Raw genomic sequence first — 211138 nt, 5'->3', positions numbered from 1 at the left:
ATCCTCGTTGGCGTGGTTGCGGGCGGACAGGTAGATCCGCCCGTCCGAGAGTTCGGCGACACTGATCTCCTGCGGGTCGAGCGTGCCGGTCGAGGGCTGCACCGGGCCAAGGTGCCAGCTCTGGCCGTCGTTGTCGCTGTAGACGATGCCGCCGTACGAGACAGAATCGGAGTCGGTCTGGTAGTTGATGCCCGCGATGAGCCGCCCGCTGGACAGCTTGATCGCGTGGCCGGGACCGAACGCGAGCCAGAACGGAGGCTTGTCTCCGAAGCCGAGGTCTTCCGTGAGGTCGTTGGGCGCCGGTGACGTCGGCCAGGTCAGTCCGCCGTCGTAGCTGTAGGTGGCCCTGGGGGTGCGACCGCACGTCGACGGCCATCCGCACTCGCGTACCGACAGCAACACGATCGTGGCCGAGCCGGGGATCGCGATCGGTGTGGGGTTGGTCTTCGCCTCGCCCCAACCCTTGATCACCATCGTGACGGCCGTGCCCCAGGTCTTGCCGTCGTCGGTGGAGCGTTTGGAGACGATGTCGATGTCACCGTGGTCGCTGCAGCTGTCCTTACGGCCCTCGGCGAAGGCGACCAGCTCGTCGTGGAGCACGCCGTTGGTGTCGGGGTAGTTGGCGCGCACGACGGCCGGGATGCGAAAACAGGAATAGCCACCGTCGCCCGCATGGAAGATCTGTTGACTGGTGGGCGGTTCGGCGGTGGCGGCCGTCGCGTGCTGCGGTGCGACCAGGAGACCACCCGTCACCGCGACCCCGACCGCGACGGATGTCAGGCGTGCCATGAATCTCATAGACATATGCACACCATTCTCCATGAAGGTGAACGCGACGTATCGATGGGTCCGAGTCCAGCGACCCTGGTCATCCGAGTGAGCGGAAACGCGGCCATAAAGCCGGCCAGCTACCGCGGGGTTGGGAGCACACCCATACCGGCGCGCCTTGTTCGTCATTGGCGATCCGAAGGTGGTTGTCCAGCCGCGTGCCCAGACGGACATCTGCGAACGACCGCTCCAGGACGTCGCGGGCAAAGCCGATCGCGACAATGGTGTCCGCGGTCGCGGGAGGCGGGCCCCAGTACCAGTAGCCGTTGTGGCCGCTGAACGCCGCTGGTAGGCCGAGCGCCGGCCCGTACCGGTCGATGGCTCCCGCTTCGCCGTAGTTACGGGTGACGAGGGCGGCGCTCGCCTGCTGGCGGGCCGGAAGCTGCCGGAAGACACCGGCGATCTCCCGGACGTAGGTGGGCCAGGCGATGGTCTCGCCGGTGTCGTAGTTGACCGAAACGATGGGCGTCCGGTGCAGGGTGCCGAGGGGTACGACCGGAAGGGTGACTACTGCCGAGCTAGTCGCGCTGACTACGAGGGCGGCGCCGAGCATAGTACGGCGCAGCCGGGGCCGCCGCCGTACCCACTCGACTGTCGGCTGGGCGCCGGCCGCGAGCAGTACCGGGAAGAACCCGCCGAGGTAGTACGGCTTGCCGCCGAGGGCTAGGAACACAACGGCGAGCAGCGCGTACGCCCAACCGAGGGCGCGGCACCAGCGGAGTGCCGGATCGCGGAAGAGCCGGACCAGGCCGCCGATCCAGATCGGTGCGAGGAAAAGGCTGATCAGCCCGAGCTGGACGGGCAGGAACAGGGCGCGCGGCTCGGAGCTTCCCGAGGAGCCCGCCGAGACCGCGCGGCCGACCTGCCATTGGGGCCAGCCGTGACGGGCCTGCCACACCAGGTACGGCGCCCACACGACGGCAGTCACAGCCCCGCCGGTCCACAGCCACCGTGAGGCGAGTATCCGCCGCGGCCCGGCCACCGCGATCCCCACCACCAGGGCCGCGATCAGAAACGCGACCAGGTCCTTGTTCAGCAGACCGATCCCCGCGACACCCCCGCACACCACCAACAGCCGCTGGTCGCCGGTGCGCAGGACTCGTACCACGAGCCAAAGCAGCAGTGCCCAGGCGAGCAGGTCGTACGTCGTGGTACTGAGCAGGTGCCCGGCCCCGAGTAGCAGCGGCGCGACCGCCATTGAGGCGGCGGCCAACGTCTGCGCGGCGCGTCGCCCGCCCAGTTCGCGGGTGAGAAGCGCGGCCAGCACGACGACCGCAGCGACCGCGAGGGCCGACGGTAGCCGCAGGACGACGACCGAGCCCGGCGCCACCAGCGACAGCAGTCTCGCCAGCAGCGCCACCAGCGGCGGCTGGTCGGGATACCCCCACGCCAGGTGCCGACCGGCGGCGAGGTCGTAGAGCTCATCGCGGTGGTATCCGTACCGCCCGGACAGGGCGACCAACAGCGCGGCGACGCATCCGGCGACCCCTGCGACCGGCCCAACCGCCAACCGTGCCAGGTGTGGGCACGACACCGATCGACCCGATCCCTCCCGCGTTTCCACGGGCGCAGCCTACGTGTGGTTCACGGTCACCGTGCCCGAGAATTCCGCTCAACTGGCCGGCAAGGGGGGTGCCTGCGGTGCGGGCGCGGCCGGGAACAGTTGCACGATGACGTCCGGACTCGGTGCGCTTCCGTACTTGGTCGCGAATAGCTCGGATATCTCCCGCACCTGATCGGGCGGAGAACCGTCCAGTTGCGACATCAACAGCACCGGTGCGGTGGTCGCTGCGGGCTGACGCACTCGCTGTCCCGCGATGCCGTGCTTGACGAGGTGCGCCACCAGCGGCGTGGCGTCGATGAACATCCGGTCGAGATGCTGGACAAACCCGACCCGGCAGGTGACTCCGGTACCGGTCATTCCGTGTACCTCGATGAGCAGCTGTACGTAGTCCTCAACAGCGCGCGTGGTGTCGGCCGCCCAGAGTTCGTCGAAGCGGCTCTGTGCGAACTCGCCGAGCGGGTTGAACACGTACGTCTCGATCTGGCGGGCGGCGGCGACCCGGTGGTGCAACGGGAAGAAGGAGATGAGCACCTTGTCGTCCCAACGGAACAGCTGCATCGACGGCGACGCGTCGTAGATGCGCACCTCCAGATGCCGGAGCAGCGCGGAGTCGAGCCGCTGTGTGAACCCGTACAGTTGACGCAGGTTGGCGGTGATCAGCTTCTCGACGTCCAGTCCGTCCAGCTCCCTGGCGCGTTGCTCGACGGCGATTGAGGCTGGGTCGAGCAGCAGGATGCGTACTGTCGCGCCGTTGCGCAGTGCGCTGTGAAGTGCCTCGAGGAATGCGTCCCGGTACGGCTCCTCCAGCACGCTGGAGAACGTGGCCATCATTTCCACCATCCAGCGGCTGCCGCGGATCCCATCGGTAAGTCTTGTCCGATCGAGGCGCGTGTGCTCCTGGATGGGGGCCGCGGTCTGGCGCAGGCGTTCGAAGATGGGAGCGAACACCAGGTAGGTCGGCGGCACAAGCGCCAGCGAGGCTCCCACGTTGAGGAGGAGATCGCGGGCGAACCCGGCGGTAAGACCAGCGGCGGTGAGGGTGCAGGCCGCGATCAGCGTCACCACGAGCGTCGCGAGCGCCGGGTATAGGCGGGCACGCGGCGCGCCCAGAGCGCGGCGCAACGGTCGCATGGTCACCTCCCGCCTACAACCATAGAAGGTGATGACTAACGTGCTGGCCGCCGCGACGGTGGTGGTGTGGGGTGCGCGGTACGAACAGGGGCGCTCGGCCTGGCGGGGCCGGCGCCCCGGTGTGTCAGGCTGCTGCGAGAGCGAGGGTGAGGCAGAAGCCGAGCAGCGCGGTTCCTTGGAGGGCCGCGCGCAGGTTGATGATCGAGTCCCACCGTTCCTGGAGCTGACGTGCGCCGGGCGGTACCTGGCCGGCCTCGGCTGCTTCGATGAATGCCTTGTTGATCGGTAGCGAGATCCGGTTGAACAGGACCAGCCAGACGAGCAGCAGGAGCAGCGCGATCCCCGCGGCGACGCCGGCGGCTGGGCGGCCGGTGAGGAACGCGGTGAGCGCGGCCGCGGCGCCGGCGACCACGCTGAGGATGCCGGGTACGGACATGCGGGCGTTGCCGTAGCGGTGGCCCAGGCCCACGACGCGGGTCATGGTGGCGTCGTCGAGCGCGGCGTACGTCGGGCGCATGACCAGCGCGCCGACCGTGTCGGTACCGAAGATGACGGCCGTGGCCAGCGCGGCGGCGGTGGCGAGGACGTCGAGGAGTACGGTCACAATCCCTCCAGGAATCTAGCGTTGCTAGGAATCTAGCACTGCTAGGATCAGGATGTGAAGGCCCCAACGAAAGCGCAACTGGCCCGTGCCGGCCGGCGGGATCGGATCGTCGACGCGGCGCGGGAGATCGCCGAGGTGCACGGGTGGCCGGCGGTGACCGTGCGGCGGCTTGCCGACACGATCGGCTTCAGCCAGCCGGTTCTTTACGGGCATTTCCCCGACGGCCGGGACGGCATCATCCGGGCGGTCGCACTGGCCGGCTTCGCTCGGCTCGCCGAGCTTTTGACCTCGGCGGGTGACCTGGGCGGGCTCTGCGCGGCGTACCTCGACTTCGCCCGATCGCAGCCGGCGACGTACGAGGCGATGTTCTCCATGCCGACCGACCTGGAGTTCGCCCGGCCGACCACGCCCGAGCCGCTGCGCGCCGGATTCCGCCCGCTGCTGTCCGCGACGGGCGACGAGACTCGGGCGGAGGTCTTGTGGAGCGCGCTGCACGGCCTGGCTGACCTGTCCCGGCACGGCCGGCTGCGGCCCGACCACGAGACGGCCCGTGTCGAAATGCTGATCGGCCTGCTCGGGCGCGGACAGGGTCCACGTGCTCCAGAAGATGCGGGTCATCGAGCGCGGCGAACGTCGCGGCCGGGCCGTGGGTCACGCTAGGGCGTGCGACCGTAGCGGGTCACCGCCGTCTTCAGGAACTGGAAGGTTGCCGGATCCGCATCGACGTTCTTCGTCGTCATGAAGCTCATCGCGAACAACCCGTCGGCGGTGGCGCGCTGAATGAAGGAGTCCGTGAAGATCGCGCGTACGTCGGCGTCGAAGGTGGCCTGGTTGCCGTTGTCGGGCTTGTAGTGTGCCAGCATCACTGGCCCGTACGGGTGCAGGATTTTGGTCATCGCCAGTATCTGCGCCGGGTTTTGGCTCGCGGGGTCATTCATCGCTTGGAAGCTCTGGAAGTCGGACGCCTTGAGGATGTCCGTGAAGTGGCTGATCAGCGACTTCCCGCCGCCCTTCTGCGGATAGTCGTAGGTGCCCAGCCAGCCGCCGAAGCCCAACGACACGTGCACGTTGGCCGCGTTGGCGTGCAGGACCTGGTACGCCGCTCGGTATTGGTCTTTCAACGCCAGGTAGTAGTTGGTCGCCGAGTCCCATTCGTTGTCCACGCACGGGTAGGTGGAGAACTCGGTGAACAGGGTGACATAGAAGGGTGGGCCGGTTCTGGCACCGCCGAAGATCTGCGCCAGGTGTTTCATGTCGTTGAGGAACTGACTGGACAGCGGGTAGGCCCGCCCGCACGCCGGTCCGTATTTGGTAGTCAGCTGACCCTCGTCGTCCGGTGCCCACTCCACCACGTGGATGGCATAGCCCGACCGGTACAGCTTGGGGATCAGCGTCTTCTTCCAACCGTCCATGAAGTCGCCGAAGTCGGATTCCTCGTTGTACCAGCTGGTCAGCATCTTCACGGGGGACTGTTTGGCGAGCGCGGTCTGAGCGGCCCGGTCGGCCTCGTCGCCGATGCCGATCAGCAGTTTGCCCGGCACGACGCCGGTGAACGGGACGAGCGGTCCGGCGGGCGTGGCGCTCGGCGATGGCGAAGGCCGGCTGGAGATGGCGGCTGCGGGTGATGCCGCACTGGCCACAGGCGAGGGTGAGGCCGTGGCGGCGGCGGAGCTGGCCGGTGCGTCGGCCATCCCGAACATGGCCCAACCAGCGGTACCGACAAGGCCGATCAGGGCTGCGGTCAGCAGCACACCGAACATCGCTCGGCGAGCGCGCGGGCTGCTGGGGCGGCGATGCTTGCTGGCGACCACGGATAGCGACGGTAGCCGGACCGGCCGAGAAGATCCAGGATCTCGGCCACATACCGCCACCGCGACATTTGGATCGGATGGCTGTGCGGACCGCAGCCACCACAGGTGCGTACCTCGCAGCGGAGAGCTCAGCTGCTATCCTCGCAGTCCCGTGCCTGTCTGAGGAACCGTCGATGCCGCAGCGAAGTATGCAGCCGTCCCCGGCCGGCTGGTATGACGATCCATACGAGGCCGGCAAGCTGCGGTACTTCGACGGAGCACGGTGGACTGACCACGTCGAAACCGACAACCGTCGATCCCCCGCGTAAGCGTCACGCGGACGGGGGTCGACAGGTGTCGCGTGCTCCAGGTCAGCTGTTGATCTGCTCGAGGACGTACCGGACGTTGTCGTCGATGGAGTTGACCGCGTCGACCGTGATGTGACTGACGGCCAGCGGCGGGTACTCGGTTCGCATGCGTTCAACGTGGTCCCAGCCGATCTCGTGCCAGCCGGGAATGTCCCGCTTGCGGCCGACGATCCGTGAGCGGTGCAGCTCGATATCGGTGCAGACACACTCGACGACGAGCAGGCGGGCGTCGTACCGTGCCGCGTCGTCGCGCCAGCGGCCGGCGGTGTCGTCGTTGATCAGGCAGTCGACAACCGCGGACTGGCCGAGTATCAGTTGCCGGGTGATCAGCGTGTGCAGCAGGTTGTAGTACATGGCGAGGTACGTCGGGCGGTCCAGGCGGTCCAGCAGGCCGTAGGGCTTCAGGGCTCCCATCAGCCAATCGCCGGCGAACGCTGGGGCCTGAATCGCTCGAGCGACCTGCTCGGCCAGCGATGACTTGCCGGTTCCTGGCAATCCGGTGAAGACGACCACGCGGCTGGGCTTCGAATCCTGCACCGGCGTCGGTTCTCCTTCCTACCTCGCAAGGTCGAGCGGTGTGGCGGGCCGGGCGCTGCCGATGGCGACGGGGGCTTCAGTCCGACCCCCCACCTCAGGAAAGGGCAACGGCGGCGCCGGTCACCGCGATCCCGGTTCCGGACTGGGCGGGGATCTCTATGGCGAGCAGGCTTGGACGGCCCATGTCTTGGCCCTGGTGCACGGTGACCGTCGCGGGCGGCGCCACGAGGCCGAACTCGCGCAGATAGCCACCCAACGCCGCGGCCGCCGCGCCGGTCGCGGGGTCCTCGACAACACCACCGGGTGGGAATGGGTTACGCGCGTGGAATGTCAGCGCGGACTCGCGGTAGACCAGGTCGATGGTTGTCCAGTCGCGCTGGGCCATCAGGCTGGCCAACGCCGCCATGTCGTAGTCCAGGTCGGCCAGGCGTTGCCGGCTCGCGGCTGCCACGATGGGATGCCACGCCCCGGCGAAGGCGATCCGCGGCGGCAGCGTCGGGTCGAGGTCGCCCGGCCTCCAGTGCAGCGCTTCGAGCAGCGCCGCAAGGTCGCGGGCGGAGATGGGTTTGGTTTGCGGTTCGACGCTGATCAGCGTGGCGGTGGTGGCACCGTCCGCCTGCGCCTTGGTGGAAACCTCAACCAGACCGGCGCGGGTGTCCAGATACAGGACTCCCAGACCGTGCCGTTCGGAGTAGGCGACTGCTGACGCGATGGTCGCGTGGCCGCAGAACGGGACCTCCGCCTTCGGGCTGAAATAGCGCACGGTGAAGTGCCTGTCCTCGTCGGGCACGAGGAATGCCGTTTCGGAGTACCCGACCTCGGCTGCCACCCGCTGCATCTCCGCGTCGCCGAGCCCAGTGGCATCCAGGACAACACCCGCCGGGTTGCCGCCGGCTGGATCGGCGCTAAACGCGGTGTACCGCAGTATCTCCATGATCACCATCATAGGGCGGCACCTCACCACATTCGAGTGCCAATCCACTCCTCGTGGCCGCAAGCAGCCCCATCGCCCGGCATCCGCTTGCTCGGCCTACGCTTGGCATCGCTAGCAGGGCACAGAATGGCCCGTGGACCCCCGCCAGAACAGGGGTCACCACTCTTGGCTATCAAGCGCGGTTCGAAGGTGTGCACCAAGCACGCTGGCCTGCTCGCGGTCCCATGGGATGATGCCGTGTTCGGCCATCAACGCGTGGAACTGCTGCTCCCGGTACGGGGTTCCGGGCGGCAGGGGCGCGACATGCCAGTGGATGTGGCTGTTGCCGTGCTGGCTGCCGAGGCTCAACACGTACATGCGCTCGCACGGCACCACCGTTGCCAGTGCCTGAGCCACGCGGTACACGACCTCCTGCAACCGCAGGTACGCCGGCCTGTCAAGGTCGCGGTGCACCAGCTCCGCGTGCGCCTTCGGTGCCACCAGCGTGTAGCCGTACAGCGTGGGATACCGGTTGAGGAAGGCGACGTGTTCGCCGTCGTCATACACGATCTCGTGCTCGCTGCCCGGTACACCGGCGACCAGCGCGCAGATGAAACAGGCACCACTACGCGTCCGGTGCTCGTACGCGTCGAGGTTCATGGGGATTCGAGGCGTCGTCACCTCGTCGATGGTAGGCGTTGCTCGGAGCGGGAATCAGCGGCGCCAGCCGCTGTTGCGCCAGGCGCGGGTGCGGCGGTAGGTCGGCAGGCGATCCCGGCCCTGCTGCCGCGGATGAATGTCTTGCAGTTGCAGGTCAACGCCGGTCGCGGCGAGCGCGGTGGTCCACCGCTCCGGCAGGTCCGGCCGGCCCTTGCGGCTGGTCTCCAGCCGCTGGTCGAAGACGAGCCGGATGATGCTGGAGCGCGGCGTTGACACGATCATGGTTCGGAACACCTCCATCCGGCGCACCGAGGCCAGGGGGGAGGTGGTGCTGGTGCCGTTGACCCGGCGCACGGTGACCCGGTCGGGTCGGCCCGCCGGAGTCAGCTCCAGCGCCACCACGCGCCGCCGGTCCCGGATGAACTCCCACACGGCGAAGACGCAGGCGCCCAGCAGCGGCAGTGAGAGGATCAGCAGGGTGATGCCAGCCCCGGGACCGGTCTTGTTCGCCGCGATGCAGACGCCGAGCAGGAACGGTACCCCGAGCATCGCGGCGAACACGCCGCCGCTGTGCTTCAGCGTGTAGTAGGGGTCGTCACTGTCCGCGTACCAGACCAGTCCCTCAGTGGGCTCCACACGCCCATTCTGGTCGATGCGTCAACACCCGGCCGTCCGCTGTGGACCGACAAGAACTGAGACATCCATCCTGTTGCGCGAACCGGAATTTCGTGTCCTCTCTGGCGGGCCGATAGCTTCGGATTCATGGAGTGGAGCTTTCAGACGGCCGAAGAACTCGTTGTCGCGTTGCACGCCGGTGCGGTGACATCGGTGGAACTGACCGACGAGGCGATCGCCCGGATCGAGCGCGACGACGAGGTGATCAACGCGATCTGCGTGCCGGACTTCGACCGTGCGCGGGCTGCGGCACACCGTGCCGACCAGGCACGCGCGCGTGGTGAGGACCGGCCGCTGCTCGGCATTCCGGTGACGGTCAAGGAGTCGTACAACATGACCGGGCTGCCCACGACCTGGGGCATGCCGCCGCACCGGGACTATATGCCGGCCGAGGACGCGGTACAGGTGTCGCGACTCAAGGCCGCGGGCGCGGTGGTGCTCGGCAAGACCAATGTGCCGTTGGGGCTGCAAGACATACAGAGCTTCAACGAGATCTACGGCACCACCAACAACCCGTGGGATCACGGTCGCACGCCGGGCGGATCCTCCGGCGGGTCGGCGGCGGCCCTGGCGTCCGGGTTCGGCGCGCTGTCCATCGGCTCCGACATCGCCGGCTCGCTGCGTACCCCCGCGCACTTCTGCGGCGTCTACGCGCACAAGCCGACGCTCGGGCTGGCGGCCAATCGCGGTATGGTCCTGCCATCCGAGCCGGCATTGCCGGTCGACCTCGACCTCGCCGTCGTCGGTCCGATGGCGCGCACCGCCCGCGACCTCACGCTCCTGCTCGACGTCATGGCCGGACCGGATCCGCTGACGCACGGCATGGCGCACCGTTTGGCACTGCCGCCCGCCCGCCACGAGCGGCTCCGCGACTTCCGGGTCTTGGTCCTCGACGAGCACCCGCTCATTCCGACCGGGTCCGCCGTGCGGGCGGGCGTGAACCGGGTGGCCGCCGCGCTCGTCGACGGTGGCGCCCGCGTCGAACGGCACAGTTCGCTGCTGCCCGATCTGACCGAAGCCGCGACGCTCTACACGCAGTTGCTGATTTCGAACTCCGTTGCGCGTTTTCCCATCGAATCGCAGGAGCAGCTGCGGACCCGCGCCGCCGGACTGAGCGCGGACGACCAGAGTCTTGACGCCGTGCGGCTGCGGGCCATGGTGTTCAGCCACCGCGACTGGATGGAGGCGAACAACCGCCGCGAACTGCACCGCCACGGCTGGCGGCAGTTGTTCGCCGAGTTCGACGCCGTGGTGTGCCCGATCACGCCGACGCCCGCGTTCCCGCACGACCACAACCCCAATCCGTTGAAACGGCGCATCGACATCGACGGCGTCGGGTACCCGTACTTGGACCAGCTCGTCTGGGCCGGCCTGGCCACCATGCCCGGTCTGCCCGCCACCGCCATACCCGCGGGCCGGTCGCCCGAGGGCCTACCGGTCGGGGTGCAGCTCATCGGTCCGATGTTCGAGGACCGCACCCCGCTGCGGCTGGCCGAACTGCTCGAGCAGAAGATCGGCGGCTTCCAGGCACCGAAGTAGGGCGGTCCTGGGTCGGCGGCGACGTCCGGTCGTCGATCGGGCATGCTGTCGCCGTGGATGCGATCAGACCGGGTGACGGGACAGCTGATCAGTTCGTGAAGGTCGTGTTCGAGCTGCCACGAGACGATGACGGATGGCCGCCCGTGGGTCGCGAGGGCCTGTGGGGCCGTGCCGGTGACCGCGGACACGGTCCGGCTGTACAACTCGCCGTGGTTCGCGCGCAACGTGGCCAATGGTGACCTGTTCCGGGTTCGCCGTGGTGAGGACGGTCAGTTGTGGGCCGACGAACGGTTGGAGTGGTCTGGCTATGCGTGGTTGGCCGCCGAGCCGGTTGAGGCATCTGGTGAATAGGGACGCCTCGTGATCCCGGCCTTCAATCTTGACCAGGAGTTGGAAGCCGCGACCCGCGATGCGGTCGGGGCTTGGCAGTTCATTGGCCGCTTCGCCGAGGCGTACGCGACTGCGCTCGTTGCGGCAGACGGCTGTGACGACGTCGAGTTGCAGGCGGCAGAGGCCCGTCTCGGGTTCTCGATGCCAGCGTCGCTGCGTGAGGCGCACGCGTTGTTCGGCAAGCGCAACGACCTGACCCGGAGTCAAGATGTCCTGCTTTCTCCGGATCAGCTTTGCATCGACGACACGGGTCAGGTGCTGGTCTTCCGGGTGGAGAACCAGCACGTTGCGCAGTGGGGTATTCCGCTGTCGGCGGTCACCGAGCCCGATCCGCCGGTCGTGTTCCGGCTCGATTCGGTCGGCCAGGCGCAGCGCGCGTGGCAGCCGTTCCTCGACCGTGTGTCGTTGGCCTGCGTGGAGATGGTGCTGTCGGAGTGGATGTTCTCGGGCGAGATGTTCGTCGACAACCGTGAGTTGGACGATGAGACCATTGCGTTGCTGGAGAAGCGGTTTCGTCGGCTGCCAATGCCGGACTACCCGTTCTGGGCAGGGCCTGGCGGTGGGCCGATGCGGTGGTTCGAAGGATTCGGGGCGTTGCTGCGTGAGGATCCAGGGACGTGGTTGTGGGTGCGTGCGGCGTCGGCGGAGGGGATCGCCGCGGTGCGCCGGGCGTTGCCCGGTGAGTGGTTGATGGAAGATGGGTAGGGGCCTCGACCGAAAATGTGAGGTCGCGTATCAAGAGGCCAGTCCTGCAACCCATGCTCAGGAGGAAGGCGACTCCGCATGCGATCATGGCCGGGTGAGCATTACCCGGCTGATTGCCTCCGACGATGTGTCGGCCCTCACCGCGTTGCTTCGCGTCAACCGTGAGTTCCTCGCACCCTGGGACCCCGCTCGAAGCGAGGACTTCTTCACGACCGACGGGCAACAGGCTGTCATCCGAGACGATCTTCGGCTGTACGCGCGGGGATCGAAGCTGCCGCACGTCATCGTTGACGACGACGGGCAGGTCACCGGCCGCATTACGCTCAACGGCATCGTGCGCGGCGCTTTCCAGTCATGCGCTCTGAGCTACTGGGTGGACGCCAGCCGCAATGGCCGAGGCTTGGCGACCAGAGCGGTGCGTGAGATCGTGCAGGTCGCCTTCGAGGACTTGGGACTGCATCGAGTGCAGGCGGAGACCCTGTTGCATAACGTCAGGTCACGGCGGGTACTGGAGCGCAACGGGTTCAGGCAGTTCGGCGTCGCGCCGGAGTACCTCAACATCGCTGGCCGGTGGCAGGACCACGCCATGTACCAGGTGGTGAAGGCGCCCCAGGCCGGTTGACGGCGGCCGACCCACCGCGGCGCGCCGGACAAGCGGGCGCTCGACACCGGCGGACGGCGGATCCTTTGTTATCGACCAGCGGCGTCGAGTTCGTCGAGTCGGCCTGTTTCGAGGTGGCTGATGTCGCCGCCAGAGTCCAGGGCAGCGTCGAGAAGCAGCGCGAGCGAGGTGCCGTATACCGGCACATCCTGGGGCTGGTCGGCCAGCCGGTAACGCTGGTCGGTCTCGGTTTCATCCGGCCGTGAGGGTTCCACCTGAGCGATCTGGCAGGTGACCCAGTGGAAAGTCTGGCTGACGGTGTCGCTGGCCATGGCGATGCTGCGGCCATCTGCCAGATCGATGATCCCGACCAGCGAGGCGTTGTGGTAGCTGCGGTGCACCTGGCGGTGCTCGCTGACCGGCAGGAGCCGCCACTGGCCGTCGAACAGGGTCGCGGAGCCGATGCGGTGATAGAGGGCGATCAGGTCGGCGCTGGCGCTGAACATGAGCGCGGGCCGGGGCGGGGTGACCTGGTGGTCAGCCGCGATCCGGTCGATCACGTCGTCGATCTCGACCTGCGCTGATGCCAGGTGCCAGCCGGCGACCGGCCGTAGCGCCCCGTCGGGGTCCTGTGCCACGCCGACCAATCCGGCGTGGAAGGCGACTGCCTGGTTATCCCGTCCAACCTGGTCGTTGACGTTGACGGTCACCCGGGACAGGGTGGCCGGCACCCCGCTGCTGACGATTCCCGGACCGTTGTAGCCCATCCGGTCGCCGCTCAGGTCGCGCGGTTCTTCGATGGGTAGTTCCAGCAGCGGGTTCGGATAGTCGACCACACCATCACCGGTCAGGTACGGGTAAAAGCGGGCGGCCCAGCCGGTGATCTGCTCGCCCCCGTAGGCGTCGACGGGGTTGTAGATGCGCCGCCAGAATGCGGTGTCTACATCGCCGCTGGCGGCCCGGACGAACTGGTCGGCGATGGGCACCAACGAGCGGTGCCAGGTGCTCAGACCGTACGCGGGCAGCGCGTCGACTCGGGCACGGATCTTCTGCCAGTCCTCGACCGTGCCGGTCAGCGTGACAGTCGGGATGCCGCACACGCACACCAGCCACAGTGCGAAGTACGGAGAGTACGCGTCGAGCAGGACCACCTGCCCGGCGACCCGCTCAACGTCGGTGCTGGTGGAGAAGTCGCACTCGAAAAACTCGGCATTGTTGACTTCGTCGGCGATCAGCTTGCTGAACTGCTCCACGACCTCCTGCCACGAGTCGGAATTCTGCGGCATCGGCCCCATGGTCACGGTCAGCCGCTTGCGTCCGGCGTGCCCGACCAGCCGTGGACGTAACTGCTCGGCGTGCAGGCGTACGTGCTGGGCGACGCCCTGCGCGATGGTCAGCCACACCGCGTCCGGCGACAACACCAACGGACGATGCTCCGCGAAGGCCCGCCCGACCGCGCTCAGCAACGGATGGACGCCGTCGGGAACGATGACCGGCAGTGTCGGGTCACCGCCGACAACCACAGCGGCCGGGAACAATTCGCCGACTGGCCGAGCGGGGAGCAACTCGGTAGCGGGTACCACATCGTCAACCCGGAAGGTCACCACAACCTGACCCTAGCGCCCGGCGTCACCGGCCGAAGTCCGCCGTCGGTGGAGCTGGCATGCCCGACCATGATTGGCTGGCACTGCTACACGGTCAGCGGCGAGGCTGGCCGGCGGGCCCGACCGGGTCAGACCGCGAGGGGCAGGGCGGTCAGCCGCGGGTTGACGCCGCGCACCTGATCGGGTTCGGCGAGCAGCCGTAGATCGGGCAACTGCTGGGCGATCTTCTCGAACATGATGCGTCCCTCCAGCCGGGCCAGCGGCGCGCCGAGACAGAAGTGGATGCCATGCCCGAAACCGATGTGGTGCTTCGCATCGGAGCGCTTGATGTCGAAGACGTCCGGGTCGGTGAAGACTTCCGGATCGCGGTCGGCGCCGAGCACCGACAGCGCGACGATCTCGAACGGGGGGATGACCCCGCCGCCGATCTCGATGAGCTGAAAGGTGTACCGCGGCGGTGCGATCTCGACCGGCCCGTCGTACCGGATGATCTCCTCGACGGCCGCGGCCGCCAGCGACGGATCGTCCTTCAGCAACTGCCACTGGTCGGGATTGCTGAGCAACGCCAGGATGCCGTTGGCGATGAGGTCGACGGTCGTCTCCTGCCCGGCCACCAGCAGAAGCTGGATCATCGCGACGAGCTCGTCGCGGTCGAGCGAGTCGCCGGCGATCTGCAGCGCGACGAGCGCGGAGAGCAGGTCGTCGCGCGGATCGGCGCGGCGCTTGGCGGCAAGGTCGTCGAGGTAGGCCGCGAACTGCCCGGTCGCCGCCGCCCACGCGGTTCCACCCGAGATCATCATTGCGGACCAGGCCCGGAACCGCTCGCGGTCTTCCGGTGGTATCCCGATGAGGTCGGCGATGATCGCGACGGGTACCGGGTCGCCGAGGTCGCCGACCCCGTCGACGGTGCCACGCCGCCGGGCGTCGGCCAGCAGCCCGTCGACCAGCGCCTCGATCCTGGTCTCCAGGCGGGCGACGGTCCGGGGGGTGAATGCCGTGTTGATGAAGCCGCGCAACCGGGTGTGGTCGGGCGGATCGAGGCTGATGAGCTGGCGGGCGCCGAGGCGGTCGGCCTCGCGGACCGGTACCCGGGACCGCGCCGCGGCTGGACCGGTCTGGTGCCGGTGGACCTCGTGGCCGATGTCCGGGTGGCGCAGCCCCGAGCGCACGTCGGCGTGCCTGGCCAGTACCCAGAACCGTTTGCCGGTGACCGGGTCTATCTGCGGTACCGGTTCGCCGGCCGCGCGCACCCGTGCGTAGAAAGCGTGGCGGTCGCGGCGCGCCGCCTCACTCCACAGTTCGTGGGGTTCGAAATCCACTGCCATCGGCCGTACGTCACCCTCCACTACGCGACCCTGCCCTGACTGTCTGCGCCCCCGCCGCCGACGGGTCCGTTGCGGGACCGGCCGGCGGCGGGATCGCCCGCCCGGGTACGCCCGGGCTGTTGCGCGCGACTGGTTACGGCAGCAGATGCGCGTGCGCCGCCGCCTGCATGATCGCGGTGATCTGGGAGCTGGTGAGCAGGCCGGCATGCGCGAAGGCGTCGGTCGCGGCCTCCACGGTGCTCACCAACTGACCGTGGTTCTTAAACGGCGCCGACGACCACACCACATCCAGGAAGGTCAGTCCGTCTTCGCGGGCCACGTTCGGTATCCCGGTGTCGTTCGTGCCGAACACGATGGTCGGCTCGACACGGTGGAAGTACACGTGGTACGCGGTCGTGTCGTCGATGTAGAACGGCCGGACGGTCAACCCATTGGCAGTGAACGTCATCGGCCCGGCCGGCGTCATGGCCCGGCTGACGTCGCCGTTGAGCTGCAGGCCCGCGTAGAACGAGCGCTCGAGGTAGGTCTTCTGCGTCGACAGCGTGACCATCGGTACTGGGCCGTAAGCCAGCGCCTGGGTCTGGGGCTGGTCCAGGGCCCGCTCCGCGCGCATGGTGAAGGGCATCGAGATGTCGATGGTGTCGCCCGACCTCCACGTGCGGGTGATCGACACGTAGGTGCCGGCCTCCGCGTCCAGGGACTGGGTCCGCCCGTTGATCTGGACCGTGAAGCCCTTCTGCACCCAGTACGGCACCCGCAGCTTGAGGGTGAACTGGCCGCTGCCGGTGACGGTGAGGGTGGTCTCCCCGGTCGGGTCGGTCGGGAAGTTCGTCGCCTGGTCGAGCGAGATACCCCGGGCCGCCCAGTTCAACGTCGAGGGGATGTACAGGTTGACATACAGCTCGGTGTCGTCGACGGAGGCGAAGTAGATGGAGTCCTGGAACTTCTCGTGCGACTCCAGACCGGTGCCGCCGCAGCAGGTACCGAGGTTGCCGTAGCCCCGGGTGGTGCCCGGGTTGACCGGGATGAAGTAGGTCAGGTTCGGGTTGGTGTTGCTGCTGGTGTTGCGGCGCGAGGCGAGAATCTGCCCGAACAGCGTGCGCTCGTAGTACTGCATGTACTTCGGGTCAGCGGTGTGGAAGAACAGGTTCCGGCTCAGCTTGAGCATGTTGTACTCGCAGCAGGTCTCCGCGTTACTCGTCTGAATCGTCGAGGCGATGACGTCACGTGCCCCGAAGATCTCGCCGGAACCGGCCATGCCGCCGTCGACGTAGATGCGGTGCGGTACGACCATGTCCCAGAAGTTCTTGGCCGCGGTCAGGTACTGCTCGGCGGGCGCGCGGTAGGTCGGCTGGACCGAGTCGCTGAAGTTGTCGTAGATGGTCAGGTAGCTGCGGTACTGGGGGATGTGCTGGTTGGCGTGCTCGCCGTTGATGGTGTCCTGGTTGGCTACCGCCGCGTCGAACAGGTAGGTGTTGACGAAGCACTCGGCCGTCTCGAGGTAGCCGGTGTTGCCGGTCACCGCGGCAAGTTCGGCGAGCACCTCGGGCATGGCGTTGTATTCGCCGGCGATGTAGATCTTCCACATGCTGTCCAGCGTGGTGCGCGGCAGCTTGGTCAGCCGGCTCTGCGCCCAGTCGGCCATCCCGGTCACGAGTGACAGCGCCTGCTGGTTGCCCGTGTAGAGGTAGGCGTCCAGCAGACCCCGCATGATCATGTGGCAGGTGTACCAGGGCGCCCAGATCGGGCTGTAGGTCGACAGCTGCTCGAGCCGGATGTACTGGGTCTCCGGGTACGCGGCAAGGAAACCCGGGTGTCGCTGGCCGTCGGTCGGCGCGAAGATGTGCGCGTCCCGCCCGTTGCCGGAGGAGTCGGTCGCGGTCGGGCCGTTGGTCTCGGCGAACCTGTACCACACCACGTTGCCGCCGCCGGTGCTGCCGCCCTCGCTGGTGGTCAGGCTCTGCACCTCGTCCGCGGCCAGCGCGTGGTCGTAGACCCGAAAGTCGCTGACCTTCGCGTTCAGGAACTCGACCGAGCCCATCGGATACTGGTTGCGACCGATGTAGTTGAGCGTGGTCGCGCCGAGGCTCGCCGGCGACAGGGTCATTCCGGTGTTCGTGTTGACCGCGACTCCGTCGACGTACAGCGTCGTGGTGTTGCCGGCGTGGGTCACCGCGAGATGCGTCCAGGTGCCGGTCGGCAGCTGCGCGGTACCGGCGATCGTCTGCAGGCCGCCCGTGCCGTTGGTGGTGATGCCGAAGACCGGGTGGTTCGAGGAGTTCGCCTGCAGGTACATGTGCGAGGTGTTGCTGGTACCGAAGTCGAAGATGGCCGTGTTGTTGGTGAGCGCGGTGGGGTTGACCCAGACCGCGACGGTGAAGTCGGTCAGGCCGTCGACGACGCCGGCGGGCAGCTGTAGGTGCTCGGAGTTGCCGGTGTTGGCTTTGCCGCAACCGGTCAGGTTGACGGCGCTGCCGAACTTGCCGGCGACTCGGGGCGTGGGCTGGGCCGCGGCCGCGGCCCACGCGTCCCGGCACTGGGCCAGCGTGGTGACGAAGTAGTTGGCCCGGTCAAGGAACGCGGTGTTGCCGCTGCCGGCGTAGCCCAACGCGAGGGCGCTGAGAAAATGTCCGGCATAGTGACCGCGCAGATTGCCGTCCGAGGTCTCCCAACCGCCCGGCTGGCTTGACCCGGGCGGGTTGGGCAGCCCGACGGCGAGCCGAAAGAGGTACAGCATGTTGTCGATCGGATAGTTGAGCAGGAACTGGTGGATGCGGTCGCGGTTGTCGGTGAACAGGCTGGGATGCAGCGCTACCTGGTTGTTGTCGAACGGCTTGACCGACCAGCCGGCCGGGATCGGGATGCTGCGCTGGGCAACCGTGCCGACGAGTTCGTCCGACCCGGCATCGCGTGGGGCGGCTACGGCCGGCGTTGCTCCGAGCATCGACGTGGCGCTGAGCGCGGCGGGCACTGCGGCGCCTGCCATGCCAAGACGCAGAGCGTCTCTGCGCGAGATCTTCTCCATGCTGTGGTTGCCTCTCCTTAGCGGTTGGCTACGGACTCGGCCGGGCGAGTTTGAGCGCGCCGCTGCGGCGAGGTGTATCGCCACGACGCGGGCGCGAGGCGTCCGGCCGGATGCGGTCAGCCGCTTGCCCGGATCTGTCTTGCCGTGTGTTGCCGGCACACCGGACGGCGGCGTGCCGTGGACCTGGGACCAATGGAAATCGTCATCGACGGCCGAGGGGAATCGTGTTCGCGACCACAGTCCAGCCAGTAACCGCGTACGTCACCGGCAAAAGATAGGTATGCGAATGTGTTAGCGGTAACAATCTCGAACGCTAGTTAGGTCATGGACCGGTGTCAAGGGTCGCGGTAGGTCAACTTCACCAGCCGGTGACCGGTCGGTAACGCATGGAGGGCCATCTCCCGGCGAGCGGCGGGAGCTGGGGTGGACGGCCATAGCCGACCGAATTGGTAACGGTCTATGGCGCGTCTGGTGATGGCGTCGCAGTCATGCCACATGCGGCACCTTGTTAGCGCTAACATGGCAACGCGTTTAGCGTGCCTGGTACGCCATGCGCCACAGGCTGGACACGATGACCGACCGCGGTGGCGCGAATCGCTGAGCACCGCAGAGGAAACCAGACGACGCTGGATCCTCACGACGGTGGTGGTCGCCAGCCTCTCGCACCTCGTCAACCCGCTGATATTCAGTCGGCCGGATGCGCGGCCGACGCCAAGGGGCGGTCCGAGGGCGTCGAAAGGGCGCTGCCCCGTTGACATCGCAGCATCGACATCTTTGATTCGAAGCATGAGTGACAACTCATCCGCTCGGCGTGCCGGCAGTACCCGGCGCGCGTTCCTGTCCACCTCGGCTGTCGCCGCGGCGGGCATTCCCCTGCTGGCCGACGCTGGATCGGCGGCCGCCAGCCCGCTGGCCGGACCGCGATCGGACGCGGGCCTGCGTGACATGCTCAAGCATGTCGACCCCAGGCGTATGGAGGCGACCGTACGGCGGCTCGTCTCGTTCGGCACCAGGCACACCGCCTCCAGCCAGGACGACCCGGTGCGCGGCATCGGCGCAGCGACGAACTGGGTGTACGGCCAGCTGCAAGACATCGCGGCCACGTCGCGCGGCGCGATGACCGTGCAGAAGCAGACGTTCATCCAGCCGGTCTCCAGCCGCATCCCGGTACCGACCACGATCACGAACGTCATCGCCACGATGACGGGCGCCGCCTCCCCGCAGCGGTACTACGTCGTGACCGGACACCTGGACTCGCGGGTGACCGACGTGCTGGACTTCACCAGCGACGCCCCCGGCGCCGACGACGACGCCTCCGGCGTCGCGGTCGTGCTCGAGCTGGCTCGGCTGTTCGCTACCCGTCCCCGGTTCCCCGGCACCTTGGTGTTCGCCACCGTCGCGGGGGAGGAGCAGGGCCTGTACGGCTCGGCCTTCATGGCGCAGCAGATGGCGGCCTCCGGCGCGGATGTGCAGGGCATGTTCAGCAACGACATCGTCGGTGCCTCGCGGGCCTGGGACGGGACGAAGCCGGACCCGCACACCCTGCGGCTGTTCGTCGAGGGTATCCCGACCGCCGCGACCGCCGCGCAGATCTCGCTCATGCAGTCGGTGGGCGGCGAAAACGACGGCGCGACCCACCAGCTCGCCCGTTTCGTCAGTCAAGCGGCGCCGTTCGAGCTGACCGGCATGAACGTGCGGGTCATCTGGCGGCGGGACCGCTATCTGCGGGGCAGCGACCACCTGTCGTTCCAACAGCACGGCTACCCCGCGGCCCGGTTCACGGAGCCACGGGAGAACTTCAACCACGAGCACCAGAACACGCAGGTCGTGGACGGTGTCCAGTTCGGCGACCTGATCGACTTCGTCGACTTCGACTACATGGCGCGGGTGGCGAAGGTGAACGGCGCCGCCCTGTGGTCCCTGGCCACCGCCCCAGGTACCCCGAAGAACCTCAAGATCCACACGACGCCGCCCGGCACTCTGTCCGGCACCAACATCACGACGCTCAGCTGGGACCCGGGTCCGGAGCCCGACCTGGTCGGCTACGAGGTCGTGCTCCGCGAGACGACCGCCGCTGACTGGACGAGCGCCGTCAATGTTGGCAACGTGACAACGGTCGACCTGGACATCGCCAAGGACAACGTCCAGTTCGGCATTCGCGCCGTCGACTCCGCCGGCCACCGCAGCCCCGTCGCCTTCCCCACGACAGTCGCCTAAAAGTGGACGTTCGCGAGCGCGGTGGGTCCGCGCGTGCGCACCTCGCTCCGCGCGCCCCGCCGCGACCGGCCCCGTGGTAGTTGGAGCCCGGGGCGCAGGGTCGCGGTCGGGCGTACGGGAAATGGGAGATGGAGGTTTTCAGGCGGCCATGCGCCGGATGGTCGGCTCGGAGTGGCCGCCGTCGCGCAGCACCAGCATGGCCGCCCACCTCAACGCCGACGTAGCTGAGCCGCCGGCGATCACCGAAGGCAGGAGCGCTCGGGCGAGTTCAGCCGAGATCGCCCGAACTGGGGGCAGATTGCGCCGCAGGTGCCATGACTGGCCGGCCCATTATCAGGCTGGAGATCCGCTTGCGGAGCATCCATAGGGCGCAAATCAAGAGTGCGGCGACCGCCACTCTAACCGCGAAGAAGAAGATCAGTTCACCCTCGGCGTTGTGCCAGACCGCCCGTTCGGGATCGGTGGTCTCGATCGACGTTGTTCTTCCGGCGAACGCCAGGGCCAAGGACACCAAGATGCCGCTGCGCCAGGCAGCCACGCTCCAGTGCGACATCACGGTGCGGGCGTCGTAGCCGAGGCGGCGAAGCATGCGGCGGCTGATCACAAAGAAGGCCACGAAGCCCGCGATGTAGGCGAACAGGGCCAGCGTGTACAGGACAAAGCTGGTCACCTCGATGTTGGCCATGTCGAGGACGTCTCGCACAGGAACCGAACTTGGACCCCGGGCTATCCGATCCACCAGTTGGCGCCCGCGGATCAAGACGATGAGCATGGTGAGACAAGTGGCCAGATAGGTAGCGGTGAGCACGAGTGCGGCCCAAGTGGCCGCCTGCCACCCCGTCGGCGCGCTCCTGGCGCGTCCCGCGGCCGGTTGACCACTGGCATGGCGGCTGCGGTCGTCACCGCGTTCGATCTCGCCAAGGACCCGTTCCGATTCAGCACTGTCGAATGCCACCCGGGCATTCTGCCAATTAGAGCTGACCTACGAGCACGGAGGCACGCTGTCGCCACCGCCGGTGGGCGGATCCCTATTGACGTGCGCGGCCTGGAGGTGGGTCACCGGCCGTTGAGGAAGGAGACCGCTTCGGTCAGTGCGAGGTCGGTGAGCGTCGGGTCGTACCGGGCGCCGACGTCGCGCATGAACGCGTGCTCGCCGCCAGCGTAGACGTGGAGTTCGAGGTCGTTGAGTCCGGCGGCGTAGAGGGCGGCGATGGTCTGTGCTCGCGCGTCGGCGGGTACGTGCGGATCCCGAGAGCCGAAGATGACCATCAGTCGGCCATGGATGCTTGCGGCGCGGGCCAGTGATCCCGCGTCGGCGTCAGCGCCCAGTTCACCGTTGTGCAGCCCGGTTGGGTAGAAGCACACGGTGGCCGCGACCCGCGGGTCGAAGGCGGCACGGAACGCGAGGTGACCGCCGAGACAGAATCCCACCGCGTGCAGCGTGGTGATGTCGCCGCGCTGCTCCATGAAGTCCAGCACCGCGACGCGGTCCGAGTCGAACTGGACGGTCGTCGTGCCGGCGGCACCCGCGAGTCCAGCCTTTTTGCCGGCATCGTCGAACTCCAGTGCGACACCGGCGAGATCCCGCGGGTAGATCTCGGGTATGCAGACAACGAATCCGGCCGAGGCCAGGCGCCGCGCCGTGCGCAGCGTCGACTCCGTCAACTGGAAGATGTCGGTGTACAGCAGCACGCCAGGCCACGGGCCCTCGCCGACCGGTGCGAGTACCACCGAGCGGATCTCGCAGTCGGGCGCCGGCACTCGTACGTGGTCCTCACGCAACTTCATGTCAATGACACTACCGGCGCAAGGCTGCCGGCCCGTGCCTGTCCCCGGCGAAGGCGCGCCAACAGCTGCGCTGCGGCCGCCGGCGTAGACGCTGGCGGCCAGGTCTGTGAGGCCATGGCGGACCCGACGGCGGCCGGGTTGTGATCGGCTCCGCCTGTATTGCCAGCGTTAGGGCCAGCGCAGGTCGGCGGGGTGCGGGCACATGCCCGTTCATGCGGTCGATCGTGACGGTGGGGCGGGTGGGGGCACGGGGCCGTCTAGCAGGGGGTCGGCGGTGATGCGCATGTGCTCGGACAACTGATCGTTGAGCGTGTCTCGGATGGCCGTGTGGGTGGGGTCGTCGGCGAGGTTGACGCGTTCGGCCGGGTCGGTGTCGAGGTCGTAGAGCTCGATTGCCGGGCGGGGCGGGAAGTCGGCGTCCCGCATTCCCTTACGCGTGGGGCTGTTGGCGAGGTCCTTCGAGATCGGTGGCGGTGTTGCGGGGAGGAAGTTGCGGATGAGCTTGTGGCGACGGGTTCGTATCGCGCGGATCGGGTCGTAGCCGTCGTGGTAGGTCTTCTCGAGGAACAGTGCACGATCGTCGGCGTGTGGTGCGTCGGCGTCGAGTGGTGCGTCGGCGTCGAGTGGTAGGGGTGTGCCTTCCAGCCACGGCGGCGGCGTGACGTGGGCGGCGTCCAGCAGGGTGGGGATGACGTCCAGGTGGCTGACCAACATCGAGCGGCGTCCCGCCGGTACCTGCCACCGGCGGGGTGGGCGTACGAGCAGTGCCACCCGCACGCCGGGGTCGTAGAGCGTCCCTTTCGCCCTGGGGAACGGGGCGCCGTGGTCGGCGGTGAAGATGACGAGGGTGTTCTGCGGGTCGGTGTAGCGGTCGATGGCGTGCAGCAGCCGGCCGAACGCCGTGTCGAGCTGGCGGATGGAGCCGTGGAAAGCGGCGATGTCAGCCCGGGTGTGCGCGTTGTCAGGCAGGAACTCCGGCACGTCGACGCGGTCCGGGTCGGCGGGTCGGTAGTCCTCCGGGGGCCAGGGGCGATGCACCTCCCAGGTACCGGTGACCATCAGCATCGGTTGCCGCGCGCCGGGACTTGTGGTGCGGTCCCGAAGGTACTCTTCGGCCATCGCCGCCATCGGCAGCGCGCGCGGCAGGAATCCGGCGCCGATCACCTCGTCATAGCCCAGGACCGTGGGGTCGGTGTGTTCGTGCTGCAGGCCGACCAGCACGCTGCGGTAGCCCGCCCCGGACATCAGTTCAGGCAGCGTTCGCACGCCGGGGCGGTAGCGCCATCCGGCGTGCGCGAGTCCTTGGATGCCGTTGACGTGCGGCGAGGTTCCGGTGAACAGTGAGGCGCGCGCCGGGCTGCACAGCGGGGCTGTGGCGAACGCGTTGTCGAACACGACCGATTCGGCGGCGAACCGTTCCAGGCTGGGGCTGGGGACGCTGGGCATTCGGTAGCAGGACAGCCAGTCGCCCAGGTCGTGGCAGTGGGCGAGCACGATGTCGGGCGGCGTCATCGCGTGGCGCCGATCGTGACGGTGGCGGCGTCGAGGCTGGCGTGGATGGCGCGTACCTGGATGGTTGCCTGCAGGACGCTGTGGCGGGTGAAGGCTGTGCGTTCATCTGGAACCATGTCGTCCCTCCAGGGCTGGAGCTCTGGCCACACTAGACCGCCGAGCAATTGCGGTCTAGACCGAAAGTCGCTTCCCTTCTCCATCAGGTCAGGGACGCCGCCACGCAGGTCGGCTCGGGAGCAGCACCAACACCTCGTGCGACCACGTCGACCGCAATTTAGGCGGTTGGCGGCTGCCACTTGTACAGCGTCACGCCGGACACAAGCACCAGCCGGCCGTCTGGCAGCACGGCGAACTGGCTGTAGCCGAACTCGCCCAGGTCGTCGACCTTGCCGGTAGCGCCCCAGACCAGGCAGAGCCGATCGGCCACGCCGACATACAGCGCGTCCTTTCCCGGCACCTGAGCAACGGTGCCGACAGTGCTCGGCGAGGTGGCGGACGTGGTGCTCATCGTTCCCGGCAACTGGACGCGCCGCTTGATGGCGCCGGTAGCCGGATTGAGCTGCAAGAGCGCCGTGCCCGCCAAGGTCCATAGGCGGCCACGGGCATCGAACTGCGTGGCGACATAGGAGGTCGCGCCAGCCTCCGGCGATACCTGCCACCGCACACGGCCGTGCTCGAGATCGTAGGCGAGGACCGTGCCCTCGAACTGGGGCGGGTTGGAACTGCCAGTACCGCCGTTGATCCAGCTTCCCGCGTAGACCATGCCGGCCCGAACGGCGAGCGACGTCAGCGCGCGCTCATGGGCAAGATCGCCGATGATCCGATATTTGCCGGTCTTCGTGTCGTAGACCACCAGTGCGCCGCCGAACGCGGTGAGCTTCGGGCCGGTCGCCGCCAACACCCAGCGTCCCGCGCGGGTCATGGCGAAGACCCGATCCTGTGGTGGGCCCGTGTAGGTTTCGTCCAGCGCGAAGTCCCAGAGCTTGACCGGGTTGATCGCCGATCCGGGCGGGCCGGGCAAGTAGTCGGGGTCGTTGAACGGGAGGCTGGGATCGAAGCGATACCCGCGGGAGTCCGGGTAGGCGCCGATCCAGAGGTTGCGTCCGTCGTCGTAGAAGCTCTCGGCTTGCGACCAACGGTGGTAGGTGGTGTCTCCGTCCTCGGCCACGTGGGCGAATCCGACCAGGTGACCGCCCACCCACACACCGCCGTCGCGAGCGGGGGACACCGAGATGATGTCCACCGGCGACGTCGGGACGTCAGACTGGTCTGTTTGAGTCTTCGCGGTGGTCGGGTTGTAGCGCCACACCTCGCCGCGCCAGAAGAAGCCGACGAGCGTCTGCCCCGGCCAGTCGGAGTCGCCGAGGTCGACCCAGCCGGTACCTCGGTAGTTGTACACGCGCCCTGGATAGGTCAACGGGGTGGGGCTGAGCTTGCTGGTTTCCGGGTCGTACGCGGTCAGCGTGTTCTCGGTCATCACGTAGACCTCGCCGTTGGGTCCTGCCGGCGGTAGACCGAGGCCGGCGACGTCGTTGATCGGATCGTCCCAGCTGTCGGTGTCCGGGTGGTACGGGTAGAGCGGCGAGTACTTGATGTCGTGGCCGATGCGCGCGTAGACGATGTCGCCCACGGCGTTTACGTCGAACACCGAGGCCAGCGCGTTGTCGCCGTCGGACCCGTCCGGCATGGCGATGTCACTGACCGCGCCCGTAGTTGGGTCGACGCGCAGGAAGTGCGGGCTGGATCCGGTGCCGACGTAGAGGTTGCCTCCGAGGGCGGTGACGGCGTATGCGTGCTTGGCGTCGTCCACCAGAGAGCCGAAATTGTGGACCGCGTCGTTGCTCGGATCGATGGAGAACAGGGCCGCGCCCGGGTAGGTGACTCCGTAGATGAGGCCGTCGTCGCCGATCGTGAGACTGTAGGTGACGGTCTGGTTGGCGACTGGCTTACCTAGATCTTCGGGCGCCTGGCTTCCCCAGCGCAGGTGGTATACGTTGCCGGCGCCGCCGATGTAGACGTCTCCGCTGTCCAAGACGACCAGCGCGCCGGTGCCGCCGCCGGTGAGCGGGCTGGTCCATAGCGTTTTGGCGGTGCGCGGGTCGACGACGGCAAGGACGGCGGGGCTGCCGTCGATGACTGCGTACATCCGCGGTTCGCCGTCCGGTGTCGTGACGACAGCAGAACCGGAGACGTTCGTCTCCCTCAGCGGAGTGCCCAAGGACACCGGATCGGCGGTGGTCTGCGTCGTGCTGGGGGCGGCACCGGCGATTGATGGACGAGCCAGGCCAGCGACAGGGGCGATGACGGCCGCGGACAGAATCGCGCGACGAGTGGGGTGAGCAGGCATCTGTTCTCCAGAGTCATCTCGAAGAGCACGCCGATCGAGGCGCCGTACAGGCTGCGGTCAGGACTGGTGTCTACGACAGCGAACGCCGGTGCCCTGCCAAAGGTCTGCCGCCAGCCCGGGATGACACCGCCCGTGACCGGTTGCTCGAAGCCTGGATTGGTCATGGCCACCGCCCGGGCTGCGGGCGCGAGCAGGGCCGCCAGGGTACAGCCGGGCAGCAGCCCGACAAGGGCACGCAGTCGCGCGGCCATTCGAGACCCCCGTAGGCTGCCGACGATTACGGCCAGGACCGTAATTCACGACAGATGCTAGTCGGCCAGATCACACAGGTCAACGCGAGTAGCGAGGAATCCCACACGCAATGCGGCCCGCTGGTCCGCGCCCGTGACCGTGTGCGCCGCTTTGTCTCTCGCCCGAGCGCCGAACGCGGTCAACACTCCCCGCCGCAGGGCAAACGACACGTCGCGGACCGCCTGCACATGCGTGGCGCTCATGCGTGCCCGATCCCAGCCGGTCGCTCAATTTGGTTGCGGGGCCGCTTGCGCTTGGCTTTGATCGGCATCCATGACAGCCATCGATGCGCTTGCCCGCCCGGACCGCTATCCGCGCTCGTCTCAGTACGACCCGGTCTGGCTGCTCGACCTGGACATGGGGCCCAATCCGCTGTGGCTGCTGGAAGACCTGGCCCAAGACCTCGACCTGCACTCGGGCATGAAGGTCCTCGACTTGGGCTCCGGCCGAGGGGCGACATCGGTCTTCCTGGCCCGTGAGTACGGCGTTCACGTGGTGGCGGCCGACCTGTGGATCGGGCCGGATGAAGCGGCGGCCGTGTTTGCCGAAGCCGGTGTGGCCGATCGGGTGACCGCCGTGCGGGCCGAGGCGCATGCACTGCCGTTTGCCCGGGACAGCTTCGACGCGATCGTGAGCATCGACGCGTTCGAGTATTTCGGCACGGCCGACAGCTATCTGCCTTATCTCGCGGGCTTCGTGCGGCCGGGCGGGCAGATCGGCATGTCGACGCCGGGAATGACCCGGGAGATCCGTGATCTCGGCGCGATCCCGGAGCCGATCAAGAAGCTGTTCGGCTGGGAGCCCATTGCCTGGCATACCCCCGAGTGGTGGCGCTTTCAATGGCACATCACCGAGTTAGTGACCGTCACCTGCGCACGACTCCAGGAGGACGGCTGGCAGGACTGGCTGCTGTGGACACAAGCGGTGGCCGAGCACGGCGGTGACGAGTCCGGGCCACGCCGCGATCGCCAAGAGATCATTGACCTGCTCAACGCCGACCGAGGCAGCCTCCTGGGCTTCGCGATGGTGACAGCGACGAAGAACTACGGTCTGTCTCAAAGTCGTGTTTGCTGACTCCTCTGACAGTGTCCCTCTCGGACGTCCCTGCCACCGCACCCTGAGGGCTGCACTACCTGACCTCGTGCACGGCGGTTCACGACGCGGTCGTCGCGCTCAGGAAGAAGAGGGGCTGATCCCGGATTCCATGACCACTTCCCACGACCGGGCCGGCGGCTGCGGCCAGCCCGGACGTCGGTCGCATCCCATCTGGTCGCATCGGTTCGGCAGTTGGGGCGGGATCTCACCCTCGCCGTGCAGACAGAATCTGGCAGCAGAGTCGGGCAGGATCACAGCAGGCCGCGCTTGACCGCGCGGACACCAGCCTGGAACCGGCCGGTGGCGTCGAGTTCGTCGAGCAGCGCTGCGATGCGGCGGCGGACCGTTCGTGGGCTGATCCCGAAATGGCGGGCGATCGACTCATCTTTCATCCCTGCGGTGAGCAGGTCGACAAGCTCGGTTGTGTCGGCGTCGCGCGCCTGTGTGGCGCCGTGGCGGCCCGATCCGAACCGGATCGGGCTGGCGTGCGACCACAGTTGCTCGAACATCGCCTGCAGGCCGTCAGTCAGCGCCGAGCGCGCCGCCACGACCGAGACGGTCTCCGGCGCGGCCTCCTCTCCGGTCAGGAGTACCACGGCGCTCTCCCGGTCGACCACCAGCAGCTTCATGGGCACCTGCGGCAGAACCCGGGCCTCTTCGCCCGACTCGACCATCCAGTGGATGCGGGCGACCAGCGCCGGCTCGTCGAGGACCGGGCTTGCGTACAGGGACCGAAACCGGACGCCTCGGCGCAGCAGATCGAGTTCGGCGTCGCTGACGTACGCGCTGCTCGGCGCGACGTACGGTGGGCTGTCGATGCCGACCACTTCACTCCTCGCGGAGCCGAGCAGGTCGTGGATACGGGTCGCGGTCGCCGCGCGCCCCTCCACCACCTCGAACAACCGACGTGGCTCGGTGCGCATCAGTCCGGCGGCGAATACCCGTGACAGATCGTGTGAGGCGGCCTCGAGTCGGTCCAGGGCGTGTCGTCGTTCCCGCACCAACGCGCCGAGGCCGGCAAGAGGGTCCACCGCCTCGTGGCGGCCGCCCGTTGCGGTGTCGAGCCGCAACAGGCCCAAGGACACCAGACGGTCCAGCGCCCCGTGTACCTGTGCGGCCGGACAGCTCAGTGCCTCGCTGTGTGCCGCGGCGTCGGCTCCGGGGTCCAGCAGGACCCGCCGGTACACCTGTTGGTCCAGGTCGGATAGGCCGATCAGTTCCCAGCTTCCCCGCCCACCGGCATCCGTCACAGCCGTGAGCGTAGGCCATCGCTGTCCGGAACAGGCACCTGGCCGGATCAGGCGCGTCGGCGTGACGGCTCGCTGCTAATGTCTCGCTCGAATCTCTGAAAGTTGCACGGAGACTGCGTGACGACCGCGTGACGACGCTCGGCGCCGGCGACTCGGGGACGAGAGAAGGAGCAACCATGCGTCGTTCGTTTCGGGCTTTCGCGGTGGTGGCCACGGTTATCGGCGTACTGGCCGGCCAAAGCCTTCCCGGTCTCGCGGGTGCGGTCCAGGCCGCACCGCAGACCACGCCGTTCACGGGTCGTCCAACCACGGCGGCCGACTCCGGTGCGTTGGCCGCCAAGACAACCACACCGGTCTCCGCGCACGGCGTCAAACGCATGTGCGGCACTCCCCAGGCGGGCGACTTCACGTGCTTCGCTCTGCAGCGCACCGATGTCACACCGCGCAAGGGGCTGCTGCGTGAGGCTGCCGTGGCGCCCAGCGGCTACGGGCCGGCCGATCTGCGCAGCGCCTACAACCTGCCTTCCGATGGGGGCGGGAGCCAGACCGTCGCCATCGTCGACGCCTTCGACGATCCGCAGGCAGAAGCCGACCTCACCCTCTACCGGCAGCAGTACGGCCTGCCCGCCTGTACCACGGCCGATGGCTGCTTCAACAAGGTGGACCAGCGCGGCGGCAGTGACTATCCGGCTCCCAGCGACGACTGGGTCGGCGAGATTTCCCTTGACCTGGACATGGTGTCCGCGGTTGCTCCGAAGGCTCACCTCCTGCTCGTGGAGGCTGACGACGCATCGCCGGCGAACCTTTCCGCGGCCGAAGACCAAGCCGTGGCGCTCGGGGCCAAGTTCGTGTCCAATTCGTGGGGCTCGTCGTACGTCTTTTCGCCGGAGGATCCCGCGGAAACCAGCCTCGACCCGCACTTCAACCACCCTGGCGTCGCCATTGTGGCCTCCGCCGGCGACTACGGATACGGGGTCTCCTACCCCGCCGCGTCCCCGAACGTGACGTCCGTCGGCGGCACCTCCCTGCTGCGGGAGGCGGGCGGCGCGCGTGGTTGGTCGGAATCGGTGTGGAACGGCGGTGCCGGAAAGGGCTCCACCGGTTCGGGCTGTTCGCTCTACGAGCCGAAGCCCGCGTTCCAGACCGACACCGGCTGTGGCACCCGAACCGTCGCGGACGTCTCGGCCGTCGCCGACCCCGCCACCGGTCCCGCCGTCTATGACAGCAGCGACGGCGGCTGGATCGTGATCGGCGGTACGAGCGCCTCCGCGCCCATCATCGCCGGCGTCTACGCCGACGCCGGCACACCCGCACCCGGCACCCGGCCGGTGGAGTACCCGTACCTGGCGGGGGCGTCGGATCTCAACGACGTGACCAGCGGCAGCGATGGCACCTGCTCCGTCTCCTACCTGTGCACGGCGAGGACGGGCTACGACGGCCCGACCGGCCTGGGCACCCCGAACGGTCTGGACGCCTTCCGGCTCGGCCCGCACGGCGAGGTCACCGGCACCGTCACCGACAAGGCCGGCACCCCGATCGCCGGGGCCGTGGTGAGTTCGGGACCCTACACCGCCACCACCGACGCCCACGGTGCCTTCACCTTGACCGTGAAGAGCGGCACGTACCCCATCACCGTCGACGCCTATGGTTACGCCGAGGCCACCGCGTCCGCCGACGTCGCCGACGGCGGCACCGTCCACCTGGACCTGGCGCTTCGGCAGTTGGCCGTCGAGAAGGTCGCCGGCACGGTCAGCGACGGGGCCGGCCACGGGTGGCCGCTGTACGCGAAGATCACCGTCAAGGGCGTGCCCGGTGGCCCGGTGTACACCGATCCCGGCACCGGCGCCTACAGCCTGAGACTCCCCGAGGACCACACCTACACCCTGCAGGTCACCGCCGAGTATCCCGGCTACCAGCCCGCTACCCGTGACGTCGTGGTCGGCAAGCACGCGACGAAGCAGGATTTCGCCCTGCCGGGCGACACCTGGGCGCTCACCAATCCTGGCTACACGCGCAACGTCAAGACCGCCAGTGTCGAGTCGTTCGACTCGACCGGCGCCGCGCCGACCGGTTGGAGCGTGGTCAACGCCCCCGGCACCACCGACGGTTGGGTCTTCGACGACCCCGGCGACGAGGGCAACCAGACCGGCGGCGACGGAAACTTCGCCATCGCCGACAGCAACTACGCCGACACGCGGATCGCCGAGAATACCGAGCTGATCAGCCCGGTGTACGACCTGTCCGCCGACACCTCACCCGAGTTGTCCTTCGACACCGCCTATCACGGCGACTCGGAACAGACAGGCGACGTCGACATCACCACCGACGGCGGCAGGACCTGGACCAACCTCTGGCACCAGGACTTCGGCTTCGGCTTCTACGGGCCAAGCCACGTGGAGATCGCACTCAACGCGTTCGCCGGCCGGTCCGCCGTGCAGATCCGGTTCCACTACGTCAGCCCCGGCGTGTTCTGGGAACTGGACAACGTCGCGATCGCCGAGCGGAGCCTGACACCGGTCCCCGGTGGCATGCTCATCGGAACCGTGATCGACGCGAACACCGGCAAGGGCGTCGTCGGGGCCACCGTGAGCAGCCCGGACGGCTCGGTGCACGCCGTCACCACCGCGACACCGGACGATCCCGGGACCGGGGACGGCTTCTACGACGCCTTCGCGCCCGGGGCCGGCAACCACACCTCCACCGCGGCCATGCGCTCGTACGTCGGGGCCACCGCAGCCGTGAAGGTGCGCGCCGACAAGGTCTCGCGGCGTGACTTCACGCTGAAGGCGGGACGGTTGACCGTCAGCGCGGGCCCGATCAGCGGCAGCGTCGAGTCGGGCCACAGGGTGACGCGAACCCTGACGGTCAAGAACACCGGCAGTGCGCCGGCCGCGTGGACGGCCATCGAGCGCAGCGGAACCTCGCCCGGCTCACCGGCGCCCGCCTCGGCCTGGAAGTCCATCGCCGACCTGCCCATCAAGGTGTACGACAACGCCGTCGACACCGTGGGGCAGACCGTCTACTCGGCGTTAGGCACCAACCTGAGCAGCGGAATCATGAATGACCTGTACGCCTACGATCCGCGCAGCAGCACGTGGAGTCAACGGGCCGACGCCCCCGACGCCAGTGAACAGCCCACGCACGGCGTCATCGACGGCAGGATCTACTACACCGGCGGCTGGGCCAATGGTGAGGGCATCAGCGCCGCGACGCAGGTCTACGACCCGGCGACCAACACCTGGACCACCGGAGCGGACGAGCCGCACCCGTACGGCGGTTCCGCCGGCGCCGTGCTGGACGGCACGCTGTACGTGGTCGGCGGATGCGGCGTCACCGATTGCGGAACGACCGATGTCCAGGTGTACGACCCGACGACCGACACGTGGTCGAAGGCCGCCGCCTACCCGGAGCCGATCTCCTGGGGCGCCTGCGGCGCGGTAGACGGCAAGCTGTACTGCGCCGGTGGAGAGGTGGACTTCGCCCCCGTGCAGGACGCCTTCGTGTACGACCCGGCCTCCGACAGCTGGTCGAAGCTCGCCGACCTGCCGATCGTGTTGGCGCAGTCGTCGTACGCCGCGGCCAACGGCGAACTGCTGCTCTCCGGCGGGTTCACCACCCAGAACGGCAACTTCGTGGCCACCGCCCACGGGTACGCCTACGATCCGCAGACCGGTACCTGGAGTGCGTTGCCCGACGCCCCGGCCGCCACCACGCGAGGTGGTGGAAGCTCCGGCATGTACCGGGTCGGCGGCACCACGCACCTGCCCAACGTGGTGTCCACGGCCGAGGTCCTGCAGGGATACGACCAGATCGAGTCGGACGTCAGCTGGTTGTCGGAGAGCCCGCGGCAGCTGACGCTGAAACCCGGACAGACGGCCACGATCAGCGTCACGCTGAACGCTGCCGGGCTCACCGAGCCCGGCTCGTACACCGCGACTCTGGAGCAGAGCACGGACACCCCGTACACGCTCGATCCGCTCCCGGTCTCGCTGCGGGTGACCGCCGCCGGCTCCTGAGCCGGCGGCGGTCACGTCGCCGCCAGTCCCAGTGCCTTACGCTCGCGCACGCCGGGCAGGTACAGCGCCATGGCCAGCTTCCAGCCGTAGCCCAGGGAGAGCCCTGCGGCGGAGGCCGTCAGGCCGTCCGCGACCGCCCGGGCCCCGGGGCGGCTCTCCCTGACGTCGGCCGCCCGCGGCCACGCATCGAACCGCGGACGGGGCGGGTCAGCGAGGGTGCGCCCGGGCGCCCGAACCAGTCCGGGTCAAACAAAAAGAGCCGGGTGACACGCATAGGCCGCGCGCGGGGCGGCGGGCCGTGCGGGACTGGCCGTAATGTGTCGGAACACCCCCCCCGAGCGAGGAGCCGTCACCGTGCCGGAGCTTGAGCCGCCAGGCCCATCACCCAGCGCCAGCGACTCAACACCCTCGGGTGTAGGGATTGGGTCGATGAGTGAGCGGGAGGCGGCGGAGTCCGCGACCGAACAGGCGGCGACCAGCGCTGCCGCGGCCGGCGCGCCGCCGGTCGTGGCTCCGCCGGTCGTGGCTCCGCATCTGCTTGTCGTGACCGCGGTGGATGCCCCACCCGGTCACATCGCCTGGCCGGGGCAGCCGGGGCAGGCGGCGTGGGCGATACCAGTTGTCATTCCGCCGGGTACCCAGGGCTACCCGGTCTTCCTTCCGCTGCTGCCACCCGGCAGCCCGCCGCCTACCCCGATCCCGTATCCCGCCATGCCACCGGCCTCGCCGACGATGGGGCCGCCCCTGGTCCCGCCGCCCCGGTCCGCCGCGACGCCGCCCCAGCCGGCGGTTGCGGGACCGACGCCGCAGCCCGCCGTTGCGGGACCGATGCCGCCGCAGCCCGCCGTTGCGGGACCGATGCCGCCGCAGCCGGCAGTTGCGGGGCCGCCGGCACCGCAGCCCGCGCGGCCGGTGCCGGTAGCGCCGTTCCCTGGCTTCGGACCGCCTCACGCCGCCGCCCCGGCACCGTCGTTCTTCCAGACTCGCTGGCCGGGACCGGCGTCGGAGCGGGGTGTGGAAGTACCGTTGGCCGTCATCGCTGGAGCACTCGGCCTGGCTATCTTCCTGCCGCTGGGCAGCACCGGCATCGGTTGGCTGCTCGCCGGGCTCGCGCTGGTACTCGGGGTGATTCCGGCCGTGCGGCGTGCCGTGGCCGCAGTACCGCCGGTCGAGCGGTGGATCAGACTCGGCTGGACAGCCGCCGCGCTGGCGCTGCTCACCGTGCTCGCATTCCGCAATGCCTGGTGGCTGGTCACCTTCAGCGTCGTGGGAGCGTTGGGCTGCCTCTCGTTGGCCATCGTCGGCGGTCGTCAGGTCCGCTCCATCCTGTTCAGCCTCGTCGCCGTGCCGGTCGCCGCAGTCCGCGGGTTGCCGTGGGTGCGCCGTCACCTGCGCCGGTCTCCGCACCGGGCCGGGCTGGGCGCCCGCGTCGCCTGGTCGGTCGCGGTCACGGCGCTGGTACTGCTCGTCTTCGGGGCCCTGCTCTCGTCGGCTGACGCGGCCTTCTCCGTAGTGCTCGGCGATGTGGTACCGGCGATCGGCGTCGGCCAGGTGTTCAGCTGGGTGTTCCTCCTGGCGGTCGGTGGTCTGACCGCGGTCGCTGCGGTCTACACCGTCTGCGCGCCGCCCGACCTGTCCGCGATGGACGCGGCGGCGCGGCGTCGGCTGCGGACCCTGGAGTGGGGGCTGCCGGTCGGCGCGCTGGTGGTGCTCTTCGGAGGCTTCGTCGCCGTGCAGTTCACCGTGCTCTTCGGCGGTGAACGGCACGTCCTGCAGACTGCCGGGCTGGACTATGCCGACTACGCGCGCAGCGGTTTCTGGCAACTGGGTGCGGTCACGGTGCTGACCCTGGCGATCCTCGGCGGCGTCGGTCGGTGGGCCCGGCGGGACCGGGCCCTCGACCGGGTCTGGCTGCGGATCCTGCTGGGTCCGCTGTGCGCGCTGTCGACGGTCATCGTCGCCTCCGCGCTCTCCCGGATGTACACGTACCAGAAGGTGTACAGCTTCACCGGCGAGCGCATCTTCGTCATGGCATTCGAGTTGTTGTTGGGCTGCATCTTCCTGCTGGTGATGGGGGCGGGGCTGCGGCTGCGGGGCGACTGGATCCCCCAGATGACGCTCGGGCTGGGCGTGGTCATGCTGCTGGGCCTGGCCGTACTCAACCCTGAGCAGTACGCGGCGGAGCGCAACATTGCCCGGTACCAGGAGGCGGGGAAGATCGACGCATGGTACCTGCGGGCGCTGTCGGCGGACGCAACACCCGCCCTGGCCACGCTGCCAGACCCGGCACGCCGGTGCACGCTCAGCTGGGTCTCCAGCAAGCTCGCCGACCCGGATCCCTGGTACGCGTGGAATCTCGACCGATCACGGGCCCGCCGGACGCTGGACCGGCTGGGCCGCGACGCGATCGGGGGGCCGTTCGACTGCCAGTCCGCCGACCAGTTCGACTTCCCGAAGACGCGGTGACGCGTGCCCCGGTCCTCGCCGCCGGCGATGGGCGTTAGGGTTCTGGGCGTACCCGGTTCGGGCTCCGCGGCAGTCTCTGACAGCGGCAAGCAGGTGCCCATGACCGTACTTTTCGCCGGTCATGAACGACTCCACCGGGCTATGTAACGCGATCCCCCGACGGTCCGCTGGTTTGTCACAGGGACGGTCTGGCATTGCGGGGGAGAAGTTGGATTTTCGACGTACGACTCTGGCCGCAGTCGTCGTGCTGGCGCTCAGTGGCTGTTCCGTCAGTGGCCGCCCCTCCGCCAGCACGCCTTCCGAGGGCGGCGGGACCGCGGCTCACGGTTCCGCCCTGTCGTCGGCGCTCGACCAGGTGCCAGACATCGGCGACGGCTCCGTGTTCTACGCCGACTGGTCGATGCTGGGCGATCAGAATACGACCTCGTTCGCCGGTGGGCTCGTCGCCGTTGATGACCAGATGCAACGCGACCTGGGCATCAGGTCCAGGGACGCACGGTGGGAGTTGGACGTCCAGCGCGTCCACCTCCCACCGGTGGAGGTGCTCAGCTACGACGTACGCACCGATCTATCCGGCCTGGCCACCAAGCTCACCCGGCTCAGCTACCGCGCCGACGGATCGATCCTCATTGGTCCGACAGGCCAGGTAAGCCAGGAACACACGTGGATGTTCCCACTACGCGCCATCGGCATCGACCGCAAACGGCATCTGCTGGTCGGTAGCTCAGACGCGGTCGCGGTCCGGTCTTTGATGGCCGTACCGTCCCACCCGCTCGGCCACGCCGAGTCCGTGGTCCCGCTGCTCGCTCAGGTCGCGGCCAGGCAGGACCGTACCGCCACCGCGGCGATCGCCGTCGGCTCCGCCGCCTGCATGCCATTGACCAGCATGATCGGCAAGAGCGTCAACCCGGAGCAGCTCGCCGCCGTACGCCGGCAATTCCCTGGCACTTTCACGCCGCCGCAGGCGGAGATCACTGCAATAGCCGGTCCGACCGACACGACCGCACTGGACGCGTTGACGTTTCCCGACCACCGCAGCGCGCAGGCCAACCAGGCGGCCCGCTCGGCCGCCTCCCAGACGCTCAGTGGGATCGAGGGTGATGCGAACGAGGTCCGGGCGACCGGCACCGCGGTGACCGGGAGGGTGCTCAGCTTCGACCTGACCGCAAACCAGCCGCAGGCCGTCGTGCAGAGGGTCATGGGCAGCAAGCTTGGCGTGGACCTCTGCCCCTGATCAGACGCCGGCCGTGCTTGTCAACGGCATTCCTGGATACGTTCCTGGCGCGAAAGACGGACCCGACGCGCGTGCGGGGTTCGAGGGCGACAACTGTTCACCTGATGATCGACTTTCGTTTGTCGCATCTCGGCGACTACGCCCTAGGTTCCCTGTAGATCCACTCGCCCGGAGAGGAACGTTGGTGTCTTTTCGAATTCGCAAGTTGCCGCTGGCCGCGGTTGTGGGGGTCGTCGCGGTCGCCGGTGTCGCCGGTGTCGCCGTCGCGGCTTCGCCGATCAGCGGCAGTGACTGGCCGTACGACGGCGCGGCCAAGGGTCAGCAGTACACGCTGGCCGCCGTCGGCGATATCGCCTGTGAGCCCGCCGACGCCGAGAACGAGTCGAATCCCGCCTCGCTCAAGTGTGGAAGCGCCGACCTGGGTGGCTACGACGCCGAGTACGCGACCGCGCGGCAGACCCTGGGCTTGCACCCCGATGCTGTCGCCCTGCTCGGTGACGAGCAGTACCAGGTCGGCAAGCTGAGCGACTTCGAGGGCTCCTTCGAGCAGGCGTGGGGTGGCCTGAAGTTCATCGAGCGCCCGGCGCCGGGCAACCACGAGTACTACAGCTACACCAAGAAGGGCGACAACGAGCCGGCGCAGAACGGCACCGGCTACTTCGGCTACTTCAATGGCCACGACCAGAACGGGACACCGAACAGCCAGGGCCAGGCCGGTGACGACACCGCCACCAACCAGGGCTGGTACTCGTACAACCTCGGCAACTGGCACGTGATCTCGCTGAACGTCGAGTGCAACTCGGCCGCGTTCAACAATGACTGCTCGACCACCGGTGGCGGCCTGCTCGCGCAGGAGACGCGGTGGCTGGCCAACGACTTGAAGAACAACAACGAGCCGTGCACGGTCGCGTACTGGCACCAGCCGACCTTCAGCGCCACGACCGACTCGACCGCGACCGTGCCGGCCTCCGCGCCGGGTGCCGGTGGTCAGGAGGGCGGCGTCGCCGACGCGTGGTGGCAGCTGCTCTACAGCAATCACGCCACGCTCGTGCTCAACGGCCACGAACACGCGTACGCCCGCCTGCGTCCGATGGATCCGGCCGGCAGCTACGACCCGAAGCACGGCATCCCGGAGATCATTATCGGTACCGGTGGTGAGGCGCTGGATACCCTGGCCGTGTCGAACGGCGTGTACGCGAACCCGAACGTCGTCACCGGCTACGACCAGGGCTACGGCGTGATGAACCTGACGCTCAAGCCACACGGCTACTCGTTCACGTACAAGCCGGCGCTGGCCGGTGCCGGGTTCGGCCCGTCCGCACTGGACTACAGCGACTCCGGCTCCGGCAGCTGCCAAGGCTGACCCGTTCGCTTCGACAAGGGGCCCGGTTCCGACAGGACCGGGCCCCTTCGCGGCCGGTCAGAGGGTGCGCAGCGCGTCCGCGGGAGGTAGCCGCGATGCCCGGGTGGCTGGGTACAGGCCGGCTAGTGCACCGACCAGCAGGGCCGCGATCAGGCCGGCCAGCGGGGCCTGTAGCGGGATCGCCACCGGATTGCCGGCAAGGCGGGCCGCAGCCACCGTGGCCAGGCAGCCCAGCCCGATGCCGACGACCCCGCCGATGACGGCCAGCAGCGCCGATTCCAGCAGAAACTGCGCGGCAACGTCCCGCCGTCGCGCGCCGAGCGCTCTGCGCAACCCGATCTCGGCTCGCCGCTCCAGCACCGAGATCACCATGATGTTCGCGATGCCGACCCCGGCGACAAGCAGTGCGATGGCGCCGAGGCCGAGGAACAGCCCGACGAAGGCGCCCTTGGCCTGGAGCCTGGCCAGGATGACGTCCGACGGACGCTGGACCTGGACGTCGGGCGGGCTCTCCGGCGACGCGGTCGCCCCGAGCACGGCCGCCACCGCCGGCACCTGGTCGGGATCGACCCGAATATAGATGCGGGTGGGCACGTCACCCAGGTCGAACAGCTGGTCGGCGATGCCGAAGCTGATCAGGGCCGAGGTGTCGATCTCCGGCGCGACGCTGACCTGGTCCAGGATTCCGACCACGGCGAAGTACCGGCCAGCGATGAAGACCTGGGTCTGCGCGGTGAGCTTGTCGATGCCCAGGCTTCGCGCGGCGGAGTAGCCCAGCACGGTCTCCGGGTACCGCTCGGCGAGCGGCCCGAGGAACGCGCCGCGCAGGATCCTGGTCGACAGCGTGCTCGGCAGCGACACCTGCGCGGCCATCAGGTTGATGCCGTTGGTGTTCTCCGGCGGGATGCGGTCGGTCCGCCGGACCGTGGCCCCGTCGATGTTGCCGACCGCGGTGGTGGAAAGCACCGGCGGGATGCGTGCGATCATCGTCTGCGCCGTGGGGGGCAGCGGGGTGGGATTGCCGTCGAACGTCTGCCCGGTCCCGACGGTGAGCAGGTTGCCCTGTTGGCCCAGCTCGTCCAGCAGGTGCTTCTTCGAGGACTCCGCCGCGCCCAGGACGGCGACCAGCGCCGCGATGGCGATGGCGATTCCGAGCGCCGAGAGAGTCGAACGGATCCGGCGGGCTCGGAGTCCGACGGTACCGACGGAAAGCGCGTCAGATGGACGCAGGCGGCTGCGTGGTCTCATCCGGTCGCTCCCGAGTCGTGCACGATCCGCCCGTCTTGGAGCTGGATCTTCCGCTCCATCGCCGCCGCGACATCGTTGTTGTGCGTGATGAGCACGACCGTGGTGCCCTCGTCGGTCTCGCGCAGCGTGGCCAGCAGGTTCACGATCTCGTGCCCGTTGGCGGTGTCGAGGTTGCCGGTGGGCTCGTCGGCGAGCAGGACCGCCGGCCGGCCGACGAGTGCGCGGGCGATCGCCACCCGCTGCTGCTCGCCGCCGGAGAGCTGAGCCGGTCGGTGACGCATCCGGCCGGCCAGCCCGACCCGTTCCAGGGCCTGGGTGGCGTGTTCTCGCCGAATGCTGGTCGCCACTCCCCGGTACACAAGGCCGGTGGCCACGTTCTCCAGCACCGAGAGGTGGTCGAGGAGAAAGAACTGTTGGAAGACGAACCCGATGTGCCAGGCACGGACACCCGACAGTTGCGTGTCCGACATGGTGGAGGTGTCGGTCCCGGCGATGCGCACCGTGCCGCCGCTGGGCCGCTCCAGCGTGCCGAGGATGCTCAGTAGGGTCGACTTGCCGGCCCCGGACGCGCCGGTGATGGCCACCGTCTCGCCGCGTTGCACGGTGAAATCCACATCGCACAGTGCGGTGACGGTCGTCGGCGGTGGATAGGTCTTGCTCACGTTCCGCAATTCGAGCGCGGGGGTCATGAGGACGGCACCTCCACGTCGTCGCCCTCCCGCAGACCGTCGCCGCGCACCTCGACCAGCGTGTCGGAGAACAACCCGGTGGTGACGCCGAGCAGGATGCGCTCGGCGCCGTCGAGCTTGTAGACGCCGTACCCACCGTCGGCAAGCGCGACCAGCGCGGTGATCGGCACGGCCAGCACGCCGGTGACCGTCTCGTCGGTGATACCGACCTGTACCGGCGCGCGGTCGAGGTTGGCCCCCAGTTGCGGGTTGTCGAGCGTGACGATGCCGGGGACGGTCACCTGCCCGCCACGGCCGGGGTCCTGCTGCTGCGGCTGGTCGTCGGCTACCGGCGACAGGTAGGCCACCTTGCCGGTCACCTTCTTGCGGTCCGGCAGCGTGATGGTCACGGTGTCGCCGGGGTGTACCAGGTAGGTCTGGCCGGTCGGCACGTTGATCGTGACCACGGCCGTGGTCGAGGTCGCGGTGAGCAGCGGTTCCCCGCCACGCACGTCGGTGCCGAGCTTGGCGGTGACCGTGTCGATCCGGATCGCGCCGGGCTGGAAGGTCACCTCGCCCAACTCAATGCGGCCGTTGACCCTCTGGCCGGTCGCCCGCTGCCAGCGCCTGATCGCGGTCGTAGTCGCCGAGGTGAACGTGTTGTTGGCGGTGGACAGGTAGCCCAGCGCCTTGAGGTTGTCCTCCAGCGCCCGCACGTCCGGCCCGGGCGCGATCCCGGCGGCGAATGGCTGGAAGGCCGGGCGGCCGGCGTAGAACAGCCGGACCGGTCGGTTGTTCACCTCGTATACCGGCTCGTTGCGTTTGATCACCGTACCCGGCTGCGGAAGCGTGGTGAGCGTGCCGCCGGCGCCCTGCGCGATGACGCTGTAGTCCCCGCGGTACCCCAGTGCGCCGGACACCTGCGTGCTGGTGGACAGATCGGTCCTGGTGACCTTCGCCGTCGTGGTCGGTACCCCGGTGGGGGCGGTACTGGCCGCGCCCGGACGCTTCCAGGCCAACAAGCCACCGGTGGCGGTGACCGCGACCGCGGTGGCCGCCGCCGTCACAAACGTTCGTCGATTCATTGCGTGAGACTCCCCAGGCTGGAGGCACGGGCCTCTTCGTCGAGGATCGACCGGCACGCCTGCAGCGCGTGCTGAACAGTCGGGTCGGTCTTGTCTCCGGGCAGATCCTCGGGGTGCATGCCGAACCCGTGCCCCGGCGTGAACAGATCGTTGGCGGTCGGATCGCGGAAGTTGGGCAGACCGTTGGCGCGCATGCACCGCGCCGACTTCACCCCGGCCTGGACCAGCTTCGGCGGCGCCGGCGCCTGCCCGTCGGGCACGAGCTGCGCGGTGAGGATCAGGTCCCTGCATGCCTGCGCCACCGCCTGGACGGTGTTCTCGTCGGCATCCTGCAGGCTGCGCGAGTCGGTGTACACGTGGCCGTCCGCGCTCAGCACCGGATCCTTGTAGGTCGGGATGCCGTGCTGGCGGATGCACTCGGCCGCTGCGTGCAACGCGTTCTTGCGCGCATCGCCGCTCGCCCCGGCACAGGTCGGCCGGTAACCGAGGTCATCGCCGGATCCCCTGCCGCCGCCCGTGCCCTGACTGGCACCGCCGCTTGGGCTGGCATCCGGCCGGCGCCCGCTGTCGCCAGTCAGCTGGTTGAGGTCCTCGGCGGCGCTCATGCAGGCACCAGAGCCCGGTGGCGCCGAATGGCTGGCCCCGCCGAGGCTCGGCACGCTCGGCGACCTGCCGCTGGAGGTGCATGCGGTCAACGCCACGGCGGTCAACACCGCGGCGGTGAGCAGTCCGATTCTCATGGCCGTCAGGTCTACACGCATGACGGTGACACGGGCGCTACACGCCATGTAGGACCGATGTCATCAGCCGCGGCGCACAATGGTCGGCATGCGGGTGCTTGTGGTTGAGGATCACGCGACGCTCGCCGAGCGGATCGGTGAAGGGCTGCGCGATGCGGGTATGGCCGTCGACATCGTGTACGACGGCGCGGCGGCGCTGACCCTGGCTGCCGAGACCGACTACGACGTCCTGGTGCTCGACCGGGACCTGCCGGTCGTCCACGGCGACCAGGTATGCCGGTCACTGGCCGCCACCGACGGCGCCCGCATCCTCATGCTGACCGCCGCCTCCGGGGTCGACGACCGCGTCAACGGCCTGGAGTTGGGCGCCGACGACTACCTCGGCAAGCCGTTCGCTTTCCATGAGCTGGTCGCCCGGGTGCGGGCGTTGGCCCGGCGGGCCCCATCGGCGCCTCCGGTCGTGCGGCGCGGTGACCTGACCGTCGACCGGGCCCGCCACCGGGCCAGCCGCGCCGGTCGACCGTTGTCGCTGACCCGCAAGGAATTCGGGGTCCTGGAGATGCTCGCCGCCGCAGACGGGGCGGTGGTCAGTGCTGAGGACCTCCTGGAGCATGTCTGGGACACCACAGCCGACCCGTTCAGCAACATCGTCTCGGTCACCCTGACCCGGCTGCGGCGCAAACTCGGCGCTCCGCCGCTGATCGAGACCGTCGTCGGCAGCGGGTACCGGCTGTGAGGGCAGGGCCGAGCCGGGACGGCGATCAGAGCCAACCGGCGGCACAGCAGTGAGACGGCCCAGATTCAGCGTCCGTGTCAGGTTGACGCTGCTGTACACGCTGCTGTTCGCGATCTGCGGGACAGCCCTGGTCGCGATCACCTATGGACTGCTCGCAGCCAACCTGCCGCGCGTCACCGAGCTGACTCTCGACAAAACCAGCGTCGCTAAAGCCGGGGAAGGCAAGGACGCCAGGCCGCCGGACGAGTTCCTCGAACAGTGCAGGCTGATTCTCCACGGGCAGCCGACCGACGACGCCAATCTCCGGACCAAGTGCCAGAGGGCCTACGACGAAGGCGTCATCATCGGCGCCAAGACGCAGCGCGACGCGACGCTCGACTCCCTGCTGTGGCAGTCGGGGTTGAGCCTCGCCGCCGCGACCCTGCTGGCCGCCGTGGCCGGCTGGTTCGTCGCCGGGCGCGTCCTGCGCCCGGTGCACCGGCTCACCGCGGCCGCTCAGGCAGCCTCTGAACACAACCTGTCGGCCCGGGTGGCGCTCGATGGTCCACGCGACGAGTTGCGCGAGCTGGCCGACACGTTCGACACGATGCTCGACCGGCTGCAGCGTTCGTTCGAAGGGCAACGGCAGTTCATCGCCAACGCCAGTCACGAGCTGCGTACACCGCTGACCGTCCTGCGCACGAGTGTCGAGGTGGTATTGGCCAAGCCGCACGCGACCGAGGCCGAACTCACGGGGATGGCGCGCGATGTTCGAGCGGCAGTCGATCACGCCGAGGCCCTGATCGAGGCACTGCTGACCCTGGCTCGCAACGACGGTGGGTTGGCGGTCAGCGAGCCGACCGACCTGGCCACGGTGGCCGAGGATGTGCTCGACGTAACCAACCTGCACGACCGGCAGGCCCACCTGTCGCTGGAGCCGGCCCTCACCACCGGCGACCCGATCCTCCTGGAGCGGCTGACCGCCAACCTGGTGGACAATGCGGTGCGGTACAACCTATCCGGCGGCGATCTGTGGCTGGCCACGTCCACGGTGGACGGACACGTGCGCCTCGACGTGAGCAACCACGGACCGGTGGTGCCGCCGGGCGCAGTCGGGGCGTTGTTCCAGCCGTTCCGGCGGCTGCACGACCGAACCAGCAAGGATGGCTTCGGCCTGGGCCTGGCGATCGTCGCCTCGATCGCGCATGTCCACGGCGGCACGGTGCACGCGCAGCCGATGGCGACTGGCGGCCTGCATGTCACGGTGACCCTTCCGCGGTCCGCCGATCTTGGACCTGCCCCCGATCTGCCCGATACTTCGCTCTCGAGAAGGCGCGATGCGCGTTGAGTGCGTGGCCCCGCGGCGGCCTCGTCACCGGTCGTTGGACCGCCGTGCAGTGGGTCGACCGCGGCCCGTGTCGAACCTGACCCGGCCACCCGAGTCCCGTACGCGTATCGCGGCGGACCTTCGAACGCGAGCGGCGGGGCGCATGGACCGGCTGGTGGGTCGCTCGGTGGCGGCCGCCCGATGAGAGGTGACCATCAGCGCCCGTCGTGCGCCGTCGGTCGTCGGACGCCGTCGCGGGTGTCCGCGCTGGATGTCTCCGTCCAGGCGCGGATCCTGCAGTTGCTGCGCCGGCTGCAGCAGGAGCGCGGGCTCAGCTACCTGTTCGTCTCCCACGACCTGTCGGTCATGCGCCAGATCGCCGACCGCATCGCGGTGATGTATCTCGGACAGATCGTCGAGGTCGCGGACACCGAAGAGCTGTTCACCCACCCCCGCCACCCCTACACCCAGGCGCTGCTGTCCGCCGCGCCGGTGGCCGACCCGCAGGTCGGACGGGCCCGCCGCCGGATCGTCCTGCAGGGCGACCCGCCCTCACCGGTCGACCCGCCCACCGGCTGCCGGTTCCGCACGCGCTGCCCGCTGGCGCGCCCGCAGTGCGCCCAGGCCCGTCCGCCGCTGGAACCCACCGGCGCGTCCGGACACCTCGCGGCGTGCTGTTCCCCGTGGACTCCATCGCCGAACTCGCCCTGGCACAGCAGCGCCGGGTGGCGACTGATCTGGGTCGCGGCGCGGCGCAGACGAGCCGAGCCAGAATGGTCGAACGGTACAGTCCACCGCCGATGCCTGAGGCGACCACCCGTTCCATCCACAGTCGAGGCTCGAGGAATCCTGGACTTCGCCGAATTCAATCGGGGCTACCGCTCCCGGTTCCGCGAACCCCTGCCGGTCCGAACCACGGTCGGCTCCACTCTCAACGGAATTCTTGTCGAGATCGACGTTGTGGCGTACGCGGGCTGACCGCGCGCGGTGCCGATGGCGTGACACGGCCCCGGCCGGACGGTAGGGCCTGGGGCAGAGACGGAGGAGAACGCCGGTGAGCGCAGGAGTTCAGGCTATTCTCGAGCAGGCCCGCGACCAGCGGATGTTCTCCGCGGCGGCATGGTCCTACGGGAGCGGCGAACAGATCCTCGGTCGCGGGACCATCGGGACGCTGTCCTGGGGCGGACCGGACGCCGACGCGCACACCCTGTGGGACCTGGCCTCCGTCACCAAGCCCATCGTCGGGCTGGCGGTCATGTCACTGGTCGAGTCCGGAATGCTCCTGCTCGAGGACACCATCGGTCAGCACCTTCCGGCATTCGCCCACAGCGACAAGGCGAACCTGACCATCCGCCAGCTGCTCACGCACACCTCCGGCATCCCCGGACAGATCCCGCTGTACCGCTGGTGCAGCACGCCCGCGCAGTTGGTCGACGCGATCCGCGACGTGCCCGTGGCGTTTGCCCCCGGAAGCAACGTCACCTACAGCTCGCAGGGCTTCATCCTGCTGGGGCTGATCGCGGAAGCGGTCAGCGGACAGTCACTGGACCAGCTGGTCGCGCACCAGGTGACACGGCCGGCTGGGATGATGGAAACCCGCTTCCTGCTGCCCGCCGACCTGCAACAGCACGCGGCGGCGACCGAGGAGTGCCCCTGGCGGGGACGCCTGGTCCAGGGGACGGTGCATGATGAGAATGCCGAGGTGCTCGGCGGCATCGCCGGCCACGCCGGGCTGTTCGCCTCACTGGCCGACGTGGAGTCTCTCGGACAGGTGCTGTGCCGCGGCGGCGTCGGTCCGCATGGGCGGTTGCTCTCACCCGCCGGCCTGGTCCAGATGATCGAGCCGGCCACCGACCACCTGCCGCTACGGCGCGGCTTGGCCTGGCAGGGCCGAGACCCAGAGAACAGTCCAGCTGGTGACCTGTTGGGCGTGCGGGCGTACGGACATACCGGCTTCACCGGAACGAGTCTGTGGATCGACCCGGACCTCGGCATCTACATCGTGCTGCTGACCAATCGGGTGCATCCCTCGCGCGCCGGCGAAGACTTTGCCCGTGTACGCAGGTTGGTGCACAACGAGGCGGCCCGCGACGCCACGACCAACAGGTGACGCAACCCGGCAGTACGCCGTCGAACGCTGAGGTCCTCGAATGCTCGAAGCTGTGTCTGAATGGCGGCCAGCCGCGCGTTTCGGTCGGCGGGCGGTGGCGGTGTGGTGGTGCCAACCTCGGGTGCTGCAGCCGGCGTGGCAACTGATCCCGAACGGCCGCCGGGTCGAGGTCGAGGTCGCTGGTGGTGATCAGAATGTCGATGTCGCTGCAGGAATTCCCGTCGCCCCGGGCCATGCTGCCGAACAGCGCGGCGGCGTCGATGCCGGGTACGTCCGCCAGACAGCCACCAATGCGGGCGGCCAGTTGCCGGTCGTTCGGCCGGGTTCGTTGCGGCGAGTCATGCCGCCTAGGCTGTGCTCGCCGGCTGCGGCGGCGCGACCGTGCTGTTCGGTCTGAACTCGACCGGACGCTGGGTCAGGACCCACGCCGAACGCAGTGTCCAGCAGTTGAGAACGCGAGCTTTGGATGTGGCGCGATGAACCTCGACAGGAGCGTTTCCGTCGGCGACTCCCCGGCGGCAGAAGCCTGGGCGCAGGTGCTGGCATTCGTCACCGGTCAGGACCGGCTCCGCGCCCTGCGTCTTGAGCTGGACCTCGGGGTGGGGAAATCCGAGTGCTGATCAAACTCGCGCAGGCGCTGATGACCCTTCGCGAGGTCGCGCAGGCCGTCGAGGTCGACCCCTCCGCTGCCACCGTCGCGGTCGATCTGTTCGAACGACGCGGTCTCGTCCGGCGACTGCCGCACCCTCACGACATCCTCACCGATCCGCCGCCCGCGCTCGCCGCGCTCGACGCCGACGATATAGCAGCCCTCACCCGGATCTTCGTCACCTTGAATACCAAGCCCGAGCCGCGCACGACCCCCACCGCGGACTCGAACTAGGTGTCCGTTGTGGACGATGTGATACTTGGCCCGGGCAACCTCGCCGGCACAGGCGTTTACGCCGCGCGTGACTTCGCCGCCGGTGAAGTGGTCGTGTCTTACCGGCTTCAGCCACTCGACGAGGCCGACTACCTGGCCCTACCTGCTGGCGAGGATCTCTTCGTGCACAGCTACGCAGGCCGCCGCTACCTCTACCCAGCACCGGCGCGTTTCGTGAACCACGCGGACGACCCCTCCTGTTACCAGGACTTCGATCGAGCTTGCGATATCGCGTTACGGCCCATCGCGCAGGGCGAGCCGATCACCATCGACGCCAACGAGGAAACCGCCCACGAACTCGACACTTTCCTCGACGCCTACCGGCACGCACTCAGCAAAAGATCGGAAAAACTCCTCGCCTCCTTGATCGACCGCCACGCCACGCTGTGGATGGCAGGACGCGCGGTCCGGGGGCGAGACGCCTTCAGCGCCGCATTGCCCGAGGCCGGAATAGCGTCACTGTCCGAGGCCGAGTGGCTCGTCGGCACCGGACGCTGGGAGGCGCTCTGCTCTGCTGAAGCCGTCACCGACAGCGGCCTACGGCATCACACCATGCTCCTCAAGGTTGTCGCAGGAAACTGGCAGATCGTCTATCACCATGCTGGATGAGTCATCCGCGCGGACGGTGGTTCGGCATCGTCGACATGTCTGACGGGCCTACGGCACCCTCATCGCCACGATGCTCGACTTCTACACTGCGCCACCGCAGTCGGCATCGAGGTGTCCGCCTCCCTGAGGCGGGGCGCCCCCACACCAGGTTGACAGCCGGTCGACGCCGCAGTGGTGGACGACGTCGAGTACTGTATCTGATACAGTAGCTGGCGTGGTTGAGAACGCCCGGGGCGATGGCTCCTCCAGCGTCGAAGTCCTCGCCGCCGACCTGCTGCGCGGGCACACCGACACGATCGTGCTGGCAGTGCTGCGTCAGGACGACAGCTACGGCTTCGAGATCTTCAAGCGGATCCGGGACGCCACTGGCGGCCGGCACGAGATCAAGGAGGCGACTCTCTACGCGACGTACCGGCGCCTGGAGAAAGACGGCCTCATCGAGGCGTACTGGGGTGATGAGAGCCAGGGCGGGCGGCGCAAGTACTACCGCATCACCGACGCGGGCCGCGCCGTGTACCGCCGCAACGTGGCGGCCTGGGCGCTCACCCGCGATCTCATCGACTCCCTTATCGACCTGGACCGGTCCACCGGTCCCGGCGGCGCGGCACCCGGAAGGCGGTCATCGTGACCAGACCCAACGACATCACGGGCGGCTCCGACATGGATGTCCATCGGCTGCTCGACCAGGCGTTCGCGGGCATTGAGATGACCCTCGAACGGCAGGATCTGAAAGAGGAGATGCGAGCCAATCTGATGGCTCGGGTGGCCGAACTGGAGGCCGGTGGGCTGGCCGGGGGCGCTGCTGCGCGCCGGGCGGTTGAGGAACTCGGCGACGTCCACGCCATCGTCGACGGCACGGAACCGGCTGCTACCACCTCCGCCGCACCGTGGCAGCACCAGCGGGTGCGCCCTCGGCCGGATTTCGTACTGCGCACCGTGTTGCTGTCCGCGCTCGGAGTGGCCGGGCTGGCCGTACTGGCCCTGGCCGCCACCGCAGGCGGTGTCCCGCTCGGCGGTCAGGTCGCCGCGGTACTCGGCGTCGCCGTGGCGGCTGGAGCGGTCACCGCTGACGCGCTGTGTCAGGAGACGACCAGCAACCACCCGATGCCCGGCCGGCGCGCCGCCGGGTACGGCGTCGGTGCCCTGTTGGCCGTGGCCGGGCTGGGCGGCGGCTGGCTGTACCTGCGCGACGGCGGCATGGGCTGGGTCATCGGTGGCGCGGTGTCGGTACTGGTGGCCGTCGGGCTGCTGAGCTACCTCGGTGCCACGCAGACCAATCGCCACAAGGAATGGGTGGTCCGGATGCAGGAGTCGCACGCGGCTGTCGGCAACCGGTTCGCCGAGGATCCCGCGGCCGCCGCCCGGTTCGGCGTCTACACCGCGGTCACCTGGCTGCTGGCCATTGTCGGGTTCGTGGTGCTCACCCTGACCGCCGGCTGGGTCTGGTCCTGGCTGGCAATCGTAGGCGGCGTCGTGATCATGATGATCATGCTCGCTCGGATGCTGTTCGTCCCACGGCCCGAGTAGAGGTCCTGAAGAGTCCGTGGCCGCGGTGCGCCAACACCGCGGCCACGGGGTGACACACCGGAGTCGTCGACCGAGGCGGCCGACCCGCCGTGCGTGCCTGCAATCGCCACGGTAGCCCACGCCGCACCTCGACCCGCCGGCTCCTTCGCATCCCGGGCGGCCGGACCGCCCGGCAATCTCAAGGAGCACACATGTCCACACCAGCACCGGCCGTGGAGGCGGTGGAGCTGGAAAAGACGTACGGTAAGGGCGCCAAGGCCGTACGTGCCCTCGACTGCCTCACCTTCACCGTGCGCCCCGGCATCGTGTTCGGGCTGCTTGGCCCGAACGGAGCCGGCAAGTCGACCGCGGTACGGATCCTGACCACACTGTCGCGGCCGGACCGGGGCCGGGCCAGCATCCTCGGCATCGACGTCGGCAAGCACCCCGACCAGGTCCGGCGGCTCATCGGGTACGTCTCGCAGAAGCCGGGCTTCGACCCGGTCGCCACCGGGATGGAGAACCTCGTGTTGCAGGGCCGGGTCCACGGCGCCTCGGCCCGCGCGGCCCGGGCGCGCGCGGCCGAATTGCTCGACCGCCTCGATCTGTCCGCGGCCGCTCGCCGGCTGGCCGGCGCCTGGTCCGGCGGGATGCAGCGCAAGCTCGACGTCGCCATGGGGCTGATGCACCGCCCCCGCGTGCTGTTCCTCGACGAACCCACCACCGGCCTGGATCCGCAGGCGCGGTTGGACCTGTGGGCGGAGATCGCCCGGCTGGCCCGCCACGACGGGCTGACTGTGCTGCTGACCACGCACTACCTCGACGAAGCCGACCACCTGGCCGCACAACTGGTCATCGTCGATGCCGGGCGGGTGGTCGCCGCCGGCACCCCCGACCAGCTCAAGAGTGAGTTGGGCGGAGACACCGTCCGGGTGGGTCTGGTCCGCCCGTCAGAGGCGGACCGGGCCGGCCGGGCGATCGGGACGGTCCCCGGGGTCAGCGCCACTCTCGCCGAAGGCGCCACCCTGCAGGCTCGGGTGGGCAACGGGGCCGCCGCGCTGCCCGCGGTGCTCGCCGCGCTGGAGGGCGCCGGAGTCGGGCTAACGTCGGTGAGCGTCGCCCGGCCCTCGCTGGACGACGTGTACCTGCACCACGCCGGCCGCAGTTTCGGCGAAGCGGACCGGGCCGGGGCCGGGCGGGAGGTGGTGCCGGTATGACGAGCGTGTTGACCCATACCGGGCTGCTGTCCGGCCGCTCGTTGCGTACCCTGTCCCGTCAGCCCGCGTACCTGCTGTTCACGCTGGTCCAGCCGATGGTGTGGCTGTTGCTGTTCGGCCAGCTCTTCCGCCGGGTTGCGGAGCTGCCCGGCTTCGGCGGCAACTACCTGGACTACCTCACACCGGGCGTGGTGGTGATGACCGCGATGATGTCCGCCGGGTGGAGCGGCACCTCGATCGTGCAGGACATGGAGCGCGGGGTCATGGACCGCACCCTCACCTCCCCGGTACGCCGGTCCGCCCTGGTCGCCGGCTCGATGGCGTACCAGGCCCTGATTACCGTGGTCCAGTCGCTGATCATGTTCGGTACCGGGCTGGTAGCCGGTGCCCGGTACCCGGGTGGGCCCCTGGGGCTGCTGGTCGTGCTGGGTTGTGCGGCGTTGCTCGCCCTGGTGTTCGCCGGACTGTCCAACGCGGTCGCGCTGCTGGTCCACCAGCAGGAGGCGTTGATCGCGGTCTCGCAGTTCCTGGTGCTACCGCTGGCGTTCCTGTCCTCGGTGATGATGGCGCCCGCTTTGATGCCCGGCTGGGTCGGCCGGTTGGCCCGGTTCAACCCGCTGAACTGGGCGGCGGTAGCCAGTCGGGAGTCGCTACGGGCGGCGCCGGACTGGGGGTTCGTGTTCGAGCGGGTGGCGCTGCTGGCGGTACTGGCGATCGTGATGGCGTGGCTGGCGGCCCGCGCCTACCGCGTCTACCAGCGTTCCCTCTGAGGTCTGTCTGTTTCGGTCACCTTGCGGTGGACGGCAACGTGTGATCCGCCGTAGCAACGCGGAATTCGGCCCGGGCGAGCCGCCCTGGTCTGCAGCTCCCCTGTCCGGCAGCTGCAGGCCAGGGCGTCGTACGGGGCCGCACCCAGTCGACGGGCCGGTAGCCATCGACGGCGCTTGGCGTTGGGCTCATTCGTCGTGGTGAGGCTGCGGCACTGTCAGGCCACCGATGCCGGCACCTTGTCGCGCGTCAGTCGCCGCTGGTGAAGCCCAAAGCCGGGAAGATAAGCGTTCTGGCTGGTCATCGGCGTGCGGCTGGTGACGTTCGACGCCGGTGGTCAGTCCTCGGGGAGACCGGTGAGGGCCGAGCACCGGCTCCATAGCCGGCGGGCGAGATCCTGGTCGAGCGCCTGCGGCGATGGTGTGACGTCCACGCCGTCTTCGAGGTACCGGCCGGTGCCGGGTGAGGTGATGACGCTCATCGCCACTTCGGCGGCGGTGTCGGGGGATGGATATTGCGCGAGTCGTTGCTGCCATTGCTCTGGCGGGATCCGTGCGAACTGCATCAGCGCTTCGGTCGCGGTGGCGCCGGGGCAGAAGCTGTTCGCGCGGGCTGATGCACCCAGTCGCCGGGCGAGCTCCAGCGTGAAGCTGACGTTGGCCAGCTTCGAGCGTATGTACGCGCTTCTCATCTCGTAGCCGGTGAGCGAGTCGATGTCCTCGATACCCTCCACGGCGTCGCGGTGCCTGCTCGCCGCGACGTTGACGACGACACCGTGAGCGGCTACGAGCAGGTCCAACAGCAGCCGCGTGAGCAGGAAGTACGCCAAGTGGTTGACGGCGAAGGTGCGCTCGCGGCCATCCACGGTGACCTGCCGTTGCTCGGATATGGTGGCGGCGTTGTTCACCAGCACGTCGAGGCGGTCGTGACGGTCCCGGAACCGTTCGGCCAGGGAACGGACGGCGGCCTGGGAGGCCAGGTCGGCGGGCAGGTAATCGATCCGGTCGGCTCCGGTGGTCCGGCGGATCGCGTCCCGGGCGCTTTCCAGCCGGGCCGGGTCACGACCGACCAGCGTGACTATGGCGCCGGCGCGGGCCAGTGCGACGCTCGTGGCGTAGCCAATGCCGCGATTGGCCCCGGTGACCATGCACACCTTGCCTGTCAGGTTGCTGTGCATGATTGTCCTTTCACGAAAGAGCGTGACTCGTACCGGTGTGAGGTACGGCTGAAGCGGTCTGTTTAGAACGCAGGTCAGGCCCAGACGGAATAGGTCCGCGTTGACACTGGATCTTAGTCTTCTCGGTTCGTCGACAGTCGATGGATGGTGATGCCGGCGAATCTCGCCCGGACTGGACTCGGAGAAATCGGGCATCGGTGTCGGGCTCAGGATGGCCGAGGTTCGATGCTGAGTTCGATTGGGGCGCCGCGCTCGACGGTGCGGGTCACCGTGGAGCGCGTCCGTATCGCGGTGTGCATGGCGTCCAATACCCGCGCGTGTGTGGCGTCGTCCAGGAACGAAAGGTCGGCGTACAGCGTGACCCGCAACCGCTCGTATTCACGTACGTCCGGGGCCCGTTCGGGGGAGACGGTCGCGGTAAGCGGGGCGTCGTCGCCGGCGCACTGGGTGAGGAGTTCTTCCACCGTCAACGCGGCGCACCCGGCCGTGGCGATCTGAAGTAGCTCACCGGGTGTGAAGGCACCGGGTACGTCGTTTCCACCAATTCGTACCGTGGCACCGCGTGCGTTGGTGCCGGTGAACGTGTGCGTACCGGTCCGTTCGATCTTCAGTTCTGTCACCTGGCCTCCTCCGGCGCCGAATGCGAAAGGATTCTCCATCATCGGCCGCCCCCAATCGCCGGCGACTTGATGGCTTCTTCAACGAGTGACCACGCCGCTGTCGTGGCGGCTGTCGAGGAAGCGTCGCAGGCCGTTGTGGACGCCATCGGTGGCGACGGTGGCGGCGAAGGCGGCTGCCTCGACGGCGAGGCCCTCGTCGATCGGCAGGTTGATGCCACGTGTGACCGCCCGCAGGCAGGCGGCGACGGCGCTTGGGGCGTGCCGGATCATCCGGGCGGCCAGTTCCTGGGCTGCCGGCAGCAGGTCATCGGCCGGTACGACGTCGTTGATCAGGCCGAGTTCGGCGGCGCGGGTTGCCGGGATTGGTTCGCCCGTCAGGATCATCTCCAGCGCGTGCTTGCGGCCGATGTGCCGGGGCAGTCGTTGAGTGCCGCCGAAGGGCGGCGGGAAGCCCAGGGTGATCTCGGGCTTGGCGAAGGTCGCGTGCTCGGCGGCGAGGGCGAGTGGGGCCGCCTCGGTGATCTCGCAGCCGGCGCCGTAGGCCAGGCCGTTGACGGCGACGATCACAGGCTTGGGGTACTCCTCGATCCGGCAGGTCAGCGCCTGGCCGCGCCGGACGATGTCGCGCATGGCGTGCTCGGGGCCGTTGCCGATGCTGGCCGCCAGCGCCGGGATGTCCGCGCCTGCGCTGAACGCCTTCCGGCCCGCACCGGTCACGATGACCACGCGGATGCTGTGATCGGTCTCGAAGCGGTCCAGCGCCGCGAGCATCGCGTCGATGGTCGGGTAGTCCAGGGCGTTGAGCTTGGCCTCGCGGTCGATGGTCAGAGTGGCGACGCGATTGTGGAGTTCGACGATCATGGCGTGAACCGTAGTCGCCGTACACTAGGACGATCCAACGATTGTCCTAGGTACAGGAGCATCCTCGTGGCGTCGACGTCCTATCGGTTGATCGCCGAGGAGCTCGCCGGCCGGATCCGCTCGGGCGGGATCGCGGCCGGGACCCGGCTGCCGACGCATCGCGAGCTGGCCCGCGAGCGGCGGATCGCGGTCGCCACGGCCACCCGGGTATACGGTGAGCTGGCCGTCATGGGCCTGACGGTCGGCGAGCCGGGGCGCGGCACGTATGTGCGGGACGTGTCCGGCTACGACGGCGCGGAGCCGACGCGAGCGCTGCCGGTGCCCCGCGTCGCCGACCTCTCGTTCAATCAGCCGCTCAGCACGGAGCAGGGCGGTCAACTGCGGGAGGCGCTGCGCCGCCGCGCCGGGATGGGCGACATCGAGAGCCTGCTGCGCCAGGAACCGCCGGGCGGCCGCCAGGTCGACCGCGCGGTGGTGGCCACGTACCTGCTCGGCCACGGCGTCGACACAGTGCCGGCGAACGTCCTGCTGACCGGCGGCTCGCAGCAGGGCCTCGACACGGTCCTGCGCGCGCTGACCCGGCCCGGCGACATCTTGGCCGTCGACGCTCTGACGTATCCCGGCATCAAGCTGCTCGCAGCCGCGCACGGCCTGCAACTCGCGCCGGTGCCGATCCGCGCCGACGGGCCCGACCTCGATGCCCTCGACGCGCTGTGCCGCACCCGCCCGGTCCGGGCGATCTACGCCGCGCCCACCGTGCACAACCCGCTCGGCTGGGTGCTGAACGCCGGGCAGCGCGAGCGAATCGTGGCCGCGGCCCGGGCCGGCGACAGCCTGCTCGTCGAGGACGGCACGTACGCGTTCCTCGAGCCGGCGCCACCGCCACCACTGCAGGCCCTGGCGCCGGAGCGGACCTTCTACGTTGCCGGCTTGTCCAAGAACGTGGCCGCGGGCCTGCGGTTCGGCTTCGCGGTGGTGCCGGACGCACACATTGCCGCGGTCGTCCGGCAACTGCGGGCCGCCGCATGGGGCGGCCCGACGCTGGTGACCTCGCTGGCGACCGGGTGGCTGGCGGACGGTACGGTCGCCCGCCTCGAACAGTCCCGCCGGGAGGACGCCGCCATCCGGCAGGACATCGCTCGCATGGCGTTGCAGGGCCTGGACTTCACCGCCCACCCCGGCTCGTACATCGTCTGGCTCCGATTGGAGCCACACCAGCGCCCAGACCTGGCGGCGAACGTCCTCGCGCACGAGGGCATCCTCGTGTCCACCGCGGACGCCTTCGCCACCGGCGGCTACCGGCCGCACGCGCTGCGTCTGGCGCTGGCCACCCCGCCGCGGGAGGAGCTGGGCCCGATCCTGCGCCGCCTGCGCACCGCGGTGGACGCGATCGCCCCGTAGGCCGCAACGTACTCAGGATCGACAAGGACTACGTGTTCGAAGGTCCGGCCGGCAAGACGCGTCTGGGCGATCTGTTCGAGGGCCGCGGTCAACTCATCGTGTACCACTTCATGTTCCACCCGGATTGGGAGGACGGCTGCCCGAGCTGTTCGTATGCCGTGGACAACGTGGGCCCACCCGTAAGTGCCTTCCGATCCGGGCGGGTTCGGCTTGTCGCAGACCCGAATCACCCGTCACGGAAGGCACCTGCCGGCCGAACGCGTCCGACGGTTGTCGTCGGCGTGGCCGGTTACGCCATGCCGAACGTGGGCCGGCCGCCGGTGTTCACCCGAGCCCGAAGGTCAATCGCAAGCCACCCTGTTGACGTCGCGCACATCGAAGTCCCAGTATTCGGAGTTGGGCCCGTTGTTCTCCGCGGTTGCCCCCTCGATCCAGATGCACATGTCTTTGCCGTAGACCCTGACTGGCCCGGCATAGTACTTGTACATGCCGCTGTCCTCGGACCAGTTGTTCTTGATGTGATTGTCGTCGTAGGAACTGTTGTGCATATAGATGTACATGTTGGTCGCCAGACCGTAGAAGACGTTACTGGTCCGCTTCACAACGACGGCGCAGTTCCAGCCGGTGCTGGAGTCGTAGTACAGATCGATGTCTGCGGCCGCACCTTCGCTGCCGTAGATTGTCCAACTGCCGACGGAGGAGCCGGTGCAGCCGTATCCGCCCGCGTAGGCCGGGCCCGCTGGCGACGTGGCCACGAGCGAGGTGGCCACGAGCGCCGCCCCGAACAGGACCCGAACGAAGCGTTTTCTGATCACTTCTGACTCTCCTTAGCGTGATGAAGGTTTCTCTTACCGCGATGCCGGGGCGCGTCGGCATCGCTCGTCACCTCAGTCGGTCTGAGCCGCAACGGGCGCGGGGCGTCTGTCCGCGGTTGCGGGCGTGGGGCGGCGGTGCCGCGGCAGCACGATGCCGGCGACAGCGGCGGCGAAGGCGAGAGTTGCGGAGACGCTCATCGCCACGATGTAGCCGTCGCTGAACTGGCGGGCAGTGGCGTAGCCGCCGGCTGCGGCGAAGGCCGCGCCGGTGAGGGCGATCCCGAACGCGCCACCGAGCTGGCGGCTGGTGCTGAACGTGCCCGACGCCCGGCCGATGTCCTGAGGTGCGACCCGGCTCACGACCGCCTTGGTGACGGCCGGCAGGGCTAGTGAGAACCCGATGCCACCGACAGCCATCGCCACCGCTGTCGTGACGTAGCCGATGCCCGGTTCGGAGATCAGGGCGATCCAGCCCATGCCGAGCGCGAGCAAGAGCGTGCCGATGAGGATCAGTGATCGCTCGCCGATCCGATCGGTGAGTGCGCCGGCTCGGGGAGCGATGAGGAACGGCGCGATGCCCCAGGGCAGCAGCCGTAAGCCGGCCGCCACCGGTCCGTGGCCGAGCGCGACCTGGTGGAACTGGGCGGTGAAGAAGATCGCACTGGTCAGAGAGCCGTTGAGGAAGAAGACCACCGCGTTGCCGGCGGAGAAGGCCGACGATCGGAAGAGCCGCATCGGCAGCATGGGGGCCCGGGCACGCAGCTCCCGAACGACGAGCAACACGCCGAGCACGAGGCCACCGGCCAGCGTGGAGACCGTTTCGGCGCTGCTCCATCCGGCCGTGTTGCCGCGTACCAGAGCCCACGTGATGCCCAGCGCCGCTGCTGCGGCGAGGGCTAGGCCCGGCAGGTCCAGCGTGCCACCCGGCCCGTGAGCCTCGGCGATGCGCCCGAGCACCAGCGGGATCGCGATCAGCGTGATCGGGACGTTCAGCCAGAAGATCCACTGCCACGCCAGGTGCTCGGTCACGACACCGCCGAGGATCGGGCCGACGATCGCGGCAAGCCCCGTGACGCTGCCGTAGATCCCGGTGGCCCAACCGCGGCGTTCGGGCGGGAACGCGCCGTTGAGCAGCCCGAGCGCCACCGGCATGATCAACGCGGCGCCCGCACCCTGCACGGCGCGGGCCGCGACCAGCGCGCCGACGTGGGTGGACAGCGCACAGGCAGCGGACGCTGCGGCGAACAGGCCGAGCCCGATCGCGAAGAGGCGGCGCCTCCCGTAGCGGTCGCCCAGCGCCGACCCGGTCATCAGCAAAACTGCGAAGCTGAGCGTGTAGGCGTTCACGGTCCACTCAAGGTCCTCAAGGGACGCGCCGAGATCGTGCTGAATCGCGGACAGCGCGGTCGCCACCACGAGCATGTCCAGCACCACCACGAATGACGCGAGGGCGCTGAGGCCGAGCACCCACCGCTGTGCCGGCGTCGTGGCCGCCGGCGCTGCCTTCTTGTCCACATCTGTCCAATCGTGTAGCCGGTGTGCCGGCGGGAGCGGTCTTGTGCCCGCCCGCCGGCCGGGATCAGGAGGCGATTCGGCCGTCGACGGTCATCGCGAGGCTCTTGACGCAGCAGCCGCGCCGGTGAGCGCCGCCTTCTGCATGGTCACCTCCGCCTGTTCGAGTCAGGCGCGGAACGGGCACCGGGCCTGTCGGGAATGCAGACTTCCCGGAAGCGCCGAATTAGTCGGTGCTCTGCTACAAAGTGGGCCGGGCCACACCGAAACCCCGACAGAGCAGTTCCCGGCGAACCGTCGATGCGCGGCCGAGAGTCCGCGCGCGTCGCCGCGGCGCATGTCCGGGTAACGGAGGCAATGGGCGACGCGGCCGCGAGTCTGCGGTGCTGGACGATGTGGCCGAGCGACAGAAGCCGTGATTACTGGATTCGGCGACAGGCACCTGAGACGGTGGTTCACCGGATCGACGTCCACGTTGTCGCTGCTACGCATGATCAACGCCGCGGTCGACTATGAGAGCCGGTTCCCCCGCCGGAACACGAAGCCGAACACCTGGCCGGGCTTCAACGCCTGCGGGTCGCTGGAGGCGGCGCGGACGGCGGAGCGTCCGCCGGTGAGCATGGCGGACGTGATGGCGCCGGTCGACGGCCCGATGTGGCGGCGGCCGAAGGACCGCGGGTATCGCGCACTACGAGCGAGACACCAGTAGTCTGCAACGACTTCTCAGTCAGTTCCGGGACCTTCGAGTTCGGTGAAGAGCGTCAACTGCAGATCGCCGGGTGCCTCCAGCCGTGCGTTCAGTGAGTTCCATGGAGTCCGGGTCGGGTGTGCGACCACCTGAGCACCTGCAGCGGCCAGCCTCGAAGTGGTGGTGTCACAGTTGTCGACCTGGAACGCGACGCGAATGTGGCCAGCCACTCGGTGCCCCACCTCGACCTCGTCGATGAAGGCAGCATGGCCGGGGTCGGCCAACTCCAGGGTGGCTCGGCCGGCGTCGAGGATGGTGACCTTCCCATCGGGAGAGGAGAAAGCAGCACGCTCGGCCAGGCCAAGGACATCGCGGTAGAAGTGCAGTGCCGCTTCGTAGTCGGTTGCGGTTACCACGAGGCGGAGTTCTCGGACAGCGGGTTCGTCGGACATGTCGGCTCCCTGGCTGATTCGGCAACGTACGGGCCAACACAGTACGACACATGCGACGAGTTGTTGCGCAACCTGCAACTACGGCTGTCGGCCGCAACAGCGTCCCACCCTGACTCCGACAAATTCGCTACCCGGCGGCCGGAGCGCCGTGATACACAACCGACGTGCAAAACATCTTGGAGTTTCCCGAGGTCCTGCGACTGATCGAAGACCGCTCTGCCGCGTTCCGCGCCGCGATCGCGTCCGCCCCCGACCTTGACGTCCAGGTCCCGACCTGCCCGGACTGGACGCTGCGCGAACTGGCGCAGCACCTCGGCGACGGCCGCCGCCGCCAGGCCGCCATCGTCGCGACGGGCCCGGGCGCTGAGCCCCCGGCGAGGACGGACCCGAAGGGCGCCCCGACCGCGCCCCGCGACCGCGAAGCCCTGGACGCCTGGCTCGCCGAGTCGATCGAGCTCATGCTCGACGCGATGCGCGAGGCCGGCCCGGACCGCGGCTGCTGGACCTGGTGGGGCCGCTCGCAGGCCCCGGAGACCAGCGGAGCCGTTGCCCGGCACCAGATCCAGGAGATCGCCGTCCACACCTACGACGCCCAGCTCACCCAGGGGGCCGCACAGCCGCTGCCGACGGACATCGCGGTCGAGGGCGTCGACGAGTTCCTGACGACCTGCTCGGCGACGACCGTCCCCTGGCCGTTCAAGCCGGCGACCATCGACCTGCACACGACCGAGGGCCGCTCCTGGCGCCTGACCCTCAACGCCGACGGCGTCCGCTGCGACGACCTCGCCCCCGACGCGGAGCCGGGCGACATGGCGGTGCGAGGCGCAGCGAGCGAACTGATCCTCTACTTCTACGGGCGCATCCCGCTCGACGGCCTGGAGACCACCGGCGACACCGAGCCGATGGAGCGGCTCGCAGACTGGGACCCGAACGCGTAAAACGGGAAGAGGTCACCTGAGGATCCCGGCTGCTGGCGCCGTTTGCCGTCGAGGTGGAGGTCTCCGGTAGCGGGGCCGTCTTCGACGACGCCCTTCCTACCGGAGACCCCGGTCAACAGACCTCACTCGACGTCGATCCGTGCCCGTGGCGGCAGCGTCGCGTCAGCCACGTCGCGGGCGACTTCCGCACAGGCTAGGGGGCGATGGAGACGTAGTAGCCGTCGCCGTCCAGGATTCGGTCGGTGCGGACGAGGGTACCCAGGACCGAGCCGACCGCCTGGTTCTGGTCCAGCGGTACGTGCCCCCGCAGGCATCGCTCGTTGCCCACATAGGAGAAGAACTGCACCACCCACTGCCCGTTCGCCTGGAACGGTACCGCTTCGGCGCACGACAGGCCGGTGAGGCCGAACGAGGCACCGCTCTCCTGGCTGCTGGCGAAGGCGTACTCGTCGCAGCTGTCGTTGCTGACGAACGTGGTGGGGAAGAAGGTCCCGTCGTTACAGATGGCGTTGCGGTTGCTGGTCACCGTGTCGTCGTCCGCCTCCCGGTGCAGCGGCTGCGCGGAGCCGAAGCCGTCGGGCAGGAAGGACTCGCCGACCGCCACGTTGGCCGCGCCCGCGCCCTGGATGGACAGCGACAGCCTGAGCACCGGCGAGAACTCCGGGAACACGCAGCCCGCGTTCTGGTTGGCCAGTTGCCCGTCGCACCTGATGGTGCCCGGTCCGGACCAGCTCACCCGACCCTCGGGGATGACTCCGGGCGGCACGGTCCAGAAGAAGGTGTTGGTGATGCCGGTCGTTTCGACTCGGGTCCCCGGTTCGTCGTCGTAGACGAAGGCCGCCGATACGGTCTGCCCCAGTGCGATCGGCGCGGTGCGGGTACCGACCGTGGCGCTGCAGTTGTCACTGCATGACCCGGTGAAGGTCAGGGTACGGGCGGCGGTGGCCACGCCGGTCGCGGTGAGCCACACGATCGTGTCGTTCTCGGTGAACAGCCCGCTGCTGGTCTGGAGGAGGATGTCCTGCGCGACCGACAGGGTAGCGGTGCCGACGATCTCCCCGGTCTCCGGATCGATGATGGACTCGTAGATGTTGTGGCCCTGGGAGCACGCCTCCGTCCTGTTCAGCGCCCAGTCTCCGTTGTCGATGGTGGAGCAGAAGTCGGCCGAGTGGGGCACCGCCCCCGGCGCTAGCCGGGCCGCCGACCGCTGGTCGGCGGTGGCCGGTACCGTCGACACACAGGCCACCGCGCGCTGGCCGCGGGCGGCATAGTCGTGCAGCCTTGCCCGCACCGAACCGCAGTCGCTCGTGGCGTGCGGCGAGACCGACGCCGCCCTGATCGAGGTCGGTCTGTCCACATGCGGCAGCGTCAGCGGCACCACCCGGGCGGCGGGGCCGGGCGGCGCGGCGGATCCGGTCCCGGCGAACGCCGGGCCGGCCGTGGCCAGCAGCGCGAGGGCCGCCGTGGCGGCGACCGTCACCATGCGCAGGCGCATACGTGCTCCTCTCGGGTTCTACATGGCAGGCGTGGTGCGCGTCCGGTGCCGGGCGCGCGCCGCGTCCGTACCATGACGTTTCGATTCATGCTGGTAGATTTCTCTGGACGGGCGCTGGACAGATGCTGGACCGAGCTTGCGGTCCACGCCTCCGTGCGATCGGGCGGTGCGTCATGTGGTTGCAGGTCCTCGGCCCGGTCCGGGCCTGGCGCGACGCCACGGAACTGGACCTCGGTCCGGCCGGGCAGCGGGCGCTGCTGGGCGTAATGGCGCTGGCCGACGGTCAGCCCCTGGCCCGATCCGAACTCGTTGACGCGCTGTGGGGGGAGCGGCCGCCGGCCAGCGCGACCAATGTGATCCAGACCTACGTGAAGCACCTGCGCCGTCTCCTGGAGCCCGCCCGGCGTCCGCACGCACCCAGCGAGGTGCTCCCCGCGGTGGGCACGGGGTACGCGCTGCGCCTGCCCGAGGACGCCGTCGACGTGAGCGTGTTCCGGCGCCTGCTGGCCGAGGCAGCCGTCGGCGCCGCGGACGCCCGGTACGGTGCGAGCGGACCCGGCGAGGGCGGACGGCACGGTGCCGATGTGACTGGCGGCCAGCGCGGCGATGCGGAGCGGACCGTGGCACTGCTGGGCCTGGCGTTGGGCCTGTGGCACGGGCCGCCGCTGCCCGAAGCCGCGGGCGCGACCGGCCATCCGAGGGTCCGCGCGCTCATCGAGGAGCACCGCGCGGCGGTACTGCGGTACGCCTCGGCGGCGCGCGGAGCCGGCGTCGCGGCTCAGGCACTGCCGATCCTGACCGAGGTGTCCACTGCCCACCCCTTCGACGAGGCGGTGCACGCGCAACTGATGCGCTGTTACCGCGCGGCCGGCCGGCGGGACCGCGCTTTCGGCGTGTTCGACGGCATCCGGCGCCGGCTGCGCGACGAACTCGGTGTGGCGCCCGGCCCGGAGCTGGCGGCGGCGCGGGCCGACCTGCTGCGCGAAGCGCCGGAGCGACCGGCGTCGGGGAGCGAGGGTTCCCAGGCTTCCGGCGGCGCAGCGGCGCAGGCCATCCGGCCCGCACAGCAGCCGGCCGACGTGCCGGGGTTCGTGGGCAGGATCGCTGAGCTGTCCACATTAGACTCACTGCTGCCGCCGCCCGGCCGGGACGGTCCGGACGGCCGGACCGGCCCGGTCGGGCAGGGCGGTAGCCGGATCGTGGTCGTTTCCGGTACCGCGGGGATCGGCAAGACCGCGCTGGCGGTGCACTGGGCGCACCGGGCGCGGGACCGCTTCCCGGACGGGCTGCTCTACGCCGACCTGCGCGGCTACGGCCCGGACGGCGAGGCCGTCGACCCGGCCGTTGTGGTCCGCGGATTCCTCGATGCCTTGCAGGTGCCCGCACACCAGGTGCCCGCCGCCTCCGACGCCCAGGCCGCCCTCTACCGCAGCCGGTTGGCCGGGCGGCGGGTACTCGTACTGCTGGACAACGCCCGCGACGCCGGCCAGGTACGCCCGCTGTTGCCCAGCTCGCCGGGCTGCGCGGCGGTGGTCACCAGCCGCGGCGCACTCGTCGGCCTGATCGCCGCCGGGGCGCAGCCGGTCACGCTGGACCTGCTCCCCGCCGCCGACGCCTGGCACCTGCTCCAGCGACGCCTGGGCAGCGCGCGGCTGGCCGAGCAGAGCCAGGCCGCTCACGAGATCATCGCGCGGTGCGCCCGGCTGCCCCTGGCGCTGGCGATCGTGGCGGCCCGCGCGGTCACCCATCCGCAGTTCAGCCTGGCCACTCTGGCCGCGGAGCTGGCCGGCGGGCCGGAGCGGTTGGACCGGCTGTCCGGCCCGGACCCGGCGGTCGACGTGCGCTCGGTGTTCTCCTGGTCCTACCGGGCGCTCGGCAGGCCGGTGGCCCGGCTGTTCCGGCTGCTCGGCCTGCATACCGGGCCGGACATCGGCGTACCGGCCGCCGCCAGCCTCGGCGGGCTCACGCTGCCCGAGGCGCGGCGGCTGCTCGCCGAGCTGGCCGGCGCCCACCTGCTGGAGGAGCGGGTACCCGGCCGCTTCGCCGCACACGACCTGCTGCGCGACTACGCCGCCGAGCAGGCCGCCACCGACTCGACCACACGGCGTCGGGCCGCCGTGCGCCGGATGCTCGATTACTACCTACACACCGCGCACGCGGCCGACCGCCTGCTCAACCCGCGCCGGGACCCGGTGCAGCCACCGGCCGCGACCCGCGCCGTCGTCTCCACACCGCTGTCCGGGTACGACGAGGCCATGGCCTGGTTCACCGCCGAGTACCTGGCGTTGGTGTCGGCCGCCGGTCAGGCCGCCGCGTACGGCTTCGACGCACACGCGTGGCAGCTGGCCTGGGCGGCGGCCACCTTCCTGGATCGGCGCAGCCTGTGGCACGACTGGGCCGCGCTGCAGCGGGACGCGATCGAGGCCGCCCGCCGGCTGGCGGATCCGGCCGCGGAGGCGGTGTGCCGCCGTAGCCTGGCCCGTGCCTGCATCCGGCTCGGGCAGTTCGACGTGGCGCGCGACCAGCTGCACATCGCCCTCGACCTGTACCGGCGCGCCGGCGACCAGACCGGCACGGGGCACACCGAGTACAGCCTGACGATCGTCGCCGAGCGCGAGGGCCGGCACCGGGAGGCGCTCGAACACGCGCGGCGGGCGCTCGACCTGCACGAGAGTACGGGGCACCGGGTCGGCCAGGCCGACGCGCTCGCCGCCATCGGCTGGTTGCAGGTGCGGCTCGGGGACCACCAGCAGGCCCTGGTCACCTGCGAGCAGGCGCTGACCCTGCACCGGGAACTGGAGCACGTGGTCGGGCAGGCGGAGACCTGGGACAGCCTGGGCAACATCCACCACCAACTGGGTCGCTACGAGCGGGCCGTGGCGGCGTACACCGAAGCCGTGCGGCTGCGCCGCGGCCTGGGCGACAAGTACTACCAGGCCGCCAGCCTGAGCCGCCTGGGCGAGACGTACCGCGCCGCCGGTGACCTCGCGGCGGCCCGGGCATCATGGCGGCAGGCCCTGAACATCCTGGACGGGACGCAGCACCCCGAGGCCGCGGCGGTGCGGGCGCGGCTTGCGGACCTGGATGCCGCGGCGCCGTCCCGGCGGTAGTGCACGCCGTCCGGAGTCACCCGCACGTTCGCCGGCACTTTCCGACCGTGTCGGCCGTCACCGGATGGGCGTCGTGCGGATCATCGACCAGGACACCGGTGGCAGCTCCACGTCGAGGAAGCCGTCCTCGATTCCGTGCCGGGTGCTGGACCGCGGGATGACCCGGCCGGGCGTCTCCTTGGAGTTCGTCGCGAGCAGGTCATCGCCGCCCAGCACGACGTGCTCGACGACCTCGTGCGCGCCGTCGATGCCCATCCGCAGCCGTAGCCGGGCCGACTGGTGCTCATCGCGGTTGACCGCGAACACGGCGATGTCGCCACTGTCCGGCTCCCGCGTCGCCGTGAGATCCACGGCGGACACGTCGCCGAGCGTCCTGGAGTACAGCGTGGGGGAGTCGACCGCGACCCGAAGCACCTCGCCGCGTGCGTGCCGGGCGGTCAGCGCGAACGGGTAGAAGATGGTCTGCCGCCAGGCACCGGTGTCGGGTTCGGTGCGAATCGGCGCGATGACGTTCACGAGCTGGGCGAGGCACGCGATGGTCACCCGGTCGCTGTGTCTGAGCAGACTCATCAACAGGTTGCCGAGCACGACCGCGTCCTCCACGGTGTACTCGTCCTCGATCAGGCGCGGCGCGCGGGCCCAGTCGAGGCGGTCCTGGCCGACGAACCGGCTTTCGTACCACAGGTTCCACTCGTCGAACGACAGGTTGATCCTGCGCCGGGACCGCTTCTTGGCTCCGATGTGGTCGCAGGTGGCGATGACTCCCTCGATGAAGCGGTCCATCGTGTCGGCCGAGGCCAGAAAGCCGACGCGGTCGTCGCCGTGCTGTTCGAAGTAGGCGTGCAGGGAGATGTAGTCCACCACGTCGTACGCCTCGTCGAGGACGGTGGCCTCCCAGGAGCCGAAGGTGGGCATGCGCTCGTTGGAGCTGCCGCAGGCGACCAGCTCGATGTCCGGGTCGACGCGGCGCATCGCCTTCGCGGTCTCGGCTGCCAGCCGGCCGTACTCGGTGGCGGTCTTCTGGCCGATCTGCCAGGGGCCGTCCATCTCGTTGCCGAGGCACCAGGTGCGGATGTTGTGCGGTTCCCGTACGCCGTGGGCGATGCGCAGGTCGGAGTAGCGGGTACCGCCGGGGAAGTTGGCGTACTCCAGGAGGTTGCAGGCGTCCTCGACGCCCCGGGTACCGAGGTTCACCGCCATGATGGGTTCGACTTCGGTCTGCCGTGCCCAGGTCATGAATTCGTTGAGACCGAAGGTGTTGGGCTCCAGCGATCGCCAGGCCAGATCGAGCGCGACCGGCCGCTGCTCGCGCGGGCCGACCCCGTCTTCCCACCGGTAGCCTGACACGAAGTTGCCGCCGGGGTACCGCACGGCGCTGACGCCCAGCTCCTTGGTGAGCTTGACGACGTCCAGCCGCAGACCGTTGACGTCGGCTTCCGGGTGCCCCGGTTCATAGATGCCGCCGTAGACACTGCGGCCCATGTGCTCCACGAAGGAGCCGAACAGGCGGTGCGGAACCGGTGCGATGACGAAGGCCGGGTCGATGGTTGCTGTGCAGGTGAACACACCTGTCTCCGATTTCTGTTCGATCACTGTGGTCACTTGATGCCGCTGTTGGCGACACCCTGGACGAAGTAGCGCTGCAAGGCGATGAAGGCGATGGCCAGCGGGGCGAGGGAGATCGCGGCGCCGGCCATCAGTGCGGCGTGGTCCACTCCGGATTGGCTGGAGAACAGCGTCAGCGCGGCCGGCAGGGTCTGCATGTGCACGTCGTTGGTGACCACCAGCGGCCACAGGAAGTCGTTCCACAGCGCGGCGAACTGGATGATGAACAGCGACGCGAGGGCCGGCTTCGCGTTGGGCAGGATGATGCGCCAGTAGAGCGTGAGGTTGCCCGCACCGTCGATCCGTGATGCGTCGTCGAGCTCACGGGGCAGCGAAAGGAACGCCTGTCGCAGCAGGAAGATACCCAGTGCGCTGGTCGCCCGGGGGATGATGAGTCCTTGGTACGAGTTGAGCCAGCCGAGGTGGAACAGGGTCAGGAAAACCGGCACCACGGTCACCTGGAAGGGCACCATCAGGGTGGCCAGGATCAGCACGAACACCGCGTTCTGCCCGCGGAACCGCAGCCGTGACAGGGCGAATGCGGTCATCGAGTCGAACAGCAGCAACAGCAGCGTCGCGCCGCCGGCGAAGACGAAGGTGTTGAGGATGAGCTGGCCGAACGGGAGTTGGTCGACGACGGCGCGCACCCCGTGCAACGTCCAGTGCACCGGCCACAGCCGGGCCGGATCGGCGTACAGGTCGGGACTGGTGCGGAAGGCGACGCCGAGCATCCAGAGGAACGGCACCAGCATCGCGAGGCCACCGACGCCGATAACCACCCAGGACAGGGCGGCGCCGGCGCGGGTGGCGGCACCGGCGGCGCGCACTGCGGTCGCACGCCCTCCCGTCCCACGCGCGCGTCGGGGCGGCCGTGCGCCCGTCGCACGCAGGGACGTCACGGTCTCAGTCGACATCGCGGTACCTCAGCACTCGCAGCTGGACCGCCGAGATGCCCAGGATGATCACGAAGAGCACCCAGGCAATGGCGCTTGCGTAGCCCATCTGGAACTCCACGAACCCCTTCTGGTACAGGTACATGACGACGGATTCGGTGTGGAAGATCGGGCCGCCGCTGGTCATCGAGAACACCAGGTCGAACAACTGCAGGCCGTTCACGGTCGCGATGACCGTCGTGAACAGCAGGGCGGGCCGCAGCGCCGGCAGGGTGACGTTGCGGAACTGGCGCCACGCGCCGGCTCCGTCCAGCGCCGCCGCCTCGTACAGGTCGCGGGGCACCTGCTGCATGCTCGCCAGCAGCACGATCATGGTGAAGCCGACGTTTTTCCAGATCCCGACGGCCATCACCGTCGGCAGCGCCAGCGCGGTCGACTGCAACCAGGCCGGTGGCGAGACGCCGACCGCGGCCAGCCACGCGTCGACCAGCCCTACCTGAGGGTCCAGCAGGAACTTCCAGATGATGCCGACGACGACCAGCGACGCGATGAAGGGAAAGAAGTACGCGGTGCGCAGCAGCGTGGAGTACCAGGTGGTCCGGCGCAGGCGGGAGGCGATGGCCAATCCCAGCACCACCTGTCCGACCGACACCACGAGCGTGTAGACGACGGTGACGCGCAGCGCGTTCCAGAACCGGGAGTCGTGGAACAGTCGGGTGTAGTTGGCGAAGCCGACGAACCGGTGGCTGCTTTCACCGACCATCCAGTCGTGCAGGCTCATCCAGCCGGACTGCACGATCGGCTCGGCGATGAAGACCGCGATGAGCACGAGGCTGGGGGCGATGAACAGGTACGCGCTGTTGAAGCGCCGCGCCGATCGACGCCGCGCGGGCTGCGCGGTGGGTATTCGGTTGGTCGTCATGGTGCTCCTCCCGGCCGGGACGCGAGCGGTGCGTCGCGTCCCGGCCCGACGGGGATCGTCAGTTCTGCTTGCAGCCGGTCAGCTTGTTGATCTGTTTGGCCGCGTCGTCGGCCGCGGACTGCACGCCGGCGCCTCGCTCGATCTTCTGAATGAACGGAACGTAGACATCGGAGTCGATCTGAGAGGCGACGCTCTGCCCGGCGAGGTAGAGCTTCGCGTGCGGCAGCGCCTGGGCGAAGACCGACACCGCAGGGTCGCCGGCGGTGCTGTTGCCTAGATCGGTACGCGCCGGCGGGAAGCCGGAGACCTGGGAGAACTTCTCCTGCGCGGTCTTGCTCGTGTACCAGGCGAGAAAGGTCTTCGCCTGGGCGGGATGCTTGGTGGTCCGCTCGATCATCAGCGGGACCGTCGAGGCAAGTGTCACCGGGCCAGCGGAGCCGACCGGGACTTGGGCGATGCCCAGGTTGATGCCGGCGGACTTGAAGCCGGCAGCGGCCCACGGCCCGTTGATCTCCATCGCCGCCTTCTTCGAGGCGAACAGGGTGTCGGCGTCAGCTCCGGCCTGGCCGACCGGGCTGATGTGGTCCTTGGCCACGAGTTGGCTCCAGGTGGTCAGAGCCGAGACGCTGGCGGCGCTGTTGACGGCGGCGCAGTTGTTGCTGTCGAGGATGTCGCCACCGCTCATCCACTGCAGAACTGGCCACATCTGGATGGTGTTGTTGTCCGCCAGCGATATCCCGTACTGCGATGGCTTGCCCGCTGCGCCGATGGTCAGCTTCTTGGCATCGGCGATGAGGTCATCCTCGGTCGTCGGCGGCGTGGAAATGCCGGCGGCGGCGAACATGTCCTTGTTGTAGTAGAGCGCGAGGGTGGCCATGTTCGCCGGGACCGCATAGAGCTTCCCGCCGACGGTGAACGCGGCCTTGACCGACGGCGGGAAGGCCGCCGAGTCGATCTGGTCCGCTCCGGAACCCACCGCGGGGTCCAGGGGCAGCACCGAGTTCGTCTTGATGTAGCTGAAGATCGACCCTGGATCGGAACTCGGCGTGGCCAGGTCGGGGCCTTGGCCGGTGGCCCAGGACGCCGGCAGCTTCTGCCCGACCGTGGCCCACGGCTCGACAGTCATGGTGACCTGGATGTCGGGGTGCGTGTCGTTGAACTCTTTGACCAGCGTCTGGTAAGAGGGCTCGTCGGGTCCGGTGAACCCGGTGAGCATGCTCAGGTGAACGACTCCTCCCGAGGATCCGGAGGACCCATTGCCGCATGCGGTTGTCAGGAGCAGGGCGGCGATGGCAGCGATGGCGGCGGCCACGGGGACCGCTCGGCGATGCGCGAATAACATGCAGATCGCTCCACTTTCGAGGGTGTGTTGGTGTGGCGTCGTGTGGTGGCGGTGTCAAGCAGGATGGGTGCCGCAGGAATCGCGGACGACGATCTCGGCGGGAAGAACCGTGTGTGTCCGTACCGGCGTGGTGCCCTCGACGAGGTCGAACAGCAGCGCGGCGGCCCGCTGGCCCAGGGCCTCGGCGGGGACGTGCACCGTGGTCAGTCCGGGGGTGACGAGCCGGGAGATGCCGAAGTCGTCGTAGCCGGCCAGCGCGATGTCCTCGGGTACCCGCAGCCCCCGCGAGCGGAGCTCCAACAGCGCGCCGTAGGCCATTTCGTCGTTCGCCGCGAAGATCGCCTGTACGTCGGACATGGTGTCCAGCACCTGGCGAGCGGCGGCGCGGCCCGACTCTTCGCTGAAGTCACCGACCGCGAGCGTGTGCGTGCACGGCTGACCCGATTCGGCCAGTGCCCGGGTGAATCCTTCGTAGCGGTCGATCGCTGGCTGATGGTCCAGCGGCCCGCTGATGTGCGCGATGCGGCGCAGGCCGTGCTGCTGCACGAGGTGCAGGGTGATCGCCATGGCGCCGGCCACCTCGTCGACGCCGACGCTCACCGCGTGCGGCAGCTGCGGGTACCGGCCGATGAGCACCACCGGAAGCGCCGCGTCGACCATCCGGTTGACGTTCGTGTCATTGATGGAGGCGGAGGCGACGATCGCGCCGGACGCCGCCCGTGAACGCAGCACCCGTTCGTACGCGGCGACGCCGTGCGTCTCGTCGGGGTTGGTCGATATCATCAGCGCCACGTCGTGCGCGTTCGCGGCGGCGGTGACCCCGACGAGAAGATGCATGAAGTAGGGGTGACCGAACATGTGCTGTCCGGTGTTCGGAACGACCACGGCGATCGAGGCGGCCCGGCCCGCGCGCAGCGCTCGGCCGGCCGAGTTCGGCACGTAGCCCAGGCTCTTGACCGCCGCGCGCACGGCGTCCTTGGTGGCCGGGCTGATGCGTGAGCTGTCGGCGAGCGCCATCGACACGGCGCTCTGCGAGATCCCGACGGCCCTGGCCACGTCCTTCAACGTCACCGTCTGTGGTCGGGCCGGCGCGCCGGGTGCCGTGACCGCAGCGCGGCTGGCTTCGTCGGTCGGTTCCACTGGCGAGCGGGCCGGCGGCACGAGTGCGCCCGTCTCGGGGGACGCTGCGGCGCCGGATGGGTCCGCACGGCGGACGCGCGGCTTCACGGTGCCGTCCGCGGCCTCGCCCTGGCGGTGCACGTCGCTGGACATCGCGTGTCCTTCCTCAGCGGTCGCTTGGTGCTGAAGCGTTAGAGCAGGCGATGTGAGGTGCTGGTCGTCTCCGTCGACTGCTCTAACGTTTGAGCACGAAGGACGCTAAGTGACGTTGACTACGGCGTCAATAGCCTGAGCTGGTCAATCTGGCGAACCGGCCGACGCGGTACGGAGGCTTCGGTGGTTTGACCACGAATGGCCGGACGTCGAGCCCCGGCGATGCTGAATCGTTTGAGCGTCGATCGAGCCGAGACGCGGACCGCAAACTCGTGATCAGAGCAGTTCGCCGGCGCAGCCCTGATGATCGCCGCAGCGGTGGGCCTACCTGGCGAGGTCCGCTGGTGCATCCAGCCGCGTCAGCTTTCGCGGGTTGCGGATCAGGTAGATCTGGGTGACCTGCCCGTCCTCCACCAGGAGGCTCACCGCGGCCGGCTCGCCGGCGACCTCGATCCGACCCGCGAGCGCACCGTTGAGCCAGGTGGTCGTCAGCACGAACTCGGCTCGGCTCGAGCGCGTGAGCACCTTCGCCACCGATTCGGCCCCGTGGACGGGGGCCAGAACCGCGGCCGCGACGCCGCCGCCATCGGCGATCAGAACCACGTCCGGCGCCATGACCTCCATCAACTCCTCTAACCGTCCCGTTCGCAGCGCGGCCAGAAACCGCTCCACCACAGCCTGCTGCTCCGACCGGCTCACTTGCATCCGCGGTCGCCGGGCCGCAACATGTTCGCGGGCCCGCCGCCCGATCTGCCGTACCGTGACCGTGGATTTCCCGACGGCTTCGGCGATCTCGCCGTACGGCATGTCGAAGACTTCGCGGAGCACGAACACCGCCCGTTCCACTGGTGTGAGCGTTTCCAGAACGGTCAGCATCGCGATCGAGACGCTTTCGGCGAGTTCGACATCATCGGCCACATCCGGGCTCGTCAGCAGCGGTTCCGGCAGCCATTGGCCGACGTAGTCCTCTCGGCGGCGGGACAGCGTTCGGATGCGGTTGAGTGCCTGCGTTGTCACGATCCGGACGAGGTACGCCCGGGGGTCGTTCACCTGCGTGTGGTCGACGTCGGCCCACCGCAGCCAGGAGTCCTGCAGGACGTCTTCCGCGTCGGCCGCCGAACCCAGGAGCTGGTAGGCGACCGTGAACAGCAGGCTGCGGTGGGCGACGAACGGGTCGTCGGTCATGAACTCAACAGTGGTTCGGTGTTCTCGGCGCGCTTGGCCAGGGGGATCTCGCAGGCATCGGAGTAGCCCTGGGACGTGATCCCGTGCGCCGTGTTGCACCTGGTCGACAGATTCGCGAAGCCGATGAACACGGTGAGCTCGACCAGCGCCGCCGGGCCTAGCTGCTGCTGCAGGCTCGCCGACAGTTCATCGGTGACGGTCGTCGGCGTGTTGGTCATCGCCTCGGCATACTCCAGGACGTCGCGTTCCAACGGCGTGAACAGGTCCGAGTCCCGCCAACGCGGCACCTGGCTGGCCTTGTTCAGGTCCAGGTTCTGGTTCAGTGCGAAGAAGTAGTTGATGTCGAGGCACCAACTGCAACCGACCTGTACCGCGACGACCATGTGCGTGAGGGTCTTGAGGTTGTCGTCGACTGCGTTCCACGTGGCTACCTTGGCCGAGTACTCCTGGCTGGCGGCGGACACCGCGGGATTGTTGTACATCACCTCGATGGGTTCGGGCACAGAACCGAGTTGCTTGATCAGGGCCTGCCTGAGTTCGGCGGGGAGCTCTGCCTTCGGAACGCGTGGCGCCATGGTGTCCTCCTTGGACGTTAGCCTGTACGGGCATGAAGACACCGCCGGTACCGGAAGCGTGACACCGTTGCGAAGAGCCTGAGCGCCCGGGAGTGGCATCCACGAGGCGCGAGCCTGACGGCGTGCTGGCGAGGAAACCGACCGAACGGGCACGGTAGGTTGTCAGGGTGGCGGAATTGGGCACGGCGCGGGTGCAGATCTGGACCGACGGTGCGTGCAGCGGCAACCCAGGGCCGGGCGGCTGGGGCGCGCTGCTGCGCTACGGCGAGGTCGAGAAGGAGCTGTGCGGCGGTGAGTCCACCCCGACGACGAACAACCGGATGGAGCTCACCGCCCCCATCCGGGCGCTGACCGCACTGACCCGTGCGTCGGTCGTCGACCTGCACACCGACAGCACGTACGTGCGCAACGGCATCACGTCGTGGGTGGCGAACTGGAAGCGCAACGGTTGGCGTACCAGGGAGGGCCAGCCGGTCAAGAACGCGGACCTGTGGCGGGAACTCGACGCCGCGGTTGCCCGCCACGACGAGGTTGTCTGGCACTGGGTGAAGGGCCATGCCGGCCATGTGGAGAACGAACGCGCCGACCGGCTAGCGGCTCGCGGCCAGCGGGAGGCGCTGGAGGCCGCCGGCGTCTCGGTGCCGCCGCTGCCGGAGCCGCGCCGTCAAGCCGCACCGCGGGTGTCGGTGACCAACGATGGGCCTCGGTGTCGGGCCAAGACGAAGGTCGGCAAGCCCTGCCCGATCACTGCCCGACCGTCCGGCTTCTGCCACGTCCATGACCCCGCCGTGCTCTGCGGCGCTCCGACGAAACGCGGGACATCGTGCGGCGTCGCCACCGGCGGCGGCCGTTGCCGGGCCCACGAACACGTGACGACTGTCGAGGTTTCCGACCGCTGAGCGCGCGCACCGCCGCGCGCCCGGGCTGCGGCAGATCCGGATGCTTCACGGTCTGGTGATGACGCTGCCCGCGAGGTCACAATGGCACGGTCGGTCAGGCGCAACCAGCGAAGGGGTCGGCGAGTGGAGCAGTTCACGGTCGTGGTCGGTGCCGGGACCTTGAGGTCCGGCGATGACGGAGCGATTCGTTTTCCTCACCGGTGGACGGCCGAAGGCGTCACGGTGGAGGCGGCCTTTACCGGCGCTCATCTGTTGCACCTGTCCGCGGCGGGCTGTGTCCTCAACGACCTGTACAGGGAAGCCAGCGATGACGACATCCAGTTGGATGGAGTACGAGTAACGGCCTCCGGAGGGTTCGACGAGCAGACCTGGGCTTCGACCGGCATCACGTACCACGTCGAACTGGACTCGGCGGCGTCTGCCGATGAACTCACGCGTCTTTTGCAGCACGTGGATCAGGTGGCAGAGATCCCGCGCGCGATTCGCGCTGGAACCACTGTCGACAGGACCTAGACCATCGCCACGCGCCCAGGTCGGTTGACGGACTGACGCGCAACGACACTGCGGGGCGGTGTCCGAGCGGTGCAGGCTCGGCTCAGATGTGCCAGGTGTTTGACACAAGTGCCTGCCGTGGTCCATCCTCCTTGTGCCGAACGCTTGATACAACGGGGGGGCATTCATGGCCGTACTGACGATCCCGGCGCTGTTGTTCGGCCTGATGGCGTGCGGTGTAGTGGTGGCACTCGTGATGCGGCGGGTCCCTCGTCAGCCGGCTGCTGCGACGGGCGACATCCCGAGGGGGGTCGCCCGTCGGACAGCCGTACTGCGGTGGGCGGGCGTGACGATCGGCGTGATCGTCGGCATCATCGCCGCGCGATCGGGCGACCTCGGCATGGGGCTGTTGATGGCAGCACCGCTGTTCGGGCTGTGCGCACTCATCGGCGTACTCACCGGGGAGCTGACGGTTCGGCCCCCGCGGGGGCCGACGCGGACCGCCGCGGTCGAAGTCCGCCGCATCCGCGACTACCTGCCACGCCACCTCAGCCGGGTGGTCGCCGCGGGCGGCGGAGTGCTCTTGGTTCTGGTCATTGCCACGACGTCGGCCGGTGCCCCCGACGACATGGGGCACCCCGGGCGCTCGCTCGCCCGGCAGTGCACGTTCGACACGTTCGAGAGCGACGGACCGTGGCCAGGCCTGTTCTATACCGGTCGACTGGTGGCTGTCGTGTTGGTCGGCCTGCTGATGGCGTACGTCGCCGTGCGCACCATCGTCCGGCGACCGCGACCCGACGGTACCAGCGATTTGGCGGTCGATGACGCGCTGCGCGAGCGCGCGGCCCGCGTCGTCACCGGCGCGGTCGGCGTCCTCATCGCCATTCCGCTCGCCGGAGTCAGCCTGACGGCGGCCGGTGGCCTGCTCGGCATCTCCTGCGCACCGATGTGGTGGACGGTCATGGGCTGGGGCCTGCTCGCACTGGCTCCCGCATCGCTTGCCATGGTGGGCTGGTGCGTGGCCGCGGTACTTGCCCCGACGGACCGAACCGATCTGCTGGCACGGACGCGGTGACCGATCGTCCGGCGTTGACGGTGGTCACCGACGACCCCACGCCACCGTACGAGCAACTGCGCCGCCAACTGGTCGACCTGATCCGGTACGGCGTGCTAACCCCCGGCGATCGCCTTCCGCCTCTGCGCCAGCTCGCCGCCGACCTGGGGCTGGCCGTCGGCACGGTCGCCCGGACCTACCGCGAACTCGAGGCGGCCGGGATGGTGGTCTCCCGGCGGGGCGGCGGGACTCGTGTCGCGGCGGGACCGCCGCCAGGGTCGGATCCGGCCAAGGCGTTGCGCGAGCGCGCCGCCGCGTTCGTGCGTGAGGCGCGTCTGCTCGGTGCGGACGATGATCAGATCGTGTCGGCGGTCGCTCGGGAGCTGGGCCGCTAGGCTCACGTACGTCGGCGCTGCACCCGCCGCACGCCAGCCATCCGCGCTCGTCCGCTCACAGCCCGGCGCCGTACCCCGGCGTTGACGCAGGCGGGACGGATTCGGGAAGCTGTCCCGATGCCTGCTGCGTACGCCCAGAGTGACCAGTTCCGTGGTGCCCGCATCCACCTATGCGATCTTGCCGGCCTTGAGATTCGCGATTGCGAGGTCAGCGGCCTGAAGATCGTGGACTGCTATGGGGGCGACGTCTACCTCGGTGGCGCCTTCGAGCGTCTCGTTGTCAACGACGTCGACGTGACTGCCTACGTCGAGGCCGAGCTCGACCGGCAGCATCCCACGCGGGTGCTGGCGCGTGACGCCGAGTCCTCCGTCGACTACCGGGCTGCCTGGGATGCCATCGAGACGCAATGGGAGGCGACGCTTCACCGCGCCAGGCTCCTGCCCGAGGCCAAACTGCACGAGCAGGTCAACGGCGAGTGGTCGTTCGTCGAGACCCAACGGCACCTGCTGATGGCCGCCGATGCCTGGCTGGGTAATGCCGTGCTCGAGGAGGATGCGCCGTATCACCCGTTGGGCCTTCCTCACGGCGGGATGCCGTCCGACGCAGCGGCGAAGCTCGGGCTCACTCTCGAAGCCACCCCGACGCTCGACGAGGTACTCGCGCCGCGGCTGGCTCGCATGGCCACGATGCGGCGTGTCGTCGACGGGCTCACCGAGGCCGAGCTCGATCGGGTGTGTGGTCGCAAGCCGGCGGACCCATATCCAGACCAGGAGTACGTCGTGCGCCGCTGCCTCAAGGTGGTGCTCAAGGAAGAGGCCGAGCATCACCGTTACGCAGTACGCGACCTCGCCGTGCTCGAGGCCGGCGCCTGAACCGGGTGCGCGGGATCGCCGCCGTGCGGTCAGCCGCGCGGCGGGTCGGCAACTTCGCCCGGGACACGTTCCCGGTCGACGGTGCGGGACCACGCCTGTCGCACTGGCCAGTCACCTCACTGGCCCAGAACGCGGTCGAGTCCGCCGTCGTGTCGGATCTGCGCCGCGCCACCGGACGCTTCCGGCAGAGCAAGCGCCTGACCGGACTGATCCGAGCGCTCGGCAAGGGCAACACTCGCTTCGCCGAGCTGTGGTCCTCGGGCGCGGTCGGCGCGCACCGCGAGGACCACAAGATCGTCGATCATCCGGTGGTGGGACCGATCGCGGTGGACTGCGACGTCATGACCGAAGGCGACGCTGAACGCAAGATCGTCATACTGTCGACGGCTCCGGACACCGAGGACGAGACCCGGTTCAGGCTGGCGCTGCTGTCCGGAGCTTCGGGCTGATCGCGCCAACCTGCTGACGCACTCTTCTCGGCATGACCTCGCGACTCGGGACAGAAGCGGACACCGTCTTTCCGCAGGTTGTTCGGCAGGCGTCAGCGCTGGTGGCAGGACCGTGCCGGCCCGGCGACTCATCCGTTGACAACATCACTCGCTTCTCCATACGCTTAACATGGTGGTTAAGTGAAGGGAGCTTCCGATGGCTGGCACCGATCAGCTCAGCGCGGTGTTCTCGGCGCTCGCCGACCCGACTCGACGGGCGATCATCGCCGAGCTGGCCGCACGCGACGCCACGGTCACCGAGCTCACCGCGCCTCTCTCCATCTCGATGCCGGCGGTGTCACGGCACCTGAAAGTGCTCGAACGCGCCGCGCTCATCTCGCGGTCGCGGTCGGGCAAGTGGCGCGCGAGCCACCTCGAGGCTGCGCCGCTGCGTGAGGCGTCCGACTGGATCGAGCGCTACCGGCGGTTCTGGGACTCGTCCCTCGACCGCCTCGATGCCCACCTCGCCGCGGTGCAGGCCGCCGGACGTGCAACGGACCGGATGGCCGACGACCCCAGGGAGTCCGATTGAACAGCGAAATTCCGCAGCTCGTCATTTCCCGCGTGTTCAATGCGCCGCGGGAGCTCGTCTACCGAGCCTTCACCGATCCCGACCACCTGGCGGCGTGGTGGGGCCCGATCGGCAACTCACTGCCGCGCGACGAGATCGAGTTCGACGTGCGCCCCGGCGGCTATCAACGGTGGACGGAGGTCAATGCATCCGACCCCCGCCTTCGCGTGCACATCCACGTCGACCTCACAGACGTCGCCGACGGTGAACTGCTCGAAGGCGTCATGCACGTCAGTGGCCGGCTGCCGGAGGGCATCGAGCCGTTCGAGACGAGACTCCGGGTCGAGTTCCACGACGAGGCTGACGGACGCACGCGACTGGAGATCCGCCAGTGGCTCCCCGAACGCCTGGCACACCCCAGCGAGGAGGGTTGGCGTCAAGCGTTCACCAAGCTGGACGCCGCGCTGATGAATGTCCAGGCTGTTGCAGCTGATCATCGAGAGGTAGAGGCATGGCAAAGCTGATCTACGTGACGAACGTGTCGCTTGACGGCTACATCGAGGACGAACGCGGCGCTTTCAACTGGTTCCCACCCGACGACGAGGTGTTCGCGTTCACCACCGACCTCGTGCGGTCTGTGGGCACGTTCCTCTACGGGCGGCGCCTGTACGAGGCGATGGCCGTCTGGGAGACCGACACATCTCTGGCCGCGCAGTCCGGCCTCATGGCCGACTTCGCGAGCGCCTGGCAGGCGGCGAGCAAAGTCGTCTACTCCGCGACCCTTCCCGCGGTCTCAACTGCCGACACCCGACTCGAACGCCGTTTCGACCCCGCCGCGGTACACGAACTGAAGGCCACGGCCAGCAGCGATCTCACCGTAGGAGGTGCCAACCTCGCGGCGCAGGCTTTCAAGGCCGGGCTGGTCGACGAGTGCCAGCTGCTCGTCTGGCCCGTCGTCGTCGGCGGGGGCAAGCCGGGGCTGCCGACCGGCGTGCGTGCCGACCTTGAGCTCCTCGATGAGCGCCGATTCGGAAACGGCGTCGTACATCTCCGCTACCGCGTTCTCGGGCAGTGAACGACAGCCGTGTCCGATCGCCGGCGGCGCTTGCACGACAGGCGGGGCGCTGACGACTGATTCGGCCCGATGAGGTCGCCCATCACGTACTCGGGTTGCGTCAAGTCGCAGTGTCGTGGCGATCAGCCTGACGGCTTCGTCGACAAGGTGCCGGCTGGATCGAGTCCGGTCGACGGCGATGACGCGTCCGAGGTGTACATCGCGTCGGTGAGCTTCGGACCGATGGCATGGTGGAGATCGGCAGGCTGCTTGGGCACTCGCCGTCGACGGCGGGGGACCGGGCCGGCGCTGGCTCGGATCGCCAGTTCGGTGGGCATCCGCACGTGCCTGGGTGGTCCCGACTCGTAGGAAAGAGCGCTCAACAGCATCTCGGCGGCCTGTGCGCCCATCTCCTCGAACGGCTGGCGGACCGTGGTCAGCGGAGGCCGCACGTGCGCCGAGGACACGATGTCGTCGAACCCGACGACCGAGATGTCGTCCGGCACCCGAAGCCCGCACTCGTCGACGGCGTCGAGAACCGCGTAGGCCATCGGATCGTTGTGCGCGAAGATGGCTGTCGGCCGGTCCGGTCCGCACAACAGGTCAACCGTGTGCCGGTAGGCGTCCTGGGGCCGGAAACCGCCCGGCCTGATCAGGTCGGCGTCGATCGCGATCCCGGCATGTGTCAGCGCGTCCGTGTAGCCCTTGTTGCGGTTGACGCAGCACGGAAATTGCGGGGGCCCCTGGACGCACGCGATCCGCCGATGACCGAGTTCCAACAGGTGCGCGACGGCGCTGCGCGCGCCCGCGTAACTGTCCGACTCGACGGACGGCAGGTCGGAATGCACGCCCAGCGTGTTGATGAGAACGACGGGCAGTCCGGCGCCGTACAGCTCGACCAGCGGTTCCATCGGCTGGTTGTGGTTGACCACGAGCAGGCCGGACACCAGGTTGGCGCCGAGAACGCGGTCCACGACTCCGCTGTAGTCGCGGTCGTTGGTGCTGGTGTAGAGGATGATTTCGTACTTGCTGCGTTCCACCACGGAAGCGATGCCGTAGTTGATGGACGCGACGATGCGCCAGGTCAGACCGGGCACGATCAGGCCGATGAACGGGCTGCCCCCGCGCTTGCCCAGAGCAGTGGCCGCGACGCTCGGGACGTAGTTGTGCTCGGCCATCACCTGCAACACTTTGGCGCGGGTCTCGGGGTCGACGCGGGGCCGACCGTTGAGGACGAGCGACACCGTCGACTTTGACACGCCTGCCAGACGGGCGATGTCACGGATCGTCACCTTGGCCATGGTCAGTGGACCTCGCTGTGGTCTACCTGGTTCCCGGTTCAGCATTGAACCATAGGGCAATGCTGGACCGGTTCGACGTTGATCATGAGTTATTCATGGGACCTCTCGGGCATAGTCGGCGGTTCGGGCCGTACGGCAGACGGCACGACTGCCTGGCTGTCGCGAACAGTCGGGGGCCGGCCTCCACCGCCGGCTCGCGTCCGAGAATCCTTCCCGCCGCTATTATGCGAGGTCCAGGCGTACTCACAGGGGTCCACGCCGGGCGTCTCCCAGGGGCATCGCACGCCGCCCACCGAGCGCATGACGCGGCCATCGATTGACATCGAACCGGTCCAGCGTTACGGTGCCGAAACACGCCGGCGCGTTCACAATCAACTCCCGTTCCTGATCCCACGCCCGCCGGCTTGGCGGCTCCCCGTCAGGCCCGCGAGGCCCGTTCGTTCTGCTCTGCGGCGAACCCTGCGTCAGAAGGGACAAGCACAGATGGGTATGAAGAAGATCATCGGCGGATCATGCGCGATGGGACTGGCACTGCTGCTGCCGCTGACCGGCGAGGCCACGGCAGCCGCGCAGCCTGACCGTTCAGCGGCGACCCCCGCGACCGCCAGCGCTCTCTTGCCGTCCGGCTACCTGAGCACGAGAGGTAGCCAGATCGTCGACAGCACGGGCAAGCCCGTGCGCATCTCGCCCGTGGGCCTGCACGGCCTGCTCCGCCGCGACCAGTTCACGCTCGACGCGACCGGGCCCTACACAACGCCGGCCGCGAACATGCAGGCGATCCGCAACGCCGGGTTCAACACCGTGACCCTCGGCTGGAACAACGCCAGCCTGCACGGCAGCAATGCGTCCCAGTATCTGGCCGCCATGGACGGGATCGTCGCCGCCGCCAAGGCGCAACTGCTCAAGGTCATCCTCGTGCACCACAGCGACGAGGGCGTGCCCGGCAGCGACTGCACGACTCAGCAGGGCAACGGGCTGTGGTACGACGTCGGCCCGGGCAACCCGTTCGGCGACGAGGACGGCTGCGGAAACCCGGGCACCGTCACCCAGTCATCCTTCCTGGCGGACTGGGCAACGCTGGCCAGCCGGTACTCCGGTAACTCCACCGTGGTCGGCATGGACATCGACAACGAGCCGCTGGCGTACTCGGGCGAGAGCACCTGGGGCGATGGCGGCATCAACGACATCAAGAAGATGTACACCGATGTCGGCAACGCCATCGAATCGCGTGACCCGGGAGTGCTGATCATCTGCGAGGGGCCGCAGAACTACGGTGGCTCGTTCGCTGGAGGCACCGGTGTGAAGGCATTCGAGGGTGACCTCACCCTGGTCAGGACCGAGCCCGTGGTGCTGTCCGACGCCAATGCCGGGAGGGCCCGCGTCATCTACTCCGTACACGAATACCCGTACGAGGTCGCCCACATAGACCCGGACGCCGGCTCCGCCGCCGTCGCGCGGTTCAACGTGGTCTGGGGCTACCTGGTCACGGAGCACATCGCCCCGGTCTACATCGGTGAGGCCGGCGCGGGAATGGTCACCGACGACGCCAAGAACTGGGCCACCTGGCTCATCTCGTACGTCAACGGGGGCCGGGGTGACCTGGGCGGACCCACCTTCAGCGGGACAGATCAGGGGATCAGCATCACCTGGTGGGTCTGGGACACCCAGGGACTCGGCTGTCTCAACCTTGACGGCACGCTCAACCAGGCCAGGTACGGGGTCTACTCGAAATGGCACATCGACGTCACCCCCTGACCCAGGCCACAGCTCCCGGTCGGGTGCATTCGGGCGGCGGGCAAACGCTTTGCTCATCGTTGGTCGTACAGGCGACGAACCTTTGGCAGGACGGCGCGCCAGATCAGGCGCCAGAGCGGGCCAGGCAGATATCTGCTGCGTTCCTCGCGCGCGACCCTGCCTCGGGGGTGAGCCGCCCAGTGTGCGGAGCCTGGGTCGTAGTCGCGGCGGTATTCGATCGCGCACACGTGCTTGACGCTCTTGTAGCCATAGTGTGCCGGGGCGACCAGGCGTAGGGGAGCTCCGTGCTCGGCACCGAGAGGGGCACCGGCGAGGTGGTCGGCGAGCAGCACGTCGTCGGCGAGCGCGTCATCGAGGCGAATGCAGGCGCGGTAGCCATCCAAGCCGATGACGGTGACCCAACGGGCCGCCCGGGCGATGCCAACCCGGGCGGCCAGCACCTCATGAACGGTCCGGAACGGCACACCGTCCCAGTACAGGTCCCGCACACTCCAGGTGGTCACGCAGTGCAGGTCGCTGCGTTGTCCGCGCCGCTGGTCCGGGTCGATCAGACTGTCGAGTGGGATCTGCGTGGGACGGGTCACTGCGCCGGTAACCGTGATGACCGGGTACGTGGGCGACTGCGGGAGGACGGGCGCGAACTGAGGCAGCCCGAACCGGCGCAGTGTGGCGCCGGCGATCTGTCCGGGCGGTAGCCGCGGCGGGTTCGGATCGCCGGCCTGGTGTGCCGCCACCGTGACCACCCCCTCCGGTCATCGCCGACTCTATGCGATCGGCATGCCGTACCCGATGATCGACGGGCGCGAGGGCGCAGGAACCGGCCATCCCGCTGTGAACGCGGACGCGTCGGGGCGGTCACCTCGTCCAGTTGAACGTGGTCCGCGCCGCCCGGCTAGTGACGCCGAGAGGTGAGACGGCGACCAGCTCGATGCAGGTACTGGTCTCGGTACCCTGGCGTTTCAGGTCGGGCACGACGAAGGCGTCGCCGAAGATCCGCCCGATCCACTCCCTCTTCGGCCTCGTCTGACGGCCGTCGGGGGCGGCGGGTGCACCGGCGGTGGGTGTACCGGCGGCGGCCGCACCGTCCGTGCCGTTCGCGCCCGTCGCCACCCGGAAGAGGTCGTAGTGCGCCACGCCGTTTCGGGAGAGAACCCACGACAGGTACACGGTCGCGGTGTCCCCGTCGACATGGGTGCCGTCGACGGTAAGACCGCGCGGCTGGCGTGGCGCATCCCTACGGTCGGCGGTCTGCACGCTGAGCGCTCCGATGTGTACTCCGTAGTCGTTGAGGGCTGTCGTCGACCTGAACCCGAGACTCAGCGCCGCGATCGTCCGACCGGCGTAGCACCCGAGCGACAGGCAGCGGTGATTCCAGCCGCGCGAGTTCGACTTCCCGACTTCGAGCCACGTCACCTTGGTGGGGCTGTCGGCAAAGGTGAGGCCGACGCGCAGGTGGCTCTCGGCGTCGGCCCTTCCCGTCGCATAGGTCAGGTTGAGCTCTACGTCCTTTCGGACCGGAAGCCAGGTCTTGAACAGTCGCAACTCGACGGCCGCGTCGGCAGCCAACGCGCCGGAGACAACGAGGGACGTGCCGCCGTCGTAGGCGAGGTCGTAGTCGTAGTCGACGTTCAGTCCTTCGTACGCCGAGCCGTCCGCCTTCCGTACCCACCACTGCCACGTGGGCAACAGGTCCTGGATCGCGATGTTGAACCATGGCTGCTCGCTGGCGAGCCGTCCGCGCAGGAAGAACTTCTGGCCTGTGCCGGTGTTGAACCGGGTGACGAACGGATAACACCCGACGGTCGACTTCTCGACGTTGGTGTAGGCCACACCGTCCCAGCGCTCCGGATTGGCGTTGTCGGTGCCGGTCGGTGGCAGCAGGCGGCCCGCGTGTGCGGGGTCTTGGCGGGGTCCCGACCACAGCTGCCGCTCGTAGACGTACGCCTGTCGCTGTCCCTCGACGGTGTTCTTGTCGCCCGTCGCCAGGGTGAAGGGAAAGTCCGTACCAAACAGTGCCCAGCTCGTCCGGACAGGCATGCCCTCGGGGAAGATCCAACGCGGATCCTCCGGCTGGGAGAACATGTTCATCGCCAGCTCGGTGCCGGCGAAGACTGTCTGCAACGGATCGAGCCCGAGTGAGATGGCGTAGTCGTGTGAGCGTTGCAGGCGCTCCTGCGACCAGTCGTAGTTGAGGAAGATGCTGTCGCAGATGCGCGTTCCGTCGGAGATGATCCACGGCGAGTTCTTCGTGTTGAACTCGTTCTGGTACTCCACCACACCGGTGAGAAGCATGGCGTCGTACCACTGGACGTAGAAGCCCTTGGGCGCGGTACGGGTGAGATAGCCGAGCATCTCCTGCAGCAGCAGAGCCTCCGCGGGATCGATCGGGTCGAACTGGTTTTCTTGGTTGATGAAGTAGCCGTCGTACCCGAAGTAGGTCGCCATCTCGATGAGTTTGTCCGCCACCGGGAACGAGCCGTCCGGTCGTCGTTCGACCAGCGGAGCGAACTCGTCCGGATCGCGCGGCCAGAACCACGCGCCGAGGCTCAGGACGCCGTTGCGGTGAGCCGCGTCCGTCCAGGTCGGGTTGGGCGGGTTGACGACCCCGAAATGCGGGTCCGGGGCGTCGATCTGGCCGAATGTGGGCAGCCCATGCCAGGAACCGAAGGTGTCGAGGTACTGCCAGAATCGTAGGGCGTACGCATTGAAGCTGTCGCCGTACGGATGCATGACCACCTTGTTGTTGGGCTCCACATAGTCGTTGGACAGTGACAGCAGCTGCGGGTTGGGCGTGAGGCTGGGATTTGCCTGGGTGGGTGCGAACGTGCGGATCCGCTTCGCCAGCGGCACGCGGGAACGGAAGTACTTCGCGAACGGATCGGTCTCCGGAGTCCACGCCTTGATCGCTGGCGCGTCGTAGCCGTGCAGGGACGGTACGCCAGCAGGCAGTTCCGGTACGACCGACATTGTGTCGGCCGAAGCCACCGCCTCGCCAAAGACCGCGGCGGCACCGACTGCGACACTGGCCGCCCCTGCCATCGTGAGAAATCGTCGTCTGTCGATGGCAGGAAACTCGGACATGCTCGTGCCTTCCCCCGTTGGCAGCTGGCGCTCACGAGGCCGGCGCTGTCGTCGGAGATGAGCCGCCCTCGCACTCCAGACACTAGTTTGACGGCTAGGGGGTATCAGGAGATTTGTAGAAGTGAGCGCGAGAAGTCCAGTTCCCACCGGTGCGGCCTGGTTCTCGCCAAGGCTTGCCCGTTGATGACAACAGCATTCGCGCCAGTGACGACCTCCCTACGGTTGTGGCGGACGCGCGCCGAGACCGTTCCCGCTCACAGCCGGTGGTGCACCCATACGCCCGGCTCGACGTAGACCGCGTAGTCGTGCTCGACGCTGCACTGGACCGGCACGAGTGCGCCGGGCACGACGACCGGCCCCGACTTGTCGAACGGCAGGCCGGTCCAGGAACGCCACTCGTCCAGCGTGCCGGGGATGACCATCGCGCGCTTGCAGGTGCCGACGATCCGGCCGCCGGCCCGGACATGAACGCGCAGCCACGGATCCTGGGGCAGGCCGTCCTCGCGAACCAGCGCCGCGTACTCCTCGATCGGGACGTCGGGAGCCAGGTGCTTGTGGTTGGGTCGCACCGGGGCGACCAGGTGCTCGAAGCCGAGGCGTGCCACGTTGTCCCGCATCGCCGCCAGCATCTTCCCCGACAGGCCGGTGCCCTGTAGGTCTGTGGGGACGGTGATCTCCAACGCCGAGACCAGGTTCGGTTTCCGCCCGACCTGCCGGTCGCGCGCCGAGCGCCAGATCACACCGTCGAACCCGTCTTCCGGCAACTCGCCCAGAGCAGGGTCGCCATCCCAGGCGAAAGGTACGCAGAAGGCGCGGGCGATCGCCTGGTCCGGCGCGTCGGCGTCGTAGGCGATCAGTCCGTACTCGGGGTGTGCGGTCCGGTTGTCGCTGTAGTAGAGCAGGGCGATGGGGTCTTCGTTCATGAACGCGGGCCACGGATCGGTCTTCTCCGCGTTCGCGAACGAGGACTTCATGGTGGGCCGCTCGGCGACGGTCACGATGCGCAGATCCATGCTCGGATCGTAGGGAGGCCAGCGTGCCGGGGCGTTTGATTTTCTCGCGTCTACGACCCGAGGCGCTGACGATTGACACGCGCGTTACGAGACCGGACAGAGCTACCTGTGAGCTGCCGGACTTCAGTCGATGAGACACGGATCAATGTCGGTTGATTCGTGAGAGCTCCGGCTGGATGATCGTTCGGCGAGGTTGGGCTGGGTTGTTCGGGGAGCAGGAGGACGGTTCTTGAGTAAGACAGTGGCGGTGGTCCTGGACGACGATCACTGGTTCTGGGCGTACGACGTCAGTCTCGCGATCCTTGCGGTCGAGGTGATCCAGCTTGTCGAGGCCGCCGGGCTGAACGAGTCCTGGGTAGATGACCTTCTGGATGGGCTGCGAAGGGCTGTCATTGTGCAGGGGACGTACGGTCTGCATGTGCCGGCCGACATGACCGAAGCGCAGCGTGAACGGCTTCAGGCTCTCTTCATTGAGGCGGCGCAGCGCCTACGTGCTCGTGGGAGCATGACGCCTGAGCAGGTCGCACGGGGTTACGAGGTCGATGGTCATCGCGTGTTCCTTCGCGGCGCATCAACGATTGACACAAGCCAGGTTGCCGAAGTTGCCGATGCCATTGTCGATCTCGTCCGAGGGCAACTGCCGCCATCGCCGCCCGGTACCCATGCCTGGTTCTACGGGACTGACGGCACTCCGTGCGGCCTGTGAGGCGATCGGCCGAGTGTCACGCACGGAGTGGAATCAACCCCATTACTCCTTGGATTGCTAACCCCGGGCCACCGGAAGCCAGCCTCTACTGACCGAACGTAAACCTGAGGTTCGCGTTGATCAGCTGGTTAAGCCGCTTGCGCATGTGCCCGATCAGGGACGGTTCGGGCATCGGATCCTCCAGGAGAAGGATCCAGCGCAGATTGGTTCCAGCCCCGCCGTCGGAAGGCAGTTCGAAGCGCACGATCGCGTCTGGTCGCTTACGCCAGATGGAGGACCACACGACGAGATCAGGCTTGTCGGCCTGGAGTGTGCGCGGGGGTTGTTCGTCATCCAGGAGCAGTAGCCACGGACGCGCCGGATCTCGATCCGGCTCAGTCAACGCTTCGAATATGACGCGAGGCGGCGCTGGTTGGCTACGCCGCCGATTCCCGGCCTCGAGCATGACTAAGGCTAATGTGTTGACGCTCGAACCCCGCGTGCGGCTTCCGTAGAAGGCAAGGCGACATGAACAGCGACGGCAGACAGACGCAGTGGCCCACCGACAAGCTGACCGCGCTGCGTATCGGTCGTCGCTTGGTGACCGAGGTATCAGCGTCAGGGCCGAGCAGACGAGCGTTCGTCGAGATCCGGCCCGTCGCGACCGTCGCCGACGCCCGCGCACGACGGCAAGGCTGGACCCGATCCGAGCGAGATCGCAGCTTCAAGCTGGCGCACTGGGACTACGACGCCGAGCAGATCACCGGCTTCGACTACGACATCGGCGCGACCCTCGTCCAAGCCACCACCGTCACCGGAGAGGCCCAGTTCACCGCTGCCCTTGAAGCATGGGGCCTCCGGCCCGAACAGTTCCTCCACCCCTGGCAGACCGACGACCCGAGGTAGCGACCGATCATCACCGGACGAAGGAGCCTTGACCCGATAGGCGAACTGCAGTGGACGACATCGTCACCAATTCCGGCCGGGCAGGAATGAACAGCGTCGTTACGCCGAGCGCTTTGTTCATTGCGGCGAGTTCGTACTCACGTGAGTAATCGGTCGAGTTCCTGACCCCACGGATGATCAGCCCGCACCCGGTGTGCCGGCAGTAGTCGGCAGTCAACCCATGCCACGCGGCCACCGTGACGTTCTCCCAGCCCGCCGGAAGCAAGTCCCGGATCTGCCTCGCCCGCGCAACAGTCGTCCCGGACGGCCGCTTGCCGTCGTTGACGGCGACGAGAACCGTGACCTGATCAAACATGCGGCGCGCCCGTTCAACGATATCCAGATGACCCGGTGTGAACGGGTCGAACGTCCCCGGATAGACCACTCGGGACGACCCGAGACTGCGCTCAGCCGCGTGCGTCACCAAGCCAGACTACGAGCCCACGCTGGTCCGCGGTACTGCTCAGCCGTCGATGTCGGACAGCAGGAGCATGCTGTCCGCGGCCACCGAGACCGTGACGTCCCCGTTGCTCGCGGCAGTGACGGTGTCGGTGCTTGCCGGGAACCCATCCGAGTTCGTGGCTCGTGTCCCGTCGACGTAGCGGTAGGCGTGGAGAGTACGGCCGGCGGAGTTCGGCAGGGTGAAGGTCTGTGTGCTGGTGTTCGAGGTCAGGTTCGCGACGGCGATGGACCAGTGCCGTGAGCTTCCGGAGCCGATCGATCCGAGCATGGTGAAGACGGATGTCGGCTGTGTGGGCTTGTAGAGGGTCGCGTCCTTGGGGAACGCCTGAGTGAGCATGGTCCAGGAGTAGCTCCATGGCCGTAGCGAGGTGTCCCCGCCGGCGCCGTCGTACATGCCCCACACCTTGGGGCTGCCGAGGTCGGCGAGGCGCGATGCCATCGGCGCTGAGGCGCCGTCGCATGCCAACTGGATGCCCATGGCCGCCATGTTCAGCCCGTACGTGTAGTCACTGACGTGGGGTTGAGCGTCGTTCGTGGAGTCCCATCCGTACTTCCACCCGACCTCTTCGACGTACATCGGCTTGTTGCCGGGATCGTTGCCGTTGATGGTGTTCTCCAGGGACAGCATCCACGGCGCGACCGCGCCGGAGGAGATGTCCGTGGCGCCGGTCGGGTAGTAGTGGATGTCGTAACCGGACAGGTCGCTCGTCATCTGCTGGGATGCCGAACCCCGGCAGCGGTGCGCGGCGACGCCGAGCACCTGGCCGACTATCAGCGGCTGCTCACCGACAGCCTCGGGATCAGCCTCACCTGGGACCGGGCGCTCGCATCGCCGCTGCGGTTGCCAAGCCTCGCCGGCGCCGCAGCTTGAGCATGAGGCCGGTGCGATTACCCGGTCGCCCGATTCTCGCGGGTTGACGCCCGTACCCGACGCCGAGCGCGTCTATCCCTGTGACCGCCCACCGGGCGTGCCGGCCTGCTCCGGTACGCCCGGTGCCAGCGCGGGAGTACAGCGCCGCTCAGCGCGCCGGTGCGGAAACCGCCGAGGGTGTGATCGTCCAGGCGCGGCCCGAGCGGTGTTCGCGCGGTACCCGATCGTTATCTCTTCGTCATTGACCGAGTTCACATCGACGCGGTTCACTTCACGGTACCGGTTCCGCAACCGGTACCGGAACCGGTACCGGTTTGACGAAGGCGCCCTGGATCCGGCTGCGTTTGCGACCCCAACACGAGAGGTGGCTGGTCATGTCGATCACGATGGCCGACGTCGCCGCCCGCGCCGGGGTCAGCAAGACAACTGTCTCCCGGGTGCTCAACGGCAAGGACGATCTCGATCCCGAGACGGCCGCGCGGGTTCGGCAGGTGATCGAGGAACTCGGTTACGTGCCCAGTGCCCGGGCGGTGAGTCTCGCGCGCGGGCGGACCCGGGTGGTGGGCATGCTCGTACCGTCGCTGACCTGGGCCTGGGTCGGCGAGGTGCTCCAGGGCGTCGTCGATGTCGTGGAGGCAGAGGGGTACGGCCTGCTGCTGTTCAGCTGCACCCAGGGCGAGAACTCGATCCGCCGGTTCGCCTCCCAGGTATCGGCGAAGGCATTCGACGGCCTGGTGGCGATCGAGCCGGCGGGAACTCTGGAATACCTGACCGAACTGCACGCGGGCGGACTGCCTGTGGTCCTGGTCGATGACCGCGAGAATCGCCCGCAGTTCCCGTCGGTGGCCCCGGCCAATCGCAGCGGGGGCGCGCAAGCCGCCCGACACCTGCTCGACCTGGGCCGGCGTCGACCGCTGGTCGTGATGGGGCCCAGGGAGCTGGGCTGCAGCCAGGAACGTCTGATCGGCTTCGCGGACACCTACCGGGATGCCGGTATCACCATCGACGAGTCACGCGTCGTGGACGGTGACTTCACCTTCGAGGGCGGTCGTGACTCGGTCGCGCGGGTGCTCGCGGCCGGCCTTGGATTCGACTGTGTATTCGCGCACAACGACCTCTCCGCGGCCGGCACACTCCGCGCGATCCACGACGCGGGACTTCGGATCCCCGACGACGTCGCCGTCGTCGGGTTCGACGATGTCCCGCTGGCCACTTATACCGAGCCGACGTTGACCACCGTGCACCAGCCGCTACGGGAGATGGGCGAACGGGCTGCCCGCCTGCTCATGGCGCACTTCGACGGGACATCGCTGTCCGGCGCTCCCGAGGTGCTGCCCACCGCCTTGGTCGTCCGGGGCTCGACCCGAATCTGATCGGCGCATCAGGCCGGACGTACTCCGTCCCGTCCGGCGTTCCACACCCCGCGGGTGGGTCACCCGCGGCGGACCGCGGTGAACCACTCGACAAGAAGTGAGGACTCATGCGCGTTAACCGTACGTTGACCGCGTTGCTCGCGGGCAGCCTGGCGATGACCGGGTTGGCCGCGTGCGGCGGCAAGAGCGCTGCCACCACCAAGTCTTCCGGCGTGCTGAACATCGGTATGCCCGACGGCGCGACGCTGCCGGCCAACAACAACCCGTACCTGGACGCCTCGTTCGCCAAGCACCTGGGATACACCTGGCTGATCTGGGAGCCGCTGGCCCTGCAGAACGAGGCCAAGCCGACCGCCGACCCGAAGCCGTGGCTTGCCACCAAGTGGGACTGGTCCAACGGGTACAGCACCCTGACGCTGACTATCCGGGACAACGTCAAGTGGTCCGATGGATCCGCGATGACCGCCGACGACGTGGCCTACTCCTTCCAGATCATGAAGGACAACAAGGGAGTCAACTACTACGCGCTGCCCATCAAGGATGTGTCCAGCAGCGGCAGCACCGTGACGGTGAACTTCGACGGGTCGCAGTACGTGAACCGAACGAAGATCCTCTCGACTCAGGTCGTCAACAAGAAGCAGTGGTCGGCGATGGCGGACCCGTCGAAGGACACGGTCGCCAACCCGATCGGTACCGGCCCGTACAAGATCAAGTCCGTCACGCCGTCGACAGTCACGCTGGACGTGCGCAGCGACTACTGGCAGAAGCCGCCGAAGGTCGGCGAGATCCGTTGCACCACCTACAGCGGCAACGACACTCAGCTTCCCGCGCTGACCAGCGGCGCGACCGACTGGAGCTACGAATTCCTGGCCAACGCGAAGTCCACCTTCGTGGCCCGCGACCCGGCGCACTTCAAGCTGTGGTTCCCGCCGGCGCTCAGCGCCGACGGCCTGTGGTTCAACACCACCAAGAAGCCGTTCGACAACCCGCACCTGCGCCGGGCGATGAGCATGGTGGTCAACCGGGACGACATCTTCAACGAGGGCGAGGCCGGCTACTTCAAGCCGAAGATCGACAACATCACAGGTATCCCAACCCCCGCGGGTGACCCGTTCATCGCGGCACAGTACAAGGGCAAGTCCTCGCAGGCCGACGTCGCCACGGCCAAGAAGGAGCTGACCGACAACGGCTTCACCTACGCCGGCAACACGCTGAAGGACCCGACCGGCAAGGCGGTCACCTTGACGCTGAGCGACCCGGCGGACTGGAACGACTACCAGACCGATCTGACCATCATCAAGGACAACCTGGCCACCATCGGCATCACCGCCAGCATCGACAAAGCGAACCAGGACGCGTGGTTCGACGCCGTCGGCAAGGGCAACTTCGACGCCGTGATGCACTGGACCAACGGCGGGGCGACCCCTTACGACATGTACCAGAACATCATGGACAGCGCGCAGCTGCAGCCGATCGGCACCACCGCCTCCGGCAACTACGGCCGCTTCAACAGTCCGGACGCCACCGCGGCGCTCAAGGCGTACACGGCCGCCACGGACGACGCCGGGCGGCAGGCCGCGCTGGAGAAGATCGAGCAGATCATGGTCGAGCAGATGCCGATGATCCCGACCTCGGCCGGCAACCTCGGTGCCGAGTACTCGACCGCGAAGTGGACCGGGTGGCCGGACGAGAGCAACCCGTACGAAGCCAACCAGCCGACCCGTCCGGGCATGCTCGACGTCGTCCTGCACCTGACGCCTGCCTCCTGACGCCTCGCGACAGTGCGTGCCGGACCGAGATCCCCGAGGACTGTCCGGCACGCACCGTCGCAATCCCCGCTCTCGGATCGCAAGGAGTGTCCCGTCCATGACGACCCCCGCCGCCGAAGTAGTCCTTGAGGCTGAAGGTCTCACCAAGCACTTTCCCGTGCGCAAGCGCGGGCGGGCGGCCCTGAGCAGGGAGGTCCGGGTCGTCCACGCGGTCGACGACGTGGACCTGCGACTGCTCCGTGGCCAGGTCACCAGCCTGGTGGGGGAGTCCGGCTCGGGAAAGTCGACGGTCGCCCGCCTGCTCGCCCAACTCTATCCCCGCACCTCCGGAGACATTCGGCTGCACGGGGAGCCCACTCCGCTGGCCACCGCCCGGGGAGGCCGGCGGTTCCGGGCGTACTGCCGCCGGGTACAGCTGATTTTCCAGGACCCGTTCGCCTCGCTGAATCCGGTGCACAACGTCGAATACCACCTGACCCGGGCGCTGCGCATCCACGGCCGCGCGGGCCAGGGGAAGGAGCAGCTGCGTGCGGCGCTGGCGAACCTGCTCGACCGGGTGCAGCTCACGCCCGCCGACCGCTACCTCAGCAAGTACCCGCATGAGCTGTCCGGCGGTCAACGCCAGCGGGTGGCCATCGCCCGCGCCCTGGCGGCCGATCCCGAGGCGCTGCTGGCCGACGAGCCGGTGTCGATGCTGGACGTCTCGATCCGGCTCGGCGTGCTCAATCTGCTGCGTGACCTCAAGGAGCGGCTGAACCTCGCCATCCTCTACATCACCCATGACATCGCCTCGGCGCGCTACTTCGCGGACACGGTCCTGGTGATGTACGCCGGCCGGATGGTCGAGGGCGGCGACAGCGAGACGGTGACCCAGCGGCCGGCGCACCCGTACACGCGGCTGCTCGTCGAGTCCGCTCCCGATCCGGACCGCCTCACCAGCGAGGCCGGTTCGCTCGGCGAGGCCGGCGGGGCCGGCGAGGCCGGCACGGCTGGCGGTGTCGGCGGGGCCGGCGCGCCCGTCCCGGGCGGCGAACCGCCGAGCCTGATCTCGCCGCCGGCCGGCTGCCGGTTCCACCCGCGCTGCCCGTTCGTGATGGACAAGTGCCGCACGGAACTGCCGCCGCGCCTTCAGGTGGGCGACACCGGCGAGCACTGGGCCGCCTGCTGGCTGTTCGAGGGGGTCGCGGCATGAGATTCTTCCTGCGCCGCTTCGCGTTCTACGTGTTCACCGCGTGGGCCGCGATCACCATCAACTTCTTCATCCCCCGGCTGATCCCCGGCGACCCGGTCTCGGCACTCGTCGCCGGGATGCGCGGGCAGATCACCAGCGACCAGATCCAGTCGCTGACCGTCCTGTTTGGACTCGACAAGCACGAGAGCGTGTGGATGCAGTACGTCGACTACCTCGAACAGCTCAGCCACGGCGACCTGGGCATCTCGTTCGGCAACTTCCCGCTGCCGGTCACCTCGGTGCTCGCCTCGGCACTGCCCTGGACGCTGCTGCTGATCGGCGTCACCACCATCATCAGCTTCGCGATCGGCACCCTGCTCGGAATCGTCGTCGGCTGGCGGCGCGGCTCCTGGCTGGACGGCCTGCTGCCGGTCACCACGTTCCTGTCGTCGATCCCGTACTTCTGGCTCGGCCTGATCGCGGTCAGCGTCGTCACGTACGCCGGCTACTTCCTGCCGATCTCCGGCGGGTACGACCCGGGACTGGTACCCAGCTGGAACCTGGAGTTCATCGGCAACGCCATCGAGCACGGGCTGCTTCCCGCCATCACCATCGTCGTCGCCTCGGTCGGCGGCTGGCTGCTGTCCATGCGCAACATGATGGTGACCGTCACCGCCGAGGACTACGTCACCGTGGCGCACGCCAAGGGGCTGTCCGAGCGGCGCGTGGTGATGGGCTATGCCGCCCGCAACGCACTGCTGCCCAGCGTTTCCGGCTTCGGCATGGCGCTCGGGCTGGTCGTCGGCGGCACCTTTCTGGTCGAGTACGTGTTCTCCTACCCCGGTATCGGGCTGCAGATGCTGCAGGCCATCGCCCGGCATGACTACCCGCTGATCCAGGGCATCTTCCTGGTGGTGACGCTCGCCGTGCTCGCCGCGAACTTCCTGGCCGACATCGCCTACCTGGCGCTCGATCCTCGTACCCGCAAGGAGGGCTGAGCGATGACCGCCGCAGCCACCGGACTGACCACCGCGACGCCGCCACCCGACCTGACCGGTACCGGTGGCGCGCCCCGGCGCGGTCGCGGCCTACGCCGGTTCCTGGTCAACGGCAAGGTGACCACCGGACTGGTCATCCTGCTCATCTTCGCGGTGGTGGCCGTCCTCGGCGACACCATCGCGCCGTACGACCCGAGCAAGCGCAGTAGCGACATCCTTCAGGGACCGGGGTGGAAGCACTGGTTCGGCACCACACACATCGGCCAGGACATCTTCAGCCAGGTGATCGTCGGTACCCGCAGCGTGATGTTCGTCGGCCTGGCCGCCGGGGCGGTCGCCACCGTGGTCGGTGTGGTCATCGGCGTGACGTCGGGGTACCTGTCGGGAGCCGCGGCCGAGAGCCTGTCCGCGATCTCCAACGTGTTCATCGTCATCCCGGCCCTGCCGCTGATCATCATCATCACCAACGTGGTGCCCAACTCGGGCGACTGGACGATCGCCCTGGTGATCGGGTGCACCTCCTGGGCGTGGGGCGCCCGGCTGCTGCGCGCGCAGACCCTGTCGCTGCGCCGGCGCGACTTCGTCGAGGCCGCCCGGGCGACCGGCGAGTCGACCTGGCGCCTCATCGGCTTCGAGATCCTGCCCAACCTGACCGCCATCATCGCCTCGTCGTTCATCGGCACGGTCATGTTCGCGGTGGCCACCGAGATCGCGCTGGCGTTCGTCGGCGTCTCCGGCATCTCCGAGTGGAACTGGGGCGAGATCCTGTTCTGGGCGCAGGGCCAGCAGGCGCTGCCGCAGGGTGCCTGGTGGTGGTTCGTCCCGGCCGGCCTGTGCATCGCGCTGTTCGGCACCGCGCTGTCGCTGGTGAACTTCGGCATCGACGAGTTCGTCAACCCTCGGCTGCGCAGCAACGCCCGGCGGTCGTTCCGGGCCGCCGACGGTCGCCGGGTCCGGATGCGGGTGGGTTTCACCCCGGTCGTACAGGCACCCCCACGCGGTGAGGACAACGAACGATGAGCATGAGCAAACCCCTGACGATGAAGCCGTCCCGATCCATCGCCGCCGACGCCGTGCTGGACATCCGCGGGCTGTGCGTCGACTACGGTGTCGACGACAACGCCGTGCGGGCCGTGCGCGACGTGAGCCTGACGCTGCGCCGCGGCGAGGTGCTGGGCCTGGCGGGGGAGAGCGGCAGCGGCAAGTCGACGCTGGCCTACGGGCTGGCCCGGCTCCTGCCGCCGCCGGGAGTCATCAGCGCCGGCGAGGTCATCTACAGCCCGCCGGACGGCGAGCCGGTCGACGTGCTCACCCTCGCCCCGCTGGCGCTGCGGGCGTTCCGCTGGGCCGAGACCTCGATCGTGTTCCAGGGAGCGATGAACTCGCTGAACCCGGTGCACAAGGTGTCCACTCAACTGATCGACGTCATCGCCGCGCACTCGCCGGGGATGAGCCGGCGGGCGATGCTGGACCGGGCCCGGGAACTACTCACGATGGTCGGTATCGCGCCGGACCGGCTCCACGCGTACCCGCATCAGCTCTCCGGTGGCATGCGCCAGCGGGTCATGATCGGTATGGCGCTGGCTCTGGAGCCGAAGATCGTCATCATGGACGAGCCCACCACGGCCTTGGACGTGGTGATGCAGCGGCAGATCCTGCGCCAGATCGTCGAGCTGCGCGAGCGGTTCGGCTTCTCGGTGCTGTTCATCACCCATGACCTGTCGCTGCTGGTCGAGTTCTCGGACCGGATCGCCATCATGTACGGCGGCCGGATCGTCGAGGAGGCACCGGCCGCCCTGCTCTACCGAGACGCCCTGCATCCCTACAGCCACGGCCTGCTGCACTCGTTCCCGGCCCTGCGCGGGCCGCGCCGCGAGCTGGCCGGGATCCCCGGATCCCCACCCGACCTGCAGGCGATGCCGTCCGGGTGCTCGTTCCATCCCCGCTGCCCCCGGCGATTCGATCCGTGCGCGGTCGACATACCGGTGCTCGGTTCTCCAGCGGACAGGGTTCGCGAGGCGCGAACGGTCGCGTGCTGGCTGCACCCGGCCGGTGGCGCCATCGACTGATACCGGACTTGACCGATGCGCCTCCCACCCGAGTCGCGAGGGCGGGTGAAACCTTTGTCTGAACAGGAGAGCCGTGATCACCAATCCGGGGGCCAGCGCGGCCGTCAGCCGTCATGACGAAACCATCAACCGCCTGCCGGCCACGTTCCTTTGGGGTACGGCGACGTCGGCGTACCAGATCGAAGGAGCCGTCGCCGAGGACGGCCGAACACCGTCCATCTGGGACACCTTCTGCCAGGTACCCGGTGCGATCGACAACGGCGACGTGGGCGACACCGCCTGCGACCACTACCACCGGATGCCCGGGGATGTGGCGCTCATCCGCGAGCTGGGCATCGACACGTACCGCTTCTCGGTGGCCTGGCCGCGGGTGCAGCCGCACGGGCGCGGACCGGTCAACCCGGCCGGCATCGCCTTCTACGAGCGGCTGGTCGACGAACTGCTGGCGCAGGGCGTCACGCCGTGGCTCACGCTGTATCACTGGGACCTCCCGCAGGAGCTGGAGGACGCGGGCGGCTGGCCGGTGCGCGACACCGCCCACCGGTTCGCCGACTACGCGCAGCTCGTCTACGACCGGCTGGGCGACCGGGTGGTCCACTGGACCACGCTCAACGAGCCGTGGTGCTCGGCGATGCTGGGATACGTGGAGGGCGTGCAGGCGCCGGGGCGGCGCGACTTCACCGCCGGCATCCACGCGGTACACCATCTGCTGCTCGGGCACGGGTTGGCCGCGCGGCGGCTGCGGGACTCGGCGACCGGGCCGCTGGAGCTTGCCATCACGCTCAACCTGGGCACCGCCAACCCGGCCACCGACGCGCCGGAGGACCACGAGGCCGCCCGCCGCGCGGACGGTCTGGGACTGCGCCTCTACCTGGACCCGCTGGTGCACGGCCGGTACCCGCGAGACGTGATCGCCGACCTGGCGCGGCGCGGGGTGGCGCTGCCGGTACGGGACGGTGACCTCGAGGTCATCAACGCGCCGCTGGACAGCCTCGGCGTGAACTACTACTTCAGCCAGCGCGCGTCGGGCAGTGCCGAGGACGGTTCGACTCACGACGCGGACGGGATCCCGGTCGGGCGCGGCCTGCCCTACGGCCTGCCGCGCACCGCGACCGGCTGGGAAATCATGGCGGACGACTTCCGGAACCTGCTGGTGCGCATCGGTCGGGATTATCCTGGGCTGCCGATCGTCGTCACCGAGAACGGCGCGGCCTTCGAGGACAAGCCGGACGCCGACGGTCACGTGGACGACGAGGACCGCACCGAATACCTGGCCTCGCACATCGCCGCGGTCGCGCAGGCGCGCCAGGCGGGTGCCGACGTCCGCGGCTATTTCGTCTGGTCGTTGCTGGACAACTTCGAGTGGGCGTACGGGTACGACAAGCGGTTCGGCATCGTCCGGGTGGACTACGCGACCCAGCGGCGCATCCCCAAGCGCAGCGCCTACTGGTACCGCGACACGATCCGCCGGATCCAGCAGGGCTGAGCCACCCGCGACACGGCGCCCCGCGCCCGGAACCGAGGTTCCGGACGCGGGGCGCCTACCGTGCCGTGCTCTAGGGGAAGCTGACCACGTTGTGCGGTACCACCGAGGACGGCAGCGCCGCGTCGCCCGTGTCGTTGATGACGTGGGTGATAGAGCCTTTGCCGAGCGAGACGGTGAGCACGTCGTGGAACTTCACGCCCGCGGTGTTGGGCACCTCGAACGAGTGGTACGCGGCGATGCTCGAATCCGTGGTGAAGACACAGTAGCTGCCCAGGCCCCACGCCTCGTGCGTGGTGACCGTGTTGGCCACCTTGTACGCCGCCCAGCCGGTCATCCCGTCGTGCGACCACGCGGCCGCGCTCGGCGGGTCGTACGGCAGTTCGTTCTGGAAGAAGATCGTCTTGCCGCCGTTGCCGTTCCAGACCACGTTGTACTGCTGGAAGTGCTCGACGAACAGCCCGTAGGCCGACACGTTGGCGCCGTTGACGATCAGGCCGTTGTTGGCCGGGTTGGTGGTCCAGCCCGCGCCGGCGCCGTGGTCGGCGCGCCAGGCCCAGATGTGGTCGATGATCGTGTTGCTGCTGTTGACCACGAGTGCGGCGCTCGCCGCGGCGGGTCCGGCGCCACCGATCCGGAAGAACACGTCCTGGACCAGGCTCGGGTCGCTTGCGTGGCTGGCCGAGGAGCCGGCCGGACCGACCTGCATCAGTGACGCCGAGTTGGTGGTGCCGGCGTCGATGAGCAGGCTGGACACCTTGACGCCGTTGACGTCCGCGATGTTCAGCGGGGTCACGCCGTTGTCGGCTTCGAGGGTCGCGTAGCCGAGACCCATGACCACGGTGTCCGCGCGGGTGACGTTGATGGGTGCGTTGATGTGGTAGATGCCCGGGGTGAACAGCAGGTTCAGGCCCTGGGCCAGGGCCGCGTTGAGGGTCGCCACGGAGACGCCCGGCTGCGCGACGTAGAACGAGGTGAGTGGGATGGAGGTACCCGGGGTGTTGCCGTTGAGCCAGGTGGCGCCCGAGCTGTTGTTCTGCAGCGACGGTACGAACACCCGGTAGGCGCCCGAGGTGTCGGTGTAGAGGTAGGGCTTCTCCTCCGTCACCGGGGTGGTCGGAAGCACCGTGTAGGGCGGGTTCGGGAAGCTCTGCGCGGGAGCGCCCTGCACGCCGGAGAACACCATGTTCCACACCGCGCCGTTCCAGCCGCCGATGGTGCTGTTGCGGGTGTACCACTGCTGCTGCGAGCACGGGCCGATGGTGCCGCTGACCCGGCTGTCGGCGATGTAACCGCCGGAGGCCCAGCCGCAGTTCGGCGAGGCCAGGGTCATGCCACCGTGCACGTCCATCCGCCGGAACGGCGCCGCCTGCGCGACCGCCCACCGGTCGGTCCCGGAGACCGGGTAGAGGGACATGTTCTCCGCCGAGCGCCAGAAGTTGAGCGTGGCGTTGCCGGCGTTCCAGCCCGCGTCGACCGTGATGTCACCGTGCAGGGCGACGTCGTCGGGGTTCTGGCCGAGACCCGCGATCGAGGTGTAGAAGCCGATCTGGGCGTTGAGGCCGCTGTACGAGCCGGGCTTGAACAGCAGCTCGTACCGGCCGGTGCCGAACTGGGCGGTCTCCTGCTGGGCGAAGACCGAATCCAGCCGGGACTGGATGCTCGTGCTCGACATCGAGGGGTCGAAGACGATCACGTTCGGGCCCAGCGAGCCTCCGCCCTGGATCGGGCCGGTGGTGCCCGTCGGGCTCGGCGTCGGGCTGGTGCTGGGGGTGGGGCTCGGGCTGGTCGCGGTGCCGCCGAGGTGCACGATGAACTCCCAGATGGAGTACCCGTACCCGGTGCCTCGCGCGGTGCCGTACACCCGCACGTAGCGCCCGCTGCCGCTGACGTTGATGACCTGGTTGCCACCCGTCCCGTTGGTTATCGACGAAAGGACGGTCCACGTCGCGTTGTCGTTGGACACCTGGATCTGGAACGCCTTGCCGTACGCGGTCTCCCAGTTGATCTGCACCTGGCAGATGGGTTGCGCGCTGCCCAGGTCGACGGTGAGCCACTGTGGATCGCTGGCCGCGCTGGACCAGCGGGTGGTGCCGCTGCCGTCCACCGCGGAGGAGGCGGGGGTGCCGCCGTTCTCGGTGCTGGAGGCTGTCGCGGGCTTGTTGAGCGCGGCGTTGGTGGCGGTGTCGCACGCGGTCGAGCTCGGCGTGGGCGAGGTGGTGCCGGTCGAGCCGTAGACCTGGAACTCGTACAGCGAGTATCCGTAGCCGGTGGCCCGGGCGGTGCCGTACAGCCGCACGTACCGGCCGCTGCCGCTGACGTTGTAGGTCTGCGTGCCGCCGGTACCGTTGGTCACGCTCTGCAGCGTGGTCCACGTGGTGCCGTCGTTGGACGACTGGAGCTGGAACGCGGTCGCGTAGGCGCTCTCCCAGACCACGGTGATCTGAGTCAGCGCGGCGACCTGGCCCAGGTCGACCTGGATCCACTGTGGATCGGAGAACTGGCTGGACCACCGGGTGCCGGTGAGGTTGCCGTCGACCGCGGCGGACGCCGGCGTACCGGCGTTCTCGACCGAGGACGCGGTGGCCGGCTTGCCCTGGGAGAGCAGGCTGGAGGCCGCGCTCGCCGGCAGGGCGGTGGTCGCCGCGTACCCGCCCACCAGGGCGAGCAGGACGGCGGCTATCGCCGCGTAGATTCTGCCGCGGCGGCGGCCCCATGATTCTGCGGGGACGTGCATCAAAGGCTTCCTCTCGACGCATTCGGAATGCTCCGGTGTCACCGCAGGCAGGGGCGGGGCACTGGGGCGGGACGGTGTTCCGCTTACATGGAGGTCCGACGATCTGTTGAGCGCTCTGGCGATAGAGTTCTACGCCTTTATTCAACTGTCAATAGAAGGCCACGGAGTTGCCATGACCGAGTGGTGTCGCGGCCCGCTCTCCGGGCCGACATGTTGACGGATCGACCGCCTTGACTTGCGTCGGTGCCAGAGAGAAACTGAGGCAGTTTGGAGAGCGCTCTCCCACGATCGTCGGCTCTCCCGCTCACGATGGGCTGAGGTCCAGGCAGGTCCAGCCTCGCGGCACAGGCTCCGCGGACTCGGTGCGACGTCCGACCGCCCCTGTCCGGCGGCTGCCCGTGCACCCGCATCACCCGGCGCCCCCCCCGGCCGCCGGGCCGTCCCAGCCCCACCCTCGGTCCTCACCCTCCGTCCCAAGGAGAGAGCTCATGAGACGCCTGCCGCCGAGCAGCTGGAAACCTCGAATGTCACCCGCCTTCCGGCGCCGGCGCCTGCTGGCCGCCGTCGGGATCGGGGCGATCGTCGCGACGTTCGCCGTGGCGCTGGCCACCGGAGCGAACGCGGCGTCCACCCTGCTCTCGCAGGGCCGGCCGGTCACCGCCTCCTCGACCGAGGGGGCCGACACCCCGGCGTCCGCGGCCGTCGACGGCAACCCGGGCACCCGCTGGTCGTCGCAGTTCTCCGACCCGCAGTGGCTCCAGGTCGACCTCGGCGCCTCGGCGAGCATCACCCAGGTCGTGCTGCAGTGGGAGGCCGCCTACGCCACGGCGTTCCAGATCCAGACCTCGCCCGACGGCAGCGCGTGGACCTCGATCTACTCGACCACCACCGGTACCGGCGGCACGCAGACGCTCAACGTCACCGGTACCGGTCGCTACGTGCGGATGTACGGCACCGCGCGCAACGGCGGCTACGGGTACTCGCTGTACGAGTTCCAGGTCTACGGTTCCTCCGACACCGGAGGTGGCGTCCCGACCTGCGGCACGGACAACGCCGCCCTCAACCGTCCGGCGAGCGCCTCATCCACCGAGAACGCGGGCGCCAACCCGGCCTCGGCGGCGTTCGACGGCAACCCCGGAACCCGGTGGGCGAGCCAGTTCTCCGATCCCCAGTGGATCCAGGTCGACCTGGGCACCACCCAGTCCATCTGCCAGGTCGTGCTGACCTGGGAGGCGGCCTACGCCACAGGTTTCCAGATCCAGGTGTCGCCGGACGCGGTGAACTGGACGCCTGTCTACTCGACCACCACCGGTACCGGCGGCACGCAGACCCTCAACGTCTCCGGCAGCGGCCGGTACGTGCGGATGTACGGCACCGTGCGGGTCGGCGGGTACGGGTACTCGCTGTGGGAGTTCGTGGTGCACACCGGCGGTGGTGGTTCCTCGCCGACTCCGAGCCCCACGCCGACCACGTCCCCGACCGGGTCGGGCAACTGGACGTCGCTGTGGAGCGACAGCTTCACCGGCAACGCCGGCACCGCGCCGTCGGGCACCAACTGGAAGTACGACACCGGCGCCTCCACCTCGGGCGGCCTGGAGACCACCACCAACTCGACCACCAACGTGGCCCTGGACGGCGCCGGTCACCTGAACCTGACCGCGGTCAACTCGGGCGGCGGCTGGACCTCCGGGAAGATCGAGACTCAGCGCTCCGACTTCACCCCGCCCGCGGGCGGCATGCTGAAGATCTCCGCCGTGCTCAAGCAGCCCAACCCGGCCAACGGGATCGGGTACTGGCCGAAGTTCTACGCCAGCGGCGCGGCGATCCGCGGCAACTCGGCGAGCTGGCCGGCGGCCGGCGAGACCGACATCATGGAGGACGTCAACGGCCGCAGCCAGACCGCGGCCACCCTGCACTGTGACGTCGCGCCCGGCGGTGCGTGCCAGGAGTACAACGGCCGGACCAGCAGCCTGCTGACCTGCCCCTCCTGCCAGACCGGCTACCACACCTACGCCGAGATCATCGACCGCAGCACCTCCGACGAGCAGATCCGCTGGTACCTGGACAACGACCAGATCTGGAGCGTCAGCGAGAGCCAGGTCGGCGTCGCCGCCTGGCAGGCGGCGGTGGACCACGGCTTCTACCTGACGTTCAGCCTGGGCGTCGCCGGATCGTTCCCGGACACGGTGTGCGGCTGCACCTCCGCGTCGGCCGGCCCGAGTTCGGGCGGCCAGCTCAGCATCGACTCGGTGGACGTCTCGCAGCTGACCGGCTCCGCACCACCACCGTTGACCACCCCGCCGGTGCCCAGCGGCGGCAGCGTCGTGAAGGTGACCGGGTCGCAGGGCAACTGGAAGCTGACCGTGAACGGCTCGCCGTACCAGGTGAAGGGTTTGACCTTCGGCCCGTCGTCGGCGACCAGCGGTGCCTACCTGGCCAGCCTCAAGGCGATGGGGGTGAACACCCTGCGCACCTGGGGCACCGACGCCACGTCCAAGCCGCTGCTGGACAACGCGGCGGCCTACGGCCTCAAGGTGGTCAACGGGTTCTGGCTCAACCAGGGCGCGGACTACGTCAACGACACCGCCTACAAGACCAGCACGCTGAACTCGATCGTGTCCTGGGTGAACACCTACAAGAACCACCCGGGCGTGCTGATGTGGGACGTGGGCAACGAGGTCATCCTCACCACCCAGGACCACTACTCGGGTGCCCAGGTGGAGGCCGAGCGGATCGCCTACGCGCGGTACGTCGAGCAGGTGGTCCAGGCCGTCCACGCGGCCGACCCCAACCACCCGGTGACGTCGACCGACGCGTACACCGGCGCGTGGCCGTACTACAAGCAGTACACGCCCTCGCTGGATCTGCTCGCGGTCAACTCCTACGGTGCCGTGTGCGGTGTCAAGCAGGACTGGATCAACGGCGGGTACACGAAGCCGTACATCCTCACCGAGGGCGGGCCGTCGGGCGAGTGGGAGGTGCCCAACGACGCCAACGGGGTACCCACCGAGCCGAGCGACCCGCAGAAGGCAGCCGGGTACACCAGTTCGTACAACTGCCTGATGAGCCACACCGGCGTCGCGCTGGGCGGCACCTGGTTCCACTACGGCATCGAGAACGACTTCGGTGGCGTCTGGCTCAACACCTTCACCGGTGGCTGGCGGCGCCTGGCCTACTACTCCGTCGCGCAGATGTTCGGCGGCAACGCCGGCGCCAACACCCCGCCGGTGATCAGCGGCATGACCGCGGGGCAGAACGTGGCGGCCGGCTCGACCTTCCCGGTCAGCGTCAACGTCTCGGATCCCAACGGGGACCCGATCCACTACAACCTGATGCTCACGCACAAATACATCGACGGTGGCACCGGGCTCAACTACGCCAGCTTCACCCAGACCGGCACCTCCAGCTTCTCGGTCACCGCGCCGCAGACGCTGGGCGTCTGGAAGGTGTACGTGTACGCCTACGACGGCCACGGCAACGTGGGCATCGAGACGAAGTCGTTCACGGTGGTGCCGCCGCCGGTCAGCGGGACGAACGTCGGCCGGGGGAAGCCGGCGACCGCGTCCTCGACCCAGGCGCCGCTCAACGGGGCGACGTTCGACCCGGGCAACGCGGTGGACGGCAACCTGAGCACCCGGTGGGCGACCGACTGGAGCGACCCGCAGTGGATCCGGGTCGACCTCGGCCAGTCCACCGCCATCCATCACGTCCAGCTGGTGTGGGAGAGCGCCTACGCCAAGGCGTACCAGATCCAGACGTCCAACGACGGCAACACCTGGACGACGGTGTACTCCACGACCACCGGGGACGGCGGCGTCGACGACATCAACCTCACCGGTACCGGCCGGTACGTGCGGATGAACGGAACCGCCCGCGGTACCGCCTACGGATACTCGCTCTACGAGTTCGGCATCTACAGCTGACCGTCCACAAGGGATCGGTGATCCGGTTCCGGTACGAGCCTGGGCGCGGGTCGCCGCGCTGCGGTGGCCCGCGCCCAGGCTGGCTCTGGCGCGACGGTCAGGTAGAGCTTTCGGGACATCGATGGATGTCTTGACTTCCACGCACCGGCCGCCGCAGACTGAGGGTCATTGGAGAGCGCTCTCCAACGTCGGATCGGGCCACGGGCACGGTGGCGCCGGCGTCTGGCCCCCGCTCCCTCCTGACGGCCGCGCCGCCCGACTGAGCGTCGCGGCCCACACCCGAGGAGAATCCATGAATTCCGTCCCACCGCCCATCCCCCCTCTCGTCCGGGCGCACCGCAGAAGGCGTGCGGCGCTGGCCGTCGGCGCCGCGGCGGTCCTCACCTCCGCCCTGACCGTGGGCTTCCAGCACGCCGCCCAGGCGGCCGACACCCTGCTGTCTCAGGACCGGATCGTCACCGTGTCCTCGACGCAGGTCAGCGGCACGCCGGGCAACGCGGCGGTCGACAGCGACTCCACCACCCGGTGGGCCAGCGCCGCGACCGACCATGAGTGGATCATGATCGACCTCAGCGCCACCTCCGCGATCACCCGGGTCCATCTGCAGTGGGAGGCGGCCTACGCGAAGGCATTCCAGCTCCAGACCTCCGCCGACGCGGTCACCTGGACGACGATCTACTCCACCACCACCGGTACCGGCGGCACCCAGGACCTCAACGTCTCCGGCACCGGCCGGTACGTGCGGATGAACGGAATCCAGCGCGGCACCGGCTACGGCTACTCGCTGTACGAGTTCCAGGTGTACGGCTCGCAGCCCGGCGCCCCGGCACCCGGCGGCCCCGGCTACATCCTGGCCAATCCGCAGGTGACCGGGGTGACGCCGTCGCACGCCACCCCGCCCAACGCCTACTTCCACGAGTTCCAGGCCAACTGCTCGGCCAACCACACGCTCCCGGACGACCCGATCGTCTTCCCGGGCCAGGCCGGCGCCTCGCACATGCACACCTTCATGGGCAACAAGGCGACGACCGCGAACAGCACCACGGTGGCCAGCTTCGAGGCCGGCGGCACCACCTGCCTGGCACCGGGGGACAAGTCCGGTTACTGGATGCCCACGATGTACAACGGCAACACCGCGATCCTGCCGATCGGGCCGCAGGTCATCTACTACAAGACCAACCTGATCGACTACACCAGCGTCCGGCCGTTCCCCAAAGGTCTGCGGTACCTCGTGGGCAGCCCGGGCAACAACGCCACCCAGTTCATCCAGGAATCGTACGAGGGCTGGGAGTGCGGGGACAGCTACTACAACGCCGACTTCCCGGCCTCGTGCCCGGCCGGTACCCAACTCAACGTCCGGTTCCAGGCACCCAGCTGTTGGGACGGCAAGTACCTGGACACCCCGGACCACAAGAGCCACATGGCGTACCCGGTCGACGGGCGGTGCACGATCGGCCACCCGGTCGCCCTCCCGATGATCGAGTTCAAGATGGCGCTGCCGGTCAGCGGGGACCTGTCGCAGGTCCGGCTCTCCAGTGGCCGCGGCTACTCGTTCCACTACGACTTCTTCAACGACTGGGACGACCCCACCCTGGCCGCCCTGGTGACCCACTGCATCGACGGTGGCCTGCAGTGTGACGCGCGCGGCTACGACCAGAACCACCCGGAGAAGGGCGCCGTCCTCAACGACCAGTACCTCCTGCCCTGAGCGTCGGAGGCGCGGGCGCTGGCCGGTCGGACGGACCGGTCAGCGCCTGCGCCGGACAAGGGAGTACCGATGACATCGAAGCTGGGACGCCTGGTCGTCCTGGTGGCGCTGACCGTCACCGTGGCCGGCTGCGGGCCCGACCGGCACGTCGCCGCACCCGGGGCCGCCGTGTCCGCCGGTGCTTCCGCCGCGGGCGTCTCCGCGACCGGCCGACTCATCTGCTCAGACGAGGCGCAGGAGGACATCGCCACCGCGGTCGGGCTGCCCACCAGCCGTCCGGTCGCCGGCACGCTGAGAGGCAACGAATACTCCTGCGACTACACGTACCCCGCCGGAACCATGGCGTTGTCGGTGACCGAATTCGCCGATGACGCCGGTACCGACGCGTTCTTCGGCTCGGTGCGCACCTCCTGGGCGGGATCCGCGCAGTTGGCCGGCATCGGCCAGGACGCGTACCAGAGCCAGGACGGCTCGATGGTTGTTCGCAAGGACCGCAAGGTGCTGCGGGTCGATGTCGGCGGACTGCCCGCACGGTTCGGCCAGCCGCCGACCACGCGACGTCAACTGGCCGCGGCCGTCGCGGTGGTCATCATGGACTGCTGGACGGAGAGCTGAGCACACCGATCCTGCCCAGCCACCGGCACGCTCCATAGCGACGGCGGGCCGCCGGACGGGGCGCGGCGGCCCGCCCACGTGGCCGTTCAGGCCGAATCGCGGACCACCAGCACTGGCTCGAAGATGACCGACGTGGGTCGCTGGCCCGGCTCCTCGATCCGGCGCAACAGCATCTGGGTCATCTCGGCGGCCATGTCCTCCACCGGCTGGCGCACGGTGGTCAGCATGGGGCGGCAGGCCAGTGCCGCCGCGCTGTCGTCGAAGCCGACCACCGCGACGTCCTCGGGTATCCGCAGGCCCCGCTGGTGCAGCACGGCCAGCGCACCCTGCGCCATCAGGTCGTTGGCGACGAACAGTCCATCGAGATCGGGATTGCGGGCCAACAGCCGCTCCATCGCCGCCGCGCCGCCCGCGACCGTGAAGTCGCCCTCCTCCCACGGCAGGTACGGGTTGCCGTGCACGGCCATCGCCGCGTTGACTCCCTGGAGCCGATCCTGGCCGGCCACCGCCTGCTGTGGCCCGGCGATGGTGGCGATCCGGCGGCAGCCGTGGGCCACCAGCCGGTCGGCGGCCAGCTTCGTGCCCAGGTGGTGGTTGACGTCGACGTAGCTCAGCGGCATGGGTCGCGACGGCCGGGCGAACAGCACCGCGGGCAGGCCGGCGTCGGCGAGCATTTCGGGCAACGGGTCCTGGGCGTTGAGGGAGATGACCAGGCAACCGTCGATCTCACCCTGACGCAGGTAGCCCATCAGCTGCCCGCGGGTCTCGGCGGAGTCCACGAGCATGAGCACGAGGTGCCCGTCGTGCGAGCGCAGGAACCGCATCACGCCGTTGAGCGCCCTGCCGAAGAACGAATCCGCGAAGACCTGTCCCATGAACGGCTCCTCGAAGGCCCCGTCCATCGAGACGGCCAGGGCGACCAGGCCGGTGCGCCGGGTGACCAGCGACCGGGCCGCCCGGTTGGGCACATATCCGGTGGCGGCGATGGCCTCGTTGACGATCCGCTGGATCTCCGGATCCACGTTGCGGGTCTGGTTGATGACCCTGGACACGGTCGCCCGGGACACTCCAGCGACCTGCGCTACGTGATCCAAGGTTCGGGCTTGCAGGGGCGGGGGATCCGCGGTCACAACGCCAGTTATAGCACAGAGATTGGAGAGCGCTCTCCCAGCCGTTCGTCGAGTCTTGGTGCCTCGAGACCGGACCACTACGCCTCACAAGTGCTACGGATAGTGGCTCTGTTCGCGCGGTGTCGCCCGTCCGATGCTGGGTGGCGGTCGGCTACCTCCGACCCTTCATCCGAATCTGGGGGACGCCATGAGCAATGACCGTGACCGGGACCGGGACGCCGTCACGACCGACGGCTTGGACCAGTCGTCGACCCGGCGAGACACCTTCCGGCTGGCGCGCGACGCCGTAGTGGTCGCCGCCGCGGCCGGCGTCATCGGCGGTGCGGCCGCCGCGTCCAGCCCCGCCGCCGCCGCGACCGCGGACGACCAGTTCGTCACGAAGACCTACGACTCGAAAATCATCATGCCCGACATCGGCGCTCTGCATGTCGCAGACGACGAGATCTACGAACGGGAGGCTCGGGTCAAGGGCGTCGAGATGCTCACCGTGCGGGTACCGCAGAAGGACCCGGTCCCGTCGACCAACCCCGGTACCTTGACGCTTTTCCTGGCTCGCGCCGGCAGCGGCACGATCGAGGCTGCCCGCGCCGCTGCCGCCGCCGATCGGGCCAGCGCCGAGAAACTCAGCGACCTGCTGCGCGCCCAGTTCGAGACGCGCAAGATGGTTCCGCTGACCGCTGCGGTGGACCAACTCGTTGCCCAGCCGGTGTTCGCCGAGTTGCGGATGAGCAACCGGACCCTGGCCCGCAATCTCTTCGTACCCGCCGACGCGTCGATGTGTGTGGCGACGCTGCCGTACACCGGCGCCGACCTGGACCCGGCCGCGTTCCAGCTCGTCGAGTACGCACGTCCCGGCGCCGCCGAGGGCTACGACGCGGTCATCCTCAAGTACGACCCGCCGATCACCGACCTGGAGCGGGCGGCGCTGGCTGCCGCCGGGTCGATCCCGAATGGCGGCCCGGTCACCGCCCCATGCGACGCCGACCTCGTCGAGGTAGCCCTCATGGTGCTGCTCTACGCACTCCTCCTCAAGCCCGTCGACTTCAACGCCGACCAGCACCTGACCGACGAGGAGATCCGGAAGATCGGGCCGCAGGCCACCGCGCGCGAGCTCATGCAGATCCGCCGAGAATTCATCAAGAACCGCTGATTGCCGTGGACGTCGCGCTCGGTGTCCTGCTGGGAGTCTGGCTCGTGGTCTCGGCGGTCGCCCAACTCGAAGTGATAAAACCCGGAGTTTCCCGGGTCCGGCGGCTCGACCTGTTCAGCCTCGTCCCGCAGTACAACTTCTTCGCACCACGCCCCGGTACCAAGGATTTCCATCTCATGGTCCGGGCGACCACTTCGTCCGGCGAGTTCGGGCGATGGCGGGAACTGAGCCCGTTGCCACACCGCGCCTGGTGGAACTGTCTGTGGAACCCGGCGCGGCGTCCCCGCAAGGCGCTGTTCGACCTGGCCACCACGCTCGCCAAGGAGAGCCAGGCGGTGTCCCGGACCGCGGTCCAGGTCTCGGTCAGCTACCTGGTCCTGCTCAACCACGTGAGCACCGCGGCCAGGCTCCAGGCACCCGCGAGGGTGCAGTTCCTGCTGGCGGTCTCGAACGGCACCTGCTCGACCGAGCCGCCGAGAGCACTGTTCATCTCGCACGTCCACGAGGTGGAGCGATGAATGTCGATACAGCGACCGGCCTGCGTTTCGTCGAGGTGATCGCCTCGGTCGGCGTGGTGGTGTCCTCGCTGGAACTGCTTGCCAGACCGCGGCTGGTGGACGACGCGTCCCTGATGAGCTGGCCGGTGTTCCGGCTGCGCCATCCGTGGTTCGCGGGCGGCGCCAGCGGCGCGGCGATCGGACGGGTGCTCGGCTTTCCGCGGATCCTGGGGATTGTCGCGCTCCGGCTCGTCGCGGCCCTGCTGCTGGTCGCACTGCCGACCGGAGGGCCGGTGCACGTGCTGCTGCTGGGGCTGGTGGCACTGGGCACGTCGATGCTGATCCTGCGCACCACGTTCGGCCTCGACGGCGCCGACCAACTGGTACTCATCACCTTCACCACGCTCGCCCTGGTCGCGGTGCACCCCAGCGCCGTAGCGGCCCGCTTGGGGCTGTGGTTCATCGCGCTGCAGGCATGCCTGGCGTATTTCACCGCCGGCATCTACAAGGTGACCTCGCGGACGTGGTGGGACGGCAGCGCGTTGACCGGTGTGCTGGGGACGCTCTCGTACGGCAATCGATCGCTGGCCCGGTGGTTCGACTCGCACCGGCGCACCGCGCTGTGGTGCTCGCGCTTGTTCTGCGCCTCGGAGGCGGCGTTCCCACTGGTGCTGCTCTGCCCGGCCGGCTGGCTGCCGTACTTCCTGGTCTGGGGTGTCGTGTTTCACGCGTCCTGCGCGATCATCATGGGTCTCAACGACTTCGTCTGGGCGTTCGTCGCCACCTACCCGGCGATCGCCTACGTGGTCCTGCGCTGACGATCGGGCCCGGACCGCGTCGAGCGGTCCGTCGTCACCACGGGCGTCCTGGCCGGCATCACGGTTACCGACACCCGGCGCACCCGACCCGAGGTCCCGGCGCGGTAGCCCGAGCGATGACAGGTGCCGATGGTCCGGTGTGCGTGGCGATCGGCGCTCTGAGCCTTGAAACCGTACTGGACAATCGAAGCCGTGCGCATCATCGAGGTGACCATCTCCGGCGACGCGATCCGACTCGGCCAGTTCCTGAAACTGGCTGGCCTGGCCGTGGGCGCGCCCGACGCCAAGGTCATGGTCGAGGTCGGTTGGGTCACTGTGAATGGGCGGGTGGAAACCCAACTCGGCAGGCAACTGCGGCCCGGTGACCTGGTCGCCGCCGCGGGGCGCTCGGCGCGCGTGGTGACCGCGGATCAGGGCCCGGTGAACAGGTAGGTCGGGGTCCGGTCAGCTGGCGCCGGGTACGGTGATCGCCGTCGGCTCGTAGCGTGTGAGCTCGAGTACGTGCACTCCCGTTCCGTCGGCGGCCCGCTTGGCATGCGACGGATCTCCGAAGTTGGCCTCGAACATGTCGTAGTGGATCGGGACCAGGACCTTGACCTGGGCGTCGCGCGCGAGCTCCACGGCCTCGGCGGCCGTGAGGTTCCCGACGATGTTCTGTGCCTCGCGTTCAGCGTCCCGGCCGTTGATCGGCAGCAGCGCGACCGTCACGCCGAGCCGTTTGAGGTCGTCCACGTGCCGGGGGCTGCGGACCGTGTCGCCGGCGTGGAACAGGACGTGGCTGCCGGCCTTGATCGCATAGCCGAGGAAGCGCGCGGGTTCGTGCGCCGTCGACCCGTCGCCGATCGGCTCGCCGGTGTTGACCGCGTGCCACGCGGGGAGCGGGACGATCTCGAGATTGCCGATCCACACCGGCGCGTCGACGCGCGCGCCGACCACGTCGCCGCCCAGCTCGCGCTCGACGGCGGCCCTGAGCGGTTCGGGGACGACGATCACTGCCCGGGGTGACCTTCGCCGGATCAGACGCAGCGAGTCGGGGTGGAGGTGGTCATTGTGCTCGTGGGTGCACAGGACGGCGTCGACGTCGTCGATCGGGAGCGTGGCGGGATCGGGCGCGGGCACGGCCCGGCCGGAGGACGGGGCGATGAACGGGTCGATGACGACCCGGGTCTGGAGGTCGTCGACGACGACTCCGGCCTGACCGAGCCAGGTCAGCGCGAGGTCGCGCCGCGGGATGCCGGTAGCTGACATGCCGCTACCGTAACGGAAGGATGGTCAACTGGGTTCATCTCGCCGCCGTCATGACCCCGACGGCCGACGCCCGCACGCTCCGGCGGCTGGGAGCTTTCATGTCATCCCCAGCCGGCGAAGCATGGAAAGTCGGTTGCCGCTCGGCTAACCGGTCACTTCGAGTACCGTGCCGAGGTCGGCAGCAGAGCTTCCGCCGACCCAGATGTCGACAGTCGTCGCGTCTTGGACCCTGCCGCGTGTCGCCGCACTCCAGTAACTGAGTTCGTCCGGTCCGAGCGGGAAGCGAACCGTGCGCATGTTGCCCGCCTCGACTGTGACGCGCTGGAAACCGACGAGCTGGCGCAGTGGGCGCGAGGACGTGCCGTACCGCTGGTGAATGTAGAGCTGCACGACCTCGTCCGCATCACGCGTCGAGACGTTGCTGACGTCGACGGTGACCACCGTCGACTGCCCCACGCGAATCCGCTCGGCGTCGAGGCGCAAGTTGGAGTACTCGAAGCGGGCGTAGGACAGCCCGTGCCCAAAAACGTAGAGCGGGGTGCTCTCCTCGTCCCAATAGCGTCGCCCCTGGTCCGCTGGCTTGAATGTGCGGTTGTGCGAGTAGATCATCGGCACGTGCCCGACGTGACGGGGCCAGGTGAACGGCAGCTTTCCGGCCGGTGTGACGTCGCCGAGAATCGTGGCGGCAACCGCCTCTCCGCCTCGTGTGCCTGGATACCAGACCTGCAGGATCGCACTGACGTTCTTCTCCGCGAAGCGGAGGTCCACCGGCCGGCCGGTCATCACGACGAGCACGACGGGCGTTCCCGTCGCGACGATTCGCTCGAGCTGCTCGACCTGGCGGCCAGGTAGGTCGAGCGTCGAGGCAGAGGCGAATTCGCCTGCCTGGTTCTGCCGCTGCCCGACCACGACGACTGCCACATCCGATGCCTCGGCCACGCCGACGGCGCGACGCAGCTCGGCTTCGTCGTCGTGGTCGTCGGCTGTCTCTTCCACGCTCGGATCCTGGTTGTCGAAGAACGACGGGACCAGTCGTCGGGGAATTCCCACACCTGGCGCGTATTCGACGGCCACCGAATCACCGAGTCGCTGTCGCAGCCCATCGAGGATCGTGACAACTTCCTCGGTGTCGTGGTCGAACACCCACGGCCCGAGCGTGTCCCTCTTGCTCGCGGCGAGTTGGCCGATCACGGCGACCGACGCGAGGCGAGCCGCGTCCAGCGGCAGTGTCTGTGCATCGTTCTTCAGAAGGACGAGACTCTGTTCGGCCGTGGCGCGTGCGAGTGCCTTGTGCTCGGGAGCGGTCACGACGGAGGTTGAGGCGACCTCGTCGGTGAACGGGTTCTCGAACAGACCCATCCGCAGCTTCGCGATCAGCACCCTTCGAACGGCGGTGTCGATCGCCGCCTCCGCGACGCGTCCCGCCGCGACAGCCTCGGGCAGATGCCCGAACGCGGGGTCGGCCATGCACATTTCCATGTCCAGCCCGGCGCTGAGGGCGCGAGCGCCCGCGTCGGTCAGATCGCGAGCGAAGTGCTGCGTCCGCAACGAGCGGACCGCGTCGGCGTCGGAGACGACGAATCCGTCGAAACCCAGGTGGTCGCGAAGGACATCCGTGAGAAGCCAGTTGTTGCCCGAGGCGGGCACGCCGTTCAGGTCCATGTAGGCACTCATGACGTTGCCCGCGCCGGCGTCGACCGCGGCTTGGAAGGGCGGAAGATAGACGTTCCACAGTTCGGAGTCGGAGATCTCGGCGTCGTCGTAGTCGCGTCCGCCGCGCGCCGCGCCGTACCCGGCGAAGTGCTTGGGCCCGGCGATGACGTGTTCAGCGCTGAGGTCGCCCTGGAAGCCGCGCACCTGGGCCGCCGCGACCGCGGCACCCAGCACGGGGTCCTCTCCTGCCCCTTCGACCATCCGCCCCCACCGAGGATCGCGCGCGATGTCGACCATCGGCGCGAATGTCCAGTGGATGCCGACAGCACGGGCCTCGCGCGCGGCGACAGACTGTGCTCGCTCGATCACCTCAGGCGACCAGGTGGCCGCCAACGCGATCGGTACTGGAAAGATCGTGCGAAGGCCATGAATGACGTCGAAGCCGAGTAGGAGCGGAATGCCGTGCCGGCTCTCCTCGATGGCAATGCGCTGAAGGCGGTTGGCGACGCTTGCGTCGCGAACGAACAGCACAGAACCGGCACGGCCCGTTCTGATCGCGTCTTCCACGACGCGTGCCTGCTCGTCGGCGGCTTCGGGGTCGATGACATAGAAGTACTGCGTGATCTGGCCCGCCTTCTCCTCCAGCGTGAGGCGGCTGAGGAGGTCGTCCGCTCTCTGCTCGGGGGTGAGGGCGGGGTCACGGAAAGCGGGTACGGTCACGTCTCATCCCGGGTGTGCGGAGTTGAACTGATGAAGAATGCATTGAACTGCCGAGGGAGTTCCGCGCAGTGGGGGCCGTTCCGCAGCCTCACGGGGTGGGGTGCCCCCATGCTCGCGGAAATCCTCCAGAACGCCATCGGTTCACCATAGAGACGGGCCTTTCGCCGTCTCCACGGGCCCGCCCCTGGCCACAGGGTCACGCACTCTGGTGCAATATCCCAGTGGGAAAGGACCTTTCGGGCCGGCGCGTACGGGCGATTGCGCCAGATGACCGAGTCGCGCACTCCTACTTCCTGTTCGCTGACGGCCAACTGTTGAGGGCGGGCACCGGAAGCACACACGCCGAGGTCATCGCTGAGGCCGCGGACATCGGTGAGGTCGGACACAGCACGGGCGACGGACGGCTGAAAGGCAAGGAACTGGAGATCCGGCTGTACGTCCACGGCCCGTGGGTGTGCGTGACCGAACGGTTCGGCCTCAACGCGACGCTGATCAACACTACGACCGGAAGGGCGCGCGGGTTCTGCCGTGCCGACTACCACTCGGATGTGTCCAGCTACTCGATCGGCTTTCTCGACTGGGATGGACGTACGCTGCTGCTCGCGCAGACGCAATGGAACCGACTGGACGTCTTCGACGCTGAGACCGGTGAGAACCTGACCGAGCGTGAGGTATTCATCCGCGACTCTGGGCGGCTGAACGAGCAGGGCCACAAGGTCTACGACCGAAGGAACTACATCGACTACTTCCACTCGCTGTTGCACGTCTCGCCGGACTCACGCCACTTCCTCAGCAACGGCTGGGTGTGGTCGCCCGTGGACATGGTGCGGGTCTTCTCCACCGAGGCGTTCCTGACCGGCTACGAGCCGACCAGCATCCCGGTTGGAACGGCCTTCGGGTACAACTGGGACCGACCATGCGCGTTCATCGATGACCGGACGTTCGTGCTCGCCTTGGATGACAGTGTGGACGCGCTGGACGAAGACGAAGCCGCCTCCTACGAGTACCGGCAACTGGCCTTCTTCGAGATCCCGCAGCTACCCTTGGCCTCCGACGCGAACCGGTGGCTGGAGCCCAGCTTCTTCGTGGACTGCGACGTGTTCCCCCGCAACCAGTACGGTGAGGTCAAGGGCGAGCTGCACTACGACCCCGAGTCGGCTTGCCTCGTCGCGCTGACCGACGGCAACGGTTCCCTCGTCCTCTCGCTGAATGGGAGGGTCGTGGCCCACGCGCCGGACGTCAGCCTCGCCAGCCCACCGTCGCACACCGACTTCGGCAGCAGCTACAGTGAGCCCCTCGGGTGGTCGTACGCGCCGAAGCACCGGACGTTCTACCGCTGGCTCGACGGCGCCGGCATCGAGGAACGAGCCCTCCCCACAGCATCGAGTTGACTGTCAGCGGCGACGCAACCAGAACGCATCGCGATAGGGCCGGCGCATCTGTCGACGCGGCCCCCGACGGGTAGGTCCTCCGGCCCTAGGTGTCGATCGGCTAGGTTAACCAGCTATGACTGCCGTAGTCATAGCCGCTCCGCTTGCTTTTGTCCTGGCGCTGATCGGATCCCCGTTCGTGATCGCGGGCCTGCGCCGGCTCAGGGCCGCTCAACCGATTCGCGGCGTTTATGTCGAAGCCCACCAAGTCAAACGGGGTACGCCCACCATGGGCGGCCTCATCTTCATCGGTGCGACCCTCGTCGCGTACTTCATCGGCCACCTCGCCGAAAAGGCCCTCCCTAGCCAGCAGATCGTTCCGCCCCGCCCGACGATTACCGGCCTGGTCCTGCTCGGGCTCATGGTGTTCTGCGGCGCCATCGGCTTCATCGACGATCTGCTCAAGGTTTCCCGGCGCAACACCGCCGGACTCAGCGGTCGGTGGAAGATCGTCCTCCAGATCGTCGTCGGCGGGGTCTTCGGGACGGTCGCCGTGCACTTCCCATCGACCAGTGGCCAGACGGTTGCTAGCGATCATCTATCCTTCATCCGCGACATTTCCTGGGCACGGCTGGGCTCGGTCCTCATCGTCATCGTGTTCATCGGCATCGTGATGGCCTCCACGAACGCGGTCAACCTCACCGATGGACTCGACGGGCTCGCCACCGGAACGTCCGTCATCGTCCTGATCGCGTATGTGGCGATCTCCTTCTGGCAGTATCGGCACTGGTGCTCGGATACGACGCACCTGGCGTACTGTTACCAGGCCCGTGACCCGCTCGAAACCGGGCTGATCGCGAGCGCCGCAGCCGGCGCCCTGACCGGATACCTGTGGTGGGGCACCTGGCCGGCGCGGGTCTTCATGGGCGACGTCGGCTCGATGTCGATCGGCGGGCTGATCGCCGGCGAAGCCGTGGCCACGCACACGATCCTGCTGCTGCCGGTCATCGGCGTGCTCTTCGTCATCATCACCGGGTCGCGGATCATCCAGTACGTGTCCTGGAAGACCCGGCATAAGCGCGTCTTCCGGCAGTCTCCACTGCATCACCACTTCGAGCAGGTGGGCTGGAGCGAGGTCAACATCGTGATCCGCTTCTGGATTATCGCCGGCATCGGGACGTTCATCGGCCTCGCCCTGTTCTACAGCGCATTCCTCGCCCAGACCGGCTAGCCACCCCTACAGACGGCAGATGCGTCGCCCAGTGTTCAGACCGCCGACCCGGAGACCCATTCGTTGCTTCTTATCGTGGGCGAGGCCCTCGCCGCCTTCATGCGCCAGCTGACCAGCCCCGCGTCCGCACCCCGCGCGAAGTCTGCCGCCCTAACCAGCTCCACCACCGCCGATGATGTGCCCTTCACCGGACCGTGGGCCAGCGGTGCACCGGCCATCACCGCGTACGCGGCCGGCCGGCTCGGCGCGGATACCACCCTGGTCGCCGGGCTGGGCCGAGACCACGAGGGCGACATCATCCGCCAGCGGCTGCGTGCGGCAGGTGTGAACTGCCGCGAATCCGGGTCCGGGCACGGGCTGCGCACCGCGACCGCGCACGTGACGTACTTTCCGGACGGGCGCCGCGCGTTCACCTTCGACGTGGCCGCCACCGCGGCAGCCGCGGTCACCGAGGCGGACCTGGCGGATCTGCCCGAGGCCGCCGACTGGCTGCATCTGTCCGGCTCCGCGCTGCTGTTCGGCCAGCCATTGGCCGCTGCGGCGATGGCCGCGTTGCGCCGGGCACATGCCGCCGGCGCCCGGGTCTCGGTCGATCCGAACGTGCGCGTCGAGGCGCTGACCGCCGAGTCTGCAGCGCTTGTCACCGAGGCGATCGGCCTGGCCGGCGTCGTCTTCCCGAGCGCCGGCGAGCTGGCGACGCTGGGCCTTTCCGTCGCGCGGCTCACCGACCGCGGCACCACGGTCTGCGCCACCGACGGCGCCCGGGGTTGTTCGATCCACACCTCGGCCGGTACCTGGCACGTGCCGGCGGTACCGGCAAAGGAGGTCGACGCGGACGGCGCCGGCGACACCTTCGCGGGCGGCTACATCGCGGCCGCGCTGGCTGGGGCCGACCCCCTGGAGGCTGCGTCGACCGGCGCGCGCGCCGCCGCCGAGTCGATTGCTGTGGTCGGCCCGATGCAGGCCGAGTTGACGCCGCTCAGCCGGTGACGGGCATCCGGTCCAGCTCGCCGCGGAGGATTTGCGGCCACGTGTTCCTACCCGCCCCGCCGCCATGGACGAGGCCGTTCGTTCTATGCGTCGCGGCGCTTGAGCAGGATTGCCGCTACCGCGAGCGCGGCGGTCACGTAGCCGGCGAAGACAGCCAGGCCGGCCCAGGGGGCCAGCGAGCCGCTCACGTGCGCGGCGGTCATGAAGGCCGTGCCCGCGTTGGACGGCAGGTACGGGCCGACGGTGTCGTTCCAGCTCTGCGGCAGCAGCGGGAACAGTCCGGGTATCACGAGCACGACGGTGAACAGCACGCCGATGGCGGCGGCGTTCCTGCGCAGGATGGCACCGGCCGCCAGACCGATAAGGCCCACGCCGGTGAGGTATATGGCGGCGCCGATGACCGCTCGAAGCACCCCCGAGCCGGCAAGGCTCGCCCCTGCCGTACCGATGAGGGCCTGGCCGCCGAGGAACGCCGTGAACGTGGCGACCAGCATCGCGACCGTGACGATCCCGCCGAAGACGATGGCCTTGCCCCACAGCACGGCAAGCCTGCGCGGCACGGCGGCCAGCGTGGGACGCATCATCCCGGTTGCGTACTCGCCGGTCACCAGGGTGACCCCCAGCACCCCGATGATCAGCTGGCCGAGGTTGACGCCCCCCAGGGCGACGTCGACCGGGCCGGCACCGCTGCCGGGCTGTAGCCCGATGGTCTGCGCGCCGATGACTCCGGAGTGCACACCGGAGAACAGCAGTCCGAGGGCGACCACGGCTCCGACGGTGGCCAGCAGGGTGAGAACCGTGGACCGGACCGAACGGAATTTGATCCACTCCGAGTTGACGACCCGGGTGAGCGTGACGCGTCCCCTGGCCGCGCGCCGGGTGCGCAGGAATGGCGCTGGTGGTGACGGTACGTCCGCAGGTGCTGCGACGGTACGCGGTCGGGCCGCGAGGCTCGTCACGGTCATCAGGCGGCCTTCCCTGCCGGCGCGACTTCGACGGTCGCGCGGTACTCCACGCTGCCGCTGGTCAGTTCCATGAAGACGTCCTCGAGCGACGGCTGCTGGGGCGAGAGTTCGTACAGGCAGATGCCGGCTTCGGCGGCACGCTCACCGATCTGTTCGATGCTCAGCCCGATGACCTCCAGTACGCCGCGCTCGCTGCTGGCGATCGAGACGTCCGGGCCGGCGAGCAGGTCGCTGAGCGCCGCGGAGTGAGGCGAGCGGACGCGCACGCTGTTGACGCAGGCGCGGGTGGTGAACTCGGCGATGGGTACGTCCGCGATGAGCCGGCCCCGCCCGATGACGACCAGATGCTGCGCGGTCAGCGCCATTTCGCTCATCAGATGCGAGGAGACGAAGACGGTACGGCCCTCGGCAGCCAGGGCCCTGAGCAGGTTGCGGATCCACAGCACGCCCTCGGGGTCCAGGCCGTTGACCGGCTCGTCGAGCAGCACCGTTTCTGGATCGCCGAGCAGTGCTGTGGCGATGCCCAGACGCTGCGACATGCCCAGGGAGAAGGAGCCCGCCGGTTTGCGGGCGACCTCGCGCAGGCCGACCAGATCGATCACCTCGTCGACTCGACGCTTGGCAATTCCCGTGGTCGCCGCGATCGCGCGCAGGTGGTTGTACGCCGACCTGTTCGGGTGCACCGCTCTGGCGTCCAACAGCGCGCCGATCTCCTGTAGCGGCGCGCGGTGGTCAGCGTATCGGCGGCCGTTGATGGTGACCGTGCCGGACGTCGCGGCGTCGAGACCGACGATCATCCGCATGGTGGTCGACTTGCCGGCGCCGTTGGGGCCGAGGAATCCGGTGACGGTACCGGGCCGGACGGTGAAGGTCAGATCGTCAACGGCGGCGCGCTGGCCGTACCGTTTGCTCAGATTCTTCACTTCGATCACTCGGGGACTCCTAGCGCTCCCTGCGGCGGTGGCGTCCCCAAGGATGGCAACCGGCCGGTACACCCGCCGTCGTCCATCCGCAGACACCTGGGCGTACTGCATCGGCAGTACGCGGCCGGCGCCCTACCGAGGCGGCTCGCCGGGACGTACCAGGCCGGTCTGGTAGGCAATGACCACCAGTTGGGCGCGGTCGCGGGCACCTAGCTTGATCATCGCCCGGTTGACGTGGGTCTTCGCGGTCAGCGGCGAGACGAACAGCCGCTCGGCGATCTCGTCGTTGGACAGCCCGGCAGCCACCAGCGTGAGGACCTCGCGCTCACGCTCAGTAAGCGCCTCGAGCTGGGACGGCACGGCCGAACAGGTGTTCTCCGGCAGGGCCAGGAACCGGCCGATCAGCTTCTTGGTTGCCGCGGGGGACAGCAGGGCGTCGCCGGAGGCCACGGTCCTGATGGCCGTAAGCAGCCCGTCCGGATCCACGCCCTTGCCGAGGAATCCGCTGGCACCGGCCCGCAGCGCCTGCAGCACGTACTCGTCGATCTCGAACGTGGTCAGGATCAGTATCCGTACCCCCGCCAGCTGCTCGTCCTGGGTGATCTGCCGGGTTGCCTCCACGCCGTCCATCTCCGGCATCCGGATGTCCATCAGGACAAGGTCGGGGCGGATACGCCGGGCGAGCTGCACCGCCTCCACGCCGGTGGTCGCCTCCCCGACGACCTCGAGATCGTCGGCGGAGTCGATCAGAACCCGGAACCCGGCACGGATCAGCTGCTGATCGTCGGCCAGCACCACGCGCAGGGTCATCCGCGCTCCTGGCACGCCGGCAGCACGGCCCGGACCCGGAACCCGCCGCCCGGACGGGGACCGGCGTGCATTCGCCCACCGGCGGCCGAAACCCGCTCCCGCATGCCGAGCAGGCCGTAGCCGGTGCTCACCATCGAACGGATGCGGCGCCGCTCGGCGGGGGCCTCGTTGTCCACTTCGACGGTCAGCTGCTCCGGCTGGTACGACAGCTGGATACGCACGATGTCGCCACCGTGCTTGTGCGCGTTGGTCAGGGACTCCTGCAGCAGCCGGTAGGCGGCCAGATCCACCGGCGCCGGCAGCGCGTAGATCTGGCCGGCGCGCCGCCAGGTCACCCGTAACCCGGCACCACGGAACGATTCGATCAACTCTTCCATCCGTCCCAGGCCCGGTACCGGCTCGGTCGGCGCGGCCACCTCCTCGTTCTCCCGCAGGACCCGCAGTACGCTGCCGAGTTCGTCGAGTACCGCCCGGCTGGCATGGCGAACATGGCCCAGCGCCTCCTGTGCCCCGGAAGGGTCGCTGCGCAGCACATGGCCGGCGACCCCGGCCTGTACGTTGATCACCGCGATGTGGTGCGCCATGACGTCGTGCAGATCCCGGGCGATGCGCAGCCGGTCCTCGGCCAGCCGCCGCCGGGTCTGCTCATCACGGCTGTGCTCCGCGCGCCTGGCCCGCTCCTCGGCCGCGAGCACGTAGTCGCGGTGGCTGCGGATCGCATCGCCGACCGCCGCGGCCAGGCCACTCCACAGCACGAGCACCACCTTGTCCGGGTCGAGAACGGTGCCCCTGGTCGAGTACAGGGCACCGCCGACCAGGACCAGCCCGGTGAACGATCCGGCGAGGACCGCGGTCAGGCGGTTCGTACTGACCGCCACGGTGTAGACGGCGATCACCACGGCGAGCGTGGACAGGCCCCGGGCCTCGTTCAGCGCCACCGACAGGGCGGTGGCCGCGCTGCTGACCGAAAGGACCGCCAGGGGGTGACGCCGGCGAAGGACCAGTACGCCCCACACCACCGCGCTGAACGCGGCCTGGCCCGGGGTCAGCCGCCCCTCCCCGCCCAGCGGGCCGAGCAGCGGATACGACACGCTGATGGCAAACAGACACAGGGCGACAATGGCGTCGAATACGTAGGGATGCAGCCGCGATGCCTGCCGCACCAGCGTTACCGCACCCATACCAACGACGCTACGTCAGGCGACCGCCGTCGGCTTCTTCCTGCGGCGCTACCCCATGGTGACCCGGCCGACACGCTCTGCCGGAGTCGAGGACAGGCCGGGAAGAGGATGGCGCGCACGGAACCGGGCGATCGATGCGCAAGCGTCCGGTACAGGCATGATGCTCACCCGAACAGCTGGCGGCCCGGCGTCGTCTGATCGCCCGACCGTCGAGCGACTACCGCCAGCGATACTGGCGGCCGTAGTAGCGCGCCCGGCGGTCAGACTGCTCCCAGCCCGGCGACCTCTCCTCCGCGGGCTGCCGGTCGAGGCGCTGCCGGTACCGCGGGTCACGGCCCGACATCTGGTGCCGTCCGTCGTGGCCCGCGGCCACGTACCGGTGGGGGTTGCCGCTGGCGTGCGCCTTGAGCGTGCGTATGAGCAGGATGCCGGCCCATTGGCCGGCGACCCAGATCGGCCACGCGGACCCGCGGAAATCGCTGAGCACATAGATCAGCATGCTGATCGCCGTCACCGCCAGCCAACTGCCCCACAGCGTCAGCATCCACGTGGGTACGCCGCGGCGGCGCCCCGTACCGGTCGCCCGGGCCGCGTCAGTCGGCACCGACGGGGTGCCCGTCCCGACTTCCGGCGGCAGGTCGTCGAGGATCCGGTCCAGTTCGCCGTACGTCTTTGCCGTGTACGCCTGCTGCAGCCGCCCGTCGTACTCCAACAGGTCCAGGCGGCCCTCGTTGAGCGCTACCTGGAGCCGGTCCGCTGCGAGTTGCCGGTCCGCGTCGGCGGCCCGCAGGTGATCATGTCGTTCCCCCATGGTTGAAGCGTGGCAGGTTCCGCCAGGAGCGGCCAGTTCACGCCTGCCCGCGGCTTGTCCCAACGAACCGGACAACCGTGCATCAGAAGGCATTGCGCGGTCAGACCGGACCTCCGGGTACATGCCCGGCCTCTTTCCGCAGCATCCGCGGAACGTTCGGCTGATCGACGTACGTGCATGCGCGGATTAGTCTGCGACCACAAAGTGGGTCTGAGTAGCAGAAGGAGATTCCCCATGAGTCGACGCGCACGCATCTGGGCGCTTGCCCTGCTCACCGGCGCCGTGGCCGCCTCGATCGTTTCGTTGGCGACGGCTGCCCAGGCCGGTATCCAAGGCACCGGCCACTGACCGATCGACCTTCGCTCATCAGCGCATTTCCGCTCGCCAAGCCTGGCGGTCAGATTGCGACCGGGTGGCTTGGCTCGTAGAGGCCGAGCTCGCCGCCGCCGGGCAGCCGCAGAGCGGTGCGCAGCCCCCACCGCTCTTCGGTGACCGGGATCGTGAACTCGACGCCCTTCGCCGACAACTCGGCCACGGTCGCCGCGACGTCGTCGCACATCAGAAACAGCTCGTGGGCCTGCTCGCCGTCGGTCGGATGCACGGCGAGCTCGGCCGGCGGCAGCCCGAAGATGAGCCAGCCGTGGCCGGCGTCGACGTGGTCGTAGCCGAGGGTGTCCCGAAAGAAGGCGCGGTCGGCCTCGGGATCGCGACTGTAGATGATCACATGAGCGCCATTGATCATACGGCGATCATAACGGCGCGGCGGCAGGCTCGCGGGAACGGCCGGCACGCGTGTCCGGCGCCCTCCGCCATTTCCCGGGTTGGTTGAACGTTCGGACAGAAGCGGGGGGCAATCCGTGGGAGCTGCCGAAGCCGAGAATCCAGTTCATGCAGATCGATCGGCTGGTATCGCTTGTCCGTGGAATTCCACCGTCGGCAGAATTTCCCCATGACGACGTCTGCTTGCCCGCGTTGCGGGGGAACCAGCAGCAACGTGCTCGCACCCGGATACTACGAGTGCACCAGCCAAGCCTTGGTCAATGTGATACCGCCCGGCGCCCAGGGCAATCTGGGCTCGGTACCCGTCTATCAGCCGTGCGGCCATCGCTACCAATCTGGTGCCACCTCTGCCGGTACGCCGCAATGTGCGTGCGGCATGTACGCCGTGGGGGCGTGTCGTGACTGTGGCAAGCCGTTGTGCGGCAGGCACGTCAACATCCGCAACGACACCGTCTTCTGTGCGGAGCACGCGAGCGCCGTTGAGCAGGCTAGGGTTCAGGAGAGGGCGCAACATAAGGAGCGGCAGCTCCAGGCGTTGCGTGCGTGGGAAGCGGACGTGGTCCGAGCGCTCCTCGCGGTCCAGGATCGTGTCGAGCGGTTCGTCCGGGCCGTTGCCGAAGTCGAACACGCGCAGACCCCGGAACTCAAGGCGCTGATCAGCGATCAACCCAGCGATCGGGCGATCGCCGACTGGCTGATCGCGCATGCGAGCCCTCCGTTGGGCAACATCCTGATACATGAGCAGGGCCTGTTTGGGGTAAAGCAGTGTCGCTATCCAGGCTGGAGCTTCCATGAGGGTTCAGTCGCCATCTACAACTTCCCGCACGGCGAGACCCGGCCCGGCGCCATCTCTGTCCTGAAGGACGGCCGGATCTACTACGATCGCTCGTTCGAGCCTGCCAAGAACGATCGATTCAACGCCGCGGCGATCAAGCGGGTGTACCAGAACGCACGCATGCGCCCACTCCGACTTCCCCCGAGGCCGAGCATTGCTTGACCATCGCGCGTGCGCCGGGGCGCCAGCAGGCGACCGGAGGTGACTCGGGGGAGTCGCGGACGCTGATCAGGACGTGTCCGTAGTGCCGGCCGGAAGAGGTTATGCGCGTGCCCGGGTGCGAGCCTGCCGGGGCAGGCCGAGCCACCACGCCGCCGCTTGCCGCGCGTCGTGCCGCAGAGCCACGTCGGTGCGCACAGCGCGCAGCACATCGTCTTCCCCGGTGATGCCGAGTGCGTACACGAGAGGAACCAGTACGTCCTCCCGCCCGGCGTGAGTGTGTACGGCGGCCCGCCAGAACGGGGTGCCGCTGCGCCCACCGATGTGCGCCAAGGTGCGGGCGATGTTGGCCGTGACCGCGGCCGGTATCCCGGGTGCCAGCAGCAGCCGTTCGACCCGAGTGCGCTCCGCGGCGCCACCAATCACCTGCAGCGCCTCAAGTCCGGCGACAGAGGTGGCCGGATCAGTGGTCACGGACGCCATCGTGGCCGCCAATGTCTCCCTCGCGATGGGTTCCCGGAACGGGCTGGCAGCCAGGTACATCGCGCTGTACAGCCGTACGTCCGGGAATGGGCTGTTGAACATCTCGGCGACCATCGCGCAGAACACCTCGTCGCTGGTGCCCCCGATCGCACCCGCCACGCGTCGGTCGAGCTGGGTGGACATCCGCGGGGCGATCGGTACGGGTCTGCTGCCGGACAGCCTGTCCAGCACGCGCGCGCCGAGTGCGCGGATGTCGGCCGGTCCGCCCGTGTCTCGCGCCAGTGCGCGCACCGCTTCAGACAGCCGGAGCGACTGGTCACCGGTGAAGTGGCGGTGCTGAATCTTTCGGATGCACGCCAGCAGGGCCCCGTAGAGCGCGCCGTCGTTGGTGGGACGGTGCAGCTGCCGGAGCACCTGTGTGGCGGCTTCCGGTGCGGCGGTCGCGTCGAACATGCTGACCACCTCGATCATCACTCGATTGGCGGGATCGGCGGCGAGGTCGGCACAGGCCGCGATCGCGGCATGCTGCCCGTCGCGGTGGTGCATCAGCCGGTTGAGCGCCTCGAAACGCTGCTGCCAGGCCAACCCGTCGGAGATGATCATTTCTGTGACCAGTCGTTCGGCGGTGCGCTGCCAGAGCCTGCGGGGCGCGATCGTCCACACTGGATCGTGGGCCAGTAGTGTGGTCAGCTCGTCCCAGTCGCTGCCGACCAAGTCGCCGTCGCAGTCGATCAGGTCGAGCAGGTCTCCGAGGCGCCCTCGGACAGCCTCCGGGTCGGCCGCGGGACCGCCGGGCAGGGCCGGCCTGCTACCGCGTCCGGAACTCCGGTAGCGCCCGAGGGCCTGCAGCGGTCCGGTCAGCTGTCCGGGGTGCAGATTCAGCAGTTGTTCGTAGCGCCGGACGGCGGCCAGCGGCGCCTGTTGAACTCCGGTCTCCCAACGGGAGATCTGCGATTCGCCGGCGGCACGGCACCAATAGCCGCCGGGAAATGTCGCCGCGAACGCCTTGGCGTTGGCGAACTGGTGGGCGGGGTCATGCACCCGGCTGGCGCGCAACAGCCGGCCGGTCAGTATGGGGCCAGTCGGCCAGGACGGTTCGCCCGTCACCCTTCGCATTCTACCGAGATTCAGGCCAGATCTTGCAGCGCGAATTGTCGTTCGCAATCGATCTCCGTGCGTCGGACTGTCGGCCCTACCCTCGGCGGCACGTACCTAACCGTCGGAGTACACCATGCAGCGATTGACCGGCCGGGCCAAACGGTCGGCGGTGTTCGAGGGGGCGCCGCCGGCCGTTGCCTCGCTTCGGCGGTGGTACGAGCGGATAACGCGGCATGCGGTCGCGGCACATCGGGCCGGGCTACCGGCATGGAGGACGCCGGGCGAACTGGATGATGTAGCGCCGACCAAGAATTCGGTCGTCTACACCGGATCGGACCTGGCTTGCTCAACCCAACGCCGTTAGAGGTTGGCCCGATGATGTCGCACGAGCTGACACGTGGGGCGAACGCATTGCATCTTTGTCCCAGCTGATTTGCCGGGTCGGATGTAGCTCGCCGATCGCGTCACTGTGACGCTGGTGCGTACGGGGTTGGAACGACCATTGTCAATCAGTGGGAGAAGTCGATGACGACGATACGCCTCGCAATATTCAATCCCAGTGGCACCGTCGAGGGATGTGGCCTGGCCGATTGCGATCCCAAGCCGGTCGACGTGCTGTGCCGTGACCACGGCGCGCTGCTCGTCTTCAAGGAAATACCTCCACGCACACGCTACGTGCTCGGCGTGCTCGCGTGCGCGCTGATCTGGGCCGCTTTCTTCGCGGCGCCCGCACTCAATAACATTGTTCCCACGTTCGTCGTACTCGCACTGGCAGGGGCCGGGATCGTGGTCCTGCCGCTACGAACGTTCCCCGTTGCCGGACGCTCCATCCTGGCCGGATGGATCATTGCCTGCGCACTCGCGCCGGTTCTCGATCGGCCTCACCATAAAGCGTTCCAAATCGTAGCGACGGTCATTGTCTTCGCTATCGCGATCGGCTGGGCGGTGCGGCTGAGTCGATCGGCGGCGGACCTGAACAAGCGGGCAGACTCGTCCGGTGGCGTCGCCGGGGCCGCGTTCGTCGCCGCCGGTCTTGCCATCGCGGCGGTAACCGCCCTGCTGTGGCTGCTCACCGGGCCTCCTGGTTCTGACCCTGCCACCCATCTACCCGCCGCTCTGCGCGCTCCGTTGATCTGGAGCGTGCGCGTCATGCTCGGGGTGACGGTGGTGGCATGGGCGGGCTTCGCCGCCGGGCTCGGCACAGACGCTTGGCGCGATCGTGGACTGCGGCTGATCAAACCGCCGTCACGACCGCGGAGACTCGCTCGGTGGGGTGCGGACCCGGCATCCGCCGCTCGGGGGCCGCAGGCCGTGGATCGGATCATCGAGGGCGTCTTCGGAGTGATGGTTCAGTTCGTGCTCGCGGTCCTGGATGTTCTCATCGGTCTGCTGTACTACCGAATCCTCGGGATCCTGGTCGCCGTGGCCAATTGGCTGCTGTCATGGCTCGCGGCGATGGTCACGATCGTTGTGCGGGCTGCCGTCCTGCTGCGCAGCGCGGCGTGGAGCGCCACCAGAGTCATCGCCATCCCGGCGGTGAGCCTGCTGGTCGCGGCGGTGCTGATGCTGTCGTTCACACACGCCCACGTCGACTACGTCAAGACCGGATCGCTCGCGGACGTTGGGCTGCTGCTCGGCTGTGCGGCGGCGTCGTACGTGCTGCTGACCCTCGCCTGGACAGCGTTGTCGGCCGTACAGCCGAGCATCCTGTCCGCCGCCATCGTGAACTTCACCGGGCCCACGTTGGCGATCACCATCGTGTTGGCGTTGATCGGTGGTTGGGGCTTCGGAATTCTCGGCGCGGCGGGCTACGGTCCCTACCACATCGGCTGGCTGACGATCGGCTGCACCACACTGGTCGCCGTAGCGGTCATCGTGTGGGGTCTTCGGCGCAGAAGCCTCCAGGCGGGGGAGGACGAGATCGACCGGCTGGCGCCGCTTGCCGCGCGACGCGGCGCTGGGGATGCCACGGTACCGGCACCGAGGTCCCCGGTCGCCAGCGCCGCGGACAACCGTTCGGCCGCTGCCCCCTTGGGCGGTGAGCTCGGGTGAGTGGGGTGCAGGCCGTCCTACAGCTCGACGACGCGCACCGCACCGACTCTGCCGCGGCGACCTGGGACCTTCACAACGAACTGCGCGCCCTCGACCTCGATCTTCGGCTTGTCGAAGACACCGAGGCGCACGACGGGTCGAAGGCATCCGGTTCCCTCACACGTTGGCTGACGGTACAGAACCTGACCGTGGACGGGCTCGCGGCGGTGGTCGCGACCGTGCTGCGATGGGCGATACGTACCCGGCGTTGCGTCAAAGTCAAAGTCGACGGCGATGTCCTCGTCCTGACCAACATCACAGCCGACGAGCAGACCCGCATCATCGAGGCGTTCCTTGCCCGCCACAGCGCTCACGTTTGACATCCGGCGCCGATCGCGCACCGCTCTGGTCGTCGCGACATCGACGTACAACGACCCGGCGTTCCGTCGGCTGCGGGCCCCCGCAGCCGACGCGGCGGACTTTGCCGCGGTGCTCGCCGATCCGGCCATCGGCGACTTCCACGTGACCTCACTCATCGACCCGACCGGTCCACAGATGAAGGTGGCCGTCGACGAATACCTCGCCCAGAGCGCGGTCGGAGACCTGCTCGTCGTGTACCTGTCCGGCCACGGAGTCCGCGACGCGCGAGGTCGGCTGTACTTCGTGGCGGCCGACACCTCCCAGTCCCGGCTTGCGGCGACCGGAGTCGAAGCCTCCTGGCTGCAGGACCGGCTGGAGGAGTGCGACGCGACGCAACAGGTCGTCATCCTCGACTGCTGTTTCAGCGGGGCTTTCGCGTCGTGGGCCAAGGGCGGTGCCGACGACCTCTCCCGCGACCTGGAAGAACTATCGGGGCACGGGCGCGGCCGGATCGTCCTGACCGCCTCACGGGCGACCGAGTACTCGTTCGAAGGCCACGCTGTGCCCGGCGCCGCGATTACCGGGTCGGTGTTCACCGCCGGATTGATCGACGGGCTCAGGTCCGGACAGGCCGACACCTACCACCTCGGGCGCATCTCCGTCGAAGATGCCTTCCTCCACGCCTGCCAGTTCGTTCGACGGCACGGCGTGAAGCAGACGCCGCAACGGTGGAGCTACGGGGCTGAAGGAAGAATCTGGCTGGCCCATTCCCGGCCTCGGCCCACGTCGCCGCCCCCGGCGAATCCCATTCCCGAGACTGGGCCGAAGCCCGCCGCCACGGTCGACGAACGACAGGTCGCCGACTCGCCACCGGTCGCGCGCAGGCCCCGGCAGCAACACAGGACACCCGGGCCGCGACTGGCGCCGCCGGGGACGGTGATCGGATGGGGAGGGCGCAATCCGAGCGTGGCCCGCGCGCTCGCCACGGGTCTGGAGTTCGGCAGGCTGGTCGTGCCGGCCGGACTGCTCGGGGTGACGGCGATCTCCGCCGGAGGGCGGCACGCGCTAGCCCTGACGGTGGACGGGACTGTGCACTGCTGGGGGGAGAACACCTTCGGGCAGGCTCGAGCTCCACTGCGTCGGCTGAGCGATGTGCGAGCGATCGCCGCCGGTGGCGCGCACAGTCTCGCCATCTGCGGTGACGGCTCGATAGTGGGCTGGGGAAACAACAACGGTCGCCAAGCGAAACCGCCGAAGACCGCCAGCGAGCCGATCGACATCGCGGCGGGCGGCTGGCACAGCTTGGCGCTCCTGAAGGATGGGACAGTCACCGCCTGGGGCGACAACCACCACGGGCAGGCTCGGGTACCCCGGGGACTGGCAGACGTGGTGGCGATCGCGGCCGGCGAGGCGCACTGCCTGGCCCTGCACGGAGACGCTACGGTGAGCGCGTGGGGCAGTGACGAGTACGGGCAGTCAAGCGTGCCGGCGACGGCCACGAATGTGGCGGCCCTCGCGGCGGGCGGTTCGTACAGCATGGCTCTTCGCGTCGATGGGCGGATCGTCACCTGGGGCCGAGCGCCGACGGGGCTTGACACGCGCCGGCTGGAAGGCGCACTCGCCCTGTCCGCCGGAGAGTCCCACTGTCTGGCGCTGAGCCACGACGGAGTCCTGCATGCCTGGGGTGACAACACCTATGAGCAGTGTGCGGTTCCGCACGGCGTCGGCGGGATCAGGGCAGTGAGCGCTGGCGGCGTGTTCAGCTTGGCGCTGATCGCTGTCCCGTGACTCAGATCGTGTCAGCACCGGCCTGAGGTGCTCCTGCCGGGCTCAGGAACCAGACGGCTCCAGCCGCCTGGTCGACTCCCGGACCACCAGCTCGGGCTCGGTGTGCAGTGGTGTGGCCACCTCGGTGCCGTCGAGCATGGCCATTAGGGTGGCGATGATGCCCCGGGCAAGCTCGTCGAAGTCCTGCCGGATCGTCGTCAGTGGCGGAAGGTAATGTGCCGCCCCCGGCAGATCGTCGAATCCGACGACGCTGATGTCCTCGGGAACCCGGACCCCGCTGTCCCGCAAGGCGTGCAGCAGACCGAGGGCCATTTCGTCGTTCCCGGCGAAGACCGCCGTGCCGTCGAGCGAGCCGGCCAGTTGGACACCGGCCGTGTATCCGCTATCGGCTCGCCAGTCGCCGATCAGCGGATCGCGCACCGTCAGCCCGTGGTGTGTCAGCTCGGCCTGCCATCCCCGTAGCCGCTCGGCCGCGTCCAGGTGGCGCAGCGGCCCGGACAAGTGCAGGATCTCGCGGTGTCCCAACTCGACCAGGTGGCGCACCGCAAGCCGGGCGCCGAGGAACTGGTCGATCGAAACGCTGTGCAGATCGGGCCGGCCGCTGCTCTCGGCGGTCACCAGAGGCACATCCAGCTCGATCGACTGGATGGCGTCCAGTGCGTCGTGGTCGGCCGCGATCAGGACCAGTCCCTCGATCTGCTGCCGCAGCAGCACGTCGAGGGCCGCCAACAGCTGGCCGCGGTCGGCTGAGTCCAGATTCGCGATGCTGACTTGATAGCCGGCGTCGCGCGCGGCCTCGTCGACGGCACGCATCCGCTTGGAGATGGTGTGTGCGGACACGCCGGTGCTGATCAGACCGATCGTGTTGCTCCGGCGGGTGGCCAGGGTACGGGCGGCGTTGTTGGGGTGGTAGTTCAGCTGTCGGATTGCGGCCTGCACCGTCGCGCGGGTCTGCGGCCGGACCAGGTCCGGGTAGTTGATGGTCCGGGAGACGGTCTGCGGGGACACTCCGGCAAGCCGCGCCACATCCGAAATCTTTGCCACCGGAGTTCATCCTCGCCTTCCGGGCCGAACGGCTCCGCCATCATACTGTTGCGCACACATCGGTCACCGCCCTTGGCTCGCCTGCGCCGTAAGGTTACTGGTCGACAACGGAGCCATCGACATGCAGCCGGGTGAGGATGTGCCGTTTGGCGTAGGGGAACCTCTCTGTCGCGTCGGGCCGCAGCGCGACGCCGATGCCCGGCTCGTCGCTGATCGGCACGAAGCCTTCCCCGTCGTGCTGCGCGGCGCCTGAGACGAGCTGGTCGGGTTCGGGACGCATGACGTCGCCGTCGCCCCACGACTCGTTCGGGAACTCCTGCAGCACGAAGTTGGGTGCGGTCGCGGCGATCTGCAGGCAGGCCGCCGTCGAGACCGGGCTGAGCGGGTTGTGCGGTACGACGCCGACGTGCGACGCCTCGGCCAGCGCGGCGACCTTACGGGCGCCGGTGATCCCGCCGACCAGGCAGACGTCCGGTCGCACGATCTGCGCCCCGCCGCGGGTGAGCAGCATCTGGAAGTCCCACAGGGAGGTGTACCGCTCGCCTGTGGCGATCGGGATATTGATCTTCGACGCCACGTACGCCATCTCGTCGACGTTGTCCGGCAGCACCGGATCCTCGAGGAACAGCGGCGTGTACTGCTGGATGCCCAGGCCGAGCTGGACCGCCTCGAACGGGGCGAGCCGCCGGTGGATCTCGATGCACAGGTCGACGGCGTCTCCGGCGGCCTCGCGGTAGCGCGCGACCGCGGTCACCGCGCGACCTATCTTCTGGGCGTGGGTCTCGAAGTAGGGCTCCTCCCTCGGGGAGTCCAAAAACGGCGTCAGGTGGCCGACTGCGGTGAACCCCTGCCGCCGGGCGTCGGCAACGCCCTCGCACAGCTCGTCGGTGGTCTGGCCAAAGACGTGCGAGTAGACCCGCGCGCGATGGCGGACCTTGCCGCCCAGCAGCGCGTGGACCGGCGCATCGAAGTGCTTTCCGGCGATGTCCCAGAGGGCGATGTCGATGGCGCTGATAGCGCCCATCACCACCGAGCCCCGGAAGTGTGTCCAGCGGTACAGGTACTGCCAGTGGTGCTCTATCTTCAGCGGGTCCTGCCCGACCAGGTACTCGGCGAACCGCTCGATGGTGGCCGCCGTCCCCTCCTGCAGACCCCACGCACCGGATTCACCCAACCCGACAAGCCCGGTGTCGGTCGCTACCTCAACAAACAGATAGCGGTCGATAAAAATCGGGGTCACGCGTTCAATACGCACCTACAGCTGCCCTTCTGAAGTTTTCCTGTGTCGTACCCACCCGGCCGGCCGTCGCCGCATCGCCGGACATGCCACTGGCCACAAACCGGTCGTCCGCTCGCTTTGCTATCAGCCCTTCTCGGCGCCGGCGGTGAGCCCGCCGGCCAGCAGACGCTCACTGGCGAAGAAGAGCACGATGATCGGGATCGTGGTGACCACCGAGGCGGCCATCAGTACCGTGGTGGGAATCTCGATGCTGTTGCCGGTCAGCTCGGACAGGCCGAGGGAGACCGTCCAGCGGCTGCGGTCATCGGCGAGGAAGAGCAGCGCGAAGAGGAACTCGTTCCAGGCCACCATGAAGATGAACAGGGCATTGGCCAGGATCGCCGGCATCGCCAACGGCAGGCTGATCCGCCACATCGTGCCCAGCCGGCCGCACCCGTCCAGGGCGGCCGCCTCCTCCAGGCTCACCGGGATCGTGTCGAAGTAGTTGCGCAGCATGTAGATGGACACCGCGACGGTCTGCGACACGTACACCAGAAGCACCGCGACCAGCGAGCCGCGCATGTTCACCCGAGTGAAGAACACGAACAGCGGCACGGCCAGGATGATGCTCGGGAACAGGTACACGGCCAGGAACAGCACGCTGATGTGCCTGCGGCCGAAGAACCGGAGCCGGCTGATGGCGTAGGACCCGGGAATCGAGACCAGCAGGGTCAGCGCGACCGTACCAAAGGACAGCACGGCGCTGTTGCGCATGAAGCCGAGGAAACCCTCGCCGCCGGAGGAGACCGACACCAGCACCCGCTTGTACGCGCTCAGGTTCAGGTGCCTCACATCCGTCCACAGTGCGCCGGGGTTGTTGAGCACCGAGCCCAGGTCGCGGATGGACAGCAGCGCCATGTAGTAGAACGGGAAGGCCGTCACGATCAGCAGCGCCCCGATGACGACCCAGCGCGCGATCCCGAAGAACCGGGTCTCGAAGCCGTCCCGGGTCCACCGTGGCTTGCGTGCCGGTCCCGCCGTTCCGGCGGGGACCGACCGCCGTGCGTCGATCGCCGTCATGACAGCCGCTCCTCTCGTCGGCCGAAGCGCCACATGTAGAAGCCCACGGGCACGGCCATCACGACGGCCAGCACGAGCGCCTGGGCGGAGGCCAGGCCGATGTCCCCGTTGCCGGTCAGGAAGTTGTAGACCCGCACGCTGACCACCTCGGTGCCGGCACCGCCCCCGGTGAGCAGGTAGATGTCGTCGAACTTGGTGAACGTCCAGATGAAGCGCAGCACCGACAACACCGCGATGGTCGGTACCAGCTGCGGCCACACCACGTAGCGGAAACGCTGCGAGACGGTGGCCCCGTCGACCTTCGCGGCCTCCTCCAGGGAGCCCGGGATCGCTTGCAGCCGGGCGGTCAGGAACAGGAACGCGAACGGGAACTGTCGCCACGCCTCGAACAGGATGACCATGATCAGCGCCAGCGGGATGCCCAGGTGTATCCCGAAGATCGATACCCTGCTGGTCTGCTGGCTCAGGAAGGCAACCGGCTTGTCCCAGCCGAACAGGCGCTTGCCCCAGTAGTCGACGATGCCGAACTGCGGGCTGAGCATGACCTGCCAGACGAACGTCGCCGCGACGACCGGCGCGACGTAGGGCAGCAGCATGATTGATCGGACCAGGCCCCGGGCCTTGAACCGCCGGCGCAACGCGAGCGCCGCAACCAGACCAAGAGCGATGGACGCCGCGGTACCCAGGACGGAGTATGCGACGGTGGTCAGCAGGGTCGACACGAAGCCCTGCGAGGTGAACACGAGCTTGAAGTTCTCCAGCGAGTACTGGCCGAAAAAGCCCGCGCTGTGCAACGTGAGCAGCCGTACCCGCTGGAAGGACAGCGAGATGCTCCAGATGATCGGCAGCACGACGACCGCGATCACGATGACGACCGTGGGCGCGATCAGCCCGATGCCGGCGCGTGCCTCGCTGCGGCGCATCCCTCCGGGCCGCGACGCACGGCGCCCGGCCGGGGTTGACGGTGCGGGGGGTGCCCCTGGCGGCGCCGGTGCGGCCGTGTCGCCGCCAGGGGTGACAACCTGTTGCTTCATCACTTGGTGCTGCTCTGGATCGACTTGACCGCCTTCTGCGCTTGGGCGGCCGCGCCGGCGCCGTCGACGTCCCCGTTGTCGAGGGCGTTGATGGCCTTGGGTACCGGCAACTGCGTCAGAATCGCGCCCATCAGGTTGCCCTGACCCTCGGTGAAGGCCCACCGGGAGAACGAGTCGACGCTCTTCTGCCACGCCGTGATCTCGTCTTGCGTGTAGTAGGTCGACAGCGGCGCCTTCGTATCGATGCCGGTCGACAGCTTCGACCACCCCGTGATGAACTTCTGCGGGTCGTCGGACGTGCCGTGCCGGGTCGGGAATTTGCCCTCCGGAGCCTGGTTGAGCCAGGGCAGGTACCCGTCGTTCATGAAGTACTCGACGAACTTGGTCGCCGCGGAGGTCTTCGCGGTCGACGTGACGACCCAGGAGGTGACGTCCCCGCCCTGAACCGGCGAGCTGCCGTCTGGCCCCTGGAACGAGGTGACGAAGCCGCTGTTCTTGGCGATGAAGGACGGGTCGGTCTTGCACTGCGGGCAGGTCGGCATGATGTCCTTGTCCTGCCCGGCCATCTCCGGAAGGATGAACGACGCCCAGATCGTGATCGCCGCCTTGCCGGCCATGTAGGTCGTTTTCACGGCCGTCGAATCCAGCGACCCCGGCACCGAATAGTTCTTTATCAAATTACCGTAGAAGTTGAACGCGTCGACACATTGTTTGCTGTCGATAGTTACCTTGCCGGATCCGTCGACCAACTGGCACCCGTTCGCGAGCGCCGCCCACTCGAACAATTGCTGGGTGAATGCCGTGCTCGGGCTGGTTCCGCCCACGAAACCGGCTATCTGCGGGCTGTTGAGCTTCTGGGCCGCGTTGAGCAGATCCGCGTAGGTCTTCGGCGCGGGCAGGCCCGCCTTCGCGAACAGGTCCTTGCGGTAGATGACCGACAGCGCGAACCCATCGCTGGGCACCGCGAGCTGGGTGCTGCCGTCCCGCGTGAGATCGAGCGCCGACTTCGAGAATGTGTCCGGCCCCAGGTCCTTGACGATCTGCGTGGCGGTCTTGGTGTCGACTAGGTCGTTGCTCGACATGGTGCGCACGTCGTTGAGCGGGAGCGCGCCGATGACGTCCGGCATCGTGCCGGCGGCCGCGGCCGCGGTCAGCAGCTGCGGGAACTGATCCTCGTTGATGCCGACGAGCTTTACCTTGATGCCGGTCTTCGTGGTGAAGTCGGCGGCGTCGGCCTTCGCCTTGGCGAGGCGGTCGGGCTGCTCCTCGAGGCTCCACACGGTGATGCTGTCGCCGTCACCGGACGAATTGGCGGAGCTGGAGCAGCCGGCGATGAGCGTGGTAGCGCCGAGGACTGCAAGTAAGGTAACGGATATTCCTACTCTGCGCATCGACAGAAACTCCTCGATTTACATCAGTAGTTGCGGAGCGGCAGTTTGGCATGGTCACGCCCGAGGATCGGGCGAATGTTAGCGCTATCAGTGTCGTATGTTAGCGCTATCAGTGACCCTGTCAACCCCTCTACCGGCGGTTACGTGGCGTCGGGGCCCGACTGCGCCGCGGTGGCCGGGCATGTGGTGACTGCGGACCCGCCGGGGTACGAGCGTCCGCAAGCAGCCGGAGAAGCGGCCCCGTAGCCGCGCGCCTTCGTGGTGGAGCACCCATCGGCGCTGCGACACTCACTGACCTGGTTCGGTCTGTCTCCCCGGCCCGGACCGCCGGACCGCCGGACCGCCGGACCGCCGGACCGGAGAGATTAGCCCGCGGCCACAGCTTCGCCGATGCGCCTGTGCCGCCGGGAACGGGACCGCGGTGACCCGCCGGATACTGGCATGGTGGACGATGATCGCGTCGCGGCGGTAGCCCGGCTATGGCAAGCGCACTTGCGGGCACCGTTCCCGCCCAGCCTTCGAGGTGCCGAGATCGCCGGCATCGACATGGTGCTGCTCGACGCCGACACCGCTGGCTGCGTCAGGACCTGGCTACAGCACACCAGTCAGCGAGCTTCCGAATCCGGTACACGGATGTCTATCCGCCTTGGCAACCTCGACCGCGTCTTGCCGCTACTGACCGACCCGCTCGAAGTCCGCTACTATCGCAGGCTGCGCGACCTCGCCAACCTGATCTGCGAACTCCCCAGCTGAGGTCTTAACGTCCGGGTCGAACACCGTGAACAGGTCCGTTGGCACCGGACTGTTCCGGTGCCAACGGACCCGGAAGGGTCAGCTCGGCAGGTTCCATTGCTGGTTGGCGGCGCCGGTGCAGTCCCAGATCTGTAGTCGGGTGCCGTCCGCGGAACTGGGTCCGGTGGCGTCGAGGCATCGGCCGGATCCGGCGTTGATCAGCTGAGTGCCGCTGCGTGTCCATCTCTGGGCGTTGGTGGCGTTGCAGTCGTACAGCTGCACCTTGGTGCCGTTGGCCGTGCCGGCGGAGGTGACGTCCATGCATTTGCCCAGTGCCCGCAGGGTGCCATCGCTACCGGCCGTCCACTGCTGCGCGCCGGTGCCGTTGCAGGTGTACAGCTGGATGGGCGTTCCGTTCGCCGGGTTCGCGCCGGCGACGTCCACGCACTTGCCGCCGTACCCGGTGATCGCACCGGTACCCGATCCCGGGCCGCCGGTGGTCGGCGGCGGTGAGGTGGGGGTGACCGTGCCACCGGGCCAGGTGAACGTGGCCATAGCGCCGGCGGGCATGCTGTAGCCGAATGACGCACCACCGTAGGACACCGAGATGTTCTGCGCGCTGCCGGCGAGGTTGACCGCGACGAGCACGATCGAGCCGTCCGGATTCTTGAACGCCACGTTGTTGACGTTGCCGCTGACGTTGGAGTCGATGCGCACCGCGCCCGGCTTGACGAACTTGGAGAAGTGCCCCATCACGTAGTACTCGGCGTTGTAGGTGACAGTGCCGCCGTTGACGGTCACCAGGCCGGTGCACGCGCAGCCGTTGCCGATCACGGGGCCGCCGCTCGGGTTGAGGGCGAGGTTCCAGAAGGTGACGGTGCGCGACCAGTTGCGAACGGTGTTGATCGCCGTGCCGCCACCCTGGCCCGTGATGATGTTGCCGAAGTTGTTGCCCGAGGTGTTGGAGCCCTCGGTGAAAAGTACTTCCTTGCTGGGGTACGCGTTGTGCACGGTGGTCTGGGCGCTGACGTTGCCACCGTAGTGGTGCCAGGCGACGCCGTCGGCGTTGCTGCCGGTGGCGGCGAGTACCTGCTCGGCGTACGAGATGAGGTCCCAGTTGTGATCCAGCACGAGGATCTTCGTGGTCAGCCCGGCCGAGGTCAGCTTCGGCTTGAGGTCGTTGATGATCGTGCTCTCCTGAGAGGCGGACATCAGCATGCCGGGGTACGCCGCCGGCGAGTACTGCGGCTCGTTCGCCACGGTGAGGTAGGAGATCGGGATGCCGGCCGCCTGGTATGCCTGCACGAACTTGGTCAGGTAGCCGGCGAACACGTTCTCGTCGCCGCCGATCAGGCTGCCGCCAACCATGTTGCCGCTGGTCTTCATCCAGCCCGGCGCGCTCCAGGGGCTGCCCATCACCGACAGCTGCGGGTTCAGTGACTTCGCCTGCTGCAGCAGCGGGATGATGTACGACTGGTCGCGGGCAACCGAGAATCGGGTCAGGTTCGGATCGGCGGCGCCGTCGTCGAGGCTGTAGAACTGCACGGAGAAGTCCGAGGTCCCGATGGGCTGCCGCAGCCAGCTGACACCGATGCCGCCCGAGCCGAACAGGTTGTTCATGATCGAGGTACGGGCGGACGAGTTCCAGATGTTGGAGGCTGACGCGTCGGTCATCGACGCTCCGAAACCGACCATCGACTGGTAGGTGACGTTCGGGTTGACGGTGATGACCTGGCCGCTGCCGCCGGTACCGAAGCTGACGGCGGTCTTCTGGGTCAGTTTGTTGGACTGGTCAGGGGTGGTGAGCCAGACGTTCGCTGTGGTCGCGGCGAACGACGGGGTCGCGTCGGTGACCACGTAGGCGGCGCCGGAGGTGAACAGGGCGGCGGCCGCCGCCAGCAGCAGGTATCGGCGGTGGCGGCGGGTTCCTGGTCGGATACGGAACGGGTGATCGGCCATGGTGGTGTGCCCTTCTGCGGGGACGGAGGCAGGTTCGGGGTGCACCTGATTTGCTTCCCTCCGCCGGCGGAGGGAATGGCTTTGTTGTGAGCCAGAACTTATTAGCTCATCTCGGAGAATGCAAGACTGTCGATGCGTCGAGTTGGTTCTCGCCGTAACAATCCCGCAAAGCGGTGGCGTGCCGAGCCCACTCGGGCCTGGCACACCAGCGTGCGGGACGAACCAGGCCAGCACTCTGGTCTTGTCGCCCGCGTCGACATGGATCGACATCGCCGCCGGGCTGGACCGCCAGGCTACGTGCTGGTGTTCTTCGAAACGTCGGCCGTTGTATCGTCAACGCCGGCAACTGCGGCCAGGTCCGCCTCCGGTATGCCCAAGGCACGAGCGATCTCTCGAACCAGGACGGGGTGCGGATTGTGCCACCCGGTTCGCGCCGCGTTGGTGGTGGACATCGCGCGACCGGTGTCCATGGCCAGTTTTCTCACCGAGACCCCGCGGTTGTCCATCAGTTTGCGTAGGACAGCGCCGAACGGGTGCGGTTCCGGGGCGCCGGCCTCCGCGAGCGCTGGCCCGATGACCGTGTCCGCGGTCTTCGCCTGAAATCGCAGCAGCCGATTGCCCTCGAACCGGACCCGCGCGAAGAACGGCAACGTCTGCCCCGCATCGCCAGCGAGCGTCCCCGGCACTGAAACCTCGGTGACCCTGTTCTTCTGTCGGTCATGGTCGCTGGCGACCTCGCGCGGGTCAGCCGGCTCGACCTGCGTGACCCGCCAGGTGCTGTTCCACCAGGGGAGTTCGCCCAGTAGGTCGTTGAGAATCGTCCTTCGCTCAAAAAGGCGTGAACCCAGATGGCCGCCGGTGGAAATACATGGGTGACAGGTCTCTTCTGGGGCTACAGGAAGGAGTCGCATGGTGGGTGCGCAACGAGGCGCCTCATGGTGAGCGTGACGGGGGAGGCGGCCGACGCCGAGCTCATCGCGGCGGTGGGCCAGAACGAGGATGCGTTCGCGCTGCTGTACGACCGGCACGCGGCGCAGTTGTACCGGTACGCCTATCCCCGGGTGGGTCGTGAGGCCGCGGAGGACGTGGTGGCCGACACGTTCCTGGCGGCGTTCCGGTCGATCGACCGCTACGACACCACCCGACCGGACGCGAGGGCGTGGTTGTTCGGTATCGCGACCAATGTGCTGGCACGGCACCGCCGTACCGAGCGGGCCCGGTATCGGGCGCTGGCCAAGTCCAGCGGATCGGAGCAGGTCGAGCTCGAATTCGCCGAGCTGGTGGACAGTCATGTCAGCGCGGTGGCGGCCAGCCGCACGTTGGCGAAGTCGTTGGCGCGGCTGGCGGCCAGGGACCGGGATGTGCTGCTGCTCGTGGCGTGGGCCGAGCTGACTTACGAGCAGGTGTCCCAGACGCTGAACATCCCGGTCGGAACGGTGCGGTCGAGGCTGAACCGCGCCCGCCGCAAGATGCGCGAAATGTTGAAGAGCAACGATGTGGAGGTATCCCTGTGAACGACATGGGTCTGCTGTCCCGGTGGCGTGACGCGCAGGTGTCGCCGTCGGCCGCTCCGCCGGCGGCGGTGCGGGTCCGGGTGCTGTCCGGTGGCACGGCGCCTACCCGTCGTCGGGCCCGGACACCCCGCCTCGCCTGGTCGCTGGGACTGTCGGCGGGGCTGGCCGTGGTGGCCGTCGGTGGCGTGGTGTGGGCACAGGCGACGCCCGGATCGGGTACGACGGCGACCGGGCCGACCTCGGCGCAGCCCCCGACCAGCGGCGCCCAGGTGCTGCGCGAGGCCGCGCTGGCGCTGCCGCAGAGCCCGGTGGTGCCGCGTCCGGGCCAGTTCCTGTATACGCAGGACGTGTCGAGCCAGGCCCTGGGTGCGGGCAGTGTGGCGCAGCGGCACCAGGTCTGGGCGTCGGTGGATGGTAGCCGGGACGGCGTCATCACGATCGGGCCAGCCACCGGCGACGGTCAGACCCAGACCTTCGCGAAGCCGGCGTGCCGGGATGGTCGCATGCCGGAGGTCGGCACGAACGGCAGGATCATCGCCGGGAAGTACGAGTCACTCGCCTGCCATCCGGTACCCGCGTTCCTGGCGAGCCTGCCGACTGACCCGGCGGCGATGCTCAGCTGGTTGAGCAACCCGAAGGCGTTCGCCGGCGAGCCCGGCAGCGCGACCGCCACGGGCGGCAAGCAGCCGGCCGGTGCGGACCAGTTGGTGGTGGCGTTCAACAACGCAAGCGACCTGCTCAGCGACTACTACCTGACCGCGCCGATGGAGTCGGCGGTGTTCAACGCTCTGGCGCAACTGCCGGGCATCACGGTGCAGGACAACGTGACCGATCCCTCGGGCCGGCACGGGATCGCGGTCGGTCCGTCGGCGTCGTCAACGCCGACGCCCGGGGCGACACCGACGACGGCACCTCAGGCCAAGTTCACGCAGCTGATCTTCGACCGGAACAGCCACGCCTTCCTCGGAACCCCGATGTTCGCGATGGTCCGGCAGGCGATCGTCGACAACGCCGGCCAACTGCCGTCCTGACCGACACACCCGTCGGGTGTGGCCCAGAATCCTGGGCCACACCCGACGCGAGCTTGGGTTGCCGAGTGTCCGCGAGCGCTGATCCGCTCTGTCGTGCTACCCGTCAGCCGTGACTTTCCTACTCAGCTGGAAGAACAGGCCGAGGATGGCGAGGCCGACCAGGCCGTGCAGCGCACCGAGCCAGGACTGGTCGTTCTTGGCCAACTCGGCCAGCGACGGCTGGATCGGCCCCGCGAGCAGGAACAGCACCACGGCCAGGATGATCGTACGTCGGTTCGGCCGGGCCACCAGTGCGGCGATCAGCACCAGGAGGCCGACCAACTCGACGATCGTGCCGACGGTCTCGTGTGCCGTGTACCCGTGCCGGTGGCCGTTGACCGAGTTGAAAGCCCCGAAGCCGGCCAGTGCGAACTGTGCCAGAGCCAGCGTGCCGCCAGCCATGGCCAGGTAACGCATCACCTGCGTGGTGGTCGCGCGATAGCCGTCGAGGGAAGGCGTCGTCGTGGTGGACATGCCCGGTAGCGTAGGCGGCACTGCCGGTGCGGTCCTCCCCCGGCGGGCGGAGATCCACGACTGCGGCTACCTCCGCGAGAGTAGGAGCTGCTACCACCCCGGGGGTACCCGCTGCTGGTGCGAAGTGGACGGTCGTCCCGGGGCGCCGCCCCCGGCAAATCCGGGAACGGCGCCCGCTCACGACACGCTTCGTCCAGTGTGGACGGCTCGTGTCAGCGTCCCTGGAGGGCCTTGACGTTGTCGCCGAACGTCCAGTTCTTCGACCCGTCCCAGTTGATGGACCAGGTCATCAGGCCCTTGAGGCCGCTCTCGGCGTTCCATGCCTGTGTCACCAGCGACGGGGTCATGTATCCGCCGCCGGCACCCGGCTGGGCCGGCAGGCCCGGTACCTGCTTGTCGTAGGGCACCCGGATCGTCGTGCCCTGAACGACCAGGCCGGTGTTCAGGCAGTTGGTCTGCGTCGTGAACCCCTGTACGGTGCCCGCCTGGTACGAGTCGCCGGAGCAGCCGTACATGCTGCCGTTGTAGTACTGCATGTTCAGCCACCACAGCCGGCCGTTGTCGGCGTACTTCTTGATGATTGGCAGGTAAGCGCCCCAGATGGAGCCATACGTGACGCTGCCACCGGTGACGTAGGCGGTCTCCGGCGCCATCGTCAGGCCGAAGTTCGAGGGCATCTGGGCGAGTACGCCGTCGATGATGCGCTCCAGGTTGGCCTGCGAGGCGGACAGGGTGTTGATGCTGCCGCTGCCGGTCAGGCCGGTCTCGATGTCGATGTCGATGCCGTCGAAGTTGTACGCCTTCAGGATCGGTACGATCGTCGAGACGAACCGGTCCGCCACCGTCGTGGAGCTCAGGTCGATGCCGGCCGCGGCGCCCCCGATCGACATGAGGATCGTGGCTCCCGCCGCCTTGGCCTGACACATCTCGGCCGGGGTGGCGACCTTCACGTTCGCGTCCATCCCGTCCTGCCACAGCACGGTACCGTCGGACCGGATGACCGGGAACGCCGCATTGATCACGTTGTACCCGTGTGCCTTAATGCGCGAATCGGTGATCGGGATCCAACCCAGCGGCGGGTGGACGCCGTTCAGGTTGCCGTCCCAGTTTTCCCAGTAGCCCTGGAGCACCTTGCCCGCCGGTCGAGACTTCACTGGACAGGTGCTGCCGCCCGAGGGCGCGGACGTCGTGGGCGAGGGCGACGTGGTGTGTGAGGGGGTGGGGGACGGCGATGCCGGGTGAGAGGCCGACGCTGACGGGGTCGGGGAGGGCGTTGCGGGCGTGGTGCCGCCGGTACACGCACCGAGGTCCTGCCACAGTGCCGGTACCGCGACGGGGGTCCAGCCGGCGCCGACCGGCGGAGTGTTCGCCTGCAGGGCCTGGTACGCGTGGCCCTGGTAGGTGACCCGGGCACCGGCGGCGTAGCTGGTGCCTTCGGCCCACGCCGGGTACGTGCAGGCGACCAGCGGCGTGACCGCGGTGTTGACGGCGGCCTGGCCGCTCGGTGCGAAGAGTAGTCCCATCGCGGCGGTCATCGTCGCGATTCCCAGCGATATGGCGGCTGCCAGGGCGAAGGTTCGACGTCGTGAACTCATAACACTTAACACTCCTTACAGTTGGCCGCGCTGCGAGCGTAGCAAACCACGCCCGTCGATGTAAGCGGCTCGCACTGGCGACCGCCTTTCAGTGCGACGGAGTGCCGGGGACGTGCAACGTGCGCGAACGCGGGGGGACAGGCCGTGGTTCGGGCCGAGTGGCCGGGCGTTCGGCGGTACCGCACACGCTCCCTCGCGAGCGTTGACCGGCCGGCTTGCTTGATGAGACGCTTCCGGTGCCCTCAATCGGTCACCCATTTGCTTGTCACAAGGGAGTGGCGCATGCGCGCAATCGGCAAATTTCGACCGCGCCGAGCCTCGATCGGCGCGGCATTGCTCGCGACGGCGGGTCTGGTCTTCGGCGGCCTGATCGGCGCGGCGCCGGCCTCGGCCACAACGGAACCGAAGGCCCACCGGATCACCGTCCACCCGGAGATATTCCAGGCCGGCGCGAAGGCGCCGAACGCCACCTTCACTTGCCAGAGCCGTCCGATGGACGGTTCACAGGGACCGCGCTGCTACCAGGCAGCTCAGATCCAGAACGCGTACAACATCACTCCGCTGCTCAACCACGGCATCAACGGCGCCGGGCGCACGATCGTCATCGTCGACGCCTTCGGCAGCCCGACGATCGCCTCCGACCTGCAGACTTTCGACGCGGCGATGGGGCTGCCCAACTCGTCGTTCAGGCAGATCACGCCGGCGGGTTCGCCGCCACCGTTCGACGCCAACGACCCCAACCAGTTCGGCTGGTCGGTCGAGACGACGCTCGACGTCGAGTGGGCGCACGTGACCGCACCCGGCGCGAACATCGTGCTCGCCGTGGCGCCGAGCAACAACGACGCCGACATCCTCAACACGACCAAGTACGTGGTCGACCACAACGTCGGTGACGTCATCTCGCAGAGTTTCGGCGAGGCCGAGGCGTGCATGGACCCGACCCTGCTCAAGGAGCAGCACGCGCTGTTCGCCAAGGCGGTCAGCAAGGGAATCACGCTCGTCGCCTCGTCGGGTGACAGCGGCGCCTCGCAGCCGAGCTGCGACGCGAACAGCACCGCCGCGCTGTTCGCCGCGAGCACACCGGCCTCGGACCCGAACGTGACCGCCGTCGGCGGCACCACGCTCACGGCCGACCCCAGCACGGGTGCCTACCAGAGCGAGACCGCGTGGACCGAGCCCTTCGGCTGCAACCCGCCGGCGGTGGCGCCGAGCGACGTGAACTGCAGCGGCGGCGGGTTCAGCACCGTCTACCGGCGGCCGGGCTACCAGTCCGCGCTGCAGAAGAACCGTGCCCGAGGCGTTCCGGATGTCGCCTACAACGCGGGCGTCTCGGGCGGCGTGCTCATCTTCAGCGCGACGATCAACGTGGTCGAGGGGCTCCCGGCGGACTCGGCGGTGTTCTTCGTCATCGGCGGCACGAGTGCGGGTTCGCCGCAGTGGGCCGGTCTGGTCGCGGACGCCGACCAGCTCAACCGGCACCGGATGGGCAACATCAACCCCGCGCTGTACTCGATCGCGCAGGCAAAGAAGCAATATGCCGCGGCCCTGCACGACATCACGATCGGTAACAACGACGTCGCCGAGATCGGCGGCGGCTTCAACGCCGGCACCCGTTGGGATCCGGTGACCGGACTCGGCACTCCGAACGCGGCAGCACTCCTGCCGCTGCTCGTGGCGCACACCCACTAGCACGCCGGGCTGTCCGCGCTCACCGGAGCAGCACCACGGAGAGCGCGGACAGCACCGCACGACGGCATCCATCGGATGCCGGAACACGACATCTCAAGAGGTGCCTTACCCTGCCGGGGGCGGGGTGTCGCGGGCGCCACGGATGGCGATCGCGACGAGCCCGGCGCATAGGACGATTCCGGAGCACAGCGCCCCGCCGAGATCGTCGCCGGGCCGGCCGGGCCAGATGCACGGCGAGGTGAGGGCGGGGCCGTGCCACTGGGTGTAGAGGGCGTAGACGCCGAGCAATGCGTACGCGACCGGGGCGATCCAGGCCAGCGCGCCACCCAGCAGGGCGGCGCACAGCAGGCCGAGCCCGGTGAGACCGGCGAGGTTGCGAACGGCGGTGGTCGTTCCGCCAGCCAGGTCGGTACCGATGCCGGTGGCGGCGAGTACTGCTGCGGCGGCGATGGTCAGCGTGACGGCGGTGGCCATCCGTAGCCAGGGCAGGCGGTGGCCGGTGACGCGTTCCGGGTCGCCGAACGGGCTGGCGGTGGCGATCGCGACGACGCTGGCGCAGGCGGTCTCGAACAGCAACGGTAGCTGGAGCGCACCGTAGGCGTCCCAGTGTCGGTGCAGCGCGGCCCAGAGCACGATCGCGCATCCCGCGAGCGCGGCCAGTGCGGCGGGCACGCGGCGGCTGGCCAGGTGCAGGTGCACGAGTCGTGTCACGGCAACTGGTCCAGCGTGATGCGGCCGGCTTTCAGGTCGGCGGCGTGGACGACCAACCAGGCGTGCCGGGTGCCGACCGGCAGCGCGGCGAATCGCTGGGCCGCCACCGCTGCCGGAGTATTGGGCGTGATCCGCCGGCCGAGGTCCGGCGGCTCGGAGCCCAGCACCGGCCGTACCCCCTTCAGGACGCCCGCGGTGACCGCCTGCTGGGCCGGGTCGGAGCCGCCGCCGACGACGGCGGTCACCAGATCCCGCGCGATTCTGCCTTTGACCCGGTTGGCTGACTGGTCGACGCTGAGCGCGGGTTCGCCGGCCTGGTTGGGCAGCACGATCGTGTACACCGGCGGTGTGCCGTGCATGGTCCAGGCGGAGGTGGCGATGTCGATGCCGTCGTCGGTCCACCGGTACGTGGTGGTGGTCTGCGCGATGCGGGCCGGCGCCCCCGGAACGCCGGCCAGCTCGTCCAGCAGCGGTGCCAGGTCGGTGCTCACCGCGCCGAGGTACGCCCGGTAGGCGGGATGCAGGCAGACCGGGATCGCGGTGTGACTGCACACCGGCGTGTAGGCCACCGGTCGGTCGTCAGCCGCGTTGTGCAGGGCGGGAATGGCGATCATCCCGTGCGGATCGAGCCGGCCCGTCCCGGCCAGCGCGGTCGCGGTGGCGGCGGACAGGACGCCGGTCACGGTCAGCGCCGCGGCCACAAGCCGCGGCCACCGCCCGCCGGCCAGGGAGGGCAGGCCGAGGATTCCCAGCAGCGCGAGAGTCAGGCCGACGAGAAAGATGACCTGGGCGATCGGCAGGTCCGGCAGGTACGGGTAGAAGGTGGCCAGCCCCTCGTAGTCGCCGAGCTGGTAGGGCCCGGTGACCAGCGGCGAGATCTGCCATGGCGATCCGGCGCCGTGGACGAGTTCGAGACCGGCCTCGAACATGAGGAAGGCGCCCATCGCCACCAGCGGCGGTGTGTAGCGGCTCGGCAGCACGGTGCCGGCGGTGAAGCCGAGCGCGGCCAGGGCCGGGACGCTGGCCGCGCCGACGAGGACCGGCCACCACGGCGGCCCGCTGCCGGTGGCCTGGGTTGCGGTGACCCCGTACAGGACGCCGACGCAGGCCAGATAGCAGCCCAGCGCCCAAGCGGTGGTGGCGGCCCAGGAGGCGAGCTGGCGCCTCCACCGCGACCGTGAGGTCACGGACAGCAGGTCGGTGAGGCGGCGTCGTGCTTCGCGGGTACCGGTCCAGGCGGCCACGCCGGTCACCGTCGGGATGAACACCGCGATCGTGGTGCTCTGCATGGTCATCGCGCGTACGTTCCACAGCGGCGCCAACGCCATGCTTCGGCGGTAGGTGAGCGCCCAGAACAGCACGCCGGCCACGGGCAGCATCCAGATCATCGCGTTGCGGCGCAGCTCGATCCGCATCAGCCGGGCGGCGCCGGCAACCCAGGCACGGCCGGGCCCACGGTCCTCGACGGTGGCGGCGGTCATGACCGGGCCTCGGCCAGCACCGTGCTGTAACCGCGCTCAAGCGGGGCGTCGCCGGCCGCGGTACGGCCCTCGCCGCGAGCGGTCAACTCCTGCGGGGTGCCGTGGAAGACGATCCGACCGCCGTCCATGAGGGCGACCTGGGCGCAGGCGGCACCGACGTCTTCCACGAGATGGGTGCTGACCACCACGGTCGCGGTCTGGCCGAGGTCGCGCAGCAGACCGCGGAAGGCGACGCGCTGCTCCGGATCCAGGCCGGCAGTGGGCTCATCGAGCAGCAGCAACTCGGGATCGTTGACGATCGCCTGGGCGATACCGGCCCGGCGCAGCATGCCGCCGGACAGGGTCCGCATCCTCGCCCTCGCCTTGTCCCCGAGGCCGACCCGTTCGACCGCGGTCGCCACCGCGCGCGGCACCTGGGCGGCCGGCACCTCCTTGAGCAGCGCGAAGTACTCGACGAACTCGACCACCGTGAACGAGGGGTAGTAGCCCAGGTGCTGCGGGACGTAGCCGAGCCGGCGCCGGATCGCCCGGCGCTGGGCGGCGACACCGGGATCGCGCTCCAGCAGGCGGATCCGCCCGGACGTCGGCGGGATCACGGTGGCCAGCATCCGCAGCAGCGAGGTCTTCCCGGCGCCGTTGGGTCCCAGCAGGCCCAGCACGCCGGGACCGGCCGACATCGTCACCCCGGCCACCGCCCGCGTCCGGCCGAACCTTCTGGTCACGTCGGTGATGTCGATGTTCACGCGGTACCTTTCGGGACGCGGGTCCAATACACGGCTATCGCCGTGGCCCCGGCCGCGACGGCCAGGTAGGGGACGATCAGAGCGGACTCGGTGACCACGGTGGTCGGCCGCCCGGCGGCGGCCTGGCCGGCCAGCACGGTGATGACCCACCCGGCCACCCCGGCCGCCGAGCCGACGAGCGCCGACCGGGCGAACGTGGCGGTCGCCAGCGCCAGCGCGCAGACCGCCGTCATCGGGATCAGCCAACCGAACGTGACCGCCATGGCGACGCCGGAGGCCGCCGCGGCGGCCAGGCCCAGGACAGCGTTGAGACCGAAGACCGCCAGCGCGCGCACCAACAACACCATCCTGTCGCTGACGGCCATGCTGCAGGTCAACTCCCAGGCATCGTCGACGCCCGGTCCGTACGCATAGGCGATACCGACCGCCGCCACCGCCGGGGCAAACAACGCCACATAGGGGGTACCGGTCTCGCGGGTGGCGAGCATGCCGACGGTCAGCACCACGGCGGTCGCGAGGACCCAGCCCAGCAACAGCGACGGCGTCGCCACCAGCGCCCGTGCCAGGCCCGGTGAACGCAGCAGCCGCGCCGCGACCCGCTCGACCGGCCCCGGGCGGCGCCGCCACAACTGTGCCGCGACCTCGATCCAGGCGCGGCCCAAAGCGACGTCGAGCGGCTCGTGTCCCGGCTCTGTCATGCTCATCCTTCCTCGGCCGCGGGACCACGCCGCAGCGCCGCCCGTAGCAGGGCGCGGGCGTGGTGCGCACGGCTCTTCACCGTCCCGGCGGGTACGCCCATCGCTTCGGCCGCCTCGGCCACCGTCCGCTCCTCGACGTAGATCAGTCGCCAGGTCTCCCGATGCGGACTGCCCTCCGCTCCCAGTGCGCGGACAGCCTCGGCCAGATCCAGCCGATCGACCGCCGCGTCCGCCGGGTCCGCGGTATGCGCGAGGTCGTCGGTCGGGAGCGATGCCAGCACAGCTTCGTTCCGGCCGCGGCGGCGCAGCCACAGCGCCGCCTGCCGGCGGGCGATGCCCCACAACCACGCCCCGGCCCCGTCGGCCCGGTAGCCGGCCGCACCCCGCCAGACCCCGAGGAACGTCTCTTGGATCACGTCCTCGACATCGGCGGCTGGCAACACCGCGTGCAGCCGCGCGGCGATCCACGGTGCGTGCCGCACGAACAGCTCGCGCAGCGCCGCGTCATCACCGCGGGCTACCGCCATGATCAGGCCATTGTTGTCCATCGCCCTATCTGTTGCCGCTCGACGGCCTTTGGTTCACCGAGTGGCGCCGAATTTTCGGAGAGACCCGCGTCTGGAGCCAGGGCCAAGGATCTGACACACCGCGGGCGACCCGGTCATTCCGAATGAGCCGCTGTGGTGGTGGTCAATACCGTTTCGAGCCGTGGATAGACCCGGCGAGCATTGGCTTCGTAGACCTTGTGGCGATCGCCAGGACTGAGCGGCAGAGCATCGATGTAGCGGCGGGTGTCATCGAAATGCTGCCCGGTCTCTGGATCGACACCTCGGACGGCACCGACCATTTCCGATCCGAACAGGATGTTGTCGATGTCGATGACGTCGAACAGCAGGTTGATGCCGGGCTGGTGGTAGACGCAGGTGTCGAAGAAGACATTGGTCATGACCGACTCGCTGGGCGCGGGCCGACCGAGCATGTCGGCGAGCCCGCGGAAGCGCCCCCAGTGGTACGGCACCGCTCCACCGCCGTGCGGGATGATCAGTCTCAGCTCCGGGAAGTCCCGGAACAGATCGGACTGAAGCAGTTGCATGAACGCGGTCGTGTCCGCGTTGAGGTAGTGCGAGCCGGTCGCGTGGAAGTTCGGATTCGTGACCGCCGAAACATGGACCATCGCGGGAACGTCGAGTTCCACCATGGCTTCGTAGAGCGGATACCACCAGCGGTCGGTGAGGGGCGGCGACGTCCAGTGGCCACCACTGGGATCCGGGTTCAGGTTGCAGCCGACAAAGCCGAGCTCTTCCACGCAGCGGCGCAGTTCGCCGACCGCGTGACCGATCGGCAGTCCGGGTGACTGCGGCAGCTGGCATACGCCGACGAAGTTGGTCGGGTAGAGCAGCGTGACCCGGGCGATCAGGTCGTTGCAGGCGCGGGACCAGGCGGTACTGACGGTCTCATCGCCGAAGTGGTGGCCCATGGCGGAAGCGCGCGGCGAGAAGATGGTGAGGTCGACGCCGCGCTCGCGCATCAACCGCAACTGGCTGTTCTCGATGGACGCGCGGATGTCGTCGTCCGGGATCGCGGGATAGGGCCTCGGTTGGAGCCCGTCCCGAAACGCCGCCTGCTGCGCTTCGCGCCACGCGGTGTGCGCCTCGGGCGCGGTCGTGTAGTGGCCGTGGCAGTCGATGATCATTCGTGCGTCTCCTGATCCCGCAACTCGGCGAGCAGGTCGTGAGCGGCGGTGGCGATGCGCGGTTGGACCCCGAGTTCGCGTAGTTGCTCGGAGGCGGCGGCCATCTCGTCCGCCCGCCGCCGAGCGTGCCGATGGGTGCCGGTGACCAGGCGGTCGATGGTGTGCTTGTCGAAGCCGGTCAATTCGGCACTGATGTTCTCGTAGAGCCACGTCTCGCAGCCGGCCGCCTCGGCCGCGGCGAGCGCTTCGACGACCGCGGCGGCGAGACCCTTGTAGAAGACGCTGCGCAGAAGTTTGCGGGAGATCGCGGCGCCCGCGGGTCCGGGTTGGACCGTGACGTGCGCGCCGAGGGGAATCAGGATGTCCGCGTAGCGCTCCGCGCCGTCGCCGGATACGAGCATCGGTGTACGCAGGCCCTGTTTCGGTACGGGAGCAAGGAGTGCGACGTCGACCACGGCGATCGGCCGGCCCGCGAGCCGGCTTGCCAGCGTGGCCTTCACCGACGGGGCGGCGGTGTTCAGATCGGCCCAGATCGCGCCGTCACGGAGCCTCGGCAGTGCGTTGTCCAGTGCGGGAATGGCGTCGTGGGCGCTGTTGACGCTGAGCACCAGATCCGCGTCGCGTACGGCATCGGCGTCGTCGGCTCGGGCCGTGACGCCCGGCGGCGGCAGCACCAGCGGGTCGAAGCCGCGGACATCCGCTCCGGCCGCGACGAGATCGGTGGCGATCTCCCCACCGGCTTCGCCGAGACCGAGCACGGCGATGCGCGGAGGTTGCGACGCTTCGCCGGGAGACTGTGATGCGGGCATGACTGGGCTCCTTACGAGTCGCCGCGGGCGATGACTGGCCCGACGTCGGCGGCGAGGTGGTCAGCCGGCGGGTTTGTCGACGACCGGCGTGCCATGCGTGTGGAAGGTTTCGATTGTCTTGAGGCCCCAAGCCTGTCCCTTGGCGCGTTCCTCGCGTGTCCAACTGATGGTCTTCCAGTCGGGCGCGAGGATCAGGCGGGCTCCCGCGTTGCAGATTTCGATGCGATTGCCGCCCGGTTCCCAGACGTAGAGGAAAAAGGTCTGCTGGATCGCGTGCTTGTGCGGCCCGGTTTCGATGTGGACGCCGGCGTCGAGGCAGACGTCCGCGGCGCGAAGGATTTCCTCCCGGGTGTCGGTGGCGAAGGCAAGGTGATGCAGCCGTCCACTGTGGCCGGTCCAGTCCTCGGTGTAGACGAGGTCGTAGGACTTGTTGCCCACCGAGTACCAGATTGCCTGTGGGCTGCCGTCATCCTTGATGATCTGCTCGGTGCACCGCCCGCCGAGGACGTCTCGCAGGAACGCGGAGGTCTGCGGCACATCGGCGGCGAGATAGTTGACGTGGTCGAGGCGTCGCAGGTTGGCACCTCGCCCGGCGTAGGCGGCGGCCTGGTTCTTCAGCGCCGGCCGATCGGTGTCGTCGGCGACATACCACTCGACGTCCCAGTAGAGCCCGAATTCGTGGCCGTCCGGATCGGTGAAGAGCTGGACGTCGCCGAGGTGGTGGACTTCGGTCGCGGTGACCCGGTCGATGCCCGCCGCGTCGATCGTCGCGTTCAAGCGGTCGACCGCCTGCGGGCTGGCGGCGCGAAGATAGGTGCGCCCGACTCCGGCCGTCTCGCGCTGGATCAGCCGCACCGTCCAGGACTGGTAGTCGTCCCAGGTGTGCAGGTAGACCGAGTTGCCGTCTCGGTGGACTTCACGGAGTCCCATGACGTGGACGAAGAAGTCGCGAGAGGCTTCGAGGACCGGCGTGTACAGCTCGACGGGTCCCACATGGGCGATGTCGCGGCGCCTGTCCGGGTCGTGAGTAAGCGAAGAGCTCATATCCCTGCTTTTCCGCTGCGGGGCCATACCAGGCCGTCGGAAATTTTGCGGGCGGTGCGCACGACGGAACTGCGGCGCAGCTGGGTGGCGGGTCCGTCGACATCGAGGTCGACGGCGACATCGAAGGTACCGGTGGGGTGTTCGATGCGAACGAGCCGGTCAACCGGGACGTCCGGTGTCGCGACCGTGTCCGGCGTGCGGACGGCGGCCGCCACGGAGACCGCGCCCAGCACGCCGATCGCCGCGTGGACGCGATGCGGAATGAACGTTCTCGTGGTCACCGTGCCGCCATCGCGTGGCGGGGACACGATGGTGATCTTCGGTATGGTCGCCTCGCGTACGTCCCCCAAGCCCATTGCCCGACCGGCTTCGAGGCGGACCGCTTCGATCACCGCTCGGAGCGGATCTCGATTCTCCAGATCCGTGGGCTCTTCGGTGCCCTCGATGTCCAGGTCCGCGGCGCGCACGATGACCACCGGCATGCCCGCGTCCACGCAGCTGGCCGGGATGCCGGCGAGGTCGTCGATGAGCCGGCCGGTGGGGAAGACCGGGCGTGGGCTGCCGGGAAATGTGAGGTGGATCGGCGCCGCGGGAAACGGTGTGCCGGCCATGACCGCGTCGCCCTGGTAGCGAACGCGGCCGCCGGTGGTCCGCACCTGCGCTTCGACGAGGTTGACGGTGGGGTTGACGGCTCGGATCCGTACCGTGGTGACGTCTCCAGCCACCGGGACGAGACCCCGCTCGATCGCGAACGGGCCGACGCCGGCGAGCAGGTTTCCGCAGGTCTGGGCGTCGGTGACGATTGCCCGGTCGGGTACCACTTGGAGAAACAGGTAGTCGACGTCTGCCTCGGCGTCCGGCGATGGCGCGACCACCCCGACCTTGCTGGTCAACGGGTGGCCACCGCCCAGGCCGTCGATCTGGCGCGGGTCGGGCGATCCCATGATGCGCAGCAGCAGGTCGTCCCGCTCGGCCGGATCGGCGGGCAGGTCTTCCGCGCAGAAGTACGCGCCCTTGGAACTGCCGCCGCGCATCTGCATGCAGCGAATGCCGTCGTCCTCCGGCGTCATGTCTCGCCCTCCACCGGAAGCCGGTCGACATACCGCACGCCGAGCTCGGCAAGCCGCGGCCGCAGCTGGTACATGTCCATGCCGAGTACGCCATTCGCCAGCTGATCGCGCTTGCCGGCCTCGCCGGCGATCCGCTTCGCGGATGCCTCGGCCACCGCCCGGCTGCGTGCCGCGGGTAGCACCACCACGCCATCGTCGTCGGCGATGACGACGTCACCGGGGTGCACGATCTGGCCTGCCGCGACCACTGGCACGTTGACCGAGCCGGGGCTCGCCTTGACTGTGCCCTGGGCGTGTACGGCACGAGACCAGACCGGGAACCCCATGCGACGCAGTGCGGCAATGTCGCGTACACCGGCGTCGACAACAGCGCCGAGCACGCCGCGTGACCGCAGTGACGTGGCGAGCAGCTCGCCGAACATGCCGTCGGTCGACGGCGATGTCGTGGTCACGACGAGCACGTCGCCGGGGGAGCAGACCTCCACGGCAGCGTGGATCATGAGGTTGTCGCCGGGGTGGCAGGAGACGGTGATGGCCGATCCGGCAATCACCGTCCCGCTCTGGCGTGGCTGGATGTCCATGCCGAGCAACCCGATCCGGCCAGCAGCCTCGTGCGCCGTGGCGACGCCCGCCGCGCGGAGTTGGGCGATCGAATCCGGATCGGCTCGATCCACCGTCCGGACGACGAAGTGCGGTGCCACGTGCGGTCACCTCCGTCGCGTTGGAAATCTGGCGCACCGGGTGCGCCATCAAGGTGTACGCGCTCCCGCGTTCGTGGTCAAGATTGCCTTCAAAATTGTCAACGATGTGCGTAGCGTTCGTCAACGCCGGCCGTAAATACCAAACACGATTGTTGTCAATCGTGTTGCCCAATGAGAGCATGTCACGGTCGAAGGAGTCCCCGCGCCTGCGACAGCTGGAGGATCTGTGGCGACGTTCGTCCTGGTGCACGGCGCGTGGCACGGAGGGTGGTGTTGGGACCGGGTCGCACCGCTACTGCGAGGTGCCGGCCACAAGGTTCACGCCCCAACGCTGACCGGCCTCTCCGAGCGGGCACACCTGTTGTCGCCCATGGTCGGGCTCGACACGCACGTCGAGGATGTCACGCGCGTCATCGAGGTGCTTGGCCTGCGGGACGTGGTGCTGGTCGGCCACAGCTACGCCGGCCAGGTCATCACCGCGGTCGCCGACAGGCGCCCGGACGCGGTCGCCAAGCGGGTGTACCTCGATGCCTTCGTCGGGGAGGATGGCGAGAGCGCGGTCTCGCTGCTGCCCGAATCGGTGGCGCACCACTGGTCGGAGTCCGCTGCCGGCCCCGGCTTCGGCTGGCTGGTTCCCGTCCGCAAGCTCGACGTGCTCGGCGTGACGGAGCAGGCCGACATCGACTGGCTGACGCCGCGACTCACACCCCACCCGTGGAAGACCTACACCGACCCGCTGCGGCGCAGCGGTGCCGTGGAGCGCGTGCCCGCGGCCTTCGTCGAGTGTGTGGACTGGATGCGCGCCTTCCGGAGCCAGGCCGACCGGGCCAGGGCGAAAGGATGGCCGGTGGTCGACCTCGCGACGGGTCACGAGGCGATGGTGACCGCGTCGAAAGAGTTGGCCGGCGTACTGGACACACTCGTCGGCTGAGGCCGGGACGCAGAGGGGATCGCTGTGGAGTTTCTGGTCAGGTCTGAGAACCGGTTGCCAACTGACACCGCTCCTGAGCGGCGGGAGGAACTGAGGGCCGCGGAGCGTGCCCGCGCGATGGAATTGAGGGCGGCCGGTGTCCTGAAACGGTTGTGGCGGGTACCGGGCCGCAACGCGACCATCGGGCTGTATGAAGCGCCCGACGCCGCGGCACTGCACGACGCGCTGATGTCTCTGCCGATGGCGCCCTGGCTTGACGTACACGTCGAAGCGCTTGCCCAGCATCCCCAGGAGCGGTCCTGAGGCGATGCGCGGGGCGGCCCGCTAACTGACCCGATACGCCGGCACCGATGCCCAGCCCATCGGCCTCAACCCTATTCACAGAATTGTTGACAATATCGGGGCGGCTCCGTACCGTCCAGCACAGGATGGACTCCTCCCACGGTCGGGGCGATGTGGCAACGACGAGAGGACGGACGGCCGATGGCGGCGGAATTGACGCTCACCGACGTGAATCTGCGCTTTGGTGGAATCAGGGTTCTCACCGAGGTTGGGTTCGCCGTGGCGCCCGGCCAGATCTTCGGCCTCGTCGGCCCGAACGGCGCGGGGAAGACGTCGCTGTTCAACTGCATCAGCGGGCATTACCGTCCCAGCTCCGGCTCGATCACCATCGACGGCGTCGAGGTGCTCGGCACCGCCCCCGCAACGCTCGCCCGTCACGGTCTTGCCCGGACATTCCAGCATCCGGCGCTGCGACTAGGGGCGACCGTTCTTGAGAACGTCCTACTGGGGGCGCACACCCGACTTCCCGGCGGCCCGATCGAATGGTCGCTGCGGCTGCGCCATCTGACGCGTTCAGAGCGCGAACTTCGAACCGAAGCCCTCGAACTGCTCGACCGCAACCACCTCGGGTGGGCAGCCAACCGCCGCGTGGACGAGCTGTCCCACGGCTTGCACAAGGGGATCGAGCTCTGCCGCGCCCTCCTCTCGCGGCCGAAACTTCTTCTGCTCGACGAGCCGGCGGCCGGGCTGCCCCACTCGGAGGTCGAGCAGCTCATCGAAACGGTCCGCCGGGTCCGTGCGGAGGAGGACATCACTGTCGTGATCGTGGAGCATCACATGGGACTCATCGCCGCGCTCACAGACCGCGTTGTCGTCCTCGATCACGGGCGGAAGCTCATGGATGGCACCGCCGCCGAGGCGCAGTCCGATCCCCGCGTGATCGAGGCATACATCGGAAACGACGCCGTCGATGACGCTGCTTGAGCTCCAATCGGTGACGGCCTTCTACGGCCCGGTCCAGGTGCTCGACGGAGTGTCCTTGTCCGTGCCGGAGGGCGGTGCGGTGGGCATCCTCGGCGCCAACGGCGCGGGGAAGACGACGACGTTGCGATCGATCAGCGGGACTGTTCGCGCGGGCGGGCGGATCCTCTACGACGGCGCGGACATCCGTGGCAAGCGTCCGGAACAGGTTGCCGCCATGGGCATCGCGCACGTGCCCGAGGGCCGTGGCGGTTTCGGCGCCCTCACCGTCCGCGAAAACCTTCGTATCGGCGCGTACCTGCGGCGCGATCGGAAGGGCGTCGAGTCCGACATCGAGTTCGTGCTCGAACTCTTCCCGAACCTGAGGGAACGGTACAAGTCTCATGCCTCGGCACTGTCCGGGGGAGAGCAACAGATGCTCGCCGTCGGGCGTGCGTTCATGGCGAAGCCGCGACTCCTGCTGCTCGACGAGGCATCGCTCGGCCTCGCGCCGAGCACGGCGATGACCGTCTACGACGCCATTGCCAAGCTTCGACGGGAGTCAGGCATCGCCATGCTCGTGGTCGAACAGAACGCGAACCTCGCGTTCCGTCTGGTCGACAGTGCGACCGTGCTGGAGACCGGTCGCAACGTGCTCAGCGGCACGTCGGCCGAGCTCAAGGGCATGGACGAGATCCGACGCGCCTACCTGGGAGGCTGACGATGGGGCAATTCATTCAGCTCGTTGTCGACGGGCTCTCCAACGGGTCGATCTACGCGGTGCTCGCACTCGCCATCGTCCTGGTCAACCAGGCGACCGGACTCATCAATTTCGCCCAGGGCGGCATGGCTGTCTTCTCGGCGTACATAACGTGGTTGTTGACGGAGCACGGGCTGTCCCTCATCCTCGCCATCCTCCTGTCCGTACTGGCGTCGTTCGTGTTGGGCGCCCTCGTCGAACGCCTTGTCATGCGCCGGTTCGAACGCGGCGACCCAGACACCGCGGTCGTCGTGACCATCGGTCTGCTCACGTTGATCACCGGCATCTGCGGCTGGCTCTGGACCTACAACAACCAGCAGTTCCGGTCGCTGTTCTCGCTCACGACGGTCTCCATCTTCGGCGCGGCCGTCAGCATCCGGTCCATCGGCACCTTCGCGGTCATCGCCGTGATCATGTTGTTCCTGCAAGCCCTCTTCCTCGGAACGAAGTTCGGTCTCGCGCTCCGTGCGGTCGCCATCAACCCCAAGTCGGCCGCGTTGTCGGGTCTTCCCGTGGGGCGCCTGCTCATGGCGGGGTGGGGACTCGCCGCGGCGCTCGGCGCGGTCGCCGGAGCGCTCGTCGCGCCACAGCTCACGCTGACGCCCGGAATGATGGACACCGCGCTCGTGTACGCCCTCGCCGCCGTCATCCTCGGCGGTCAGTCCAGTCCGGTAGGCGTGGTCGTCGCAGCCTGGCTGATCGGCGTCGTCGAGAACCTCGCGGCGGTGTACGTGCACTTCATCGGCTACGACCTGAAGGTCGCTGTTCCGTTCATCCTCACCTTTGTGGTACTGGTTGTGCGACCTCAGGGCCTGTTCGGTCGGAAAGTCGTGGCGCGCGTCTGATGTTTCGATCTCCAGGATTGTTCTCTCGCGCCTGGGTGCGCCGGGCGATCACCGCGATCGCCGTGATCGCGGTGCTGGCCGTGCCACTCGGTTTCGACGAGTACACGAACCAGAACCTCGCGCGGATCGGTGTCTTCGCGGTGGCGGTGCTCGGCCTCAACGTCGTCATGGGCTATACCGGCCAGGTCTCGCTCGGCCAGATCTTCTTCGTCGGCGTCGGTGCCTACGTGACCGCGTACGGCGCCACCCACGGCTGGAACATCGGCGTCGTGCTCGTGGCGAGCATCCTGATCCCTGGAGTCATCGGGCTCCTGGTCGCGCTCGCCGCGGCCCGGCTCGGCGGACTTGCGATCGCGATGCTGACGCTCGCCCTCCCGATCGTTGGCGTCCCTCTCGCCAAGCGCCTGTCCGACTACACCGGCGGATCGCAGGGACTCTCCTCGGCGTTCTCGAGTGCCCCCGAGTGGAGCGGGCTCTACAACGATCAATGGCAGCTGTACGTGGTACTTGTGGTCGGCGGGGCGGTGTTCCTGCTCACCAGGAACCTGGTCCGGGGAAAGTACGGGCGCGCGTTCGCGATCGTGAAGAGCAATGAGGCGGTTGCCGCCTCGATGGGCATCTCGCCGTACCGCTACAAGGTGCTGGCCTTCACCGTCGCCTCGCTCATCGGCGGTGTCAGCGGATTCCTCTACATGGCGGTCGTTCAGTTCACATCGCCGGAGACATTGAGTCTCGGCCACTCCGTCACGCTGCTCGCGTCGATGGTCATTGGCGGATCCGCCAGCATCGTTGGCTCGCTGCTCGGCGGGGCATACTACGTGCTCGCTCCTCAGCTCGCGAACCACGTCGACCCCAACACCACCGAGCTGCTGCAGGGAGCTCTCCTCCTGCTGGTGTTGTTCCTCCTGCCGGGCGGCCTCGTGTCGCTGCCCCGGGTGATCGCACGGAAACTGCGCCGGAACCGCCCCACGGGCGGAGCCGACCGCCAACAGTCCTCCTCTGGAGCGCCGGCACGGGGACGAAAGGCAGTGGAGGAAGCCCCAACGATGAGCGGAATTCCAACAGGGAGGCCAGAATAGGAATGAAGCTAAAGGATTATCAGAGGCTGACGGGGGCGATCGCCCTCATCGCGGCCGTCTCCACGATGACGGTCGCCGGTTGTGGGCGCGGCCGCGACGGCGCGTCCCACGGCGGCGCGAGCACCGGCATCACCGACTCGACCATCACCCTCGGCATCACGACTCCCCTCAGTGGCGCGACCGCCGGTCCCGGCACCTGCACCGTCGCCGGCATCAAGGCATACTTCGGCGCCGCGAACGCCGCCGGCGGGGTGAAGTTCGGCGACGGCAAGACCCGAAAGGTCGAAATCAAGTCGCTGGACGATGCGTACGACCCCCAGAAGGCGAAGGCGAACTATGACCAGCTGAAGGGCAGCGTCTTCGCGATGACGGCGGGGCTCGGCACTCCGACCAACCGTGCCTACCGGACCGCGGCCATCTCGGACAAGGTCCCGCAGGTCCTTGTCATGACGGGTGATCCGATCTTCAACGACACGAGCCAGAGCCCGTACCAGCTGAGCCTCGTACCGGCGTACCCGAACGAAGGCGAGGCGTTCGGCAAGCTGCTCGCCTCGTCCGGGACCGCGCACAAGGTCGCCGTCCTGTCGCAGAACGACGACTACGGACAGGGCTACGTCGAGGGCCTCAAGAAGGGCATCGAAGGCGCGAGCAACATCAAGATCGTCAAGGAGCTCACCTACGAGGCCACGGACACCTCGGTCGACGCGCAGATCACCGAGCTCGCGGCGACCGGCGCCGACGTCATGTTCAACGCGATGTCGATCACCCCGCTCGCGATCGCGAGCCTCCAGAAGGCACAGCAGCTCAACTGGAAGCCGAGCTGGTTCCTTCCCTCGAACACGTCCAGCCCGGCCGCGATCCTCAAGCCTGGCAACGCCTCCGCGTATCCAGGCGTCTACTCGGTCTCCTTCGCCAAGGCTCCGGCGAGCCCGGCCTTCGCCAACGACCCGGACGTCAAGAAGTTCCTGTCGGACCTGAAGCAGTACGGGAGCTACAACGAGACTCCGGCCTTCCCGCACTGCATGTGGAGCTACATGGCCGGCGCCATCCTCGAGCAGGCGTTCACGAAGATGACCGAGCCGACCCGCGACAACTTCATGAAGGCGCTGCGCGGCATCTCGGACTTCAAGGCGCCGCTCATGCTCGACGGGACGTCGGTGAACACCTCGGTCGACAAGCAGCCTGCTGTCTCGGCGGTTGTGGTGCAGAAGTACAACGGAACCGGCTACGCCACAGTCGAGAACTTCGGCTGATCGGACAACAGCCACGGGTCGGGCGAGCGTGCCTCGCCCGACCCGTGGCACCACCGGAAGGACGGCGTTGTCATGGCGACACCCGCCGCGGCCGAGCCCGGGGGAAGCTCCAGCCGGGACGCGCCCCGCGCGAGGGACACCTACGTGTTCGACATCGCCGAGGGTCGTCGCGGAGCTGCCATCAACCGACTTTGCGCATCATTCAAAGACGAGCACAACCGCCGCGACTTTCTCTCTGACGAGGAGGCATACTGCGGCCGCTTCGACCTGACCGACGAACAGCGACGCGCGATCCTCGACCGCGACTGGGTCGGGATGCTTGATCTGGGTGCCTCCATCTTCTACACGTTCAAGCTGGCCCAGGTCGACAAGCGGTCGATGCAGTACCTCGGCGGGGTGTTCACCGGCATGACGGAGGAAGAGTTCGGGAGCCTGATGGTCTCGGGAGGGCGGCGCTTTGGCTGAGATCATCTGGGGTCTGGCGACCTCGCATGTCCCGTCCATCGGCGCCGCGATGGACTATGGGAAGACCGAAGACGCCTACTGGAAGCCCCTCTTCGAGGGCTACGCGCCGGCTCGCGAGTGGATGGCGGAACACAGGCCCGACGTCGCCGTCATCATCTACAACGATCACGCGAACGCCATCGACCTGGACGTGGTCCCGACCTTCGCGATCGGGACGGGGGAGCGGTTCGAGGTCGCGGACGAGGGCTGGGGTCGGCGACAGGTACCACCGGTCATCGGCCATCCGCCGCTGAGCGAGCACCTGATCACCCGACTGGTCGACGACGAGTTCGACATCACCATGTTGCACGACCTCGATGTCGACCACGGGCTCACAGTGCCGCTCTCGGTCTACTGCCCACAGCCCGGCGCGTCCTGGCCCTGCCGGGTCGTCCCATTGCTGGTCAACGTTATCCAGTATCCGCAGCCGACGGCTGCCCGGTGCCTCAAGCTCGGGGAGGCCCTGGGTCGGGCCATCCGCAGCTTTCCCCGGGACATCAAGGTCGCTGTCTTCGGCACCGGGGGCATGTCGCATCAGCTCGCCGGTGCACGTGCCGGCTTGATCAACACCCGCTTCGATCGGATGTTCCTCGAGAAGATCGAGACCGATCCGACGAGTCTGGCCGCCCTCTCCCGGGAGCAGTATGTCGACCAGGCCGGATCGGAGGGCATCGAGCTCATCATGTGGCTGGTCATGCGCGGTGCGCTCGGCGACGGCCTGACCCGGATCCACGACACCTATCACGTGCCGGCCTCGAACACGGCCGCGGCCCTGGCTCTGTTCGCAGTGACAGACTCGGGCACGCCATCCGCCCCGATGAGGAGTACGTTGAGACGGTGACGATCTCTCCCCCCTTTCGTGCTGACATCGTCGGAAGTTTCCTGCGCCCGGACAGCGTCCACCGCGCCCGTGCCGAGCACGAGGCCAGCGCCCTGGACGACGTGGGCCTGAAGTCGGTCGAGGACGCGGCGGTCCGCGACATCATCGCGCGGCAGGCCGACGCCGGGCTGCGGCTCGCCACCGATGGCGAGATGCGCCGCTCGTGGTGGCACTACGACTTCTTCGGCATGCTCGGCGGCGTGCGCGTCGTCGACTCCGACCACGGCATCCAATTCCAGGGCGTCACCACGAAAAGCCAGGTGCTGCGGGTCGACGACCGGATCAGCTTCCCTGCCGATCACCCGATGCTTGACCACTTCCGTTTCCTGCGCGACAACGTCTCCGATGGCGTCCTCGCGAAGATCTCGATTCCGTCACCGACGGTCCTCCACTTCCGGCTCGACCCGGATGCTGTGACCACCGACCTGTACGGCGACGATCACGAGGCCCTGTTCGACGACCTCGGTGCCGCCTATCGCATGGCCGTCAAAGCGTTCTACGACGCGGGGTGCCGGTACCTGCAGTTCGACGACACTGCTTGGGCGTATCTGTGCTCGCAGGTCGAGCTGGAGAAGGCGGCCGCTCGCGGGATCCGCACCGACGGCCTGGCCGAGCGCTACGCCGCGCTCATCAATGCGGCACTCGCCGACAAGCCCGCGGACATGGTCATCACCACCCATGTCTGCCGCGGCAACTTCCGATCCACCTGGATCGCGTCGGGCGGCTACGAGCCGGTCGCGGAAACGCTGCTGGGCGGCACCGGCTATGACGGCTACTTCCTGGAGTACGACACCGACCGGGCCGGAGGATTCGAGCCCCTGCGCCACCTGCCGGCGGGGGACAAGACGGTCGTGCTCGGCCTGTTGACGTCGAAGGACGGCACGCTGGAGGACCGGGACGCAGTGAAGCGGCGGATCGACCAAGCCACGGCGTACGCCCCGCTCGAACAGTTGGCGCTCAGCACGCAGTGCGGCTTCGCCTCCACCGAGGAAGGCAACCTCCTTACCGAGGAGCAGCAGTGGGCCAAGGTCCGCACTGTCGTCGAGATCGCCGGCGAGGTCTGGGCCTGACGGAGCATCCCGGCAGGCCGTCTACGGCGCCGTCCACTCAGGACAGCCAGACGCCGCTGAGCCTGCCGGGGCAGCCGCTCGTGTGGGTGGGGAGTGAGAGCTTCCGGGATTGGAGACCCAACTGTCAACAATGCCTGGCGGTCCAACCTCGGCCGCGTGAGCGGGTCGGCCGCGACTCAGCTCAGCCCGATTTCCGCGAGACTGTGCAGCGCATCGATGACGCTGGCAATGTGGGCGCGCATGGCCGCCTCGGCGCCGTCCGGGTCCCGGGCACGGATCGCTTCGATGATGCGCTCGTGCTGCGGAAGTGAGACGGCCAGCCGGCCAGGCAGCATCGAGACCGCGAACTGGTGCCGCACAAGCTGCCCGTGCAGCCGCGCGAGGATGTTCTCCGCCGTCTGGTGGCTGCCGATGGCCCGGACCAGGTTGTGCAGCCGCTGGTTGAGGTCGCTGTACCGGCGGAACTCACTGGCCTCGACCGCGTGCCGCATGAGTACGCGGATCTCGTCCAGCTCCGCGGCCTGTGCGTCGGTGACCCGCTTGGCCGCCTCGGCGGCGACCAGACCTTCGAGCACCATGCGGACCTGCGTGATCTCGACCGCCTCGGCCAGCGAGACCTTCCGGACGTGGGCGCCCTTGTTGCGCTGAACTTCGACGAGTCCTTCGCCGGCGAGATCCTGCAGGGCCGCTCGGACGAGGAACCGGCTCAACGAGAACCGCTCGCACAGCGACGCCTCGACCAGTCGCTCGCCCGGTGAATACTCGCCGTTGAGGATGGCGGAGCGAATGGCCGTCGTCGCCCAGAGCGAACGGTCGTCCCCGCTCGGCGACGGGTGGGGTGCCGGCCGGCCGCCCCGCTTCGGCGCACCGGAGCGCGGTGCCCCGGCGTTCTGCTGTTGGGCCGGCATGATCCCCTCGGGTCGGGCTGACGAGAAACTCTGGCGAACTATCACACCATTTGCCAGCATGATTGTCAACACTTATGCCGACCGTAGCGCAACCCGAGTCGGGAGCCGACCGGTCGCCGGTGCATCAGGCCATACACCGTGAGTTGGAGATAGATGTCCAACTATGACGTGATGTCGGTTCCGAGCGTCAGAATCTAAAATTTCCGTATCCTTCCAGACTCGTGGAAGCGGCGGGATTTGCGAGCATCCGGAGGCTCGACTGGAAGGTCCGCAAGCGCGGCACTACGTCCGGCCCTCCGGGTCAGACCCGCGACGAGGACCGGCGATGGTAGCTGCGCGAGGGCGGGGTCGACGGCATCCGATCGGGTGCCAGTCTCATCGCGAGAGGAGTGCAGAAGTGTACAAGAGACTCGAAGCGCTGGGGACCAGTCTGCTCAGGCGGTTCGTACCGAACGTGGACGCGTCCGCCGTGTCGCCGGCATCATGCGGCTGGCGGTCGTACAGCTCCTGCTGGCAATGCGGCTACTCGCCGTGCCAGGCGTACTGCTGCACCGGTGAGGGTTGCGGAACGATCGTCTGCGAGTGACTCAGGCGCTGTAGATCCGCTGCGAGCAGCCAGTGGCGGTGGAGAGTGCCTCGCGCGGGGCGCTCTCCACCCGCCATCCCAGGGCCTGTCCCGATCCCAGCACCCGCCGTGGGTGACGCGCGCCCGGCGACCCCGACCCGGTCGCCGTACTCGATGACATTTCCGATCTTTTTCGACCCGTCAACCTGGAGGCCGCGGGCGGCGCCCACGGCTCCCGTTGAATCACGAGGAGATGGCATGCCCTTCTTGATTGCGGCCGTCGTGGTCGTCGGTTTGCTCTGCACCCTGGATCTGCTCCTCACCGTCGGCGTCATCAAGCGATTGCGCGAACACACCGAGCTGCTGACGAGGATGGGCGGCGGACCGGCGTCCATCGCCGTCGGCGAAGAGGTCGGCGCGTTCGATACGTCCACAGTGGACGGCGAGTCCCTGAGTCGTGAGGTGATGACGGCCGAGACCCTGGTCGGGTTCTTCTCTCCGACCTGCCAACCGTGCAAAGAGAAACTGCCGAAGTTCGTGGAGTTCGCGCGGAGCATGCCGGGCGGGCGGGGTCAGGTGCTGGCCACCGTCATCGGCGCGCCGGAGGAGGCCACTGCGCTCACCGACATGCTGCGTCCGGTGGCCCGCGTGGTTGTCGAGGGCCCCACCGGCCCGCTGAGTAACGCGTTCAAGACGAAGGCATATCCCACCGTGCTGATGGTCTCCTCGACCGGCGGCCGGTTAGTGGTCAAGGCCGACCACGTCGAGCTGGACCAGCCAGCCCCGCGGGGATGAGGATGGGCCGGAGCGCGCCGCCGGTCGTGGGAGCAGGGGACGCCGGTGAGGCTGCCGTGCGCGAGTCGCCGGCCCTTGCGGCGGTACGGCGCACCAGCAGTGCCGGCCTGCTGGCGGTCCGGGCCGCCCCGCGCCCGCTCGTGCTCTACGTGATCCTGACCCTCGGCGTCGGCGTTCTGCCTGTGGTCAGTGCGTGGCTCACCAGGCTCCTCATCGACGGGCTGGTGACGAGGGAAGCGCTCAATGTCCTGCTCACACTCGCCGCCGGGCTGGCCGCCGCCGGCCTCGTCACAGCGGTCACCCCGCAGATCAGCCAGTACCTGCGGGCCGAGCTGGACCGTCGGGTCGGGCTGCTGGCCGCTGACCGGCTGTTCTCCGCGGTCTGCGGACTCATCGGGCTGCGCCGCTTCGAGGATCCCCACTTCCTTGACCGGCTGCGGCTGGCTCAACAATCCGGCGAGACCGCGCCGAGCCAGACCGTCGACGGAGTCCTCGGGGTAGCACGGGCGTCGGTCACCATCAGCGGATTCATGGGCTCGATGTTCCTGCTGAATCCCGCAATGACGATTCTGGTGTTGGTCAGCGGCCTGCCGACGCTGATCGCTCAGATTGCTCTGTCGCGGCGGCGGGCCCGGATGTTGTGGGACATCGGGCCGGCGCAACGTCGTGAGTTCTTCTATTCCCACTTGCTGTCCACTGTGGAAGCCGCGAAGGAGGTGCGGCTGTTCAGCCTCGGCGGCTTCCTGCGCGCACGGATGCTCACCGAGCGGCGTACCGCGAACGCCGCGACCCGTGCCACGGACCGCCGGCAGATGGCCGTCCAGGCCGGCCTCGGCCTGTTGGCCGCCCTGATGTCCGGTGCTGGCCTGATCTGGGCTGTGGACAGCGCTCGGCAAGGACAGCTGTCGATCGGCGACGTTACCATCTTCGTGTCGGCGGTGGCCGGCACGCAGGCCGGGTTGAGCACGATCGCCATCGAGTTCGCCCGCGCCCACCAGGCACTGCTGATGTTCGACCATTACCTGGCGGTGACCACGGTCGGCCAGGACCTGCCAGTGGCGGCACGGCCACACCGAGCGCCTCCGCTGCGGCACGGGATCGAACTGCGCGATGTCTGGTTCCGCTACTCCGACGAGCACCCATGGGTGCTGCGAGGCGTCAACCTGCACATCCCCCACGGGACGACGCTGGCCGTGGTGGGGCTCAACGGAGCCGGCAAGTCGACTCTGGTCAAACTGCTGTGCCGGTTCTATGACCCGACCCGTGGCGCGATTCTCTGGGATGGCACAGACATCCGCGACGTGAACGCGGCCGACCTGCGCCGGCGCATCGGGGCGGTCTTCCAGGACTACATGCACTACGAAATGACGGCCGCGGAGAACATCGCCCTCGGCGACCTCGACGCCTGGGACGATCGCGGGCGAATCCGGGCCGCCGCGACGCGTGCGGGCATCGACGCAAAGCTGGCCGCACTGCCCGGCGGGTACGACACCCTACTGTCACGCATGTTCTTCATGGAGTCCGACAAGGAGGATCCGGCGACGGGGGTGAGCCTGTCGGGCGGACAGTGGCAACGACTCGCGCTGGCGCGGGCGTTCATCCGCGATGATTGCGACCTGATGATACTCGACGAGCCCTCGGCCGGCCTCGACGCCGAGTCCGAGCACGACATCCACGTTTCGCTGCGCGAACACCGGCGTGAGCGGACGAGTGTTCTCATCTCGCACCGGCTCAGCAGCGTTCGGGACGCGGACCGCATCGTGGTACTCGGCGACGGAGTCATCGTGGAGCAGGGCGACCACGACACCCTCACGACCGCAGGCGGGGAGTACTCCCGGCTGTTCGCCCTCCAAGCCTCCGGCTACCAGGACTCTGTCGTGGACCGACCGGCTTCGTAGGGATGACGATGGACACGCGGCCGTCCCCGGGGGAACCTGCCATTCATCCGGGATCCCCCGAAGCCCCGCGGTGGCATCAGGACGGGTACCGAGGTCCCCCCCGCCGCTTGCGCCCGGTGGCGGTCGTGCTGTGGGCCGCCGTGCCGGTCCTGGCATTCGTGGCAGGCTGGCGCTGGGCGATAGCCTGCACGGTACCGGCGTTGATTCTGACGTGTGGCTTGCTGGCCTCCGCGCTGCTGGCCCGAGGGCTCGTGGCGGTGACCGTTCACGGACAGAGCATGGAGCCGACGTACCACGACGGGGACCGGGTCCTGGTCCGCCGAGGCGCGGTACTCGAACGAGGACAGGTGGTCGTGCTTGAGCGGCCGTTGCCCGGCGGCCACCAGACAGCACCGCCGATCGGGCCCAGGGCCGGTGCGGCGGCGATCGCCAGCCGCCGATGGATCATCAAGCGGGTGGTGGCGGTACCGGGCGACCCGGTACCGCGGGAGGCCGTTCCGGGCCTCACGGACACCCCGGACGACCGCGTTCCGGCGGGCAGGGTGGTGCTGCTCGGCGACAATCCCGCCGCCAGCTTCGACTCCCGGCAAGCCGGCTACTTCCCGCTCAACAGGGTGCTCGGCCGAGTGTTCCGGCCGGCGCGATGACCTTGGGACGTGTTGCCCGGGCGGTGGGGAGGCCAGCTCCGACATGTTCTGGCCTCCGCCACGTCAACTGGGTGTGTACCGGCGCCTGCCGGCCTCAGCGTGCGCGGGTGCAGTGGGTGGCAGCGCCCGAGAAGGTGAAGTGGAAGCAGGCCCGTGCGAAGTAGGTGGTGGCGTCGTAGTAGTACCCGGTGTTGTCCACGTGGATGTTGTTGGGATCCGATGCCACGGTATGGGTTCCGGAGACCATGTACCAGTGGATGCCGCCATCAGTCGACCGCTCAAGCCATCCGATGCAGCTCCAGCTCGCGTAGTCGTTCAGGAACCATCCGTACGCGTTCAGGGTGCCGTTGACTTGCGACAGGCCGACGTGCGCCTCGCACCTCCCGGTTGCGGTGCTCTGCACCACATAGGAGCCATTGGGCTCGTCACCGATCACCTGGGCGTGCGCCGCGGTTTGCATTCCGAGCGTGATGGCGACCGTCGCGACGGTGGCGAACAGGATGCGAGACAGCTTCCTCGGCATGGGTAGGTTGCTCCGTTCTTGTCGTTGGGTGGTCCGGGATGACATCCACGCACGGAGGTGCGGGCGGCCAGTCGACCGATGCGGCTGGCCGTGATCCTAGCGTCCGTCCATATAGGTGGGGATCTAACCTCGGCGCCCTGTTCACGCTCGTACGCTCGCTGACCTGGGGCCAGGGCGGCGAGATGGCCGCCCACGCAAACGCCCGGCTGGGAAACCCCAGCCGGGCGCCTGCAGGGCCGTAACACGTCATGGATCGACGCAGATTTCCTGGACCTGTTGAATGGACCACGATCCGCTGTACCCGTCCGCATCCTCGGACGCGACGTCCTGAGCCGGTCCCCCGTTCAACGGGAGGGCTTCGATGTTGAGCAACTGCTCCGTCACGGGGAATCCGTTGGACAGCGACCAGCCGACACCGATGCCCACCTGACCGGTCGAGCAGCTGGCGGACGTCCACTTAGGCGAGAGACTGTCGATGACGCTCCACCCGAATGCGCTCCGCAGGCCCGGAAGCCCCGTTGCGCAGATCGCGTACGCGCTGATCGACCAGGCATCGCTGTAATGGTCCTCGTCGTCGTACGCGCGGGCCGTAACCTGGTTGCCGCTGAGAACGAGGTCCGAGATCGAGATCTGACCGAAGCCGTTGGCCAGCGACGCCCCATCGCCGATCGCGGTTGTTCCGCCCGGGCAGGTAGCGGTCACGTCGCGGGTGATGCCGGTGGCGAACGCCGAGGTGTTGCTGACGATCGTGTATCCACTTGGAGCGGACGCGCAGACCGCGACCGCCTCCACCTGCCAGTTCAGGGTGGTACCGTCGGCCGGCTCGCCTGGCCCGACCACCTCGCCAGCGCCGACCCGCAGGCTGTTGGTTGACGGGATGAAGTCGTCGAGCACCACTGAGCCGGCGGCGCCGATCAGGTCGTAGCCGCCACCGACCACCACGAGGTTACCGGGGCAGACGACGCTTACCGCCTTGTACACCACGGAGTCGTAGTTGGTGAAGGCCGACACGTAGGTCAGCCCGGGCACCGCTGCCGACGCCGGCGTGGGTGCGGCGATGGCACCGACCGCCACCGCCAGTAGGGGAGCCAGCGCGATGGCGAAAATGCGCGCCCGCCGCCGGCGTAACCCCTTCCATGCATTGATCACAACATCTCCCTGCCTGTCGTCGCGGGCGTTCGTCGCCCGCCCGTACAGGAGGCGTGCCATCCCGTTCCATCTGATCCGGGAACCTCAGCCGCGCACCAAGTTGGCGTCAGGCTGGCGTGTTCAGGCTAGCGAGGCGCCCTCGGGAAGCTCGAAGTCCAAGACGACGACCGCGGGTACCGCCCACGCGGCCCGTACCGCCTCGGGCAGCAGCGCGATGAGCGACCACGGCCAGCCGGACCAGTCGCCGGGGGACGCCTCTGCGGGAGGTACCGGCGGTGGCGGCAGCAACTGGTCGCCACCCGAGCCGTGCGGCTCCTCGCACGCCCGGATCTGGAGCCCGGCGGCCAGCGCGGCGCGCACGAAGTCGCCGACGGTGTGCCGGTACGTGGCGACGAGGCCGGGCTCGCCGGCCGGCCCAAGCGCGTGCGGGATGGAGCCGCGGAAGCCGATCTCGCAGTGCGCATCTGAGATCACCGCGTGCCCACCGGGACGCAGGACGCGGGCGAACTCGGTCAGCACCGGCTCCAGCGAGGGCGAGTGGGACAGCGCGAGGCCGGAGACGACGAGGTCGACGCTGTCGTCCGAGAGGGGCAGCTCGCGCAGGTCGCCCAGGCGGAACTCGCCGAGCGGTACCCGGTTGCGGGCCCGCTCCAGCATCTCCGGTGAGCTGTCCACACCGATCACCGTGAACCCTTGCCCGGCAAGGTACTCAGCGTGCCTTCCGGTACCGCACGCCGCGTCGAGGGCATCGCCGACCGGCAGCGCCTCGATGAGCCGGTGCATCGCCGGCTCATCGATATCGAACAGGCTGTTGCGCGGCTCGTCGTAGGTCGCCGCCCACTGCCGGTACCCGGTGAGCGTGTCGCCCCGCCCGACCAGTACCCCCTCGTGCCCGGTCAGCGCCGGGTTGGCCAGCAGGTCCCGTACCTCGGCCAGCCGCCGCTGCGTGAACTCCTCGTCGTACTCCCCGCTCCACGCGTGCAGGAGCGCGAGGCCCTCGATCCCGAGCAGGTACGCCAACGGATGCTGGTAGATCATGCGGCGACCGTAGCCCGGCCACCCCACATCGATCCACGTGTTTTTCGGGGTCGGCGTCCTCGGTGCGTCCGCCCGCTGGGAAGATCGGATCTTGGTTTGAGGATGCTCCGCCATCGAGCGCTGCCGCTGCGGTGCGGCAACCGAATCGTCACACGGGAGACGCCAACGCATGGATACACCACCATCGCCACCTGCGGCGGAGCGGACCGACGGATCGGCCGTTCAGATCGGTGCTCTCGTTCCGTTGTCTCGGCCCGGGTGGGTCGAGGCGGGCCGACACTTGCTCGCCGGACTCGAGCTGGCCGTTCGCGATGTCAACGACGCCGGCGGGATCGTCGGAAGACCACTGGAGCTGGTGGTACGAGACACCGCGGCCGACCCACGGAAAGCTGTGGCGGCCGTCGATGAATTGGCTGGCCTGGGCGTGGCCGCCCTGGCGGGGGAGTATCACAGCGTCGTCGCTCGCGCCGCTGCCGCGAGGGCCGACGCCCTCGGCCTGCCCTTTCTCTGCTCGTCAGCGGTCCTCGACGGGCTCACCGAACAGCCGACGGAATGGGTCGCGCGCCTCGCTCCGGCGCAGTCACACGGCTGGCAGATCTATGCGGACTTCCTTCTCGGCGCGGGCCACCGGCGGATCGCCGTAGCAGCCGAGTCGAGTGTGTACTGGGCAGCTGGAACCCGCATCCTGCGGGACCACCTCGCTCCACGCGGCGGTACCATCATCGAACTCGACCTGCGAGCGTTCGCCCCCACGGCCGTGTGCGCTGAACTCGTCGACAATCGCGTGACGGCCCTCCTTCTTCTGGTCGGCTACCCGGAGCCGGCCGTGTCGATCGTCAAGTCGGTCCGCCGCGACCGGCGCCTCGCCCAGATCATGATTGGCGCTCCGGCCGGGCAACCGGAGTTCGCCGAATGGGCGACGTTGCTGGGCGAGGACGGCGCCGCGATCCCGTTCCTGCGCTACCTGCCCGAGCGCCTCGGTCCACTCGGCGTACGAGTCGAGGCGGCCCTCGATGAGCGACTGGCCCAAGCACCCTCCTTCGTCGCGTTCGAGGGCTACGACACGGTCGCCGTCCTCGCCGAGGCGCTGCGTTCTCACGGCGTGGACCGGGTGCGCGATGCCGGATTCTGGCCGCGCGTGGCAGTCGAAGGCACCCGCGGGCAGATCCAGTTCTCCCGCGTGCCAGGCATCAGCGTGTGGCAATGGGCTTGGACACCGATCCAAGTCGTTGATCGAGATCCGGCGCAACCCGATCGCTTCCGGATCCTCCACACCGGCTGAGCGCACGGAGGTGCGGCTACCTACCTGGCCACCTCACTAGGCATACGTCCGTGACGGACGTATGCTCGGTGCATGGGGAACGATCAGACGCCGGTCCCGTTGACGCCGGCCGTGTTCTACATCCTGTTCGCGCTGGCCGGCGGAGATAAGCACGGGTACGAGATCGCCAAGCAGGTCGTCGAGGACAGCCAGGGGCGGGTGCGCATGGGCACCGGGACGCTGTACGGGTCGATCAAGCGGATGCTGGCCGACGCGCTGATCGAGGAGACCGGGCAGCGGCCGGCACCCGATCTCGACGACGAACGCCGCCGCTACTACCGGCTGACCGAGGAGGGTCACCGTGCCCTCCGTGCGGAACTGGCGCGGTATGCCCGGGTGGTCGCGGTTGCCCGTGACCGAGACCTGCTGGCATCGGCATGAAACGCCACGGCGGGAGGCGACGTCGGCGGGCGCAGCGGATGTACCGGCTGCTCGTGCGGCTGTACCCGGCGGCGCACCGGCGCGCGTTCGGCGAGCAGATGGTGCAGATGTTCGGCGACCACTACCGCGACGCGGTCGAGGCCCGTGGCGGCAGCCGGCTGAGGTTCTGGGTCGCGGTGTTCGCCGACGCGGGTACCAGCCTGTTCACCGAGCACGCCGCCGAACTCGGGGGGCGGTGGCGTCGCGGCCGGCGCCAAGGCGCGCCGCCCCAGCGCCGGCGCGGTCGCCTGGCCCGGCGCGAGCGACGCCGTCGGGTCGCCATTCCCGGCGGGATGAGCCGACGTAGACGGGTACGGCTGCGGCCGCGCTACCGACCGCCGGCCGCCCGCCTGGCACGGGTGGTGGTCCGCTCACGCCATCACGAGCTGGTGTACCGGGGCCGGATCGCCGCCCTGGCCGTGACGGTGGCGCTGATCGCGGCCGCGCTCGCTACAGGTACGGCTACCGGGCACCTCGGCATGTCGGTACTCGTGACCGGCGTGATCGTGGCGGCCTGGCTTGGGTACGGGATGCGACTGGCCCGGCGCGTGCCGGCCGGCCCGTACGGGGACGGACCCGCATCGCCGGGTGGTGCCGGCGTACGTGAGCCACGCCGTCCCCTGCCGCTGAGCCCGGCCGGGGCGGCCGCGCGGCCCATGCCCGACGAGGACCCGCCCGGGCAGGCCGCGGCCCTGATCTGACCGACCGGGCCGTTCGCAGGTTACAGATTGCGCGACGACCGCGCGCTCCGCGAGGACGGTGAGGACGTGACCCGTGCCGGGCGGTACCGGTCATCGGCGTGTCCACGTGGGCAGCGCAAGCGCTCGACCGCCATGGACGGTGACGAGCGTTTCCGTGCACCGTGACATGTCCGGCTCACAGACAGATCCGGCCGGGCCCTCTGGCTGCTCGGCCGGATCTGTGGTGGCGCGGTCTACCGCCCGGTGGCTCCACTGTGGACCCTGACCGGTGAATGCCCGGGATGGGTCCTACCGACCCGTCCGCAGGGGTGCGGGCATGAGATCGCCGTGTGCCTCGAACAGCTCGTCGCACATCTGCCGGATCTGTTCTGTGGTCAGGGTGGCGGCGGTGTTCGGGTCGAGCAGCGCCGCCTGGTGGACCAGGCTCCGGTCGCCGTCGAGTACCGCCCGGACGGTGAGTTCCACGACGTTGAGGAACGTGCGGTTGAGCGCCGCGAGCTGCGGCGGCAGCGCCCCGACGGGCTTGGGGTGCAGGCCGTCGCGGTCGACCAGGGCGGGCACCTCGACGCAGCACTCCGGCGGGAGGTTGTCGATCAGCCCGTCGTTGCGGACGTTGACATAGAGCTCCGTCGGCTGGCCGGTCTGATGGGCGTGGATGAACTCCGAGGCCAGCTCGGAGGTGGGGGACAGGGTCAGCGGTGCGTCGGAGTGCAGGGCGGCGAGCGTCTCGTCGAATTCGGCGATGTTCTCCTCGGAACGCCGCAGGTACTCCCCGACGGGTACCCGGAACCGCTCGATCTGCTCGTCGTGGTGCATGAACCATGGGACGTACTCGGCGCTGTGCTCGCTGGATTCGGTGGGGAAGTAGCCGAACTGGCGGAAGATCTCCACCCGCACGCGCCGCCGCAGCTGCGGATCGGCCTCGATCAGCTCCCGTAGCCGTGGGTAGAGGTCGACACCGTCGCGGGCAAAGCGCAGCACGAACGCCTGGTGGTTGAACCCGGCGGTGACCAGGTCCAGCTCTTCGACCGGGTGCCCCACCAGGCCGGCGAGGAACTGGTGCGTGTCCCGGACCGAGTGGCACAGGCCGACGACGTTGCTGAACGGGCTGCCGGCGTAGACGGCCCAGGGCAGCATCGCCATCGGGTTGCTGTAGTTGAGCAGCACCGAATCTGGCGCCACCTTCGCGAGGTCTTCGCCGATGCCGATGAGTACCGGGATGGTGCGCAGGCCGCGGAAGATGCCGCCGATGCCGATCGTGTCCGCGATCGTCTGGCGCAGCCCGTAGCGGGCCGGGATGTCGAAGTCGGCGCGTGTCGCACGGTACCCGCCGACCTGGATCTCGTTGACCACGTAGTCGCATCCCTCGATCGCCTTCAGGCGGTCGACGCTCGCGGTGATGGTGGCGCCGGCTCCGAGCTGCGTGCTGATGCGGTTTGCGAGCGCCTCGGCGTAGCCCAGCCGTTCCGCGTCGATGTCGTGCAGCGACAAGTGAAGCTCGCCGTGCAACTCGGGGAATGAACAGAGGTCGGTGACGACGTTGCGCGTGAACTCGACACTGCCGGCCCCGATGAACCCAATCCTGACCATGCGTCAGAGTGTTGCACCACGCGCAATCTTCGAGCAACACTCGACGCTAAACGCTCAGTTTTGCTCGGAAATTCTGCGCACTTGGCTCAGACGGGTTGCTGGCCGTGTCTGTGCTCGCCTCCGCCACAACCCGGCTCCGGCTGCGCTCAGACGGTGAGCACCTGGCAGCCCCGAGCCCGAATGTTGGCGAGCGCGGTCTCGCTCGCCCGGGCATCGGTGACGAGGACGTCGACCTCGGACATCTTGCACACCTGGGCGAGCGCCACCCGCCCGATCTTCGTCGCGTCGGCGAGCACGACGCTGACCCGGGCCTGCTCGCGCAGCACGGCGTTGACCCGGGCGCCCACGGGGTCGTAGTTGGTGCAACCCGCCGCGGCGTCCACCCCGTCGACGCCGATGAAGGCCACGTCGATGTTGTAGCCGGCCATGAAGGTCTCGGCGGTCGGGCCGACCGTTTCCTGGCTGCTGCTGCGCACCTCGCCGCCGGCGGAGAACACCCGCAGGCGCGGGTTGGAGACGAGGTAGCTGGCCACGTTGAGGGCGTTGGTCACGATGGTGAGCCCGTCGCGGTCCATGAGCAGGCGCGCGAACTCCGACACGGTGGTGCCGCCTGTGGTGCCGATGACCCGCGCACCGTCGAGGAACGCCAACGCCTGCCGGGCGATGTGCCGCTTCTCCAGGGTGTCCTGCTCGGTCTTGTAGCTCAGCGGCAGGTCGTTGAAGGACGCGTGCGTGGTCGCGCCGCCGCGGGTGCGGGTCACCAGCCGCTGCTTCTCCAGCACCTCCAGGTCGCGGCGGACGGTCGCGGCGGAGACGGAGAACAGGTCGGCGAGGGTTTCTACCTCGACACCGCCCTGGCCCACGATCGCGGCCACCATCTGGCGCAGACGCTCCTTCCGTTGCACATCGAGGACGTTAGCATCCCCGTCGCGCAGTTCAATAGGGCCGTTTCTGCGCCTTCGCTCGATCAGACCGCGCGAAGCGCGCAACTTTTCGGCCAAACGATGCGCGTAGAGGGGTTTTTGAGCTGCCAAGCATTGACCCTGTGTTCACACAGTGCAAAACTCGTCCGCACCTCGACCTGCAAGTGCGCAGAGTGCGCATAGGGCTGGGGGACTCGGGGGCCGGCATGTCAGGACGAGAAGGGCTAGCCCAGATGACTTCGTTGCGACGCACCAGAACCGTGTTACTGGCCGGCGTCCTCGCGCTCGCGAGCGTCCTCGCCGCGGGCTGCTCGAGCGGCGGCAGCAGCGCTTCAAATAAGACAACGGGTGTGACGATTACGGTGGCGTTGCCCACCGCACCCCCGCCACAGGCGTCACTGGACGCGTTCACCAAGAGCACCGGCATCACGGTCAAGTGGACGAACATCGACTGGGACAGCCTGCAGACCAAGATTGCCGCGGCGGCCACGGCCAAGACGTACTTCGCCGACGCGACCGACGTGGACTGGTCACGGGTCGGCCAGCTCAGCAAGCTGAACTGGTTCTACCCAATGGAGAACTATCTCGACACCAAGTCGCTTGCGACCCAAATGCCGCAGATCAGTTCGTTCTCGCCGAACGGCCACGTGATCGGCATCCCGTACGACGCCTCCTTCCTGGTGACCACGGTCAACAAGACGCTGTTCGCGAAGGCCGGGATCACCACGATGCCGACCACACTCGACCAGTACACCGCCGACCTGCGCCAGCTGAAGTCCAAGGGCGTCGTGCAGTACCCGCTGAACATTCCGTTCGCGGCGGCCGAGGGCCTGTCGACCTACTGGTACCAGACCACCGCGGCGTTCGGCGGCACCATCCTCGACGGCAGCGGCAAGCCGCAGTTCACGTCGCCCGACTCGCCGGGCTACAAGGCCGCGCAGTGGATGGTCGACGCCATCAAGCAGGGCCTCGTGCCGCCGGGCAACATCAACGTCCCGGACACCCAGGCGCAGCAGACCCTGATGGCCAAGGGCACCGTGGCGAGCACCTTCGCCGACTACTCCGGCAACGTCGGCAGCCTCTACAACGTCCCGGCCTCCTCCAGCGTGGTCAACCAGGTCACCTACCTGCCGACGCCGGGTGTCAGCGGGGCGGGGCCGAACATGAGCAACCCCGACGGCATCGGCATTCCGCGCCAGGCGAAGTACCCGGCCGCGGCCGCCAAGTTCATCGAGTGGTTCACCTCGGCGCAGAACCAGGCCGACTTCGCCGGTGCGAACGGACCGGACAAGGTCATGCCCGGCTACTTCCTGCCCTCCCAGCTGGCCGGCGTGACGCAGCTGAACGACAAGGGCAAGCTGATCGGCGGCGACGAACTGTCCGACCTGCTCAAGAACAGCGCGAAGCCGATCTTCCAGCAGGGCGCTCCGTCCTGGTACCCGCAGTTCTCCAAGGCGGTCTACACGAATCTGCACGCCGCCGCGACAAACTCGATGACCGTCGCCGCCGCCATCAAGGCAATCGCCTCGACCGCGAATGAGCTGTCGAGCTGATGACGGTCATCGGCAGCGGTACCCGACACAGCGTGGGCTCGGCCCGCGACGCCAAGCCGAAGCAGGCAAGGCGTCGCGGGCGGCGCTTCGACGCGCTGCCATACGCTCTGGTGCTTCCGCTGGCGCTGTTCATCGTGGCGCTGGCCCTGGTGCCGGCGGCGGTGACGATCGTCGAGTCGTTCTTCCGGGTCCAGGAGCTCAACCCACCCACCGTGTTCGACGGGTTGGGCAACTTCCGCCGGCTGTTCAGCGACTCGACGATCACCGCGAGCATGGGCAACACGGCCCTGTACGTGGTCATCGGGGTCATCCTGTCGACTGTGCTAGGCATCGTGATGGCGGTCACGCTGCAAAGGCCCTTCCGCGGCCGGTCCATCCTGATCGCCGTGCTCGTCCTGCCGTGGGCTCTGCCGGGCGTGGTCGAGGGCATCGTCTGGACCGGCATCTGGGACAGCAACACGGGCCTGCTCAACAGTGTGCTCAGCTCGCTGCACCTGATCTCGAACTATCACGTGTTCCTCGGTCAGAACCGGCTGCTGACCATCTTCGCCGTCGAAATGGTGCAGGTCTGGCAGATGACACCGCTGTCGACGCTGCTCATCCTGGCCTCCCTGCAGAACATCCCCCATGAGCTGTACGAGGCGGCGTACCTGGACGGCAGTTCGACCTGGGATGCGTTCCGGCGAGTCACGCTGCCGCTGGCCCGGCCCGGCATCGCGATCGCGATGGTGCAGGCCATCATCGCCACCCTGAACGTCTTCGACCAGCCGTACGTGCTCAACGGCGCGGCGCAGACCGGCGCCTCGCTGACCGAACAGACCTACTTCGTCAGCTTCCAGAACCTCGACTTCGGTGAGGGCTACGCGCTGTCGCTGCTCATCACGGTCGCCACGCTGATCGTCTCGCTCGGCGTGGTGAAGCTGGTCTACCGCCCGGTGGAGTACTGATGCCTCGACGCAGATCATGGGGCCGTCGCCTCGGAGTGCTGTTCATCCTGCTGTGGTCGCTGGTGCCGCTGTACTGGGCGCTGAACACCAGCCTGCAGACCGACGCGCAGATCGGCTCGAAACCCGCGCACTATGTGCCGCCGTCACCATCCCTGCACAACTACCGCGCGCTGCTCGGTGGTTCCGGTGAGATACCGGCCACCATCCGCCAATCGACGGTCAACATTTTCATCGAGTGCACCGCCGCGACCATCATCACGGTGGTACTGGCGACACTCGCGGCGTACGCGTTCGCCCGCATGACGTTCCGCGGGCGCAACGTGTTGTTCTACGCGGTACTGGCGACCATGGCGTTCCCCGCCTACACGACCCTGATCCCGCTGTACCGGATCATGAGCGTCTTCGGCCTGGTGAACACGTACGCCGGCATCGTGCTGGTCTATGTGTCGGGATTCCTGCCCCTGGCGACCTGGATCCTGCACAGCTACATGACCACCCTGCCGCTCGCGATCGAGGAGGCCGGCCAGGTCGACGGCGCGGGCCGCATGCAGATCCTGTCGCGCATCGTCCTGCCACTGGCGTGGCCGGGGGTCGTCTCCACGGCCATCATCACGTTCCTGTTCGCGTGGGCGCAGTTCCTGTTCCCGCTGGTGCTCTCCAGCGACAACTCGACCCAACCGCTCACGGTCGCGATCGCCGCGTTGCAGGGCCGCCACACCGTACCGTTCGGCCTGCTCAGCTCGGCCGGCGTGTTCGCCATCGCGGTACCGGCCGTCATCGTGGTGTTCCTGAACCGGTACATCGTCAACGGCCTGCTCAGCGGGAGCGTCAAGTGACCACGGTCGCCGCGCTCGACGTCGGCGGCACGGCGATGAAGGGCGCCGTGGTGCGCGAGGACGGCACAGCCGCGTACCACCGGTGGCCGACCCCACGGGCCGACGGTCCCGACGCGGTGGTCGCGGCGGCCCTCAAGGCGGTCGACGAACTCGTCGCGCGGGCCGGCAGCCCGGCTGCGATCGGCGTGGTGGTTCCCGGGCTCGTGGACGACGACGCCGGCGTGGCGATCTACTCGGAGAACATCGGCTGGCATGGCGTCGCCTTCCGCGACCTGATCCGGCAGCGCACCGGGCTGCCCGTCGGCTTCGGCCACGACGTGCGGGCCGGCGGCCTCGCCGAGCGCGCGCTGGGCGCCGCGGGCGGAGTCGACGACGTGCTGTTCATGCCGATCGGTACCGGCATCTCCGGCGCGATGTTCGTCAGCGGTGCGCTGGTGAGCAACCGGTACGCCGGGGAGATCGGCCACATCGACGTCGGCACGGACCTCGACTGTGCGTGCGGTGCGCGCGGCTGCCTGGAGACCATCGCGTCCGGCGCGGCCATAGCCCGGCAGTACCACCGCGCCGGAGGCGAGCAGTTGCCCGGCGCCCGGGAGGTGGCGGCGCGCCGAGCCGCCGGCGACCCGATCGCCGAGCGGGTATGGGACGAGGCCGTGAACGCGCTCGCCCGGGCGCTGGCGACCTACGTCTCGCTGCTGGCACCGGAGCGGATCGTCATCGGCGGTGGCCTTGCCGGCGCCGGCGAAGCCCTGCTCGGCCCGCTGCGCCACCACCTGCGCCAGCTGCTCGTCTGGCAGCGCGAGCCCGGCATCGTGGCGGCGGCGCTGCAGGACAACGCCGCCTGCCTCGGCGCCGCGCTGCTGGCACGCGAGGCACTGACCACCAACCATTCGCTGAACCAGCCCCGACAGGAAGACGGATCATCGTGACCGACACCGCCACCTCCAACCTCGGACGGATCACCTCCGCGGAGATCGCCAGCCAGCCGGAGTGCTGGGCACGGGCGCACGAGCAGGGCGAGAGCCGTCCGGCGGGGCTGCCCGCGCCGGGCGAGCGGGTCCTGGTGCTCGGCTGCGGTACCTCCTACTACGTCGCCGGTGCCTACGCCTGGCTGCGCGAACAGGCCGGCCACGGCGTCACCGACGCGCTGATCGCCTCCGAGCTGACCGGCGTGGTGCGCGACTACGACCGGGTGCTCGCGATCAGCCGGTCCGGTACGACAACCGAGGTCGTCCAGGCGCTGCGGGCGCTGCCCGCCGGGGTACCGGTCACCGCGGTCCTCGGCGAGCTGGGCACGCCGGTCGGCGAGGCGGCCACGGACATCGTCGACCTGTCCTACGCCGACGAGCGCAGCGTGGTGCAGACCCGGTTCCCCACCACGCTGCTGACCCTGCTGCGGACCCACCTCGGCGCGACCGGGGCCGAGGTCGCCGGGCTGATCGAGCAGGCCCGCTCGGCGCTGGCCGAACCGGTGACCACGCCGACGCCGCGCCAGCTCGTCGTGCTCGGCACCGGCTGGGCGGCCCCGTTGGCACAGGAGGCGGCGCTGAAGTGCCGCGAGTCGGCCGGGCTGTGGGCCGAGGCGTACGCCACCGGTGAGTACCGGCACGGTCCGATCAGCGTCGCCGGCCCCGGCACGCTGGCGTGGTCGCTGACGCCGCTCACGCCGGTACAGGTCGAGGCCATCGAGGCGACCGGCGCGACGGTACGGCAGGGTACCCGCGACCCGCAGGCCGAGCTGGTCGCCATCCAGCAGCACGCCGTGGCCTGGGCGGCGGCCGGCGGCCGGGACGCCGACGTGCCGGTCCACCTGTCCCGCTCCGTCGTGAAGCTGTGATCCTCGCTGTCTGCCTGAATCCGGCGGTCGACGTGACCTACTCGGTCACGGCGCTGCGGCACGGCACCTCACATCCGGTCTCGGCCGTGCACCGCCGGGCCGGTGGCAAGGGCGTCAACGCCGCCCGGGTGCTGGCCCAACTGGGCGAGGCGGTCACCCTGTGCGGCTTCGCCGGTGGCGGTACCGGCCGGTGGCTGCGCGACGAGCTTTCCGGCTCGGGGGTGACCGAACGGCTCACCGGAGTCGCCGGCGACACCCGCCAGTCCGTGGCAGTGGTCGACGACGCCGACGCCACCGTGTTCAACGAACCCGGTCCGGTGGTGGCAGACGGCGACTGGGACCGGCTCGCGGACACGTTCGCGCAGCAGCTCGCCGGTTGCGCCGCCGCGGTCATGTCGGGCAGCGTCCCGCCCGGTGCACCGGCCGACGCGTACGCCAGTCTGGTGCGCATCGCCCGAGCGCACGGGGTACCGACCGTCGTCGACACCTCCGGTGCGCACCTGCGCGCCGCGGCCGACGCCGGCGCGACGGTGCTCGCGCCCAACCGCGACGAGGTCGGCCTTCCCTCCGGCGGCCGCGCCGAGCTGCTCGCCGCGGCGGCCGAGCTGAGCGGACGCGGCGGCGGCACCGCGGTGGTCTCCGCCGGGCGCGATGGACTGGTCGCGGTCAGCGGCGAGCACCGGTGGGCGGCGCGCCCACCCAGGCAGGTGACCGGCAACCCGACCGGGGCCGGCGACGCGCTGAGCGCCGGCCTCGCCCGTGGGCTCGCGCGCGAGGCCACGTGGCCGCTCGTGCTCGCCGACGCCCTCGCCCTCGCCGCGGCAGCCGTCGCGGCGCCGGTGGCCGGCACGGTCGACCTGGACCTCTACCGCGAGTTGGCAGATCTGTCCACAGTGGAGGATGTACCGTGCCCCTGATCCCGACCGCAGACCTGGTTCGCGACGCATCCTCGGCGGGAACCGCCGTAGCGGCGTTCAACGTCATCACCCTGGAACACGTCGAAGCCGTCGTGCAGGGCGCGGATGACGCCGCGGCGCCGGTCGTCATCCAGATCAGCGAGAACGCCGTCAAGTTCCGCACCGGGTTGCTCCTGCCCCTGGCCCGGGCGGCTGCCGCCGTGGCGCAGACGGCAGGCGTCGGCGTGGCGCTGCACCTGGACCACGTCACCGACCCCGACCTGCTGCACCAGGCCGCGGATGCGGGCTTCTCCTCGGCGATGTTCGACGCCGGTGCCGCCGCGTACCCGGACAACCTCGCCCGCACCGGCGAGGCGGTCGAGTGGGCGCACGCCAACGGGCTGTGGCTGGAGGCCGAACTCGGGTACGTCGGCGGCAAACCCGACGCGCCCGCCAGCGCACACGCCGCCGGGGTCCGCACCGATCCGGCCGAGGCGCGGCAGTTCGTCCGCGACACCGGCGTCGACGCGCTTGCCGTGGCGGTCGGCAGCTCGCACGCCATGACCACCCGCACGGCGGCTCTGGACCACGAACTCATCGGCGAACTCGCCGCGGCGGTGCCGGTCCCGCTGGTACTGCACGGTTCCTCGGGAGTACCCGACGAGGAACTCGCGCGCGCCGTCGACGCCGGTATGCGGAAGATCAACGTTGGGACGGCGCTGAACGTCGCCTACACCCGCAGCGTCCGGCAGGCCCTCGACAGCGACACCGCCATGGTCGACCCGCGCAAGTACCTGGCCGGTGCCCGGAGCGCGATGGCCGACGAGGTGAGCCGCCTGCTGCGGACGATCGGCACGGCCGCGCTCAAGCCGGCAGCGCAAGGAAGGTCCGCCTCCTGATTCTGTCTTCGGTCGTCGACACCACGTACCTCACGCCGGCCCAGGCCGCCCTGCGGATCGCGGAGGCCGTCAAGAGTTGAGGCCCGCTCGCACTTGCGGCCAGCGAGGGGACCGGTCGGGTCCGGCCGGGGCCGACGCAACCTGTCGGCGGTCGACTCGTTGGTGCCACGGGGGCGGGTGATGGTGGCGGGACGCGGTGCCGAGCTGTTGCGCCCTGCGACGAGTTCGGGGCGAGCCTCGTTCCTGGAACTCTTCTTCGACCTGGCTTTCGTTTTTGCCCTCACCCGGGTCTCGCAACGGTTCGCCGGCGTTGCCGGCGGCGCCGGCTGGGCGCTCGCCGCCGGGCTCGGTCGTACCCTGCTGCTGTTCCTGGCGCTTTGGCTGATCTGGTCGCACACCACCTGGATCACCAGTCGCTACGAGCCGGAGCGGTCGATCATTCAGGTGGTCGTGGTCGGCACCATGTTCGCCGGCCTGGTGATGGCGGTGACGCTGCCGCGCGCCATGGAGGAGCGGGCGTTGCCGTTCGCGGTCGCGTACCTGGCGGTGATGGTGGTCCGGCCCCTGGTGATCGCGGCCGCGCTGCGGGGCCATCCGCGCCGGCTGGTGGCCTTCCGGCTCTCCACGTGGGCGGCGGCGACCGCGCCGCTCTGGCTGATCGGCGCGCTGGGCCCGGACGGGCTCCGCCTGCCGCTCTGGGCCGCCGCGCTCGCCGTGGATTACCTCGCCTGGGCTCTGGGCTGGCCGTTACCGTGGATCGGGGCCGCGGCGGTGGGTAGTTGGCGGATCGCCGGGGAGCATCTGGCCGACCGTCACCAGCAGATATTCCTCATCGCGCTCGGTGAGTCGATCTTGGTCATTGGCGCCGTTTTCAGCGGCGAGGGCTACTCCGCGGGGCGGGCCGCCGCCTTCGCCATCGCGTTCGCCACCAGCGCGCTGCTGTGGCGGATCTACTTCCACCGTGCCGGCGGGTTGCTGACCGAGGCGTTGGGCCGGGCGCGTATGCCCGGCCGGTTGGGTACGGCGTCGGAACGGACGCATACGTTGATCGTGCTCAGCGTGCTCGTCACCGCGGTTGGCTACCAGTTGGTGATCGGTCATCCGTACGGGCAGCCGCGGCCGACGTGGCTTCTGTTCGTGGTCGGTGGTCCGGTGCTCTTCCTCGTCGCCCGGGTACGGCTGGAGTACGAGATCTTCGGCCGGATCTCCCGGTCGCGGATGATCGGCTTGGTGGCCCTGCTGCTGGTCACGCCGGCGTTGGCGTACTGGACTCCGATGGGCGGGCTGGGCGTGGTGGCCGGGGTGCTGGCCCTTGTCGGGCTGCTCGACGCGCGACGAAGCCGGCAGCGGCCGCCGGAGGATTCCGCCTCGCCGATCGGGCGGGGGAAGCCTGGCAGTCAGGGCTCCGAGGCGTGACCGCGCGGGCTACCTGAGGGCGCTCCGTCGATCCGAGGCTGTCTGGTGGGCGGGGTCAGGCATCCGACGGTTCGGCGGGACTGGACGCGGTGTGGGCTCGCAGCAGTCCCTCGACGCCGCGCAGGAAGGTGTCGCAGACCAGCGTCGGGTCGAACAGGCAGCCGGCGGCCATGGCACCGTCGCGCAGCATGACGAAGTGCCGGGCGGCGGCCTCGGCCTGCGCCTCCTGAATGCGCGACAGCAGTTCCGTGACGGTGTCCAGGAACCACTGGCGGTGGGCGAGCACCGCCCGGTGCGCCGGGTGATCGGGGTCGGGATATTCGGCAACGGCGTTGAGGAAGGCGCAGCCGCGGAAACCGGGGGACTGGATGCCCTGGGCGATCGACTCGCCGAGGGCCCGAATGGTGTCGGCCGCCGGTAGCCCGCTGTCGGCAGCCCTTGTCACCTGACCGCGCATGGCCTCGTCAACCTGGCTCAGGTAGGCCAGGACGAGGTCTTCCTTGCCGGGGAAGTGCCGATAGAGGGTGGCGCGCGTCACCTGTGCTTCGGCGACGATGCGGTCGATGCCGACCGAATGTATGCCCTCTCCGTAGAAGATCCTCGTTGCCGTGTCGAGCAGCCGGGACCGTGCTTCGGACGGCCGGCCTTGCGATTCTCCACGCCCCATGGCCCCCATCCTAGCGGATAGAACGTTCTGTCTTGACAACTCGAGGGCCGGAGTGTCATCGTCTCACAAGACAGAACGTTCGTTCTCTTTGGCGGCGTGCGTGGCAGTCGTATCCCAACCGGGTGCCGCGCTCTGTCCGCCGGCCCACGGCAAGGAATCTCGAAAGGATCACCGTGACCACCACCTCCGCACCCGCCATCCCGGCAACGGCGTCCACCCTGCGGCGGCTGTATGTCGTCCGCTTCGCGTTCGCCGTCGTCTGGGCCGCCGTGATGTTCACGACGGCGTCGCACCTCGGTCCGCTCGCCGTCACGCTGCTCGTGCTGTATCCGCTGTTCGACGTGATCGCCGCGCTCGTCGACGCTCGCTCGTCGCGTGCCACCGGATCGGTGCTCGGCCTTCACGTGAACGTCGCCGTCAGCCTGCTCACCGTCGTCGGCGTGGCCATCGCCTGCGCGTCCGGCATCCCCGCGGTCCTGCGCGTCTGGGGCGCGTGGGCGATCGTGGCGGGCGTGGTACAGCTGATCGTGGCCGTCAACCGTCGCAGGATGGGTGGCCAGTGGCCGATGATCATCAGTGGTGCCATCTCCGTGCTCGCCGGCGCCTCGTTCATCGTGACGGCCGGGGCGGACCACGCCACGCTGACCAACGTCGCTGGCTACGCCATCCCCGGCGGCATCTTCTTCCTCGTCTCGGCGCTCCGCCTCGGCCGTACCGCTGAGAGGGCCTGACGCGGACACCGTCCGCTGCACCCTTGACATGATCCGGAACTCACATAATTCTGTTAGCTAAGCAACAAACACGGCCCTGGTTGCCGCATCTCATGACCGGAACAGAGCATCATGCGCGCGATGACGCGCTCCCGACCGGCGAAAGGTTGACTGTGCCTCTGCGATCGGTGTCCCTGCAGCTTTACAGCGTCCGGCAAGCCATCGAGCACGACCTCGCGGGTACCCTCGCCCGCGTCGCCGAGATCGGTTACCAGCAGGTCGAATCGTCCTACCGGCTGTACTCGCGAGGCCCGCAGTTCATCGACGCGCTGCGCGCACACAGCCTCGCTTCTCCCACGATGACCTCACCGCTGGTCGACGTCGACCTCCACGCGGTGTTCGCGGCCGCGAACGAGATCGGCGCGCACACCGTCGTGGAGACCTTTGTGCCGGAGCAGTTCTGGACCAGCGTCGATGACGCCGTCCGGGTCGCCGAGCACCTGAACGTGGCCGCGCAGGTCGCCGCCGGCTACGGCCTGCGGGTCGGCTACCACAACCACTGGTGGGAGCTGGAGCGGCTGTTCGACGGTCGTACCGCGCTGGAGACGATGGTCGACCGGCTCCGCCCGGAGGTGGTCCTGGAGGTCGACGCCTACTGGGCCGCCGTCGGCGGACAGGACGTGGCGGCGCTGCTGTCCCGGCTGTCCGACCGGGTGCGCTTCCTGCATCTCAAGGACGGCCCGATCGACCGCGAGAACCTGCGGCAACTGCCGGCCGGGCAGGGCAAGCTGCCGATACCCGAGATTCTCGACGCGGTGCCGGACCTGGAGGTGGGAGTCGTCGAGTTCGACGAGTACGCCGGCGACATCTTCCAGGCCGTCGACGCAAGCCTGAGGTACCTGCGGCCGCTGGTCACGCCGTGACCGGGGCCGGCCCGGTCGGCGTCGGCATCGTCGGCGCCGGGAAGATCAGCGAACAGTACCTGGAGAACCTCACCCGGTTCCCAGACGTGGTGGTGCGCATCGTCGCGGACCTCTACCCGGGCCGGGCCGCCGAGGAGGCTGCCGCATACGCGGTACCCGAGTCGGGCACGCTCGACCGGGCCCTGGAGCATCCCGACGTCGAGATAATCGTCAACCTGACCAATCCGGCGGCACACCTGGATGTGTCGATGGCGGCGCTGGGCGCTGGCAAGCACGTCTGGACCGAGAAGCCGTTCGCGCTCGACCGGGCCGCCGGCCGGCAACTGCTGGAGAAGGCGGAGGCGGCTGGCCTGCGCATCGGCGGAGCACCGGACACCTTCCTCGGCGCGGGGTTGCAGACCGCGCGGCGGCTGATCGAGCGAGGCGACATCGGGCAGCCGCTGACCGGGCTCGCTCTGTTCGAGACGCCCGGACCCGTGGACGACCACCGCAACCTGGAGATCCTGCTGTCGCGTGGCGCCGGCCCGCTGTGGGACATGGGGCCGTACTACCTGACCGCCCTGACCCAGTTCCTCGGCTCGTTCCAGTCGGTGATGGCGCTCGGCCGCACGGCCCGGCCCCGGCGCGTCCTGCGGGTCGGGCCCAGGGCCGGTCAGGAGTTCACCACGCAGGTGCCCACCTACGTCAGCGTCCTCGCCGAGTTCACCGGCGGGCGTACCGCCACGAGCGTACTCAGCTGGGACTCGCCGCACCGGCGGGTCGGTCACCTGGAGATCGTGGGTACGGAGGCGACGCTGTCCCTCCCGGATCCGAACCACTTCGACGGGGACCTGCGCCTGCGGCGTGCCGCGGATGCCGAGTGGACGACGGTACCCGCGAGCGGGCCGGTCGCCGGTCGCGGCCTCGGTACGCTCGACATCGCCCGCGCGGTGCGGGCGGGGGTACCCCACCGTGCCTCGGGCCGCTTGGCGTACCACGTCGTCGACGTCATGGCCGCGGTCACTGAGTCCATCGACGGCGGCGGTCCGGTCCCGGTGGCCAGCACGGCGCCGGTGACCGAGGCGGTCGCGGAGGACTGGGACCCGTACGCGCGGACGCTGTGACCGGGCTCGTGGCGCCGGCCGCGCGGCCGGCGCCACCGGTACGGCGGCACGTCAGCGCCGCGCGTGCAGCTCCTCGATGACGCGCAGCGTCGCCAGCACGTCCCGGGGGTCCACCGGAAGCGGGCCACGCCCGGCCAGCGCCTCGGCCAGCCGCGCGTAGAACTGCCGGTACCCGCCGCGTTCGCTGGGCACCGGTACGGTCTGTCCGTCGCGGCCCAGCAGGCCGTGCGACTGCACCGGCTCGACACCGAACCGGTCGTCGGACGGGGACATCCCGGAGGCGAGCTGTGCCTCCTGCGGATCCAGGCCCCACTTCGTGTAGGCGGACGCCGAACCCAGTACCCGAAAGCGCGCGCCGCGCTGGGCGACGAGACTGCTCATGGCCACGTGCGAGCGGACACCGCCCGCGTGGGTCAGCGCGATGAAGCTGTCGTCGTCGTTGGCCGCCCCCTCCCGGTGCCGGTCGAGTTCGCCGTACACCTGCGTGACCGGGCCGAACAGCTCGATGGCCTGGTCGACGAGGTGGCTGCCCAGGTCGTAGGCCACCCCGCCGCCGTCCGGCCCGCCGGTGGCGCTCTTCCATGCCGGGCGCGGGCGCGGGTTGAGCCACTCGAAGCGGGATTCGAATCGCCACACGTCGCCGAGATGCCCCTCGTCGATGAGGCGCCGTACGGTCAGGAAGTCGCCGTCCCACCGCCGGTTCTGGAACACGGTCAGCGCGACGCCGCGGTGCTCCGCGAGCGTGATGAGGCGCTGCGCGTCGGGGACCCGCACCGCGAGCGGCTTGTCGACCACGGTCGCCAGGCCCGCTTCCAGAGCCTGCCACGCCAACTCGACATGCCGCGGCGTCGGGGCGGCGATGACCGCGAGGTCGTAGTGCGCTTCGGCGAGCGCACGGTCGAGGCTGGGCAGGATCGGCACCCCCGGGTACCGCTCGGTGGCGTGACGCGTCCGATCCGGGTCGCCGGTGACGATGCCGGCCACGGTGTAGGCGGGGTCGGCGTGCAGCAGTGGTGCGTGGAAGACGCTGCCACCCAGCCCGTACCCGACGATCAGGGCGCGGATCGGTGCGTCCGCCATCAGACCAGCTCGCTCAGGCGGTCCGCGGCCAGCCGACCGATCTCGCCGCCCACTGCGGTACGGGTGCGGCTGGCGAAGGCCGCGACGATGCGCTGGCAGTCGAGGACGTCGGCGCGTCCGGCGGCAAGGTCCGAGCGCGGGGGCACGCCGTCGCGGACCATGGCGTGGAACGCCTCGAGCTGGGACTCGAACGCCTCGACGGTGCTGCGGCCGCGCACCTGCCGCTCGGCGTCGCCGTGTGGCGTGGTCGCGATCAGCTCGGTCGGCGCGTGCAGCAGGTACGGCGAGGGAAACACCAGTTCCACAGTGCCGCGGCCGTGCACCACCCGTACCGTCTCCCGGTAGGCGGGGAAGTCGGGCAGGTAGTGCCAGGACAGGCTGTACCGGCCGCCGCCGGCCAGTGCGCCGATCGCGGTGATGGAGGGCGGGTGCTCGCCGAAGGATTTCCGGTCGCGGCCGGCGTCCCTGCGGTCGTGGCGGGAACTCTGCCGCCAGATGTCGGCGAAGTCCACCGACGCGGGCGGATGCTCGAAGCTGCGCATGATGGACAGGTCGTGCGCGAGGCTGCTGACCAGTGCCCCCCGGTACGCGCGCCACAGCGATTCGTCGGCGTCGCCGACCGCGACGCGCCGCAGCGCCCGGTCTTCCTCGTCGCCCGCCGCCAGCGCCTGTGCCGGCAGGGGTGAGGACGGGCCGACCACCCGGGCGAACGCCAGCTGCGAGGCGCCGGTCGGATGCAGCACGGTCGCCTCGATGCTGCGTACGTCGTCCACGTCGGCCAGCAGTCGCGCCGCCTCGATGACCGCGGGGTCGTACTGCTTCATGTAACCGAGCAGGATCGCCGGGTGTCCCAGGTCGGGTTCGGCGGCGATCAGGTCGTCGACCTCGGCCGTGGTGTAGGCCAGCGGTTTCTCGCAGAACACCGGCAGCCGCCGGTCGAACGCGGCCCGCACGGCCACGGTGTGCGAGCCGCGGGCCAGGACCATCAGCGCGTCGATGCCGCCGGCGTCCAGCAGGTCGTCGAGGCTGCCGTGCCGGCGAGACCGCGGTATCCCGTAGCGCGCGCCGATGATGTCGGTGACCTCGGGGGAGAGGTCGCAGATGGAACCGATGGCGAACAGGTCGGGCCGCTTCGCCAGCAGCGGCAGGTGAACCGCCTGGGCCACCGCCCCCAGCCCGAGAACGCCCATGCGGATGGGTGCCGAAGTCACGCCGGATGGCCCTTCAGTTCGTGGACGTCAGCTCTTGGTTCGTGCCCGTAGCGAGCCCGAAGGGTGTCTGCAGCACGGATTTGACGTGGTGGCCGTGCTGCATGGCCGAGAACGCCTTCTCCCACTCGTCGATCGGGTACACGCCGCCGAGCACCCGATCGGGGCGCAGCTTGCCGCCGGCGAACAGGCGCAGCACGTTCTCCCAGGTGCTCCAGGTGTGCGAGTAGCAGCCGTACAGCGTGACCGCCTTCTTGACGAGCGGGTCCAGCGTGAAGTCCAGCGGTTGCGGCCCCCACCCCACCTTCGCGATCGCACCGGCCGGGCGAACCAGTTGCATGCTCTGCCGCAGCGCGGCGCTGACCCCGGTCGCGTCGACGACCAGGTCGGCGCCGAGGCCGTCGTGCAGGGCCGCGACCGTCTCCACCGGGTCCTGCCGGGACACGTCGACCACGTGGTCGGCGCCCAGTTCGCGGGCCCGTTCCAGGCGATGGGTGTCCACATCGGTACCGAGGACGACCGTGGTGGCCGCGCCGCGCAGGATCGCGAGCTGCAGGGCGAGGATCCCGATCGCGCCGGCGCCCTGGATGACGACCAGGTTGCCGGGGCTAACGCTGGCCCGTTCCACCACCGCGTTGTAGGCGACCGCGAACGGCTCGCACAGGGCGGCCGTCTCGAAGTCGACGCCGTCCGGGATCCGGTGCAGCACCCTGGGTTCGGCCACCAGGTACTCCGCCATCGCGCCGTCGCGCGCGAGGCCGTAACCCTGCCGGTGCGGGCAGAGGTTGTACCGCCCGCCACGGCACAGGGCGCACTGGCCGCACACCGATGCCGCGGTCTCGCACACGACCCGGTCTCCCACCGACCAGCCCGTGACACCGTCGCCGACCGTCTCGATGACTCCGGCGGACTCGTGCCCGAGGATGACCGGCAGCCGTGCTTTGGAGCTCGCGCTCTGGGTGTTGTGCCACATGTGGATGTCGGATCCGCAGACCCCGACGGTGTGCACCGCGACGAGGACCGTTCCCGGACCGGGCGCAGGCCGCGGGACGTCGCGGACCTCAACTGCGTGGTCGGTGTTCGCGTACTTGACCAACGCCTTCATGGCGTCCTCCGGCTCGTCGATGTGCGGGGCCAGATTGCTCGATCGGCCCCAACAATAGTTCAGAATCCAGTCAAAGTCTGTACGCTATCTCCCACTCGTCGGTGCTAATGTCACGCGTCATGAGGATCGCGGCGTTTCCCAAAGGCGACCTGGAACAGCTGGTGGTCCGCCGGACGAAGTCCGTCTTCGACTGGATCGACGAGGCGCGCACGCTCGGTGTCGACGGTCTCGAACTGCACACCGGGTTCTTCTGGTCCACCGATCCGGACTACGTCGACCGGGTGGGCGAAGCCTGCGCCGCCGCGGGCTTCCAGACACCGATGATGTGCGCCGCACCGGACTTCACCCATCCCGACCCGCAGGTGCGTGCCCGCGAGATCGACCGGCACGCCGAGTACATGCGCATCACCGCTCGTCTGGGCGGCCCGGGCGCCGCGTGCCGGGTGCTCAGCGGTCAGGCCCACCCTCAGGTACCGGTGGAGCTGGGGGTGCGGTGGGCCGCCGAGGCGATCCAGGCACTGCTGCCGCTGGCCGCCGAGCTGGACATCACCCTGGCCCTGGAAAACCATTACAAGGCAACCGGCTGGGCCTATCCGGAGTTGGCGCAGCGGCCGCAGCCGTTCCACGCCCTGGTCGACAGCATCACCGACCGGGTCCACTTCGGCGTGCAGTACGACCCCTCCAACGCTCTGGTCGCGGGCGTCGACTCCGCTGAGTTCCTGCTCACCGTCGTCGACCGGGTGGTCACCATGCAGGCATCCGACCGGTACCTGGCGCCCGGCACGACGCTCGCGGACCTGCGCCAGGCGGACGGCACGATCGGGTACTCGCCGGCGCTGCGGCACGGCGTCATCGGCCGGGGGCTCAACGACTACGACCGCATCTTCAGCATCCTGGTCGAGGCCGGCTACGACGGTTGGATCAGCATCGAGGACGGCGTCAACGGTCTGGACGAGCTGCGCGCCTCGGTCGAGTTCCTGTGCGCGGCACGGGACACCTGGTTCGGCGGATCGACTGCTGTGCGCGTGCGCACGCACGAATCGGCCAGAGCCACGGCGCAGCGAACCGCACACCGAGAAGGGAATAGCGTCACATGGTGACCAGCACCTCGATCCGCGGGCTGCGGCGCTCCGATCTGACCCACGGCATCGTGCAGGTCTCACTCGACCTGAAGACGCTTCACGACGCGTTGCGCATGGCCGCGATCGCGGTGGAGGCCGGCGCCGACTGGCTGGAGATCGGCACACCACTGGTACTGGCGGAGGGGGTCCGCGCGGTTCGCGCGCTGCGCGAGGAGTACCCGACCCATCCACTGGTGGCCGACCTGAAGATCATGGACGGCGGGTACGGCGAGGCACGGATGTACGCCGAGGCGGGCGCCGACGCCGTCGTCGTGATGGGCCGGGCCCACGACGCGACCGTCCAGCGGGTCTGTGAGGCGGGGGAGGAGTTCGGGATCCTGGTCATGGGCGACGACATGGGCGCCGACGACCGGATCGTCGAGGCGCGGCGCCTGGAGGCGCTCGGCGTCGGCATGGTCATCCACCACATTGGACACGACCACCGCAGTGCGCACCGCGAGCTCAAGCTCTCGCCGCTGACCGACCTGCCCGGCATCGTCGCCGCCACGACCGTTCCGGTGCAGGCGGTCGGCGGGCTGTCCATCGACCAGGCGGTCGGCTGTCCGGCTGTCGGCGCGGGCGTCGTGGTGTTCGGCGCGCCGCTGGCCATCGACGATGAGACATCCTTCACCATCCCCGAGGGTGACCTGCCCCGGATACTCGGCGAGGCGATCGCGCGGGTGCACGCCGCGCCGGTGCGCTCGTGACTGACTGGTCTCGGGTCGCGGCGCCGCGCCAGACGCGCCGAGCCGAACTGGTCAGAGCCGGAAAGCCTCCGCGTGGCCGCGACGCCCGGTCGCCCGGGGCCGAAAGCGACCGCGAAACCGCAACCACCGACGTAGGAGGGCCGATGGCCACGCATCCCGTCACCCTGTTCACCGCACAGTGGGCCGACCTGCCATTCGAAGAGGTAGCCCGGCTGGCCAGCGAATGGGGCTTCGACGGGCTGGAAATCGCCTGCAAGCCCCAGCACCTGGACATCGACCGGGCGCTGGCCGACGACGCCTATCTCGACAGCCGCCGGGAGATCCTGGACCGTTACGGGCTGGGGGTGTGGGCGCTGTCGAACCACGCCCAGGGGCAGGTCATCTGCGACGATCCGCTGGACTTCCGGCACCAGGCGATCGTCGGGCCGCGCACCTGGGGCGACGGCGACACCGACGGCGTGCGGGCCCGGGCCACCGAGCAGGTCAAGCGCACCGCCATCCTGGCCCGCAAGCTGGGCGCCGGCGTGGTCACGGGGTTCACCGGCTCGAAGATCTGGAGGTACGTGGCGATGTACCCGCCGGTGCCCGAGGAGGTGATCGACGACGGGTACGCGGACTTTGCCGCCCGGTGGAACCCGATCCTGGATGTCTTCGACGGGGAGGGCGTCCGGTTCGCGCTGGAGGTACATCCCAGCGAGATCGCCTACGACTACTGGACGACCGTCCGGGCGCTGGAGGCGGTCGAGCGCCGCTCGGCGTTCGGGCTCAACTGGGACCCCAGCCACATGATGTGGCAGGACGTCAATCCGGCGAACTTCATCGTGGACTTCGCCGACCGCATCTACCACGTCGACTGCAAGGACACCCGGCTCCGGGCGAAGGACGGCCGGGTAGGCCGGCTCGGCTCGCACCTGCCGTGGGGCGATCCCCGGCGCGGCTGGGACTTCGTCTCCGCCGGCCATGGCGACGTGCCGTTCGAGGACGCCTTCCGCGCCCTGGAGTCGATCGGGTACACCGGCCCCGTCTCGGTGGAATGGGAGGACGCCGGGATGAGCCGGATGCACGGCGCGCCACAGGCGCTGGCCTTCGTGCGGTCGCTGTTGTGGGAGAGCCCGGAGGCCCGCTTCGACGCGGCCTTCACCCAGTCCTGACCCGTCAGTACCCAAACGACCAGTCCGGCTCGGCGCGTCCGGCGCCACGCCCCGACCCGGACCAGTCGCAGCGACGGTCACCGCGGGCGCCGGCTCACGACACGGCGCCCGCGACCTCGTCGGACTCCTCTGTGGACGGAGACACCACAACCACGTCGACATCCTGCTGTTCGAGAACGCGCCGCTGGTCGGCGGTGATGCCGTCGTCGATGATGATCCGGTCGATCGCGTCCCAGCCACAGATCTTCACCATCGCCGAGGTGAGGAACTTCGAGGAATCGGCCAGAAGCACCACCCGGTCCGCGACCTCGGTCAGCGCCCGCTTGGTGATCGCGTCGAAACCGTTGCCGCAGAAGGCGCCGCGCTCGCCGATGCCGGTCGCGGCCAAGAAGAAGATCTCCACGCGAAGGCCGGAGATGGCCGCGAGGGTGGCCGGCCCGTCGAATGACAGCGACTCCGGATGCAGTTGGCCGCCCAGACACACCACGCCGGTACCGGAATGGCGTACCAGGCTGGACACGACGGAGAACGAGTGGGTGACCACGGTCAGGTTCTGATCCGAGGGCAGCAGCTCGGCCACCTGGTGGCCGGTCGTCCCGGCGTCGACGGCCAGGACACACCCGGCGTCCACCATCTCCACCGCCCGGCGGGCGATGGCGCGCTTCGCCTGAGCCATCTTCATGTCCCGCAGGCGGTAGTCGCTGCCCTCCATCTCCTGGCGGGTCAGCGATCCCACCCCGCCGCGGAACCCGCGGACCCGGCCCTCCTCGACCAGCCGCATGACGTCCCGCCGAATCGTCATCTCGGACACGGAGAAGGCCCTCGACAGCTCCGCGGTGGTGCAGTATCCCTGCTCCGCGATGAACTGCACCAGCCGTTCCCGGCGTTCCGGCGCCGAGGTGTACCGGAAGTTCTCCTCGACCACGCTCAATCCCGTACCCTCTCCGTCGCCTCGTCCGGCCCCGGCGCCCGACCACCGCCCCGGTGCTCCCCCCGTGACCGTAGGGCCTCCGCCACCGTGACAGTAAGCGCGTTCAGGCGCCGCGCCGCCAGCCGGGTCAGCGCGCCGGCCGGGTCGGGGTCGCTGACAGTGTCCCGCCAGATCGCCCTCCCGGCCAGAAAGCCCTGCGCGCCGCCGAGAACGGCATTCCGCAGCGCCGGCGCGAAGTCGGATTGGTCGACGCCGTTGGACAACACCACCCAGGGAACGGGAACGATGTCCGTCATGCGCTCGGCGTGCTCCCGGATCCGGGAGAAGTCTCCCGGCAGGTACCCGGGCACCTGCGCCTTGTAGATGGTGGCTCCGAGCGGAGAAATCTCCCGTGCCGCGTCGAGTACGGCGGCGTGGAAGGCATCCGGACTGGCCCACCCTCCACCACCGGCCGGCTCCGCGATCGCCTCCACCAGGCTGGCCACACCGGCGGCGCGGGCGACGGCCAGAAACGAACCGATCAGCTCGGCCCGCTGAGCCCGCCGCCCGTCCGGGCGCCAGATGACCAGGAACTTGACCGCGGCGGCCCCGACCCGCCGGATGAACTCCGGAGTGACCGCGGGATCCAGGGTGGTGGCGACCACTGGCTGCCCGGCGGGCTGCTCCAACACATCGGCCGCGAGGATCAGGCTGGTGGCGCCGAGGCCCTCGGGCCGCGCGTGGGTTACCGCGTACGGTCGGTCCAGCAACACCGCCGAGGCCAGCGGCGCGAGGATCCGGCCCGCCGTCGACTTGAAGCCGCGAAGCGCGTCGTCGCCCACCTCCTGCTCGTTGACCAGGGGAAACATCCGACGGAGAGACTCCCGCTGGTCCAGCGCGAGCATCGCGAATCCGCCTCCGGCCGCTCTCAGCGGCGCGGTCAGTTCGTCGGTCGCGGAAGCGTCGGCGGTGCGGTGGCTGCGAGACATCATTCTCCGTTCACGCGTGTTCGGCTCGCGGTGCGGGAAGCGCCGCGGACAGGTACCTTCCGGCTTCGGCGAAATCGGCGATGCCACTCCTGCCGTCCAACGCCCGGCAGGACACCGCCGCCACCGCGTTGGCCCACCGGGTCGCCTCCACCAGCGTCTGGCCGCCGAGCAGGGCAGCCAGCAGCGCGCCGTGGAAGACATCGCCCGCGCCCATGGTAGACAGCGGTTCGACGGCGGGCGCCGGCACATGCACGGCGGCGCCGTCGACCAGGACGTAGGAGCCGTTGGCGCCGTCGGTCGCCACGACGTTCTGCGCGCCCGCGGCAGCCGCCGCCCGCAGGCTGCCGGCGAGGTCCGTGGCCGGGAACGCCTCGCGGAGGGTGCGCGTGGTCGGCGCGTAGAGCGTCGCGTGCCCGAGGTCCAACCCGGGAATCGGGTTCCCCCCGTCGATGCTGAGCCGAACCTCGTCCGATCGTCCCGACAGCGCCGCGCGGGCGGCCGGGTACCCGGCCTGGTCCACGTGCAGCCAGCGCGAAGCGGACACCGGTACCGCGTCGGGGTCCAGTGGCGCCGACGGCGACGTGATGATCATGCGGGTACCCTCGGTCTCGGATACCACGACCATGCTCTGCGCCGTCCGCGCACCGCGACGGGTCCGCAACCAGCGGACGTCGACCCCCTCGTCGGCCAGCAGTTGGCGGCTGCGCTGGCCGGCCTCGTCGTCGCCGACCACCCCGCAGAATCCGACCGAGGCGCCCAGCCGAGCCAGCGCCACCGCCGCCGTCGCGGCCGGGCCCCCACCGGCCACCACGAACGGCTCGGCGACCACCCGGTCGTCGCCCGAGGGCAACCGCCGCGCCACGGCAATCGTGTCGAGCGTGACCGTACCGACGCAGATGACGTCCAGCGACATCGGTGCCTACTTCACCGCGCCGGCGGTGAGGCCGGCGACCAGGTACCGTTGCAGCAGCAGGAACCCGGCGACGATAGGCACGCTGACCACCAGGGCCGCGGCCATCACCTGATTCCAGTAGACGTTGTTCTCGGTGGCGTAACTCTGCAGGCCCACCGCCAGCGTCCGGCTGTCGCTGTTGGTCAGCTGCGACGCGAACAGGATCTCTCCCCAGGCGGTCATGAAGGAGTAGACGGCGACCGCGATGACTCCGGGCCGAGCGGTGGGCAGGATGATGCGGAACAGCGCACCCAGCGCACTCGTGCCGTCCACCCGGGCACACTCGTCCAGGTCGCGCGGGATGCCGTCGAAGTAGCTGGCCAGCATCCAGACCGAGAACGGCAGAGTGAACGTCAGGTACGTGACGACCAGGCCGACCCGGGTCTGGTACAGGAAGGTGAAGCCGAGAGCATTGTCGATGTTCACGAAGATGATGAACAACGGCAGCAGGAACAGCACGCCCGGGAACATCTGGGTGGACAGGATGACTCCGGCGAAGGTACCCCGGCCCCGGAACCGGTAGCGGGAAACGGCGTAGGCGGCGAACACCGCGATGACCACGCTGCAGACGGTGGCGGCGGTGGTCACGATGAGGCTGTTGACGAAGTACTGAGCCAGCGGCACGGTCGACCACATGTCGATGAACGGTCGCAGCGTCAGGTTCTTCGGCCACCACTGGAAGTCGCCCTGCACGTCGCGCAGCGGCTTGAGCGCCGAGGTGAGCATGACATACAGCGGCACCACGGCGAACAGGCCCAGCGGCACCAGAACCAGCCAGCGAAATACGCGGAAGGACAACTGTTCACGCATCGCGGTTCACCCTTCTGTTCCACAACGCCCACAGCCCGGCGACGACAATGAGGAACAGCATCAGCAGTACCGACATCGCCGAGCCCAGGCCGAAGTTCCACGTGATGAAGGAACTCGCGTAGATGTGCACGGTCAGCAGGTCCGCGGACTCCGGCGGGGTCGGCCCGAACAGCACGTACGGAGTGTTGAACTCCCGGAAGGTCCAGAGGAACAGCAACAGCACCAGAACCGCGTTGACCGGCCGCATCATGCGCAGCGTGATGTGGCGGACCTGCTGCCAGGTGCTGGCGCCGTCGATCGCGGCCGCCTGGTACACGTCCTCGGGGATCACCTGCATGCCGGCCATCGTCATGAGGAACGCGAACGGCCACTGCTGCCAGACCGAGACCACGACCAGCGACACGAACGCGTTGCCGCCGATCAGCCAGAACGGCCGGCCGTGCGCCAGGTGCAGGTCGTCGACCAGCAGCTGGTTCAGCAGCCCGTTGTCGCGCTGAAGCATGAACTTCCAGGTGATGATGCCGGCGTAGGCGGGCAGCGCGTACGGGATGAGAAACAGTGTCCGCAGTGGACCACGGCCGCGTACCACCCGTTGCAGTACCAGCGACGCCGACGTACCGAAGCCGAAGGAGATGCCCACGACCAGAACCGTGAAGCCCAGCGTGATGCCGAACGACCGGGCGAGCTGCTGTCCGAGCGGGCCGGAGAAGTCCAGCGCGACGCGGTAGTTGCCGATCCCGGTGAACGGAGCCGCCGACCAGTTGGTGACGTAGAACTGGGTGAGCTGGATGAGGCTCATGAAGATGCCCACGAGCATCGGGATGACATGCACGAGCAGTTCGAAGGCGATGGCCGGGGCGATCAGAAGGTAGGGCGTGCTCCGCGCCCAGGTGAACCTCCTGCGGCGCGATGGGGTCGGGTCCGGGCTCGTCGTGCCCGCCACCGACGTCGGCGTGTGTGGCCCTGGGAGCGTCACTGCCATGGCGGTTCTCCTCGCGCCGGCCGGCGTCCGGGTCGGCACCTGTCGACCCGGACGCCAGCGGCCGTGGTTTCGGTCATCGGGCGGGCGCCAGCCTCACTTGGCGCCCATCTTCTGCTGAGCCTGTTCCAGCGCGACCTTCACGTCGCCGTCGCTGATGGTGGCGCCGGTCGCCGCCTTCGCGATGAGCGAGACGACCGCGCCGCCGACGTTGGCCTGGTACGCCTGCACACCGGACACCAGGGGCAGCGGCTTGGCGTAGTCGGCCAGGATCTGGGTGAACACGTCCAGCTTCTGCTTGTCGTCGGTGAACGCCGCGGGGGCGTCCTTGACGGCCGGCTGCGTGGTGTACGCCTTGTTGAGGATCTCCTGCTCCTGGCTGCTGGTCATGAACTTCACGAACTGCAGGGCCGCGTCCAGGTGCTTGGTCTTCTTGAAGATGGAAATGTTGGTACCGGCGACGAAACTGGACACCTTCTGCCCGCTGGCCGGCGCCGGTATCGGCGCGATCCCGTACTGGTCGGGTGTCATGCCGTTCTGCGCCAGGACGTTGATGCCGGAGGTCTGCGCCATGTACATGGCCGCCTGGCCGTGGGCGAACTCGCCTGCCGACTGGGAGGCGTCCGTGTACTGGGCATCGCTCGGGTTCACCACGTGGTACCGGCTGAGCAGGTCGACGTACTGCTTCACGCCGTCGATCACCCCCTGCGAGGTGAAGGTCGGCTTGCCGTCCTTGTCGAACGGCGACCCGCCGTGCTGCTGCCCGAAGATGAACGAGAAGTGCATGCTGGAGTTGACCGTGGCGCCCGGGATGACGATGCCGTAGCGCTTCTGTGCCGGGTCGGTCAACTTCTGTGCGTCCGATACCAGGTCTTCCCACGTGGCGGGCGGTTGCAGGCCGGCGTCGGCGAACAGCTTCTTGTTGTAGTACAGCGCGTAGACCTGGCTGTACAGCGGGATCGAGGTCGGCGGGTGGCCGGCGACCCCGGCCGTGGCCAGGGCACTGGCGACGAACCGGTCCTTGCCGCCGATCTTCTGAAAGGCCGCGTCGTCGAAGGCGTAGAACGCCCCGGTGGATTCGAACGTCGCGGCATTGGTGTTGCCGATGTTCAGCACGTCCGGGCCGCGCCCGCTGACCGCGGCGGCGAGCGTGTTGTTGGTCAGGTCGGTCCACGGCACGACCTCGAGCTTGACCTTGATCCCGGTCTGCTGGGTGAACTTGTCCAGCTCGGGGGTGAGGATCTTTTTATCGTTGTCCAGGCTTGCACCCTGGTTGCTGGCCCAGTAACTGAGCGTCGCGTCGGCGTCGCCGGAGCCGGCGTCGCCGTGAGAGCAGGCGGTCAGGGCGGCGGCCAGGAGCATCACCGGTACGCAGGCTGCGAACGTTCTGATCTTCATCGCGCAGCTCCTAGTCAGGTGGCGGGCGAGGGACGTCGCCCGGCCTCGGCGATAAGTGTTGCCATTGGAGCATCAGGCCTTGGTTGGTGTCAATCGAACAAGGATATGTTCGATAGGGCGCAACCGCCGACCGTTGTCGACGTATCCTGTCCGAACTCCATCAGACCTTGCTCGACCCGATCCAAGGAAGGAGTGACCCGCGCGTGGTGGTCGTTGCACAGCCTGCGGGCGCGTTGGTTGAGGTGAACCGGTGAGGGTCAACGGCTTCGAGGTGTTCGCCGTCGCCAACCCGACCCCGAGCATCGGGGGTCCGGTGTGGATGTTCGTACGGATCGACACCGATACGGGTACGTCCGGGTACGGTGAGATCTTCACGTCGTCGGTGTACTCGCGCCCGCTGACACTCGTCCGGGTCATCGAGGGCATGGTCGAGGACTTCGTTCTCGGCAGGCCCGTGGAAGAGATCGAGTCGCTGTACCAGCGCGTGTACAACAGCCACTACACGCACATCGCTGACCTCACCAAGCTCGCCGTACTGAGCGGCATAGAGGTCGCCCTGTGGGACGCGCTCGGCAAGTCGCTGGGCCGGCCGGTACACGCCCTGCTGGGCGGCCGCATACGGCGGTCCGTCCGCCTGTACAGCTACCTCTCCCCACCGCCCGACGGCCCGTCCGGTGCCGCGTTCTGGTCCGATCCCGAGGCGGTCGGCCGGCGGGCGGCCCAGCTGGTCGACGAGGGGTTCACCGGCCTCAAGCTCGACCCGTTCCCGCTGCTCACCGGCGGCGACTCGCTTGCCGGGCAGTTCGTGCCGGTACAGCCGACCGGCGAGCTGCTCGACCACACGGAGGCGCTGCTGGCGGCGATCCGGTCGGCCGTCGGCTCCCGGGCCGATCTCATGCTCGGCACGCACGGCCAGTTCACCACCTCGGGCGCCGTTCGAGTGGCCCGGCGCATCGAGCGGTTCGACCCGCTCTGGTTCGAGGAGCCGGTCCCGCCCGAACTGGCCGAGGAGATGGCGCTCGTGGCCCGCTCCACGACCGTGCCGATCGCCGCGGGAGAACGCCTGGCATCAAAGGCGGAGTTCGCCCGCCTCGTCCGGCACGACGCGGCGTCGATCTTCAACTTCGACGTCAGCCAGGTCGGCGGCCTTCTCGAAGCCAAGAAGATTTCGGCACTCGCAGAGGCGACGTTCCGCCAGGTCACCCCGCACGTGTTCGGCGGGCCCCTGGTCGCGGCCGCGTCCCTGCAACTTGCCCTGACGCTGCCCAACCTTCTGATCATGGAGGGCAACGGGCGGTACGACGGCGTGTACGCCGAACTCCTCGACGAACCGCTGCATTGGGAACGCGGGTACCTGTGGCCCACCGACCGTCCCGGCATGGGCCACGACCTCAACGAAGAACTGGCGCGCGAACTGGCGGTCACCGCCGACCACGAATTCCAGTACGCGCGCCCGGCAACCGAGCACTGATCGGGCTCGAGTCCATTGTGGAGCGTCGGCCGATCCGATCGTCGATGCGAGCGGACCACCGGGCGGCTCCGGCGTTGCGGCTCCGCCCGGTGAGTCAGCTCGTCCGCGTCAGTCCAGACGTCGTGCGGCCCAGAGGATCCCCCGGCGCAGCAGAGTCTGGAAGGTGCTGTCGCTCCAGGTGGAGTTGTCGTGCCCGGACTGGTAGCAGAACACGCGGCTGCTCCGGTAGTCGCGGGTCCAGGCGATCGACCGCAGGCTCTTGGGATGGTCGGTCGTGACGAGGACTTCGTTGTCCTCGTCGGGCTCGGCCATCGCGTAGGACTCGTCGACGATCCTGAAGTCGCCGACCCCTCGGGTGATCGGGTGTCGGTCACTCACTACCCGGCACCGCAGCTGTTGGCTGGGGAAGTACTTGAAGCTGCGGTCGGTCGTGCCCGACACCACGTTCCAGAACGGCCAGTTCTCGTAGCTCAGGATCGCGTGGTGCAGCAGCACGATGCCCTGCGGGGTGCTGCCGAGCTGGTCCTCCAGGTACCGCCGCCGGGGGTCACTCTCGGCCGGTGCGGGAAAGCTCATGTTGTAGTACACGACCACGTCGTAGAGGTCGCGGTTGGGGTCCTGTGCGAAGATGTCCCACGCCTGTGGATAGGCGTCGATGCCGTCCAACCGCCAGAGCAGCGCTTGGAAGTTCATGACATCGAACGGGTGCCATTCGGTGATGACCGCGGCTTTCACCCTGTCGGCCATGCCTGCAGCTTCCTCTCAGCCGAAGTGCGCGTCCCGCAGGTCCTGCATGTACTTCAGGGTGGTCTGCGTCTCGTAGGCGTAGTTGATCGGGTCGGAGCCGGTCGAGCTCAACCACGGGGCCGCCACCGACACGGTGCTGTGGTACCCGATGTCTTTCAGCACCGTGAACAGCTCGTCGTAGGCTTCGGTGCGGGGTTCGATGTTGGTCTGCGAGTGACCGTTGCCCTCGCCGGCCATCTGCACGTGCAGGCAGTAGCTCGGATCCTCGCGGATGATGTCAAACGGCTCGTTGAGCTTGATGAAGTAGTTCAGGTCGACCATCATCTTGATGGACTCGCGGTTGACCGACTTGGCGAAGGCCAGGCCCTCTCGATAGCTCGGGAAAAGGGTGTCCGGGTCGGCATTCGGCTCCAGTGCGATCTCGATGCCGTGCCGGTCGCCTTCGTCGGCGAGGATGTTGCAGAAGCTCGTCGCGTCATCGAATGCCTTGGCTCGCGAGTATCCCTCAGGGCACCGGAAGAAGCCGCCCCACACCCCGACGACCTTGACTCCGATTTCGCTCATCCTGCGGAAGGAGCGGGAGGCCCAGAACAGTTGCTGCTCCCGGTCGTAGGACGGCCCAGATGCGAAGGATCCGAACCCAAACTCGGGGTTGGTGCCGCTCACGTAGTGGCTTGCCACCGGCGTCGGGACGCCGCGTGCCCGGTACCGGTCGCGGTTGGCGGCCCAATCTGCCTCGCTGTGCATGGGAAGGATGTGGACGGAGTTGGGAATCTCGTAGAAGTCCCAACCCTCCGCGATTTCCTCGATGGGGACCACGTCGGTGACAAGGCCGAGCTTGATCTGGTTCGTCATGGCGTCCTGTCCTCTTGTTCCGGTCGGATGCGACCGATCGATGTGGTGGAGGCAGGCGCGGGCCGGGCACGGCCGCGCTGCCATCCGTCGCGGTACGCGCGACGGCAGAATGGGTGTGGCCGACTGACTGACGGGGGAGATGTCTCGTTCCGCAGCCGGGTGTGCGCACAGCGGCTCAGGTGTTGCGGCGTCGAAAGAGCCGACGAGTCAACGGCAGGGGAAGCGGACTGCCGGTCGGCGCGGCGATCCTCACCCCACCCACGACCTCTTCGACATGCCTTGTGCGACAAGCACATAACCACACTCGCCGACCTGTCAGCAAGAGGGGGGGTGCGCCGTCGAAAGCGAGAACACTCCACTGTGGACAGTCTCGATCGGTCGGGAACACCAGCGACTCGCCGGGCGGCTGCCCCGTGCGGCGTTGAGTCACGGGCGACGTGTGGGCGAGGCGATTGGTGCGCCAACAATCCCCCAGTTCCCCTCTTGCTGACAGGTCAGTAAGTATGGTTACCTCCTTGTCAACATCGTCACGCGCCCGTCAACAGGAGGTACCGAATCGGTCGTACTGAGACTTATCTATAGCTTCGATCTGCACTTTGACGAAGCGCCGGACCGTTGCGCCTGGCCGTACACAACCGGCCCGCGCAAGGGGGATAAGGCTCCGCCGACGGCGCGCGATACCGGCCAAGGTTGCCGGAGAGTTAGACGCGCGGACCATCCGTCAGTACGACTGTCCGGATCCCTTGACCCGCTGCCCGGATGCCGGCGATCCCTGGATCGCCTGCCACCACGGGCCGCGCACATAGTGACTGTGGCGCAATCCGTAGCGCACCAGGAGATGGTGCTACGGGGGTGACGTCCGCCGTGGGAAGCCGGCGGACGTCCTCGGCCAGCAGTCGCTGATTCTCGGTCGACTAGCTCATTCGGCGGAGAGGAACAAAGAAAGTGAAGCGACGTGCCGTCCTACGGACGATGGTCGCGGCCGGCGCCGCGACCGCGGTGGGCCTGGGAATGTCGGCCTGCGGAAGCGCATCACAACAGGGGTCGGCGGACCACGCCAATCTCATCATGACGATCTGGGGAAGCAGCAACGACACCAAGACCTACCAGCAGCGTGCGGATGCGTACACCGCCCAGCATCCGGGGGTCAAAGTCACCGTCAAGAACATCCCGGTCGACAACTATGATCAACAGGTGGACACGATGATCGCCGGCAACAGCTCGCCGGACATCATCGAGGTCAACGGCACCGACGGACCGTCACTCGCGTCGCGGGGAGTGGTCCTGGACCTCGGGCCCAAAATCCAGTCCGCCGGCCTGAAGCTCGAGGACACCGTGGACGCGGCCCGCGTCAAGGGATACAACCTGAAGGGCAAGCAGTTCGCCCTGCCGGACCGTGGCGGAAACCTGGTCTTCTACTACAACAAGACGATGTTCGACAAGGCGGGTGTCGCGCTGCCGAAGGCCGGCTGGACCTGGGACGAGTTCACCGCCGCGGCTCAGAAGCTCACGATCGTCCAGGGCGGCAAGACCGTGCAGTACGGCGTCGCGATCGACAACTGGCCGCAGGCCGTCGAGTCGGTCGCCCGGTCGTTCGGCGGCACCCTGCTCAACGACGCGCTGGACAAGCCGGCGATCGACTCGTCGCAGTTCCGCGGCGGGATGCAGGCATACTACGACCTCGCAGCGAAGCTGAAGGTTTCCCCCACTATGAAGGACTACGCGAACTTCGGTCAGAACGTCAACCGTGACGCGCTGTTCGCCCAGGGCAAGACCGCGATGATCTGGGCGGGCCTGTGGGACGTCCCCGACTTCGTCAAACAGGGGCTCAGCTTCGGGATCGCACCCCCTCCGACGGTCGATCCGGCCAATCCCACGATGATGGCCTTCGGCACCGGCCTCGCCGTCGGTTCCCGTTCCAAGAACCAGCAAGCCGCTTGGGAAGTCGTCAAGTACATGTTCTCCGCCGATGGGCAAAAGCCCATCGTCACCAACCAGGAGGACGTCCCGAGTGCCACGGCCCTGATCCCGGAGTGGGAGAAGAGCTTGCCGCCGGGCGTGAGCTACGCGGAGGTCGCCCAGGCATCCAACCAGGTGTTCTCACCCCAGACGCCGCCGCAGGGCGCTGAGATCGAGAAGCAGGTCGAACAGGACCTGTATCCGTTCTTCACCGGATCGGCCTCGATCGACCAGGCGACCTCGACGGCCGCGGGACACATCAAAGGCATCCTGGCGGGCAGCTGACCCGTGGGAATCGGACCCTGGCCGGAAAGTGAGGGTGGTCAGCGATGAAGGGCCCGATGTCGGGCAGGAAGCGTGAGGCGATCGCCTTCTACCTGTTCATGCTCCCGTGGATAGTCGGCATCCTCGTCCTGTACGCAGTCCCCCTGGTGGCGAGTCTCGTGCTGAGCTTCACCAACTGGGACCTCTTCCAGACACCGCAGTGGGTCGGGTTGAGGAACTACACGGGCCTGCTTGCCGGCGAGGGGACCAGCTTCTGGCTCGCCCTGCGAAACACCGCGTATTACGCGGCCATCCTGGTGCCGGTCAACCTCGCGATGAGCGTGGCGTTCGCCCTGTTGCTCAACCAACCCATCATCCTGCGCCGGTGGTTCCGGACCGCCTTCTACCTACCGAGCACGATCCCGGTGGTGGCGGTCGTGATGCTGTGGAGTTGGTTGCTGGCGCCGTCCGGCGTCATCAACTCGATCCTGGGACTGGTCGGGATCGACGGGCCCGCCTGGCTCGTCGATCCCGCCTGGGTCAAGAACGGTCTGATCGTGATGGGCGTCTGGCAGCTGGGCGGCGGCGTGGTGCTGTTTCTCGCCGCGCTGCAAGGCATTCCGCGTCATCTGTACGAGGCGACGATGCTCGACGGCGCCGGGGCCTGGCGGCAGTTCCGGTCGATCACGGTCCCGATGCTCTCGCCCATCATCCTGTTCAACCTTGTCAACGGAATCATCGGCGCCCTACAGGTCTTCACCCAGGTCTACGTGGTCACCCAGGGCCACAACGCCGGAGCGCTGATGATGGTTCCGTTCCTCTACGAGAACGCGTTCGAGTTCAACAAGATGGGCTACGCCTCGGCAATCGCGGTGATCTTCTTTGTGATGATCATGTTGCTGACCCTGATCGTTCTCAAGTGGTCCCGGCGCTGGGTCTACTACGAGGGTGAGGTGAACTGATGACCAGCTCTTCTCAGGCGCCGGCCCCGGCGCGATCCGCGGTTCGTCCCGGCCTGCGCGGCCGGCCGGCGTCCACCTCGACGACCACGCGGCGCCGCCCACGACTGAGGTCACGGATTCCGGTGTACGTCATCCTGTTGTTCGGCACCGTGCTGATGGTCCTGCCCCTGCTCTGGATGATCAGCACGTCGCTGGCGAGCACGAAGTATGTCACCACGTTCCCGCCGAGGATCATTCCGAACACCTTCCAGGTGGCCAACTACGGGCGGATATTTTCCGATACCGACCTGGGCAAGTACCTTCTCAACTCCGTCGTCATCGTCATTCCGTCGATGGTCGGCCAGGTGGTGGCATCGTCGTTCGCCGGGTACGCGCTGGCCCGGCTTCGCGCGCCTGGCCGGCGGGTGTGGTTCGTCATCACCCTCTGCACGCTGATGATCCCGTACGAGGCAACGATCGTCCCGACCTTCGTCATGTTCCGGTACCTCGGCTGGATCAACACCTTCTGGCCGCTGATCGTCCCCCAGCTGTTCGGCAGCGGGTACAGCATCTTCCTGATGCGCCAGTTCATCATGCAGATCCCCACCGAGTACGACGAAGCGGCGCGGCTGGACGGCCTGAGCTACTTCGGCATCTGGCGGCGCATCATCGTGCCGCTGTCCGTACCGGCGATGGCCACGGTGGCCATCTTCACCTTCACCTTCCAGTGGGGCAACTTCCTCGGTCCGCTCATCTACATCAACGACTCCGACAAGTACCCGCTCGCCCTGGGCCTGTACGCGATGACGCAGACCAGCAACGTCGGCCAAACCCCCGACTGGAATCTGATCATGGCAGGCGGGATGCTGCTGACGGTACCCATGGTGATGGTGTACTTCTTCGGACAACGGTTCCTGTACGAGGGCGCCAACACCCTCGGCCAGATCCGGGTGTGAAACCCGTTATTTCTTCCCGGGCACGGATGCGCTTCCGCTTGGGCGGTCGGACTCCTGTGCCACGGCCGCCACCGTGGCGCGGCGGCGGCGATCGACCGTCGCCGCGACGATGGCATCGATGGCGAACGCGGACGCCTGCGCGAGGTCGACCTCGTCCGGAGCCAGCAACCACTGGACCTGCAACCCGTCCATCACGGCCAGCACGGCGGCGGCCGCGGCCTCGACACTGTCCGGATCGGGATCGCCGTCGGAGCCCCACTCATCACGCAGCGCCTCACGGACGCTTGCCCGCAGCCCCTCGTACCGCTGGCGGAACCACTCCTTGGCCGGGTGCTCGTCGGTGACGGATTCGGCCGACAGCACGGCATACGCCTGCACCAGCCCCGGTTGCCCGGCGTTGAGCTGTGCGGTCTGCCGCAGGTGCGCGAACAGCGCGGCCCCACGCGGCAGGTTGGCGTCCTCCAGGTCGCGGCTGCTGGCCAGGTCACGGTGTTTGAGCACAGCGAGCAGCAACTGGTCCTTCGACCCGAAATGGTGCAGGACGCCGGCGTGCGTCATGCCCACCTGGTCGGCTATCTCGACCAGGGACCCGTTGGTGTAACCGCGGTTGCCGAAGGTCGTCAGTGCCGCGTCGAGGATGTCCTCGCGGGTCTTGGCGGTCTGCTTCCGCGGATTGCGCACACGCTCGCCCCGTGGGGGAACCTTGACCGTGGACGGCTTCGCCGGTGAGCTCATCCGCGAAGCGTAGACGGTCGACGGCGGCCGTTCGAGCGCGACGCCGGACGGCGACCCGGGCGTCCGGCGGAAACTCAACGGTCGGGGGTGAAGGTCACCGGCAGCGAGGAGAGGCCGCGGAGTATTCCCGGCCTGCGCGGCAGATCCTCCGGAGCCCCGGCGAGAGCCAGGTCGGGGAAGCGGCGCAGCAGCGTCTCCAGCGCGGTCGTGACCTCCAGGCGGGCCAGGGCCGCGCCAAGGCAGTAGTGGATGCCGTGTCCGAAGCCGACATGAGCGTTCTGGGAACGGGTCAGGTCGAGCACCTCCGGTCGGCCGTAGCGGGCCGGATCCCGATTGGCGGCGCCGATCGCGACGACCACCATCTCTCCCTTGGGAATCACGGTTCCCGCGATCGCCACATCCTCGGTGGTGAAGCGTGCGACTCCCCGGACCACCGGGCCGTCGTACCGCAGAAGTTCGTCGACGGCGGCGGGCAGCCCCACGGGGTCCGCGCGCAGTGCGGTGAGCTCGTCCGGGTGGGTGAGCAGCGCGACGATCGCGTTGGCCAGGAAGCAGAGCGTGGTCTCGTGGCCCGACAGGAAGAGCATGAGTGCCATGCCGACCAGTTCGTCGTCGGTGAGCACGTCCCCCTCATTGGCCGCGCACAGGACGCTGAGCAGATCGTCGCCCGGATCCATCCGTTTCTGCTGGATGATCTCGGAGAAGTAGGCGGTCATCTCGGCGCGCTTGGCGTCGGCTCTGGCCAGCGTGGCCTGGTCGGCGGGCGGCATGGCCAGCCCCAGCGACCAGTACCGGAATTTGGGCAAGTCGGAGAAGGGCACGCCGAGCAGTTCGCACACGACGGCGATGGGCAGCGGGAAGGCCAGGCTCTCGACCAGATCGGCCTTCCCCTCGGCGGCGACGGCGTCGAGCAGTTCGTCGACGATCTCCTGCACTCTGGGGCGCAGGGCATCGACCCGCCGCGCGGTGAACGCCTTCGCCACGACCGTACGCAGGCGCGTGTGGTCGGGTGGGTCGGTCGCGAGCAGGCTCTCCATGAGTACGTTGCGGCGCTGGGCCACGGGTACGCTCTCGGTGACTTTCACGGCGACCTCAAGGCCGGCGCTGAGACCCGGTTCGCCCAGCGCCTGGACCACCGCGTCGTATCCGGTGACGATCCACACCGGCACCTCGCCCCGCAGCCGTGCGCGGTGCACGGGCGCCTGGCCGCGGATCTCGTCGAGCAGCGCGTACGGGTCCGGGGACTGGGAGAAGTCCTGGGGAATGTCGTAGACCGCCTCTGTCACAGCGAGACCTTCCTTATCCATTCGGTGAGCCGGTGGCCGTTGCGAGTCCGGAACCGCGCTTGCGGTTCGGGGCCGGACAGGTCCAGATGCAGCGTGCGTTCCTCGGTCCACCCCTCGAACCGGAACTCGCCCAGTCCGGTGTGGACCAGTCCGAAACTGGGCTGGTCGTCCAAAGACAGCACCGGGATGCCGTCGACGATGTCGACCGCCCCGGCGCGATCGGGTCCCGGTTCGTACTCGTCCTCGTCTTCGCCCCACTGCGGGAACTGCGCCGGAACCGGCAGCGTGCACCGCAGGCCGGCCAGGTCGTCGCCGTGCAGCGGGACCGGCTCCCTGGCGAACAGAACGTCCACTAACGACAGTTCCTGCCGGTAAGACGCCGGGAAGAGTTCGAGCAGACCCCGAGTGACCATGACGTCGATGACGAGGTGGACGCGCGCCTCGTCGCCGGTGTTGCGGACGTAGTGGGGGCGGTTGAAGTCGCCGAACCACAGGCGTCCGGCGTCCCAGTGCCGGCTCTGCCCGTCGATGACCACGTCGGCGCCGGGGTTGGTGATGACGGGTACGTGCAGCCGCGCCACACCCCACGGGAAGCCGCACTTGCCGTCGCGGTGCTCCTGGATCTGGGCACCCGGCCCCAGCGCCATCAGCCGTACGCTGCGCAGCGGCGCCGGGATGCCGTCCAGGACTTCGGCGAAGTAGGGGGCTCGGTCCAGGTACGGCGTGTCGGCGTGGCCCACCAGGCCCGCACCGCCCGGGTCGGTTCGGTTCGGGTCGCCGCCAGGGGCGCGCAACGGAAGGATCCGCCAGTCGATCCCGGTCTCGCGGAACACCCCGTCCGACCCGTACGCCCGCTGCGCCTGCCATCGCAGGTCGCGCAACGCCTGTGCCTCGGCCACCATGCGGTCCACGTCATAGGTGGGCAGCAGCGGCACCGCGCCCGGCAGCGCGTTCACGTGTCCCCCCGCGGCTTGCGCACCACCACAGCACCGGGATCGTCCGGGTCGTGACTAGCCATCGCCAGGCCGTTGCCCTGCGCCGGAACCAGGCCGACGGCCGCGAGATCCGTGAGTACCGGTTCGGGCCTGTGCATGTTGTGCAGGCGCGTGACCACTTCCGTGGCGATCAGCTCGTCGCCCTGGTAGGTCCGGTAGGTCATCCGTAGCCGTGACAGGTCGGGCCCGAGCCGCTGGGCCTGTGCCGAATAGACGTACCGGCACTGTCCGAGCCGGATCTCGTCCAGCTCCCGCTCGGCCAGTTCCGGAGCCGGCATGGTCAGCACCATGTCCATCGCCGCGATCCCTCCCGGTGCCAGGTGGTCGGCGATCGCACGGAACAGCGACGGCCGGTCAGCCTCGGGTACGTGCTCCAGTACACCGGCCAGATAGATGTAGTCGAACATCCTGCCCAGCTTGAACACGGGCGCCGAACCGGGAAGGACCGTCACCTTGTCCCACAGCTTCGGCCGTTCGGCCAGCTTGGCCAGCAGCACCGCCCGCATCGTCGCGGAGCGTTCGAGGCACCAGACCTCCGCAACGCGTTCGGCGACGGCCAGCGTGATTCTGCCCGTACCCGGACCGAGTTCGAGCGCCGTCGCACCCTGGGGGGCCAGATCGGCGAAGAAGGCGACGGAGGGCAGTGCCTTGTCGCCCTCCTTGGCGCGGAACAGGTCGTAGAAGCCGGGGATCGAAACATAGGGATCGGTCGCCGTGTCAACAGACATAGTCACTCCGTCAGATCGCCTCGGTTCCGGACAGAGGTGGTGCAGGTGCCCGCCCCTTCGCCCGACTGGTCTGGGTCGTGGCGCGGCGTCAGACGCGCCGAGCCAGACTGGTCGACAGAGCAAGGCGGGCACCTGCCTCAGCGGTCAATCATCAGTGCCAGTACTTCATGGTGGCCTCCCTCCTGCTCGCGGCCGGGCGCACGCGAACTCACCCCGGCGTGACCTCGAACGAGTCGAGCCCGCGCAGCGTGAGCGTGCGCCGGTAGGTGGGGGCGGAAGCCGCCCGGAGCGCGGGAAGCCGTTCGGCCAACACCGACAGCGCGATCCTGGCCTGTACCACCGCGAACGGAGCCCCGAGGCAGGAGTGCGCACCCCGGCCGAAGCCCAGATGGGGATTCGGGCGGCGGTCGAGCAACAGCACGTCGGGGTCGGGAAATCGTGCGGGATCGCGGTTGGCCGCGCCGAGCAGCAGAGTCACCGACTCGCCCGGCCGTACGACCTCATCGCCGAGCGTGGTCTGCTCGACGCAGACGCGCCCCATCGCCTGTACCGGCGAGGTGAACCGGAGCAACTCCTCCACCGCCGGCGCGGGTTCGGCTCTCAGGAATCCGGCGAGGCCGGACGCGCTGTCGAGCAGTGCGGCGATCGCGAGCCCGAGCAACTTCCCGGCCGAGGCGTACCCGGCGTGCAGGAGGACGCGAAGCGAGTTGGCGACGACCTGTCGCGGGACTTGTCCGTCCGCTCCCGCCTCGGCCATCAGCGCCACGATGCCCGCCTCTGGCGGATCGGACAGCCATCCGTCGGCCAGCGCGGCCAGTTCGGCCCGTGCCGCCATCGCGGGTTCGTGCCGCTCCGGCCACACCCCGGAGTCCATGCCGTCGACGATCGCGGTGGCCAGCGCCCGGAACCACGACACGTCCGGGCGCGGCACGCCCAGGTACCGTGTGATGGTCGTCAGCGCCAGCGGTTCGGCGAAGTCGGCCACGAGATCGAAGGAGGCGCGCCCGGCCAGCCCGTCGAGCAGCTTGCCGGTCTCCTCCCGGACGATCCGCTCGGTGCCGGCGCCCTCACCTGTCCTCAGCGCCTCGATGAGGACGCGCCTGATCGCCGTGTGTTCGGGCGGGTCGAGGGTCTGCACGCTGATGGCCTGGGGTGGCATCTCGACACCGATCCGTCGCGGGTCGGCCGCGAACCGGGCACTGTCGCGCAGGACCGTCACGCAGTCCTCGAACCTTGTGACCAACCAGGACTCCAGCGGAGCGTGCCACAGCACCGGCGTCTCGGCGCGAAGTCGCGCATACCAGGGGTAGGGGTTGCGCAGGGTCTCCGGCTCGGCGAGCGTAAGGATCGGGTCGACCACTGTCATTGCTCACAACCCCCAGTCAGTTCTTGCGGAAGTAGCCGGCTGCCAGGTTCCCGGACCCTACGAGTACGGACATCTTCTCCGGCTTGTCGGCGAAGAATTCGGTACATGCCTTCTTCGCTCCGGGGAAGTGCGGGAAGGCGCGTGGGCTCTTTTCGGGGTCGCAGTAGTCATCCACAATCACCACCGCGCCCGGCGAAAGCCGTCCGTAGACCGCTTCGAGGCTTGTCCATACCGAGTCGTAGAGGTCACCGTCGATATAGGCGAAGCACAGTCTCTCCGGAAGCCCGACCGCAAGGGTCTCCTCGAACCATCCGGCGTGGATGATCGGCTCCGCCACCTGCCATCGGGCGAAGGTCTCGCGCACCGCGTCGAGACCGGTCGCGAGTTGCCCCTCCACCGTGTAGTCGGTGTCATTCGGGCCGGGCGCGGGCAGGCCCGCGAAGGAATCGAACACGTGCAACTCGCGGCCGGGGGCGAAGTGGTCGATGATCATCCTGAGCAGGACGCTGGTTCGCCCCTGGTAGCAGCCGATTTCTACGACTCCGCCGTCCACGCCGGCCGCGAGTACGCTCGACAGACCCCAGTAGATGTTGACGAGGTTGTCCACCCCGCCCATCCTGTTCTCCGCGGCGAGCTCCAGAATCATGTGATTGTCCACCCAACCCCCAATGCGTCACCGGATCGATCTGACCCGACCCAGACGCGGACCACCGCGGCGATTCGCGTCGGTCGGGAGTCATCCACGGGACCAGGACCCGCACGGCGACTGGCCGTCGCCCACCGGTTCGCCGGTCAGCGAGCACCCGGTCCTTTCACAGGTTCACGCTCGGGTTCGGGTTTCCAGGGCCACCGCGACCCGACACCGGTCGCGGACCGACGGGTTCGGGTCGGGATACCCGATACCGCCGCAACGGCGACCGAACAATGCCGCCAACGGATCCGCCGAGCCCGACGAGTGGATTCCTGCGGACGAGCGACACCTGACCGCTGCATAGCCACTCTCCGTGAGAGTTAACCTACGGTTCGTGGTCAGAACCCTACGGGTATCGCGAGCGACCGCACCAGGTCAACCGCAAGATCGTTACAAAGCATCGCTGAACGTAACTATCACCTGCTCGCGCCAAGGAGGTGCGGCGCCGTCCCGCACCATCGTGTAGAGCGGCATCGATGGCGGCGCATGGCTTTGGAGGTATCTGGCCGCGCACCGCTACGGACCGTGCCGCCGACGCTTGCCCTGACGCTGGCGGCAAGGTTTAGCGTGGCTGCGCCGGCGAACCTTGGTCAGACGCGGTCAAGCCAAGGGAGCGTCAGACGCGGTCAAAGCCCAGGGGGGTTAACAACTGTTGGTGTGTCTGTGGTCTTTAGCGACAGGTAGCGTCATATATTTGTCAACGTGAGTTTGAAGGAGTGGGCAGCGGCGACCGGCGTCTCGTACGTGACCGCGCGGCGGCAGTGCGCTGCCGGGGCGTTGCC

At 68.6% G+C, this 211138-nt stretch carries 197 protein-coding genes and 3 pseudogenes; 102 read left to right on the top strand and 98 right to left on the bottom strand.

What is annotated here, in order from left to right; all coding sequences use genetic code 11:
- The 4 genes from Raf01_RS24480 to Raf01_RS24465 form a co-directional block, all read right to left on the bottom strand.
- The coding region (locus Raf01_RS24480) for an exo-alpha-sialidase (protein WP_203920323.1) at positions 1-789 on the bottom strand (789 nt) is incomplete at its 3' end.
- 79 nt (positions 790-868) lie between these two features.
- Complete coding sequence (locus tag Raf01_RS24475) at positions 869-2392, bottom strand: ArnT family glycosyltransferase (protein WP_203920322.1); 1524 nt, start codon at positions 2390-2392, stop codon at positions 869-871.
- Positions 2393-2440: 48 nt separating this feature from the next.
- On the bottom strand, positions 2441-3523 hold the full coding sequence (locus Raf01_RS24470; RefSeq protein WP_203920321.1) for a hypothetical protein: 1083 nt from the start codon (positions 3521-3523) through the stop codon (positions 2441-2443).
- Positions 3524-3647: 124 nt separating this feature from the next.
- Positions 3648-4127 carry a DUF1772 domain-containing protein gene (locus tag Raf01_RS24465; RefSeq protein WP_203920320.1) on the bottom strand — a complete coding sequence of 160 codons (480 nt, stop codon included), beginning with the start codon at positions 4125-4127 and terminating at the stop codon, positions 3648-3650.
- Positions 4128-4181: 54 nt separating this feature from the next.
- Here Raf01_RS24465 and Raf01_RS24460 point away from each other — a divergent pair, with 54 nt between their 5' ends.
- Positions 4182-4787 carry a TetR/AcrR family transcriptional regulator gene (locus Raf01_RS24460; protein ID WP_203920319.1) on the top strand — a complete coding sequence of 202 codons (606 nt, stop codon included), beginning with the start codon at positions 4182-4184 and terminating at the stop codon, positions 4785-4787.
- Here the strand turns inward: Raf01_RS24460 and Raf01_RS24455 are convergent.
- Entirely contained in the window at positions 4784-5938 is a 1155-nt protein-coding gene (locus tag Raf01_RS24455) for a hypothetical protein (RefSeq protein ID WP_203920318.1), read from the bottom strand. The genes Raf01_RS24460 and Raf01_RS24455 overlap by 4 nt on opposite strands.
- 77 nt (positions 5939-6015) lie before the next feature.
- Here Raf01_RS24455 and Raf01_RS50930 point away from each other — a divergent pair, with 77 nt between their 5' ends.
- Positions 6016-6246: a DUF2510 domain-containing protein gene (locus Raf01_RS50930; protein ID WP_373319558.1), complete on the top strand. Its 231-nt coding sequence runs from the start codon at positions 6016-6018 to the stop codon at positions 6244-6246.
- Between the two features lie 42 nt (positions 6247-6288).
- Here the strand turns inward: Raf01_RS50930 and Raf01_RS24445 are convergent, their stop codons facing one another.
- From Raf01_RS24445 to Raf01_RS24430, 4 genes are all read right to left on the bottom strand, one after another.
- A complete protein-coding gene (locus tag Raf01_RS24445; protein ID WP_203920316.1) occupies positions 6289-6822 on the bottom strand; it encodes a P-loop nucleotide/nucleoside kinase family protein in 534 nt (177 codons plus the stop codon).
- A gap of 94 nt (positions 6823-6916) precedes the next feature.
- The gene (locus tag Raf01_RS24440; protein WP_203920315.1) at positions 6917-7756 is read right to left on the bottom strand and encodes a PhzF family phenazine biosynthesis protein; all 840 of its coding nucleotides are present in this window, start codon (positions 7754-7756) and stop codon (positions 6917-6919) included.
- Positions 7757-7912: 156 nt separating this feature from the next.
- Positions 7913-8416, bottom strand: coding sequence for an HIT family protein (locus Raf01_RS24435; RefSeq protein WP_203920314.1), 504 nt, complete (start codon positions 8414-8416; stop codon positions 7913-7915).
- 33 nt (positions 8417-8449) lie between these two features.
- Complete coding sequence (locus Raf01_RS24430; RefSeq protein ID WP_203920313.1) at positions 8450-9031, bottom strand: hypothetical protein; 582 nt, start codon at positions 9029-9031, stop codon at positions 8450-8452.
- 126 nt (positions 9032-9157) lie between these two features.
- On the opposite strand from Raf01_RS24430, the gene Raf01_RS24425 reads away from it, so the two are divergent.
- The 4 genes from Raf01_RS24425 (at position 9158) to Raf01_RS24410 (ending at position 12326) form a co-directional block, all read left to right on the top strand.
- Positions 9158-10609, top strand: a complete 1452-nt coding sequence (locus tag Raf01_RS24425) for an amidase (RefSeq protein WP_203920312.1) — start codon at positions 9158-9160, stop codon at positions 10607-10609.
- Between the two features lie 174 nt (positions 10610-10783).
- Positions 10784-10960 (top strand): DUF4265 domain-containing protein, encoded by a 177-nt coding sequence (locus Raf01_RS24420; protein WP_203920311.1) that lies wholly within the window; start codon positions 10784-10786, stop codon positions 10958-10960.
- Positions 10961-10969: 9 nt separating this feature from the next.
- The gene (locus Raf01_RS24415) at positions 10970-11704 is read left to right on the top strand and encodes a hypothetical protein (protein WP_203920310.1); all 735 of its coding nucleotides are present in this window, start codon (positions 10970-10972) and stop codon (positions 11702-11704) included.
- Between the two features lie 94 nt (positions 11705-11798).
- Entirely contained in the window at positions 11799-12326 is a 528-nt protein-coding gene (locus Raf01_RS24410; RefSeq protein WP_203920340.1) for a GNAT family N-acetyltransferase, read from the top strand.
- 68 nt (positions 12327-12394) lie between these two features.
- Here Raf01_RS24410 and Raf01_RS24405 read toward each other — a convergent pair whose 3' ends face one another.
- From Raf01_RS24405 to Raf01_RS24395, 3 genes are all read right to left on the bottom strand, one after another.
- Entirely contained in the window at positions 12395-13912 is a 1518-nt protein-coding gene (locus Raf01_RS24405) for a DUF4419 domain-containing protein (protein WP_203920309.1), read from the bottom strand.
- Between the two features lie 125 nt (positions 13913-14037).
- Complete coding sequence (locus Raf01_RS24400; protein WP_203920308.1) at positions 14038-15234, bottom strand: cytochrome P450 family protein; 1197 nt, start codon at positions 15232-15234, stop codon at positions 14038-14040.
- 133 nt (positions 15235-15367) lie between these two features.
- Entirely contained in the window at positions 15368-18220 is a 2853-nt protein-coding gene (locus Raf01_RS24395; protein ID WP_203920307.1) for a beta-L-arabinofuranosidase domain-containing protein, read from the bottom strand.
- Positions 18221-19045: 825 nt separating this feature from the next.
- Here Raf01_RS24395 and Raf01_RS24390 point away from each other — a divergent pair.
- On the top strand, positions 19046-20476 hold the full coding sequence (locus Raf01_RS24390) for a M28 family metallopeptidase (RefSeq protein WP_203920306.1): 1431 nt from the start codon (positions 19046-19048) through the stop codon (positions 20474-20476).
- A gap of 268 nt (positions 20477-20744) precedes the next feature.
- Here the strand turns inward: Raf01_RS24390 and Raf01_RS24385 are convergent, their stop codons facing one another.
- The 4 genes from Raf01_RS24385 to Raf01_RS24370 all read right to left on the bottom strand — a co-directional run bounded on the left by Raf01_RS24385 (position 20745) and on the right by Raf01_RS24370 (position 26000).
- Positions 20745-21431, bottom strand: a complete 687-nt coding sequence (locus Raf01_RS24385; RefSeq protein WP_203920305.1) for a hypothetical protein — start codon at positions 21429-21431, stop codon at positions 20745-20747.
- A gap of 101 nt (positions 21432-21532) precedes the next feature.
- The gene (locus Raf01_RS24380) at positions 21533-22264 is read right to left on the bottom strand and encodes a dienelactone hydrolase family protein (protein ID WP_203920304.1); all 732 of its coding nucleotides are present in this window, start codon (positions 22262-22264) and stop codon (positions 21533-21535) included.
- A 210-nt stretch (positions 22265-22474) separates the two neighbouring features.
- Positions 22475-23776, bottom strand: coding sequence for a sulfatase family protein (locus tag Raf01_RS24375; RefSeq protein WP_203920303.1), 1302 nt, complete (start codon positions 23774-23776; stop codon positions 22475-22477).
- A gap of 274 nt (positions 23777-24050) precedes the next feature.
- On the bottom strand, positions 24051-26000 hold the full coding sequence (locus Raf01_RS24370; protein ID WP_203920302.1) for an outer membrane protein assembly factor BamB family protein: 1950 nt from the start codon (positions 25998-26000) through the stop codon (positions 24051-24053).
- Positions 26001-26687: 687 nt separating this feature from the next.
- Here Raf01_RS24370 and Raf01_RS24365 point away from each other — a divergent pair.
- A complete protein-coding gene (locus tag Raf01_RS24365) occupies positions 26688-27488 on the top strand; it encodes an SAM-dependent methyltransferase (RefSeq protein ID WP_203920301.1) in 801 nt (266 codons plus the stop codon).
- Between the two features lie 272 nt (positions 27489-27760).
- Here the strand turns inward: Raf01_RS24365 and Raf01_RS24360 are convergent, their stop codons facing one another.
- The gene (locus Raf01_RS24360; RefSeq protein WP_203920300.1) at positions 27761-28759 is read right to left on the bottom strand and encodes a hypothetical protein; all 999 of its coding nucleotides are present in this window, start codon (positions 28757-28759) and stop codon (positions 27761-27763) included.
- Positions 28760-28935: 176 nt separating this feature from the next.
- On the opposite strand from Raf01_RS24360, the gene Raf01_RS24355 reads away from it, so the two are divergent.
- The 4 genes from Raf01_RS24355 (at position 28936) to Raf01_RS24340 (ending at position 37838) form a co-directional block, all read left to right on the top strand.
- Positions 28936-32775, top strand: a complete 3840-nt coding sequence (locus tag Raf01_RS24355; RefSeq protein WP_203920299.1) for a carboxypeptidase regulatory-like domain-containing protein — start codon at positions 28936-28938, stop codon at positions 32773-32775.
- A gap of 429 nt (positions 32776-33204) precedes the next feature.
- Positions 33205-35241, top strand: coding sequence for a DUF4153 domain-containing protein (locus Raf01_RS24350; protein ID WP_203920298.1), 2037 nt, complete (start codon positions 33205-33207; stop codon positions 35239-35241).
- Positions 35242-35449: 208 nt separating this feature from the next.
- Complete coding sequence (locus tag Raf01_RS24345; RefSeq protein ID WP_203920297.1) at positions 35450-36475, top strand: hypothetical protein; 1026 nt, start codon at positions 35450-35452, stop codon at positions 36473-36475.
- A gap of 184 nt (positions 36476-36659) precedes the next feature.
- Positions 36660-37838: a metallophosphoesterase family protein gene (locus tag Raf01_RS24340; RefSeq protein WP_203920296.1), complete on the top strand. Its 1179-nt coding sequence runs from the start codon at positions 36660-36662 to the stop codon at positions 37836-37838.
- Positions 37839-37895: 57 nt separating this feature from the next.
- Here the strand turns inward: Raf01_RS24340 and Raf01_RS24335 are convergent, their stop codons facing one another.
- The 4 genes from Raf01_RS24335 to Raf01_RS24320 are packed head-to-tail and all read right to left on the bottom strand — an operon-like array spanning position 37896 to position 41444.
- Positions 37896-39086: an ABC transporter permease gene (locus Raf01_RS24335; protein ID WP_203920295.1), complete on the bottom strand. Its 1191-nt coding sequence runs from the start codon at positions 39084-39086 to the stop codon at positions 37896-37898.
- Positions 39083-39775, bottom strand: coding sequence for an ABC transporter ATP-binding protein (locus tag Raf01_RS24330; RefSeq protein WP_203920294.1), 693 nt, complete (start codon positions 39773-39775; stop codon positions 39083-39085). The genes Raf01_RS24335 and Raf01_RS24330 overlap by 4 nt, the downstream gene beginning before the upstream one ends.
- Positions 39772-40839, bottom strand: coding sequence for a peptidoglycan-binding protein (locus Raf01_RS24325; RefSeq protein ID WP_203920293.1), 1068 nt, complete (start codon positions 40837-40839; stop codon positions 39772-39774). The genes Raf01_RS24330 and Raf01_RS24325 overlap by 4 nt, the downstream gene beginning before the upstream one ends.
- Positions 40836-41444 carry a hypothetical protein gene (locus Raf01_RS24320; RefSeq protein ID WP_203920292.1) on the bottom strand — a complete coding sequence of 203 codons (609 nt, stop codon included), beginning with the start codon at positions 41442-41444 and terminating at the stop codon, positions 40836-40838. Before Raf01_RS24320 ends, Raf01_RS24325 begins: the two co-directional genes overlap by 4 nt.
- Between Raf01_RS24320 and Raf01_RS24315 the strand changes: the two genes are divergently transcribed.
- The 5 genes and pseudogenes from Raf01_RS24315 to Raf01_RS24295 all read left to right on the top strand — a co-directional run bounded on the left by Raf01_RS24315 (position 41443) and on the right by Raf01_RS24295 (position 45731).
- Positions 41443-41631 (top strand): hypothetical protein, encoded by a 189-nt coding sequence (locus tag Raf01_RS24315; RefSeq protein ID WP_203920291.1) that lies wholly within the window; start codon positions 41443-41445, stop codon positions 41629-41631. The genes Raf01_RS24320 and Raf01_RS24315 overlap by 2 nt on opposite strands.
- A gap of 36 nt (positions 41632-41667) precedes the next feature.
- Complete coding sequence (locus tag Raf01_RS24310; RefSeq protein ID WP_203920290.1) at positions 41668-42315, top strand: response regulator transcription factor; 648 nt, start codon at positions 41668-41670, stop codon at positions 42313-42315.
- Between the two features lie 82 nt (positions 42316-42397).
- Positions 42398-43642 carry a HAMP domain-containing sensor histidine kinase gene (locus tag Raf01_RS24305; protein ID WP_203920289.1) on the top strand — a complete coding sequence of 415 codons (1245 nt, stop codon included), beginning with the start codon at positions 42398-42400 and terminating at the stop codon, positions 43640-43642.
- A 237-nt stretch (positions 43643-43879) separates the two neighbouring features.
- A pseudogene (locus Raf01_RS49765) lies at positions 43880-44296 on the top strand (oligopeptide/dipeptide ABC transporter ATP-binding protein); the annotation flags it as partial.
- Between the two features lie 379 nt (positions 44297-44675).
- Positions 44676-45731, top strand: a complete 1056-nt coding sequence (locus tag Raf01_RS24295; protein ID WP_203920287.1) for a serine hydrolase domain-containing protein — start codon at positions 44676-44678, stop codon at positions 45729-45731.
- Between the two features lie 184 nt (positions 45732-45915).
- Here Raf01_RS24295 and Raf01_RS50925 read toward each other — a convergent pair.
- Positions 45916-46011 (bottom strand): annotated as a pseudogene (locus Raf01_RS50925) (nucleotidyltransferase domain-containing protein); the annotation flags it as partial.
- Positions 46012-46207: 196 nt separating this feature from the next.
- Here Raf01_RS50925 and Raf01_RS24290 point away from each other — a divergent pair.
- From Raf01_RS24290 to Raf01_RS24260, 7 genes are all read left to right on the top strand, one after another.
- Complete coding sequence (locus Raf01_RS24290) at positions 46208-46351, top strand: hypothetical protein (protein ID WP_203920286.1); 144 nt, start codon at positions 46208-46210, stop codon at positions 46349-46351.
- On the top strand, positions 46345-46614 hold the full coding sequence (locus Raf01_RS24285; RefSeq protein WP_203920285.1) for a MarR family transcriptional regulator: 270 nt from the start codon (positions 46345-46347) through the stop codon (positions 46612-46614). Before Raf01_RS24290 ends, Raf01_RS24285 begins: the two co-directional genes overlap by 7 nt.
- A gap of 9 nt (positions 46615-46623) precedes the next feature.
- A complete protein-coding gene (locus tag Raf01_RS24280; RefSeq protein WP_203920284.1) occupies positions 46624-47262 on the top strand; it encodes an SET domain-containing protein-lysine N-methyltransferase in 639 nt (212 codons plus the stop codon).
- A 214-nt stretch (positions 47263-47476) separates the two neighbouring features.
- Positions 47477-47890: a PadR family transcriptional regulator gene (locus Raf01_RS24275; protein ID WP_203920283.1), complete on the top strand. Its 414-nt coding sequence runs from the start codon at positions 47477-47479 to the stop codon at positions 47888-47890.
- A complete protein-coding gene (locus Raf01_RS24270) occupies positions 47887-48789 on the top strand; it encodes a permease prefix domain 1-containing protein (RefSeq protein ID WP_203920282.1) in 903 nt (300 codons plus the stop codon). Before Raf01_RS24275 ends, Raf01_RS24270 begins: the two co-directional genes overlap by 4 nt.
- A 191-nt stretch (positions 48790-48980) precedes the next feature.
- Positions 48981-49985 carry an ABC transporter ATP-binding protein gene (locus Raf01_RS24265; RefSeq protein ID WP_203920281.1) on the top strand — a complete coding sequence of 335 codons (1005 nt, stop codon included), beginning with the start codon at positions 48981-48983 and terminating at the stop codon, positions 49983-49985.
- Positions 49982-50755, top strand: coding sequence for an ABC transporter permease (locus Raf01_RS24260; RefSeq protein WP_203920280.1), 774 nt, complete (start codon positions 49982-49984; stop codon positions 50753-50755). The genes Raf01_RS24265 and Raf01_RS24260 overlap by 4 nt, the downstream gene beginning before the upstream one ends.
- Before the next feature lie 335 nt (positions 50756-51090).
- Here Raf01_RS24260 and Raf01_RS24255 read toward each other — a convergent pair whose 3' ends face one another.
- The 3 genes from Raf01_RS24255 to Raf01_RS24245 form a co-directional block, all read right to left on the bottom strand.
- On the bottom strand, positions 51091-52125 hold the full coding sequence (locus Raf01_RS24255) for an SDR family NAD(P)-dependent oxidoreductase (RefSeq protein ID WP_203920279.1): 1035 nt from the start codon (positions 52123-52125) through the stop codon (positions 51091-51093).
- 11 nt (positions 52126-52136) lie between these two features.
- Entirely contained in the window at positions 52137-52550 is a 414-nt protein-coding gene (locus Raf01_RS24250; protein WP_203920278.1) for an OsmC family protein, read from the bottom strand.
- Positions 52551-52628: 78 nt separating this feature from the next.
- On the bottom strand, positions 52629-53411 hold the full coding sequence (locus Raf01_RS24245; RefSeq protein WP_203920277.1) for an enoyl-CoA hydratase-related protein: 783 nt from the start codon (positions 53409-53411) through the stop codon (positions 52629-52631).
- A 66-nt stretch (positions 53412-53477) separates the two neighbouring features.
- Here Raf01_RS24245 and Raf01_RS24240 point away from each other — a divergent pair, with 66 nt between their 5' ends.
- Together Raf01_RS24240 and Raf01_RS49760 are read left to right on the top strand one after the other, a co-directional pair.
- The gene (locus tag Raf01_RS24240; RefSeq protein WP_203920276.1) at positions 53478-54812 is read left to right on the top strand and encodes an aminotransferase-like domain-containing protein; all 1335 of its coding nucleotides are present in this window, start codon (positions 53478-53480) and stop codon (positions 54810-54812) included.
- Positions 54813-54829: 17 nt separating this feature from the next.
- Positions 54830-55012 (top strand): annotated as a pseudogene (locus tag Raf01_RS49760) (DUF899 family protein); the annotation flags it as partial.
- Positions 55013-55153: 141 nt separating this feature from the next.
- On the opposite strand, the gene Raf01_RS49755 reads toward Raf01_RS49760, so the two are convergent.
- Entirely contained in the window at positions 55154-55627 is a 474-nt protein-coding gene (locus Raf01_RS49755) for a hypothetical protein (protein WP_239133868.1), read from the bottom strand.
- 72 nt (positions 55628-55699) lie between these two features.
- Positions 55700-57142: an MFS transporter gene (locus Raf01_RS24230; protein ID WP_239133863.1), complete on the bottom strand. Its 1443-nt coding sequence runs from the start codon at positions 57140-57142 to the stop codon at positions 55700-55702.
- 198 nt (positions 57143-57340) lie between these two features.
- Here Raf01_RS24230 and Raf01_RS50920 point away from each other — a divergent pair, with 198 nt between their 5' ends.
- Positions 57341-57655 carry a maleylpyruvate isomerase N-terminal domain-containing protein gene (locus Raf01_RS50920; RefSeq protein WP_373319556.1) on the top strand — a complete coding sequence of 105 codons (315 nt, stop codon included), beginning with the start codon at positions 57341-57343 and terminating at the stop codon, positions 57653-57655.
- A complete protein-coding gene (locus Raf01_RS24220) occupies positions 57630-57848 on the top strand; it encodes a hypothetical protein (protein ID WP_203920275.1) in 219 nt (72 codons plus the stop codon). Before Raf01_RS50920 ends, Raf01_RS24220 begins: the two co-directional genes overlap by 26 nt.
- 14 nt (positions 57849-57862) lie before the next feature.
- Here Raf01_RS24220 and Raf01_RS24215 read toward each other — a convergent pair whose 3' ends face one another.
- Positions 57863-58279 (bottom strand): VOC family protein, encoded by a 417-nt coding sequence (locus Raf01_RS24215; protein ID WP_203920274.1) that lies wholly within the window; start codon positions 58277-58279, stop codon positions 57863-57865.
- A gap of 164 nt (positions 58280-58443) precedes the next feature.
- Here Raf01_RS24215 and Raf01_RS24210 point away from each other — a divergent pair, with 164 nt between their 5' ends.
- The gene (locus tag Raf01_RS24210) at positions 58444-59217 is read left to right on the top strand and encodes a maleylpyruvate isomerase N-terminal domain-containing protein (RefSeq protein WP_203920273.1); all 774 of its coding nucleotides are present in this window, start codon (positions 58444-58446) and stop codon (positions 59215-59217) included.
- A 193-nt stretch (positions 59218-59410) separates the two neighbouring features.
- Here the strand turns inward: Raf01_RS24210 and Raf01_RS24205 are convergent, their stop codons facing one another.
- The gene (locus Raf01_RS24205) at positions 59411-60712 is read right to left on the bottom strand and encodes a hypothetical protein (protein WP_203920272.1); all 1302 of its coding nucleotides are present in this window, start codon (positions 60710-60712) and stop codon (positions 59411-59413) included.
- 173 nt (positions 60713-60885) lie between these two features.
- Here Raf01_RS24205 and Raf01_RS24200 point away from each other — a divergent pair, with 173 nt between their 5' ends.
- Positions 60886-63822, top strand: a complete 2937-nt coding sequence (locus tag Raf01_RS24200) for an AfsR/SARP family transcriptional regulator (RefSeq protein ID WP_203920271.1) — start codon at positions 60886-60888, stop codon at positions 63820-63822.
- Positions 63823-63879: 57 nt separating this feature from the next.
- On the opposite strand, the gene arfA is transcribed toward Raf01_RS24200, so the two are convergent.
- From arfA to Raf01_RS24165, 7 genes are all read right to left on the bottom strand, one after another.
- Positions 63880-65388: an arabinosylfuranosidase ArfA gene (gene arfA, locus Raf01_RS24195; RefSeq protein ID WP_239133862.1), complete on the bottom strand. Its 1509-nt coding sequence runs from the start codon at positions 65386-65388 to the stop codon at positions 63880-63882.
- A 32-nt stretch (positions 65389-65420) separates the two neighbouring features.
- Positions 65421-66254 carry a carbohydrate ABC transporter permease gene (locus tag Raf01_RS24190; protein ID WP_239133861.1) on the bottom strand — a complete coding sequence of 278 codons (834 nt, stop codon included), beginning with the start codon at positions 66252-66254 and terminating at the stop codon, positions 65421-65423.
- A 76-nt stretch (positions 66255-66330) separates the two neighbouring features.
- The gene (locus Raf01_RS24185) at positions 66331-67242 is read right to left on the bottom strand and encodes a carbohydrate ABC transporter permease (RefSeq protein WP_203920270.1); all 912 of its coding nucleotides are present in this window, start codon (positions 67240-67242) and stop codon (positions 66331-66333) included.
- Positions 67243-67300: 58 nt separating this feature from the next.
- Positions 67301-68458: an ABC transporter substrate-binding protein gene (locus tag Raf01_RS24180; protein ID WP_203920269.1), complete on the bottom strand. Its 1158-nt coding sequence runs from the start codon at positions 68456-68458 to the stop codon at positions 67301-67303.
- Positions 68459-68638: 180 nt separating this feature from the next.
- On the bottom strand, positions 68639-69856 hold the full coding sequence (locus Raf01_RS24175) for a LacI family DNA-binding transcriptional regulator (RefSeq protein ID WP_203920268.1): 1218 nt from the start codon (positions 69854-69856) through the stop codon (positions 68639-68641).
- A gap of 324 nt (positions 69857-70180) precedes the next feature.
- Positions 70181-71041: an RNA polymerase sigma-70 factor gene (locus Raf01_RS24170; RefSeq protein ID WP_203920267.1), complete on the bottom strand. Its 861-nt coding sequence runs from the start codon at positions 71039-71041 to the stop codon at positions 70181-70183.
- Positions 71038-71616, bottom strand: coding sequence for a carboxymuconolactone decarboxylase family protein (locus Raf01_RS24165; protein ID WP_203920266.1), 579 nt, complete (start codon positions 71614-71616; stop codon positions 71038-71040). The genes Raf01_RS24170 and Raf01_RS24165 overlap by 4 nt, the downstream gene beginning before the upstream one ends.
- A gap of 167 nt (positions 71617-71783) precedes the next feature.
- Here Raf01_RS24165 and rnhA point away from each other — a divergent pair, with 167 nt between their 5' ends.
- From rnhA to Raf01_RS24120, 9 genes are all read left to right on the top strand, one after another.
- The gene (rnhA, locus tag Raf01_RS51260) at positions 71784-72515 is read left to right on the top strand and encodes a ribonuclease HI (protein WP_203920265.1); all 732 of its coding nucleotides are present in this window, start codon (positions 71784-71786) and stop codon (positions 72513-72515) included.
- 123 nt (positions 72516-72638) lie between these two features.
- Positions 72639-73028 (top strand): OsmC family protein, encoded by a 390-nt coding sequence (locus Raf01_RS24155; protein ID WP_203920264.1) that lies wholly within the window; start codon positions 72639-72641, stop codon positions 73026-73028.
- A 325-nt stretch (positions 73029-73353) separates the two neighbouring features.
- The gene (locus tag Raf01_RS24150; protein ID WP_203920263.1) at positions 73354-74082 is read left to right on the top strand and encodes a hypothetical protein; all 729 of its coding nucleotides are present in this window, start codon (positions 73354-73356) and stop codon (positions 74080-74082) included.
- Entirely contained in the window at positions 74079-74456 is a 378-nt protein-coding gene (locus Raf01_RS24145; protein ID WP_203920262.1) for a GntR family transcriptional regulator, read from the top strand. The genes Raf01_RS24150 and Raf01_RS24145 overlap by 4 nt, the downstream gene beginning before the upstream one ends.
- 117 nt (positions 74457-74573) lie before the next feature.
- A complete protein-coding gene (locus Raf01_RS24140) occupies positions 74574-75329 on the top strand; it encodes a DinB family protein (protein ID WP_203920261.1) in 756 nt (251 codons plus the stop codon).
- 23 nt (positions 75330-75352) lie between these two features.
- Entirely contained in the window at positions 75353-75778 is a 426-nt protein-coding gene (locus Raf01_RS24135) for an MmyB family transcriptional regulator (protein WP_203920260.1), read from the top strand.
- Positions 75779-75974: 196 nt separating this feature from the next.
- Positions 75975-76349 carry an ArsR/SmtB family transcription factor gene (locus Raf01_RS24130; RefSeq protein ID WP_203920259.1) on the top strand — a complete coding sequence of 125 codons (375 nt, stop codon included), beginning with the start codon at positions 75975-75977 and terminating at the stop codon, positions 76347-76349.
- Positions 76346-76852: an SRPBCC family protein gene (locus Raf01_RS24125; RefSeq protein WP_203920258.1), complete on the top strand. Its 507-nt coding sequence runs from the start codon at positions 76346-76348 to the stop codon at positions 76850-76852. Before Raf01_RS24130 ends, Raf01_RS24125 begins: the two co-directional genes overlap by 4 nt.
- Positions 76840-77403: a dihydrofolate reductase family protein gene (locus Raf01_RS24120; RefSeq protein WP_203920257.1), complete on the top strand. Its 564-nt coding sequence runs from the start codon at positions 76840-76842 to the stop codon at positions 77401-77403. Before Raf01_RS24125 ends, Raf01_RS24120 begins: the two co-directional genes overlap by 13 nt.
- Before the next feature lie 122 nt (positions 77404-77525).
- Here Raf01_RS24120 and Raf01_RS24115 read toward each other — a convergent pair whose 3' ends face one another.
- A complete protein-coding gene (locus Raf01_RS24115) occupies positions 77526-78674 on the bottom strand; it encodes a LacI family DNA-binding transcriptional regulator (protein WP_203920256.1) in 1149 nt (382 codons plus the stop codon).
- Between the two features lie 492 nt (positions 78675-79166).
- Here Raf01_RS24115 and Raf01_RS24110 point away from each other — a divergent pair, with 492 nt between their 5' ends.
- Positions 79167-80438 carry a cellulase family glycosylhydrolase gene (locus Raf01_RS24110; RefSeq protein ID WP_203920255.1) on the top strand — a complete coding sequence of 424 codons (1272 nt, stop codon included), beginning with the start codon at positions 79167-79169 and terminating at the stop codon, positions 80436-80438.
- Positions 80439-80491: 53 nt separating this feature from the next.
- Here the strand turns inward: Raf01_RS24110 and Raf01_RS24105 are convergent, their stop codons facing one another.
- The 3 genes from Raf01_RS24105 to Raf01_RS24095 all read right to left on the bottom strand — a co-directional run bounded on the left by Raf01_RS24105 (position 80492) and on the right by Raf01_RS24095 (position 84532).
- Positions 80492-81172 carry a molybdopterin-dependent oxidoreductase gene (locus tag Raf01_RS24105; protein ID WP_203920254.1) on the bottom strand — a complete coding sequence of 227 codons (681 nt, stop codon included), beginning with the start codon at positions 81170-81172 and terminating at the stop codon, positions 80492-80494.
- A 121-nt stretch (positions 81173-81293) separates the two neighbouring features.
- Positions 81294-83477 carry an endo-beta-N-acetylglucosaminidase gene (locus Raf01_RS24100; protein ID WP_203920253.1) on the bottom strand — a complete coding sequence of 728 codons (2184 nt, stop codon included), beginning with the start codon at positions 83475-83477 and terminating at the stop codon, positions 81294-81296.
- Positions 83478-83773: 296 nt separating this feature from the next.
- Positions 83774-84532 carry an N-acetyltransferase gene (locus Raf01_RS24095; protein WP_203920252.1) on the bottom strand — a complete coding sequence of 253 codons (759 nt, stop codon included), beginning with the start codon at positions 84530-84532 and terminating at the stop codon, positions 83774-83776.
- A 229-nt stretch (positions 84533-84761) separates the two neighbouring features.
- Here Raf01_RS24095 and Raf01_RS24090 point away from each other — a divergent pair, with 229 nt between their 5' ends.
- On the top strand, positions 84762-85238 hold the full coding sequence (locus Raf01_RS24090) for a hypothetical protein (RefSeq protein WP_203920251.1): 477 nt from the start codon (positions 84762-84764) through the stop codon (positions 85236-85238).
- A gap of 85 nt (positions 85239-85323) precedes the next feature.
- Here Raf01_RS24090 and Raf01_RS24085 read toward each other — a convergent pair whose 3' ends face one another.
- Positions 85324-85620 carry a hypothetical protein gene (locus Raf01_RS24085; protein WP_239133860.1) on the bottom strand — a complete coding sequence of 99 codons (297 nt, stop codon included), beginning with the start codon at positions 85618-85620 and terminating at the stop codon, positions 85324-85326.
- A gap of 125 nt (positions 85621-85745) precedes the next feature.
- Between Raf01_RS24085 and Raf01_RS24080 the strand changes: the two genes are divergently transcribed.
- Positions 85746-86123 (top strand): hypothetical protein, encoded by a 378-nt coding sequence (locus Raf01_RS24080; RefSeq protein ID WP_203920249.1) that lies wholly within the window; start codon positions 85746-85748, stop codon positions 86121-86123.
- Between the two features lie 10 nt (positions 86124-86133).
- Here Raf01_RS24080 and coaD read toward each other — a convergent pair whose 3' ends face one another.
- Together coaD and Raf01_RS24070 are read right to left on the bottom strand one after the other, a co-directional pair.
- Positions 86134-86586: a pantetheine-phosphate adenylyltransferase gene (coaD, locus tag Raf01_RS24075; protein ID WP_203920248.1), complete on the bottom strand. Its 453-nt coding sequence runs from the start codon at positions 86584-86586 to the stop codon at positions 86134-86136.
- Between the two features lie 39 nt (positions 86587-86625).
- Positions 86626-87336, bottom strand: a complete 711-nt coding sequence (locus tag Raf01_RS24070; RefSeq protein ID WP_203920247.1) for a hypothetical protein — start codon at positions 87334-87336, stop codon at positions 86626-86628.
- 27 nt (positions 87337-87363) lie between these two features.
- Between Raf01_RS24070 and Raf01_RS50615 the strand changes: the two genes are divergently transcribed.
- From Raf01_RS50615 to Raf01_RS24035, 8 genes are all read left to right on the top strand, one after another.
- Positions 87364-87495, top strand: a complete 132-nt coding sequence (locus Raf01_RS50615; protein ID WP_275413034.1) for a hypothetical protein — start codon at positions 87364-87366, stop codon at positions 87493-87495.
- Between the two features lie 374 nt (positions 87496-87869).
- On the top strand, positions 87870-88868 hold the full coding sequence (locus tag Raf01_RS24065) for a LacI family DNA-binding transcriptional regulator (RefSeq protein WP_203920246.1): 999 nt from the start codon (positions 87870-87872) through the stop codon (positions 88866-88868).
- Between the two features lie 107 nt (positions 88869-88975).
- Positions 88976-90637 (top strand): ABC transporter substrate-binding protein, encoded by a 1662-nt coding sequence (locus Raf01_RS24060; RefSeq protein WP_203920245.1) that lies wholly within the window; start codon positions 88976-88978, stop codon positions 90635-90637.
- Positions 90638-90734: 97 nt separating this feature from the next.
- A complete protein-coding gene (locus Raf01_RS50915; RefSeq protein ID WP_203920244.1) occupies positions 90735-91829 on the top strand; it encodes an ABC transporter ATP-binding protein in 1095 nt (364 codons plus the stop codon).
- Positions 91826-92806, top strand: coding sequence for an ABC transporter permease (locus Raf01_RS24050; RefSeq protein ID WP_203920243.1), 981 nt, complete (start codon positions 91826-91828; stop codon positions 92804-92806). The genes Raf01_RS50915 and Raf01_RS24050 overlap by 4 nt, the downstream gene beginning before the upstream one ends.
- A gap of 3 nt (positions 92807-92809) precedes the next feature.
- Positions 92810-93826, top strand: a complete 1017-nt coding sequence (locus Raf01_RS24045; protein ID WP_203920242.1) for an ABC transporter permease — start codon at positions 92810-92812, stop codon at positions 93824-93826.
- 2 nt (positions 93827-93828) lie between these two features.
- Entirely contained in the window at positions 93829-94875 is a 1047-nt protein-coding gene (locus Raf01_RS24040; RefSeq protein WP_239133859.1) for an ABC transporter ATP-binding protein, read from the top strand.
- Positions 94876-94951: 76 nt separating this feature from the next.
- Complete coding sequence (locus Raf01_RS24035; RefSeq protein WP_203920333.1) at positions 94952-96361, top strand: GH1 family beta-glucosidase; 1410 nt, start codon at positions 94952-94954, stop codon at positions 96359-96361.
- Between the two features lie 70 nt (positions 96362-96431).
- Here Raf01_RS24035 and Raf01_RS24030 read toward each other — a convergent pair whose 3' ends face one another.
- Positions 96432-99095, bottom strand: a complete 2664-nt coding sequence (locus tag Raf01_RS24030; RefSeq protein ID WP_203920241.1) for a discoidin domain-containing protein — start codon at positions 99093-99095, stop codon at positions 96432-96434.
- Positions 99096-99583: 488 nt separating this feature from the next.
- On the opposite strand from Raf01_RS24030, the gene Raf01_RS24025 reads away from it, so the two are divergent.
- From Raf01_RS24025 to Raf01_RS24015, 3 genes are all read left to right on the top strand, one after another.
- Positions 99584-103018: a galactose-binding domain-containing protein gene (locus Raf01_RS24025; protein WP_239133858.1), complete on the top strand. Its 3435-nt coding sequence runs from the start codon at positions 99584-99586 to the stop codon at positions 103016-103018.
- A 292-nt stretch (positions 103019-103310) separates the two neighbouring features.
- The gene (locus Raf01_RS24020) at positions 103311-104726 is read left to right on the top strand and encodes a DUF1996 domain-containing protein (protein ID WP_203920240.1); all 1416 of its coding nucleotides are present in this window, start codon (positions 103311-103313) and stop codon (positions 104724-104726) included.
- Positions 104727-104795: 69 nt separating this feature from the next.
- Positions 104796-105341: a hypothetical protein gene (locus Raf01_RS24015; RefSeq protein WP_203920239.1), complete on the top strand. Its 546-nt coding sequence runs from the start codon at positions 104796-104798 to the stop codon at positions 105339-105341.
- An 86-nt stretch (positions 105342-105427) separates the two neighbouring features.
- Here Raf01_RS24015 and Raf01_RS24010 read toward each other — a convergent pair whose 3' ends face one another.
- A complete protein-coding gene (locus tag Raf01_RS24010; RefSeq protein ID WP_239133857.1) occupies positions 105428-106435 on the bottom strand; it encodes a LacI family DNA-binding transcriptional regulator in 1008 nt (335 codons plus the stop codon).
- A gap of 223 nt (positions 106436-106658) precedes the next feature.
- Between Raf01_RS24010 and Raf01_RS24005 the strand changes: the two genes are divergently transcribed.
- From Raf01_RS24005 to Raf01_RS23990, 4 genes are all read left to right on the top strand, one after another.
- Positions 106659-107621, top strand: a complete 963-nt coding sequence (locus tag Raf01_RS24005) for a hypothetical protein (RefSeq protein WP_203920237.1) — start codon at positions 106659-106661, stop codon at positions 107619-107621.
- Positions 107622-107626: 5 nt separating this feature from the next.
- Complete coding sequence (locus Raf01_RS24000) at positions 107627-108139, top strand: hypothetical protein (RefSeq protein ID WP_203920236.1); 513 nt, start codon at positions 107627-107629, stop codon at positions 108137-108139.
- Positions 108136-108936, top strand: a complete 801-nt coding sequence (locus Raf01_RS23995) for an HTTM domain-containing protein (protein ID WP_203920235.1) — start codon at positions 108136-108138, stop codon at positions 108934-108936. Before Raf01_RS24000 ends, Raf01_RS23995 begins: the two co-directional genes overlap by 4 nt.
- A gap of 192 nt (positions 108937-109128) precedes the next feature.
- Positions 109129-109368, top strand: a complete 240-nt coding sequence (locus Raf01_RS23990) for an RNA-binding S4 domain-containing protein (RefSeq protein ID WP_275413032.1) — start codon at positions 109129-109131, stop codon at positions 109366-109368.
- Positions 109369-109380: 12 nt separating this feature from the next.
- Here the strand turns inward: Raf01_RS23990 and Raf01_RS23985 are convergent, their stop codons facing one another.
- Together Raf01_RS23985 and Raf01_RS23980 are read right to left on the bottom strand one after the other, a co-directional pair.
- Positions 109381-110184 (bottom strand): MBL fold metallo-hydrolase, encoded by an 804-nt coding sequence (locus tag Raf01_RS23985; RefSeq protein ID WP_203920234.1) that lies wholly within the window; start codon positions 110182-110184, stop codon positions 109381-109383.
- A 144-nt stretch (positions 110185-110328) separates the two neighbouring features.
- The gene (locus Raf01_RS23980) at positions 110329-112557 is read right to left on the bottom strand and encodes a glycoside hydrolase family 3 N-terminal domain-containing protein (protein WP_203920233.1); all 2229 of its coding nucleotides are present in this window, start codon (positions 112555-112557) and stop codon (positions 110329-110331) included.
- Between the two features lie 221 nt (positions 112558-112778).
- Between Raf01_RS23980 and Raf01_RS23975 the strand changes: the two genes are divergently transcribed.
- The 3 genes from Raf01_RS23975 (at position 112779) to Raf01_RS23965 (ending at position 116148) form a co-directional block, all read left to right on the top strand.
- Positions 112779-113948, top strand: a complete 1170-nt coding sequence (locus Raf01_RS23975; RefSeq protein ID WP_203920232.1) for a hypothetical protein — start codon at positions 112779-112781, stop codon at positions 113946-113948.
- A gap of 115 nt (positions 113949-114063) precedes the next feature.
- On the top strand, positions 114064-115158 hold the full coding sequence (gene mraY, locus Raf01_RS23970) for a phospho-N-acetylmuramoyl-pentapeptide-transferase (RefSeq protein ID WP_203920231.1): 1095 nt from the start codon (positions 114064-114066) through the stop codon (positions 115156-115158).
- Positions 115159-115233: 75 nt separating this feature from the next.
- Positions 115234-116148 (top strand): carbohydrate kinase family protein, encoded by a 915-nt coding sequence (locus tag Raf01_RS23965; RefSeq protein WP_203920230.1) that lies wholly within the window; start codon positions 115234-115236, stop codon positions 116146-116148.
- 83 nt (positions 116149-116231) lie between these two features.
- Here the strand turns inward: Raf01_RS23965 and Raf01_RS23960 are convergent, their stop codons facing one another.
- The 6 genes from Raf01_RS23960 to Raf01_RS23935 all read right to left on the bottom strand — a co-directional run bounded on the left by Raf01_RS23960 (position 116232) and on the right by Raf01_RS23935 (position 121628).
- Positions 116232-117113 (bottom strand): ABC transporter permease, encoded by an 882-nt coding sequence (locus Raf01_RS23960; RefSeq protein WP_203920229.1) that lies wholly within the window; start codon positions 117111-117113, stop codon positions 116232-116234.
- The gene (locus Raf01_RS23955) at positions 117113-118045 is read right to left on the bottom strand and encodes an ABC transporter ATP-binding protein (RefSeq protein WP_203920228.1); all 933 of its coding nucleotides are present in this window, start codon (positions 118043-118045) and stop codon (positions 117113-117115) included. The genes Raf01_RS23960 and Raf01_RS23955 overlap by 1 nt, the downstream gene beginning before the upstream one ends.
- A 123-nt stretch (positions 118046-118168) precedes the next feature.
- Entirely contained in the window at positions 118169-118846 is a 678-nt protein-coding gene (locus tag Raf01_RS23950; protein ID WP_203920227.1) for a response regulator, read from the bottom strand.
- On the bottom strand, positions 118843-120027 hold the full coding sequence (locus Raf01_RS23945; protein WP_203920226.1) for a sensor histidine kinase: 1185 nt from the start codon (positions 120025-120027) through the stop codon (positions 118843-118845). The genes Raf01_RS23950 and Raf01_RS23945 overlap by 4 nt, the downstream gene beginning before the upstream one ends.
- Before the next feature lie 217 nt (positions 120028-120244).
- A complete protein-coding gene (locus tag Raf01_RS23940) occupies positions 120245-120838 on the bottom strand; it encodes a DUF1707 SHOCT-like domain-containing protein (RefSeq protein ID WP_203920225.1) in 594 nt (197 codons plus the stop codon).
- A gap of 397 nt (positions 120839-121235) precedes the next feature.
- On the bottom strand, positions 121236-121628 hold the full coding sequence (locus Raf01_RS23935; RefSeq protein WP_239133856.1) for a VOC family protein: 393 nt from the start codon (positions 121626-121628) through the stop codon (positions 121236-121238).
- Between the two features lie 159 nt (positions 121629-121787).
- On the opposite strand from Raf01_RS23935, the gene Raf01_RS23930 reads away from it, so the two are divergent.
- On the top strand, positions 121788-122615 hold the full coding sequence (locus Raf01_RS23930) for a hypothetical protein (RefSeq protein WP_203920224.1): 828 nt from the start codon (positions 121788-121790) through the stop codon (positions 122613-122615).
- Positions 122616-122714: 99 nt separating this feature from the next.
- Here Raf01_RS23930 and Raf01_RS23925 read toward each other — a convergent pair whose 3' ends face one another.
- The gene (locus Raf01_RS23925) at positions 122715-124202 is read right to left on the bottom strand and encodes a hypothetical protein (RefSeq protein WP_203920223.1); all 1488 of its coding nucleotides are present in this window, start codon (positions 124200-124202) and stop codon (positions 122715-122717) included.
- 516 nt (positions 124203-124718) lie between these two features.
- Here Raf01_RS23925 and Raf01_RS23920 point away from each other — a divergent pair.
- The 3 genes from Raf01_RS23920 to Raf01_RS23910 are packed head-to-tail and all read left to right on the top strand — an operon-like array spanning position 124719 to position 128372.
- The gene (locus Raf01_RS23920; protein WP_203920222.1) at positions 124719-126245 is read left to right on the top strand and encodes a hypothetical protein; all 1527 of its coding nucleotides are present in this window, start codon (positions 124719-124721) and stop codon (positions 126243-126245) included.
- Positions 126242-126604 carry a hypothetical protein gene (locus tag Raf01_RS23915; protein WP_203920221.1) on the top strand — a complete coding sequence of 121 codons (363 nt, stop codon included), beginning with the start codon at positions 126242-126244 and terminating at the stop codon, positions 126602-126604. The genes Raf01_RS23920 and Raf01_RS23915 overlap by 4 nt, the downstream gene beginning before the upstream one ends.
- Positions 126579-128372 (top strand): caspase, EACC1-associated type, encoded by a 1794-nt coding sequence (locus Raf01_RS23910; protein WP_203920220.1) that lies wholly within the window; start codon positions 126579-126581, stop codon positions 128370-128372. The genes Raf01_RS23915 and Raf01_RS23910 overlap by 26 nt, the downstream gene beginning before the upstream one ends.
- A 42-nt stretch (positions 128373-128414) precedes the next feature.
- Here Raf01_RS23910 and Raf01_RS23905 read toward each other — a convergent pair whose 3' ends face one another.
- From Raf01_RS23905 to Raf01_RS23885, 5 genes are all read right to left on the bottom strand, one after another.
- The gene (locus tag Raf01_RS23905) at positions 128415-129416 is read right to left on the bottom strand and encodes a LacI family DNA-binding transcriptional regulator (protein WP_203920219.1); all 1002 of its coding nucleotides are present in this window, start codon (positions 129414-129416) and stop codon (positions 128415-128417) included.
- Positions 129417-129510: 94 nt separating this feature from the next.
- Positions 129511-130656: a mandelate racemase/muconate lactonizing enzyme family protein gene (locus Raf01_RS23900; RefSeq protein ID WP_203920218.1), complete on the bottom strand. Its 1146-nt coding sequence runs from the start codon at positions 130654-130656 to the stop codon at positions 129511-129513.
- Positions 130657-130779: 123 nt separating this feature from the next.
- On the bottom strand, positions 130780-131715 hold the full coding sequence (locus tag Raf01_RS23895) for a carbohydrate ABC transporter permease (RefSeq protein WP_203920217.1): 936 nt from the start codon (positions 131713-131715) through the stop codon (positions 130780-130782).
- A complete protein-coding gene (locus Raf01_RS23890; protein WP_239133855.1) occupies positions 131712-132638 on the bottom strand; it encodes a carbohydrate ABC transporter permease in 927 nt (308 codons plus the stop codon). Before Raf01_RS23890 ends, Raf01_RS23895 begins: the two co-directional genes overlap by 4 nt.
- Before the next feature lie 110 nt (positions 132639-132748).
- Positions 132749-134140, bottom strand: coding sequence for an ABC transporter substrate-binding protein (locus Raf01_RS23885; protein WP_203920215.1), 1392 nt, complete (start codon positions 134138-134140; stop codon positions 132749-132751).
- A 441-nt stretch (positions 134141-134581) separates the two neighbouring features.
- Between Raf01_RS23885 and Raf01_RS23880 the strand changes: the two genes are divergently transcribed.
- Positions 134582-134893: a hypothetical protein gene (locus tag Raf01_RS23880; protein WP_203920214.1), complete on the top strand. Its 312-nt coding sequence runs from the start codon at positions 134582-134584 to the stop codon at positions 134891-134893.
- 78 nt (positions 134894-134971) lie between these two features.
- Here Raf01_RS23880 and Raf01_RS23875 read toward each other — a convergent pair whose 3' ends face one another.
- On the bottom strand, positions 134972-136831 hold the full coding sequence (locus tag Raf01_RS23875) for a ricin-type beta-trefoil lectin domain protein (RefSeq protein WP_203920213.1): 1860 nt from the start codon (positions 136829-136831) through the stop codon (positions 134972-134974).
- 293 nt (positions 136832-137124) lie between these two features.
- Positions 137125-137742: a helix-turn-helix domain-containing protein gene (locus tag Raf01_RS23870; protein WP_203920212.1), complete on the bottom strand. Its 618-nt coding sequence runs from the start codon at positions 137740-137742 to the stop codon at positions 137125-137127.
- A gap of 24 nt (positions 137743-137766) precedes the next feature.
- Here Raf01_RS23870 and Raf01_RS23865 point away from each other — a divergent pair, with 24 nt between their 5' ends.
- Positions 137767-138345, top strand: a complete 579-nt coding sequence (locus Raf01_RS23865) for an RNA polymerase sigma factor (protein ID WP_203920211.1) — start codon at positions 137767-137769, stop codon at positions 138343-138345.
- 5 nt (positions 138346-138350) lie between these two features.
- Positions 138351-139376 carry a CU044_5270 family protein gene (locus Raf01_RS23860; protein WP_239133866.1) on the top strand — a complete coding sequence of 342 codons (1026 nt, stop codon included), beginning with the start codon at positions 138351-138353 and terminating at the stop codon, positions 139374-139376.
- Positions 139377-139472: 96 nt separating this feature from the next.
- Here the strand turns inward: Raf01_RS23860 and Raf01_RS23855 are convergent, their stop codons facing one another.
- The 3 genes from Raf01_RS23855 to Raf01_RS23845 all read right to left on the bottom strand — a co-directional run bounded on the left by Raf01_RS23855 (position 139473) and on the right by Raf01_RS23845 (position 141960).
- Positions 139473-139889 (bottom strand): DUF6220 domain-containing protein, encoded by a 417-nt coding sequence (locus tag Raf01_RS23855; RefSeq protein ID WP_203920209.1) that lies wholly within the window; start codon positions 139887-139889, stop codon positions 139473-139475.
- A 212-nt stretch (positions 139890-140101) separates the two neighbouring features.
- Positions 140102-141484 carry a carbohydrate-binding protein gene (locus Raf01_RS23850; protein WP_203920208.1) on the bottom strand — a complete coding sequence of 461 codons (1383 nt, stop codon included), beginning with the start codon at positions 141482-141484 and terminating at the stop codon, positions 140102-140104.
- A gap of 242 nt (positions 141485-141726) precedes the next feature.
- A complete protein-coding gene (locus Raf01_RS23845) occupies positions 141727-141960 on the bottom strand; it encodes a hypothetical protein (RefSeq protein WP_203920207.1) in 234 nt (77 codons plus the stop codon).
- A gap of 16 nt (positions 141961-141976) precedes the next feature.
- Between Raf01_RS23845 and Raf01_RS23840 the strand changes: the two genes are divergently transcribed.
- Positions 141977-143173 (top strand): S53 family peptidase, encoded by a 1197-nt coding sequence (locus Raf01_RS23840; protein ID WP_203920206.1) that lies wholly within the window; start codon positions 141977-141979, stop codon positions 143171-143173.
- Positions 143174-143278: 105 nt separating this feature from the next.
- On the opposite strand, the gene Raf01_RS23835 is transcribed toward Raf01_RS23840, so the two are convergent.
- From Raf01_RS23835 to Raf01_RS23790, 10 genes are all read right to left on the bottom strand, one after another.
- Complete coding sequence (locus Raf01_RS23835) at positions 143279-143884, bottom strand: hypothetical protein (protein ID WP_203920205.1); 606 nt, start codon at positions 143882-143884, stop codon at positions 143279-143281.
- Positions 143881-145365 carry a hypothetical protein gene (locus tag Raf01_RS23830; protein WP_203920204.1) on the bottom strand — a complete coding sequence of 495 codons (1485 nt, stop codon included), beginning with the start codon at positions 145363-145365 and terminating at the stop codon, positions 143881-143883. Before Raf01_RS23830 ends, Raf01_RS23835 begins: the two co-directional genes overlap by 4 nt.
- Positions 145362-146042 (bottom strand): ATP-binding cassette domain-containing protein, encoded by a 681-nt coding sequence (locus tag Raf01_RS23825; RefSeq protein WP_203920329.1) that lies wholly within the window; start codon positions 146040-146042, stop codon positions 145362-145364. The genes Raf01_RS23830 and Raf01_RS23825 overlap by 4 nt, the downstream gene beginning before the upstream one ends.
- Positions 146043-146104: 62 nt before the next feature.
- Complete coding sequence (locus tag Raf01_RS23820; protein ID WP_203920203.1) at positions 146105-146806, bottom strand: hypothetical protein; 702 nt, start codon at positions 146804-146806, stop codon at positions 146105-146107.
- Positions 146807-146808: 2 nt separating this feature from the next.
- On the bottom strand, positions 146809-147354 hold the full coding sequence (locus tag Raf01_RS23815) for an RNA polymerase sigma factor (RefSeq protein WP_203920202.1): 546 nt from the start codon (positions 147352-147354) through the stop codon (positions 146809-146811).
- A 113-nt stretch (positions 147355-147467) separates the two neighbouring features.
- A complete protein-coding gene (locus Raf01_RS23810) occupies positions 147468-148499 on the bottom strand; it encodes an amidohydrolase family protein (protein ID WP_203920201.1) in 1032 nt (343 codons plus the stop codon).
- Positions 148496-149308 carry an NAD(P)-dependent oxidoreductase gene (locus tag Raf01_RS23805; RefSeq protein ID WP_203920200.1) on the bottom strand — a complete coding sequence of 271 codons (813 nt, stop codon included), beginning with the start codon at positions 149306-149308 and terminating at the stop codon, positions 148496-148498. Before Raf01_RS23805 ends, Raf01_RS23810 begins: the two co-directional genes overlap by 4 nt.
- A gap of 60 nt (positions 149309-149368) precedes the next feature.
- Entirely contained in the window at positions 149369-150379 is a 1011-nt protein-coding gene (locus tag Raf01_RS23800) for a VOC family protein (RefSeq protein WP_239133854.1), read from the bottom strand.
- Positions 150349-151422 (bottom strand): PrpF domain-containing protein, encoded by a 1074-nt coding sequence (locus Raf01_RS23795; protein WP_203920199.1) that lies wholly within the window; start codon positions 151420-151422, stop codon positions 150349-150351. The genes Raf01_RS23800 and Raf01_RS23795 overlap by 31 nt, the downstream gene beginning before the upstream one ends.
- Entirely contained in the window at positions 151419-152123 is a 705-nt protein-coding gene (locus Raf01_RS23790) for a 4-carboxy-4-hydroxy-2-oxoadipate aldolase/oxaloacetate decarboxylase (protein ID WP_203920198.1), read from the bottom strand. Before Raf01_RS23790 ends, Raf01_RS23795 begins: the two co-directional genes overlap by 4 nt.
- A 226-nt stretch (positions 152124-152349) precedes the next feature.
- On the opposite strand from Raf01_RS23790, the gene Raf01_RS23785 reads away from it, so the two are divergent.
- The 10 genes from Raf01_RS23785 (at position 152350) to Raf01_RS23740 (ending at position 160687) form a co-directional block, all read left to right on the top strand.
- A complete protein-coding gene (locus Raf01_RS23785) occupies positions 152350-153054 on the top strand; it encodes an alpha/beta hydrolase (RefSeq protein WP_203920197.1) in 705 nt (234 codons plus the stop codon).
- Positions 153055-153078: 24 nt separating this feature from the next.
- Complete coding sequence (locus tag Raf01_RS23780) at positions 153079-153357, top strand: muconolactone Delta-isomerase (RefSeq protein ID WP_203920196.1); 279 nt, start codon at positions 153079-153081, stop codon at positions 153355-153357.
- A 180-nt stretch (positions 153358-153537) separates the two neighbouring features.
- The gene (locus tag Raf01_RS23775) at positions 153538-154320 is read left to right on the top strand and encodes an ABC transporter ATP-binding protein (RefSeq protein ID WP_203920195.1); all 783 of its coding nucleotides are present in this window, start codon (positions 153538-153540) and stop codon (positions 154318-154320) included.
- Complete coding sequence (locus Raf01_RS23770) at positions 154307-155017, top strand: ABC transporter ATP-binding protein (RefSeq protein ID WP_203920194.1); 711 nt, start codon at positions 154307-154309, stop codon at positions 155015-155017. The genes Raf01_RS23775 and Raf01_RS23770 overlap by 14 nt, the downstream gene beginning before the upstream one ends.
- Positions 155018-155019: 2 nt before the next feature.
- On the top strand, positions 155020-155901 hold the full coding sequence (locus Raf01_RS23765; protein WP_203920193.1) for a branched-chain amino acid ABC transporter permease: 882 nt from the start codon (positions 155020-155022) through the stop codon (positions 155899-155901).
- A 62-nt stretch (positions 155902-155963) separates the two neighbouring features.
- A complete protein-coding gene (locus tag Raf01_RS23760; RefSeq protein ID WP_203920192.1) occupies positions 155964-156980 on the top strand; it encodes a branched-chain amino acid ABC transporter permease in 1017 nt (338 codons plus the stop codon).
- Positions 156981-156982: 2 nt separating this feature from the next.
- Positions 156983-158233, top strand: a complete 1251-nt coding sequence (locus tag Raf01_RS23755; RefSeq protein WP_203920191.1) for an ABC transporter substrate-binding protein — start codon at positions 156983-156985, stop codon at positions 158231-158233.
- Positions 158234-158377: 144 nt separating this feature from the next.
- Positions 158378-158698 (top strand): hypothetical protein, encoded by a 321-nt coding sequence (locus tag Raf01_RS23750; RefSeq protein WP_203920190.1) that lies wholly within the window; start codon positions 158378-158380, stop codon positions 158696-158698.
- A complete protein-coding gene (locus tag Raf01_RS23745; protein ID WP_203920189.1) occupies positions 158691-159578 on the top strand; it encodes a class III extradiol dioxygenase subunit beta in 888 nt (295 codons plus the stop codon). Before Raf01_RS23750 ends, Raf01_RS23745 begins: the two co-directional genes overlap by 8 nt.
- A complete protein-coding gene (locus tag Raf01_RS23740) occupies positions 159575-160687 on the top strand; it encodes a 5-methyltetrahydropteroyltriglutamate--homocysteine S-methyltransferase (RefSeq protein WP_203920188.1) in 1113 nt (370 codons plus the stop codon). Before Raf01_RS23745 ends, Raf01_RS23740 begins: the two co-directional genes overlap by 4 nt.
- 176 nt (positions 160688-160863) lie before the next feature.
- On the opposite strand, the gene Raf01_RS23735 is transcribed toward Raf01_RS23740, so the two are convergent.
- Positions 160864-161595 (bottom strand): GntR family transcriptional regulator, encoded by a 732-nt coding sequence (locus tag Raf01_RS23735; protein ID WP_203920187.1) that lies wholly within the window; start codon positions 161593-161595, stop codon positions 160864-160866.
- Positions 161596-162418: 823 nt separating this feature from the next.
- On the opposite strand from Raf01_RS23735, the gene Raf01_RS23730 reads away from it, so the two are divergent.
- The 3 genes from Raf01_RS23730 (at position 162419) to Raf01_RS23720 (ending at position 165500) form a co-directional block, all read left to right on the top strand.
- Positions 162419-162955 (top strand): TlpA family protein disulfide reductase, encoded by a 537-nt coding sequence (locus tag Raf01_RS23730; RefSeq protein WP_203920186.1) that lies wholly within the window; start codon positions 162419-162421, stop codon positions 162953-162955.
- Between the two features lie 56 nt (positions 162956-163011).
- The gene (locus Raf01_RS23725; protein ID WP_239133853.1) at positions 163012-164853 is read left to right on the top strand and encodes an ABC transporter ATP-binding protein; all 1842 of its coding nucleotides are present in this window, start codon (positions 163012-163014) and stop codon (positions 164851-164853) included.
- A gap of 116 nt (positions 164854-164969) precedes the next feature.
- Positions 164970-165500: a S26 family signal peptidase gene (locus tag Raf01_RS23720; RefSeq protein ID WP_203920185.1), complete on the top strand. Its 531-nt coding sequence runs from the start codon at positions 164970-164972 to the stop codon at positions 165498-165500.
- A 94-nt stretch (positions 165501-165594) separates the two neighbouring features.
- On the opposite strand, the gene Raf01_RS23715 is transcribed toward Raf01_RS23720, so the two are convergent.
- The 3 genes from Raf01_RS23715 to Raf01_RS23705 all read right to left on the bottom strand — a co-directional run bounded on the left by Raf01_RS23715 (position 165595) and on the right by Raf01_RS23705 (position 168210).
- Positions 165595-166023 (bottom strand): hypothetical protein, encoded by a 429-nt coding sequence (locus Raf01_RS23715; RefSeq protein WP_203920184.1) that lies wholly within the window; start codon positions 166021-166023, stop codon positions 165595-165597.
- A gap of 246 nt (positions 166024-166269) precedes the next feature.
- Entirely contained in the window at positions 166270-167172 is a 903-nt protein-coding gene (locus tag Raf01_RS23710; protein WP_203920183.1) for a hypothetical protein, read from the bottom strand.
- Positions 167173-167292: 120 nt separating this feature from the next.
- Complete coding sequence (locus tag Raf01_RS23705) at positions 167293-168210, bottom strand: class I SAM-dependent methyltransferase (protein ID WP_203920182.1); 918 nt, start codon at positions 168208-168210, stop codon at positions 167293-167295.
- A 169-nt stretch (positions 168211-168379) separates the two neighbouring features.
- Here Raf01_RS23705 and Raf01_RS23700 point away from each other — a divergent pair, with 169 nt between their 5' ends.
- The 3 genes from Raf01_RS23700 (at position 168380) to Raf01_RS23690 (ending at position 170652) form a co-directional block, all read left to right on the top strand.
- Positions 168380-169492, top strand: a complete 1113-nt coding sequence (locus Raf01_RS23700; RefSeq protein WP_275413031.1) for an ABC transporter substrate-binding protein — start codon at positions 168380-168382, stop codon at positions 169490-169492.
- A gap of 72 nt (positions 169493-169564) precedes the next feature.
- On the top strand, positions 169565-169912 hold the full coding sequence (locus Raf01_RS23695) for a PadR family transcriptional regulator (RefSeq protein ID WP_203920180.1): 348 nt from the start codon (positions 169565-169567) through the stop codon (positions 169910-169912).
- Positions 169913-169950: 38 nt separating this feature from the next.
- The gene (locus Raf01_RS23690; RefSeq protein WP_203920179.1) at positions 169951-170652 is read left to right on the top strand and encodes a hypothetical protein; all 702 of its coding nucleotides are present in this window, start codon (positions 169951-169953) and stop codon (positions 170650-170652) included.
- A 288-nt stretch (positions 170653-170940) separates the two neighbouring features.
- Here the strand turns inward: Raf01_RS23690 and Raf01_RS23685 are convergent, their stop codons facing one another.
- Both Raf01_RS23685 and Raf01_RS23680 read right to left on the bottom strand, forming a co-directional pair.
- Complete coding sequence (locus Raf01_RS23685; RefSeq protein WP_203920178.1) at positions 170941-172242, bottom strand: alpha-glucosidase/alpha-galactosidase; 1302 nt, start codon at positions 172240-172242, stop codon at positions 170941-170943.
- Positions 172243-172388: 146 nt separating this feature from the next.
- Positions 172389-173147 carry a DeoR/GlpR family DNA-binding transcription regulator gene (locus tag Raf01_RS23680; protein WP_203920177.1) on the bottom strand — a complete coding sequence of 253 codons (759 nt, stop codon included), beginning with the start codon at positions 173145-173147 and terminating at the stop codon, positions 172389-172391.
- A gap of 368 nt (positions 173148-173515) precedes the next feature.
- Here Raf01_RS23680 and Raf01_RS23675 point away from each other — a divergent pair, with 368 nt between their 5' ends.
- From Raf01_RS23675 to Raf01_RS23640, 8 genes are all read left to right on the top strand, one after another.
- Entirely contained in the window at positions 173516-174718 is a 1203-nt protein-coding gene (locus Raf01_RS23675; protein WP_203920176.1) for an extracellular solute-binding protein, read from the top strand.
- A complete protein-coding gene (locus tag Raf01_RS23670; protein ID WP_203920175.1) occupies positions 174718-175665 on the top strand; it encodes a carbohydrate ABC transporter permease in 948 nt (315 codons plus the stop codon). Before Raf01_RS23675 ends, Raf01_RS23670 begins: the two co-directional genes overlap by 1 nt.
- Positions 175665-176501 carry a carbohydrate ABC transporter permease gene (locus Raf01_RS23665; RefSeq protein ID WP_203920174.1) on the top strand — a complete coding sequence of 279 codons (837 nt, stop codon included), beginning with the start codon at positions 175665-175667 and terminating at the stop codon, positions 176499-176501. Before Raf01_RS23670 ends, Raf01_RS23665 begins: the two co-directional genes overlap by 1 nt.
- Entirely contained in the window at positions 176498-177430 is a 933-nt protein-coding gene (locus tag Raf01_RS23660) for an ROK family protein (protein WP_275413030.1), read from the top strand. Before Raf01_RS23665 ends, Raf01_RS23660 begins: the two co-directional genes overlap by 4 nt.
- Positions 177427-178338: an SIS domain-containing protein gene (locus Raf01_RS23655; protein WP_239133851.1), complete on the top strand. Its 912-nt coding sequence runs from the start codon at positions 177427-177429 to the stop codon at positions 178336-178338. The genes Raf01_RS23660 and Raf01_RS23655 overlap by 4 nt, the downstream gene beginning before the upstream one ends.
- Positions 178335-179255 (top strand): 1-phosphofructokinase family hexose kinase, encoded by a 921-nt coding sequence (locus Raf01_RS23650; protein ID WP_203920173.1) that lies wholly within the window; start codon positions 178335-178337, stop codon positions 179253-179255. Before Raf01_RS23655 ends, Raf01_RS23650 begins: the two co-directional genes overlap by 4 nt.
- Positions 179246-180133 (top strand): class II fructose-bisphosphate aldolase, encoded by an 888-nt coding sequence (locus tag Raf01_RS23645; protein WP_203920172.1) that lies wholly within the window; start codon positions 179246-179248, stop codon positions 180131-180133. The genes Raf01_RS23650 and Raf01_RS23645 overlap by 10 nt, the downstream gene beginning before the upstream one ends.
- 180 nt (positions 180134-180313) lie before the next feature.
- Positions 180314-181549, top strand: a complete 1236-nt coding sequence (locus tag Raf01_RS23640) for a low temperature requirement protein A (protein ID WP_203920171.1) — start codon at positions 180314-180316, stop codon at positions 181547-181549.
- Positions 181550-181604: 55 nt separating this feature from the next.
- Here Raf01_RS23640 and Raf01_RS23635 read toward each other — a convergent pair whose 3' ends face one another.
- Positions 181605-182225 (bottom strand): TetR/AcrR family transcriptional regulator, encoded by a 621-nt coding sequence (locus Raf01_RS23635; RefSeq protein WP_239133850.1) that lies wholly within the window; start codon positions 182223-182225, stop codon positions 181605-181607.
- Positions 182226-182389: 164 nt separating this feature from the next.
- On the opposite strand from Raf01_RS23635, the gene Raf01_RS23630 reads away from it, so the two are divergent.
- The 3 genes from Raf01_RS23630 to Raf01_RS23620 all read left to right on the top strand — a co-directional run bounded on the left by Raf01_RS23630 (position 182390) and on the right by Raf01_RS23620 (position 184952).
- On the top strand, positions 182390-182947 hold the full coding sequence (locus Raf01_RS23630) for a DUF308 domain-containing protein (RefSeq protein WP_203920170.1): 558 nt from the start codon (positions 182390-182392) through the stop codon (positions 182945-182947).
- A gap of 152 nt (positions 182948-183099) precedes the next feature.
- On the top strand, positions 183100-183849 hold the full coding sequence (locus Raf01_RS23625; protein WP_203920169.1) for a sugar phosphate isomerase/epimerase family protein: 750 nt from the start codon (positions 183100-183102) through the stop codon (positions 183847-183849).
- Positions 183846-184952 (top strand): Gfo/Idh/MocA family protein, encoded by a 1107-nt coding sequence (locus Raf01_RS23620; RefSeq protein ID WP_203920168.1) that lies wholly within the window; start codon positions 183846-183848, stop codon positions 184950-184952. Before Raf01_RS23625 ends, Raf01_RS23620 begins: the two co-directional genes overlap by 4 nt.
- Positions 184953-185003: 51 nt before the next feature.
- Here the strand turns inward: Raf01_RS23620 and Raf01_RS23615 are convergent, their stop codons facing one another.
- From Raf01_RS23615 to Raf01_RS23605, 3 genes are read right to left on the bottom strand one after another with little or no spacing between them, the layout of a single operon-like run.
- Positions 185004-186032: a Gfo/Idh/MocA family protein gene (locus tag Raf01_RS23615; protein ID WP_203920167.1), complete on the bottom strand. Its 1029-nt coding sequence runs from the start codon at positions 186030-186032 to the stop codon at positions 185004-185006.
- A complete protein-coding gene (locus Raf01_RS23610; protein WP_203920166.1) occupies positions 186032-187243 on the bottom strand; it encodes a Gfo/Idh/MocA family protein in 1212 nt (403 codons plus the stop codon). The genes Raf01_RS23615 and Raf01_RS23610 overlap by 1 nt, the downstream gene beginning before the upstream one ends.
- Positions 187244-187256: 13 nt before the next feature.
- Complete coding sequence (locus Raf01_RS23605) at positions 187257-188345, bottom strand: zinc-dependent alcohol dehydrogenase (RefSeq protein WP_203920165.1); 1089 nt, start codon at positions 188343-188345, stop codon at positions 187257-187259.
- Positions 188346-188464: 119 nt separating this feature from the next.
- On the opposite strand from Raf01_RS23605, the gene Raf01_RS23600 reads away from it, so the two are divergent.
- The 3 genes from Raf01_RS23600 (at position 188465) to Raf01_RS23590 (ending at position 191324) form a co-directional block, all read left to right on the top strand.
- Entirely contained in the window at positions 188465-189445 is a 981-nt protein-coding gene (locus Raf01_RS23600) for a sugar phosphate isomerase/epimerase family protein (RefSeq protein ID WP_203920164.1), read from the top strand.
- Positions 189442-190173, top strand: coding sequence for an orotidine 5'-phosphate decarboxylase / HUMPS family protein (locus Raf01_RS23595; protein ID WP_203920163.1), 732 nt, complete (start codon positions 189442-189444; stop codon positions 190171-190173). The genes Raf01_RS23600 and Raf01_RS23595 overlap by 4 nt, the downstream gene beginning before the upstream one ends.
- A 143-nt stretch (positions 190174-190316) precedes the next feature.
- Positions 190317-191324: a sugar phosphate isomerase/epimerase family protein gene (locus Raf01_RS23590; RefSeq protein WP_203920162.1), complete on the top strand. Its 1008-nt coding sequence runs from the start codon at positions 190317-190319 to the stop codon at positions 191322-191324.
- A 94-nt stretch (positions 191325-191418) separates the two neighbouring features.
- Here the strand turns inward: Raf01_RS23590 and Raf01_RS23585 are convergent, their stop codons facing one another.
- The 6 genes from Raf01_RS23585 to Raf01_RS23560 form a co-directional block, all read right to left on the bottom strand.
- Positions 191419-192249, bottom strand: a complete 831-nt coding sequence (locus Raf01_RS23585; protein ID WP_239133864.1) for a DeoR/GlpR family DNA-binding transcription regulator — start codon at positions 192247-192249, stop codon at positions 191419-191421.
- A 2-nt stretch (positions 192250-192251) separates the two neighbouring features.
- Positions 192252-193223: a hypothetical protein gene (locus tag Raf01_RS23580; protein ID WP_203920160.1), complete on the bottom strand. Its 972-nt coding sequence runs from the start codon at positions 193221-193223 to the stop codon at positions 192252-192254.
- Positions 193224-193233: 10 nt separating this feature from the next.
- Complete coding sequence (locus tag Raf01_RS23575) at positions 193234-194136, bottom strand: carbohydrate kinase family protein (RefSeq protein ID WP_203920159.1); 903 nt, start codon at positions 194134-194136, stop codon at positions 193234-193236.
- A gap of 6 nt (positions 194137-194142) precedes the next feature.
- The gene (locus Raf01_RS23570; RefSeq protein WP_203920158.1) at positions 194143-194985 is read right to left on the bottom strand and encodes a carbohydrate ABC transporter permease; all 843 of its coding nucleotides are present in this window, start codon (positions 194983-194985) and stop codon (positions 194143-194145) included.
- Positions 194978-195967: a carbohydrate ABC transporter permease gene (locus tag Raf01_RS23565; RefSeq protein WP_203920157.1), complete on the bottom strand. Its 990-nt coding sequence runs from the start codon at positions 195965-195967 to the stop codon at positions 194978-194980. The genes Raf01_RS23570 and Raf01_RS23565 overlap by 8 nt, the downstream gene beginning before the upstream one ends.
- Positions 195968-196060: 93 nt before the next feature.
- On the bottom strand, positions 196061-197362 hold the full coding sequence (locus tag Raf01_RS23560) for an ABC transporter substrate-binding protein (RefSeq protein ID WP_203920156.1): 1302 nt from the start codon (positions 197360-197362) through the stop codon (positions 196061-196063).
- Positions 197363-197612: 250 nt separating this feature from the next.
- Here Raf01_RS23560 and Raf01_RS23555 point away from each other — a divergent pair, with 250 nt between their 5' ends.
- Complete coding sequence (locus Raf01_RS23555; protein ID WP_203920155.1) at positions 197613-198833, top strand: mandelate racemase/muconate lactonizing enzyme family protein; 1221 nt, start codon at positions 197613-197615, stop codon at positions 198831-198833.
- 108 nt (positions 198834-198941) lie between these two features.
- Here the strand turns inward: Raf01_RS23555 and Raf01_RS23550 are convergent, their stop codons facing one another.
- Positions 198942-199580, bottom strand: coding sequence for a ThuA domain-containing protein (locus Raf01_RS23550; protein ID WP_203920154.1), 639 nt, complete (start codon positions 199578-199580; stop codon positions 198942-198944).
- Between the two features lie 15 nt (positions 199581-199595).
- Positions 199596-200435 (bottom strand): sugar phosphate isomerase/epimerase family protein, encoded by an 840-nt coding sequence (locus Raf01_RS23545; RefSeq protein WP_203920153.1) that lies wholly within the window; start codon positions 200433-200435, stop codon positions 199596-199598.
- Positions 200436-201503: 1068 nt separating this feature from the next.
- Here Raf01_RS23545 and Raf01_RS23540 point away from each other — a divergent pair.
- From Raf01_RS23540 to Raf01_RS23530, 3 genes are read left to right on the top strand one after another with little or no spacing between them, the layout of a single operon-like run.
- On the top strand, positions 201504-202679 hold the full coding sequence (locus Raf01_RS23540) for an ABC transporter substrate-binding protein (RefSeq protein ID WP_203920152.1): 1176 nt from the start codon (positions 201504-201506) through the stop codon (positions 202677-202679).
- A gap of 44 nt (positions 202680-202723) precedes the next feature.
- Positions 202724-203620 (top strand): carbohydrate ABC transporter permease, encoded by an 897-nt coding sequence (locus Raf01_RS23535; protein ID WP_203920151.1) that lies wholly within the window; start codon positions 202724-202726, stop codon positions 203618-203620.
- A complete protein-coding gene (locus Raf01_RS23530; RefSeq protein WP_203920150.1) occupies positions 203620-204555 on the top strand; it encodes a carbohydrate ABC transporter permease in 936 nt (311 codons plus the stop codon). The genes Raf01_RS23535 and Raf01_RS23530 overlap by 1 nt, the downstream gene beginning before the upstream one ends.
- A 6-nt stretch (positions 204556-204561) precedes the next feature.
- Here Raf01_RS23530 and Raf01_RS23525 read toward each other — a convergent pair whose 3' ends face one another.
- The 6 genes from Raf01_RS23525 to Raf01_RS23500 all read right to left on the bottom strand — a co-directional run bounded on the left by Raf01_RS23525 (position 204562) and on the right by Raf01_RS23500 (position 210311).
- Entirely contained in the window at positions 204562-205290 is a 729-nt protein-coding gene (locus tag Raf01_RS23525) for a TetR/AcrR family transcriptional regulator (RefSeq protein WP_203920149.1), read from the bottom strand.
- Positions 205291-205364: 74 nt separating this feature from the next.
- Positions 205365-206576: a cytochrome P450 family protein gene (locus Raf01_RS23520; protein ID WP_203920148.1), complete on the bottom strand. Its 1212-nt coding sequence runs from the start codon at positions 206574-206576 to the stop codon at positions 205365-205367.
- Positions 206573-207532, bottom strand: a complete 960-nt coding sequence (locus tag Raf01_RS23515) for an aspartyl/asparaginyl beta-hydroxylase domain-containing protein (RefSeq protein ID WP_203920147.1) — start codon at positions 207530-207532, stop codon at positions 206573-206575. Before Raf01_RS23515 ends, Raf01_RS23520 begins: the two co-directional genes overlap by 4 nt.
- Complete coding sequence (locus Raf01_RS23510) at positions 207529-208299, bottom strand: class I SAM-dependent methyltransferase (RefSeq protein WP_203920146.1); 771 nt, start codon at positions 208297-208299, stop codon at positions 207529-207531. Before Raf01_RS23510 ends, Raf01_RS23515 begins: the two co-directional genes overlap by 4 nt.
- 208 nt (positions 208300-208507) lie before the next feature.
- Entirely contained in the window at positions 208508-209665 is a 1158-nt protein-coding gene (locus tag Raf01_RS23505) for a cytochrome P450 (protein ID WP_203920145.1), read from the bottom strand.
- Positions 209666-209681: 16 nt separating this feature from the next.
- Complete coding sequence (locus Raf01_RS23500) at positions 209682-210311, bottom strand: TylF/MycF/NovP-related O-methyltransferase (protein ID WP_203920144.1); 630 nt, start codon at positions 210309-210311, stop codon at positions 209682-209684.
- Positions 210312-211138 lie beyond the last annotated feature (827 nt).

The sequence above is a fragment of the Rugosimonospora africana genome, assembly GCF_016862975.1.
GTDB classification, from domain to species: Bacteria; Actinomycetota; Actinomycetes; order Mycobacteriales; family Micromonosporaceae; genus Rugosimonospora; species Rugosimonospora africana.
This window is presented reverse-complemented; position numbering and strand designations above follow the sequence as displayed.

Coding starts and splice junctions, on each gene's coding strand:
- Raf01_RS24470 (WP_203920321.1), bottom strand. CDS start 3,523: ATGCGACCGTTGCGCCGCGCTCTGGGCGCGCCGCGTGCCCGCCTATAC.
- Raf01_RS50930 (WP_373319558.1), top strand. CDS start 6,016: ATGGCTGTGCGGACCGCAGCCACCACAGGTGCGTACCTCGCAGCGGAG.
- Raf01_RS24440 (WP_203920315.1), bottom strand. CDS start 7,756: ATGGAGATACTGCGGTACACCGCGTTTAGCGCCGATCCAGCCGGCGGC.
- Raf01_RS24425 (WP_203920312.1), top strand. CDS start 9,158: ATGGAGTGGAGCTTTCAGACGGCCGAAGAACTCGTTGTCGCGTTGCAC.
- Raf01_RS24400 (WP_203920308.1), bottom strand. CDS start 15,234: ATGGCAGTGGATTTCGAACCCCACGAACTGTGGAGTGAGGCGGCGCGC.
- Raf01_RS24395 (WP_203920307.1), bottom strand. CDS start 18,220: ATGGCAGGCGCCGCAGTGCCCGCCGCGCTCAGCGCCACGTCGATGCTC.
- Raf01_RS24390 (WP_203920306.1), top strand. CDS start 19,046: ATGAGTGACAACTCATCCGCTCGGCGTGCCGGCAGTACCCGGCGCGCG.
- Raf01_RS24380 (WP_203920304.1), bottom strand. CDS start 22,264: ATGAAGTTGCGTGAGGACCACGTACGAGTGCCGGCGCCCGACTGCGAG.
- Raf01_RS24375 (WP_203920303.1), bottom strand. CDS start 23,776: ATGACGCCGCCCGACATCGTGCTCGCCCACTGCCACGACCTGGGCGAC.
- Raf01_RS24365 (WP_203920301.1), top strand. CDS start 26,688: ATGACAGCCATCGATGCGCTTGCCCGCCCGGACCGCTATCCGCGCTCG.
- Raf01_RS24355 (WP_203920299.1), top strand. CDS start 28,936: ATGCGTCGTTCGTTTCGGGCTTTCGCGGTGGTGGCCACGGTTATCGGC.
- Raf01_RS24350 (WP_203920298.1), top strand. CDS start 33,205: ATGAGTGAGCGGGAGGCGGCGGAGTCCGCGACCGAACAGGCGGCGACC.
- Raf01_RS24335 (WP_203920295.1), bottom strand. CDS start 39,086: ATGAGACCACGCAGCCGCCTGCGTCCATCTGACGCGCTTTCCGTCGGT.
- Raf01_RS24330 (WP_203920294.1), bottom strand. CDS start 39,775: ATGACCCCCGCGCTCGAATTGCGGAACGTGAGCAAGACCTATCCACCG.
- Raf01_RS24325 (WP_203920293.1), bottom strand. CDS start 40,839: ATGAATCGACGAACGTTTGTGACGGCGGCGGCCACCGCGGTCGCGGTC.
- Raf01_RS24315 (WP_203920291.1), top strand. CDS start 41,443: ATGCAGGCACCAGAGCCCGGTGGCGCCGAATGGCTGGCCCCGCCGAGG.
- Raf01_RS24320 (WP_203920292.1), bottom strand. CDS start 41,444: ATGAGCGCCGCCGAGGACCTCAACCAGCTGACTGGCGACAGCGGGCGC.
- Raf01_RS24310 (WP_203920290.1), top strand. CDS start 41,668: ATGCGGGTGCTTGTGGTTGAGGATCACGCGACGCTCGCCGAGCGGATC.
- Raf01_RS24290 (WP_203920286.1), top strand. CDS start 46,208: ATGAACCTCGACAGGAGCGTTTCCGTCGGCGACTCCCCGGCGGCAGAA.
- Raf01_RS24265 (WP_203920281.1), top strand. CDS start 48,981: ATGTCCACACCAGCACCGGCCGTGGAGGCGGTGGAGCTGGAAAAGACG.
- Raf01_RS24260 (WP_203920280.1), top strand. CDS start 49,982: ATGACGAGCGTGTTGACCCATACCGGGCTGCTGTCCGGCCGCTCGTTG.
- Raf01_RS24255 (WP_203920279.1), bottom strand. CDS start 52,125: ATGCCCGATTTCTCCGAGTCCAGTCCGGGCGAGATTCGCCGGCATCAC.
- Raf01_RS24245 (WP_203920277.1), bottom strand. CDS start 53,411: ATGATCGTCGAACTCCACAATCGCGTCGCCACTCTGACCATCGACCGC.
- Raf01_RS50920 (WP_373319556.1), top strand. CDS start 57,341: ATGCAGACTTCCCGGAAGCGCCGAATTAGTCGGTGCTCTGCTACAAAG.
- Raf01_RS24220 (WP_203920275.1), top strand. CDS start 57,630: ATGATCAACGCCGCGGTCGACTATGAGAGCCGGTTCCCCCGCCGGAAC.
- Raf01_RS24215 (WP_203920274.1), bottom strand. CDS start 58,279: ATGTCCGACGAACCCGCTGTCCGAGAACTCCGCCTCGTGGTAACCGCA.
- Raf01_RS24205 (WP_203920272.1), bottom strand. CDS start 60,712: ATGCGCCTGCGCATGGTGACGGTCGCCGCCACGGCGGCCCTCGCGCTG.
- Raf01_RS24200 (WP_203920271.1), top strand. CDS start 60,886: ATGTGGTTGCAGGTCCTCGGCCCGGTCCGGGCCTGGCGCGACGCCACG.
- Raf01_RS24185 (WP_203920270.1), bottom strand. CDS start 67,242: ATGACGACCAACCGAATACCCACCGCGCAGCCCGCGCGGCGTCGATCG.
- Raf01_RS24180 (WP_203920269.1), bottom strand. CDS start 68,458: ATGCTCACCGGGTTCACCGGACCCGACGAGCCCTCTTACCAGACGCTG.
- Raf01_RS24175 (WP_203920268.1), bottom strand. CDS start 69,856: ATGTCCAGCGACGTGCACCGCCAGGGCGAGGCCGCGGACGGCACCGTG.
- Raf01_RS24170 (WP_203920267.1), bottom strand. CDS start 71,041: ATGACCGACGACCCGTTCGTCGCCCACCGCAGCCTGCTGTTCACGGTC.
- Raf01_RS24165 (WP_203920266.1), bottom strand. CDS start 71,616: ATGGCGCCACGCGTTCCGAAGGCAGAGCTCCCCGCCGAACTCAGGCAG.
- Raf01_RS24140 (WP_203920261.1), top strand. CDS start 74,574: ATGCCTGCTGCGTACGCCCAGAGTGACCAGTTCCGTGGTGCCCGCATC.
- Raf01_RS24130 (WP_203920259.1), top strand. CDS start 75,975: ATGGCTGGCACCGATCAGCTCAGCGCGGTGTTCTCGGCGCTCGCCGAC.
- Raf01_RS24120 (WP_203920257.1), top strand. CDS start 76,840: ATGGCAAAGCTGATCTACGTGACGAACGTGTCGCTTGACGGCTACATC.
- Raf01_RS24110 (WP_203920255.1), top strand. CDS start 79,167: ATGGGTATGAAGAAGATCATCGGCGGATCATGCGCGATGGGACTGGCA.
- Raf01_RS24100 (WP_203920253.1), bottom strand. CDS start 83,477: ATGGCAGGGGCGGCCAGTGTCGCAGTCGGTGCCGCCGCGGTCTTTGGC.
- Raf01_RS24095 (WP_203920252.1), bottom strand. CDS start 84,532: ATGGATCTGCGCATCGTGACCGTCGCCGAGCGGCCCACCATGAAGTCC.
- Raf01_RS24080 (WP_203920249.1), top strand. CDS start 85,746: ATGAACAGCGACGGCAGACAGACGCAGTGGCCCACCGACAAGCTGACC.
- Raf01_RS24070 (WP_203920247.1), bottom strand. CDS start 87,336: ATGACGAGCGACCTGTCCGGTTACGACATCCACTACTACCCGACCGGC.
- Raf01_RS24065 (WP_203920246.1), top strand. CDS start 87,870: ATGTCGATCACGATGGCCGACGTCGCCGCCCGCGCCGGGGTCAGCAAG.
- Raf01_RS24060 (WP_203920245.1), top strand. CDS start 88,976: ATGCGCGTTAACCGTACGTTGACCGCGTTGCTCGCGGGCAGCCTGGCG.
- Raf01_RS50915 (WP_203920244.1), top strand. CDS start 90,735: ATGACGACCCCCGCCGCCGAAGTAGTCCTTGAGGCTGAAGGTCTCACC.
- Raf01_RS24050 (WP_203920243.1), top strand. CDS start 91,826: ATGAGATTCTTCCTGCGCCGCTTCGCGTTCTACGTGTTCACCGCGTGG.
- Raf01_RS24045 (WP_203920242.1), top strand. CDS start 92,810: ATGACCGCCGCAGCCACCGGACTGACCACCGCGACGCCGCCACCCGAC.
- Raf01_RS24040 (WP_239133859.1), top strand. CDS start 93,829: ATGAGCAAACCCCTGACGATGAAGCCGTCCCGATCCATCGCCGCCGAC.
- Raf01_RS24030 (WP_203920241.1), bottom strand. CDS start 99,095: ATGCACGTCCCCGCAGAATCATGGGGCCGCCGCCGCGGCAGAATCTAC.
- Raf01_RS24025 (WP_239133858.1), top strand. CDS start 99,584: ATGAGACGCCTGCCGCCGAGCAGCTGGAAACCTCGAATGTCACCCGCC.
- Raf01_RS24020 (WP_203920240.1), top strand. CDS start 103,311: ATGAATTCCGTCCCACCGCCCATCCCCCCTCTCGTCCGGGCGCACCGC.
- Raf01_RS24015 (WP_203920239.1), top strand. CDS start 104,796: ATGACATCGAAGCTGGGACGCCTGGTCGTCCTGGTGGCGCTGACCGTC.
- Raf01_RS24005 (WP_203920237.1), top strand. CDS start 106,659: ATGAGCAATGACCGTGACCGGGACCGGGACGCCGTCACGACCGACGGC.
- Raf01_RS23995 (WP_203920235.1), top strand. CDS start 108,136: ATGAATGTCGATACAGCGACCGGCCTGCGTTTCGTCGAGGTGATCGCC.
- Raf01_RS23985 (WP_203920234.1), bottom strand. CDS start 110,184: ATGTCAGCTACCGGCATCCCGCGGCGCGACCTCGCGCTGACCTGGCTC.
- mraY (WP_203920231.1), top strand. CDS start 114,064: ATGACTGCCGTAGTCATAGCCGCTCCGCTTGCTTTTGTCCTGGCGCTG.
- Raf01_RS23960 (WP_203920229.1), bottom strand. CDS start 117,113: ATGACCGTGACGAGCCTCGCGGCCCGACCGCGTACCGTCGCAGCACCT.
- Raf01_RS23950 (WP_203920227.1), bottom strand. CDS start 118,846: ATGACCCTGCGCGTGGTGCTGGCCGACGATCAGCAGCTGATCCGTGCC.
- Raf01_RS23945 (WP_203920226.1), bottom strand. CDS start 120,027: ATGGGTGCGGTAACGCTGGTGCGGCAGGCATCGCGGCTGCATCCCTAC.
- Raf01_RS23940 (WP_203920225.1), bottom strand. CDS start 120,838: ATGGGGGAACGACATGATCACCTGCGGGCCGCCGACGCGGACCGGCAA.
- Raf01_RS23930 (WP_203920224.1), top strand. CDS start 121,788: ATGACGACGTCTGCTTGCCCGCGTTGCGGGGGAACCAGCAGCAACGTG.
- Raf01_RS23920 (WP_203920222.1), top strand. CDS start 124,719: ATGACGACGATACGCCTCGCAATATTCAATCCCAGTGGCACCGTCGAG.
- Raf01_RS23895 (WP_203920217.1), bottom strand. CDS start 131,715: ATGACGGCGATCGACGCACGGCGGTCGGTCCCCGCCGGAACGGCGGGA.
- Raf01_RS23890 (WP_239133855.1), bottom strand. CDS start 132,638: ATGCGCCGCAGCGAGGCACGCGCCGGCATCGGGCTGATCGCGCCCACG.
- Raf01_RS23885 (WP_203920215.1), bottom strand. CDS start 134,140: ATGCGCAGAGTAGGAATATCCGTTACCTTACTTGCAGTCCTCGGCGCT.
- Raf01_RS23880 (WP_203920214.1), top strand. CDS start 134,582: ATGGTGGACGATGATCGCGTCGCGGCGGTAGCCCGGCTATGGCAAGCG.
- Raf01_RS23875 (WP_203920213.1), bottom strand. CDS start 136,831: ATGGCCGATCACCCGTTCCGTATCCGACCAGGAACCCGCCGCCACCGC.
- Raf01_RS23870 (WP_203920212.1), bottom strand. CDS start 137,742: ATGCGACTCCTTCCTGTAGCCCCAGAAGAGACCTGTCACCCATGTATT.
- Raf01_RS23865 (WP_203920211.1), top strand. CDS start 137,767: ATGGTGAGCGTGACGGGGGAGGCGGCCGACGCCGAGCTCATCGCGGCG.
- Raf01_RS23860 (WP_239133866.1), top strand. CDS start 138,351: ATGGGTCTGCTGTCCCGGTGGCGTGACGCGCAGGTGTCGCCGTCGGCC.
- Raf01_RS23855 (WP_203920209.1), bottom strand. CDS start 139,889: ATGTCCACCACGACGACGCCTTCCCTCGACGGCTATCGCGCGACCACC.
- Raf01_RS23850 (WP_203920208.1), bottom strand. CDS start 141,484: ATGAGTTCACGACGTCGAACCTTCGCCCTGGCAGCCGCCATATCGCTG.
- Raf01_RS23840 (WP_203920206.1), top strand. CDS start 141,977: ATGGACGGTTCACAGGGACCGCGCTGCTACCAGGCAGCTCAGATCCAG.
- Raf01_RS23830 (WP_203920204.1), bottom strand. CDS start 145,365: ATGACCGCCGCCACCGTCGAGGACCGTGGGCCCGGCCGTGCCTGGGTT.
- Raf01_RS23825 (WP_203920329.1), bottom strand. CDS start 146,042: ATGTCGGCCGGTCCCGGCGTGCTGGGCCTGCTGGGACCCAACGGCGCC.
- Raf01_RS23820 (WP_203920203.1), bottom strand. CDS start 146,806: ATGACAGAGCCGGGACACGAGCCGCTCGACGTCGCTTTGGGCCGCGCC.
- Raf01_RS23815 (WP_203920202.1), bottom strand. CDS start 147,354: ATGGACAACAATGGCCTGATCATGGCGGTAGCCCGCGGTGATGACGCG.
- Raf01_RS23810 (WP_203920201.1), bottom strand. CDS start 148,499: ATGATCATCGACTGCCACGGCCACTACACGACCGCGCCCGAGGCGCAC.
- Raf01_RS23805 (WP_203920200.1), bottom strand. CDS start 149,308: ATGCCCGCATCACAGTCTCCCGGCGAAGCGTCGCAACCTCCGCGCATC.
- Raf01_RS23800 (WP_239133854.1), bottom strand. CDS start 150,379: ATGGCCCCGCAGCGGAAAAGCAGGGATATGAGCTCTTCGCTTACTCAC.
- Raf01_RS23795 (WP_203920199.1), bottom strand. CDS start 151,422: ATGACGCCGGAGGACGACGGCATTCGCTGCATGCAGATGCGCGGCGGC.
- Raf01_RS23775 (WP_203920195.1), top strand. CDS start 153,538: ATGGCGGCGGAATTGACGCTCACCGACGTGAATCTGCGCTTTGGTGGA.
- Raf01_RS23770 (WP_203920194.1), top strand. CDS start 154,307: ATGACGCTGCTTGAGCTCCAATCGGTGACGGCCTTCTACGGCCCGGTC.
- Raf01_RS23765 (WP_203920193.1), top strand. CDS start 155,020: ATGGGGCAATTCATTCAGCTCGTTGTCGACGGGCTCTCCAACGGGTCG.
- Raf01_RS23755 (WP_203920191.1), top strand. CDS start 156,983: ATGAAGCTAAAGGATTATCAGAGGCTGACGGGGGCGATCGCCCTCATC.
- Raf01_RS23735 (WP_203920187.1), bottom strand. CDS start 161,595: ATGCCGGCCCAACAGCAGAACGCCGGGGCACCGCGCTCCGGTGCGCCG.
- Raf01_RS23730 (WP_203920186.1), top strand. CDS start 162,419: ATGCCCTTCTTGATTGCGGCCGTCGTGGTCGTCGGTTTGCTCTGCACC.
- Raf01_RS23715 (WP_203920184.1), bottom strand. CDS start 166,023: ATGCCGAGGAAGCTGTCTCGCATCCTGTTCGCCACCGTCGCGACGGTC.
- Raf01_RS23705 (WP_203920182.1), bottom strand. CDS start 168,210: ATGATCTACCAGCATCCGTTGGCGTACCTGCTCGGGATCGAGGGCCTC.
- Raf01_RS23700 (WP_275413031.1), top strand. CDS start 168,380: ATGGATACACCACCATCGCCACCTGCGGCGGAGCGGACCGACGGATCG.
- Raf01_RS23695 (WP_203920180.1), top strand. CDS start 169,565: ATGGGGAACGATCAGACGCCGGTCCCGTTGACGCCGGCCGTGTTCTAC.
- Raf01_RS23690 (WP_203920179.1), top strand. CDS start 169,951: ATGTACCGGCTGCTCGTGCGGCTGTACCCGGCGGCGCACCGGCGCGCG.
- Raf01_RS23685 (WP_203920178.1), bottom strand. CDS start 172,242: ATGGTCAGGATTGGGTTCATCGGGGCCGGCAGTGTCGAGTTCACGCGC.
- Raf01_RS23670 (WP_203920175.1), top strand. CDS start 174,718: ATGACGGTCATCGGCAGCGGTACCCGACACAGCGTGGGCTCGGCCCGC.
- Raf01_RS23665 (WP_203920174.1), top strand. CDS start 175,665: ATGCCTCGACGCAGATCATGGGGCCGTCGCCTCGGAGTGCTGTTCATC.
- Raf01_RS23640 (WP_203920171.1), top strand. CDS start 180,314: ATGGTGGCGGGACGCGGTGCCGAGCTGTTGCGCCCTGCGACGAGTTCG.
- Raf01_RS23635 (WP_239133850.1), bottom strand. CDS start 182,225: ATGGGGGCCATGGGGCGTGGAGAATCGCAAGGCCGGCCGTCCGAAGCA.
- Raf01_RS23615 (WP_203920167.1), bottom strand. CDS start 186,032: ATGGCGGACGCACCGATCCGCGCCCTGATCGTCGGGTACGGGCTGGGT.
- Raf01_RS23605 (WP_203920165.1), bottom strand. CDS start 188,345: ATGAAGGCGTTGGTCAAGTACGCGAACACCGACCACGCAGTTGAGGTC.
- Raf01_RS23600 (WP_203920164.1), top strand. CDS start 188,465: ATGAGGATCGCGGCGTTTCCCAAAGGCGACCTGGAACAGCTGGTGGTC.
- Raf01_RS23590 (WP_203920162.1), top strand. CDS start 190,317: ATGGCCACGCATCCCGTCACCCTGTTCACCGCACAGTGGGCCGACCTG.
- Raf01_RS23580 (WP_203920160.1), bottom strand. CDS start 193,223: ATGTCTCGCAGCCACCGCACCGCCGACGCTTCCGCGACCGACGAACTG.
- Raf01_RS23575 (WP_203920159.1), bottom strand. CDS start 194,136: ATGTCGCTGGACGTCATCTGCGTCGGTACGGTCACGCTCGACACGATT.
- Raf01_RS23570 (WP_203920158.1), bottom strand. CDS start 194,985: ATGCGTGAACAGTTGTCCTTCCGCGTATTTCGCTGGCTGGTTCTGGTG.
- Raf01_RS23565 (WP_203920157.1), bottom strand. CDS start 195,967: ATGGCAGTGACGCTCCCAGGGCCACACACGCCGACGTCGGTGGCGGGC.
- Raf01_RS23560 (WP_203920156.1), bottom strand. CDS start 197,362: ATGAAGATCAGAACGTTCGCAGCCTGCGTACCGGTGATGCTCCTGGCC.
- Raf01_RS23550 (WP_203920154.1), bottom strand. CDS start 199,580: ATGGCCGACAGGGTGAAAGCCGCGGTCATCACCGAATGGCACCCGTTC.
- Raf01_RS23545 (WP_203920153.1), bottom strand. CDS start 200,435: ATGACGAACCAGATCAAGCTCGGCCTTGTCACCGACGTGGTCCCCATC.
- Raf01_RS23540 (WP_203920152.1), top strand. CDS start 201,504: ATGACGATCTGGGGAAGCAGCAACGACACCAAGACCTACCAGCAGCGT.
- Raf01_RS23535 (WP_203920151.1), top strand. CDS start 202,724: ATGAAGGGCCCGATGTCGGGCAGGAAGCGTGAGGCGATCGCCTTCTAC.
- Raf01_RS23530 (WP_203920150.1), top strand. CDS start 203,620: ATGACCAGCTCTTCTCAGGCGCCGGCCCCGGCGCGATCCGCGGTTCGT.
- Raf01_RS23525 (WP_203920149.1), bottom strand. CDS start 205,290: ATGAGCTCACCGGCGAAGCCGTCCACGGTCAAGGTTCCCCCACGGGGC.
- Raf01_RS23510 (WP_203920146.1), bottom strand. CDS start 208,299: ATGTCTGTTGACACGGCGACCGATCCCTATGTTTCGATCCCCGGCTTC.
- Raf01_RS23505 (WP_203920145.1), bottom strand. CDS start 209,665: ATGACAGTGGTCGACCCGATCCTTACGCTCGCCGAGCCGGAGACCCTG.
- Raf01_RS23500 (WP_203920144.1), bottom strand. CDS start 210,311: ATGATTCTGGAGCTCGCCGCGGAGAACAGGATGGGCGGGGTGGACAAC.